Below are 230,686 nucleotides of genomic sequence, written 5' to 3' on the forward strand. Positions count from 1 at the left end.
AGTCTTTCCTATAGAGGTAGAAGAAACGATGCTTCGATTGGAAGGTGTTCAAGAGGCAATTGTATATCGAGGGAAACATCCTGTCATGGGCGAAATAGTTAAAGCGAAAGTGATCTCTCATGTTGATCCAGTACAAATAAGAGAATGGTGTATTCAGCACTTACCTTCTTATAAAGTTCCCCATGAAATTGAAAGTGTAAATGAAATTCCTAAAAATAAAACTGGAAAAGTAAGTAGAAAGTTACTAGAGATGGGAGAGGTTACAACATGAGACGGGAAGCGTTAAAGAATGCCGTGTTAAAAATTATGATTGAAAAAATGGAACTGAAAAATGTAACGCATTTAGAAGAAACGATGCGCTTAAATCAAGATTTATATATAGATTCGGTAATGATGTTACAGCTTATTGTATACATAGAAATGGATGTAAAGCTATGCGTTCCAGAGGATGAGGTAGATCCAAAGGCATTTCTTACTGTAGGATCTTTGCTTGATTTTATGGAGGAGTTACAAGAAGTAAATGTGAATAACTAACCTTTAGGAAAGTGGATGAGAGTATGACTTCAATTAAAGTGCACTGTTTAGTGAGTTGTTTTTGTGAAATTATAAAAAGGCGTAGCGACATTGATTTTCGTCCATTTTATTTTGGACTATGGGATGGAGATTTTGATATAACAGAAGGCGGAATTATTTCATATCACTCTGAAAACATTAACCATGATCATTATTTACTTTGGTTTGAAAAATTGTACGGTATTAAAGTAAACGAATGGTATGATCATGCAAAAGATAAAGATAGCAATGTAGAAACGTTTTTAGAATTAGTAGAAAACAAGCCGGAAAATCGTTATGTCATTGTAATGGTTGATATGTCTCTATTACCAGAGAGGGAAAATAAATTTCATCAAAAACCGTTTCCACATTATTTAATGATATCAAAAACAGAGAAAGAAGAAGAGTGGTTCATGCTAGATCCTGATTTTCGTTGGGAAGGAAATATGGAAAGAGAAAAAGTACTTCACTCTATTCAAGATAACCCATTTGGTGGAGGGTATTTTATTGATATAGAAGGAATTGGGGAGCCAACGCAAGAAACAGTAGCTAGTTATTTCACAAAAACATTCAAAAAGAACGACAATGAACTGACTATGGAGCTGAAAAATTTAATTGTAAAAATGGCAAATGAGGAAGAAGGATATGCGCTTTCTGGACTTGTAGCAGCAGTAAAACAAATACCAGTACTTGCAATTCGTAAATATAGTTATGAGCATGCCTTTGCATACTTCCGTGAAACGTTGCAATATTCGGAGCAAGAATTTGATTATTGGTGTAATCGGGTAGAGGATATTGTACAAGGATTTACAAATGTACAGTATCGTGCAATTAAAATGGCAATGACGAATAATAAAGGTATGCTAGTATCGATTATTGAAAAACTGGATGAAATGAATGCAATTGAACTGCAAATTAAGAAGGAATTAGAGAGACAGTTTCTATCATGGAAAGGTATGAAAACAAATCAGTCTGTCGCAACTTTTTAATAAGCTAACTGAATTTAAGATAGGGGAGTTTAATGCTATGAAATATTCGCTATGTACCATTTCATTTCGTCATCAATTAATTTCATTTACTGATATTGTTCAATTTGCATATGAAAACGGTTTTGAAGGAATTGAATTGTGGGGGACTCATGCACAAAATTTGTATATACAAGAACGCGAAACGACAGAACGAGAATTGACTTTTCTAAAGGATAAAAACTTAGAAATTACGATGATAAGTGATTACTTAGATATATCATTATCAGCAGATTTTGAAAAAACGATAGAGAAAAGTGAACAACTTGTAGTACTAGCTAATTGGTTTAATACGAATAAAATTCGCACGTTTGCTGGGCAAAAAGGGAGCAAGGACTTCTCGGAACAAGAGAGAAAAGAGTATGTGAAGCGAATACGTAAGATTTGTGATGTGTTTGCTCAGCACAATATGTATGTGCTGTTAGAAACACATCCCAATACACTAACGGACACATTGCCTTCTACTATAGAACTATTAGAAGAAGTAAATCATCCGAATTTAAAAATAAATCTTGATTTTCTTCATATATGGGAGTCTGGCGCAGATCCAATAGACAGTTTCCATCGATTAAAGCCGTGGACACTACATTACCATTTTAAGAATATATCTTCAGCGGATTATTTGCATGTGTTTGAACCTAACAATGTATATGCTGCAGCAGGAAGTCGTATTGGTATGGTTCCGTTATTTGAAGGTATTGTAAATTATGATGAGATTATTCAGGAAGTGAGAGGTACGGATCTTTTTGCTTCCTTAGAATGGTTTGGACATAATTCAAAAGAGATATTAAAAGAAGAAATGAAAGTATTAATAAATAGAAAATTAGAAGTAGTAACTTCGTAATGTGAAATGATGTGAGAGTCTCGTTTTAGAGGCTCTTTTTTTATGGTAAAAAATAACCAAAAATTTCCATGTATTTTAATTTGAATTTAACACAATTTATATATAAATAAGGAGGTGATTGGTAATGGCTAGAAATCGTAATTCTAATCAATTAGCATCACATGGAGCACAAGCAGCTTTAGATCAAATGAAATATGAAATTGCACAAGAGTTTGGTGTACAACTTGGCGCTGATACTTCTTCACGTGCAAACGGTTCTGTAGGCGGTGAAATTACAAAACGCCTTGTAGCGATGGCAGAACAACAACTTGGTGGCGGATATACTCGCTAATTGTAGAAGGTTATAGGAGAAAGGAAGGATTCTTCCTTTCTTTTTTTTTCAATTAATTGGTATGGATATATTGTGAACTGGATTCAAAGAATAGGAATAATACTATAATTTCCCCAATTTCTTTTGTTGTGAATGGGAAGTAGTAAAGATGTAATAGCCCTGGTGGAATGAAAAGTTACGTTCCAGCGGGGCTATTATATGGTAAGAAATATATGATGAAAGGTTTCGAAGCCAACATGTTAAAAAAAGAAAACTGTTGTTTAATTGCGCTTGCATCAGTTCCACTTGTTATGACATTAGGGAATTCAATGCTCATCCCAATTCTGCCGACTATTGAAAAGAAATTACATATTTCATCGTTTCAAGTATCCATGATTATTACAATTTACTCTATCGTAGCTATTCTACTTATACCGATTGCTGGTTATTTATCAGATAGATGGGGACGAAAGATGGTAATGGTTCCGAGTTTGCTGATTGCAGCTATAGGAGGAGCGATAACTGGTTGGGTATCTTGGAAAGTTGATAATCCCTACAATTGGATATTGATTGGTAGAGCGATTCAAGGTATTGGTGCTGCTGGTGCAATGCCAGTTGTTATACCGTGTGTTGGTGATTTATACAAAGACGAAAAACAAGTTAGTACAGGTTTAGGAATCATAGAAACATCCAATACATTTGGGAAAGTACTGAGCCCTATTTTAGGGTCTGCTCTTGCTGCCGTTGTATGGTTCTTACCATTTTGGGCGATTCCAATTTTATGCGTAGTATCAATTGTTTTATTACTTGTTCTAGTAAAGGCAAAGAAACAAGAAGGAGAAGTCCCACCACTTAAAGAGTTTATAAAATCTATTCTGTCTACGTTTCGAGAAAAAGGAAGATGGTTAATTGCCATTTTTGCATTAGGTGCAATTATTATGCTTATTTTATTCGGAATTCTCTTTTATTTGTCGACTATACTGGAATCAAAGTATGACATTCATGGTATATGGAAAGGGTGTGTGCTTGCTATTCCGTTACTTGTACTGTCACTTAGTTCATATATGGCCGGTAAAAAAATTGGAGATAATCAAAATGTTATGAAGAAGTGTATTTATATTGGTTTTTTAATGGCAGCTGCATCAGTCATCATTCCTTTATTTATAAAAGGGATTTATTTACTACTTCTTTGTCTCGTTATTATGGGGATAGGGATTGGTATGGCACTCCCATGTTTAGATGCCCTCATTACACAAGGAATTGAAAAGGAGCAAAGGGGAACGGTTACGTCATTTTACAGTTCAATGCGATTTATCGGTGTAGCAGCTGGACCACCTTTATATTCTTTTTTCATGAAAGGGGCGGACCATGAAGTGTTTTATTTGACAAGTATTTTCGCTGCCATTGGTGCTGCCATAGCAATCATTTGGATTAAACCAGCAAAGGATGCAAAGGCGGTAAAACAGAAACCGGAACCTACTTCATAATTTGTAAGAGAATTGCATGATGTTTTGAGAAACATGCAATTCTCTTTCGTTCATTAAGAATAAATAACTTGTTTTAACATATAAAGTGCGACACCCCATATGATGAGGCCAGAAAATTTATTTAATAATAAAATTGTCTTTCCGGTTGAGTCTAGTCTTTTTAGAAATTTCCCCGCTAAAGCTAAGCTTATAAACCAAATCCAAGAAACGATAATAGTTGCAAGTGTGAAAGCCCATTTTTCACTTCCTATGTATTGAATAGAATTTGTTCCAATTACACCGATTGTGTCTAAAATAGCATGTGGATTTAATAACGAAACTGATGCTGCGAAAAGGATTTGCTTTTTTAAGGGCATACTTTTTTCTTGTTTTACATCGTTGGAAGGATTACTTCTCCAAATAACAAAGCCCATGTATAGGAGAAAGAAAAATCCAATTATATATAATGAGTTAGTTAGCCAAGAAAAAGTAAGGAGTACAAGGGAGACACCTTGCACTGCAATCAATATGAGTAACGTATCACATATAGAGGCAGTTAATACTACAGGGGCTGCCCTCCAAATGTTTGGTTGGCTCGCACCTTGGTTAAAGACAAAAACATTTTGTACACCTAATGGAATGATAAGTCCAAATGCAAGAATGATACCATGAATAATTGCTTCACTCATCATATTACCTCCTATTTTAATTCATTATGATAGTGTATATTGTATAGAAGAAATGAAAATTTGTATCCATCCATATGGTTGGGGAGGTTACCAACCAAAAAGAATATAAGGTGATATGATGGAAAGATTCGTTTGGAAACCGGATATGTCTCTAGCGACGCCGCTGTATAAACAAATAGAAACGTATATAAAAGAAAAGATCGTTAATGGAGAATGGACCGTTGGAACGAAATTACCTTCACAAAGAGATTTGGCCCATACATTTGGTGTGAATCGAAGCACAATTGTAATGGCTTTCGATGAACTAGTTGCAAAGGGATACATTGAAGGGAATGGCAGGAAAGGAACAATTGTTGTAAATAATAATGAGAATGTTTCAACTTACGCACCCCCGCCTAATTGGCAGTCTTATGTAGAAACAGGACTTCATTATCCGAATCTCCCAGCTATTCAGGAGATTAATCAAGCTGAATTTTATCCACATGTAATTCGATTAGGAACAGGTGAGCTCGCGCCGAGTCTCTTACCTGAGAAAAAGATGAAAGAAATTATGAATAAGCTTTTAAAGTCAAATGTGACGCTTGGGTATGAAGAGCCAAAAGGAAATTTTTATTTAAGGGAAAAGATTTCCGAATACTTAAAGGGGCATGGTGTATATGTATCTCCTGACTCTATATTAATTGTTTCAGGAGCAATTCAAGCGCTGCAACTTATCTCTATGGGGCTTCTTCCAAAAGGCGCATCCATCTTATTAGAAAAACCATCCTATTTATATTCGCTTAATGTTTTTCAATCCGCAGGAATGCGTTTCATTGGAATACCAATGGATGAGAACGGTTTAAATGCATCATATATTACAAAATATAAGAAGCAATTTAATGCCTCTATTTTATATACAATCCCGTCTTTTCATAATCCAACGAACTTTAGTATGAATGCGAAGAAACGAATAGAAGTGATGGAAATATGTAATGAAATTGGATTACCTATTATAGAGGACGCAGTGTATCAAGACTTATGGTTTGATGCACCTTGTTCGAAACCTTTAAAAGCCTATGATAAAAATGGAATCGTACTACATATTGGAAGCATGTCCAAAGTAATTAGTCCAGGTTTAAGAATTGGATGGATTGTTGGACCTGAGCCAGTAATTCAAAGATTGTCAGACATAAAGATGCAAACAGATTATGGTTCAAGCACTATATCCCAGCAAATTGCAGCAGAGTGGTTTACAAATGGTCTATATGATGAGCATTTGCGATTTGTAAGAAGTGAATTGAAAAAACGAAGAGATTTTATGTTACTAATGTTAGATAAATATCTTCGTGAAATAGCAACTTGGCATGAACCAACAGGCGGGTTTTATATATGGGTACATATAAAAGTACCCATTTCATATCGCAGTTTATTTGATAAAGCTCTGCAAGAAAAGGTTTTATTAAACCCAGGTACTTTATATGATAGAAGTGCAAATCAATTTTTGCGCCTATCGTATTCATACGCAACGTTAGAAGAAATTGAAATAGGTATAAAAAAACTTGCACAACTAATGAAAAAGTAAGAGGAGAAAGTAATGAAACAATATGTAATTTGCCAAATGATCAATGGAGAAAAATATTTAGCTGCTTATGCGGAGACGAAGCAAGAGGCGATTGAAAAAGCAGAACTGTTAGGATTAAGAACGGGAAATCGTTACATAGTTATAACTGCAGAAGAAGCCGAAGGCTTAACGTATCCTTAAACAATGTATGAGATTATATAGGAAGTAAATAAGTCTAGTAATATAAGAATTTACTAGGCTTATTTACTATTAAGTTGTTAAACGTTCTCGTATTTATACGCAAAGTAATAATATTATGAGTCAAGTTGACGAAAAAATCGATTTGTCTTTCGGTCTTGATTTCCTTTTCTATACTCATCAATATATTGCCTAAAGTTCCAAGCTTGTAAAAATTTATTAGCAGAGTTATAACCAGAATTGTAAAGCCAGTCTTTTTCTTCCTTCGTCAGTTCAAAATTAGTACTTGTAATCGTTCCTGTTGGAATTGTAATCGTTCTTGCTTTTGATTCCTTATCTAAATGACGTAAATCATGAGCTTGCATCATTGTTTTAAATAGTCCTTTGAACATGGAAATAGGCTCGTTATAGTGAGCAGGGTCAGCTTGAATCTCATCTTTTACAAAATGAAATCCGAAAGTCGGCCAGCGAGGAGCGGTAGGTGAATCGAAGATCCAAATTGGATAATTACTTAGAATTCCTCCGTCAACCATATAACAAGGCTGCTTCCATTTTGGAGTTCTCCATTTTACGGGTTCAAAGAAGAAGGGGATTGTACTACTCATTCTTACCGCTTTAGCGATAGAGAAGCGATAATTTAAAAATCCGTAGTTTGGTAAGTCGTCAGGAAAGACAACCATTTTACCATTACTAATATCAGAAGCGATGATTTTGAGTTTGTTTAGATCCGGTAAATCAGTAAATAAATGAACACCTTTTTTTCGAAGTAATTCTTCAATCCATTCTTCTATAAATACATTAGAGTATATACCTAGAGTAGTCCATGCACTTAGTCCTTTTCCGATAAAGGGGATTTTGTCAATAAAGGTTTTCTTCGTAAATTTGTTATAATCGATATCAGTTATAATGGTTTTTAGCTCTGAACAAGAATATCCTGCAGCTAAAAGTGCCGCGATAATTGCACCAGCTGATGTTCCAGCTACACGTTCCCATTCATAACCTTTTTCGGCTAACGCGCAAATTGCCCCAACATGCGCAATACCGCGCACACCGCCTCCTTCAAAAACACCATCAATCTTCATTAAACATACTTCCTTTCAAATAAAAGATTTGGAAATGGCAAAAAAGCACGTATTGTACGTGCTTTTTTACAATGGTTTTTAAGTTTACTAGCAGCCTACAAAGCCGCCCCAACAGCTAGCTCCGATGATGATTAGAAGGATGAATAAAACGATTAATAAAGCGAAACCTCCGTAACCACAACCACCACAGCTACCGCCGTAACCGTAACCGCCGCAACTATATCCGTAACCCATGTGGAATTCCTCCTTATATTAAAAATAAAAATGAACGAGGGGAAAATGTACTGGAAGAACTAAAGAACTATCGTGTTTGTAGGAACAATGTATAGTATGCTTTTTTAAACTTGTTCGCGTACGAAGGATAAGCCCGTTTTTGAAGGCTTGTTGATTTTGTAAAGAATGAAGTATAATCTTTGTACTATGATATAAATAAGTATGTAAATGTAAGGAGAATTTATGAATAAAAAAATTGAAGTATTAATTGATAAATATGAACTAACACACTTGAAAGAGGAACTTATTAATACTGTATTTCCTTGTATAAAAGTTGTGCCAAAGCAGCAGGAAACTGTTGCGATAGGTAGTTCGAAAATGGGAGGAGTTCCTGATTTACCAGCTTTATTTGAATATCCAAAGCATAAAGGAAATCCACTACAATTTATCGCGCAATTTAACTTAAGTGATTTACAAAACGTTGGTATGGATCACAATCTTCCTAAGACGGGGATGCTGTATTTCTTTTGCATTGAAAATTATTTTGAAGAAAATGTGAAGCTAACAGAGGCTGGGCGTGTACTTTATTATGATGTTCCTGTAGAGCAATTACGAAGAGGAAATGAAGTACAAGCGAAATATAACCAGTGTGCAATTACTTTTGAACTGACATACAAATTACCAGAACTTTTCATTGAAGATGAGGCTGATTCAGATCGTTTCTTGCAATTACTTGAAGAGCTAATTCCGGATAACTACGATAACCATCAAATGTTTGGTGAGCCATTCTCTGTACAAGAAGAAGTGTTATATGAGACGGGAGAATATATGGGAGTAGACCCGCAGCAAATGACTCTTTTATTCCAAATTGATTCAGATCATAAAAATTGTAATATGGTTTGGGGAGAACTAGGGATGCTATATTTCTGTATTAGTAATGAAGATTTGAAAAATCAACGTTTTGAAAATACATGCTGCGTATTACAAACATGCTAATGAAAAAAGGTTGTTCTTTTTAAAAGAACAACCTTTTTATGTGAATTAGTTAATATGCATAATCTCATATGACCTATACGAAAAAGTATTGTATACTCTGAAACTATACGATACTTTTTCGTATAGTTATAGAATATAAGGAGTGACAAGATGGGAAAGACAAGTAAGTATGTGACAGCTGCCGCACTTTGTTCAACTATAGTAATGGGAGGCTTACAAGCGTCATCTGTATCTTATGCAGCTACAAATCCGACTACAGTGACAGCACAATCAGATGTAAAGTTATTAGATGATTTCAGAAAAGAATTAAAAAAACAGATTGATAATCGAGAAGAAAATATTACAATCACATATAAAACAAAAGATAGAAATGCTAGAAATATTATGGATCAATTGTATGGTGAGTTTAATAAAATTGTAGATGCTGATGAGTATGTAAAATATAATGTAGCGTCTACTAGATATTCCATTAAAGGAATGCCAGGGGACTATACGTTTACACTGCAAGTAAAATACCGTGAATCAAAAGAACAAACTCAATATGTAAAAGCTCAGGCGAAATCAATTGTTGGATCAATTGTAAAACCAGGGATGGATGAGCATGAGAAAGTAAAAGCTATTCACGATTACGTTGTTAAGCATGTGTCTTATGATACGTCTTATCAAGCGTATACAGCATATGAAGCATTAGCGAATCGTTCTGCCGTTTGCCAAGGATATACATTATTGACGTATGAGTTGTTAAAAGAGGCAGGTATTCAAAATCATATTGTAACAGGCACAGGAAACGGACAAGCTCACGCGTGGAATTTAGTGAACATTGAAAACAAATGGTATCACCTAGATACTACATTTGATGATCCAGTACCAGATAAAGCAGGGCGTGCAACTTACTCATATTTTAATATGTCTGACGAACAGTTAAGTAAAGATCATGAATGGGATCGTAGCAAATATCCAGCGGCAACTACAAGTTATTTTGGTGAATTAACAAATAAAATAAAAGCTGGTAGCTCAAAAACTGTCGTATATGAGCAGATGTTAAAAGAAACAAATTTACAATACTTATCTGCAGAATACGGAGCAGAAAATTATAATGAATTTAAGCAAAAGTTGCAGCAACAGTTTGCAGCTAAACCAGAAAAAGTAGAAGTACGATATAAGCAGTCCATGGATGGGACGATGCAAGATATAAAGAAAGTATTAAATGAAATAAATTGGCCAAAAGGTGCAAAGCGTGTGTCTTATCAAGTAGCGCCTTACAGTGCATTGGCGGGTTATTCATTAGCGACAATTACATTTACGTATTAAGCAATGAGAAAGAGCATCTGTAAAAGATGCTCTTTTTATATTTATCGATCACTTTAAAATTTTGGGAATTATGTGATAAAATAAAAAGGAGAGGATGTGAATGCTGAATGAACTTGTTCGAAAGTAATATTTTTACATTGATATATACTTGTTTAGTAATCGGACTTATCGTTTTGTTTTTCATATCATTTACTTTGTTTATTAGAAGAGTATTACAAAGCAGTGCTGCAAAGAAACACCACGTGATTAATATGAACCAGAAGCTAGATCGAATCATTGAATTGCTTGAAAAAGATAAGAAATAGCGATAGAAGAGGTATGAAAAGGGGAAAGAGAATGGCCAATTATATAAAAGAATTACGTGAAAAAGTAGGACATGATTATGTTTTCTTAAACTTTGCCGGTGGTTGTGTATTTAATAAAGAAGGAGAAGTATTACTGCAAAAAAGAGGAGACTTTAACGCTTGGGGATTTCCAGGTGGTGCAATGGAGATAGGAGAATCAGCTGCGGAAACTGCAATCCGAGAAATAAAAGAAGAAACCGGGTATGATGTAGAAATAAATGAGCTTATTGGAGTGTATACAAAATATTTTCAATCATATCCAAATGGAGACAAGGCCCAGTCAATTGTGATGTTCTTTTCATTCTCAATAGTTGGAGGTGACAAAAAAGTAGATGGTGATGAAACGTTGGATTTGAAGTTTTTCCCGTTAGACGACATGCCACCGTTATTTTGTAAACAACATGAAGATTGCCTGCAAGATTTATTGGAGAAAAGAGTAGGGGTATATCGTTAACATATAAAAAAGAAGCTAAATGAAGATTAGCTTCTTTTTTATGTTTCATTTATTTCCACCAATCATCAAACATTGACGCTGGTACTTGTCTTTTATGCTCACTCACTGTGTAACGTTTTTCAATTTTCTCTGCAACGTCAGCTGGAACTGCTTTACCTTCTAAATAATCATCTAATTGATCATAAGTAATACCTAACTCTGTTTCATCAGCTTGACCTGGTTTTTCATCTAATAAATCAGCTGTTGGCATTTTTAAGTACAGTCGCTCGTCTGCACCTAACTCTTGTAATAATGCACGTCCTTGACGCTTCGTTAATCCCGTTAATGGTAATAAATCTGCACCACCATCTCCGAATTTTGTAAAGAACCCTGTTACAGCTTCTGCAGCGTGATCTGTTCCGATAACAAGTAGCCCTTTTTGTCCACCAATTGCATATTGAGTAACCATACGGATACGTGCTTTCACGTTACCTTTATTGAAATCTGTTAATGATTCACCCAATAAGTTTTCATATTGATTTGAAAAAGCATCAACAGTTGAAGCAATATCAAATGCAACAGATTGATCTGCTTGAATGAATTGTAATGCTAATTGTGCATCATCTTCATCTTTTTGTACTTTATAAGGAAGACGCACGGCGATAAACGTTGCATTACCACCTTCGTTACGAATTTCTTCAACTGCAAGTTGTGCTAAGCGTCCTGCTAATGTAGAGTCTTGTCCGCCGCTAATACCAAGTACAAATCCTTTTGCACCTGTTTTTTTTACATAATCCTTTAAGAAATCAACTCGTTTACGAATTTCAATTTTTGGATCAATTACAGGCTGAACATGTAATGCTTTCATAATCTGTTCTTGTAATGTCATTATGTTTCCTCCTATTCATATTAAAGCGGTAATTAAGTTTATATGTATAATGGTACATACTTCTATCCTTTATTATTTCGCAAAATTAACGAATATACAATAGGATGTGTGTATGAATATGAATGTAGTCATTATAAATAAAGTACTACGTATAAGCAATTTTTTTAAACCTTTCAAAAATGTAAGGTTTTTGTCATTTGAATCGATGGAAGGTATTTCCGCACTTTACTAATATAAAAACATAGATAGTAGAAGGGCGGAGAAGTAATATGAACATTAGAGAACTAGCATATCGGAATGTAACCCGAAATAGACGGACATACTCAGCCTATTTTTTGAGTAGTGCATTTGCAATTATGGCCTTTTTTGTGTATTCATTTTTTGCGTTTCATCCGGCATTAAGTGCAGGAGAATTAGGTCAGTACGTATTCGTAAGTATGTCTTTTGCACAGTCTATTATTTACTTATTTACATTCTTCTTTATTTTATATTCGATGGGAATGTTTTTAAAAACGAGAAAGCGTGAACTAGGGATTTTAATGATGTTAGGTATGACGAAATATCAATTAAAGCGTCTAATCTTTTTTGAAAATATTATGATTGGAATAGGGGCAATTATTTTTGGTATTCTTTCAGGTATGTTATTTTCAGGGGTATTACTATTTTTCGCTCCGATGATATTGAAACTAGATATCTCCTTATCCTATTACATACCGATGAAAGCAATTGTTGTAACGAGTATTATGTTTTTTATTTTATTTATGATCATATCATTGTTTAGTGCAGGAATGATTCGTAAAAATAAGATTATGAAGTTGTTTAGAGGATCGGCAGAGGCGAAACCGGAACCGAAAGCATCAATCATTTCTTCCATATTAGCAGTAGTATTGCTTAGTGCTGGCTATGTAGGAGCTCTTCTATCACATGGAGCAATGGTATTTATTATGATGATTCCTGTTACAACGGTAGTTATTATTGGGACGTATTTGTTGTACAAGCAGCTGAGTGTCTTTATTATTCGATTATGTAAAAAAAGTAAACGTTTCTATTGGACACAGACTAATATTATTACGTTATCAGATTTAGCGTATCGCATGAGAGATAACGCAAGAATGTTCTTTATTGTAACCATTATTTCTACTGTAGCATTTTCCGCAATAGGGACATTAGTTGGCTTCGCATCCATGACGAAAGGGATAATGGAGAGACCGATTTCGTTTCATTACCATTCTAAGCAAGGGAATAGTAACGAATCACAGCATATACAAATGATTGACAAAGGATTAAAGAAACATAGTATAGCAGCTTCAAAAACTAATATTTCGACAAAGAAAACGGAGGAACAGTCGTTAAGAAGCGCCATTTTTATAAAAGAATCAGACTATAAGAAATATGCAAAGTTAACAGAAGAACCATTTAATACTGTAGCAAATAAAGAAGTTGTATTTTTGTCAGCTAATATACCAGGGCCAACGATGAAAGAAAGAAAAGAAATTACTTTACCTAATATGAATGAAAATTTAAAAGTGAAAAAAGTTACTTCATCTTCATTGGGGAAAATATTAAGAGGAAATGTTTATGTAATCTCTAATAGTCAATATGATTCATTACAAGATGGGTTTATAGAGACAAAAGATTATATGTATAAAACTGAAAGAACGAAAGATGAGATTGAAATTGGTAAAGAGCTTACGCATCAAATTAAACCGTATCAAGAATATTCAACGTTTAGTGCGGAAGAGTACGAGCAAAACCAAAGTTTACAAATTGCAGGACCGATTTTATTTGTAGGTTTCTTTATTGGTATAGTATTTTTCGTTTGCGCAGGAAGTTTCCTTTACTTCCGTTTATTCTCCGATTTGGAGGATGATGTTCGCTTGTTCGAAATGATTCGTAAAGTTGGATTGACAAGTAGGGAATTATCGAAGGTAGTTACAATTCGATTGGCCCTTTTATTCTTCGTTCCAATTGGTGTTGCAACATTACATGGAGCAGTAGCCTTAACGGCGTTAGGGCAAATGTTTGAGTACTCATTGTTTAAAGAAAATACAGTTGTATTAAGTATTTTCATAGGTATTCAAGTTGTATACTTCTTACTTATAAGATCCCGTTATGTAAAACAATTGAAAGAGAGATTACGTATGCATTAAATGTGTTTTTTTAACTCGAGTACAAAATTTTCTAAAAAGAGGCAAGTATTGTCAAAAAGTGATAAAATGGAAAAAGCGAGGTGAAAAAATTAATAGAGAGTAAGGGGGGAGAAATATGAAAGCAACAGGAGTTATTCGAAAAGTAGACGAATTAGGACGAATTGTTATCCCTAAAGAATTACGCGATGTATTGGGAATACAAATCAAATCACCGCTTGAAATTTTTGTAGAAGCAGATAAAATCATTTTACAAAAATATCAACCTTACAATGCTTGCCAAATCACAGGTGATGTTTCAGGGCAGAATATTACATTAGCAAATGGAAATATTACAGTTGGTATAGAGGGAGCGGAATATTTAGTAAAAGAAATAGAAAAGTTTTTAAACAAGAGTGAGGTTTAGTCTTAATTTATATTATTTTTCAAATTACATATCATTCTTTTAAAAGACTGTAAGAGGACCATTAATTGGTCCTCTTATTTTGGTTATTAGTTGAACGACTCGGGTTGTTACTTCCTACAAATCATAGGGAAAATAAAGAAGTATTATAGAGGTAGTAAATGATGTTGAGAAATATTTGAAAAGAAGGAAAACAAAAAGAATAAAACGAATGTTACATTTACACGTATTCAAAAGTGGTCTGAAATGAAAATAATACATTTTCAGGAGGGATTACGATGAGTAGTACAGTGAATAAACAAAAAGGTATACAATTGATTCCGTTTACCGTAAATAAGGTGGTAGAACAAGTAAATGAAATTCCACCAGGTGTACAACTGATTCACGCTCCGCAAGTATGGGAAAAGAGTGTGAAGGGGCAAGATGTAGTCGTTGCCGTATTAGATACAGGGTGTGATACTAATCATATAGATTTAAAAAATCGTATTATCGGCGGAAGAAATTTCACAAAAGATTATGAAGCTGATCCAAATGTGTATCTTGATAATAACGGACATGGTACTCATGTTGCGGGAACGATTGCCGCGACTGAAAATGGTGTCGGTGTATTAGGAGTTGCACCACTTGCTAAAATGTTAGTATTAAAAGTTTTAGCGGGAGATGGTTCTGGAAGTTATGAGCAAATTATTGAGGCAATTCATTATGCTGTAAATTGGAGAGGGCCGAATCAAGAGAAAGTGAGAATTATTTCAATGTCACTTGGTGGTCCGCAAGATGTTCCAGAATTACATGAAGCAATTCAAAATGCGGTAAAGCAGGATGTTCTCGTTGTATGTGCTGCTGGAAATAATGGAGATTGCGATGATGAAACAGAGGAACTAGACTTTCCGGGTGCGTACTCCGAGGTAATTGAAGTTGGTGCCGTTAATTTAGAGCGGAAGATTGCATGTTTTAGTAATTCAAATCAAGAAATTGATCTAGTAGCGCCAGGTGATGAAATATTATCTACGTATCCAGAAGGAAAATATGCTGTGTTAAGTGGAACTTCCATGGCGACGCCGCATGTTGCTGGAGCGCTCGCCTTGCTCATTAAACAGTGTGAGAAAGAATACGGTCGAAAGTTATCGGAGCCGGAAATATATGCACAACTCATTAAAAGAACTGTACCTTTAGGGTACGAACGTACATCTGAAGGGAATGGATTAATAGATTTATTAAAAGAATAGCCATATTAAAAAACATCTCATATTCATATGAGATGTTTTTTAATATGGCTCTGTCGCATGTAATATAACTTGTAATAAACCTGGGAATCTAGCATTTAAATCTTCTTCACGAATTGAAATGAAACGTTGTGTTCCTTCAAGGCGCGTGTACATAACACCTGACTCACGTAAAACTTTGAAATGGTGAGATAAAGTTGATTTTGCAACAGGGATGTTTAAAGCACCACAAGATTGTTCATTTTTCTCTAGTAACATATTTACAATTTGTAAACGAATTTGATCGCTAAGTGCATATAAGACAGAAGAAAATTGAATTTCTTCTCGATTTGGATGATAGAGTGTACGCATATTTCACCTACTTGTATAAGTTAAGATATTTGCACTATAACATATAAAGTGGTATATTTCTATTGTTTGAATATATTCGAACAATAGAAATATAGGGGGAGAAAAAATGAAGTATACAAAATTGCAAAAGGCAGGATTAAATATTTCAAAGTTGGGTTTAGGTACAAATGCAGTAGGGGGACATAATTTATATGCTGATGTGAATGAAGAAGAAGGAAAGCGATTAGTAGAAGAAGCTATTCAGCAAGGGATTACATTTTTTGATACAGCAGATTCATATGGTTTCGGTAGATCAGAGGAATTAGTAGGAGAAGTATTAAAGGGAAAACGTCATGAGTTTATACTTGCTACAAAAGGTGGAATTCAACCGTTGTTAAATGGAGAAACTTATATTAACAATGAACCAAGTTATTTAAGGAATGCGGTGGAAAATAGCTTAAGAAGATTACAGACTGATTATATTGATTTATATTATTTACATTTTACAAATCCTGAAACAAGTTACATAGATTCAATCGGAGAGCTTACTCATTTAAAAGAAGAAGGGAAAATTCGTTCAATTGGAATATCGAACGTAAACATAGAACAATTAAAAGAGGCGAATCAACATGGTCATATAGATGTTGTACAATCTCCATACAATATGTTAGAACGTACAGCTGAGGAAGAACTGTTGCCGTATTGTATAGAAGCGGGTATTTCATTTATTCCATATGGGCCTCTTGCTTTTGGAATATTAGGCGGAAAATATACAGAAGATTTTAAATTAAATGAAGTCGATTGGCGTCAAAATGTAAATCTATTTGAAGAAAATACATATAAGAGTAATTTTAAGAAAGTGAATAAGTTAAAAGGGCTAGCTAAAGAAAATGATATTGAAGTGTCTCATTTAGCGTTAGCATGGTTATTAAATAAAGAAGGGATTGATACTGTTATACCTGGTGGAAAGCGGGCAGAGCAGGTAAGAGAAAGTGTGAAAGCGGTAGATGTTGCATTGAATGAAAGAGTCATGAAAGAAATCCAATCTATTTTAGAAGATTAGTTAAACAGAGGGAGAGTACCCTCTGTTTATATAAGGAGAAGGTCTAAATGAACAGAGTACTAGCTGTATTTTTTATGATAATGTTTATGATCGGTACAGATACTTTCTTAATTTCACCACTGTTGCCGACATTGCAACAGGTGTATCATGTTTCAACTGAGTTGTCAGGATGGATGGTGAGTTCGTATGCTTTAGGGTATGCTGGATTTGCGCTTGTGGCTGGTCCTATATCAGATGGATTAAACAGAAAAAAAGTAATGGTACTAGGTATGAGTTTTTTTGCAATAAGTACGTTTTTTTGTGGAATTGCACCGAGTTTTTTATGGATGCTAACATTTAGATTTTTAGCAGGTGTAAGTGCAGCTTTTGTATCTCCACAAGTGTGGGCATCTATTCCGCTCCTTATAGAGAAGAAGCAAATTGTGAAAGCAATTGGGGTTGCAACAGCAGGGGTATCAATCTCTCAAATTTTAGGGCTGCCACTGGGAGCTTATTTAGCAACGATACATTATACAATTCCATTCTATTTCATTGGTATATTATCAGCACTACTTGTCATTCTTATTTATGTTGTATTACCAGAAATACAGTCGGTTCATATAGGTGGAAATAAAAAAGCGATTTTACAGCGTTATAAACAATTACTTACAGATTCAAAGGTTTCACTTTCTTATTTTGCATACTTTGTTTTTCAAACCGGAAATTTTGCTGCATTTTCATTTTTTGGTGTATGGCTTTCCATTCAATTTGGCTTACAAGTTCATGAAGTAGGTACAGCTATGCTCGTATTAGGATTAGGAAATTTAATTGGTAATATTTTTGGTCCTAGAATCGTAAATAAAATTGGTTATAACCTTTCTTTCTATGGTGGAATTATATTTACAGCAGTGCTATATGTATTACTTCCTCATGTAAAGAACATTGTATTGGTGGAGTTATTGTTCTTTGCTTTATTTTTTGTGACAGGAATTTTGTTTGTATTAATGATGAGGCACTTACAAAACATGTCTAGTGTAGCAAGAGGAACAGGAGCCGCGCTTGCAAATGCTTCTATGTACATTGGTCAAATGATTGGTGCGGCAATAGCTGGAATGTTATTTGCAATATCTCACAATTTTATACTTATAGGTAGTTTTACTGCGTTACTATATATAGGAGCTTTATTTTTGTTTAGAAAAAGTGAAAAACTTACTGAAAATAGTGAAACAGGAATTGCATCATAAAGCTTGTATAAATATTTCGCAAATCAGAATTAATAAGAGTGTGAATACATGAATGTGCTTTTAATTAAAGTGGTTACTAAAAGTATAGAGATAGTAGAAGAAATGTATTGTAACAAAGTTATGAGGAATCAAAAAATAAAAATCCCTATAAAGATAGGGATTTATATATCGGCATATAGTTCCTTGGAAAAGGATATACTTAGTTTAGCATATCGGACTACTTATATTTGTGAAATAGATGTGAAAGTAATGTGAAAAATGCCGAAGGAAAAACTATTTAAATAGAGGGCAATTTAGATGGGGATATGGATTTTACATAAATATTGTGTTATATTTCTACTTATCTGTTAATAATTACATATTTTAATTTTATTGGGGATAAAAGGGAGAGGTTTAAATGCAATGGTATTTGAAAGCTCTAAAGAATTATGGGGATTTTAGTGGTAGAGCTACGCGAAAAGAGTACTGGATTTTTAGTTTATCCAATATCGTAATTTTTTGGCTACTGTTATTTTTATCATCATTTTCAGAGGTGTTAGTTGCTATTATTGCGTTGCTATTTATGTTAGTAATGATTATACCAAGTTTTTCGGTTGGTGCACGACGATTACATGATATTGGGAAAACGGGATGGTGGCAACTATTAAATTTTGTACCGTTTGGTAGCATTGTTTTACTTGTATTTTTTATCATTGAAAGTGAAGAAAATGACAATCAATACGGACCAAATCCGCATTCAGATTTAAAAGAAGCGATTTAATAAACTTATTTAGTTTGTAGCATTACTAGTTCAATTATTTTATCTATTATTAAAATGGTTTGCGTGGACTAATATTATTAGGTTGATCTTTAGGTCTAGATGACTTTTGAAACTGTAAAAATGGAAAGATAAAGGCAGAGAGAATATAGCATTGGAAAGAAAAAAATTCTAAATAAAAAGCACTGTTTTAGCTAATGTAGCTAAAACAGTGCTTTTCTCTTTGATTGAACAGTTGCAGCATTTTCATCATGTATACCTGCATCTTTTATAATTCGTTGTTTTGCTTTATTTAATAGATGGTTTACTGCTTCGCCAAAATAGTTAGCTTCGCTTTTTGTGCGGGCTTCTCGTAAACATTTATAGTTTTCTAGCAGTTCCTCTTTTTCGGAGTTTGTTAAGAAATCTTCTATTTTCTTTTTTGTCATACGAAACACCCTTTCTCCTGACAAACGACGCAATAGAAAATATTTATTTCTCATTATAACAATAATTTTAAAAGAAAGTATACACTAACGTCGCAATAATTTGTCAATTTCTTGAATCTTCTCATCAGCTTTCCCAATTTGCGTATTTTTAGCCTGTTCGCCACCAAGAGCTTGATGTAGTAAAAAAGTTTGACCGGAAATAGCAGTTACAATGGATACTTTTATAATTTCTTTTATTGCGGTGACATCGAATAAAACGAGCCCAAGAAGTGCGGCTAGGCTACCAGTAAAAATATCAGTTAAAAATCCAAAATGAAAAAATGTTTTCAAACGGCGTGGAAGCAATAACTTACCTTGGTTATTGATTAGATGGGAAACGAAGCCGGTAATGCCACCAACGAGAACAGCGGTTAGCCATTGATACATTTCCATCGAATCCACTCCTTTTAGTGAATAAGATTCGATTATTTTATATTGATTCCTTTTAATATTTCATATAAGCATATTGAGAAAGTTTGTTTGGGTATATTTTGTATTCAAATTAATTATAACAGAAAATTTAGATAGATTTCAGTCTATTATATGAATCATTTTTACAATAATATGAATGCAGAAAGGGGTGCGTGATATGAATATAGATTATCGAATAAGAAGTGTAGATGGTTATACAAAAAAATAGGGGAATTAGTAAGCCTGCTTGAGCATACGAGAGCTGTAACATTAGGCGAAGTAAAAATTTATCAGTTGAGCAATTAGATTTAATTATGCAAAGCAGCGGAAATTCAATTGGCGCCTTATTAAAGCATATAGCAGCTATTGAAAAAGTTCATCAGCTTATTTCATTTCAAGATCGTGACTTTACAAAAGAAGAATTAGAAATATGGGAAGATGCACTGTATTTAGGGGAAGCGGGTAGAGCAATCCGTGGTCATGAAATACAATATTATGTACAACTTCTACAAAGTGTTCGAGAAGAATCTCTGAAGTATTTAAGTGAACAAGGTGATGAGTGGCTCATGTCAGAAAGAAAGTGGCCTAACGGTGTAGCATATAACCAGCACTATCTATGGTTTCATGTGCTAGAAGATGAAATTAGTCATCGAGGACAAATTAGAATGCTCAAAAAAAGTTATTTGAAAATTACGTAAAATAATGTAGCTTTTTATAGGAGAATTCCATATAATGAGAATAATTAAAATAAGAACGGGGTGATGTATTATGGCGAAAATAACTTATATGAATAATCAACCAAATACAAAGGTGGATGGAAAGGGCGATATTATATAAGGTAATTCGCAATCCTTCCACTTAGTACAAACTAGGGAGGATATTTATTTGAATCAAAATATTTTAGAATCTTTCGGCTGGGATTCATTTTTTGAAGAACAAGTTACAGAGAAAAATTATGAAGTAGGTCGTATTTTACTTGAGCATAAGCATATATATCGCATTATTTGTAATGATGGTGAATATATGGCAGAACTGTCTGGGAAGTTTCGGCATGAAGCGGTTACGAAAGGCGATTATCCAGCAGTTGGTGATTGGGTGTATATAAAGAAATTAGAAGATGAAAAGAAAGCGATTATTCATCGTATTTTCCAGCGAAGAAGCTCTTTCTCAAGACAAGAGGCTGGAACAAGAACAGAAGAACAGATTATAGCAGCAAATGTAGATTATTTATTTTTAGTGAATGCACTTAATCATGATTTTAATGTTAGAAGGATGGAACGTTATTTATTATTAGCGTATGAAAGCGGCGCTATGCCAGTTATTGTTTTAACAAAGAGTAGTATATGTAATGATGTGGAAGAGAAAATTGTAGAAACGGAAGCTATAGCAATTGGTGTTCCTATTTTCGTTGTTGATAGTTTAGAGCATACAGGTATAGATTCGTTGAAACAATTCGTTTCTTCAGGGAAAACAATTGCTTTAGTTGGATCATCAGGGGTAGGAAAGTCAACTTTGTTAAATGCTTTAATAGGAATTGATGTAGCAAAAACGGGAGATATACGTGAAGAGGATAGTAGGGGGAGGCATACGACAACGCATCGAGAATTATTCCAATTGCCTAGTGGCGCTCTCGTTATTGATACGCCTGGCATGAGGGAATTGCAACTTTGGGAAGGCAGCGAAGCGATTCAAACAGCATTCTCTGATATTGAAGAACTTGCGACAACATGTCGTTTCCGTGATTGTAAGCATGAGAATGAACCAGGATGCGCGGTGTATAGTGCAATTGAAAACGGACTTATTACGATAGATCGTTTGAAAAGCTATAAAAAATTACAAAGAGAACTGGCGTATTTTATGAGGAAACAAGATGCCATCCTTGCCAGAGCAGAGCGTGATAAATGGAAGAAAATTTCTAAACAACATAAAAAAATGTAAAAACCAAAGGGGCCCCTTTGGTTTTTTCTATTTGTAAATTTTATAATAATATTATTCATATATATAGACAAAGGGAAATTAATTGTTTAAACTTTACAAAGTATTCACCATAATAGGTTATGAAAATAATAATTAAGGAATGGGAAATATTCATAATTAACTCAATTTAACTTTTAAATTTGAAAATTAGGAGGTTCATAATGGGTAAACTATTAAATTTGTTTCGTGATATGAAAGTAGCAAAAAAGCTATTAATTTCATTCTTTGTAATTTTAATTGCAGCCGTTTCTATAATCGGGGGCATGTCTTATCAAACTGCTAAAAAGAATTTTGAATCACAAATTACGAGTAGTGCTAACGATAATATAAAAATATTAGATAATTTAATCAATCAAATGATTGAAGCAAAATTTAACGATGTGAATAACTTTGCACGAGTAATTCAAGGGAATATGTATCAAGGGGATAATCAGGATGAGCTAAGAAAGACATTATCTCAGTATATCAATTTGAATATAGATGTTGAACAAGTGTATGTTGCCGGTAATGATAAGAAATTTGTACAGGAACCAAATATACAAATGGCAGCAGATTATGATCCAACAACACGACCTTGGTATAAAGATGCAGTGGCAAAACAAGGTGGTATTGTTGTTAGCGAGCCATATAAGGCAAAAGGAAATGGACATATTGTCGTAACGATTGCAAAACAAACAGAAGATAAAAATGGGGTTGTTGCGCTAGATTTAAGTTTAGACAATTTATTAAAAACAACAAAGTTAATCAATATTGGTAAAAAAGGATATGCCTTCATTTTAGATGGAAAGCAAAAAATCATTGCTCATCCACAAGAAAAATCAGGGGATAAAGCAGCTGATTCTTGGGCAAAGAAAATTTATGAAGATAATCATGGTGCTTTTACATATTCTTATGGTGGTAGTGAAAAGAATATGGTATTTGCTACAAACGTAAAAACAGGTTGGAAAATTGGTGGGACGATGTACGCAACTGAAGTAATTGAAGCTGCTCAACCTGTATTTTATAATATGTTAATTGTTATGCTTATTTCGTTAGTAGTAGGTGGAGTACTTATTTATTTTGTGACACTTTCAATTACGAAGCCTTTAAAGAGATTAGTTATCACTTCTAAAGAAATAAGTGAAGGGGATTTAACGCAAACAATTGAAATTCATTCTAATGATGAAATTGGTCAACTTGCGAAAGGTTTTAACGAGATGACAAATTCATTACGGACGTTAATTGGAAGGATTAACACTTCGGCAGGACATGTTGCAGCAGCATCAGAAGAACTAACTGCAAGTGTAAGACAAGCGAGTGAAGCAACTGAGCAAATTACAACAGCAATGGATGAAATATCAAGTGGGGCAACGACGCAAACAACAAGTGTAGAAAATGGTGCTATGTTACTGTTTGATGTAACGGAAGGAATTCAGCATGTAGCAAATAGTTCATCATCTATTAATATCGCTTCTGCTCATACTCGTGAAAAAGCAGAAGATGGTGGGAAACTAGTAGGAAGAACAGTAAACCAGATGCAGTCTATTGCAGAATCGGTTTCACAATCAGATGCTGTTATACAGTTATTAAATAATAAATCAAAACAAATTGGTGATATATTAGAAGTAATTCAAAACATTGCAGATCAAACAAATCTTCTAGCTTTAAATGCGGCAATTGAAGCTGCAAGAGCTGGTGAACATGGAAGAGGTTTTGCAATTGTTGCAGATGAAGTACGTAAATTGGCAGAGCAGTCTAGCATATCTTCCAGTGAAATTAGTAAATTAATAGGCGAAATACAAGACGATATGGGTAAGACAGTCAAATCAATGAATCATGTAAATGAAGAAGTTCAATCTGGACTTGTTATTGCAAATGAAACGAAGCAAAATTTTGCTGAAATTTTACAATCTACAAATGAAATAGCTAATCAAATTAAGACGATGGTTGAAACGGCTAATGGAATGTCAAAAGGGGCAAATGAAGTATCTATTTCAGTAGGACAAATTGCAATGACAGCACAAAATAATGCGACAAGCACACAAAATGTTGCGGCTTCAGCTGAAGAACAGCTAGCTTCGATGGAGGAAATTGGATCAGCGGCGGGTACGCTATCTCAAATGGCTGAAGAGTTGCAAGTATTAATTGAGAGATTTAAAGTTTAATAAAGAACAGACTACCCCTAGTAGCATTATGACACTAGAGGGTAGTCTGTTTTATTATGTAAAATCAAATGGAGATGTAAACTTCCTTTATGACGTTTAAAATGGTATTTTGTATAATATTTGTCGAAAAATAGAGGTATTTGTTAGCTTTGTGTATAATTATTAACCTATAGAATACAAATAAAAGGAGAGTATTATGGGAGTGTATTGGGGGACAAAAAGACATTCTTGGCTTAGTTACGTCTCATTTTGGCTAAGTATTTCATTTTTTATTGTTTTTCTAATTGAAGTGTTTATATTAAAAACACTTTCGAATAGCTCGGTGCAAATTGTTAAATATTTTTATTTTATACTTGTACCAGTAAATATTTTTCTTAGTTTAAAGTTACTATTTAAGAAAAATGAAAAGAAAGCGTTACCTATTTTTAGTTTCATTGTCTCATTATTATTTGCAATTTTAATAATCGTATTAGTTTTAGCAGCTATAGGGAAGTTCTTTTAAGGGGAGTGGTATAAGTCACTCTCCTTTTTTATTTGTGGTAGTCTTACTATATGTAAAAGTTGTGAATGCTGTGAGCTAATAAAAGCGGAGAGTAGACAATATTTGCATGGATTAAAGTCTGTCGTTATTTGAACTTATAAGAGTGTATGAAGCAAATGAATACGGTAAGAACGGTGATATATGGTACAATAGCTATGGATAGTGATAGAGATAAAGGGTATATAAAATACTCATCGTTTTTTAGTAAGAGAGGGGTTATCTTATGCTATACGAGGATTTGGAGACATTATTTCAAACAGCTCCGAAAGAAGATAGAGGCGGATGGAAATATATAATCCAAGAACAAAATGATACATTTAAAATTGGTGATGAAATACTGAAAAATCAAATGAGTGTCGAATTGTATTTTAATGAATACGATGAGGTGAAAATCACTTTATATAAAGATGGAATTCCCATTACGACTATGCAAAAAATTACGATTTCAAAAGTTGAATTAGACGAAGATGAAGAAGGTATTCAATTTGTTTTAGAACGCATGCCTAGTCGAATGATTCGGTTGCAGTTAAAGCCGTATTTAGCATTAGAAATGGGACTGTACTGGGAAGTATGTGATGATTGTGAATGAACATAAAAAAGCATCCAATAACATGGATGCTTTTTTATGTTTTTTGAAGTTGTTTAAACGCAATGATTGGAAGTATAACAATACTTACCCATCCGATGATAGGATATAGAATGTGAAGTAAGTCACTGTAACCGATGTAACTAAAGCAATAACTAATTAGTAAAATGAAGAAAATAATATTGTGATTCTTCCACCCAGTAATAGATTGCATCTGTTTTGTCATTCCGAACACATTACCAACTAAAGTTGTGAAAACTTCACCGAAAATAATGAGGACGAAGAAGAAGTGAAAAGTTGCATTAAATCTTCTTATGACTTCAGCCATTGGGATGTTATATTGATAAAATTGATCGACTGATAAGATTGCTAAATGGCTGCATAATAAAATTAAAGAAAGTCCAGCACCACCTAAAATCCCACCCCAAAAAATGGCTTTTCGATCCTTTACTTCACTGGCTAATGGGACGAGAACACTTTGGGCGAGAGAAAGGTTTAAGGCGACATATGTAATAGGGCTAGTAATCCATTTCATATTCCAGCTCTCTGCAGGAATAGTGTTATTAATAGGAGGTGTACCGTGAAAAAAGGTTGTAATAGCAAGTCCTATAATAAAAATCATCATAATAGGTACGACAAGTGTATTTACTTCAAAAACACCTTGTAACCCGCGGCTACTTATAATGAGACAAGCGATAACTGTAATGAGAATACCGAGTTGTCTTGGTAAGCGAAGTTGCTCTTCAAATACTGCACCAGCCCCTGATAACATAACGCTCGTTACGCCGAATAAAACGAGTAATAATAATGTGTTTACAACATTCCCAAATACATCCCCAAATAAATATTTGTTAAATTCTTGCGCTGAAAATGCCCCGATTTGTGATGAAAGTAACATCATCTTTGTGCCAAGCCAAATAAAAAAAAATCCACTTACACATATGCCAATTGTCCCGTATAATCCATTCACTGTGAAAAATTCAACAATTTCTCGTCCAGTAGCAAATCCAGCTCCAACGACAGTTCCGATATAAGTAGCAGCTACTTTCTTTGCTACTTGCCATTGTTGATTGTCCATGTTATCCCTCTTTCTACTATGATGAGCTTGATGTACTATTATGCATATGTATGAGCTTGGACAATTAGACGTATGAAGTGTTTGAAAAAATACATGAATTAAATGATATTAGGGAAGCATTAAAGGTGTTAAAACTTTGTTACATATAAGCCAATTGTTCGAAAGGAAAGGGAATGTATGGTAAAATGTAATTAAGTTATTAAAAGATAAACATTACAAAATGATAAGAGGAGTGATTGTATGAGTACGAAAACAAATGTTGTTGAAGTATTAAACAAGCAGGTAGCAAACTGGAATGTGTTATATGTTAAACTACATAATTATCACTGGTATGTGACAGGGCCACACTTCTTTACATTACATGAGAAATTTGAAGAGTTTTATAATGAGGCTGGAACGTATATTGATGAGTTAGCAGAACGTATTTTAGCTTTAGAAGGTAAACCATTAGCGACAATGAAAGAATATCTCGCAACATCTAGTGTCAGCGAAGGGACAAGCAAAGAATCTGCAGAAGAAATGGTGCAAACATTAGTGAATGATTATTCTGCACTTATTCGAGAATTAAAAGAAGGTATGGAAGTTGCGGGTGAAGCTGGCGATGAAACATCAGCTGACATGCTGTTAGCAATTCATACAACATTAGAACAGCATGTATGGATGCTAAGTGCATTCTTAAAATAACGATAAATATATAGAAACCCATTGAAAAATTATTTCAATGGGTTTTTTTATGATTTTTCAGTTTTCTTTTATGCTATAATATAGTAAAAAGGAGGCGATGCGATGTTTCGCTTTTTCAGAACTGGAAAAGAAGAGCGGGAAATTACGAAAGATGAATTAGAACAAGCGATGGCTCAGTTTTTAGAAACGAATGCTAATATCGTTTATACAGTATTAGTAAATGATGATTATACAGTAAATTATGATTTGTTAAAACCATATTTACCTGCATTTCCAACAAATGTTTTTCTCATAACGAAGGAAACGCTTGAGGTATTTGAACATACAGCAGAAAATTTAAACCTAGTGAAAGAAATTGATGTCGTACAAAAAGCAGTAGATCAATACGTAACAGAAAAAGAAATGTTCCCAATTGTTGAAGGTAGCGAAGATCGTCTCATATGTGGAATGAAATTAGGACCTTACTTAAATCGTAGCTTAAAAAGAGACTTATATATTTCAGAAAAACATTATTTAGTTTCAAGTAAACCAGATAGAAAAAAACAAAAGAGTGGGTAGACGTAATGAAAACAACAATACATATATTGTTGTCTTTTTTTGTTTGTTAAAATATTGATTTTTCAGTCTATTCTTATTTATACTAAATGTATTGGACAGGGAAGAGCAACTATTAAGCATCATTCTGAGAATAAGGTATTGTTAGCGTGGGTTATACAAAGTGGTATAAAGATTCGCAAAATAAATATTATAAAAAGTTGCGGGGGAATTGGTACATGAAAAATAGTATGACTTACATTCAATTATTAAATGAAACGTTACGTTGTTATGCAAATAAAGGAAGTTTTGAAGCGTACAATTATATAATGGAAAACGCTACAGGTGTAATAGGGAATGAGGCGCAAATATATAATTTTAAGTATGCACTCGCAAGTGCATCGGGACTTGAAAAAGAAGCATTACATTTAATGAGGGAGGCTATTATAGAAAGGGGATTCTGGTATGGAAATGAGTATTTAATTTCCGACGAAGATTTAAAATCACTACATAAATTTGAAGAATTTCATACAATGGTGCAGTTATGTAAAGAAAGAGAAGAATTAGCACATAAAACGGAAAGACCAGATGTGAAATATATATACACCAAGAAAGAAGGAAATCTACTACTTACATTGCACGGTGACCAAGAAAATATTCAAATAGTAGAGCCATATTGGAAATCAGTTTTGACACAAGATTACACGTTAGCTTTACCACAGTCTTCACAAATTCAGTTTTCAGATGGATTTGTTTGGGATGATATAGAGAGAGGGAACGAGGAATTAAAAGGGCATTACAATAAGTTTATAGAAAATCATACAGTAGAAAGTGTAATCATTGGTGGTTTTTCTGCAGGGGCGAGAGTAGCTTTATATACGATTTTACAACAAGATATAAATGTAGATGGTTTTGTTTTTATGGCACCATGGCTTCCGGAGATTGAAGAATGGGATGAGTTGCTAAGAGTGCTGAAGGATAAACATATAAAAGGATATATAGTATGCGGGGATCAAGATGAAGATTGTTTCGAATCCACGCAGCAATTTGTACAACTATTAAGAGAGAAAAATATAGAACATAAGTATAAAGTTGTGCCTGACTTAGATCATGATTATCCTATTAACTTTGAAGAGCTATTAAAAGAAGCTATTGAATATATAGGAAATGAAAACAATAAGTAGTAAGAAAAAGAGATGCATCACATGTGATGCATCTCTTTTTAGAATTATAAATTAAAAGCATTTGCTAGTAAGCGATAAGAATTTAATTTATGTTCAAATTGATGAGTAATCGTGACAATCATAAATTCGTCAGTATTGTATGCTTTGCTTAAGTTTATTATTTTTTCTTTTACAGAAGACGAATCACCAACAATCATACGTTGACGATTTTCTTTTATACGGAATAAATCATAAGCGCTGTATGAATAATTTTGAGCAGTTTCAATAGAAGGTGTACCAGTAGTTCGTTTTCCTTGCTCTAATAATAAGATTGATAAATCTAAACTAGAAGCAATTTTTTCCGCTTCTTCATTTGTTTCTCCGCATATAACAAAGATGGCAACGATTGAATTAGGCTTATCTCCTAAAAATGAAGGCTCATATTGTTCTTGGTAAGCCCTCATAACTTCAGGGCCTCCGAAGCCGTTAATAAATTGTGCAAATGCGAAAGAAGCTCCGTTGTTTGCAGCAATTTTAGCGCTCTCTCCGCTAGAACCGAGCATCCACATTTCAGGAGACGTTGGGATAACTGGAGTGGCTTTTAAGTTTGCATAGTGATGGTTTTCTGGTACTTGATCATGTAAGTACATTGCAACGTCTGCAATTTGTTCTGGGTATTGATCAAGTGAGACCATTTTCCCTTCTTGAAGTGCGCGAGTTGCTATTGGCATACCACCAGGCGCTCTACCAACACCGAGATCGATGCGGTTCGGATACAATGCTTCTAGAACACGGAAATTCTCAGCAACTTTATATGGGCTATAATGCGGTAACATAACACCACCTGAACCGACTCTAATACGGTCCGTTTTTGCGGCAATATGAGAAATAAGTATTTCTGGACTTGAACCAGCTAAGCTTACGGAATTATGATGTTCGGATACCCAAAAACGTGTGAATCCGAGTTTTTCAACTTCTTGTGCAAGCGTAACTGTATGTGAAAAAGCTTGGGCTGCTGTGCTACCATCTGAAATAGGTGATTGGTCTAATACACTTAACTTGATCATAGAATATACCTCTCAATCTTAATGTACATCCTATTATATATTTACTTATGAAAAATGCGTAGTGAAATGCTCAAAATGAAAAGCGGATAATCTTATTTCCGCTTTTAACGAGAAAATCCGCGTTCATAATGATTCATTTCGACTAGATTTAAAATATATTCATAGTTGTCAATTTCACGCTTTAGTTGTTCACGTTCTTTTTCAGATAGTGTCATATTGCTAAGTTTTTTACATAAGTTTTGTTTCTTTAATTCTAAATGTTTTTTTGTAGCATCGTAGTCATAAGTATGTTTCATTTTTAACCACTCCTTCTTTGTAGTTGCTATATTATACGAAGTATAAAGAAAAGTGAGATCTGTCTCTTATGTACTTTTAGTGAATATTCAAATTGCAATGGTGTTATGTTTATGGGGATTTATGAATAAAATGCACTAAACCACTAACGTCCATTTGATGAAGTAAGGGGTGGAATTGTGCAGAAAGATATAATGTATAACACTGAAATGGATGAAGCGTTAAAAGTTATAGATAAAGGATTGAAGAAGACGATAAGCCCAAAACAGATTATTGTAGTGGGAGCTGGTATGGCTGGGTTAGTTTCAGCATCTTTATTAAAGGCTGCAGGACATGATGTGAAAATTTTTGAAGCAAATAACCGGGTAGGTGGCCGTATAGAAACAGTGAGAATGGAAGATACCGGATTATATTTAGATGTTGGAGCAATGAGGATTCCGTATTCGCATACATTAACGATGGCATATATAAGAAAATTTGGGCTACAGGTGAGACCTTTTATTAATAGGAATGAGACGGATATTATATACGTAAATGGACGGAAAACGACGTTAAAACAATATGAAAAAGATCCAAGTATTCTAAGATATCCTGTGGAAATGAATGAAGTTGGAAAAACGTCAGAGGAATTATTAATGTTAGCGGTACAGCCCATTATAAATTTTATAAAAAAGAACCCAGAAAAAAATTGGGATATTGTTGTAAAGGATTTTGGAAGATACTCTACTGGACAATTTTTAAAGTATCATCCTTATCAGTATAATACTTACTTTTCGCCAGTAACAATTGAGATGATTGGTGTTCTATTAGATTTAGAAGGTTTTTTGGAACGATCGTTTGTAGAGACTTTACGCTTTCTATACATTATGCAAGAGGAGAGCGGATTTTGTGAAATTGTGGGCGGGAATGATAGATTGCCAAAGTCATTTTTACCGCAATTAGAAGAAAATATTATATATAATCAAAAATTAATGAAGTTACATCAACACGATAATGGTGTGACAGCTTTCTATCGGAACGAGGAAACTTTTGAATATAGTAGTATTACAGGAGATTTAGTTATTGTTACCATTCCGTTTTCGACAATGCGTTTTGTAGAAGTAGATCCGTTTGATTCTATATCTCATGAAAAATGGAAAGCAATTCGTGAATTACATTATATGCCTGCAACGAAAATAGGAATTCAATTTAAAAGCCGATTTTGGGAAGAACAAGGACAATTAGGTGGCAGAATTATAACAGATTTGCCAATTCGTTATGCCTATTATCCAAGTTATGGAATTGGGGAGAAAGGACCGGCTATGATGTTAGGTAGCTATACATGGTCTTATGACGCGTTGTTATGGGATGGTTTATCAAAAGGGGATCGTATTTATTACGCATTACACAACTTAGCAACAATATTAGGTGGTCAAGTGTATGATGAGTTCATATCTGGAATTTCAAAAAGCTGGACATTGGATCCGTATGCGCTTGGAGGATTTGCACTTTTTCAAGCAGGTCAAGAATCTGAGCTGCAACCAGCGATTGTCAAACCAGAGGGGAGAATATTCTTCGCTGGAGATCATACAACGCTATATCACGGATGGATTCAAGGTGCGATTGAATCTGGAATTCGTGTAGCGGTGGAAGTGAATGAGTAAAAGGTTTTTAATTCAGAAAATTCTTTACTATATAACTTGAGATGGATATTATTATATATAAAAGAAATATAGGGAGTGTTTACAGTGAATCCGTTATTATTCGATTTTCCTTCTGAATTTTATACTGACAGGCTTTTTATTCGAATGCCGAAACCAGGAGATGGTAAAGTTGTATATGATGCAATTCAGGCTTCAATACAAGAACTAAAACCTTGGATGATGTTTGCACAAAAAGAGCAAACAGAGCAAGAAGTAGAAGAAAGTATTAGAAAATCACATATTCAATTTTTGCAACGTGAGGATTTAAGATTACTAGTATTTTCGAAAGAAACAGGTGAATTTATTGCTTCAGCCGGATTACATCGTATTAATTGGGATATACCTCAATTTGAAATCGGATATTGGATTGATACAAGGTTTAGCGGAAAAGGCTATATGGTAGAGGCTGCGAAAGGTATAACGGATTACGCTTTTTCTGAATTAAAAGCAAACCGTGTAGAAATTCGTTGTGATTCTTTAAATAAGAAGAGTAGAGCGATACCTGAGAAATTAGGGTTTAAGTTAGAAGGTACGTTAGAAAGTGCGAGTGTTGCGGTAGATGGAAACGGATTAAGGGATATGTGTGTATTTGCCATGACTAGAAATACATATGAAAAAGAAGAGCTGTAAAAAAACAGCTCTTCTTTTTATGCATTATGGTACAGGATGTCCATTAGAGCTTTCGAAAATTGTAAACCATTGTTGACGGTCTAAGTTAACTTTTGTAGCAAGAGCGGCAGTTTTTACGCGATCTAATTTACCAGAGCCAACGATTGGCATCATATTAGCTGGATGAGCAAGTAACCAAGCATACATAACCGTATCGATACTAGAAACACCTAGCTCAGTAGCAACTTTTTGCACAGTTTCACGTACACGTACGGCGCGTTCTGATTGACCAGTAAAAATCTCCCCACCAGCAAGAGGTGACCAAATCATTGGATTGATTCGTTTTTCTTGGCATAAATCAATTGTCCCTTTTTCAAAATGCTCAAGCTGTAATGCAGAAACTTCAATCTGGTTCGTAATAAGTGGGAAATCTAAGTACGAACTTAACATATTAAATTGTGAAGGTAAGAAGTTAGATACACCGAAGTAACGAACTTTTCCTTCTTGTTTTAATTGTGAAAATGCTTTTGCCACTTCATTTGGATCCATAAAAGGATCGGGACGATGAATAAGTAATACGTCAATATAATCTGTATGTAAATTTTTAAGTGATGCTTCTACACTTTGCATAATATGCTCTGTACTAGTATTGTAGTGAGCAACATATCGCTCTGGAAATTTCGGTGATGGGGGAGCGATTCCACACTTTGTAATAATTTGCATGTTTTCTCGTAAGGAAGGCTTTAATTGTAAAGCTTCGCCAAATAACCCTTCACACGTATATGCGCCGTAAATATCAGCGTGATCAAAAGTAGTAATTCCCATATCCATACAATCTTCAATGAAAGAAAGTAATTCTTGTTTCGTCATATTCCATTCTGCTAAACGCCAAAATCCTTGAATAATACGAGAAAATTCTAGCGTCTCAGCCATTTGAACTCGCTCCATTATAAGTACCTCCTAGAAGAATAATAATGTTTTGAAAAGGCTTTCTTACTACATGTTATTATATAGTTAATTAGGTGTACAGACAATAAATATGTTTTGCTACAAAAACGATTTTCTCTATATGCTATAATATAGAAACATATAGCTATAAGGAGATGTACGAAATGATTCCAGTAACAATATTAACTGGTTTTCTTGGATCGGGGAAAACGACATTATTAAATCGTATTTTATCAGAAAATCACGGTAAGAAATTAGCGGTGATTGTAAATGAAATAGGGCAAATTGGCATTGATAATCAGTTGATTATGAATGTGGAAGAAGAAATTATGGAAATGACAAATGGCTGTTTATGCTGTACTGTACGTGAAGACTTACTTGTTGCTTTAAAACAGTTATTGGACGTAAAAGCAGAACGGAAAATGGATTTTGATGGTTTAGTAATTGAAACGACTGGCCTTGCAAATCCAGGGCCGATTATTCAAACATTCTTTTTAGATCCAGTCATCCAATCTGCTTACCAAATTAACGGTGTTGTAACGGTGGTAGATAGTTATCATATACATAAACATTTTGAAAAAGGATTAGAAGCAAAAGAGCAAATTGCGTTTGCTGATGTCGTTTTAGTAAATAAATTAGATTTAATTGAAGAGAATGAGAAAGAAAATCTCTTGCATGAAATTCAAGGGATTAACCCGACTGCAAAGTTAATTGAGGCGACTAACTGTGAGGTAGATATACCATCTTTATTACAAATCCAAACATTTAAAACGAAAGATACGTTGCAAATTTACCCTCATAAAGAACATAACCACTTAGAAGGTGTGAAATCATTTGTATTACGTGAAGAACGTCCGCTGGATTTACAAAAGCTTAATGAGTGGATGTCAGCTGTCGTTCAAGAGCTAGGGGAATATTTATATCGTTACAAAGGAATTTTATCGATAGATGGAGTAGATAAACGTATCGTTTTCCAAGGTGTACATACGTTATTTGCTGCTTCGTACGATAGAGAGTGGCAAGAGGGAGAAGAGCGAGTAAGTGAAGTAGTTTTTATCGGAAGAGATATTAATAAAGAGTGGTTCCAAGAACATTTCGAGGAGTGTGTGAAATAAGTCTGCGTAAATTGCAGGCTTATTTTTTATGAGCATTCTATTAGATTGTAAAACAGAATTAAATAAGGGAGAGAAACTAAAAATTGATAAATGTATAATAAAAAGCCTGTTTTCACAGGCTTGTATTTTCGTCTATTAGTAACTCCATTACAACACCTACAACTGGACCTTCATCATCAATATCCCCATTTAAGCGGAAACCAAATGATTCATACAGTCCCATTGCAAGTTTGTTGTCTGGATGTAAACTTAAGTAAATTATTTTGCATTCAAATTTTTCTTGTAAGAATTGAATGAGTAAGCGAAGGAAACGTTTTGCGTATCCTTTTCCTTGATATTGTTGGTCAATCATAAAGCGATCGAGCCATACACTTTTATGTTTTACTGAATACCATCCATACATTGCGTATCCTACAAGTGTTTCTCCATCATATAAACCTACTGACGTTCCGTTTCCTTCATATAATGATTCTGCTAAAGAAAACGCATTACTTTCAATAAATTGTTGCTGATCTTTTGCGACGTCTAAAGCAACTACTGAACGCCAATTTTTTGCTGTTACTTCACAAATGTGAAGATTCATAATTCCAACTCACCTTCTAAATTAATATAGCTTTAAAGCTAATATGGATAATTTTACTTGTTATTTTGGTCAAGTCAAGGATAAATACATAAAAAGGCAGCTGAATAACAAATTCAGCTGCCTAGAAAATATAATGGATTAGTTTGTTGCTTCTTTCAATGTGTTTATGTTTTCTTCCATTAAAGTAAAGTAATCTTTATTATTTTTTGCATCATCTTCAGAAATAGTAGCTAAGTGATTTAAGCGTAAAACTTTTGTACCAGTTTCTTTTTGAATTACGGATGCTACTTTTGGAGTAGAGAATGTTTCGAATAAAATATATTTTAGATTATGTTCTTTTACTGTTTTTGTAATGTCAGCAAGCTGCTTTTGAGATGGTTCATCAGAAGCTGAAATTCCAGCGATAGGAATTTGTTTTAGGCCGTATCGTTGTTCCCAGTAACCATAGGCAGCATGAGAAACTAAAATTTCTTTCGTTTTTGCGTTCGCTACAGCTGCCTTAAATCCATCGTCTAAATCAGTAAATTTAGTTTGAAGTGCTGCAAAGTTTTTTTCGAATTCTTGTTTATGTTCAGGTTGTAATTCTACAAGTGCATTTTTAATTTTTTCTGCCTGTTTCATTGCTAGAGTAGGATCTAACCAAACATGCGGGTCTTTATCGTGATGATGTTCATCTTCTTTATGGCCATCTCCATGATCATGATGCTCTTCTTCAGTAGAAGCACGAAGCTCAATACCTTTAGATGCATTTACAATTTTAACATTTTCTTTTTGTAATGTTTTTTCCATTTTTTCAGCAAATGGTTCTAATTCAGCGCCGTTATAAACAAATAAATCGGCTTTTGCAACTTGTACTGTTTGTTTTTGACTTGGTTCAAATGTATGTGAATCTGCACCAGGTGGGTAAATCGCTTCAACATTTACATAGTCGCCACCGATTTTCTTTGCGAAATCAGCAATTGGGAAAATCGTTGTATAAACTGTTAGCTTTCCATCTTTCTTGGCATTACTTTCTTTTTTATTTGAGCAGCCAGCGAAAATTAAGGTAAAAATAAGTAAGAATGAAAATATAGTCAATCTTTTAGGCATGAAGTTCTCCTCTTTTCTTTTTTACGGATATATTTTCCCCAATTATAGAAGAAAAATATCATTTTAATACAAAACGGAATAATTACGTTTTAGTTTGCGAACTTAGTATAATACATCTTTAATAAAGTTGCAATAAATAATAATCATTCCGATTTGTTTTTGTTATAAAGTTGTCAAATATAGGTGTATTATTTTTGCAAATGCATGCATATGTGACAACGCTGTTTTCATATATTGAAAAGGAGGTAAAGAGGGGGATGAGCGCTTGGGTTACTTAATGGAAGCTATTTTATTAATATTAGCGGTAGTATTGCCATTATCTTTCGTATTAATTTTTTTAAGAAGATTAATAAGTAATTTAGGGGACGCTACAACAATAACGAAATTACAAGAGAGAGATGAGAAGAAAGAGTGAGTAAAGCACTATGCGTACGCATAGTGTTTTACTTGTGGTAAAATAAGAGCAGGAAACTCCTAAAGGTTGTATTTTACTAAAGGAGAGAAAAGTAAAATAAGAGGTATATGCATATATGAATAAGCGAACAGCGTTAATACTTGGTGCAAGTGGTTTAGTTGGACAAGAGATAACGCGTCTATTACTTGGATCAGATTACTACGATTCGGTTACTATTTTTGTAAGAGAGCCAATGCAATTGCAACATGAGAAGTTACAGCAGAAACAAGTTGATTTTTCGGTATTAGAGGAATATAAAGAGTTCTTTGCTGTGGATGATGTTTTTAGTTGCTTAGGAACAACAATAAAAAAAGCAAAAACAAAAGCAAATTTTAAAAAAGTAGATTATGAATATACGTTACGAGCTGCGTGTTTAGCTGAAAAACAAGGGGTACAAAATTTCCTTGTCGTGTCTTCTATGGGAGCGAATCCTAAATCATTCTTCTTTTATTCACAAGTGAAAGGAAAAATGGAAGAAGAATTGCAAAAGTTAGTGATTGGTGGTATTCACATTTTTAGACCATCATTATTAGTAGGAAATCGACAAGAATTTCGTTTCGGCGAACGAATGGCTGAAAAGTTATCTCGTATTATTCCGTTTATCTTTAAAGGAGCTTTCAAAAAATATAAACCAATTTCAGCTAAAGATGTGGCGAAAGGGATGTATATAACCGCGCTGCGAGAAGAATCGGGTATCCATACTTATAATTCAAATGAAATTACAACGATAGAATAAATAAAACCGAGAAGAATGACTTCTCGGTTTTATTTATTCGTATGAATTTTTCCTGGTGCTCGCTTATATTGGTGAGGTTCTTGCAATTCAAAGCCAAGTTCATTGGCCGCTATTCTCGGAAAATACGGATTGCGAAGTAATTCACGTCCGATGAAAATTAAATCTGCTTCGTTATTATTTAAAATTTGCTCTGCTTGTACTCCGCTCGTAATCAATCCAACTGCACCAGTTGCAATGTTAGCATGCTCTTTAATATGTTTGGCATATTGTACTTGATAACCGGGATACACATCAATATGTGCTGGTACAACTGCGCCAGAACTACAATCGATTAAATCTATTCCCTGTTCTTTCATCCACTTTGTATACTGAACGTAATCTTGAACCGTTAGCCCGTCAGGATGATAATCATTTGCTGAAATACGAACGAATATTGGTCCGTCCCAAACTTCATTTATCGAGTCAATGATTTCGCGTAAGAAACGATAGCGGTTTTCAGGTGAACCACCATATTCATCAGTCCGCTTATTGGAAAGCGGAGAAAGAAATTCATTAATAAGATAACCGTGAGCACCGTGTATTTCAATAACATCAAATCCAGCTTGTTTTGATCGTACTGCAGCTTGCTGAAAAGCTAATACGGTATCTTTAATTTGGTGTTTGCTCATTTCTATTGGCATTTTCATTGTTTCATTAAATGGAATGGCTGAAGGAGCTAACGCATCTATTTCTAGTTCTGCTTTTCTTCCGGCGTGAGCGAGTTGAATGGCAGCTTTTGCACCATTATCATGTATAAAAGTAGTCGTTTTATGTAAGCCTTCAATTAAACTGTTATCCCAAATGCCTAAGTCTTTATTTGAAATTCGACCTTCAGGTAACACGGCTGTTGCTTCAATCATAACTAAACCAACTTGACCGGCAGCTCTTGTTCCATAATGAATGAGATGGAAATTCGTTACTTGGCCATCCCCGTTTTCCGATGAATACATGCACATAGGTGACATAACAATCCGGTTTTTTAATGTAACGTCCTTAATTGTATAAGGTGAAAAAAGTTCGGAATTCATCCAATAGCCTCCTAGATTGAATTTTCTTACATTGTATCATTCTCTTTTTTGTTTCTCTAATAAAACGCTTATACGAAAAATTTTGTATATTCGTGTTACAATGACTAATATGAACTGAATTGGAGGATGGCATATGTACCAGGCTTATTATGAAAGCGAAGTAGGTTTGCTTGAAATTACAGCGAATCAAGAAGGAATTACGTCTGTTATATTTGTTGATGAACGACAAGAAGAAAATAAAAATGAAATGATAGAACAATGTATAAATGAGTTAGATGAATATTTTAAAGGGAAAAGAAAAGAGTTTACGGTCCCGCTGTCTGCGGAGGGAACAGCATTTCAAAAAAATGTATGGGATGCACTTTATACTATTCCGTACGGCGTAAGTGCTTCATATTTAGATATTGCAGAGAAAGTTGGAAATACAAAAGCTGTACGGGCAATAGGAGGGGCAAATAGTCGGAATCCAATTTCAATAATTGTTCCATGTCACCGTGTAATAGGGAAGAGTGGAAAGCTTGTTGGATATGCTGGTGGTTTATGGAGGAAAGAGTGGTTATTAAAACACGAAGGTATTTTGAAATGACGTATGGATGGGAAGAGGGATTGTTTTGAAATGTATAAATTGTGGGCAACCTTGCGAGGAGGAACAGTTAAATTGTGCAAGTTGTCAGCGAAACTTGGATAATGAACAAGATGAAGGTAGCTCGTTAATAGATAAAGAACTAGAAGTATATGTAGGGAGACAATATCCGTATTACAAAAGGAAATGGGAGCTTGAGAATAAGCGGATTGCTAGGTGGAGCTGGAATGGTTGGGCTGCTATTTTCAATATAGGCTGGCTAGGATATCGTAAGTATTATGTACCAGCTGCTTTATTTATGTTGTTATTAGTAGCGTGTGATGCATTTTCGTATTATATGGGATTTAATGTAGCGTTGCCAATCATTAATATGGTGCCTCTTACGTTTTTATTACTCATTTTTATTCTGTTTGGAATGGGGATTTTTGCAAATGGATTGTACTATCAATTTGCGGAAAGACGTATATACCGAATAAAAGCAAGAGAAATAAAAGATAAATCAGTTGAAAACTATCTAATCAATGATAGCGGCGGAACGAGCAAAATGGGAGCGACAATCGTTACTATTTTAGCAGTTGCTAGCATATTTTTTAGTCATTTCTTTTTTCCGACTGATCGAGACGTTATTCAAAAGGTTCGTACAAGTTCGCTTTATGAATATCCTTTCTTTTCAATAGGTGAATCTTTCGAAAATTATTTTCAAAATTCAGGTTGGATATATTATCGTGGAACGGAAGGGTTAGAATTAGTAGAATTCCAAGGATATAACACCGGAACGCCAAGACAAAAGGTGAAGATTCAATTTGTTGTCGATTATAAATTAGGTGAAGTGGAACCATACTCACTTATGGTTAATGGTGAATCTAAAACTGAAGAAGAGTTTTTGAAGCTGATGGAAGAAATATTTAAAGTTCAAAATCCATTTGATATAGAGGATGGATTACAAGTAAATGCTATTCAAGAAAGCGGCTGGAAAGAAATTTCCGATCGCTTTTTTCTATGTTTGTTAAAATAAATATTTAAAATAATCAGAATCTTTTGTATAATAAAATATATTATATAGGATTTAACTTATACATATAGATTGGGGGAAGGAAGAATGAAGAGAAAGACAACAACAATTGCTGCACTTGCGTTAACGACGAGTGTATTGGTTGCAGGGTGTGGGAATGGTGAGAAGGCTTCGACAACGAAGAAAGAATCGAATAAGGGAATGGCAGATAAACAAGTTTTAAATTTGCTAGAAACAGCTGAAATTCCTTCAATGGATACGTCTAAATCAACGGATTCTGTATCTTTCCGTGTATTTGTAAATGCAATGGAAGGTTTATATCGTCTAGATAAAGATAATAAACCAACACCAGGTATGGCAAAAGATGTGAAGATTAGTGAAGATAAAAAGACATATACATTTGAATTACGTGATGCGAAATGGTCAAATGGTGATCCAGTTCGAGCACAAGATTTTGTATATGCATGGCAACGTACATTAGATAAAGCATTAGCGGCAGAATATGCATTCATTTTATTTGATGTGAAAAATGCACAGAAAGTAAATAAAGGAGAATTACCAGCAGATCAATTGGGTGTTAAAGCGAAGGATGATAAAACGTTAGTAGTAGAATTAGAGCAACCAGCACCTTATTTTCTTGAGCTTACGTCGTTCCCTACATTTTTCCCATTAAATGAAAAATATGTGAAAGAGCAAGGAGATAAATACGGATTAGAAGCAGATAAATTAGTATATAATGGACCATTTACAATGAGTCAATGGAAACATGAACAAAATTATCAGTTAAAGAAAAATCCTAATTATTGGGATAAAGATACTGTAAAGTTAGACGAAATTAATGTAAGTATTGTGAAGGAAACAAGCACGGGAGTAAATTTATATGATAGTGATCAAGCAGATCGAGTTATTTTAACTTCTGAATTTGTTGATAAATATAAAAAGAATAAGCCAGATGAATTTAAAACGAAGTTAGATCCACGCATATATTTCTTACGTTTTAACCAAAAAAATGCAACATTTAAAAACCAAAAAGTACGTGAAGCGATTGATTTAGCATACGATAAAAAAGGAATTGCTGATGTCATTTTAAATGACGGTTCATTGCCAGCATATTTCTTAGTACCTGAAAAATTCACGACAGGTCCGGATGGAAAAGATTTCCGCTCTGTAAATAAAAACTTCCGTGATAGTAAAGATAACGCAGAGAAAGCAAAAAAATTATGGGAAGAAGCGAAGAAAGAGCTTGGTCAAGATACAATTACGGTTGAATTACTAAACGATGATAACGGTAGCCGTAAAAAAGTAGGCGACTTTATTAAGGAAGAACTAGAGAAAAACTTGCCTGGTATTAAAGTGAATTTGAAACAGCAACCATACAAGCAGAAGCTAGATTTAGAAAAGAAATTCCAATATGAATTCTCATTATCTGCATGGAGCCCTGATTATCCGGATCCAATGACTTATATTGATATGTTTGTTACTGGAAGCTCATTTAATGAAATGGATTATTCTAATCCGAAGTATGATGATTTAGTAGCGAAATCAAAAGGAGAGCTATTAAAAGATGATAAAGCACGCTGGAATGCACTTGCGGAAGCTGAAAAAATCTTAATTGGTCAAGACGCAGCAATTTCTCCTACGTACCAACAAAGTACAGCTTATTTAGAGAAGCCATTTGTAAAAGGCATTGCTAACCATACGTTTGGCGGGGACTTCAGTTATAAATGGGCATATATTACAAAAAAATAGTATAATAAAAGATGAGTGAATTTTCGCTCATCTTTTATTTGTATAAGGAGGAATTATAGTTGTTAAGAGGAATCAATCATATTTGTTTTTCGGTATCTAATTTAGAAAACTCTATTATGTTTTATGAAAAAGTATTAGAAGGAGAATTATTAGTTAAAGGAAGAAAATTAGCTTATTTTAACATATGTGGAGTATGGATAGCGCTTAATGAAGAGACGCATATTCCGAGAAATGAGATTCATCAATCTTATACGCACATTGCATTTTCTGTTGAACAAGAAGACTTTAAATGTCTAATACAGCGATTAGAAGAAAATGATGTTCATATTTTACAAGGAAGAGAACGTGATTTAAGAGATTGCGAATCTATATACTTTGTTGATCCTGACGGTCATAAATTTGAGTTTCACTCAGGGACACTGCAAGACCGTTTAAATTATTATAGAGATGAGAAACCTCATATGACATTTTATTAGGGAGGGATAGCATTTGCATGCACTTGTAATTGGTGGAACAGGAATGCTAAAGAAAGTTTCTATGTGGCTTTGTGAGAAAGGATTTTATGTTTCTATTATCGGGCGAGATGAAGTGAAATTAGAAAATGTTAAGCGAATGAGTTCTGCACCAGAAAATATTACATGCCTTTCGTTAGATTATCATAATGATGAAGATGTAAAGCTAGCTATTAAAAGTACAATTAAGAAAAATGGCCCAATCACATTAGTTGTTGCATGGGTACACACAAGTGCAAAGCATGCACTATCAAATATTTGTAAAGAACTAGATTTGTCGTCTAAAACATATAGTTTATTTCATATTTTAGGTAGTAAAGCATCACGTATGCCTGCACAAAAAATAGGGAGTACGCGATGTATTTATCATAGAATTATTTTAGGCTTTATTTTAGAAGATACATATGGAAGATGGCTTACTCATGAAGAGATAGCTGATGGAATTATAAAAGGGATTGAAAGTAAACGAGCGGAGTGGATTGTAGGGAGAGTTGAACCGTGGGAATTACGACCAACATGGTGAGGGGGAGTAAGAAATGAAAACAACTATATATGTAACAAGGCATGGTGAAACAGAGTGGAATGTAGCGAAGCGAATGCAGGGACGGAAAAATTCTGCTTTAACTGAAAATGGTATAGTTCAGGCGAAACAATTAGGGAATCGAATGAAAGATTTACCAATCCATGCGATCTATAGTAGTCCGAGCGAAAGAACACTTCATACGGCAGAGTTAATAAAGGGGGAACGTGATATACCCATTATAGCGGATGAGCATTTCTATGAAATCAACATGGGTATATGGGAAGGACAAACAATCGCGGATATAGAAAAGCAATTTCCAGAAGAAGTACATCTGTTTTGGAATGAGCCACATCTTTTTCAGTCAACATCAGGCGAAAATTTTGAGGCTGTTTATGAAAGAGTAATTGAAGGGATGCAGCTTCTTTTAGAGAAGCATAAAGGACAAAACATATTGATTGTTTCTCATGCGGCAGCAGCAAAATTACTTGTAGGGCATTTCGCGGGAATTGAAATAGAAAATGTGTGGGATGATCCATTTATGCATAGTGCCAGTTTGAGCATAATAGAATTTGAAGAGGGTATCGGTAAAGTGAAACAATTTGCAGATATAAGTCACTTTCAATAAATGTAAAAAAGGCCGCAAAACGGCCTTTTTTTGGTGGTATAAAAACTAGCAGTTACGTTTTTTATACCAGAAGTGATCGAATTTCTTATTTTTGCAAGATGGGAATTTATGTCCGCCTTTGCAATCATTCCATTTGTGTCCGCTATCGTGACAGTCTTTACCATGATCACATGAATCATCGCAAGAGTGACCGTGTCTGTTAGGGAAGAATTCGCATTTTTTACAGAAACTTCGTTTTGTCCAGAAAAATTTCTTTTCAAAGCGTATGCATTTTGTAATGAATGTACAATGTTTTCTGCGAGTACGTTTCGTAACTAATACGCATTCTTTTCTACGCGTTACTTTCGTAACGAACGTCCATTTTTGAACACGTACACGAGTACATTTCGTAACAAATGTCCATTTTTTCACATGCGTACATTTTGTAACGAACGTACAATGTTTCACGCGAGTACATCTTGTTCTTGGACATTTACCCCCAGTTGTACATTTACATCCAGTTGTACAATGATGATGAGTGAATTTATCATCATCGCATTCAAAAGTACTTGGATCTTGGTGTAAGAAATCCTCCATCCCAGCACTTTTGATTTCTTCGACAGCTTTTCTAATATCACGTTTCATAGAAATCCTCCTTATCATGTATTAAAGTGAAAAGGTATTCTTTTTCCTTAACATGATATGTATGTAGGCATCTTTCTGAACAGGACAAGAGTGTAATTTTATATAAATAGATGATTGCGGATGTATGGACAAGAAAAGGCGCATACATTGAAGGAAGAGAACTGAGAAGGGATGAGAAAACATGCTGCCTTCATATGATTTTTTTGTTCATCCAATGTACTTAGTGGAATTGAAAAAGGACATTTGGTCAGATAGTCCAGTGCCAGCAAAATTAACTTATGGAAAAAAGAAGTATGATATTGATATCGTATACCGAGGAGCTCATATTCGCGAATTTGAGAAAAAGTCTTATCATGTTATGTTTTATAAGCCTAAAAAATTTCAAGGTGCGAAAGAGTTTCATTTGAATTCGGAGTTTATGGATCCGTCTCTCATACGAAATAAATTATCTTTAGATTTTTTTCATGATATTGGTGTACTTTCGCCAAAATCACAACATGTATTTATAAAAATTAATGGTCAAATTCAAGGTGTGTACTTACAGTTAGAATCGGTTGATGAAAATTTTTTGAAAAATAGAGGATTACCGAGTGGTTCTATTTATTATGCGATAGATGATGATGCGAATTTTTCATTAATGAGTGAACGAGATAAAGATGTTAAGACAGAGCTCTTTGCGGGTTATGAATTTAAATATTCGAATAAAAATAGTGAAGAACAACTGAGTGAATTTGTATTTCAAGCGAATACTTTGACGAGGGAAGCCTATGAAAAAGAAATTGGGAAGTTTCTACATGTAGATAAATATTTACGATGGTTAGCAGGAGTTATTTTTACGCAAAACTTTGATGGTTTTGTTCATAACTATGCACTATATCATAACGATGAAACAAATTTATTTGAAGTTATACCGTGGGATTATGATGCGACTTGGGGGCGAGATGTACAAGGGAGACCGCTTAATCATGAATATATTCGTATTCAAGGTTATAATACGTTGAGTGCAAGATTGCTAGACATACCTGTATTTAGAAAGCAGTATCGAAGTATTTTAGAAGAAATATTAGAAGATCAATTTACAGTTTCGTTTATGAGGCCGAAAGTAGAAGGGTTGTGTGAATTGATTCGTCCATATTTACTACAAGATCCATACATGAAAGAAAAATTAGAAACATTTGATCAAGAGGCTGATATGATTTATGAATATATAAATAAAAGAAGAAAGTATATACAAGACCACTTACATGAATTGGATTAATTTTGAAAGAGATTGAGACGTTATCAATCTCTTTTTTTTTGTATAATAAAGATGTATCAATAAAAATGAAGTAATATATTTGATAGAGAATGGGGATGCGGATATATGACGATTAAATGGATTGATTGGGTAAAACAAATACAATCTATAGCTCAAGCGGGTTTAACGTATTCTAAGGATGTGTATGATATTGAGCGTTTCCAGCAATTACGAGATATTTCTATTTCAATGATGTCACATTACACGAAAACAGATTGGGAAGTCGTAGAGAAATTATTTGCAAGTGAGACAGGCTATCAAACACCTAAAGTTGATATAAGAGCGGTTGTTTTTCAAAATGAAAAGTTATTATTTGTGAAAGAAAAAAGCGATGGGAAATGGGCATTGCCAGGTGGATGGGCTGATGTCGGTTATACGCCAACCGAAGTTGCAGCAAAAGAAGTTTTCGAAGAGACTGGTTATGAGGTAGATCATTTTAAGTTACTAGCTATATTTGATAAAGAAAAACATCAACCATCTCCATCGGCGACGCATGTATATAAGATTTTCATTGGATGTGAGATTATTGGTGGAGAAAAGAAAACTAGCATTGAAACAGAAGAGGTGGAGTTTTTTGGTGAAAATGAATTGCCTAATTTATCAATTGCTAGAAATACAGAAGACCAAATTAAAGAGATGTTTGCCTACATGAAAGACCCGCAGAAAGAGAAATTAATAGATTAATCCTGCTTGAATTGTACATATTGTTAAAATGAAGATATTGGCAGATTGCAGCCTTTATGTAATAATGGGATGGTATGTGAAGAAAAAAGGAGATAAAAAAGAACATGTTAGCAAACATAATAGATCAGTTATTGCAATTTTTTGCAAGCTTAGGTTACTTTGGAGTAGCTCTTGCTTTAATGATTGAAGTAATCCCGAGTGAAATTGTACTTTCGTATGCTGGCTTTTTAGTAGCGAATGGTAAAATTAGTTTTGTGGGTGCAGTTATCGCCGGAACGATTGGTGGTACTTTAGCGCAAATCTTTTTATACTGGCTTGGATACTACGGAGGGCGTCCGGTTGTAGAGAAATATGGGAAATATCTACTTATTAATAAACATCATTTAGACATAGCGGAAGGTTGGTTTAAGCGTTATGGAGCAGGCGTAATATTTTCTGCGCGCTTTATCCCAGTAGTACGTCATGCAATCTCTATTCCAGCAGGACTAGCTAAGATGCCATTAAAACTATTTACACTTTATACGGTTGTAGCGATCATTCCATGGTCAATTCTATTTATATACTTAGGTGAAAAACTTGGTGGGAATTGGCGACAAATTAAAGAGTATGCATCTGATTACACACATTACATAATTATAGGAGCTGTTCTTTTTATTGCTCTATACTTTGGTTTAAAGTATTTCAAAAAGAAAAAAGCAGCGCGTTAAAGTCAATGATAATTCATTGGCTTTTTTTGTTTGTTTCAGTTCTAAAGAAAAGGAGTTGTCCATAATGTGTAATAATAAAGCGTAGCGGAGGAATGTGATGAAAGGGTCACCGTTTATACGTGGAACGATATTTTTAACGATGGCAACGATGATATCAAAAATGTTAGGGTTTATATATGTTATACCATTTACAGCGATGGTCGGTACGAGTGGTTACGTTCTATACACATACGCATATCGTCCTTATACCATCATGCTCAGCATAGCAACAATGGGATTACCGCTAGCTGTTTCAAAGATGGTATCAAAATATGATCAACTGAATGATTATCATACGGTTAAGAGAGTGTTGAAAAGTGGAATCGTGTTTATGTTTATAATGGGAGTCATTTCGTGTTTTACGTTATATATGCTAGCTCCGCATTTAGCTAAACTTGTCATCGATGGGAATGATCAAACGGGGAATAGTGTAGGAGCGGTTACTACTAATATTCGAATTGTAAGTTTTGCGTTAATACTTGTGCCAGTAATGAGTTTATTAAGGGGCTTCTTTCAAGGATTCCAATCGATGGGGCCTTCTGCATTAAGTGTAGTTGTAGAGCAATTTTTTCGGGTTTTAACCATTTTAATAGGAAGCTTTGTCGTTTTATATGTTTTAAAAGCTTCTGTTTCGCTAGCAGTTGGTATTTCAACGTTTGGTGCCTTTATGGGAGCTGTAGGTGGATTAACTGTTTTAAGTGCGTATTATATGAGAAGGAGAAGGCACTTAAAGAAAAAAGAAATGGCAAGTATACCACAAACAACGAAATCTTTTTTCTCGCTTTATAAGGAGCTCTTTACATATTCTATTCCTTTTGTTGTAGTGGGCTTAGCAATTCCGTTGTATCAGACGATTGATACATTTACAATTAATAAACTACTTATACAGATAGGGTATATGCAAGGCGAAGCGGAAAAAATTAATGCGATAATTGGTCTTGTTCAAATGGTTGTGCTTATCCCGGTATCCGTTGCGACAGCTTTTAGTATGTCTCTCGTACCAGAGATGACGAAAGCTTATACAGCAGGAAATACGAAGCTATTGTACAAACATTTTACGAGAACAAATGTATTAGTAGTAGCGATTACGGTACCGGCGGCAATTGGAATGATGGTGTTAGCCAAGCCTGTATATACCCTTTTATTTGGTGCTGGAAATGATCCAGAGATGGGGAGAATCATTTTACAGTATTATGCTCCTGCTTGCATACTATTTTCTCTTTTTACAGTAACGGCTGCTATGCTACAAGGAATCAATCAACAGCAGAAGACGGTGCTAGGACTAGTGATTGGAATTATTGTGAAGATAGTTTTAAATATTGTATTGCTTCCGTATTTCGATTATGTAAGTTTTATCATTTCAACATACGCGGGCTATACGATTTCAGTCGGGTTTAACTTGTGGATGCTTTCTAAATATGTTATAAAGGCAACATAAGCTTTTAAGGCAGAGAGCACTCTGTCTTTTTCTATGTTTATCCCGCTCTAACGGGCAGTAAGATCCTCATCTCAAAATTTAGCGAAAGAAAAGAAGTTTAGTTGGGGGCGGGCAGCCCGTAAAAGCCCGATTGGTGAGGGTTGAAAATCAGTGGGGGGATGAAGCCCCCACTGATTAAAGTTTCACTTTATAATATTTTTCTTATAAAAACGTTTTCAAAATAATTTTTCTATTGAAATTTAAACGTATGTTTCATATGCTGAGAATGGCGGTTTAAAAACTGTGATTTAAGAGAGGTAGATTCCTACATGTAAAAAGAATCGGGGTGATAGTATGTTAAATATATATTTAACAGACCGAAACGGAAAACTACAAGAGATTGAGGAAATGCAAAAGGGGTGCTGGATTAATGTACTTCATCCAACAGAAGAAGAAATTCAATATCTAGTACAAACTTTAAATGTAGACTTAGATTTCATTAAAGACCCTTTGGATGATGAAGAACGCTCTCGTATTGAAAAGGAAGACAATAATACTTTAATTATCGTCGATATTCCGACAGTTAGACATGACGAAGAAGGAAATTCGATTTATGACACGATTCCAATAGGTATGATTGTGATGCCGGATTGTTTTGTTACAATCTGCTTAGAAGAGAATCCAATTTTTGAACGTTTTATTAATCAACGTATTAAAGAATTTTATACGTTTAAGAAGACGCGCTTTGCACTTCAGCTCTTATATACGATTTCTACTTATTATTTAAGATACTTAAAGCAAATAAATCGAAAAACAATTGATTTAGAGCATCAATTAAATCAGTCAATGAAAAATAAAGAGATTTTCACATTGTTAGGCCTTGAGAAAAGTTTAGTATACTTTACAACGTCATTAAAGGCTAATAAAATTGTAATTCAAAAGTTAATGCGTAATAGTACATTTTTAAAAATGTATGAAGACGATCAAGATTTATTAGAAGATGTATTAATTGAAAATAAACAGGCTATTGAAATGGCGGAAATATATAGTCACATTTTAAGTGGAATGATGAATACTTTTAGCTCCGTTATATCAAATAATTTAAATAGTGTTATGAAACTGTTAACGTCAATTACGATCATTTTATCTTTACCGACGATGGTTTCTAGTTTCTTTGGAATGAACGTAAAGGTTCCGTTTGAAGGGGAAGCCCACGGTTTTGTAATTGTACTCATCATATGTGTAACACTATCTTTCACGTTAGCTTTTGTTTTTTGGAAGAAACGTTACTTTTAACGATAAGAAAGCTGCTCTAGCATAGTTATACAACTACGCTAGAGCAGCTTTTTTGCTATGAAATCTCAAATTTTGAATAGAATATAACTTGTACAATGTAATGTATATAAAGGGTATGTATTCCATATAAGCCTTGTTCAATTAATGAAATGGGGTTAAAATTACATATTGTTAATGAAAAGTTGGAGGAAATACATCATGGAATTGTTTCAATTACCGAAAGCATTCCTGCAAATGAATACAATTTTTATCTCCATATTGATCGAAGCACTTCCTTTCGTGCTCATTGGTGTATTTATTTCAGGATTCATTCAAATGTTCGTGACAGAAGATATGGTGGCAAAATGGATGCCGAAGAACCGATTTCTGTCTGTTTTATTAGCTACTTTTTTAGGTATGTTGTTTCCGGGCTGTGAATGTGGAATTGTTCCGATTGTAAGACGATTAATTGGAAAAGGTGTTCCACCATACGCAGGGATTGCATTTATGTTAACTGGACCTATTATTAATCCAGTTGTATTATTTGCTACTTATGTTGCCTTTGGGAGTAGTATGCACATGGTATGGTATCGTTCTATTGTAGCGATTATCGTAGCCATTATCGTTGGAATTATATTATCCTTTATGTTTAAAGAACATCAATTAAGAGATGATCACTTCCCAGAAGTGAATAATAAGCGTCCACTGCGTAAAAAAATGTGGGATGTATGTACACACGCTGTTGAGGAGTTCTTCTCAATGGGAAAATATTTAGTACTAGGTGCGTTAATTGCAGCAGCGGTACAAACGTTTGTACAAACTTCAACACTTCTTGCTATTGGACAAGGTCCGTTTTCTTCATCAGCTGTTATGATGGGACTTGCTTACATTTTATCACTTTGTTCAGAGGCAGATGCATTTATCGCTTCTTCGTTCCAAAGTACGTTTTCAACAGCTTCACTTGTCGCGTTCCTCGTTTACGGACCGATGGTGGATATTAAAAATATGTTTATGATGCTTGCGACATTTAAAACGAAATTTGTAATTGTTGTTATAGTTACAGTTACTCTTGTTGTTTATGCAAGCTCACTACTCATTTATGCGATGGGGTGGTAGGTTATGTTTCGAGCATATATATTATTAGGTTTTACAATATTAATTGCGCAACTTCATATTTCCGGTAACATTACGAAGTATATCAATATGAAGTATGCCTATTTATCAACAACAGCAGCAATTATTTTAGGTTTCTTAACGATTGTACAAATTATCGTCGTTTTCCAAAAAGAGCACCAAAAGGAAAAAGAGAGAAATGATTGCAGTTGTGACCATAGCCATTGCGGGCATGATCATTCAAAAGATGAGAATACATGGTGGAAAAAAGCATTTTCGTACTCATTGTTTTGTTTTCCAATTATCTCAGGATTATTTTTCCCAATTGCGACGCTAGATTCGGATATTGTTAAAGCGAAAGGATTTCACTTTCCTGTTGCACAAGCAGAAAGTAAGGATCCATTTATGACAAGACAATTTCTAAGACCTGATACGAGCATTTATTACGGGAAAGAAGGATACCGCGGTGTAATGGAAAAAGGGAAGAAAGAGTTTGTTACGAAAGATAATATTAATTTGAAAGATGAAGACTTCCTAAAGGGTATGGAAACAATTTATAATTATCCTGGCGAGTTTACTGGGAAAAAATTATCTTTTAAAGGGTTTGTTTTTAGAGATGATTCTTCTAAAAAAGAACAATACTTCTTATTCCGTTTCGGTATTATACATTGCGTAGCAGATTCTGGTGTGTATGGTATGTTAGTGAAAAAGCCAGAAGGCGTAGAGTGGAATAATGATGACTGGATTCAAGTAGAAGGAGAGATAACTACTGAGTTTTATCAGCCGTTTCATGCGAATATTCCTGTATTAGAAGTAACAAAATGGAATAAAGTTGAACAGCCGAAAGAACAATATGTATTTAGAGGAGCCGATTGATAAAATCGGTTCTTTTTTGTGGACTAAAAGTTCTGAATGTTGTTAATATTAAACGTGTAGTTCATTTAGTATAGTGATTATTGAAATATTAGGGATAGTTCATTAAAGGGGTGATAACAATGACAGAAGTAAAGGGGAAAACAGCCAATGAGTCAAGGGTGTTCAAAACGAGCCGAGTATTCCCAACAGATTTAAATGATCATAACACGCTATTTGGTGGGAAGATATTAGCGGAGATGGATATGGTTGCTTCTATTTCAGCATCCAGACATTCAAGAAAGGAATGTGTCACAGCATCTATGGACTGGGTCGATTTCTTACATCCTGTTCGTTCTTCAGATTGTGTTAGTTATGAATCTTTCGTAATTTGGACAGGAAGAACTTCGATGGAAGTGTTTGTGAAGGTAGTGGCTGAAGATTTAATTTCAGGTGAGAAGCGTATAGCGGCAACGTCATTCGTTACTTTTGTGGCACTTAGTAAGGAAAATAATCCAGTTCCAGTACCGCGTGTTATCCCTGAAACAGAAGAAGAGAAAGAATTACATCGTATTGCTGTGTTACGTGCAGAACAGCGTCATATACGTAAGGCAGAGAGTAAGAAAGTAGCCACATTGTTAACCTTTTGAGATGAATATTTAGCCATTTAAGTTACTATAGCAGTCAGAAATGGTTTTAAAATGAAAAGCGGACACCTAAAAATAGGTGTCCGCTTTTATAGTTTTTTCATCCACATATCATATGACAGTAGCTACTTAGCAGAAGCAAGCAGCACCGACGATGATTAAGAGGATAAATAATACGACTAATAGCGCAAATCCATTACCATGTGCGAAGCCCATTGTTATTTCCTCCTTTTATTTTAAGATACAACATACAATATGCAAATGAGCTATTGTTTGATATGGACATATATCATGCAATGACATATTTTCTTGAATGATAATGTAATAAAAAAGGGAAGATATAGAAATAACAGTAAGTGGAGAAAGGAATTTATCCATGAAGCACTTTTTCGCTATAATCCTTTGTTTAATAGGTGTATTCATTTGGATGAACATCGATGTGGAAATGGGGAAGGAAATGGCTAGTGAATATGAATTAGGACAAGTTCGATTAGGTGAATTTCAACTATATACGAACGGTGAAGAGTTATATAGAAAATTATTTGACGATATAAACGATGCAGAAAAGTATATATATATCCATTTTTATATTGTAGGAAAAGACGAAATAAGCCAAGAGTTTTTACAGTTATTAGAGAAAAAAGCATCTAGCGGAGTAGAAGTGAAATTGTCAGTCGATCGGGTAGGCGGATATAAGCTGAAGAAAAAGGTAATTAGCCGATTAAAAGAAAACGGTGTGAAGTTTACATTTAGTAAAAAACCGAAACTGAAAAATATGTTCTATTCTTTGCATCAACGAAATCATAGACGTATTGTTACGATAGATGGAAAGGTATCATACGTCGGTGGCTTTAATATCGGAAAGGAGTACCTTGGACAAAATCCAAAGTTTGGGCCATGGCGTGATTATCACGTGCGCATCCATGGTGAGGGTGCAGCGGATATGGAAAGAAAGTTTGCCGAAGATTGGAAAGAAGATACAGGAGAAAAAATGCCTATACATGAAAGTATACCTACATTAGGGAATATAAAATATCAATATTTATTTTCAGATGGAAAAGGTTTATGGGAAAAATATGGAGCACTATTAAAGCAGGCTAAAAAATCTTTAATTATTGCTACACCATATTTTGTACCAAGTAAAGAAATGGTGAAAGAGTTAAAAGCTGCATTAAATCGTGGTGTTAATGTAAAAATTCTCGTGCCATTTAAAAGTGATGCCATATTGTTAAAACAAGCTGCCTATCCATATTTGAAAGATATGTTACATGCTGGAGCGGAGATTTATCAATATCGAAATGGATTTTTTCATGGGAAAGTAACAATCATAGATGGAGAAATTGTTGATATTGGGACAGCGAATTTTGATAATAGAAGTTTTTATTTAAATTGCGAGTCTAACTGTATCATATATGATAAAACAGTTGTTGATGAAGTATGGAGTCGATTACAGGTAGACTTTCATAAATCAAAACGATTTTCTGAAGAAGATTTTGAGGAAATTAGTAGATGGGATTGGTTTTTAGCAAGAATAGCGAATGTTTTAGCATCATATTTATAGTATATGGACAAAAGAGAAGGGAGGCGCTTTAATGGACTGTATGAAAGAATTAATGAGATATAGTTATATGCTAATATACAAGGTTGGAGAGTATGCTGGAAAGGTCAGAGACGAAGAATTAAAAAATCTATTACAGCACCATTTACCATATATGTTACAAGCATATAATGAACAAGTAAATTTTCAAGAAGGAGAGAATGTGCAGCATATAACCTGTGAAACAACGGAGTTTGATTTGCATGAAATGGAAAAGGAAACAGTTAGTAAATATACAGGGGATATTCATATTGCAATCAGTTATATTGCGCACTTGAAACGATTAGCTTTAAAGTTTGCTCAAGTTGCAGTGGAAGTTGCTAATCCAGAGTTTCGCTCATTTTTGGAAAATTGTTTCCTGAAAATGAACCGTTACGCTTATAGTGTGTGGCAATATGTTATGAAGAAGGAATATAAGATTACACATCTATATGAAAATGAAAAGTTTGCATGAGAAACTAAGGCGAAATGGTATGCGCCTTAGTTTTTTTACGTCCATTGAGAGAAAAAACTAGTTTTATTGTGTATCGATTGGAAATGAAATAAAATCAGGTTTTGTTATCAGAAAATTTACAAAAATTTACCGTATATTTACTGTTTTTCAATCTCTCCTTTAAAAATAGAGAGTAATATGAGGTTGTACATATTCTATCACAAGGAGGAAACGCAAATGAATAAATGGGTTAAATCATTAACTGCTATGGCACTTGCAAGTTCTTTATTAATGGTAGGTTGTAGTAAAGGTGAGGACAAGAAGAAAGAAGACGACACAACAACACAACAAGAGGATAAAAAGGATAAAGAAACAAGCGGAACCGAGAAGTCTACTGATTCTAAAGAAAAGAAATAAAGTAATAATAAAGCTTCCTCTCATATATGAGGAAGCTTTTTTGTTGTAAATTTATTGAGATTATTGAAAAATAGAAAGAGAATGAAAGAGGGGGAAAACAAATGAAAGTATGTATATTGGGAGCAACAGGACGAGTAGGTTCAAACATAATTAATTTAGCATTAAAGGATTCAGCTGAAGTGAATGCATTAGCGCGTGATTTAAATAGAATAGAAATACAACATGAAAGGCTACGAGTGATAGAAGGTAATGTATTGAACGAAAATGATATAAAGAAAGTGATAGAAGGAAGCGATATAGTAATTAGTGCACTTGGAACGGATCAAAATGGAACATTAGGGAAGAGTATGCCACAAATCATTAAGCAAATGGAAGAAGAAGGGGTTCGTAGAATCATAACAATAGGAACAGCTGGTATTTTACAAGCAAGAACAAATCTAAATTTATATCGTTTTCAATCAACGGAATCAAAAAGGAAAACGACAACGGCAGCGGAAGATCATTTGGCTGCATATAAAGTACTAAGTAATAGTAATAATTTATGTTGGACAGTTGTTTGTCCGACACATTTAATAGATGGTGAGGCGACAGAGGTATATCGAACTGAAAAAGATATATTGCCAGAGGGTGGATCAAAAATTACAGTGGGTGATACAGCACACTTTGCATGGGATCTATGTAAGAAAAACATATATGAAAATAGTCGAGTAGGTATTGCATATTAAAAAACCATCCCGAAGTCGGGATGGTTAAAAGATGATATAACACAAGAAGATGATAATCATAATGATTTGGAGAATTGCTTTCGCTACTGTACTGCTTAAAAAACCAACTACAGTAGCGACTCCAACTAGAAAGGCATCTTTTGGCGCTTTTTTATGCACTAGTTCTGTTATAAATACTGATAAGAACGGTATGATAATAAGTCCGAATGGCGGGAAGAAGAACGATCCGACAATGATAGAAATCATTCCGACACGTTCGCCCCATTTAGAACTACCGTATTTTTTTAAGAAATATCCATTTGCAATAAAATCAGCAACGAAAATGAAAAGAGTGAAAATGACTTGAATAATCCAAAAAGAAGTTGTTAATTCGCCTCCATTTATACCGAAATGGTAAATCAAATATCCAGCCCAGACAGCTAGTATGCCAGGGATAATTGGATAAATGAAGGCGAGAAATGAAACAATGAAACAGGCAATGATACAAATTGTTAATAAAACAGTCACTTTATAGCTCCTTTTTAATATCTAGTTTATGTACAGCAACTTTTTTGACTTGATGTCCATCAAGTTCTAATACTTTAAATTGAAAACCAGCATATTCAATGGAGTAGCCAGCTTCAATATTTAAGTCAACTGCTTGAGAAAGAAGCCATCCTCCGATTGTATCTAAATCACTATCATCAATATGTAGGCCAAACATATCATTTACTTCAGAAATAAGCACCTTTCCATCTAAAACAGTAAGCTTAGGTGTACGCTTTTCAATCATAGGTGATTCATCCGCATCGAATTCATCTTGAATTTCTCCAATGATTTCTTCAAGAATATCTTCCATCGTTAAAAGTCCAGCAGTACCACCATATTCATCCATAACGATTGCCATCTGAACGCGATTTTTTTGAAGGTGGACTAATGTTTTACGAATTGGAACTGTTTCAAATACAGTTAGAACAGGATGTATATAAGATTCAAGTGGTTTATAAATACCTTTCGTTTGATCATGGAATACTTCTTTCGTATTGATCATCCCAATGATATCATCTTTATCTTTTTCGATAATTGGATAGCGTGTATATTTTTCAGTAGCGACGATATCCATATTTTCTTCTAACGTATTTTCAGTAGATAAGCAAATCATTTCGGTACGAGGAACCATAATTTCTTTTGCAACTCGATCATCAAATTCAAAAATGTTATTTACATATTTATATTCGGTTTGGTTTATTTCACCGCTTTTAAAACTTTCACCTAAAATGAGTCGCAATTCCTCTTCAGAATGAGCAAGTTCACTTTCTTTCGCAGGTTCTAATCCGAGTAATTTTGTGAAAAATATAGCTGTACTATTGAGTAGCCAAATGAATGGGTACATAATTTTATCAAATAAAATAAGCGGTCTTGCAAATTTGAGTGTGATCGCTTCTGCTTTTTGAATTGCGAAAGACTTTGGAACTAATTCACCTAATACAACGTGGAAAAATGTAATAACACTAAAAGCAATAACAAAAGATAAAGTGTTAGCCATTGTTCCAGTAATATTAATTTTTTCAAAGAGCGGTCGTAGTATATGCTCCACAGTTGGTTCACCAAGCCAACCAAGCCCTAAAGAAGTGATTGTAATTCCGAGCTGACAAGCTGATAAATAAACATCTAAATTAGATAGGACGCTTCTTGCAGCTAAAGCTTGTTTATTACCTTCATTTGCAAGTTGGTCAATTCGACTTTTTCGTACTTTTACAACAGCGAATTCTGATGCAACGAAAAAGCCAGAAATAAGAATAAGTACAAAGATGAGAAAAATATTTAATATGTCCAAGCGTGTTCTCCATTCCAAGGTTTGGAATAAAGATGTCACCTCCTGCAATTATGTTATACTTTTATAATAAATCCAAATGAAAAGAATAGTCAAAGGAAAAGGGTAAATATTGGTATGTTTCTGTAATAGTTTTTGAATTTGCTGTTATTTTGTCCGCTATACAAAAGGAATAACCCCCTACTTTTAGATTATAGAGGGTTATTTTAAATTAAGGTTTTGGAACACTTCTCGTTAAAGTGTATGACTGTTGCTTGGAGTAGTTTGTGGTCCATAGTGTTTGAAGGAAAGAAAGTATGCTATATGGGATATAGAGTAGTAATAAGCCGATTGTAACAATTATGGGTGAATTTCCGCCAAATTGAACGATAAATTGTAACAGTCCATTTGCATGAAAAACGCATTCCATAAAAACGAATGAAAGAATAATGGAACCTAAAATTGATTTATGATTCGAAGTAAGCGCCAAAAACAATGTATCCACAAGAAAAGAATCATGTTTTATTTCATATTCATTTGTGTTTTTTAAGAAAGGAATCCATTTTTTTACTGCTTGCATAACGATAATCATGGAAGTACTACATACGATGATAAATGATGAGTAGTAAGGAAGGTTTATAAATTGTGCGATGTATAGAAGTAGTAATAAGACTGAACATTGTAATACTACAGTGCAAAAAGAGTAAGGTATCCATTTCAATACAGTAGTAAACTTTTTAAACGAGTTAGGTACTTTGAAAAATAAATGGCCGATACCCAAACTTATGAAAAATCCGATCGCAAGGGTAAAAGTAAAACGAACAATCGATATAAAATATATTTCCCATATGTAAGGGAATAATGGTGTTGAATGATTAGAAGTATGTATCATTTGGTTTGCTGAGAAAAAGATAGATTCATGCATCCAATCAACCTTTGGAATTGATATAGAAGAAAGCTGTGCGAAGTTTTGAAAAATGCTAATAAATCCATTTTGATAAGAATAATTGTGTGTAATAAAAAGAGCTGGAATAGGACTTATGGCAAAAATAACAATAATACCAATTATAAATTTACATATATGTGAGCGTAATAAGGACATATAACCACCTACTCTTAGAATATTCAGAAAATTCTTATTCTTATTTTAGCTTTTTTTGAAAGAAGTTACAATATATTTTTCATTCAGTAATTCAGAGAGAAGATTTGATAGCAAAAATATGCAAGTGAAGGATTCATGAATAAATTATGACAAGAAAATGAATAATTTTCAGAAAAATAAAATAAATTATTTATTTTTTTCTGAAAATATAATATAGTTATGGCACAGAAAGTATTTTAACATAAGGAGGCTATTTATGAGGATTAAAGGGAATTACGTACCGAAAAGGGAAGTTTTACTGTGCTCAAGTTCGATTACGATAGGGGAAGCGTTAGAGCATTTAAATAAAACGGGGTATCGTTGTGTACCAGTTTTAGATGAAAAAAAAGAGAAATTTTTAGGGAATATATATAAAGTAGATATTTTAGAATATAAAGGATCACTTGATGAGAGTGTAATACAATTATTAAACGATAAAGAAGGATTTGTGAGAGAAGATTCATCTTTCTTTAAAGTATTTTTTACAATAAAAAAATTGCCTTATTTATCAGTAGTTGACGAAAAAGGGGTTTTCCTTGGAATTTTAACGCATAAAAAAGTTTTTGAGTTATTAGAGGATGCATGGGGTGTTCACTCTAGTAAATACTCTGTCATGATTGGAACGCAAGACTATAATGGAGCAATCCAAAAGTTATCGACAGTTTTAAAGAAATACACTGGTATTCAAAGTTTGATGACTTTTGATAATGATGCCTTATTAGTTCGTAGAATTATGTTTACATTAGGAGAAGAGTTTAACGACGGTGAATTAGAGACATTATTGAAAGATTTAGAAGATCACGGATTTAGAGTTGTGTATGTGGAAGAGATGAAAAATCCACGTGAAGTTGAAACGATAGAGTAACATACAAAAGCCATCTAAATTATATTAGATGGCTTTTGTATGTTACGGGTATAAAGTTATTTGAAAATAACGATTGAATAATAGGTGAGATTATAACAATATTTGTGTAAGAGAATAAAAAATGTAGATAATTTCGATTTTCAAAAAAATCAATTTGAAAATATGTTTTTATTTTGCAACTAAATATGTTACTATATGTGTGATAAAAACAAAGAGGTCTGACAACTATACTCCACGTAATAACACTCTAATGATTTAAAAATTCAAAAAAATCAAAAATTAAAATAATAATTATATTAATGATTAGAGTAAAAATAAGGGGAATGGAGAAATTATGGAGAAAGACACTGCTTTGTAAGGGGCATATTTTATCATCTTGAGCAGAGAGGAGGATGCATAGCATATTGTAAAATATAGAGATAAACAATGAAAAAGTGCTATGCAAATGAAGAGCATGAAGGGACGTTTAAGGCCAGGTGATACGGTAGCAATTGGTTTAATGCTATTTGCATTATTTTTAGGAGCAGGAAATTTAATTTTTCCGCCAGTTTTAGGTCAACAAGCAGGAGAGAATGTTTGGATTGCTACAATAGGATTCCTTGTAACGGGAGTCGGATTACCCCTACTAGCTGTAACAGCTGTCGCGTTTGTAGAGGGGGACTTGAAAGCGCTATCTTCTAGAGTCCACCCTATATTTGCGTTTATTTTCCCATTGATTAGTTATTTAGCAATTGGACCATTTTTCGCGATTCCTCGTACTGGAGCTGTTTCGTTTGAAATGGGTATGAAGCCGTTTTTATCAGAGGCAATGGTTTCAGAGTGGTACATGCTATTTCTTTTCACGATAGTTTTCTTCGGAATAACGTGGTATTTATCATTAAATCCATCTAAATTAGTGGATTGGTTCGGAAAGTTTCTTACACCATTATTAGTATTAATTGTCGCTGTTATTGTCGGAAAGGCAATTATTGATCCAATTGGAGAGCCAGCTGCGCCGTTAGCTGCTTACAAAGAAAATGCTTTCTTTGGTGGATTTATTCAAGGATATTTAACGATGGATGCAATTAGCGCGCTCGTATTCGGAATTGTCGTTGTACAAGTTATCCGCTCTAAAGGGATAAAAGAGAGTAGTCAAATTGCAAAAATAACAGTAGTATCAGGTATTATCGCTGTACTTGGTTTAACGTTAATTTATTTATCGCTTGCTTATCTTGGTTCAACAAGCACATCACTTGGTATCTCAGAAAACGGTGGTCTTATTTTAACGAATGTTGTAAATGAGCTATATGGGACGAGTGGTAAAATTTTATTAGGGCTTGTTATTATACTCGCTTGTTTAACAACTTCTGTTGGGTTAACATCTGCGTGTGCGGGTTTCTTTACAAACTTATTCCCAAAACTTTCGCATAAAACGATTGTAACAATGGTATGTGTATTTAGTTTAATTGTATCTAACCTAGGTTTAACACAATTAATCGCAGTAACATTACCTGTGTTAATGATCATTTATCCAGTTGCAATTGTATTAATTGTACTTTCGTATTTCCATAAGTGGATTGGGAAGCGTAATACAATTTATATTGGAGCTATTTTAGGTGCATTGTTAATTAGTTTCTTTAACGGTTTAGAAAGTGCGAAAATTAAAATTGACGCGATTTCTAATGTACTACAAATGTTACCGTTATATAACGAAGGAATCGGATGGTTAATTCCATCATGTATTGGCGGGATTCTCGGTTTCTTCTTCTATAAATCAAATGAATCAAGTGAATTACAAAAGAAAGGTGCTTAGGCACCTTTCTTTTTTTGAAGGGGATTTTTGTATTTTGTCTAAGTAATAATTGGGGGGGAATGATAAATGGCTAATTTTGAAGATTTTTTAAATTTGGATTTGAGAATTGGAACTGTAATACATGCAGAGGAATTTAAAGAAGCGAGAGTACCAGCGATTAAACTAGCAATAGATTTTGGAGAAATCGGGATAAAGCAGTCAAGTGCTCAAATTACGAAAAGGTATAGTCCAGAAGATTTAATCGGTCAACAAATCGTTGCTGTTGTAAACTTTCCACCAAAGCGTGTAGCTGGATTCAAATCAGAAGTACTTGTGCTTGGTGGTGTTCCTGAAGCTGGTGATGTTGTGTTACTTCAGCCTAATATGGAATTGCCAAATGGAACAAAAATTAGCTAGGGTGAAGGTAGGGGCTAATATGGATATCGGACGAGAATATTTGCAATGTGCGATTTCGAACTTTAAAGCAACAAAGAAACAAGGGGAGCGGGCACTTTCTCAATTATCATATGAACAAATACAATGGTCTTCTCATGAAGAAACGAATAGTATAGCGATTATTATTAAGCATCTTCACGGTAATATGCGTTCTAGATGGACGGATTTTTTAACGTCTGATGGTGAAAAAACAGATCGTAATCGAGATGGTGAATTTGAAGGATGCTATCACTCAAAAGAAGAAACCCTTATAGCTTGGCAAGAAGGATGGAAATATGTTTTTAATACGATGAATACTTTAACGCCGGAACACTTATTGAAGACGGTATACATTCGCGGTGAAGCACATACTGTCATGCAAGCAATTGAAAGGCAAATTGCTCATTATGCATTGCATATTGGTCAGATTATATACATTGGGAAGATGTTAAAAGAAAATGAGTGGGAATGTTTAAGTATTCCGAGAGGTCAGTCTGCGCGTTATGTAGAGAAAAAACGTTCAACATAATAATAAGAAAGAAACCGATAAAAAATGGGAAAAAAGAAAGTCAGCCAAATAATAGATGGTTCTGTAATCATAAGAATACTGCCAAAAATAAGTCCATATATAATAAGAAAGGAATTGAAAAGTGTATTCACAGGGAGAAATCGTGAGATGAACACTTGCTGTCGTTTAAAACAATCACTGTGAAATAAATAAAAGCGGAAGTACCATGTGGCTGTAATAAGATCTTTCTTTTTCATAATTCTTTTTTTGCATGTATGACAGATAAATGGTGGTTGCATTTCATTACGCTCCATTTTTTATTTTCATAATAATGTGAGACAAAAGTAGGTACAAAGTGTATGTTCCTATATACGCTCCTGCAATAAGGAAAAATGGATTCAGTAAAATTCCATGAATGCTCGTCATGAAAACTAAATCTTGTATTAAAACATCGTATATATTAATGGAAATAATTATACCGAGTACATACAGTGCCAAGTACGCAGAAATATGTAGCACAATAGAGATTTTTGGTTGCTTAGCGGACAAATAAAAAATGAATGATAGAGCGATTGGTAATATTCCTATTAATAGCTTCAATTCATTTCACCTCATTAACAATATAGCCGAAATTTTAACGGTCTATTCTCTAGGGCTTGTACATAACTTGAAATAGAGAGGTGATAGTATGAATCGGGGCTTTTTTTTATGAAGTTTACAAGTATGCGTAAGTTAGTTTTATTTGTTATTACTACAATGCTAGCGACTTTTTTTCTTATTAGTATGATGGTAACCTCTATGAAAGAGACAAAGTCAACGTATTTATATAATTGGTTAAATGAGTTATCGATGAATGGTTACATGTATGTACTTGGAAAAGAGAATCATTATTTTACACAGGAGTATCGAAATTTGAATCAAGATTTTTCAATTTCTTCTTTTCTCTTTTCTATGGCTACAAATATTCGCTTTAATGATGTACGCAGTTTCGTCGGGAAAGAGCTCCCGGGGTTTGGTAAGTACGATACAGAAATTGTTATTGCGGGTGAGGGTACAAATTATTCTAACTTACCGATAGAGTCGAGTGTTCCTCTTGAAGAAGTGGTGAAGGAACGGACTAGTGGAACTGGACAAGTACCTAAACAAGATACGAGTAAAGAGAAAAAACAGCCGTCCCAAACGACTGGGAAGAGACAAGTTGCGTTTATTTATCATACACATAGCTGGGAATCTTATTTACCTTTACTTAACTTAACGAATGACCCGAATCCGAATAAAGCAACGAGTTCTGTATCGAATATTTCTATATTAGGAGATCGTTTCCGTGAACAACTAGAAGGTGAAGGGATTGGAGCTACTAACGATAAGAGTGATGTTGGTCAAAAGTTAATAAGTAAAGGTTTAAACAGTAATAGTTCGTATAAAATGTCACGAGAAATTGTGCAGCAAGCTATGGCTGGAAATAAAGATCTTCAATACTTTTTTGATTTGCATCGTGATAGTGCCCGAAAGAATGTAACGACAAAAACAATTGGAGATAAATCATATGCAAAGCTTGCATTTGTAGTAGGGAAAGGAAATAAAAACTATGAAAAAAACTTACAATTAGCGACAGCTTTACATGAGGCGATTAATAATAAATATCCAGGAGTGAGCCGTGGGGTCATTCAAAAAGGGTTCCAGACAGGAAATGGAATCTATAATCAAGACCTATCAGGACAAGCGATATTAATAGAAGTTGGCGGTGTAGATAATACAGAGGAAGAATTGAATCGATCAATTGATGCACTTGCTAAAGCATTTGGTGAATATTTTTGGCAGGCAGAAAAAGTGAATGGATAAAGTGAATTTTAAATTGGTGAGAGACCTCACCTGATGAGGATGAGTTCACAGTATTTTTGAAAAAACGTAAGTGTAATGCTTGCGTTTTTTCTTTGTAATGATGAGACGTCACAGAATAGACATAATTTGTCGTTGTTATAGTAATATCGAAATTTGTCAATTTATAGTAGGAGATTTACAAAGGAATTTTCGGGAAAGTAGAGAAAATCTTTTTATAAGGAAAACTTTTTATTATGAAACTGGTAGGGTGATTGAAGTGATTAGGGAAATCGAAATAGAAGATGCAGCATCATTTTTGCGATTAAGTAAGCAATTAGATGAAGAAACGAAGTTTATGTTATATGAACCAGGAGAAAGGAAAACTACAGCTGAGCAACAAGAAAAAATGATCCATCGATTTATAGAAAATGAATATGCAACAATATTTGTAGCAGTTGAAGATGAGAGAATAGTAGGTTTTATATTAGTGAATGGAAATAACATTCAAAGAAAGAAGCATGTGGCAAGCATTGTAATTGGTATTTTGCAAGAGTATAACGGGCGAGGTATTGGGACTAGATTGTTTAAAGAGGTTGAGAAGTGGGCAAAATTACATGATGTATGGCGTTTAGAATTAACAGTAATGGCCCACAATACAAGAGCTCAGGCACTATATAAAAAAGCTGGATTTGAGAAAGAAGGTGTCAAAAAAGCTGCTCTTATTATCGATGGAAAGGACATCGATGAGTATGAAATGGCCAAATTATTAAAATAAGAGGTCGTTATATGAAAAAAAGATGGGCACTACTCGGTATCGTAGCTGCAATAATTATTGTTGGAGTAGCAGGAATCAATTATAAAATGTATAAGGATAAGCAGGCGCAGGAAGTAAGTGTAAATAGCGTATTTCCGAAAGCGAAAGAAACGATTGCTAATATGGATGGGGATATTGCCGTAATTAATAATCCGAATTCAATGCTTGTACTTGTAAATAAAAGTAGGCGTTTACCAGATGGGTATAGACCGCCAGATTTAGTTATTCCGAAAGTGCGCTACTCTAGTGAAGGTGATCAAGAAAAGAAAAAGATGAGAAAAGAAGCAGCGAGGGCGCTTGAGGATATGTTTCAGCAGGCTGACAAAGAGCGTATTTTTCTTTTTGCAGTTTCTGGATTTAGATCTTTTGATCGACAAAAAGCATTAAATACGATGTATAAAAAACAAGACGGGGAAGCAAAAACAGCAATGTCTAGCGCGGTTCCTGGCACAAGTGAGCATCAAACTGGACTAGCTATGGATATTACGTCTCAATCTGCTGAATTTCAGTTAGAGACGGTTTTTGGGGAAACGAAAGAAGGTCAGTGGCTTTCTGAAAATGCCCATAAATTTGGTTTTGTTGTTCGATACACAAAAGCGAAAGAAACGATTACGGGTTATCGGTATGAACCATGGCACGTAAGGTATGTGGGAAATCCACAAGCTACATATTTGTATGATAATCAACTGACGCTTGAAGAAGTAACAGAGTAAATGATTGAGGGGAGAGACGTATAATGACGATGTTATATAAGAAAAAAGTACATGCATATATTACAAGAGAAAAAGAGGGGGTTATGCAATTACTTGTTTTTAAACATCGTGATATACATGAAGCTGGTATTCAAGTGCCAGGAGGAACGGTTGATGAAGGTGAAACGTTAGAAGCGGCTATATTGCGTGAAGTACAGGAAGAATCCGGATTGCGTCATTTATGCATAGAACGTTTTTTAGCAGATTACATCATACATATGAAAGAAAAACAGGAATATGAAAAACGCCACTTTTTTCATGTAACTTTACTAACAGATGTAAAGGATACTTGGGAACATATTGTAAGTGCTGGTGAGGAAGATAAAGGATTAGTATTTTGCTACGAATGGGTTGATATTGCAAAATGCCCTGAATTAGCTGGGAAACAAGGTGAGTTTTTACATTTGTTAGATGAAGTATACGCACAGTAATGTAAGAGTCTGAAGCGAAGTTCAATCCGTTTCAGACTATTTTTATTTTTCGGGAAATTAAAGGTGTTTAAATAAGGAAAGTGAATTTCTTTAAAGGGATATTAATTAAGCTAGCTTATGCTTTTGAACAAGCGACAAAGCATAGAAAAATCCCCAACTTATCATGAATAGAATAAACAAAGAGGACAGGAATCCCTGTCCTCTTTGTTTTAGTGCTTAAAGTGAAATATCGTTCTGCTCTGTCTTATGATATTTTAATAAACTAAAAGATAAACAAGCGGAACATAAAATAAGAATAGAAGCGATGATATAAATTGTACGAACACCGAACATATCAGTAATAATGCCAATGCTAAGCATAGATAGTCCAGAGGCTGTTGAAAGAAGTGCGCCATGTGCTGTATACATTTTGGATAATAAAGCAGGGGCGACACTTGATTGTAAAACAGTCGTTTGGGAAATATCTCTAATTTGATAACATGGTCCCATTAGAACACATAGAAAAAGCGCAATAAATCCGCTGCTCGTCATACCATATAAAAATGTAAGAATGCTAAATATAAGAGAGCTAATCGACATAGATCGTATTAAATTGTTTTGAATATAGGAACTCATTTTCCATGCTAATAGACCACCGATTAACGTGCCAACATAATAACTTGTATTAATATATCCCCACCATTCTTCGCCTTTATGAAGGATAGTCGTAACGTATGCCATCGTAATAGCACCAATCCATATTGTCCCTGCGAAAGTTTCAATTAAGTCCATATATGTAACGGTACGGAGAGAAGGATTTTGAAATAGGAGTTTCCAACCTTCCAATAAAACAGTACTTTTGGAAGAGGGAGAATCTGCTATTCTTTCAGTATGTATGGAACGTAATGAAAAATGTAATGCAATGCATCCGAAAATCATCAAAATGTTATTAATCATGAGTGTAGAAGTAGCGCCAATGAGAAGAACGACAATACTCGTAAATGAATAAGCAGCGGCTTGCACAATTTGTGTTGAAAAGGAAAAGATACTATTTACTTTTACTAATTTTTCTTTCAGTGTAAGGCGTGGGAGAATACCGTATAATAACGGAGCACTCCACCCACTACATAATGAAATGAAAAAAATAAAAGTTAATAGAGCCATAATGTTTGCTGAGAAGAACGGGAACAAAATCATTAATAATAGTAAAAAGACTGTTTTCAGCCATTGGAGCGTATATAACAACGTATAAGATGGAAAACGATTTATTATAAGTGGTGCAGAGATGTTAGCAATTAGATTTGTGATAACTTGTAATAATGGAAAAAGAGCAGTAATAGTAGCTGATTTAGTTGCTATATAAATATGAGTTGTAATAATCATTACATATACGATGTCAGCGAGAGTAATGCATATTTTGGAACCTAAATGGTAGATTAGTGACAGGTTTCTCAATAAGATTATCACCTCTATAAAAAATAGTATTTAGTAATTAGAATAATTGTAATTTAAAAATTAAAATTTTTAAAGAATTTAATTTTTTGTCACTTTTTGAAAGGGATTTTCATGTATAATGAAGAATATATTGATATAGTATTATATTAATGATCATTGTAACAGTGAGTATGTACAATAGCTTGTAGCAAACGCCCAAGTGTAAGAAAGGGCGGATAAACCATTCTTTTCTTCATATACATATAGAAAATGAGAAAGAAAGTGAGGGTTGCATATGGCTGCTTGGGTAATTTGGTTTATAATAGCTGGTATTTTATTTATCGCGGAAATGTTGTCGATTACATTTTACATGCTTTGGCTTGGAATTGGAGCTGTTGTCGGAGGTCTTATTGCTTTGTTTGCTCCTGATGCACTACTGTTACAAGTTACTGTTGGTGCAATTGTAAGTTTAACTTTGACATTCTTTACGAAAAGAATTTCAAAAAACTTTCGAGAAGCAAAAGGTTTTACTGATACAGTAGATATGCTTGTTGGTAAAAAAGGGATTGTTATGCAAGCGATTACAAATGAAGCGAATGGTATTGTGAAAGTGGATGGAGATACTTGGACAGCTATTGCAGATTCTTCAATTGATGCTGGAGAAAAAGTCGTTGTTATAAAGAGGCATAGTACTATATTACAAGTGAAAAAGGAGAGTGAATAAATATGGTAGCATTAACGTTAACGATTATATTCGCACTAATTGTAGTTACATTTATCGCATTAACAATTAAAATTATTCCTCAGCAAAAAGTTGGGGTTGTTGAAAGATTTGGTAAGTTTCAACGTATCATGCACCCAGGGTTAAATATTTTAATACCAATTGTAGATCGTGTTCGTGTATATCATGACTTACGTATTCAACAAACGAATGTACCACCGCAAAAGGTAATTTCCAAAGATAATGTTCAAGTAGAAATTGATACTATTATTTTCTATCAAATTGTTGAACCAGAACTTGCGACATATGGTATTTCAAACTATGAATATGGTGTTCGTAATATTACTTCAGCAACGATGCGTCAAATTATCGGTAAAATGGAACTGGATGAAACGTTATCTGGTCGTGAAAAAATTTCAACAGAAATCCGCTTAGCGCTTGATGAAGCAACAGAAAAATGGGGCGTACGTATTGAACGTGTCGAAGTTGTTGATATTAACCCGCCAAAAGATGTGCAAGCATCAATGGAAAAACAAATGAAGGCTGAGCGTAATAAACGTGCGATTATTTTAGAAGCTGAAGCAGCAAAACAAGATAAAGTCCTTCGTGCTGAAGGGGAAAAGCAAAGTAAAATCTTGATGGCTGAAGGGGATAAAGAAGCGCGTATTCGCGAAGCTGAAGGTATAAAAGAAGCAAAAGAATTAGAAGCGCAAGGGGAAGCAAGGGCAATTGAAGAAATCGCAAAAGCAGAACAAAATCGTATTGAATTGCTTCGTGAAGCGAATTTGGATGAGCGTATACTTGCTTACAAATCATTTGAATCATTAGCTGAAGTTGCAAAAGGACCAGCAAATAAAGTCTTTATTCCGTCTAATGCAATTGAAACACTTGGTACTCTTGGGGCAATTGGAGAAATATTTAAAGAAAAACAAGTGAAGAAACTACCTTCAAATGATACAGGAAAAGAACAATAAAAGTGAGGAAGAGAAATGGGATACCATTTCTCTTTTTTTTTGCGTATATTCCGAAAAGCTTGTACATATCCATGTATAAAGAAGGTGATGCAGTGAAAAAGTATGCAACTCGAATACATGGGAAGAAACTGATTTCGTTACTCCTTTTATATGCGCTAATAGTAATTATGATAGCGTCGATTTTGACGTCATTTTTACATACAATGAAATCGAATTATGCAAATCAATGGTTTGGAAAAGTATCGATGCAAGGTTTTGTTCAAATGATAGAACGTGAGAATCGCTATTACGGATTTGATTATTTTAAGAAGAATAAAAGAGAGTCAGTTGGAAATTTAATGTTCTCTATTGCGACAGATTTGAAAATTAAAGATTTAAGAACATTCGTCGGTAAAGAAGTACCTGGTATGTCAAAGTATTATTCTAATATTATCGTAGCTGGGGAAGGGACAAACTTGACGAATATCCCAAATGAATCTAGTGTACCGATTGAAGAAGTAACGAAAGAAAGGGAAGTAGCAAAAGATAAAGTTACAGAAGCGGAAAAGAATAATCCGGTTCAGAAAAAGAACGGAGCGAAAAAAGGTGAAAGTGCAGTATATATTTATCATACACATAGCTGGGAATCCTTCTTTCCATTATTACCAGGGGCTACGGATCCATCAAGTCCAGATGTAAATGTGTCTTTACTAGGGAAACGTATGAAAGAGCAACTTGAAGGACAAGGAATTCCGGTAGTTCACGATAAAACGAATATGGGTGATTTATTAGCGAGTAAAAAATGGAAATGGCCGCAATCATATAAAGCGTCTCATGAATATGTAAAAGAAGCATTAGCACAAAATAATAAAATTGCGTTTCCAATTGATATACACCGTGACGATCAGCGTAAGAAAGTAACAACAAAAGTAATTAACGGAAAATCGTATGCAAGATTATATTTTATAATTGGGATGGAAAATGAAGGCCATGCTGAAAATGAAAAAATTGCAAGAGCCATCAATAGTTATTTAGATGAAAACTACTACGGATTAAGTAGAGGGATTTTTCCAAAGTATAAAAAAGATGGAAATGGCGTTTATAACCAAGATTTATCGAAAAATGCGATGTTAATTGAAGTTGGTGGTGTTGATAATACGTTAGATGAATTATATAACACAATTGATGTGTTAACAGAAGCGTTTAGTAAATATTATTGGAATGATGCGGAAAAAGTGAATGGATGAGGGACGGGAGACCGTTCCTTTTTTATTTTGGAATCTTAAAAAGTGATATAATGGAATTTTATGAATGTTAAATAAAGGGAGAGAGAAACATGCAAATACTACTAATACGCCACGGAGAATCAGAAGCTGATATTTTACATGTGCATGAAGGTCGAGCTGATTTTGAGTTAACTGACAAAGGGAGACAACAAGTACAAAGACTTGTACAGAAAGTGAAAAAAGATTTTGCGCCAGATTTCATTTGGGCAAGCACATTAAAACGCGCTCGTGAAACGGGTGAAATATTAGCAGAAGCAATTGGTTGTCCAATTCAATTAGAAGAGGAATTAATGGAGTTTAATAATGGAGTGCAAGCAGGCTTATCATTTGAAGAAGCAAAGAAATATCCAGAGCCAAAGTTTCTTCATGACCGTTTTGAAAACGGAGAATCATTTATTGAGTTTCGAATGAGAATAGAAGGAATCTTTTCTAAAATTATGATAGAGAATACATATGATCGAATTGCAATTGTTGCCCATGGAGGCGTAATTAATAGTCTATTACGTGCATTTTTCAAAATGCCAATTTCAATGGACTACTATTTCAAAATGGGAGATACGGGAATAAGTTTAATTGAAATTGAGGGTGAACAAAAAACGGTGCATTTCATTAATGATACGAATCATTTGGACGGGATGTAAAGACTTATGTACAAAGTTGTATTTTTCGATGTTGACGGTACGTTATTAAGTGAGATTGATAGAAGCATGCACGAAAGTATAAAAGAAGCGATACGAAGGTTAATAGATAAAGGAATTCACGTAGTTGTTACAACTGGAAGACCGTATAGTTTATGCTCACAATTTAAGGAACTAGGTATAAATACGTTTATTTCAGCAAATGGTGCACATATAAAATGTGGGGAAGAAGTTATACATAAATCAGTACTTTCAAGCGAAATCGTTCATGATATTTCAAATTTTGCTGAATTACATGGTCACAGTGTTTCTTACTTTACAGAAGAATTTGCAATGAATAATATTGCTTCCAAAGATGAACGTGTCATACGAGCGTTAAATGAAACTTTAAATTTAGAGCGGTATCCTGACAAAGTTAGAAACTTATCAGATGAGATGTATTGCATATGTCTGTATGCTGATGATACAGAAGCTCAAAAATTCATTGAAAGATATCCAGCACTTACGTTTGAGCGTTTTCATGGTTACGTTATAAATGTATTGGAAGATAGTAAAGTATCGAAGCTAACTGCAATTCAAAAAGTATTGGAACATTTAAACATTAGTAAATTAGAAGCCATTGCTTTTGGCGATGGTGGAAATGATATTGAGATGTTGCAGTATGTAGGATTAGGAGTTGCGATGGGAAATGGTGGAGAGGAGTTGAAGAGAAGGGCTGATTTCGTTACAACGAAGGCGAGTGAAGGCGGAATTTCTTATGCCTTAAAGAAGTTACGAATTATTTAAAACTAATAGTTAGTCAGTGTGAAAAATCCTTTTTTAATAATGGCTTTTGTTAATATGTATACTGTTTTAGGGAATTATTTGAGCTCTCCTACTTACAATTTAACTGCAGAACAAATCCTTTATTTTCGCTTAGCAGGGCTGTTTGGTATGTTGCTGTCACCACTTGCAGGTCGTTTAACAAAGAGGTTTGAAGTAAGAAAGGTTCTTCAAGGAGGATTGTTGATTGCTATTTTTAGTCTAAGTTCAATGGGCTTTGTTTCGGATCTATCTCTACTTGTAATGATGAGTGTCTGTTTTGTAATAGGTATTGCTATATCCGTTCCGTCTTTAGTTTCTCTTGTAGGTCAATTAGGAGGGAAAGCAAGGGGAATATACTTTTATTTTATTTTTAGGTACTAGTTATAGGACCTATCATTTCTATTTATCTTATGAAAATAGGAGGTTATGCTCAAACATTTATTTTATTAGGAATGATACTTTTTATTGGTTTTGTAGCTTCTCTATTTATCATTAATGAATGAGTGGAAAATCACTCAAATAAAGGAATGCGAGGATCTTTCATATGCTCGCATAATAAAATATGAATTTGTCCACGATGATGATAAAAGTGTGCAACGATTTCAAGTAACCATTCAAAGCGCGAATAAGAAATCCCCCAATAGGCAGTCATAACTTCTGCTAGTTCTATTTGGGAGTAGGAAAGAAATGTTTTAGAGAGAAGGTTGTATCCTTCAATCATCGTTTGTTGCATGTGAGCAACTGTTACGGGCGTATGTTCTATATAAAAGGTATGTAATGCTTTTTCTGAAATACCATTTAAAATGAGTAAATCAGCATGACAAATAAGAGAAAGATGTGCACACATTTCAAATAATGATCGTTTTGAGTGAATCGGTTGTATTTTTAAATCGTTTTCACTATATTGGTTAAGCATATAAATAGAAGTATCAATAGCAACTTTTAGTTGATGCAATGCAGATTGAACAAACATTGTAATTCTCCTCGTCTCCGTATATAATAGTTTCTTGAGGATATTATATCATACTCAAAATTCCGAAAATTCTAGTAGTTTGACTAGCATAATGAAAAGTATTATATTGTAAAAGGTCATATGAAACGTGAAATAGAATGGAATGCAATTATTGAGTTAGGAGTTAGACCAATGAGTTTGAAATATGGAAGAGATACAATTGTAGAAATTGACTTAAATGCTGTAAAACATAATGTAAAAGAATTTAAAAAACATGTAAATGATGAAGAAATTAAGATGATGGCTGCTGTAAAAGCGAATGGGTATGGCCATGGGGCAGTTGAAGTTGCCAAAGCTGCAATTGAAGCGGGAATACATCAACTTGCAGTTGCATTTGTAGATGAAGCAATAGAATTAAGAGAAGCAGGAATTACTGTACCAATTTTAATTTTAGGATACACACCAGTAGCGGCTGTAGAAGATGTAATTCAATATGACGTTATGATGACTGTTTATAGAGTAGAAGATTTACATGGTATAAATGAAATTGCAAACCGTCTTCAAAAGAAAGTACAAATTCAAGTGAAAATTGATACAGGAATGAGTCGTATCGGTTTACAAGAAGAAGAAGTTAAACCATTTTTAGAAGAATTAAACCGTATGAAGTATGTAGAGGTAGTAGGGATATTTACGCATTACTCTACGGCAGATGAAATCGATAAATCATATACGAATATGCAAACAAGTTTATTTGAAAAGGCTGTTAATACAGCGAAAGAATTAGGAATTCAAATACCATATATTCATAGTTCAAATAGTGCGGGATCAATGGAATTAAGTAACACATTTCAAAATATGGTACGCGTTGGAATAGGAGTGTACGGTATGTATCCATCAAAAGAAGTGGATCATTCAGTCGTTTCTTTACAGCCTGCGTTGTCGTTAAAATCAAAAGTAGCTCATATTAAACATGCGAAGAAGAATCGTGGTGTAAGTTATGGGAATACGTATGTAACAACTGGTGAAGAATGGATTGCGACTGTACCAATTGGTTATGCTGATGGTTATAATCGTCAATTATCTAATAAAGGCTATGCGTTAATTAACGGGGTTCGAGTACCTGTTATTGGCCGTGTTTGTATGGATCAGTTAATGTTGGATGTTTCAAAAGCGATGCCAGTACAAGTAGGAGACGAAGTAGTATTCTACGGTAAACAAGGTGAAGAAAATATCGCAGTAGAAGAAATAGCGGATATGTTAGGTACAATAAACTATGAAGTTACATGTATGCTAGATAGAAGAATTCCGCGTGTCTATAAAGAAAATGACGAAACAACTGCAATTGTAAATATATTAAGAAAGAACTGAATCATTTCGATTCAGTTTTTTTATTTTTTTATTCATATCAAATGCGAATATACCCTCGTTATGTAATACGGAGTAAACTTTGCGAAACACACTTTTTAGTTCAACTAAATTAAACTATCACCGGCAGAGATGACCAGTCCCGCAACAAAGATCTAATATACGAGAGTAGGGAAGAGCATCTTGTAAAACGAGGCTGGATAGGAGTATTCAACAAAATGTCCCCAATGTTTAATATAGATGTCTGCTAAAATATCATAATTAAAATAAATTGTTTTTTTAACATATGTATTCACCTAAAAATTCATTAAATTATAATAGTCATGCCTCGTGTTAATTTCAAAACCACATTGTGTATATAGTTTTAAAGCGTGGATATTTTTCGTTTCGACGTCTAACTCAATTGTTGAAACTCCTTCTGTAATAAGAGTATGTACTATATTACAAAGAATATCTTTTCCGTATCCTTTACCTTGATAAGAAGGATGAACGGCGAATCCTGATAGTGTAGTAGATTGCTCTTGTTTAGAAACTGTAATTGTTCCTATCACTTTTTCAGCAATAAGGGCACTGTAAACTTGATGGGAAGGTGAAGTCATCATTTTTTGTAACCATGTAGCCGTATTTTCTACTGAATCACCAAAAGCTTTACTAGAAATTTCAATAAGATCAAGAAGTGATTCTGAAGGTGCAAGAGTAAGCTGTATATTATTATCTGTTGTTTTTTGAATTTCGTTTGTTTTGAACTCCATACTATATTCACTATATAAATATGGTAACTTCATATGTTTTAAAAATTCATTCCCAGAAATAGAGTCCCCATTAATAATAAGAAGAGCTTCATCTGTCTCTCTATTTTGTATTTCTTTCATTGCAGTTTGTAAAAGGATAGTTCCGAAACGTTGTTTTCTAAAATGAGGATGTACAAAGCCTATTAGTTCAAGCTTTGTTGGTCTTTCGAAATCATACATATTTAAAGCGCCAATTAATTGAGTACCGTTATAAAGAAGAAAATCGTTTATATAATCTTCATTTCGATTTTTTAAAAAGTTGATATGTAAATCTGAAGAGTAATCAAGATTGTCTTGTTGCCCGCAAATATAAGCCAAATCCTTCATTTGTTGTATTTCACTTTCTGTTACAGAACACTTTTTCTGAATATCCATTTTATAATCCCTCTCATTCGTATTTAAAAATAGGATGGGTGACTTAACCATTCCTTTAATTCCACACTACCTTGCACAGATAACAGTCGGTATAAATAACGATAAGGCTGTCTATATTCTTCTAAGTGAGGAATAGACATAATTGTTTCGTAACCACTTTTAAAGGCATGTGCTTCTTTTTCTGTAAATTCTATAAATTCATTATATAACAGATGATGAGTTATGAGGATAAAGATAAAAAGATTGAAAGCATACTTACATTTATAGTGAAAACTCATTAAAAATATTATATTTCTCTATTTTTGTATGAATTGTCTAAAAATAATGGTGGTAATACTTTAATGTAAGACTCGTATCTTTAAATCTATGAAGAGTAAAAGTAAAATTAAGCATTCATTTATAAGATTGTGAATCACAATAATGTAGGCTATAGAAAATATTTCTCAATAATAAAATGAAGAGAAAAGCATGAAGAAGTAGAATGCATTCATTTATAATAGACTTAAATTAATTAATATAATTAATTGTTAATTTTATTATATTAATTGGATAGGAGAGAATGTTATGGCAAATGTACTCGTAATAAATTTTCCTGGGGAAGGTCATATTAATCCGACTTTAGCTATTGTAAGTGAGTTAATTCAGCGAGGGGAAACAGTTGTTTCTTATTGTATTGAAGATTATAGAAAGAAGGTTGAAGCAACAGGTGCGGAATTCCGAGTGTTTGAGAATTTTCTCTCTCAAATTAATATTATGGAACGAGTAAATGAAGGTGGGAGCCCTTTGACGATGCTATCTCATATGATTGAAGCATCAGAGCGTATTGTTACTCAAATTGTAGAAGAAACAAAAGAGGAAAAATACGATTATTTAATATATGATAATCATTTTCCAGTAGGACGTATTATAGCGAATATTTTACAATTACCAAGCGTTTCATCCTGTACAACGTTTGCTGTTAATCAGTACATTAATTTTCATGATGAGCAAGAATCGAGACAAGTAGATGAAATGGATCCATTATATCAATCTTGTTTAACGGGAATGCAAAGATGGAATAAGCAGTATGGAATGAAATGTAATAGTATGTATGATATTATGAACCATCCTGGTGATATTACGATTGTATATACTTCAAAAGAATATCAGCCGCGTTCAGAGGTATTTGATGAATCGTATAAATTTGTAGGTCCATCAATTGCTACTCGAAAAGAAGTGGGGAGTTTTCCTACCGAAGATTTAAAAAATGAAAAAGTGATTTTCATTTCTATGGGAACAGTTTTTAATGAACAACCTGCTTTGTATGAAAAATGTTTTGAAGCGTTTAAAGATGTTGATGCGACAGTCGTATTAGTCGTTGGTAAGAAGATAAATATAAGTCAATTTGAAAATATCCCGAAAAACTTTAAGTTGTATAATTATGTCCCGCAATTAGAAGTTTTACAGCATGCTGATGTATTCGTGACACATGGTGGTATGAATAGTTCGAGTGAAGCGTTATATTACGGTGTTCCATTAGTTGTAATTCCGGTAACAGGAGATCAGCCATTCGTTGCAAAACGATTGACTGAAGTAGGGGCAGGAATAAGACTTAATCGCAACGAGTTAACTTCTGAATTATTACGTGAGACTGTAAAGAAAGTAATGGATGATGTGACGTTTAAGGAGAATAGTCGTAAAGTGGGAGAGTCGCTTAGAAATGCCGGTGGATATCAAAGGGCAGTTGAGGAAATATTCAAATTAAAAATGAAGCCGTACGTAAAGATTAAATAGATGTTAAAAACACACTTACTTTTAATTTGTAAGTGTGTTTTTAGTATTACGCGTTACATGTGTTACATAAAAATAGTGATAAAGGAGAAACTTTTGTGTATATAAATCGATACCTTTGAATTAGTAGTAAAATTACGTTAAAATAATACTAAGAAAATATATAAGTTTTGGGGGTAATGAATGAAGAAAGTATTTGAATACGTATTATTAACAATTGGCTCAATTATAGTAGCAGGTTCATTAGAGCTTATTTTAGCACCTAATGGATTAGTAGATGGCGGGGTAACGGCTATTGCTATTATGGCAAATAAAGTTGCAGGATTGCCGCTTTATGGTGTGTTCTTAGGAATTAATATCCCAATTTTATTATTTACTGCAAAAGTAATGGGAAAGAAATTTTTTATCCGTACATCTTATGCGAATGTAGTTACAACACTCGGATTAATTTATTTAAAACCATTTCCAGCAATTACGACTTCTGAGTTATTAATTGTACTTTATGGTGGAGTACTGTTTGGAATTGGTGTTGGGATTGTTGTTAAAATGGGTGGAGCAATTGACGGTTCGGAAATGTTAGCAGTTTGGATGAATAAACACTTTAATGTACCGATTAGTACATTTTTACTTGCAGTAAATGCAGTTATTTTCATCTTTGTTGCCATTTTATTTTCAATCGAACAAGCGATGTTCTCATTAGCAATTTTCTATATTGTTACGAAGATGATTGATTTTATATTAGATGGTATTAATCAAGGTAAGAGCGTTATGATTATTTCTGGTAAGAATAAAGAAATAGGCGATTTACTTATGAAAGAATTGCAACTATCTGTTACGTATCTACATGGAGAAGGTGGTTTTTTAGGGGAGCATAAGAGAATCATTTATTGCATTACAAACCGATTCATTTATCCGAAAATGAAAGATCTCGTTCTCTCTGTAGATCCAGCCGCTATAATCGAAGCTTCCTATTCAACAGAAACGACTGGTGTGAAACGTCCGGGAAGGAAAGCTAGGTCAGGTGAATAACTAGAAGAAGGCTGTCCAAAAAGTTATTTTGGACAGCCTTCTTTTTTATTTTGTTGAATTGTTAACATGTTACAAGTTAAATCCACTGTTAAAAAGTTTCCTTGCAACTAGGAAACCAAGCGTCTTTTAATAATGTAGCCAACGTTTCAATTTTATTTTCTGGAATACTACCAAAGCCGAGTAATACGTATGATTCCTTACGTAAATCATTCACGAAATCATATGGAGAAAGTGGGTATAATTTAACGCTTTGTTTTTTAGCGGATTCAATCAGTTCATTTTCATTCATACTGTTATGGACACATAAAACAATATGAAGTCCGGACTGTTCGCCAAGAATTTGAACATTAGCCCCCATTTCTTTCATAATGGATTTTACTAACGCATGATGTTTTCTTTTATATAGTGTACGACTCCGATTAAGGTGACGTTCCCAATTCCTGCTTTGTATAAAGTTAGCAAAAGCAAGTTGTTGTATTGTAGCGACTGTTTGTTTGAAAATTCCATGCAGTTCTTGATATGTTTTTAAAAGGTGTGGTGGTAAAACAACATATCCCATTCGTAAAGAAGGTAAAAAAGATTTTGAGAAAGTTCCCATATAAATAACGCGTTCATTTGAATCAAGACTTTGTAAAGAAGGAATCGGCTTACCAGCGTAGCGAAACTCTCCGTCATAGTCATCTTCAATAATGTATCCGCTGCAATCATTAGCCCACTTTAACAATTCTAATCTTCTAGATAAAGGCATAATAATCCCGAGCGGAAATTGGTGTGATGGTGTAACGTATGCGACATTGGAATTTGTATTGTATAAACTAGAAATATCAATCCCTTTTTCATCCAATGGTATGGGATGAATTTGTCTATCACAGCTTTTAATGATTGCGTGTATACGGTGAAATCCAGGGTTTTCAATGCCGTATTCTTTTGTAGGGCCAAGCAGTTGAAGTAGTAGCCAGAGAAGTGGCTGCGTTCCGGCGCCAATCACAATTTGATCAGGTGAAGAATGGACACCGCGAGAATGATATAAATATGTTGATATATGCTCTCGAAGAGCGAATTCACCTTGAGGGTCTTCTTTGGCAAATAGTGCATTTTCGTATGTAAGTATGGATTCTTGTAATGCTCGTTTCCAATTTGTAATCGGAAATGTATTTTGATCAATAAGTCCTTGGCTACAATCATATTCAAATTTTTCGTCTATCAAATTGCTCGTCTTCTTTGCTGCATTTCGCTTTTTATTTGGGATAACGTCAATATCGAAATTTGCTACAAAAATACCACGTTTCGGTTTACTTTCTACATAACCTTCAGCTAATAATTGTTGATAAGCTGATTCAACAGTAATGCGGCTAATATTAAGTTGTGATGCTAAATTTCTGTGTGAGGGTAGACGTGTGCCGACAGAAATAGTCCCTTGTATAATTTCAGCTTTAATATATTCGTAAATTTGCAAGTAAATAGGTGTGTTACTTTGTAATTGCAATGGGATAGTAAAATCCATATAAAACTCTCCTTTAAAACTGGCCTTATAAAAAACACTTAAACTGTCACTTAAGTGAAGGGCAGTTACTTTCTATAATAATGATATAACATTTAGAAAATTAAATAAATAGTTAGAGGAGAGTTAAAAATGAATGTTAAAGAAGTAGTAACAGAAGAGCAATTACATGAAGTATTACCTGTTTTACAGCAATTACGAATGAAACTTTCAAAAGAGGAAACAAGCTCTTTATTTCGAAATATGAAAGAAGAAAATTATAAACTATTTTCGCTGCGTAATGAGAATGATGAAGTTGTTAGCCTTGCAGGTGTAGCGATTTGTACGAACTTTTATAATAAGAAACACGTTTTCGTATATGACCTTGTAACAGCAGAAGCACATCGTTCAAAAGGACATGGGAAAGTATTACTTTCGTATATAGAGAACTGGGGAAAGGAAAACGAATGTGAGTCTATCGTCCTCACGTCAGCATTTTCAAGAATTGATGCTCATCGTTTTTATGAAAGAGAAGGGTATGATAAGGTGAGTTATTCTTTTTATAAAGAACTATAAAAAATAAGAAGAAGCTGTCCTGCAAAAGTTGGGAACAGCTTCTTCTTATTTTTTAAGTTATTATTGAACCGTAAATAGGTTGTAAGTTATGGTATATGTATTTGAAAAGGTTATATAGTGTATTTTGTCGAATTGTTTTAATTTAATAAAGAGAATGATTGGAGCGCTTATACTTGAAAAAAATAAAGAAACTATCAATCCCTAATGATGCTAGAGTTATTGTCATATCTGATATTCATGGAGAATTAAATCTTTTAAAAGAAGCACTACATAAAGTTAACTTTAAAGATGAAGATTATTTAATTATTAATGGAGATCTTTGCGAGAAAGGACGAGATAGCGTAGGCGTAGTAAACTACGTTATGAATCTTGTAAAGAACAATTCAAAGGTTCACGTTGTTGAAGGGAATTGTGAAGTTTTAGTTGATGCTCTTCTAAATGAAAATCCTGGTCTTATTAATTATTTATGTACGAGGAAGCATTCAATTTTTAATGAATGGCTAGAGCAATTGGGTTTTTCAGTTCATGAGGGCACTTCAATTCGTGAAGTGAAAGAAGCATTGTTAAGTGAATTTTCACAAGAACTATATTGGCTAACAGAGTTGCCAACAGCGATTGAAACAGAAGATTATATTTTTGTGCATGCCGGTCTAGAAGATAGAGTAGATTGGAAAGAAACTGAGCGCAAAAATGCGATAGCAATGCCGGAGTTTTTCAATCAATCACATAAAGCAAATAAGTATGTAATAGTCGGTCATTGGCCTGTCGTGAACTATTCTGAAGAAGCACCGTCTAATAATCCAGTTATTGATAAGGAGAAAAAAATTATTGCAATTGATGGAGGAAATGCAATTAAAGAAGCAGGGCAGTTAAACGTATTTATTATTCAGAGGAAACAAACGGACGATACGTTTTCTTATACATATGTAGACTATTTTCCAGAGTACGAAGTAATAGCGGATTTTAATGCGAATTCAGAAAGGCAGGGCGGAGTGACATATCCGTATTATTACATAGAGCCTATCGAGAAGGTGCAAGATTACACCGTATGTAAACAAAAGGAAACGAATAATGTGCTCACTGTAAAAAATGAATATATGAAACAACTTAAGTCAGGTGAATATACAGTGAAAACTGATATTTCTTGTGCGCAAATAAGCGTTAGGAAGGGAGATATCGTTTCTCTCATTGATGATAGCTGTTCAGGATATGATTTAATTAAAAAAGATGGCGTAGAGGGTTGGATAGAGAAAGGGATTTTAGTTGAGATAGAAAAAGTGAAAAATAAAACATTAAGCTGAAATAGGAGGGATATAACCTCCTATTTTTTAAAGGAGTAGATTGCTTGCTGTCTTTAATAAGTAAATAAATCGTACTCGGCAGAATGATAAGCGTCATTCCTAAAAGAATTGCTAGTATAGCATAACCTCTATAGGGAGCAGAAACGATAAAAGGAAGTATCGCTAAAAAAATACCTGCTATCATCATTGAAATACTACTAATATTTGAAGCTCTTTTTTCAAGGTACTTATCATTCCATTCTAATGAAACGGTTGATTTAGTCGTATCAATTTTGGAACTGAAATAACCTATTAATATAAATAAAAGCCCTAATGCTAAAAATATGAAATGATCAAGAGGAAGTGAAAAGCCAAGAGCGATGAGGGCGATGACAATATCGACAAAAAATAAGAATAGTAACATTGTGTTGCCGATCCAATGGAGAAATTTCTGGTTACTCGCTGCTTTAGATAAAGCTAAAAATACAAAGAATAAGAAGGAACATATAATTATATTTATGATTACAAAAGTGCTTTTATCCATTGTTGATGTAGGCGTTCCATTAAAGTCCCATTTCGTAACAATACTTAATGGTAAGAAGAAATAGAGAATAATATTTGTCATAATAATAGTAAGAAATAAAGCAATACTAAATCGTTTATTCATTGAATCACCAGCTTTCTAAATCAATAATTGGTACCTTATAACAAAATTATACAATATAATAAATGATATTTGTTTTGATTTTTCAGAAAAAATATTATAATTATATATGAAATAAAGAGGAGTGTAGGAGGAAATTATGAATAGCGTAATAGTAAAAGGGGATAAAGTAACAATTCGTACAATTGAAGAATCAGATATAAAAACATTATGGAATCTCGTGTTTAAAGAAGAAAATCCAGAATGGAAAAAATGGGATGCACCGTATTTTCCGTTTTCAATGCAAGAATACTCATCCTATAAGGAAAAGATGCAAACTCGTTTGCAAGAAGAACCGCTATCCAATTTAATTATAGAAAATAACGGTCAAATCATTGGGACAGTTGGGTTTTATTGGGAATACAAACCGACGCGTTGGTTAGAGATGGGGCTTGTGATTTATGACCCAACATACTGGAATGGTGGATACGGTACAGAAACATTGACATTATATAGAGATTTGCTATTTGAAAAAATGGAGATTGGTAGAGTAGGAATCACGACTTGGTCTGGCAATGAACGAATGATGAAAGTAGCGGAGAAAATAGGAATGAGCTTAGAAGGTAGAATGCGAAAGTGTCGTTATTATAACGGAACATACTATGATTCTATTCGAATGGGCATGATTCGTGAAGAATGGGAAGCGCTATGTGTAACGAAGGGGTGAGAAAGATTGTACGCTATTATTGCTACATTTGATCGTGTGTTTACTAATAAAATTACAGAATTGCAAAATGAATTAACAAATGTAATTGGAACAAATCAATTAGCTGGAGTAGAACCTCATATTACGTTAGCTGATTATAATGAGTTAGATGTTCATTTGTATACTGAGAAACTAGGGGAGTTTGTAGCTATTCAAGAAAATATGGATGCAGTAACTTTTCCTTCTGTTGGAATTTTTCCTACTAATGGAACGGTCTTTCTAGCGCCGACCGTTACCGATGAATTGTTAAAACTTCATTATTCTTATCATGATTATTTTAAAACTTTTCATGACAACCCAAATTCATATTACGTACCGGGAAAATGGGTTCCGCATTGTACAATTGCAAATAGATTACATACAAAGCAGTTTTTAAGTGTAATGGAATATATTTATGGAAAGTTTGATTTTGCAACAGCTTCAATTGAGAAATTAAAATTAATTAAGGTGAATTATGAAAATGGTTTTGCCGTTTCTTCTAGTATATTAGCAGAATATAATTTAAAGAGAATGGAGACATCGAGATGACATATATAATTAGAGAAATGAAGCAAGAAGATATTCATGCTGTACAATCAGTAGCAAAAATAGCTTGGCATGATACATACGAAGGCATTATTCCGAGAGAAATTCAAGATAGTTTTTTAGACGAGGCATACTCTGATGAAAAAATGAAATATCGTCTTAAAAATACACATTTATTCGTTGCGGAAGAAGAGGGTGAAGTAATAGGGTTTGCGAACTTTTCACCTGTTAGACTACAAAATGAAGCGGAATTAGGTGCGATTTATTTGTTACCAGATCAGCAAGGAAAAGGGATCGGAAGTGCTTTATTACAAAGAGGGATTAAAGCATTAAATGGGATACGGAAATTGTACATACATGTAGAAGCAGCAAATGAAAAAGGAAAACGCTTTTATGAAGCGAAAGGTTTTGCTGAATTAGAGCAATTTGAAGAAGACTTTGAAGGACATATGATGCAGACAGTAAGGATGGTTTTATACGTATAAGGAGGACTAGTAATGAAAATTTTTGATTTTAGTGAAAAAGTAGGAAAGCACCTATCAGTATTTCAATCTAATTTCATCATGTCGAAAATATTAAACCATCGAGGGAATATACATATCGGTGTTATGCATTTACACGAGAATGGAATCATCGGTAATCATGAAGCAGTTGTATCTCAACTGCTTCTTATTGTGAAAGGAGCAGGATATGTATGTGGGGTAAATAAAGAAAAGATAAATATAGAGGCGGGACAAGCTGTGTTTTGGGAAAAGGGAGAGCTCCATGAAACAAGTACAGAACACGGATTAACAGCAATTGTTATGGAAGCGGAGAATCTTGAACAAGCGATAGTAATGCCTATTATTCAAGGGGAGTTGTAAAAATGATAATTAAGGCGAATCAAGAAGATACCAATGAAATATTAAAATGTGCGGCTCAATCGCTTTTTGAAGGGACGAGAGGCAATTGTCAATTAAGTACCGAGAAAGCGATTGAAATTACAAAGCCGATTGTAGAAAAAGGAGCATACTATTTAATCGTTAAAGAAAAAAATAAAGTAATGGGATGGATATTAATTGGGGAAAATACAGACTATTTTTCTCGTGAAAAACTTGGATTTATATATGAATTGTACGTTTTCCCAGAATATCGCGGGAGAGGATTATCGCGAGAACTGATGGAAGCTGGTATTAAGGAATTAAAGGAGAAGTATTTAGAAATTCGGTTGAATGTATTTGCTGGGAATTTTGCAAAAGAGATGTACGAAGAGTTTGGGTTTGTTGAAAGGCAGGTAATTATGACTTTGAAGTGAGTAGAATAGTCTGAATGAGAGAAGAGAAAATAATGATTTAGTGGCTACTTTATCGCTGGAATTTAAAGCGAATAAGTATAAAATAGATGGTTTGCCTTTATTTTATAGTAGATTTATAGAGTGTGCTTAAAAAACAAATAAATTAGTATTATATAATATATCGTTATTATAGTAAAAGAGAAATTTTGGAAAAATATCATTTTTTTGTTTAGAAATTTTTAAATTATTGATATAATCAATTTGTAGAATTGATTATTGGTTAATTTTACTATTTTTTAATTTTAAGGGGGATTTAATAATGGCAGGACAAATTCGTATGTCACCAGAGGAGCTTAAATCGAAAGCGACTCGATATGGACAAGGTGCAAATCAAATTGAGGACATTTTACGTCAACTACAAAACTTACAAAATGAATTAAGAGGAGAATGGGAAGGTCGTGCTTTCGAAGGTTTTGACCAACAGTTCAATCAATTAAAGCCAAAAGTACAAAACTTCGCACAGCTATTACAAGAAATTAATATGCAGCTTAATAAAACTGCAGAAGCTGTTGCTAGACATGACGAAGATCTTTCTCGTAATTTCGGTCTACAATAAGACAGATAAAAAGAAATATATAATTTAGCCATGCAACCATACGTTGTATGGCTAAATTACTTTAAAACTAGAGTAAGATACGAAGTCTTTCATCAGATAGACTCGCAGTCGCAGGAGTGATAAGTAGTGAAAAAGTTCAAATGGAGCATCTTGTTGTTTATTATTTTAGCTCTTGTACTATCGACAGGGGTCTCCTATTTAGCATTAAATCAAAATGTTAAGAAAGCTAATGAGAATACTACACCAAAAATGACAGTTGCGTTGGTAAATGAAGATCAGGGCACTGTATTTGAGGGCAATAAAATAGCATTTGGAGATCAATTTGTTAAAAATGTAAATAAAAATACGAAACAAGAATGGTACGTAGTTAGTCGCGGGGTAGCAGAAAATGGATTGAAAAATAATAATTACAATATGATGATTGTTATTCCAAATGATTTTTCTAGGAAAGCAGTTGCGATTGATTCAGAGATTCCGGAGAAATTAACGTTAAACTACAAAGTAAATGCAACTGGGAATAAGGATTTGAAAGCTGAGGCAGAAAATACAGCTTCTGTTATTTTAGAAGATTTCAATAAGCAAATAATCGACGTTTATTTTGCGAGTATTATCGGTAAGCTACAAGGTGCACAAGATAATATAGGTAAAATAATTGAAAAAGGAAACGTTCAAACAACTATGTATAAAAAAGATATACATAGTCCGTTAGCAAATTACACAAATCAATTTAAAACAGTACAAGATTATACAGGTGTTTCTGTTAATAGTTTCAAAGGATTTCAGGATGTTTTAAAAGGTTTCGGTCAAGCGTTAGATGAAGGGAATAAATCAAACAGTACGTACTTAGATGGTTTTAATAACTTTCAAAAAATGCAAACTGATAACAATTTGTTAGCGAATAATTTCACAAATCAATTCAATCAATATATGAATGATATGAATACAGGCGATGCTTTAAAGCAATTAAGTGCATTGGAATCAGCTAATAAAAGTATTTCAAATCAATTTACGTTTTCAGAGAAAGAACCAAATATTTTAACTGATGCTGCAGCGATTCAAAAATATTTAGCAGATGTAAAAAAACAAGTATCTGAATATGATACAGAACTTGCAGGAAAGTTAGAAAGTGATATTCAAGAGACGGTAATTAAGAAGTTAAAGCAATCTATGTCGAATGATGGAAAGCAAGAAATCTTCATAAATACATTAATGAAACAACCAGATGCTCGAATAAAGAAACAAATCGAGAATTTAATTGCGAAATTACCTAGTTTAAACATGGAAGAAATCGGTCAAAGCGATTTACCAGATGCGACGAAATTACAACTGCAAAATGTAATTCAATTTACAAAAAAATATAATAAAGAAAATAATTTTTATTATGATCCTGTAAATAAAATATCTTTAGGAAACGCTATTAAAGAAGTAAAGGATAGACTTTATACAGAGGGAATTACATTTAGTGATACTGCGAAAGTAATTAAAATGGAATCTCCGCAAATTTTGAAGATAAAGATTCCAGAAGAATTTAAACTAGATGGAAGTACAGAAGCTTTATATATTGATGATGTGGATCGTACAAGTGATTTTCTTCAAAGCGAAGCAGGAGAAATTACAATAGCTCCTCGTAATGAAGGGGATATAAAGATTGATCTGCATGTGAAGTTAAAAGATCCAAACATCAATATAGATGTTTTCTCTCCTGTAATGTGGCAGTGGGAATTGAGTGGGACTCATACAAAAGAAACTAGTCCTGAAAAAGAAAAACCTAACAAAGAAGATAAAGGAACACAAACGGAAAATAGCAAGGTGGAAAATGTGGTTCATAAATCACAGTATGGCATAATGCCGTTAGTACACAGTGCTAAAACGCCTATTATTCAAAAAACAGAACAGAGTAATAATGGTGACAGTGTAAAGCCTGATACAGGAGGAAAACCTGATGCAGGAGGAAAACCTGATACAGGAGGAAAACCTGATACAGGAGGAAAACCTGATACAGGAGGAAAACCTGATACAGGAGGAAAACCTGATACAGGAGGAAAACCTGATACGGGAGGAAATCCAGACACAGGAGGAAAACCTGATACGGGAGGAAATCCAGACACAGGTGGAAAACCTGATACAGGAGGAAATCCAGACACAGGAGGAAAACCTGATACAGGAGGAAATCCAGACACAGGAGGGAAACCTGATACAGGAGGAAATCCAGACACGGGAGGAAAACCTGACACAGGCGAGAAGCCAGACACTGGGACAGATAATGGTAGCAATTCAAAAACTATTGAAAGTACAACGAATCAAGTTGTACATCAAAAAGCAGAAGTATTAACAAAAAATATATCTAGTGTATTAATTAAAGAAGCAGTAGATACAGTCGAAAGTTATCAAGGTTTAATGAGCCTTTACGAAATGTATTATGGGATTGATTTAAGAACGAAAGATGTAGGTCCTAAGTTAGAAGAGGGAAGTTTAGATGCAATTGCGACGGATCAATCTTTGTACTACGTATTAAATAAACAAAGTTTAATTGATTTAATTTCAAATCTTGTTTCATCAAGTATTACTACAGAAATAAAGCAAGATATGTCAGGTTTAAAACAAAAAATAAACTCTTATCAACAATCTATTACTAGTGCGGATCAAAATTCTATGCTACTAGCGGAGAAATTAAATGGAACGACGCAACAAGCAACTAGTATGAATGAAAATTTAGGAGAGTATGTAAAAGGTTTAGCGAAATGGCGTGAGAATAGCTTAAAGCTAGTTGAAGAGCAGCAAGTATTAACAACAAATCATGCTGGTGAGCAAACAGCTATTTTATCGTTAGATTCTGGTATTAAATCATTAATGATGCAAAGTCAGTCATTGGTCGAAAGTTCGAAGCATAGTTTAGCAACTTCAGACGATGTATATAAAACATTTGATCAAATTAATGGACAAGCAAAAGAAATTCAAGACAGCGGAACGACAATTGTTTCAAAAGCTGATTTATTATTAAATGACTTTACGAAGAAAATGGAAGATGATAAATCATTCTCCAAAAACTTTACGAAAATTTTAGCGAATAGCCGTATTGGAGATCGTCAAAATGAGATGCTATATGACTTTTTAGCTAGTCCAGTTCAAAAGCAAAATGATGGAGTAATTGTAGCAGGAAATGCTTTTACACCATACTTAATTGTATTAACTTGTTTCATTGTTGCATTATTTACAGCATACGCAATTGCGAATCAAGAAAAGAAACGAATGCAATCAGATCATTTTGAAGAGAAATTCTCATTAATTGATATGAATGTACCAACTACAGTAGTAGCTTTCGGTATATCAATTGTGGAAGGGATTAGTATAGGTATCATTTCTGGGCGTCTTTTAAAGTTCGGTCAGGATCAAAGTTTACTATGGATTGCGTTCATCACATTTATTATGATGGCGTTTGTATTGGTCTCAACCTACTTATTACGACAAATAAAAATGGTAGGAATGTTTATACTATTAGTATTTTTAAGCATGTACCTATTTTTAACTGAGGCAGTTGGAAGTAAAGTAGATCAAATGTCGTCTGTCGGAAAGATACGTCAATTCTCACCGCTTCAGTATATAGAAAGTTTTCTAAATGATTTTATTAGTGGTAAAGATACTGGGAAAGTTATTTTTGTCGTATTGTTTGTAATTGCCATTATTGGATTGGTTAGTAATCTATTTGTATGGCATAAGAAATGGGAGGAAAAAGAAGTAAATGATCAAACAATGGAGCATAGTGGCTAAGTTATCATTTCTCTCTATCCTTTTACTGTTTGTCGCGCTACCGATAAGGAGCGCGGCTGACAGTTATCTTGGTGATGATGGGAAGATTAAGTTTAAAGTGGATCGACTTGAAGAAAGCGACCAAGAAAAAAATAAAAAGGAACATAAGGAAACAGAATTAGATAAAGCATCGATTGAGTTATTTAACAAAGATATAGAAGAAGAAATTGAGAAAAAGAAAAAGAAAGAACAAAAAGATATGGAAGCTTTGCGAGATTCTCTTTTTACAAAACCAAAAGAGAATAATAGTGTTAAAGATACGAAAAATAGTTTGTTTAGCAGTGAATACATTGTCAGAAAAAGTGCAGATGAAGTAGCGAGTAATGAAACAATGAATGAAGAGCCAATTAGTATAACAATAATATTATTATTTGGCGGCGGCATTCTACTTATTTGCATCGGTATTTATACGGTTCTTCGTAAAAGTTGGAGGTAAAGCGATGGCAATACAAACACATATCAATGTGACAGTAGATTTTAGTAAATGGAATGGAAATACATATGATTTGCGTATTCCGAATCATCAATCTATTAAATATTTATTAAAAAACTTATTAGATACGCTAAAGATTGATAATCATGAAGGTTCACATTTTGTAATTAAAGTGAAAAATAAGTCAATTGTTTTAACAGATAATGATCGTTTAATTGATCACCAAATAACAGATGGAGATATTTTGCAAGTTTTATAAAGAATATTTTTTACTTTTAGTTATTTGAAAATAAGTTATTACGGGTTATAAAGAAAAGGAGAAGAGGATAAACATGACGGAAAAAATAATTCAAATTGATGCAATGAACTATCAATTTCAAATAGAAAAAGGAAATTGGAAATTGGAGATGACCAAATCTCAAACACGTATAAAAGACTTCCGTCAATTCGATATAATTACGGGCGAATCATCTGAATTTGTACCATTAACAATAGAAGAAACGGATGATATGTTTACGTTTCTATATCAAGTAGATAAAAAATTATATAAGTGGGACGATCTTAGCCGTTTTGGAAGAAATGAGAAATTAAGACTACTTCGGAATGTTGCGCAGTTTCGTAAATATTTAAATAAACGAATCACGTTCTTTTTACATCCAGACAATATAGTTTTTAATGCTAATTTAATACCAAGTATTATACATAGAGGAATTCGAGATATTGTTCCGCCAACCCCGTTATTAGAAGAGCAATTTTTAACACAATATAAGTGTCTAATTATTGCTTTATTCTCCCAAAAACATAACTTTGATGATTTGTATGCTGGGTTACTAAAAGATGCAAAAGAAACAACATTTGAACAGACCGTTGCTCAAATGGAAAGCTTAGATGCATTACTGCAGTTTCTTGATGACAGCTTTGAGAAGGAACAAACAAAAACAGAAAAAAATATGCAGTTAGTACCTAAAAAAAGCTATAAATCGTTTAAATACTTAGCTTTTTCCTTCATAGCGGCGACAGTTATTTTAGCTGCTCCTTTAATATATTTCACTTTTATAAAATTTCCTTATCAAAATAAATTGTTAGAAGCAAATGCAAGTTTCATAGCAACTGATTATGACAAAGTCATTACGCAATTGAATGAAGAGGAGTTTGAATCATTACCGATTGCATCTAAATATGAGTTAGCATTTGCATACATTACAGCTGAAAAACTAGGTGAAGCTCAAAAGAAATCGATTATGAAAAACATTAGTTTGAAAAGTGATGAAAAGTATTTGCTGTATTGGATGTATAACGGAAAAGGTAATTTTGATAAATCATTAGATTTAGCTAAGACACTTGATGATCCTCAGCTTATTATGTACGGCCTTGTTAAACAAATTGAATCACTGAAAAATAATCCAGATTTATCAGGGGAAGAACGTGATCAAAAGTTAAAAACATATGAGCAACAATTAGATGAATATAAAAAGAAATATGGCAATTCATCAAACGATAAAAATTTGTCGGACACAGAGAAAAAAGAGTAAGCACTTGATGAGACAGTTGAAAAGGAGCAGTGAACACGGATGGAGCAACTATTAGTATTGACTTATGGAGACAAAATATATAAGTGCACATTATATCCAAATGAGCAATCAATAGTGTCGATTGGAAAAGAGTGGACAAATGATATTACGAATCCAAGTTTAGAACAAGAAGTAGAGTTAAAGTGGAATAATGAAGTAAATGCTTGGATGGTACAGGATCAATTAATAGAATTCAATAAGGAAATTGAGATTGGGAAAACAAGAGATGTGAGCTTGAAAATCTTTATATCTATTGTTGGCACAACTAAAGTGTTTGATATCGGAACGAAACATTCTCTTACAGTGAGTCAAAACGATTACGATGATATTTCTATTACCGGGACTAGTGTAGATTTAATGCTATCTCGCGAAACGTTGTACGATTCTTTTAAAGTGAACGTGTATGGCGGGGATGTATTTCATAATTATACGAAGTTAAAAGATAGCGTTATGTTGGAATCAGGAGACGTATTATATTTTGATGGTATTTTATTGGAGATTGGTAGTGAAGACATTCAAGTACTTTCTTCAGAAAATAAAGTGAAATCTGCGTTACCTATTTTAGTAGAATCAGAAACGAATTATCAAAGTGGTTATCCAGACTATCATCGTTCACCACGTATTATTTACCGTGAACCAGAAGAGAAAATGACAATTGCAAAGCCTTCAAGTATGCCATCAAAACCAACGGAGCATTTAGCAAGAATCATTGCACCTTCACTTGTCATGATTGTCGTAACCGTATTACTTGCAATTTTCATGAAATATGGAATGTTTATTATCGCATCGATTGCGATGACCTTAGTAACAATCATTGTTTCTGTCACATCGTATATAAAAAATTTAAAGCAATATAAAGTCGACATTGTTGAACGAGATAAAAGCTATAGAGAGTATATAAAACAAAAAACGAAAGATTTACATGCAGAAAGTGAAAAACAGCGTCACGCATTACATTATCACAATCCAAATGTAGAAGTAATACGTAATATGGCAGTTCAAGTAAATCCTAGAATTTATGAAAAAACAATGTTACATCATGATTTCTTAACATTTAGCGTTGGAACAGGACAAGCTAATACGAGTTTTGAAATTCAATTTAATGAAGAAGAATTTAGTCAAACGAAAGATGAGTTAATTGATATAGCGCGTGAACTAAGACAGCGTTATCTATCATTAGAAGATGTACCAGTTGTAACAGATTTAATGAATGGACCAGTCGGTTATATTGGCCAACGCTCTTTAGTGTTAGAGCAATTACAATTATTAGTTGCACAAACGGCTTTATTCCATAGTTATTATGACTTGCAGTTTATTACTATTTTTCCGGAAGAAGAAAAAGAAAAATGGGATTGGATGCGCTGGTTACCTCATGGAAGTGTTCGCGATATAAATGTACGTGGATTTGTATACCATGATCGTAGCCGTGATCAAGTGTTAAATAGTTTGTATCAAATATTGAAAGAACGAAAATTAAAACTAGATGAAAAAAGTTCTACTAATGAAAAAATGTACTTTGCACCGCACTATGTCGTTCTCATTACAGATGAAAAACTAATATTAGACCATGTTGTTATGGAATTTTTTAATGATGATCCGAGTCAATTAGGTGTATCACTTGTATTTGTACAAGATGTTATGCAAAGTTTACCGGAGCATGTGAAAACGGTAATAGATATAAGAGATGCAAAACAAGGGAACATCATCTTAGAGCAAGGAGAGCTTGTTAACCGTCAATTTAAACTAAATCACGTACCGAAAGGGTTCAATTTAGAAGATATTTCACGGGCATTAGCACCATTAAATCATTTGCAAAACTTAAAAAATAGTATTCCAGAAAGCGTAACATTTTTAGAAATGTACGGCGTTGAAAAAGTAAAAGAACTGAATATCACAAGTCGTTGGGAGAAAAATGCAGCGCATAAATCTTTAGCTGTACCACTTGGATTACGTGGTAAAGAAGATATCGTAAACTTAAACTTACACGAAAAAGCACACGGACCACACGGATTAATAGCAGGTACAACAGGTTCAGGTAAATCGGAAATTATACAATCGTATATTTTATCTCTAGCAGTCAATTTCCACCCGTACGAAGTAGCCTTTTTACTAATTGACTATAAAGGCGGCGGAATGGCGAATTTATTCAAAAACTTACCGCATTTATTAGGAACAATTACGAACTTAGATGGAGCACAAAGTATGAGAGCGCTCGCATCAATTAAAGCTGAATTGCAAAAAAGACAACGCTTATTTGGGGAAAATGATGTAAACCATATTAATCAGTATCAAAAACTGTATAAAGAAGGCTTAGTAAGTGAACCGATGCCGCATCTATTTTTAATTAGTGATGAATTCGCGGAACTGAAGTCAGAACAACCAGAATTTATGAAAGAGTTAGTTTCAACAGCGCGTATCGGTCGTTCACTCGGGATCCATTTAATATTAGCTACGCAAAAACCGAGTGGTGTTGTAGATGATCAAATTTGGAGTAACTCGAAATTCAAACTAGCACTAAAAGTTCAAAATACGTCAGATAGTAATGAAATCTTAAAAACGCCAGATGCCGCTGAAATTACATTACCAGGACGTGCTTACTTACAAGTTGGGAATAATGAAATTTATGAACTATTCCAATCAGCTTGGAGCGGAGCAGACTATGTAGAAAACAAAGAGGATAAAGAACATTTAGACGCAACAATCTATGCAATAAATGATCTAGGACAATATGAAATATTAAGTGAAGACTTAAGTGGACTTGGTAGCAGTAAAGAAGTAATAAGCGTACCATCTGAACTGGATGCTGTTATTGACTACATTCACGATTACGCAGAAGTAAATGAAATTGAAGCATTAGCAAGACCGTGGTTACCACCACTTCCAGAAAGCGTATATTTACAAGACTTACATGCTATTCAGTTCAAAGAAGCATGGACGAAAGAAAAGAAACCATTACAAGCAACAATTGGCCTACTAGATCAGCCTGAATTACAATCACAAACACCATTAACACTAGATATTAGTAAAGACGGACACGTAGCGGTCTTCTCAAGTCCAGGCTACGGAAAATCAACATTCTTACAATCAGTCATTATGGATGTAGCTCGTCAGCATAGTCCGGAGCATTTGCATGTGTATTTATTAGACTTCGGAACAAATGGCTTAATGCCATTAAAATCTTTACCGCATGTGGCAGACATCATTACATTAGACCAAGTTGAAAAATGCGAGAAATTTCTTCGTCGCATAGAAGACCTATTAAAAGATAGAAAGCAATTGCTAAGTAAATATGGTGTTGCGAGTCTTGAAATGTATGAGAGAGCTAGTAAAGAAGTATTACCAACAATATTAATTACGTTAGATAACTATGATGCTGTTAGAGAAGCTGGATTTGTCGAAGACTTTGAACGCATTATTGCACAAATTGTACGTGAAGGGGCAGCAGTAGGAATTCATTTAATGCTTACGGCTACACGTCAAAATGCATTGAGAGTACAAGTAAATACAAATATTAAACTACAAATTGCTCTATATATGATAGATGAGGCAGAATCTAGAGCTATTGTAGGAAGAACAGACTTAAAAATTGAAGAATTAGCAGGCCGTGGTTTAGTTAAAATTGACGAACCAACAATCTTCCAAACAGCTTTACCGACAAATGGAGAAGATGTCCTTACTCGAATTGAAAATATACAAGCTGAAGGAAAAGAGATGGATTCCTTCTGGGATGGAAAAAGACCGAAAGCAATTCCTATGGTACCTGAAGTTCTGGAATACAAGGAATTCATTGCATGGCCAGAAACAAGAAAAATTATTGAAGCAGGCAAACTAACATTTGGTGTAGAGACAGAAAACGTTACGCCTCTCGAATTAGATTTAACGGAAGCGTCTAATATTGTTGTAGGGGGAATTAAGAAAGATGAAGTTGAAAATGTAGTTCATCAATTCCTTCAACAGTTAGCAGACAGTGGACACTTTGACCTAGGTTTAATTGATACAAGAACACGAAATTTCTCAAACTATAGAGAGAGCGCTGCTTTATATGTAGCTGAAAAAACAGGAATTGAGAAAACGATTAAACAAGTTACAAACGCTTATAAATCGAGAGAAGCGGCGTTTAAAGAGGAGCAGGAAGCATCAAGTGAAACAGTGAACCCGGCAGAATTTATTAAGAAATTTAAGCCGATTGTAATCGTAATTGCAGATGTAAATGATATTTTAAGTAATTTAGAAGATAGCGATATATATAGTTTAGCGGAATTAATAACAAATGGTGCATTTATGGGCATCCACTTCGTAATTGGCTGTGATGTTGATTCAATTGACAGTCGATACGACTTAGTTTCAAAAACAATAAAAACGCAATCTCATGTTATTTTACTTAGAAAATCATCAGGCCAAATGGTCTTCGATGTATCTAATAAAGATTTAAGTAGTACAAAATTAAATCCATTTGAAGGGTATTTTGTTGAAAATCGTTTTGCTACTAGAATTAAAGTGCCAACTATTTAAGGGGGGATTTGCATGGGGATAGAGGAATTAAATAGTCAAAAATCGGGTTTATTAAGTAGTATAAGTCATCAACAAGGGCAATTGGCTGAATTACAAATGAAACTACGAAGGCTAATAACTGCTAAGGGGAAATTTGTAAATAATCTTGAAGCAATTAAACAAAATCAAGAGCAGTTTAAGTCTTTAGAAATAAACGAGAGTAGTTGGAAAGGGCAAAGAGCAACTACTTTTAAAGAAACATATGAACAACAAGTCATTTCGAATTTAGGGAAGTTTATCGGAGAACTAGGGAGAGTGCAAGAAGACATCGATCAAGCTATACGGCGGCTTGAAAGAGAAATCGCTACATGTGAGTCTAGTATTCTTTCTCTAAGTAGAAGTGTTTCAATGGTTGACGCTAGTATTCAAGTAGAAGTACAGAAGGCGGGGAAATGATAAATGGGGGAAATTAAATTAAATAAAGGGGTATTTGATGCGAAAGTAAGTGATTTGAAAAGTGGTGCTAGTGATTTAGGTAAGACTAAATTTAATGGTATGCAGTTACATCGTACGAATTTGACTAGGCTGATTCAATATTGTGAAGCAATTGAACAGTTATCTCAAAAGGTGCAGCGATACGAACAGATATTAGAAAATGACTTAAATAAAATACAACAAACTGGGGAGAAAATAGTCGAAAAAGACGAACAACTTGAGAAGCAATTAAGGATCGGTTCAATTCATCATGCTATGAAAAATTAAAATAGGGTGGGAGAAGAGTGGATAAAAATATAGAGTTACAAGAAGTAAAAGAACTTCAAAATAGATTTCAAGCAAGTGCCACTGAGTTGAATCAACAGTTTGAATGTTTGATGCAAAAAATACTTGATTTTACAGAGATTAACTCTTTTCAAGGGAAAGCTGCTTCTGATATTAAAAATTATTTATCTACAGTTCATGGAAGTATTATTTTTAAGTATATGGAAGCAGTGGAATTATTAAAAGAACAATTTCAAAAAAGTATTAATGATTTCAATAGTACTGTTGACAGTGATGCTGATACGAAAATTTATGGGATTTACTTGGATGATGTAAAGAAAAAAATTAATGGGTATAGTGAAGGATTTAATCTATCTAATGACCAAGCAAAACAAACAGTGGGGTCTGTTAGCGACATCATCGCAATTCAATATCCATCATCAGCAGGGATCATGGAAGGGTCTATAAAAAGCCAAAAGGAAATTAGTGACACTTTAGAAAAATTAGAAGCTTATAATAGTAACCAAAGTGACCTACAGACGTTTCAAGAAATGATGCGTGAGTTAGATGATGGAATGAATCGAGTACAAGCTTATGGTGGGGATTTTTCTAGTGATTCAATAGAAAAAATAATGCCCGAAGAATGGGTAGCAGCAACAGTTGTGAATTCGAAAGCTTGGATAGGCGGTTTTAATAAAGGAAATAAATGGGGAAAAGGAGTGGTATCTTCATTTTTGCGCTACCATTATATGAAAAAAGTTTTAGGGTTTGGTACGCAGTTTGACATTATAGATGGTGAGGGACAATTTTTATTAAAAACAACCAAACCGAAACAAATGGTAGAAGCTCTTGAATTTTTAAAGGCTGATAAGAACGAGGATCATATTTTTAAATTTCTTAAAGGTAGAGTAGAAGAGTATTTAACTGGTTGGATGAGGCCAACTGATCCAAAAGTAACAGATAGAGAAGTAAGAATAGCGAAAAGAGAGATTGTGGAATTACCGGAATTCAAAGCGTATAAAGATTTCCATGTAGATTGGGATAAGAATGGGTTTGTGAAGGCTGTGGGAAATAATTCTTGGAGTTCACTTAAAACAGAACTTGGAAAAGGTATTACTGATTTGAAGCCTTGGAAATGGAAGGATACACTCAAAGAATTAGGTGGAGTAGGGAAAACAATGAAAAGTTTTGGGATAGCTGGATCTGTACTTTCCGTTGCAAATAATGTTGTAGAGGCTAGCGATAATGCTGAAAAGAACGGTGGTTGGCAATTACATGACGTTGTGGATATAGCAACGGATTCAGCGGTAGATGTTGGAGCAACTGCTGGAGCAGCTGCAACTGGTGCTGTAGTAGGTTCATTTTTCCTGCCGCCTATTGGGACAGCAGTTGGAGCAGCGGTTGGGATAGGAGCTACATTTTTAATGAATGAAAAATTTGAAACTTTTGGAGGAGAAAGTTTGGTAAGTGGTACAAAAAAAGGTATAAAATCAGTGACTAAGAAAATTGCATCTTTATTTTGGTAATATACTATAGTTCGGGGGAAGGTGGAATTAACAAATGTGGAACATAAAAGAAGAAGATTTAGATGAATTTAAAATAACATGTAGAAATCGTTTAAGCCCTGAAAGAGCTATGGTGTTTATGTTTGGTGGAATGCTTTATAGTTCGTTATTGATGCTTTTTATTTTTGTAGCATTAATTAGATTTGGTTGGGATTACTACCCGACTCTTTTTGACACAGTAATAGTCAGGATGGAATTGTTGTTATATAGCCTACAAGTAATCTTTTTTATTATATATCTCATCCCTAAGGTACGTTTTAAATTTCAAAAGTTCCAGACATTGGTGATATTATTATATGCGTTTCAGTTAGGTACTATAGGTCTTACGGCATTTGTTCTTCCAGGGATGAGTAATTATTCTACTAATCTTATTACGCTTATTTATGTAGGTTTACTAGTATTAGGAGCAATACTTGTTCATGGTGTAACAACAGTTGATACTTTTAAACAAGCAAGTAAAGGTGCATTTAGTATGGGAGAAAGATCTACTTCATTTTTTAATAAGGTAAAGAAAAATGTAATGTTTGGTGTGGCAATTTATGTACTAATTCTTCTCGTTTTAATTTATGTACAAAATAATTACTCATTGAGCATAATGTTTGGTTACTTTATATTTACGTTCATCATGTACGCGGTAGCCATAGGGGCAGCTGAGTTCCAATTATTAGCCTATTGTAGATTTAAATTTCCATCATTTTACATTTCGTGGGAGGAACACGAAAGGGAACGTCAGAAAAGACTAAAGCTTTATGAAGAAAAGGAAAAAAAACAAGCCAAAGAAATAAAATAAGTTTTGCATCTTAAACATTCATTACTACATATGTAGTAATGAATGTTTATAAATTAATACTATGAAAAGGAGTAGATTTTGTGAAAGTTCAGCATAAAGCATTGTCACTTTTAAATTTAATAAGCATTACTCAAATTGTAAAAAAAGAAGATTGGTTGTTACCTGCAAGAGCACTTAGAAATCAAGTAGTTCGTAATGGGATATATGCAGTAGGACCTGTTCTATATAAATATTCACAGTTAGAAAATGAACCAGAATATGGGGAATATACGTATTGTATTCCTGTCAATGGAAGAGTTGATTTAGGTGAGAGCTCTGCATATGAGTATTATGATGCTTTAATTATTAAGAGTGCTCTATGTGTGCGATTTACAGATGAAGATGGTGATATTGAGGATGCTTATAACCTAATACGTGAGGTTGCAGAGCAGCATCATATGAAATTAGATAGTAGTTTTTATCACGTATGTTTAGATGTATATGGTGATACGTGGTTAGATATTTATGCTCCTATTATAGAAGTAGGTGAAACAGTGAAATGCTAATTGAAAAACAAAGTATTGCATATACAAATGTTGTTTCAAGAGAATACATTTTTCATTACCCCGATATGAAAGAAGCAATTGAAGATTTTATGTCAGAAATTTCAAAAGTAAATTTAACGATAAAAGGTCCTATGTTTTACGCTTTGAAAAATATACCGTCTGATGGAAATATGTATATTGAATTATTTATGCCGGTAAATGAAGATAAAATTCCAATGTCAGAAACACTACAATTTAGAAGTTATTACTATGTTGATGAGATGCTCATGAAACGATATACGGGAGATTATGAAAAATTAACAGAGCAGGTATATGGTGAAATGCTTCAGTATATGGAGGATAATAATCTGAATTTAGCCTCGCCAATTTATCATGTGTTTAGCGGTGATGAGTCTTTACAGTATGTTGAAGTGAAGATTGCTGTATTTAATGAAGAATAATATTTTAAGCTTGTGACTTTTAAAATATGGAAATATCATAAAAGAGATAGTTTTGAATAGGGTTTGGGGAAATGACATAAATAAAACCTTCTCTTCTTGTTAGAATGAGGAGGTTTTTTTATTCTAAAATCTATATGCAATTGATTGAATAGTTCGACATGAGATTTTTCAGTTGGGTCAATCTGTATGGGGAGTAGTTACGTTCTGCAGTTCGCTTTGTTCTTATTTTGAAAGGGAAGATTTATTCGAAAGTCAATTTGGAAAGAGGGAAAGGTGTTATCTTGGATAAAAATCGGAATATTTCGAAAGTAGAGAAAAGTTTTTTTGAAAGGACAATAGTATCTATCTATAAAGCGTTAGAATTTATAGTGAAATATACAATGATTCTAATAATAATAATGTCAATATTTGTGATAATTGCTGCTGTTTATTTTAAAATATATGAGGGTATAGGGGCAGGTGTATTCCTCTTAATCTCGTCATTATTTGCATATGTGGTGTTTTTTAAGAAAAGTAAAAATGCCTAAATTAATAGTGAAAATAAAATTAAAAAGATTAACTATAATACGTTATTTCAAGAGGGAAAGTTTTGAATATGGCATGAATGTATAACAGCAAGAAAACCTTCTCTTTTCATTAAAATGAGAAGGTTTTTATATTTAATCTACATGATTTAAATGAATGTAGTTAAAGGTGGGACACTTGAATGCGGGATATAAAAGAAGATTTAGATAAATTCCGGATGATATGTAAACATCGTTGGAGTCCTGAGGATGCTTTAGGATTTATGATAGGAACAATAAGGGAACGTAATGAAACTAAAAATGCCTAGAGTAACTGGTGACAGTATGAAGTTAAAGAGGAAAGCGAAGCAAGATTATGTGAATTATGAAAAGTCTTTTCATAATAATAAATCATTCTAAGGGAGCTGATTTGTTTTGAAGAATTGAAGATCAATTTGCAGCTAAGTTTAAAATGTGGCGGAGTAAGTTGGGTGAATCATAGACGTAAGAAAAAGAAACCGAAACAAATAAGAAAGGAAGCTGTTCAGATAAAACCGATAGTAGAAGAAAAACCACTAAAGAAGAGTAGCAACAAGTTAGTTGATATTCTCCTAGGTATTCTTCTTTTTCCAATTCTTATATGGGCTGTCTTGGAAGGTTGTACAACACAATTAAGCAAAGGGAAGACTTTCTTTATTATCGTTTTCTTTCTCTTAATTGCAATAGGGTTATCTATGATAGGAAACAAATAAGGAGGAGTGCAGATGTTTAAGAAGAAGGAGAAAAAAAACATTTACGTTAGATTGGTAAACACACAAGGGGAAATCATTCGAGAGTTTAATTGTACAGAAAAAGACTTGCGAAAAGTAAAAGAAAATGGTACTGAAATTCGTTTGGTTGGAGATAACTCATATGAGATGGTAGCAACCGATGAACAATTACAAAAACTAGCAAGAGCTGAAGCAGAAATCGAAGCGGAAATTAAGGCATGGGAAGATGCTTTAAATGAGAGTTTGGATGAACGCGAAGAAAGAGAAGCGAGACAGAAGGAATTGAAAGAAAAGAATAAATGGAGTACAAAGAAGAAAGTAATCGTATTTGGACTCATATTCTTTGTATTTATTGGATTACCTATTATCGAAGGGTATCAAAATAGTAAACTAGTTGAAGAAGGTACATCGTTAAATGCAGAAATTGTAGGTAGGCACGTAGAGGAGGAATTTATATTTACACACCCCACACTAGTAGTTAAGGTAGATGGTAAAAAGCATAATGTATGGGTAAGTGAAGAGACATATAACGGAGCAGAGTGGTTAGGTAGACTAAAAGTCATCAAAACAAAAGATGGTAAAGTTGAGAAAGACCCTAGATATGAGGGTGAAGACTTAATTACGAGTTATTAAGCAGTATGTTTTTAGTATTCGCTTCTCTCAAATTAAATAACATTATTATTTGCAAAAATCGAATCCATTAAAATAAAAAACAAATTTTAAATAACTGTAATAACCTCCTAGCATATTGTCAATGGGAGGTTATCAACTTTCTCAAGATACAATTGTGATAACAGTAACGTTTTTACTAAGTGAGTGCAATTTCAGAGAAACAAAAATAGAGTATGAGGGATATGCTTAAGTGAAAGAGAGAAGAATATTTAGAGCTTTTGAGGAGAAAGAAGGCTATTTGTACTATCAAAAGCATTCGGATTATGTACGGCAATTAATGTAGTGATGATATACATACAAGATTCTCTAAATTTAGTTATACAAAAGATGAAGATACTTAAAAAAGTTACGAATGTAATGGGAATTTAGTGAATGAAAATTATTTAAACTGTATAGAAGGTGAAAAACTGAATGTGGAACATAAAAGAAGAAGATTTAGATCAATTTAGGATTACATGTAGAAATCGTTTAAGTCCTGAAGGTGCGACGGGATTTATGATGGGAACAATCATTTTTGTTTCATTATTGATGTTTTTTATTTTCGTAGCACTAGTTACAGATGGTTGGGATTACTATTCAACTTTTTTCGACAAAATAATTGTTAGCATTGAATTAGTTTTATATAGTTTACAAATAATTTTTTTAATACTATATCTATTTTCGAAAGCTCGTTTTAAATTTCAAAAGTTACAAACGCTCGTTGTAATATTATATGCATTTCAATTAGGTACAATAACATTTACAGCGTTAGTTCTTCCTGGAATGACTGACTATTCAATTGATCGAATGACTTTAATTTGTGTAGGGTTATTATTTATAGGAGCCGTTATCGTTCATATTGTGACAACAATTGATACGTTTAAGCAAGCAAGTGAAGGTGCGTTTAGTATGGATGAGAGGTCTCAATCATTTTTTAGTGAAACAAAAGAAAGAATGATAAAAGGTAGTATGGTATATAACTTAGTCCTTCTAATAATCATTTATTTCCATAATGATTATGACTTTGATACGTTAATTTTGTATGTAGTAGGGACAATTGTAATGCATGCAGTAGCCATCGGAGCAGCTGAATTCCAGCTCTTAGTGTACTGTAGATTCAAATTCAAGTCATTTAATATGACATGGGAAGAGAATGAGAGAATGCGTGGGAGATTTCGAAAGCGAAATACAAAATTCAAAACGAAAAGTAAGTAAGAGTGAAATAGAATTTAAGTGTATGAGAATTATTTAAACTGTATAGAAGGTGAAAAAGCTGAATGTGGAATATAAAAGAAGAAGATTTAGATGAGTTTCGAATGACATGTAGAGTAAGATTAAGTCCTGAGGGAGCTACAGGATTTATGATGGGGGGCATACTCTTTAGTTCAATAATTATATTTTCTATCGTTTTATCAGGTGGTTGGGAGTATTGTAAGGTTCTCTTTGGAATGGGAATTGTAAAGTTTGAGCTGTTTTTATACAGTGTGCAATTCATTTTTTTAATACTATATTCGTTTCCAAAAGCTCGTTATAAATTTCAAAAATTACAAACAATTGTCGTGTTATTATACGCATTTCAATTAGGAACGATTGGGCTCACAGCTTTAATTGTTTCTGAAATAGCTAATAATTCGATTGATGTTTTGACATTGACGCTTGCAAGTTTATTATTTTTAGGAGCAATAATTTTTCATATTGTGACAACAATTGATACGTTTAAACAAGCGAGTAAAGGTGTTTTTAGTATGGATGAGAGATCTAAATCATTTTTTAGTAATACAAAGATGAATGTACTGAAGGGAGTAATGATATACGTACCACTCCTTCTGGTTTTAATTTATTTTTGTAACGACTATGGGTTTGATGCTTTACTAATGTATGTGGTTGGGAGCATTTTAATGTATGCAGTAGCAATCGGTGCAGCTGAATTTCAGCTATTAGCATATTGCAGATTTAAATTTCCGTCATTTAATAAAACGTGGGAGCAACATAAAAGAGAGACTCCAAGATATCGAAAGAAAAATAAAAAAGGTAAATCGAAACGTAAGGCATAAAGAAAGTGCGTATTGTAAGTTTTGATGATAGAAAAGTAATTATTTACAGGAGAGTATTTTAACTTCTAAAAGAAAATTTAATTATGTAAGGTGATTAAAGTGATTAGAAGGTTATCTGATCGAAAATGTAGAGTGGGTAGTGTGATGATGAAATGAACACAAAAAAGGTTTCTAAAATGATTACTATCATAATAACAATCAGCCTACTACAAGCATGTAGTTTTTTTGAAAAAAAGATAGAATATGAGCCATTTGTCAAAGCTTTGGATGAAGGTGATATGAAAAAGGTTATGTCCGCTAGTGATGATGGATATGCCTATGTGAAACAAAGAGGTATATATAGTACATATGAGCAAAAGGAAGATGGAGAGCACAGTAAAACAATCTATCAAACTTCGAAAGGCATATATAATACGAAAGATAAAAGTTTATATGGAAATACAACACAAGAAATTACCTCGGAAGTAGATAATAAAAATTATAAAGAAGAAGTTAATTATAGTACAAATATTAGTTATGAGAATGGACAGGTACAAAGTACGGATTCAGGTCTGGATGTTTCATACGTGAACTTAATTGTAGATCGTTTAAAAGGGATAGGGAAACTAAAGATGAAGCCAGGAGGTGATATAAAAAAGTTTGGTCAGCCTAGTACTGTTGGATATACATTAACTGAATCAGAGTTTCAAAATATTATTAATGATAAGTTGAAAATACAATATGATGAATATGGTGGTGGATCGATCGCACTGCATATTGAGTTTACAAAGGGCTCAGAGCAGATATTGGAAGTGAGTATTGTAGTGAATTATAAAAAGAGAAATGAAGAAGGAAAGTCAGTAGAACACATATCACAAATACACACATACTTTGATAGTCAACAAGGTAATAATCAGGACGCGAGACAGGAATATATTGATTTTAAAGCACAGTATAATAAGAAGCAGTAATATTAAAAAGAGCATTTGCACGTAATGATAATAGCGACATAAGTGGAATAAATGTTTCATAAATATAGTGGAAAGAATTTGAGGGTAAACGCCCCAATTGCTGGAGTAGATGCAACTGGGGCATTTATCTGTCTAAATTTAGCTTGAATACATGACATGTTTTAGTTAGGGGCACGGCTTTACAAGTAGTTTCTCCATCTTCATAATAACGGTGTGAAGTTTTTGTGTAATCGGCTTTTATTGCTAAGTTACAACTATTTCCTCTTATAGAGTACTTCTTATTATCGATACATCGTCCACATCCCAATGTCTTTAAATCCTAGTCGTTTATAAATTCGTCCAGCAGCTGGATTGTTATAAAATAAACAAAGTGTTCGGCTTTCTTTCGTAAAGTCTTGAATCATTTTTTGTAGTATGAGTGAAGCGTAGCCATTTCCACGATAATTCGGGTGTGTACATACACCAACTACCATAGCGGATAATGAATTTTCAGCGGAAGTAGAGGCGGATGCGATGATCACGCCGTCTTTTTCAATATAGTATGTGCGTCCTGTATTCGTTTCGATAGCCTGCCTTAATATTTTCTCTGATTCATTGGTAGTCGGAAATTCAGCAATGTCACTTCGTAATTTCATAATTCGTTCTATATCATGGAGTGACGCAAGTTTAATCGTTTCATGAATAGGCGTGTCAGGTAAGTTGTTGTCATTTAGACATTCGCAAAAATACATTTCATTTTTAGTACCTAGTTCTATATTTGAAGCAGTTTCAAATTGTTCTACGATAGTTGACTTACCAGAGAGTTTAAGTGGCTTATATGCGGAAAGAAGTGCCTCATAATCAGTGGTAACAAAGTCTTCTTTACTATATGGTATAAATGAATCGTGGAATCGGAGTAAAATTGATTTTAATGTTCCATTCTCTTTAAATACTCCCCATAATTCTTGAAAATCTGTGTCATAACCGAAAGCTTCAATATCTCCAATAATAAACAAGTTAAGGGCTTCTTCTTCTTTTAGATAAGCGAATACTTGTTCATGATCTTTCTTTGTTAATTTTCGCATCATAACGAATCGACCTCTTTTTTTATTTTTCTAAATATTACAACTTAAGTTTTTTGAAATCAATATTAAATTTTATGTTTAGTTCACAAACTTTCGGAAAAACTAGGAAAGATATGACAAAGGAGGTTATGAACGGTGGATCATCCAATTCAAGGGTTAATGAAAGCAGCAATGGAAAATTTAAAAGAAATGGTTGATGTAAATACGATTGTTGGAGAGCCTGTTCAAACGGCTGACGGTGGTGTGGTGTTAACGGTTTCTAAAGTAGCGTTCGGTTTTGGAGCAGGAGGTTCTGATTTCCAAACGAATGATGGACAAAGAGCGAACGGTAACGCTGCATTTGGTGGCGGTAGCGCGGGTGGTGTTTCTATTACACCAGTAGCATTTCTTGTGGTGAATAAAGATGGAGTAAATATTCTTCATCTACAAAATGCGACACATTTAGCAGAAAAAATGATTGAATTAGCTCCACAAACAATTGATAAAATTCAATCGATGTTCCAAAAAGAAGAAAAGAAAGAGGGAAATCATCATCCTCAAAACCCAGATGAAATCCTTTAAAAACGCCTGCTTATGAGCAGGCGTTTTTTCTTGTAATCACTATGTAATAAAACACATGAAATTGTAAATAGTTTTTGAAGTTTTTTCTATGTTTCTAAAATTTTTCATGTTAAAATATGCTATAGAATTGAAACATATAAAACGAAGGTGGCTAGGTGCTTTGTCTGGAGGATCTGACCAAGTAAAGAATATGATATATATTAATGGTAATCGTCGAGGTCATTGTTTTATTACATCAGGAATTACGTTTAAAGAGTTTGCGAGTAACATCCCTTCACCGCTTCATCAAGTGTTGCTTTTGAAGCACAACTTTGAATGGACGGATTTTCATTATCATACTTTATTTGAATATGTTGAGGAAGAAAATATACATAAGTTAATTCAAGCAGAGATTGATGAATTTGATGAATTTTGTTGGGTAGATTTTGATGATGCAAGCGATTTAGATGAATTAGAGCCGAAAGAAATTGCAGAATTATTATATTTGGCTCACAAAAAAGAACCACTTGCAAGAACATTCTTTCCGCTGTTGAAAAATCGATTTGTTTATTTTTCACATGATGACGGATGGTACAACAAAGTGTATTATCGTAGAATTGCTGATTTTGTAGGAATGTTAAGTAAAGTCATTCCGTATAAACTCGGTGCTTTCGGTAAGAAACGTTTTTCTTTCTTCCAAAAATCAAAAATTTTCCCAGCAATTTCAAAAGAATTGATCATGGGACTGATTCCACTAATGGAAGATGGTCTTTACATAGATCTAGCAGGGAAGATTGAGTCAAGAAGAGGTCTTGAAATTCCGGTATATGTAGTTGGTTCGTATGAAAGTACGGATGAGGTGTTAGATAATATCGATGAATTGAAAGAGGAAGCAACAGAAACAGGTTGGCTCATTTTTGATAAGAAAGAACAAGAGTGGCAATGGGTTGTTGACTAAGAAAACTTGGCGTATGAAGTCAAGTTTTCTTGTCATTTGAAAGGAGTACAAATGAAGAAATATTATACAATTGTGGGTATTATAAGTATTATTCTCGTGGCAATATTACTTATAACTTGTCCGAAAGAATCAGATTTTAAAGTGTATGTAGAGGATAAGTATGCGTTGAATTGTAATGAGAGTAGTTTTGAATGCACGCAAAATGTAGATGGTAAAAAAGAAAAACTACAATTTGAAAGTACAGATGCACGAAATGGTGTATTCTTTATGACTGTAAAGCAAACATTTAAAACAGAAGCTGGTGTTTCAAAAGAATATAGCGGAGTAGGAATGTTTGGTACATTTCTTTTTGTTTCAGAGAAGACTTTCTAGTAATAGAAGGTCTTTTTTTTATGCTTATGTTCATATAGATGAAGTAAGACAAGCATAGGAGGGATAGCGATGAAGAACACATGTATCGTTTGCGGTGGTGAGGAGTTTTTTTCCTCAACGTTATATGCACGTACGAAACAAGATTGGGCATATGCACCAAACATGTATCGATTTGAAAAAGTATTTATTGAGCATCGAGATGAAGAAAATTATCCAGTGTTTCAAGAAATTACAGCGAAACATTGTTGTGGATGCGGTCATATTATGTTGTATCACGAATGAACACACCAAGTATAACTTGGTGTGTTTTTTTAAAACGCTGACAAAGCAAGCGGATAAAGTAAAGTAAATAAAACAGAAAAACTACCAAAACCAATTGCTGTATATCCAAGTGTTCTTGCTCCGAAATTGACAGCTAATAAGCCAACTAAAATTGCTAGGGAGCCGAGCGTAACGGGATAAAAAGCAATGGAGAATAACGAAAGAAATAAAGCGACATAGCCTACCATTGCGCCGGTATTTGTACCTTCTATCTCATTTGCAATTTCTTTACGCTTATGTCTAATTGGAATGCCAGCTGGTGATATTTCAGCAGCATACTCTTCGTTTTTTTCACCACTTTTAAAATGATGATTTCTTTTTCTTCGCATGTACATCCCTCTCTTTCAATTGGGTGTATCTATAGTATCTTTCAAAATGAGAAGAGCATGAGTATGAGTTAAACCCAAGTAAAGCAAAAATTGGAGAATACGCATTCCATCGTTAACATATCCATCTCCTAGTGAAGATAAAGTGTGGGATTTTTTCCACTAGGACTGATTATCAGCCAGCAACAATTGGATTTTTATGAGCAGTTCTCTCCCATTAACTGGTCCGCATCCATTGAATTTTGAGGTAGGTATCTTACTGCAAGCGGGATAAAACAGGAATTTTGGAAAATGATGTAGAATGAAATGAATGATAATACGTGAAGGTAGGGGAATGTATGACGAAATTTAATTGGCATGAATCAGCAGAAAAGAAATGGGATAGTAGTGCAGAGTTTTGGAATCAAAATAGTCAAGAGATGTGGGACAGCGGGAGTAGGAGCACAATTATTCCGTTTTTTGAACAATACGTGAAGAAAGAAGCACTAGTGCTCGATGTTGGTTGTGGTGATGGGTACGGTACATATAAATTAAGTCGCGCAGGCTATAAAGCAGTGGGAGTAGATTTATCGGAAGTGATGATTCAAAAAGGTAAGGAACGCGGAGAAGGACCGAATTTATCTTTTATAAAAGGAGATCTTTCTGCATTACCATTTGAAAATGAGCAATTTGAATCAATTATGGCAATTAATTCTTTAGAATGGACGGAAGAGCCATTACGAGCGTTAAATGAAATAAAGCGTGTGTTAAAGAAAGATGGATATGCATGTATTGCAATTTTAGGACCGACAGCAAAGCCACGAGAGAATAGTTATCCTCGCTTGTACGGAAAAGACGTTGTTTGTAATACAATGATGCCTTGGGAATTTGAACAGTTAGCGAAAGAACAAGGTTTTAAAGTTGTAGATGGCATCGGCGTATATAAGCGCGGAGTAAACGAGAAGATGTTAGGTCAACTACCTACAGAGTTGCAACAATCGTTAACATTCTTATGGGTATTTATGTTAAAAAACGTATAAAGAAATGAAAGAATTTTTAGGAGGTAAATAAGTGCAGAAAATACAAAAAACTGATACAATATCATCAGAACCAATTAAAGGGGGACTAGGGTATATGACAACTACTACAACAGTGAAATCCGATATTGAAATCGCACAAGAAGCGAGTATGAAGAAGATTCAAGAAATTGCAGCTGATTTAAATATTTTAGAAGATGAATTAGAGCCATACGGGCATTATAAAGGTAAGTTATCTCTTGATATTTTTAAGCGCTTACAAGATGAGAAAGACGGTAAAGTTGTTTTAGTAACAGCAATTAACCCAACTCCAGCTGGAGAAGGTAAATCAACAGTAACAGTTGGTTTAGGTCAAGCTTTTAACAAAATTGGTAAGAAAACAGTAATTGCACTTCGTGAACCATCTCTTGGACCGACGATGGGATTAAAAGGTGGAGCAGCAGGTGGCGGTTTTTCACAAGTCGTACCAATGGAAGACATTAACCTTCACTTTACTGGAGATATCCATGCGATCACAACTGCCAATAACGCATTAGCAGCGTTTATTGATAATCATATCCAACAAGGAAACACACTTGGAATTGATACGCGTAAAATCGTTTGGAAACGCTGCGTTGACTTAAATGATCGTGCCCTTCGTAACGTAGTAATTGGTCTTGGTGGACCTGTACAAGGTGTACCACGTGAAGACGGTTTTGACATTACAGTAGCATCTGAAATTATGGCCGTGTTCTGCCTTGCAACAGATATTCAAGACTTAAAAGCACGTTTATCTCGCATCGTAGTTGCCTATAACTTTGCAAATCAACCTGTAACGGTTAAAGATTTAGGTGTAGAAGGTGCGTTAACACTATTATTAAAAGACGCATTAAAGCCGAACTTAGTACAAACGTTAGAAAATACACCAGCTATCATTCATGGCGGACCATTTGCGAATATCGCTCACGGTTGTAACAGTGTTATCGCTACAACAATGGCAGCAAAATTAGGTGATTATGTTATTACAGAAGCTGGATTCGGTGCTGATTTAGGCGCTGAGAAGTTTTTAGATATTAAAGCTCGTGCAGCTGGCATTAAACCAGAAGCAGTTGTTATTGTTGCGACGATTCGTGCGCTTAAAATGCATGGCGGCGTTGCAAAAGATCAATTAAAAGAAGAAAATGTAGATGCATTAGCAAAAGGTATGGAAAACTTACAGAAGCATGTTGAAACAATTCAAAGCTTCGGTGTGCCTTTCGTAATTGCAATTAATAAATTCATTACAGATACAGATGCAGAAGTTACATACTTACAAGAGTGGTGTAATGAGCGTGGCTATGCAGTATCCTTAACAGAAGTTTGGGAGAAAGGTGGCCAAGGCGGAGTTGACCTTGCTGAAAAAGTACTAAAAGAAATCGAAAAAGGTGAAAACAACTACGCACCACTTTATGAATTAGAATTACCCTTAGAAGAAAAAATTCGTACAATTGCTCAAAAAGTATATGGCGCAAAAGATATTGAATTTGCTCCGAAAGCACGTAAGCAATTAGCTCAATATGAAGGAGAAGGTTGGAGTAACCTACCAGTTTGTATGGCGAAAACACAATACTCTCTTTCTGACGATGCAACAAAATTAGGTCGTCCATCTGACTTTATTGTTACAATTCGTGAGTTAAAACCATCTATCGGTGCAGGTTTTATCGTTGCGTTAACAGGTACAATGTTAACAATGCCAGGTCTTCCAAAACAACCAGCAGCACTTCAAATGGATGTAAATGAAGATGGAAAAGCAGTAGGTTTATTCTAAAAGGTTGTAATTCATCTCGTTTATCTGTAAACTATATATACATCAAGTGGCGCCTTTCCATCGAAAGGCGCCTGTTTTTTGGAGGAAATTATGTTTGATCCAACTGCTTTTGACAATTTAAAAGTAATCGTAGAAGGTGCTGTGTATGATTTTGATCTACATGGAGATATTCTTGTAACAGATCGAAAAGATATGATGGATCTTGCTTCATTAAGTCGTATATATCATATCTCATTTCAATTAACAGAACCGTTTGAACCATTAGTAGAAGCAACATTTTCATTATCTGTGGATGCAAAGAACTTGTCTGGTGAAATACTAGAAGTGCCTCAGTTTACACCAGGTTGTGAAATGAAGCTAGCATTTTCATTCCCGTTAGAACAACCAGAAGTAAAATGCGAAGAAATTGAAACATTAATGCGTTCTATATGGGGAAAAGAAAGAATGATTATGCAGAAAGTTTCATACGAATATAATAAGCAAGCGATTTCATATCATAATAAGGTAGAGGTTCTATTTCAAAAAGCGATTACAGAAGACCATGTTGATGATTTAATAGCTGTTATTTCACACATGATAGAAACGGTGCGAACAATACAGCATTTTCTTCAAAAATAGAGATAAAGGAGAAAAACAAATGATAAAAGATATGCAACCATTTTTACAACAAGCTTGGGAGAAGGCTGGTTTTAAAGAGTTAACTGAAATTCAAAAACAAGCGATTCCAACTATTTTAGAAGGACAAGACGTTATAGCTGAATCTCCAACTGGAACAGGAAAAACATTAGCGTACTTATTACCACTTTTACATAAAATTAATCCTGAAGTAAAACAGCCACAAGTTGTTGTTTTAGCTCCAACACGTGAACTTGTAATGCAAATTCATGAAGAGGTTCAAAAGTTTACAGCAGGAACTGAAATTTCAGGTGCATCTTTAATTGGTGGTGCAGATATTAAGCGCCAAGTTGAAAAATTAAAGAAACACCCAAGAGTAATTGTCGGTTCACCAGGCCGTATTTTAGAATTAATTCGTATGAAAAAGCTAAAAATGCATGAAGTAAAAACAATTGTATTTGATGAGTTTGATCAAATTGTAAAGCAAAAAATGATGGGCGCAGTGCAAGATGTAATTAAATCAACGATGCGCGATCGTCAATTAGTATTCTTCTCGGCGACAATGACAAAAGCGGCAGAAGATGCGGCACGTGATTTAGCAGTGGAACCACAATTAGTACGTGTAACACGTGCAGAATCAAAAAGCTTAGTTGAGCATACGTATATCATTTGTGAGCGACGCGAAAAAAATGATTACGTAAGAAGAATTATGCATATGGGCGATGTAAAAGCAGTTGCTTTCTTAAACGATCCATTCCGTTTAGATGAAATTACAGAGAAATTGAAATTCCGTAAAATGAAAGCGGCGGCTCTTCATGCAGAAGCAAGTAAACAAGAGCGCGAAGCGACAATGCGTGCTTTCCGCGGAGGGAAATTAGAAATTCTACTTGCTACTGATATTGCAGCGCGCGGTATCGATATTGACGATTTAACACATGTAATTCATCTAGAGTTACCAGACACAGTAGACCAATATATTCACCGCTCAGGACGTACTGGACGTATGGGTAAAGAAGGAACTGTCGTATCTCTTGTAACTCCACAAGAAGAGCGCAAATTACTGCAATTTGCGAAAAAACTAGGCATCGTATTTACGAAGCAAGAAATGTTCAAAGGATCATTCGTAGAAACGAAACCGAAAGCACCAAAGAAAAAGAAACCAGCATTTACTGGGAAGAAAAAGCCTAGATAAATGATGGAGAAGGCGTAACTATTTGTAGTTACGTCTTTTTTGTTTGTAAACAAGTGATAATGGGAATTGTATTAGTGTTTTTAATGTGCCTATCATATATATGCTTCTACTGGGAGTATCGAAAAAAGGGTAGTTTATTTATTTGGTTTATACGAGGAAATAATATAAAAAAGTCGAATATTAAAATGATGCGAAATAATAAAAAGAAGGTACATATATGGATAGGAAATTAGGAATGTTTTTGAATACAAAATATATTGAAGTAAACGAAGGAATAAAAAAGGCGAGAGAATGGGGGTTAGAATATATTCAATTATATGCTATGAATCCGACTTTCAACTTAGCTAACATCTCAAAGATACAATGGAATACATTAAAAGAAAACTTATCTTTTAATGAGATTCAAGTCCCGTCATTAGCAATTAGCTTCGGAGAAAATGGAATAATAGGAACTGAAGCTGAATGTGTAATAGAGAGTTTTAAATATATTACTGATAAAGGGTTAAGGTTAGGAGCTAACATAGTAACAGCCCATATTGGGAAAATCCCTGATGATGAAAATAGTGAGTACTATGATAAAATGCTACGTGTTTGTAATGAAATAGGGGACTTAGCGTTCAGATTTGGAGGATTCTTCGCCATTGAGACGGGATCTGAAAAAGCAATAGTATTAAAACGATTTTTAGAAACTGCAAACTCGAAAGGACTAGCTGTTAACTTTGACCCAGCAAATTTAATAAGTGATGTAAATGAAAATCCGTTAGAAGGTTTATTACTATTAAAAGATTATATAGTACAAACTCATATTAAAGATTGTAAAGAAGTGAAAAGTAATAGTTCAAGTAAGTATATAGAAGTAGCAGCAGGGAATGGTGAAGTAGATTTCGATATATTCTTCAAAGTATTAGATAAAATTGGATTCGACGGATATAACATGATTGAAAGAAATGATTATTTTGATGAACTGGATGGGATGAAACAGTCGATAAATTTTGCAAAGAAGTACATACCAACTCAAAAGGAATAACGATAGTATTTGTAGAAAGCTACATAGAATATAAAAACCATTAGGGGGAAATGTAATGATCCATAAAGTAGGACAAATTATGTTATATGTAAATAATCAAGATGAGGCAGTAAATTTTTGGACGGAGAAGGTAGGGTTTCATGTAGTTGCAGAGGAAGATAATAAGCAAGGAATGAGATGGATTGAAATCGCTCCGAAAAGCGGTGCAGAAACGAGCATTATATTACATAATAAAGAAGTTATTTCGAAAATGAGCCCAGAATTGAATCTTGGTACACCGTCCCTAATGTTCTTCTCAGAAAATCTTGATCAATTATATACAGATTTAACAAATAAAAATGTTACTGTTGGAGAAATGGTAACCATGCCTTCTGGTAAAGTGTTTAACTTTGCTGATAGCGAAGGGAATTATTTTGCGGTTATGGAGAAGAACCAATAATAATATTGCTATGTGAAAATCCCCCTCAAATATATTTGAGGGGGATTAAATTTTTGAAGTGGATTTTTCATTAGAGAGTTGTTTAATAAAAAATACTCCTTTTTCAATAGCTGTCTCAATATAGCCAACGATTTGGTCAAACGTAAATACCTGTAAGTCTTCATGCAAATGTTGCTTTGGATATAACATATCTTCAAAAAGATACTTTCGAAATTCTAAAACGTTTTCTTTAGAAACCTCTTCAATATCCACAATGTGAGCCTCTTGATTGAGAAGAGAGAAAAGCTGTTGTTCTTGATCGTAATGATGAAGCAACTTTGCATTTAACAATTTAAAATCGTTATAGTACAGGGGTGCGATAGTTTCGTCATTCTCTATTCTATTTTTTAGCCAAGGTAGAAAAAATCCACTTAGCCAATTATCATCGGCAATGAGGTGGGTATAATAGCCTAAAATAAATGGGGAATCTATATGTGATTCATATTTATGAAAAAATGAATCATAATCTATTCTTCTCGTATAGTTCTTCGTTGTACCGGTATAAAAATGTGAGGTTCCTTTTTCTTTTTTTGAATGAACAGCATCAGGGGCTACAGCTCCAAGTAAGAAAGAAGTCTTATCGTGAATTGATAGTTTCTCAGCAATACCACTAGCGATAATAACATGCATAATTCGTGATCCCATGAATGCCACCTCTGTTTCCAGTATTCATTTCAGGAAGAGGACTAAACAGTTAGTATTACTTTCCCTGTACTTTTTCTACTTTCGACCCATTCATGTGCTTTCCCTGCATTTTGAAGTGGAAAAGATTTCGTAGACTTAATTTGTAAACGTCCGTCACGCAAATAACGGAAAACTTCATTTGCAGTTTCTTGGAGCAGTTCAGGACGCTTTTTTCGTGTGGTTCCAAAGCTAAAACCGAGTATAGAGCGACAACTTGCATGTAAATCTTTCGTTTGAAAGTTACCAATTTCACCGCTAGCATTACCGAAATGAACGAGGCGACCGTAATCAGCAAGGCAGTTTAAACTTCTTTCAGAAACAGTTCCAGAAATAGAGTCCAAAATGATATTCACTCCTTCTCCGTTTGTCAGCCCATTGACTTTCTCTACAAAATCTTCAGCTTGATGACAAATTACATAATCAGCTCCAGCATCTAAAGCAATTTCTTTTTTTGCTTCACTTCCGACAGTGCCTATAACTGTCCTAGCCCCTAATAGTTTAGCAAGTTGAATAGCAGTAGTGCCAATTCCGCCAGCAGCTGCATGAATGAGTACAGATTCACCTTGTTGAATCCTTGCAACATTTGCGAGTAAATTATAGCTTGTAAAAGATACGATTGGACAAGCGGCTGCAGTTTGAAAGTCAACTTCATGGGGTAATACGAAAGTAAGATTTTCATTTGCAACAACGTATTCTGCGTAAGATCCATTTTGAGGAAAAGCAATGACACGTTGTCCAGGGTGAATATTTTTCACATGAGAACCGACACGTTCTACAATACCAGTGGCATCTATACCTGGAATAAAAGGTAGTGCTTTATTTCCTTTTTTACCATAACGTGATTTAATATCAGCGAAATTTACACTAGTAGCAACAACGCGAATTAAAACTTGATCTTCTGAAATAGCCGGTATATCCAAATCTGTATATTTCATCACTTCAGGACCACCGAACGACGTTACAACGATAGCTTTCATCATATATCCTCCTAAATTTGACTATATAAATTATTTTAAATCTTTATCAGAAATTGGAAAAATATATAATAGTTATGTGTGGTTATAAGTGAAGCTTATGAACTCAATGAATCATAATATTAATTTATATAAAAAAACTTTAAAAAAATCGAACGAAATATGAATTACCTGCCAATATATAGTGTAAGACAAAGGAGGGCTGGAATATGAAGGGTGAAATAGATTACGCACATTTAATCCAATTAACTTTATCAGGAAATAAAGAAGCATATAGCAAGTTGTATGATAAAACGATTCAAGAAGTATATAAAACAGCACATTTTTTAATTGAAGATAAAACGGATGTAGATGATGTCGTTCAAGAAATATACATACAACTATATGAATCGCTTCGTAAGTATGATAGCGAGAAGCCATTTCGTCCTTGGCTAATTGGACTTGCGATTAAACAAATTCATTCATATAGAAGAAAGAGGTGGATGCGACTACGCATTATAAAAAAAGCAGACGAGCAAAGAAAACCAGTACAAATTGATTTTTCTAACGCTGTTGTAAGTAAAATATCAAACCAAAAACTAATTGAACTCATTCATAAATTACCGTATAAATTGAAACAAGTTATTATCTTAAGATACTTACACGATTATTCACAAGAAGAAGTAGCACAAATATTACATATTCCAATTGGTACAGTGAAATCTAGAATTCATGCGGCATTAAAGAAACTACGTCAAAAAGAGCAAGTAGAAGAAATCTTTTTAGGAGAGGTAGGGAATGTGAAATGAGTTTAGATTGTAGAGTTAGGGAATCTATACAAGAAGAAGCAAAGGGTATTGTTGCCCCGCCGGATTTAAAAGAAAAAGTAATTGTACAAATAAAAATGAAGCACGGGCGGAGTAAGAGGAAGAAACGCCTTATCGCAGGAGTACTTGCAGCAGCTCTTTTAATCCCGACGACTGGTTTTGCGTATCAATCTATTATGGCGGATGGTATATACGGATCTTTCGAGAATTTAAAAAAACATGCCGGAACGATGACATTAGAGGCGTATATGCGTTTTAGTGCAAAATTATCAGAGGCAAAAAATGAAATGGGTGCGAAAGAATATGAAGAGTTTACAAAAGAACTAAAAAAATTAACAAATGCAAAGCTTGCATACGGAGATTCGAACGGTAATATTGATTATGATCAATTATCACCAGCAAAAAGAGAAGAAATGAAAAAGGTAAGTATGGGTCTTCAGCCATACTTTGATAAATTAAATGGTCATAAGTCTAGTAAAGAAGTATTAACACAAAAAGAGTTTGACCGTTATGTGGAAGCTTTAATGACATATGAAATCGTACAAGTGAAGACAAAATCAACTGGTGGGATGAAAGTAGAAGAAGTACCTGAGGCGTACAAAGAAAGATTTATTCAAGCGGAGCAGTTTATGGAGTATGTAGATGAAAAGGTGAGATAAGTAAAAAGCTCAATGCTTTAGCTTTGAGCTTTTTTATTAAAACAAAAAAAGAGTGTTCAATTATATTTTTTCATATTTGCAGTATCTTTTTGTATAAAACAATCTAAAAGGGAATAACCAGCTATTAAACTAATTATCGTAACAAAAGTTGTATTTATTAGAATAATATTAACTAAATAAGGTAGGTATTCTGCAAGTGGTGAAAAGAGTAGTGCTGGGGAAAAGGAAATGAATAGTGTAGGCACTGTAATAGCAATAAATTTATCCGGTTGAAAGCTCCAGTTTTGTTTACTTGTTTCGCGATTAATAGATTGAAGGAATCGTAATAAAATGCCAACTATAAGAGGGAAGAGTGTAAAGTAGAATAATCTTGGATAAACGTTAAAGTTCACTTGCGTGTCTGTATCTAAATAAAATTGAATTTTTACTCCTACAAATAATAATAAGACGATAAATAATGTAAAGCAGAGGTATAGCATCACTTTTTGCATTATATTCCACCATCCTTTACTCAAAATATATTCAAAAAAAGAAGAGATATACAATAACTACTGTTGTATATCTCTTCTTTTACTGTTAGTTAATAGTGGAGTTTGCTTTTTCTTGCTTCGTGAAATAATCAATAATGCCCATTGCACTAATTTCTATATCTAGATGTAAAATATTATAAACGGAATGATCTGATGGAACGTTTAACCTTGTAAGATGAGAAGAGATTTTATCCATTAACAAAGTTTGTAAAGCTTTAGTCGCTTCATCGAAATCATTATACTTTTCAAAGACTTCCTTACCAGTCTGAACGAAAATAGGTAGCCAATGTTCCAGTTGATTGTATACTTCTGTAACATGAGAGGATGCGCCGTAATGACCGAAATAAATAGTATCTACATCCATACTTTGAATATGATTTTTAGAAGCAATCATCGCATCTGGTTGAAATTGTGAAGGGGACGTTGATGGTAGATACAGTTCTACACCAACGTTTGCGAGTTCTCTATAATAAATTCCAATTGTATCACCAGTGAAAATCCCGTTTGTTAATGAATCGTGAATGCTAATATGGTGCTTAGCATGCCCCGGTGTATCGTAAAATGTAAGGATACGTTCTTCGGCAATTTTTAACGTATCACCATGTTGTACAATACGAACACGTTCTTCTTCTATAGGAAGAATTGGATCAAATAGTTTATCAAAATCTTCTTTGTATACAGCTTTTGCACCTAAAATGAGTTTTGTTGGGTCAATCATATGACGAGCACCGCGAGAATGCACATATAAAGTAGCATTTGGGCACTTTTCCATCATTAAACCAGCAGCCCCTGCGTGATCTAAATGAACGTGTGTAACGATAATGTTTTTAACTGCGTTTAAATCAATATGTAATTGTTGTAAGCCTTCTAAAATATACGGAAGAGAAGGGGCTGCACAAGTTTCAATTAAAGTAATATCGTCACCTAATAAAACGTACGTACCAGTTCGTTCATTATGTTGTAAATCGAAATCATCAATCAGATATAGGTGAGAAGATAATTGCTCTACTTTTTTCATATTTACCACTCCTTATATACTGCATGTTTCTATTATACGCTAAAATAGAAAAAAGGCAGAAAACGAAGCTCGTCTTCTGCCTTTTTGTAATATTATTATTTCGTTTGTTGTTTATTAATAGACATAATGAACAGTCCAACAATCCCGCCTACTAATGGAAGCATAATTTCTCCTGCTAAATTAAAGTAGGAGCTTAAGAATAAACCATTTACATCGATTACCCAGCCAGTAACATACAATAACATCATATATAGTACGAAATAAAACTCGCGATTTGAAATCGTTTCATGTTGTGCAGTTTTCATAATGGACACCATCCTTTTCTTTTATAATGGAATATAAACTGTCACATTTTGTTCACATTTCAATTGTAAAACTTTCCATCATAAAAGTCTAGTAGTATGTGTCGAATTTTGAACGGAAATAAAGCGTTATCATTATATCTTATAAGTACGTAATAAGAGATGTATATTCACGAATGTAGTATAGTATAAACATAGAATGATAGTGAAGAGAGGGGCAAAGACAATGACAGTTTATGATTTTTCAGCTAAAACAATTACCGGTGAAGAAAAATCGTTAAAAGATTACGAAGGAAAAGCACTTCTTATTGTAAATGTAGCTAGTAAATGTGGTTTCACACCGCAATATAAAGGATTACAAGAGGTGTATGATAAATATAAAGACCAAGGACTTGAAATACTCGGATTCCCTTGTAACCAATTTGGAGGACAAGAACCAGGTACAGAAGCGGACATTACTAGTTTTTGTGAATTAAACTACGGTGTAAACTTCCCAATGTTTGCAAAGGTTGATGTGAAAGGTGATAAGGCTCATCCTTTATATACATACATGACAGAACAAGCACCAGGTTTACTCGGTATGAAAGCAGTGAAATGGAATTTTACGAAGTTTTTAATTGGAAAAGACGGGAAAGTAGTAGGGCGTTTTGCGCCACAGACGAAGCCGGTAGATTTAGAGGTTGAGATTGAGAAGGTACTTGGAGAATAATTAGGAGTTTCACTTTATTAAAAAACGTCTCAAAGAACAATGTAGTTCTTTGAGACGTTTTCTTTAAACTCACATTTTCAAGATTAAATTACTGTATCAAAGCCATCTGATTTAGGTAGAGAAGCTGCTTTTTTCATAAGCACTTCCCATAAGTGTACGGATTTCTTCCATTCTGCTGCAGCCTGCCCCTGTTTATACATAGCATTCTCATAACTGGCAGTAAGTTGTTGCATATCGGCCGAGTTGTAAAGTGTATCGATATGGAGAGCGTATTCTCGGAATGTTTGACTTTCACCCCGTGGCATGCCAATTCTCGCAAATTGTTTTAAAAGTGCACCGTAAGCTTTTTGATAAACAGCATCATCTTTTCGGTATTTATAGAAATGAATAATAAGAAATGTCCTCCATATCATTCTAGTGGTGAAGAGAATGTATCCCATAATACTAATTAGTATCGTAGAGAGGAATACGTACCACAAAGACAAACTAGTTTGAGAATTTGTGACCTTTTTAGTAGAAGCTTCTTCTGTATTTTTTATTAAACTTTTAAGTTTTGCTTCATTATTTCGTTGTTGTATTTGCGTGTTATTAGAATTATTTGCTTCGCTATTTTGTGAAATAGGAGCAGGCGTATTATTTATAAAATTATAGGGATTAGTAAATCCTTTTGTTGGTTCGAATGGAATCCATCCGTATCCTGGGAAATATACTTCGACCCAAGAGTGTGCATTATCGTTCGTGATTGTATAAACATCCTCACCTTCTGCAGAGGCAAGTGTATTGTCAAGAGTTCCTTCTGTATAGCCTTTTACCCAGCGAGCAGGAATCCCGGTAGAACGAAGTAGTACAATCATAGACGTCGAAAAATTATTACAGTAGCCGCTTTTTGTATCGAAAAGGAATTGATCTACATAATCTTGGCTCTTGGCAGGGAATAAGACATTCGTTGATTCGTATGTAAAAGAGTTGTCTGTAAAGTAATTTTCAATAGCTAATACTTTATCATATCGGTTGTCTTTATCATTTGTAAGATTGACAGCCAAGTCTTTTACGCGCTGTGGTAATGACTTGGGAAGTTGTGTGTACTTTGTCATAAAATAAGGATTTGTTTCTTGACCTTCATTTGTTTTTACAGCTTTCAAGTTTTCTATGGAAAACTCAGGGATCTCATATGTTACTTTATACGAATGTAAAGTAGTAGAAGAGTCTCCATTCATTGTATAAATTTTTTCTGAAAACGAGTCAACACTGTATGATACATCAGAAGCAGCCTCAACTGATACTAATCCTGCTGGATAGGTAAGGTGAGGGTAACTTTTTTGCATGGTAATTGTTGCCTCAGTCGTTTTCATTTTTGTATTTTGTTCGTACCAGCTTACGACGTCGTTTTTATTTTTAAAAGAAATCTTTTTCGGATTTTCAGAAATTTCCCAGCCTTTTCCTGTATAAAAATCTTTTGTTTCTACTCTCCAATATTGTTTGTTTTGCGTTCGTGCTGTGAAAACAATTGTAGGATCCGCCTTAAAAGGACCGCCTAATCGCGAGTCATCTAAACCATACCCAATTGTAGAAATTTTTTGTTCTTTACTTGCTTCAGATGTGTTGAATTTTAAAAAATCCATTGGGTTTGGCCATTGAGGGCCAAATTTTGGAGCAAAGTATGCAATGGTTGCTAATAATACGATAAATATTGTAAGTGGTCTAAGTAATTTTGAGATTTCTCTAGCATAATTTTGTAAGTGTTCACGTTCTTTTATTCGTTCTACTTGAAGAAGACTAAGCATAAAAAAGCCGATGCCAACAGTACGAATAATAGCGTAGTTTGCATTGTATAAATGTAAGTTATGAAAAGTTGCGATATAAATAATAGTCAATACAAGGAATAGAAACCCACGTTTTTTATGAATAATCCAAAATGAAGTGAAAGAACTCAAAAACCAAAATGAGAGAAAAAATAAAACCGTCGGAAAAACTGGAGAAATATCTAGTAAATTCCCTTGGAAAAACAGGGAGGAATTTCGAAACATATTAGAAAAGAATGTTGTTAGCCAAGATGGATTTATAAAAGCATTTTTATAATATAGGGAATGAATGATAAATAAGACTGTGACAATTTTTATAGGAATCTGCCACCTCGTTTGAAAAAAAGAGAGAGCGAAGCAAATTCCTATAAATGTTACGAAAATATCTAATCTACCTACATTTGTAATACCTATAAGAGGTCTTAGCCATTCTAGTAAAAGAAGAAATACACATGCATGCATGAAGAATCTGTTCGTATCCCACTTGTATTTTGCTTGTAATATCATCATTTGCTCACCTCAAAAAACACGTTTGTATACCGGTTTTCATAAACCGTGTTTACAAATATTTGTCGTTTTTTTAGAGTTTCTAGTATACTGAGTTCTCGGTGTGAAAGTTGATTCGCTTTTTCTTTCACGACAAAAACCATACATTTTCTATTTCTTATAGCAGCACAATCAGCCGCCTTTTGAATATCGGGAGAAAGATTACTGGTCACGAGTATAACCGTGACGGGCTCATAAATTTTTCTTAGTTCCATGTCTACACTCTGGGAGAGCGGGAATACACTGTCTGCTTGTACTTTTGCTAAATGACAAAGGATTTGTTGTAACTGCGTATCTCCATTGTCTAAAGGGAAAATAGTTTGTTCTTTTCCGATAGACACGAATGATGCTGGTGAATTTTGTTTCAAGACAGCCCTTACGATAGAGGCAGTAAATGTGACGACTGATTCGAATAGAAGAGACTCGGTTCTGTCTATGAATATCATGATATTATGGCTGCGCTGTTGTTCAAACTCTTTTGTCATAATATTGTTTGTTCGTGCAGTTGCTTTCCAATCGATCCATGAAAAGCGATCGCCAGGTTTATAGTCTCTGACACCGACCGAGATTGTAGAGTCTTTTGCTGAATTTATATTTGCTGAAAGCGCTCCTTGTTCGAAATGATTTTCCAATTGTCGATACGCTATATCTACATACTGGGGATAGACTAAAAATGTATCTGGAACTGAAAAAGTTACTTCTTTCTCCATCATGCCGAATAAATCGCCAGTTTTGACACGAACGCTTGAAAAAGTGTGCTCGCCTCTAGGGATTGTGTCAATAACATATTGAAACGAAATATTTCGTTTCAATCCTGGGAAGAGTACTACCTTATTCATCTTTATTTGTTTACAACTTATAAATTGTGGTGGCAGTTCATCTTCTATAACTAAATAAAGTAAGGGAAAAGGAAATTTTCTTTTTATTGTAATCGTGCTTACAAATTGTTCTCCTACTACATATCCATTTTGGTTTGTTATTCGCTTTACTTCAGCGTCCCGTAAAGCGTAGAAGGGGAGTAGTAGTGAATAAAGAGCAATGGGAATTATGCTGTAAAATAAAAACCAACTGACAAACCCTCCTTGAAACATAGCGTACACAAATGTTAAGACTAGGCATAAAGGGAGTAGCAATAACTTCATAACGTGATATAGCGCTCGCAGCATTCGTTTCATCAAGGGTTCATTGTCCTTTGAGTAGGCACGGTAGTTCGTGCAACGATTTTTGCGATAACTTGTTCGCCAGTTATTCCTTCAAATTTTGCTTCCATTTTTATAATGAGTCTATGTGCTAAAACGTAAGGGGCTAAAAGTTTAACATCGTCTGGAATAACATAATTCCTGCCATGGATAAATGCATAAGCTTGTGAAGCTTTCATTAAAGCAATCGAACCACGTGGACTTGCACCTAACTGTATAGAACTGTACGTACGAGTCTGATTAACAAGCTTTACAATGTAATGCTTAATTGCTTTGTCCATACTTACTACCCGTACGCTTTGTTGTAAATAAATTAATTCTTGTATTGTAGTAATGGTCTGTAATTGAGAGAGTGGATTTGTTTTTTCCATCCGGTTTAAAATTTCAAATTCTTCTTCTGGTGTAGGATATCCCATTTTTAGTTTCAATAAGAAACGATCGAGCTGAGCTTCTGGTAGAGAATATGTTCCTTCATATTCGACCGGATTTTGTGTAGCCATGACAAAGAACGGCTTTGGTAAAGGTCTTGTAATACCATCTATTGTAATATTTCCTTCTTCCATACATTCAAGTAAAGCAGATTGTGTCTTTGGAGATGTACGATTAATTTCATCAGCAAGTACAAAATTCCCCATAATTGGTCCAGGCTTGAACTCAAATTGGAGCTCTTTCGGATTATAAATAGAAACTCCTGTTACATCTGACGGCAATAAATCAGGTGTAAATTGAATTCGCTTATAATCAGCATCAATGGATTTAGAAAGAGCACGTACTAGCATTGTTTTTCCGACACCAGGAACATCTTCTAATAGCACATGACCTTCAGCTAAGAGAGCTGTCAAAGCTAAGATCGTTTCTTTTCGTTTTCCGACCATTATTTTTTCAATATTATTGATTATTTTTTCTACAGTGGGATGTAATGAATCAAGCTGGGGCATCGTAATCCTCCTAATGTTATTATCGTTTTCTAATCTATTTAGTGGACATATTTCTAATTCTATTTGTAGATAGTAAAACTTCCACCTTTAATTCTGAGAATATTCAGATTATTTATTTTGATTATATCTAGTATAATTGTTTCCGTAACTAAGGGCAATACAGTAAATAATGATTTGTAGTTTTATGTAAAATATATCTTGATATAAACTATTGTTGTGGGTAAAACATATAGGAAGGGAAGGAAAGATTGTCCTCAATGAGCAAAATAAATAGCGTAGGAAACCCTACGCGTAAAGTTTGGAACATATATTAATATGCCTTGTGATTAAAATGTATATGAATAAAAAATAAAGTCGACTTCACATGAAGAGGTCAGCTATTTAAATTATTACACTCTTTTATTTTTTATCTTTCTTATATTCTTTTCGTTTATTTAACCAAATATGAATTAATTCTACCAATTCCATTGTTTCAATCTCACAATATTCTCCTTTACCATCTTCGGCTAAATTGTCTAACACAGTAGTTGTGTCGTTCCGAATTTCTAAACCACAAATATTGCCATTTACTACTACATAATTTTTTTCTCCGTTTAAAACATTATGTATTTCTTCTAAAATCCAATCTCCAAAAGCTGTAACTTCAATTCCTAAAAAAGTTTCAACAAGTTTAATTTCTTGAGGAAGTCTCATAACTAAATCACTACTGTTAAGCACTTCAAAACTATATGGATATTTCATGACTATTTTACTCCTTTATTTCTGGCTTTAGTGACTCTATTTACTTCTCTATTAATCTCATAAGCTCTATTAAGGTAATAAATTCTTATACTATCATCACTATTTTCCTACTTAAATTATAGTAAAAGTAGATTATTATTAAACTTATCTATCCAATATTTCTCTGATGTAGGTATGAATTCAGTGAAATCTTCATATGTACCACTCCAATCTTTTGGTACATAGTTTTCGTAGGATGCCGGTTCTGGAAACATTGAATATAGTATTTTATTATCAAAGTTAATTAATAAGATTGGACTAAAATCTAATAGATCTTCTCCTGCATTTTTCCTTTTAATATTTTCAAGTAGTAAATAATTTAATTCTTCTTTAGTTGTTTTATATTGATTAATCCTTACTAAAAATACTTCTACATTTTCATGATCTAATACTTTTATTCCATTTCTTTCTTCCGTTTCGTCATTATCTTCAATGCTTATACCTAAATTTTTATATGCATTATCTAATTTATTATAATCTAAAAACCATAGTTCTTTATCTGTTACATACCATCTAAACTCATTTTTATATATGACGGCTACTATAATGTTTTCTGCGTAAAGCGGTTCTAATTTCATAATATACTCCTTGTATTATTATCTTAAAATCCTGCCATTCTTGTTGTATTCTTCTATTGATTCAATCCAAGTTGCTGACAATTCATATGGATTTCCTAGCGTTTTTTGTTCAACTATTTTCAGGATAGTTGCCCTTGATATGGTGGATTTAAAGTATTGTATTTTCATTTATTAACTCATTTAACGATTTAGGTATATTAAATTTAACTACTCCCAAATTACTGTCTCTATTATATAAGAAATTTTTTGCAAGCTCATTATTATCTGTACTTCATCTTAAACTTTGCTAGAAGCAAGGAAGTAATTTAACAGTCAGTGAAGGATGTGAGCCCTCCACACTGATTAGATGTTCACTTTTTTATATTTTTTCCGGAATTTTTGACAATCTCTTGAACTGTGCGAAATGTCACATCTGTATTTTACAACCTCTCTTATAGTAAGGGTATGTAAGAGAGACGTATTAAAGGAGTGAACAGTATGAAGAAAAAAACTTCAGCACTAATGAGACGTTTAAAATATTTTTCACCAATAGATCGTTATAACGATAATCATACACAAGAAACATATGAAGATCGCGAATGGGAAAATGTGTACAGAAAGCGTTGGCAGCATGATAAAGTAATTCGTTCTACACACGGCGTGAACTGTACTGGTTCATGTAGCTGGAATATATATGTGAAAGATGGAATTGTAACTTGGGAAGGGCAGGAGCTTAACTATCCGACTACAGGTCCTGATATGCCAGATTTTGAACCGCGAGGATGCCCACGTGGAGCAAGCTTTTCTTGGTACATTTATAGTCCACTTCGTGTGAAATACCCGTATGTACGTGGTGTTCTTTGGAATATGTGGCAAGAAGAATTGCAAAATAACGAGTCACCATTAGAGGCTTGGAAAAGCATTGTGGAAAACCGTGAAAAGGCACGTACGTATAAGCAGGCGCGTGGTAAAGGGGGATTCATTCGTACGAATTGGGATGAAGTGTTACAACTCGTTTCAGCTTCTTTACTGTACACAGTAATGAAATACGGTCCAGACCGAAATGTTGGCTTTTCACCAATTCCAGCTATGTCGATGTTAAGTCATGCTGCTGGTAGTCGCTTTATGCAACTTATGGGTGGACCGATGCTTAGCTTCTATGATTGGTATGCGGATTTACCACCAGCTTCTCCTCAAATTTGGGGCGATCAAACAGATGTACCAGAAAGTAGTGACTGGTATAACTCTGGTTACATTATGACATGGGGTTCAAATGTACCAATGACGAGAACACCAGATGCACACTTTTTAGCAGAGGTTCGATATAAAGGAACGAAAGTCGTTTCTGTCAGTCCTGATTTCGCTGAATCAACAAAGTTTGCGGATGATTGGATTAGTGTGAAACAAGGTACAGACGGTGCACTTGCGATGGCAATGGGGCACGTAATCTTACAAGAATTTTACGTAGATAATCAAGTGGAATATTTCACAAATTATGCGAAGCAATATACTGATTTTCCTTTCTTCGTCACATTGAAACAAAAAGGAGATCAATTCGTTGCTGATCGGTTCTTAAATGCTTCTGATATTGGACGAGAAACGAAGTTAGGGGAATGGAAACCTGTTCTTTGGAACGAGAATACGAATGATTTTGCAACACCTCACGGCACAATGGGATCACGTTGGGATAATGAAAAGAAATGGAACTTGCGTTTAGAAGATGAAGAAACAGGTGAAAAGATTGATCCACGTCTTTCTTTACTTGGAATGGAGGATAGTGTTCAAACTGTACAAATTCCGTACTTCTCTGATGATGGAAACAAAATATTAGAACGTACGATTCCAGTGAAAAAGGTTATGACAGAAGAGGGCGAATTGTTCGTTACAACTGTATACGACTTAACGTTAGCAAATTACGGTGTGAACCGAGGGCTTGGCGGACAAGGACCAAAAGACTTCAATGATGACATACCGTTTACACCTGCATGGCAAGAGAAAATGACAGGTGTAAAACGTGAGCTTATTATTCAAATTGCTCGTGAGTTCGCACAAAATGCTGTTGATACGAATGGTCGCTCAATGATAATTGTTGGAGCAGGTATTAACCATTGGTTTAACTCTGATACGATTTATCGCGCCGTTTTAAATCTTGTTCTTCTCGTTGGAGCACAAGGTGTAAACGGCGGTGGTTGGGCTCATTATGTTGGTCAAGAAAAATTAAGACCAGCAGAAGGATGGCAAACAATCGCGATGGCAAAAGATTGGCAAGGTCCACCGAAATTACAAAACGGTACATCCTTCTTCTATTTCGTAACAGATCAATGGCGTTATGAAGATACACCTGTTGGACATTTAGCATCACCAGTTGAAGGTAACTCTCGTTATCAACATCACGGTGATTACAACGTATTAGCTGCACGACTTGGCTGGTTACCTTCTTATCCAACATTCGAGAAAAATGGAATTGAATTATATAAAGAGGCTGTTGCTGCTGGTGCAACAACGCAAGAAGAAATCGGAAAATACGTTGCGCAAAAACTAAAAGAAAAAGAACTGAAATTCGCAATTGAAGATCCTGATAACAAAAACAACTTCCCGCGCAACTTATTCGTATGGCGTGCAAATTTAATTTCGAGTTCTGGTAAAGGACATGAATATTTCTTAAAACATTTATTAGGTACAACAAACGGGTTAATGAATGACGACAGTGATTCATTACGACCAGAAGAAATAAAGTGGCATGAAGAAGCGCCAGAAGGGAAGCTTGATTTACTCATTAATTTAGATTTCCGTATGGCTGGAACAGCACTGTATTCTGATATCGTCTTACCTGCTTCAACTTGGTACGAAAAACACGATTTAAGCAGTACAGATATGCATCCATTTGTACATCCATTTAATCCGGCAATCGGTTCACCGTGGGAAGCGCGCTCTGACTGGGATATTTTCACTTCACTTTCTAAAGCTGTGTCAGATTTAGCGAAGAAAATTGATCTTGAATCAATGAAAGAAGTTGTTGCAACACCACTTCTTCATGATACACCGCAAGAATTAGCGCAACCACTTGGCAAGATTAAAGATTGGAGTAAAGGTGAATGTGAACCAATCCCGGGTAAAACGATGCCACAAATTCACGTTGTTGAAAGGGATTATAAAACGATTTATGATAAAATGACTGCGCTTGGACCAAATGCCGGAAAACAACCGATTGGTACGAAAGGGATTTCTTGGTCAGCAGAAAAAGAGTATGAGCAATTAAAGAGCAAATTAGGAGTCGTTCGAACGGATTCTATCGCGAAAGGTTGTCCAGACATCAAAGAAGCAATCAATGCTGCTGAAGCGGTATTAACACTATCTTCTACAACAAACGGTCATATGGCAGTAAAAGCATGGGAAGCACTTGAAAAACAAACAGATTTAAAACTACGTGATTTAGCAGAAGAACGTGAAGAAGAATGCTTTACATTCGAACAAATTACAGCACAACCGAAAACAGTAATTACTTCTCCGGCCTTTACAGGTTCAGAAAAAGGTGGACGACGTTACTCACCGTTTACAACAAATGTGGAACGTCTCATCCCTTGGAGAACGATAACTGGTCGACAATCTTTCTACTTAGACCATGACATGATGAAAGAATTTGGTGAGACGATGGCAACATTTAAACCAATTCTGCAACATAAACCGTTCCGTAAATCACGACCTGAAGTAGAAGGGAAAGAAATTACATTAAACTATTTAACACCGCATAATAAGTGGTCGATTCATAGTATGTACTTCGATTCATTACCGATGTTAACGCTATTTAGAGGTGGTCCAACTGTTTGGATGAATAAAGAGGACGCTGCTGAAGCGGGTGTTGCAGATAATGATTGGATTGAGTGCTTTAATCGTAACGGTGTTGTTGTAGCGCGTGCTGTTGTAACGCACCGTATACCGAGAGGAATGGCATTTATGCATCATGCGCAAGATCGTCACATTAACGTACCTGGTACGAAATTAACAAGTAATCGCGGGGGAACGCATAATAGTCCAACTCGAATTCACGTAAAACCGACACATATGATTGGTGGATATGGTCAATTAAGTTATGGATTTAACTATTATGGTCCAACTGGGAACCAGCGTGATTTAAATGTTGTAATCCGTAAACTGAAGGAGGTAGATTGGCTTGAAGATTAAAGCACAAGTCGGAATGGTAATGAACCTAGATAAATGCATCGGCTGTCATACTTGTAGCGTAACATGCAAAAACACCTGGACAAATCGTCCAGGTGCTGAATATATGTATTTCAATAACGTAGAAACGAAACCAGGTATTGGTTATCCGAAACAATGGGAAGATCAGGAGAAATATAAAGGCGGCTGGGAATTGAAAAATGGTGAAATTCAGCTAAAATCCGGTTCGAAAATGAAACGTCTTATGAATATTTTCCACAATCCAGATCAACCAACGATTGATGATTACTTTGAACCTTGGAACTATGATTATGAAACGTTAACAAATAGTCCGCAGCGTAAGCATCAGCCAGTTGCTCGTCCGAAATCAGCAATTACAGGCGAATTTATCGACAAAATTGAATGGGGTCCAAACTGGGAAGATGACTTAGCAGGCGGACATATAACTGGATTGCAAGATCCAAACGTAAAGAAAATGGAAGAAGAAATTAAAACAGATTTTGAAAACGTCTTTATGATGTATTTACCACGCATATGTGAACATTGTATGAATCCATCTTGCGTATCATCTTGTCCATCTGGTGCGATGTATAAGCGTGAAGAAGATGGAATTGTTCTTGTAGATCAAAATGCATGTCGCGCATGGAGATTCTGCGTATCATCTTGTCCATATAAAAAAGTGTATTTTAACTGGCAAACGAATAAAGCTGAAAAATGTACAATGTGCTTCCCACGTATTGAAGCTGGTATGCCAACAATTTGTTCAGAAACATGTGTAGGACGTATCAGGTATATTGGAGTAATGCTATATGACGCTGATAAAGTAAAAGAAGCAGCTTCTGTTGAAGACGAAAAAGATTTATATGAATCTCAGCTTACTGTTTTCCTAGATCCAAATGATCCAGAAATAGCAGCTGAAGCGAAAAAACAAGGCATTCCTGAAGAATGGATTAAAGCAGCACAACATTCACCTATCTATAAAATGATTATCGATTGGAAAATTGCTCTGCCTCTTCACCCGGAGTATCGTACAATGCCGATGGTTTGGTATATCCCTCCGCTTAGCCCAATTATGAACATGGTGGAAGGGAAAGGTAGTAACTGGCAAGCAGAAGAGGTTTTCCCTGCAATTGATAATATGCGTATTCCAATTCAATATTTAGCGAATTTACTCACTGCAGGGGATGAATCACACATTCGTCTTACATTGAAAAAAATGGCTGTTATGCGAACATATATGAGAGCACTGCAAATTAATAAAGAGCCAAATGAAGCTGTATTAAAAGAACTTGGTTTAACGAAACAGGATGTAGAAGATATGTATCGTCTTCTTGCCATTGCGAAATATAAAGATCGCTTCGTTATCCCGACATCTCACCGTGAACAAGTGGCAGATTTATATAGCGAACAAGGAAGCTGTGGTTTATCATTCACAGGTGGTCCAGGCTCTTGTATGACAATTTCTTAAATAAAGGGGGCAGAAAATTATGAGACAAAGTTTACAAACAGCTTTTTCTTGTTCTTCTTTTCTTCTCTCCTATCCTGAACTAGGGTGGAGAGAAGCTGTAACTGAATTGCAAGAAGAGGTTGAAACAATAGAACAGGAAGACGTTAAAGCGTCACTTACAGCCTTTATAAAGCAAGTGCTAGATAAAACGAATGATCAACTCATTGATAGTTACGTATATACATTCGATTTTGGTAAGAAAACAAATATGTATCTTACTTATATGAACACTGGTGAACAAAGAGAAAGAGGTATTGAATTACTGGAGTTAAAACAGCATTATAAAAAATCTGGTTTTGAAGTAACAGATAAAGAATTACCTGATTATTTACCGCTATTGCTTGAGTTCTTTGCAAATGCAAATGAGATAGACAGTGAACCAATTATGAGTAAATACACGGAGAATATACAAGCGTTACACGTTCAATTAAAAGAAGCAGACAGTATGTATGAACCAATTCTTGCGGCTGTTCTACTCGCTATCGAAACATGGGGTGTACAGACAAATTAGAAAGGAGAGTTGTTAAAATGATGGATCAATTTCTATGGGTATTGTTTCCCTATATCATTTTTGCAATCTTTATCGGTGGACATATTTTTAGATACAACTATGATCAATTTGGATGGACATCAAAATCTAGTGAACTATTAGAAAAGAAAATGCTCCGACTCGGAAGTCTATTATTTCACTTTGGGATCATGTTCGTAATTGGCGGTCATGTTATGGGGATTTTAATTCCAGAAGCTGTATACCGTTCAGTAGGTATTTCTGAGCATATGTATCATGTAGTAGCAATTAGTTTTGGGCTTCCGGCAGGTGTTGCTTCTATTAGCGGTTTAATTATATTAACGTACCGCCGCGTAACTGTAAAACGTATCATTGCAACGAGTACAAAGGGAGATTATATTGCGCTTATTTTATTACTTATCGTAATGCTAGCAGGACTTTCCTCAACATTTTTAAATATCGATTCAAAAGGATTTGATTATCGTACAACGATTGGCCCTTGGTTCCGAAGTCTCTTTATTTTCCAACCGAAAGTTGAATATATGATGGAAGTACCAATATGGTTTAAAATTCACATTCTCGCAGGGATGGGGCTTTTCGCAGTGTGGCCATTTACAAGACTTGTACATGTATTTAGTGCCCCAATTAAATATGTAAGCCGTAGTTATGTGATTTACAGAAGACGTATTCCTAATGAGTTGAAAAAATAATACTGCTGTAAACGGATAGGAGCTAATGGTTAAAACGAAACGAGGTCTAATATGGAAGGCCTCGTTTTTGTTTACATAGGGAATAAATGTTAATAAGTAGTTTAAATTGAAAAAAGATTAGCATCTAAATAAGATGCTAATCAATGCTACAAACAGAAGCAGAGCAATCTTCACAAGCAATTTCACATTTTAAAAATTGTAAATCGTGGATTGTAATCTTTCCTTTATGAATTGAAATTGTACCTTGCTTTTTTAATTCATTTAACATTCGATTTACACTTTCACGTGAAGTTGCACAGAAATTAGCGAGTTCTTGATTCGTTAATGGTAAATCGATGAGAATACCATTTTCTTTTAATACACCGTAACTATTTGTCATTCGTATAAGAGTAGAGTACAGGGCACCTTTTTTGCCGTGTAATACTAAATCTCGGAACTTCGTTTGCATTCTTCTTAAATGTTCACTAATCCATTTCATAAATTCAAATACAAGAGCGGGTTTTTGGAGTAATGCTTTTTCTAACGCTTCACGTTTTATTACACCTACTTCAACATCTTCAAGACATTTTGAGTTTAATAAATATTTTGCATTATCCGTGAACAATGTTAATTCTCCAATAATGTCATATTCCGAACAAATTCGAAGTGTTAATTCTTGTCCGTCAGCACTAAGTTTACTAATTTGTACTTTCCCTGAGTGAATGATATAGAGTTCTGTTGCCTCCATACCTTCTTGAAAAATAAAACTACCTTTTTTTATCTGCATTTTATATTCAACAGATGCAAGTAATTCTTTTAAATCTTGAGATAATGTCATACTGTTTGCCACAGTGATCACCTTTCTTCTTATAAGCAATACATTTCCTATTTTGAGTGTAAGTATGATGAAAATGCAAGAGCTATTTAAAAATAAATTGAAATTTCAATGACCGTAAGGAGGAGTGGCTAAAGATGTGAACAAAATGCGAACGGATTTGTGAAAATTTTTTGAATGGGGAAAGTGATGTGAGAAAAGTCACATTGAATATGTAGCTTCTTTTTTATAATGAAGGCAAATAAAAAAATGAAAGCTTACTAAGGATTGCAGCAGAAAAGAAGGGATATAGATGCACGAGAACATGAAAGATTCTTTAAAGCGGCCACTTCAAGATTTACGCATTTCAGTTATTGATCGTTGTAATTTTAGGTGCACATATTGTATGCCTGCTGAAGTGTTCGGACCTGATTATGCTTTTTTACAGAAAGAGTGTTTATTAACATTTAATGAAATAGAAAGGTTAGCTAGATTATTTATAAGTATGGGAGTTAATAAAATTAGGCTTACTGGCGGTGAACCTTTATTGCGTAAAGACTTACCGAAATTAATTGCAAGACTTACAAATCTAGAAGGCTTAAAAGACATTGGACTCACAACAAACGGAATTCATTTAGCAAAACAAGCTAAGGCGCTAAAAGACGCGGGATTAAAACGTGTAAATATTAGTTTAGATGCGATAGAGGACCATGTCTTCAAAAAAATTAACGGAAGAAATGTAAGTACAAAACCTGTACTGAAAGGAATAGAAGCAGCAAATGCTGCTGGATTAGAAGTAAAGGTAAATATGGTCGTAAAAAAAGGGATGAATGATAGTCAAATTCTTCATATGGCTCGTTATTTTAAAGAAAAAGAAATTCAGCTCCGTTTCATTGAGTTTATGGATGTAGGCAGTACAAACGGATGGAATTTTGAAGAAGTCATTACGAAGGAACAATTAATAGAGAAAATTAATCGTGTATATCCAATTGAGCCCGCTCAGCCTCGTTATTTTGGAGAGGTTGCGAAATTGTATCGATATGTAGGGAGTAATGCAGAAGTTGGATTTATTACTTCTGTTTCTGAGTCATTTTGTTCTTCTTGTACGAGAGCTCGTATTTCGGCAGACGGCAAGTTTTTCACGTGCCTATTTGGAGCGAAAGGAACGGATTTGCGAACGCTTCTTCGAGAAAATATTTCTGATGCATCACTATTAAAAATTTTAAATGATACATGGCGATATAGAACAGATCGATATTCAGATGAAAGAACGGTTGAGAATACAAGTAAACGTCCAAAAGTTGAAATGTCTTACATTGGTGGATAGTGAAAGGAGGATTTCTTATGCAAGAGCGTTATTCAAGACAAGTGTTGTTTTCTGGAATTGGTGAAATGGGACAAAGAAAAATAAGAGAAAAGCATGTGCTCCTAATCGGTGCGGGTGCGCTAGGAGCTGCGAATGCAGAAGCACTTGCTAGGATGGGAATTGGGAAATTGACAATTGCTGATCGTGACTACGTCGAATGGAGTAATTTACAGCGGCAGCAGTTATATACAGAAGAAGATGCGCAGCAGTGTAAACCAAAAGCAATTGCAGCAGCAGAACATGTAAGAAAGATTAATTCTGAAGTGGAAATTGTACCAGTTGTAACAGATGTCACAATGCGAGAAATAGAAGAGTTAACAAAAGATGTGGATCTCATATTAGATGCGACTGACAATTTCGATACGCGTCTACTTATAAATGACATTTCACAAAAAGAAAATATACCTTGGATATATGGCGGATGCATTGGGAGTTACGGTGTAACGTATACAATTCTTCCTGGGAAAACACCATGTTTTCGCTGTCTAATGGATCATCCTATGGGCGGTGCAGCATGCGATACAGCCGGAATCATTCAGCCAGCTGTACAAATGGTCGTTGCTCACCAAGTTACAGAGGCGATGAAAATATTGGTGGGTGATTATGAATCATTAAGAGGGACGATGTTGTCATTTGATATTTGGAACAATCAATATCTCTCATTAAAAGTAAATAGACAGAAGAAAAGTACATGTCCTTCTTGTGGGAAATCACGAACGTATCCAAGCCTAATATTTGAAGCGCAAATGAAAACGGAAGTGTTATGCGGACGGAATACAGTTCAAATCCGTTCAGGAATAAAGAGAAATCTTAATTTAACCGAAATTCAAAAACGATTACAAAAAAGTGTACATGTTAAAAAAACGCCTTACTTACTATCATTTCTAGTTGATGAATATCGTTTTGTTTTATTTATAGACGGTAGGGCATTTATTCATGGGACAAATGATGTAAAAATAGCAAAACGATTATACGCCAAATATATAGGATGAACAGAAAAATCGTTTTTTCCTTATTAAAACGAGGTGAAAAAAGAATGTTAGATAAACGTATACCAATTCCAGTAGCAGAAGCAGTTGCTCGTGTAATGAAATATGCCTACCAAGGTGAAATGGAAAAGGTTTCTCTTATAGAAAGCTACGGTAGAACACTTGGAGAAGATGTTATTGCAGATCATGATGTTCCGCATTTTGATCGCTCTCCGTACGACGGGTTTGCGATTCGAGCGGAAGATACAAAAGAAGCGAGTAGTAGTAACCCCATTCAATTTGAAGTAATTGGCGAAATTGGAGCAGGCTTTGTTTTTACAGAAGAAGTGAAAGAATTTCAAGCTGTCCGTATTATGACAGGTGCCGCAATTCCGGAAGGGTGTAATGCGGTTGTTATGTTAGAGCTAACGGAAGGATTTGAAGAAAACGAAAAGATTTATATGGTATTAAAACGTTCTTTCTCTTCTGGCGATAACATTTCTTTTAAAGGAGAAGATGTAAACCAAAATAGCATCCTTGTGAAAAAAGGGACTGTTATTAATCCTGGAGTAGCAGCGCTTCTTGCTACGTTTGGTTATAGTTCCGTACATGTTATAAAACAGCCGGTTATTGGAATTGTAACGACAGGAAGCGAACTGCTTGAAGTACATGAACAATTAAAGCTAGGAAAGATTCGAAATAGTAACTCTTATATGATTGCTGCTCAAATTGAACGAGCCGGCGGAGTTGTACAGTATTATGGGCAATTCGCTGACGATTTAGAGACGTGTTATAACACTGTAAAAAAAGCGATGAAAGAAGTCGATATTTTAATTACAACTGGTGGCGTTTCGGTAGGAGATTATGACTATTTACCTGCTATTCATAAGAGGTTACAAGCTAATGTACTTTTTAACAAAATAGCGATGCGACCAGGAAGTGTGACAACTGTAGCTGAGGTAGAAGGAAAACTACTATTTGGTTTATCTGGTAATCCTTCTGCTTGCTATGTCGGTTGTGAATTATTTGTTCGGCCAGTTATTCGAACATACTTGTATAAGAAAAATCCGCACGTATTTCGTGCAGAGGCAATATTACAAAAAGACTTTCCGAAAGCAAATCCATTTACTCGATTTGTAAGAGGGAAAGTGGAAATTGTAGATGGAACATTGCAAGCTATACCAGTTGGTTTAGATAAATCTAGTGCAATTTCTTCACTTGCAGAGGCGAACGCATTTATCGTCCTGCCGGGAGGAACGAGAGGATTTGAAGCAGGAATAACTGTTTCGGTACTGTTATTAGAATCAAACGCTGGAAGTGAGTGGCCTTGGGAAGAACCACTTCGATCATACAAATAATAGAAAAATAGATTACTAACTTATACAAAGATAAGAGGTGCAAAATGATACAAACGTATTATGAAGTAATTGATACACCTATTTCAATTGAGGAAGTTACAAACAAAGTAATTCGTCGTGAGTGTGGCGCAGTTACTACTTTCGTTGGTACTGTTAGAGAATTTACGAAAGGACGTCGTACGCTACATTTAGAGTATGTAGCATATAAAACAATGGCAGAAAAACAACTTGAGAGAATTGGTACTGAAGTAGGAGAGAGGTGGCCTGGGACATTTGTCGCCATTACACATCGCATTGGTACATTACAAATTTCTGATCTTGCTGTTGTCGTCGCTGTTTCTACACCACACCGGAAAGCAGCCTATGAGGCGAACGAATATATTATGGAGCGTATAAAACAAATCGTTCCAATTTGGAAGAAAGAATTTTGGAAAGATGGTGAATCATGGATTGGTGATCAGTTAGAGAATGTAGCATATGAGAATGGTGAGCCTGAAGAGGAGATGAGAATATGATTGAAGTACTATTATTTGCACATTTACAAGAAGAAGTAAGTAAGCCAGCATTACAAATCGATTGTGAAAATATTACAGTTGCTGAACTAAAGAAGGTACTCATTAAGAAATACAACGTAGCGATTTCAAATGAAATCATGGTAGCTATAAATGAAGAGTATGCAAATGAGAATGACATCATTCAAACTGGTGATACTGTGGCGATGATTCCGCCAGTAAGTGGTGGTTGATTCTTTTCGACCTAATCATGTTACGACGTGATTAGGCTGGAGAGAATGAATATAACTATGCATACATAGGAGGGAACAGGATGAAAAGTCCTAATTTTCAATTAAGTTTACAAACTTCTAATCTAATTATAGGTTTTATGGTATGGGTCATTTTATCATCATTAATGCCTTATATTAAAGTGGATATCCCATTAACTGCGGGGCAAATTTCTATGGTCACAGCAGTACCCGTTATTTTAGGTTCTGTTCTTCGCATTCCAATTGGTTATTGGACAAATCGTTTCGGAGCAAGAAAATTATTCTTTATTAGTTTTATTCTATTATTACTTCCTGTCTTTTATATTAGTGTTGCCAATTCTATGATGGATTTAATTATTGGTGGATTATTTGTAGGAATCGGTGGTGCTGTATTCTCTGTAGGAGTAACTTCTTTACCAAAATACTTTCCGAAAGAGAGTCATGGTTTTGTAAATGGTATTTACGGTGTCGGTAACGCCGGAACAGCAATTACTTCATTTTTAGCGCCTGTTATCGCAACTTCAGTTGGCTGGAGAACGACAGTACAATGTTATTTAGTTTTACTTGCAGCATTTGCACTTATGAACTTTTTATTAGGTGATCGTAAGGAGAAAAAGGTGAATACACCATTAATGGAACAAATAAAAGGTGTATATAAAAATGAGAAACTTTGGTTTTTATGTATCTTTTACTTTTTAACATTCGGATCATTTGTCGCATTTACAGTATACTTACCAAACTTTTTAGTATCTCACTTCGGATTAGAGAAAGTAGATGCTGGTATGCGAACTGCAGGATTCATCGTACTCGCAACAATTATGCGTCCGATTGGTGGTTGGCTCGGAGATAAGTTTAATCCATTTAAAATATTAATCTTCGTATTTATCGGTTTAACACTTTCAGGTATTATTTTATCATTCATGCCTAGTATGAACGTGTATACATTTGGTTGCTTACTAGTCGCATTTTGTGCAGGCATTGGTAATGGTACAATCTTTAAACTCGTTCCAATGTACTTCTCAGAACAAGCAGGTATTGTAAATGGACTCGTTTCAGCTTTAGGCGGACTAGGAGGGTTCTTCCCGCCCCTAATTTTAACATTACTATTCCAACTAACAGGCCATTATGCAATTGGATTTATGGCATTATCAGAAGTCGCACTTGCTTGTTTAATCATTACAGTGTGGATGTATAGTCAAGAAAAGCTGTTAGTGATGTTAAAGAATCATTAATAAGGAAAAAGAACCATCCCAAAGTATTTTGGGATGGTTCTTTTAGTAATAGGCTTCAACATGTTTTTATTGATCTCTCAATAAACGCTTGTTTTCTATAAGAATGTGCTTTTAAAATGAAGATGTCAAAAGTTATTCAATTAAAGGGCAGATTAATTAAGGAAATCTTAAATCTATTCTAAAGATCGAACTCATTTTTAGAATGCAAATATTTAATTGAATCGGGATGTTTAGATGAAAAAAATATAAGTCCACTCAAGATAAACAAGTATCAGGTGTGTTAGGTAGTTTAAGCGACAAGTATAGGATTGATGCAAGTATCCTTCGCATAGTAACTGCATTATCAGATTTTTTTAGGGCCAAATTTTTTGGTAAGGTTAATGGATATTGTGAAAAAGTATACTTAAAATAAAGAAGATAGTTTAGGTCAATAAGATAAAATTATGAATTTGTATAAATAATCCATAATTTTCTTTATGAGTTATATTTGGTATGTTAAAGAAAAGAGAGGAGAGGGAAATGAAATAAGAATTTTTGATGCACATTTTCATATTATTGGTTTAAGTTTTTCTGATTATTGAGAATTGAAGGGGTTTTCCGACTGATTAAATGTGATTCATATTTAGTAAAGTGTTTAATCCAACTAAAATATATTTAGAATGAGGTTTTACATGTTTGTTTTTATTATACTAGACGTAATATTACCAATATTAATATTAATGCTAATTGGTGCAATCTTACAAAGAAAGTTCCAATTTAACTTAAAGCAGCTTTCTACACTTATTACTTATTGCTTAATGCCAGCGGCTGTATTTGTGAATATATATGATATTAGTATAGAGACAGGTTTGTTGCTCCAAATAATATACTATTTAATGCTTTATAGTCTGAGTCTGATCATAGTAAGTCATTTCATTTCAAAAACATTAAAGTTAGAAAAAGGAGAAAGTGCAGCTCTAAAAAATAGCATTTCGTTAATGAATTCCGGTAATTATGGGTTACCAGTAAGTCAATTGATTTTCAGTCACAATCCAGTGGGGGTTTCCATTCAGATTTTTATTGTGATTTTCCAGAATCTTTTAACTTATTCATATGGGATATATAACTTACTATCAGCAACAAAAACAATCGGAGGTATTATTCAATCATTTATAAGACTGCCTGTATTTCATGCGCTCGTACTAGGGGTTCTCTTTCAATCGTTTACAATTCAAATACCTAATTCTATCTTTCTACCTCTTAATCAGCTTGCGAATAGTTTTGTTGCCATAGCACTCATATTGCTAGGAGCACAATTAGCCAACATTAAGCTTAATTTTTTCCATAGAGTCATAACATGGTCTTTAATTGGAAGGTTACTGATGGGGCCATTATTAGCACTTTCCATGATCTATCTCTTAAACATTGATGGAATTGTTGCACAATCATTATTTATTGCAAGTTCTTTTCCTACTTCAAGAAATACATCAACCATTGCTATGGAATATCAAATAGAGCCTGAATTACATGCACAAATCGTTTTATTTTCAACAATTTTCAGCATTATTACAGTAACTGTCGTTATTTATTTATCATATATTTTGTTTTGAATATACGTGCAAAAACGAAAAGATTTGAGGCGGTAAATGATGGACAGAAGTCCTATAGATATGAGAAGAAAGCAGTCTTTCATATATTGGGTGTCGTTTACAATTGTACCATGTTTCAAAATCTAGTGACTTAATTCAAAAAAAGAAACTTATTAGGGTTTATTTCGTATGGAAATCTTTAAAGTATTTACATATAGACTTGCGAAAAAAAGACACAATCTCGCTTATAATTAAAGTTATATGAGCTTAGGGTGATAGCGATGGGGTGGGAGTGTCAAGTAAGAATTTTATGCATAATTGCCACTAAGGGAGATGATTAAAAGTTGAGTAAACAGAATATCAGCACAATAGTTTCAGGAGATTTGATTGTTACCCATCTAATTGGCCAGATTAATACAGAGGATGTGTATGAATGGTTTAATGATTTTGAGCAGGTTTGTCAGCAATTTATTTCTGAGGGTCGGAAATACAAATTGTTGGTGGATAGAAAAGGGTATACCCCAAATCATTTTTCTGTTCAAAAAGTATGGAAAGATAAGTTCTTCAATGAAACCATTTTGAATCATAGTAAGGCAATTGCATTTCTTCTTGAAGAAGGAGAGATACTGAAGTATTTACAACAATCCAATACAAAAGAATCCGTGGAGTTTTTTGATGATTATGAACAAGCGCTAATTTGGTTGAATGAATATCCAATATAAAAACTGAATAGAAAGAGTTGCTCGTAATGTTACACTTGTCATGAAATTTATTTGTTTACAAGTTGCAAACACCATTTATTTTCTTCATAGATTGCTTGTGAAATAAAAGAACAGAACTACAATAAAAAGAACAAACGTCCCCTAAAAAACGTTTGTCCAAAGGTAATTACTATTTTAACTAAGAAATAGATTACAATTTATGTGTACGAGAAATCTTTTTTATAAGTTTAGGCAATATAGATGTTAGTTCTTGCTTCAAACGCTTCGTAAATGATGGATCTTTACCAGAAGTTGAAATAGTGACAACATATTCATTATTTCTTATAACGCCAGGTGTGTGAAAAGATGATTCTGTACCATCACTTACAACGTTAACCCACTGGAAATCATGAGCGGCCTGTTTGACCATCATATTTACAGCGTGTTGATTTGTAGCTGCATAAATAAGGTGAGCATCTTTAATATCATCATTACTAAAAGCTTTTTGCTTCCAAGTAATATAAGAAAGTTCCTTCATTTCCTCGCAAATTTCTGGGCTGACAACAGTGACGAAAGCGCCTGTATCTTTTAATCCAGACGCTTTTCGATATGCAATTTTACCTCCACCAATGATAACAACCACTTTATTTTGTAGATTAAACATAAGAGGGTACATGTTATACATATATGCATTCCTCCATTCGTTCTAACAATGTTAGTTTCATATATGTATCAAACTGAAGACAGTTACAAGTCGTAACATGATTGTATTTTTTTGTATGCAATTCAATTTTTTGAAGTAATAATCCGGTAAAGAGAAGGTATGGCATGACATATACATGGGACGCAGTCGATGTTATAGCCTTGAGCTCGGCAGTAAAAGAGGGAGTTCCTTTCGTTAAAAAGGAACAGGATACTGGCATACCAAGTTTTCGTTCGATAGCTGCTCCGATTTGTTGTAACTCATATATCGGTTGTGTATCACTACTGCCTCGTCCTACGAGTAAAATACTACTATTTTGCATTGGCATAGCTTCACGTATTCTTTTCACTACAAGTTCCACCATATGTGGATGTGTACTAAAAGGAGGTACAACTGAAAATGTTATTTGTGGATATTTCTTTTGTAGTTGTTCTATTTCAAAAGGAATATCACGTTTATAGTGAGCTGCTGCAAATAATAAAACAGGTACAATCATTATTTCAGTTACTCCCTCTATTATCGTTTCTGTAACTGCATCCGAAATAGTAGGTGTCGTTAGTTCTAGAAAAGCTATTTTTTGAATTCTTTCGTTTCGCTCTTTCATAACAGATTGAATAAATTGAATGAATTGTTCATTACCTTCTTGTAGCCGGCTCCCATGTCCAACATATACAATTCCTTTCATTGTCTCACCATGTCTTTCTTCATAAGAGTTTCTTGTAATTGATGATCTACGTTATGAAACCCAACTTTATTTGCATAGTATAAAGTTGGAACATCGGTATACGAGAATGGGAGAGTAAGAATATTGATAAAGCCAAGGCGTTTTATTTCTGCTAGAAACTTATCAATAGAAGCACGACCTTCAAATACAATGCTATCCCATGAGAATTCAGAAAGCATACGTGAATGAATTTCATCGAAGCGATGATCAATTGTGTACTCATGAGTCATCATATAGGAACCAGCACCAATTTTTTCTTGAATAACAGCAATTCGGTTAATGTTTCGTCCTAAATAAACTGTTGTATTGGAAGAGAACTCTGCTTGTTTACTTAGTAGCCCATATTGCATAAGTTTTTCTTGAGTGGCAACGTTCATATGTTGTAGTTGCGCTTGTAAAGAACGAATATCTTTTTGGTGTTTACTACATGATTGCATCAATATTTCTACACTTTCAGCTGAACAAAAAACAAGACGATTAACGTTAAAAATTTCATTGATTTGTTCAAGTGTTAATGTGTATTCTACCTTTTTGAAAGTAGGAATTTGATATATTTCTGCACCGGCTTCTTGTAACTTTTGCTTCATTGAACTTGTTTTATTCGTTGCAGATGCAAATAAAACTTTTTTCTCGTGTAATGGTTTACGTTCTTTCCAAGCGATCTGATCCCGTAAGGAAACGACATCACCAATAATTGTCATAGAAGGATTAGAAATATTTTCGTTTTTGACAATAGAAACAATGGTAGACAGTGTCCCTGTGACAACGCGCTGTTTACCAGTTGTACCCCATTCAATGACTGCTACTGGCGTATCTTCTTTTTTTTCTGCTTGTAGTAAGTTTTCACAAATTGTAGGTAAGTTTTCTATACCCATGTAGTAGGCAATTGTGTCGCTATTGTGAGATGAATTATATTTTCCATGGTCGGTTAAAGGACCTTTTGCATGTCCGGTTAATAAAGTGACGCTATTACTGTAGTCACGGTGGGTGAGGGGAATACCTGCATAGATACTAGCGGCGATGCTAGATGTAATACCTGGTACAATTTCATATGGAATATTTGCTGATGCTAAAGTCTCTGCTTCTTCACCAACACGGCCAAAAATAGATGGATCTCCGCCTTTTAAGCGGACTACGATTTTTCCCTCTTTCGCAAATTGAAGGAGGTGTGCGTTAATCATTTCTTGACGCATAGTATGATTCTTTGGCATTTTTCCGCAATAAATAAGTTCACATGTTTCTTTTGTATAATTAAGAAAGGAAGGGTTTAATAAGCGGTCATATAAGACGATATCTGCACGATTTAAGCACTCTATCGCTTTTTTTGTAATAAGCCCTTCATCACCTGGTCCTGCACCAACTAAATATACATATCCGTTCATATTCGCACCTCGTCTATTTTTATTTAAAAGGAAGCCAGGGGAGGCTTCCTTTCGTAAATTACATGTATATATAAATATCCCCGTCAATAACTTCTACTTCATACGTTTGAATACAACCATCATCAGGTTTTTGAACTTCACCTGTTAGTAGTGAAATTTTCCAATCATGTAGTGGACAAAAGACGAATTCTCCAGATATAATACCTTCCGCTAATGGCCCGTTTTTATGAGGACAACGATTTTCTACAGCTCGAATATCGCCATTTGAAAGGCGGAATAGGGCGATAGACATACCTTTCATTTGTACCTCTTTACCGATTTGAATAGGAAGGTCTTCTGCACGCATAACTTTTATTTTTTCTTTCGTTTGTATCATATAGATCACAGCTCCTTATTTCACAGTTTCTACTTCATACATCGTTTTTAATGATTTCGTTTCTAGTGCTTGTCCCCATGCTTCTTTATATGTGCCACGAGCTTTTTGGAAACGTTCATTTAACTTAGTGACCATATTTGCATCTTGCAGTATTTCCTTTATGTGATCGAAGCCTAATCGTTCTGTCCAGTAGGCAGTACGCTCTCCATAAATACCAGTTTCACGATAATATTGCATGTAAGCTGTAGCGATGCGAAGGACATCATCTTCAGTAGGGACAATCATTACAAAATCAGCTTCGCGTACTTCCGTACCACCATTTCCGCCAATATAAAGTTGGTATCCATTTTCGACACAAACAACGCCAAAATCTTTCGTCAGTACTTCCGCACAGTTACGCGGACAGCCCGTTACACCCATCTTCATTTTATGAGGTGTATCTACCATTTCTAATGATTGTTCAAGCAACATACCAAGTCCTAATGAATCTTTCGTACCGAAACGGCAGAAACGAGAGCCAACACATGATTTTACATTACGAAGAGATTTTGAATACGCATATCCAGAAGCCATATTTAATTCAGCCCATACGTTAGGTAAATCTTGTTTCTTAACACCGTATAAGCCAATTCGGCTCGCACCTGTAATTTTCACAAGTGGAACATCGTACTTTTTCGCAACTTCAGCAATTTTCATTAAATCATCTGCTGTTGTAACGCCTCCGTACATACGTGGAATAACAGAGAAGGTACCATCGTGCTGGATGTTACCATTCATTCTTTCATTCACGAAACGGGATGATTTATCATCTTCATATTCTTCTGGAATCGCCATACGTAAATAATAGTTCAAAGCAGGGCGACATTTTGAACAGCCGTCTTCATGTGCAAAACCAAGAACGTTTCGTACTTCTTTTGGAGATTTTAAACCTTTCTCATGAATGGCCGCTACGACTTCATCACGTGATAACGTTGTACATCCGCACATACCAGTAGACTGCGCAGAAGCATCAAAAGCATCTCCGAGTGTATGAGATAAAACTTGTTCCACAAGCGGACGACATTTACCACAAGACCCTGCGGCTTTCGTACAGCCTTTAACTTCTTCAAAAGTCTTTAACTCTTGTTCTAAAATGGCGTGAACGATTGTGCCTTTCGTAACACCATTACATCCGCAAATTGTGTCATCCGCACTCATAGTAGCAACGTCAAGTTCATATTCTTCACCAGCTTTGTGAAGAAGGGAAGCGGCTGTATATTCTTGTATGTCTTCTTCTTTCTTTAACATGCTAAAGAGGCGTGTACCATCAGCTGTGTCACCATATAAAACGATACCGACAACTTTATTATCACGAATTAATACTTTTTTATAGGAACGTTTACATTCATTAAAGATGGATATTGCTTTCGTTTGATCATCTTCATAAATTTGGCCAGCAGAGAATAAATCACAACCAGCAACTTTTAATTGTGTACCGACGATACTGCCCGAATATCCATCAGTTTGTAAATTTGTTATATGTTTTGCTAATATCGCACCTTGTTCATAAAGAGGAGCAACAAGTCCATATGCGATACCGTCATGCTCTGCACATTCTCCAACTGCATAAATGGACTCATCATTTGTTAGCATATAGTCATTGACTACAATACCGCGATTTACAATTAGACCAGCATCTTTTGCTATTTGCGTATTTGGGCGTATTCCGACAGCCATTACGATTAAATCACAATCTACAACTTCACCGTCTTCAAATTGAATGCCCTCAACATGGTCTGTACCAAGAATTTTTACAGTTTTCTTTTCCATTAAAAACTTCATGCCTTGTGCTTCTAAATCTTCACGCAGAAGAGCAGCTGCTTTCGTATCTAGTTGTTGCTCCATTAAGCTAGGCATTAAATGAACAACATGTACGTCCATTCCTAAATCAATTAGACCTCTTGCGGCTTCTAAACCGAGTAACCCGCCACCAATGACAACGGCCTTTTTCTTTTCTTTAGCGGTATCTATCATAAATTGTGTATCTTCAATAGTTCGAAATCCTGTTACACCAGAAAGTGCGGAACCTTCAACAGGTAAAATAAAAGCACTAGAACCTGTTGCGATAATGAGCTTGTCGTATGTAAGAGTACGCTTCTTTTCTGTAATAATAATTTTTTCTTCTCGATTAATACTTTGCACTCTTTCATTCGTATACAAGGTTATTTCGTTTTCTTCATACCAACTGTATTCATTCATAATGATATCTTGCATATTTGTTTTGCCTTGTAAAACATGAGAGAGCATAATGCGGTTGTAGTTTGGATGCGGTTCATCTCCAAAAATAGTAATCTCATATGAATCACTATCATGTTTTAAGATTTCTTCCATACAGCGAATGCCAGCCATACCATTTCCGATCATAACTAAACGTTTTTTCATTTTCGTTTCCCCTTTTTATGTGAAATATTGAACAAAGGATTATATTTTTATTATAGAAAATCAAATAAGGGGGAGATGTGATATTTATCACATTTTTATAATGATTCACAAATTGTTAAAATTCGGTTTTATGTGAAGGGGATGTGAATATTTTTCGCGAAACGAAAAAGCAGGCCATAAGTATTTACACTCATGTCCTGCACTTGATTTATGCTTTCGTAATGGCACGCGGAAATAAAATATTATTTTCTAAATGAATATGCTCAAATAAATCAGACTCTAGCGCTTCGAGGCGTTGGTAAACAAGTCGATAAGTACCGCAAGCACCTTCTGGAGGAGTAAAGTCATTTGTCACTTTACGAAGTTCTTTTATAATATTTCCAGCATGATTGTGCTCATTTTCTAGTTCATTTACTACTTTACGTAACTTAGCATAGTTTTCATTAGTTGGATTTTGTTCAAATTCTAAAATTAATGGAAAATCTTCCATTTCTTCTTTAATTAAATGCTGTTCTAATTCCATTTTAAGTTCATGAAATAGCTTATGAATTTGAGCTAAATGAGGCTGACTTGCCCCATGAACACGTAATACTTTTGTCACATATGGACTTAACTGTGGTAATTCTTCATTTAAATAGCGGTGATGCTTATTTATAACATAATCAATCAATTCACGATAAGAAGCATTTTTCCAATCAATTTCCGATTCATTTAATCGTTTCGTATTATGATAAAGCATATTTAACTCTGTAAGCACTTCAGTAGCTGATAAATTTCTTTCATGAATTGCATCAATAAGTGGCTTATTACCGCCACAACAAAAATCTATTCTATATAATTTAAAAAGATCACTAGCTTTCGGAAATTGTGTAACAATCTCACCAACAATTGAAGTTTCAGTAAATGTATGTTCCATATGAATGCCTCCATAAAATTTTAATGTAATATCTGAATTAAGAATAGCGATAAATTAAAATCTATGTAGTGATTGAAATCACTTATTCTGTGTCGTTTTTGAGAATAATAAGAAGAATGTTATTAAAATAAGGGGGAAAGTAATAAGTGGTAATGTTTTACGTTAATAAAAAAGAAGCTTAGTAAAAGCTTCTTTTTTATTACTATTTTTCACATGCAATTCCATCGCCATCACGATCAAGATGAGAGCTATAACCTGGTTGCCCTTTATGTAAAGGAGCTTTCCCAGCTGCTCTAACTGCAGCACAATTTTTGTAGTATGCACTATCAGTATTACCATTAGCTGGTTGTGTTTGAGCTTGCTGTGCTTTTTGTTCTTCTTGTTGTTTGCGAGCTTGTTCATCAGCCAGACGTTTTTGCTCTTCTTGTTGTTTACGAGCTTGTTCATCAGCCAGACGTTTTTGTTCTTCTTGTTGTTTACGAGCTTGTTCATCAGCCAGACGTTTTTGTTCTTCTTGTTGTTTACGAGCTTGTTCATCAGCCAGACGTTTTTCATCCTCTTGCTTACGAGCTTGTTCTTCGGCTAGACGCTTCTCATCTTCTTGCTTTTGAGTTTTTTCGTCCGCCTCTTTCTTTTCTAGCTCTTTTTTCTGTTCGCTATCTTTTGGCTCTTCATTATTAGAGGCAACTTTTGTACTAGTTGCTGTCGTTTTTTCAGAAGAAGGAGCTGAAATACCTAATAACGCAACAAAAATGACAAATAATACAGCTGTAATAATAAATTGTTTTTTCGCTACACCTGTTTTCTTAATAACAGATAAGATTGCTAGAACAAGGAAGAATATAAATAGAATGAAACTTAAAGTAGAAAAAAACTCGACGACGGGGTGTTCCGATTTTGTTGTACCGGCCGTTATTAATATAATAGAAATCATAAAAAGAATAACGGTAGGACGTCCATATTGTTTTGCTTTTCCATTTTTCTTAAAGAATGAAATGATACATAAGATTAAAAGAATAAAAGCAATAAAAAATAAAGCTGCACCAATATTACTTAAAATTGACATTTTCATACCTCCATTTGTAAGATTCTTCTTATTGATTATATAGGAATTTATTGGATATTACACGTTTTGTATAAATTTAGAAAATTAATATTTTTAATAGACTCATAAACATTTATTTTGTATATAAGGAAAAATGGATATATTTCCTATTACTTTTTGAAAGAGATTTCATAAATTATAGTATATCGATTGAAAGGAGGAGATTTGAATGGAATTTCAATTGTTGGTAACTTGTATATTACAAGAAGGTAATGCTTACTTTTTAGTAACGAAGGTAGATGATGTTATTACGTTAAAAGTACCGATTACTGCGGGAGTAGCAGGTTTATTTTTAGCTTTAGGTGTACCAAGATGTTCTTAATTTAAATCTCTATAGTAGAAGAGGAAGGGACATGCCTTCCTTTCCTACTATTACATAATATAATTATGTAAACTTAAATATCATATTTGTGATAGCACGTTTGAAATGGACATGCATATACTATAATGTTTCATTGGATGTTAGCGGTGAAAGGTAGTTTTAATAAGTGCATCCAGTGATATTTTTAAGCTATGAAAATAAAAGAGGTGCTATTATATATGAAAAGAAAAACATTGGATATTCCAGTTACATTGCGAAGAGAGTGGTTTTTAATAGAGTTAGCTCATTTAACGAAAAAATATGGAATTGAAATTGCAACTAGTAAAATGGATGCTGCACCGTTTTTAAGAGATCAAGTTACGGAGTCAAAGATAGGGAAAGGGCTACAATACGATAAATATGATGATGAGTATATAATTGAAAATTAAAGGGTAACAACAAAATTAAATTAATTTATAACAAATATAAAATAAAGCAGATTCTAAATATAGAATCTGCTTTATTATGAAATACTTGTAGTCAACTAGCCTCTTTCTAGTGTTTTTCCTACATATTTCTCTTGCGTTATTCCAAAAGAGTCACGAAGAATGCGAGCATAATCTTTAGATTCTATTGGTCGTTTATTTTTGGTGCCTTTAAAGGTTTCTGTATAATTTTTATTTGTTAATGATATGTGACCATAAGTAGTTAATTTACAAGTGATAGCTCCTTTATTAAAAGGAGATTCTTTATGCTCTACAATCACTTTTTGAATCTTATTCACTTTTTTCTCATCTATTGGATCTACAGTGAAAGCATAGCCTATTTTCCATTCGTTTGAAGGTTCAGATTGTAAGAAACTTGTAGATTCCCCGTTAGCTCCTTTTCTCATTTCTAAAATATGCGTACCTTTTCGAGTATTTCGCTTACGAATTCGATATTCTCCTGTTTGAGAGGAGATGACTTCTCCGTTAAAAGGGACTGGATGTAAAGGGAGATGAGATGCAAAACCTGCATCCACAACATAATCTTTATCCTCATGACTTAATATGATAATGACATGACCATCATCGGGTTTCCATTTATTATCGTAAAGGTCATAAACAGTACCGGCTACTTTGTATACTTGAAACCCACAATCAATTAAAAAATAATACAATAGGGAGTTTAATTCATAACAAAGTCCACCTCGTTTTTGAATAAGTAACTTTTCTATTAAGTTATCTTTTGAGATATTTTTAATAGTACCAGCCATAATATCAAGATTTTCATAGGGGAGAATCATTCCCATTTTCAAGAGAATTCCATCTAAATCATCAAATGTTATTTCTTTTGCAGGAATTTCTAAGCGTTTAAAAAACTCCTTTTGTAATTTGGTCATCATAAAGTATTCTCCTTTCTTTTTACAGAATTTTCTTCTGCTCACCGATAGGTTAGTACTTCTAAAAAGTTAATTCAAGTGTGCGGAAATTATCATAATATATGTTTCTGGAAATATGATTTTCTATTCGGAAATTTCAGTTTAATTTTTAATCGTAGGAAAGTCTTATAATACAAGCTCCTTTAAAATTAGTTTGTATTTAATGAAAAGAAAGTACATATCTTTATTATATTTTTAAATAACTAACTAGTAATAAAATGTTTTTTTACTAAAATTTTTTCAAGATTTGTATGCTTTATATAAACAATAATGATTTAAAAAATATCTGGGTGTAGCGAAGTTAACAATTATTGAGAAACTTTTTTGTCGTATTCTATCAAAAGGAAGAGGTAGAAACAAAGAGAATAACGAGAGTTAAGGAAGAGGGGATACAACTAGTAACCTTCTAAAAATAGGGCTAACATCTTTTAAAAATGAAAGATTAGCTATTATTAAGGAAGGGAAAATATAAAATATTATAAAGAACACCTTCTTTCAAAAAAATAGGGGGAGTAATATGCGACTGATGAGAAGATGTGTGGCCTTACTAATTGTATTTTTTATCATGGCTCCAACGATTAGCACAAATGTACAGGCAGAAGTTGTAAAAGAGCTTGGAAAGGGGTTTCCTGATACAGAAGTATTCACACCTGGAGAATGGTTTTTAGGCCAAAAACCTGCTAATTATAATGAGAATAAACCGCCAATTCTCTTTGTACAAGGAAGAAATGGTAATGCTGATAGTTGGTATGGAAAGACAGTATATCATGATATAAATGATATGTATGATTATGCTTTAAAAGCAGGCTATCAAACAGTGTTTATACAATTGTATGATGCTGCAGGGAAAGGTTCGGCTAGTCAGTGGGATAACGGAAAATTGTTAGCACAAAAACTTGAAGAAATATATAATCATTTCGGTAAAAAAGTTAATATTGTAGCGCATAGTAAAGGTGGTATTGATACACAAGCCGCATTAGTTGAATATGGTGCGAATCGATTTGTTGGAAATGTTATTACACTTGCTACACCGCATCACGGCTCAAATTTAGCAGATTTGTCATATAGTTGGTGGGCAGGGTGGCTTGCTTCTATATTAGGTCAAAAAGATGATGGTACGTATTCGTTACAAATAGGTGAAATGGCAAAGTTTCGTTCAATAATAGATAACAACCCAGCAGCTAAATTAAACCGTTACTATACGGCTACTGGAACTAGCTGGGGACCAACATTTTCTGCATTATCTATGGGCGGGTTATATTTATCATCGTACGGTTCAAATGATGGACTAGTAAATGAATGGAGTACGAAGCTATCGTACGGTACACATTTATTTACAGATTCCAGATTTGATCATGACAATATAAGAAAAGGATCAGCTGTTTTTGCACGAATTGAACCATATTTACGTACGACAAATGTGGGATTACCAGCTTTAGTAGCATCCAGCACTAGTTCAAATGAAGATCTAGAACAATTAAATACAACTTCAAATCAAAATATTTTAGGAGGCGAATTACCACAAAATCAGTGGATAGAGCAAAGTATTTCTGTTGATAAAAAGGCTGAAGGAATAGTTTCTGTACTAACTGCTTCTTCTGATGTAGAAGTACAAATGGTATCTCCAAAAGGAAAAATCTATGCAAATAAAGATAGCGCTATAACTACTGGTGAAGGCGAATCTTTCTTTAATGGGGCGACAATTAGAACGTTTAAGTTTGATAAATTGGAAGTAGGCGAATGGAAAATCAAAATGATGGCGAAGCAGTCGAAAGATGCATATTTAGTTGTAAGCGATTACAAGGATGATGCACCATTTGTTCTTCGAATGCCTACAAAAGTTAAAGTAAATAAACCTGAGTATAAACTGAAAAAATCACCTGTAGCACCTGAAATGAAAGGGGATCTTTCCATAACAGTAAGAGTCGTTAATAAAGAAGGTAAGTTAGTCTCTGAATTTAATGAATTACAAAATGTTAATACGAATACATTTACAGGTGCTTTGAAAGATATAAAACAACCGGGAGTATATAACGTTACGATGGATATAAAAGGGATGAATAAAGAAGGAAAACCATATAATCGTACGATTGTTAAGTCGGTTTATGTAGAGAAATAAGGAAGAACAAATAAGTATAATAAAAAAGTGCAGAAATCTTGTGTTAGAAAGAATTCTGCACTTTTTTATGTGGGGAGAGATAATAGAAGTTGAAAAAAACTGTTATTCAATAAAAAAAGATGCTGAAATAGCATCTGAATGTAAAGAAATAATTTTAACTTAGTTTTGTAACTGTTAATTCCACTGAATTTATACCATTGTCACAAGTTACAATACTTTGACGATTAAAACCACTATTATTTCTAAGTTGAAGAGTTGAATTAGCAGGCACTGTAACAATCGTTTCGCCAACGAGTTGAAGACATTCGTTATTTGATGAAGTATTCATTTGAATAGCGAAATCACCTTGACTATCAGCAAGTGGATTGTTATTTAAAAATATAGTTATGACTGGGATATGTGGAAATACAGGATTTAAAGTAGTATTAATACTGGAAATGAACGAAACTCTATAATCACCAGCTTGTCTAAAGTGTATAGTAGTAGGATTTAGTAAGGAAACGCCTCCTGCTAAAGGTCCAACGTAATTAAATGAAAAAGGATCGCCAAAAGGAACAGTTATAAATTCAGTTTGCCAAAAAGTTCCGTATGCAGGACAGCTTCGTTTATGTGAATGGTCACATGAACATTTTTTATTTGAACTGGAAGAAGATTTGCATGAGCATTTTTTATACGAGTTTGAAGAATGATAGTATGAACCCAATATATTACCTCCTATTCTTAATAAATTTAAATCACATAGTAGTTTATGAAGATGAATCACAATTGGCGTGTATGCTTGTACTATAAAAGGAGATAGATTTGGAATATAAAGTGGTCAAATGATGAAGTGTAGTATTTGGGTATTACCTGTAACACCTTTTGAAGATGATAAGGTTTATAATTTGATAGAAAAATAAATGGAATTTCTAAATAGAGTGAAGTAACGAGGAAACGTTTATCCCGCTATTTTCCGAGCAGTAAGACTCCCACCTCAAAATTCAGCGAAAGCAAAGAAGTTAGGTGGGGGATGAATTAAACCCCCACTCATTAAAATTTTACTTTACTATATTTATTTAGTCTGACAAAACAGAAATATTACCTTTAGCTGTATGGATGTTATCATTTGGTGAAGTTATGATATTTAACTGTATGTATATTAGGCTATTCAGTTTATCTTTTATTTGCGTAGCTGAGCAGGAAAAAGTCAGAAAATATAGAATAATGTACATATGAAGCATCATTTGTTTTTGGTGTGAATAGTAATTAAAGATACGCTAAAATATTTAAAATTGTAACGAAAGAGAGATTAAATAATAGAAGGAGCAACTTACATGGAAAATATATTAAAGGTATCTTCAAAATCAAGCCCAAATTCAGTCGCAGGTGCAATAGCAGGAGTACTAAGAACAAGTGGTAATGTGGAAATTCAAGCGATTGGGGCTGGAGCTATAAATCAAGCGATTAAAGCAATTGCGATTGCAAGAGGGTTCGTCGCTCCAAGTGGTATTGACTTAGCTTTTGTTCCAGCGTTTCAAGAGATTTCTATCAATAATGAAGAGAGAACAGCGATTAAATTAATTGTAGGCCCTAGAAAGAAAAGGTCTTAGTAGAAGAGAGCGTTACTATAAGGGAAAAAGCTAATAGACTTCCCAGGTTAGATACGTTATTTTATGTAACCGATCCTTGGGTGTGGACACGGCATTATACCGGACTCATGTCTGTTAATTTCTCCTTAAATTTAGCGCGTGTTCTAGATACTTAAAAATGCCAAATCCTTTGTGATATAAGGGATTTGGCATTTTTGATGTTTTTAAAAATAAACAACCTTAAAACTGCTCATTCTTCTCCCAAGATTCAACGATATAGCATGAGAAACCTTATTATATCAAGGTTTGTAAGTGGTAGTTTTCCATGATGCTCACATTTTGCTCACATTAAATCTGTTCATTTTTTATCAGGTGTTTTCATTAGATTTTATTATGCTCTCGAAGTTTTCTGCTGCTTGTTGCTGCATGTTCTGTGTGATGTGGCTATACTTGTCTAAAGTCATTTGAATAGATGAGTGTCCTAAGCGATCTTGTACGATTTTAGGGTGTTCTCCAGCTTGAAGCATGAGTGTAGCGTGAGTATGTCGTAAGTCGTGTATACGAATTCTAGGAACACCAGCTTTTTTATAGTGATCATTCAAAAAGCGATGAGGAGCATCTATATGTAAGGGTGAATGTATCGTATTGCCAGTGAAAATAAAGGCCTCTTCATTCAAGTGTATACCCCAGCGGAAAAATTCTTTCTTTTTATAGGAGTAGTAGGATTGTAACTTTCCTATAACAAAAGAAGAGATACTAATACTTCTATTTGAAGACTTAGTTTTTGTAGCAGCTTTAAATAGTCCTTTTTCTGTTTTTACAAGTGATTTATTAACCAGGATACGTTTATTATCAAAGTCAATATCTTTCCACGTTAGTGCAAGTAATTCTCCGCGTCTCATACCTGTATAGATTGCAAGTAAGAAGAACATATGGTATTTAATATTTTTTTCTTTTAGATACTGGAGGAATCGATTACATTCTTCGCTAGACCATGTTTTCATTTCACCTTGCTCTTCACGTGGTTTTTTAACCTTATTCATTATATTATCATGTATGATTTCCCATTCTACAGCGTGTTTGAAAATGCATCTTAGGCAGCGGTGGATATTGCTGATTGTACCATTTGATAGTCCTTTTTCCTTAAGTTCAGCATAGTAGCTTTGAATCATTACGGGCTTAATACTTTTAATTTTTTTATAACTAAATGGGGGAAGGATATAGAGCCTAACTAAGCTCATGTCTTTTTCATAAGATGTAATTTTTAATTCAGCTTTACGAAGAGGCTTTAACTTTTCCCATACATCTAAAACAGTTAATTGTTTGTCATCAAAATATATTCCTTTCTCTATCTCTGTAATCATTGTAGCAACAGCATTTTGGGCTTCTTTTTTTGTTCTAAATCCACTCTTACTTTTTTGCTGGCGTTTTCCTGTGGCCGGATCTATACCGATATCTATTGTAAAAGACCACGTATTTCCACGTTTACGAAAACTTCCTTTCATATTTAATACCTCCTGAATCGTTATTTTTGAAAATTACAGTATTGTGATATTTGATTCTGTAATTTACTTGCTAATAATTGATTTTCATAATGTAAAAGCCTTTTTTCAGCAAACTGTGTTGTTACATTGAATTTTTCTGAGATTATATATGCTTTTAACTGTAGGGGAGGAAGCTTTCTTAACATAAAAGTAGGTACACAAAATTGTTGTGCGAAGTTTTTAGCCTTTGCTTCTTGATAATCTAGAAACATTTGATGCATTAATAATTGATTACCAGAATGAAATAGGATGTGACAGGCCTCATGGCCAAAATCCTCCCATTGTTCTTGCTGAGAGATACGATTATCAATAACTAAGTTAGCTATTTGATTTCTTTCCATTGCATGACTTCCAAACGGAGCAAAGTACAGCAAAATGTTTAGCTTTTTCGCAATCTCCATCATATCAATTTGCTCGGGAACAAAAATAGATAAGGATTGGTACAAGTGCTGGATATAGTCTTCAAGTTGTGTTGTATAGTAGGGTTGCGATTGAAACAAAATAGTTCACTCCATTCAAATTAAAAAAAGAACATATGTTCTTGTTATTATAATATAATAAAAAAAGGATGTTTGGAAGGGGATTGGCATTTATAATTTAATAAAAACATAATAAAAAATTAAGATAATATATTTTACGACTTAATAACTTGTCAGGAATGAAATGTTAAGATACGGTAATGGATGAATGAAATATATGGTAAAGTGGGTTGAGAGAGTGCGGAAATGAAAACAAGCATAAAACAAAAACAAGTTATGGAACATTTCAATTTATGTAGAGAGACACTGATTTCTATGGAAAAAGAAGGTTTACCTTTTTATGAAGATGAAACAGGAATTTGGAGATAGCGGAATTTGATAACTAATATTATTTTTGATTATGTTTGTCTAATTACTATATTTAAACAATTTGTTGGGTGGGTGATTTTATGAGACCAGGTGATTATATAGGAAACTATGAGATTATTAGTAAAATAGGGTTCGGTGGTAATGGAATAGTTTTTAAAGTCAAAAAGAAAGATGATGGTGAATTTTATGCATTAAAAACTATTAAAGTTAACATAAAAAATTTAAAGAAAAATTTCAGAGAGCAGACCCGAATAAAAAGATTTATTAATGAAATCAATGTGGTAAAAAATGTTCAGAATGAAATACCTGGAGTACTTCCTATACTTGATGATTGTATATATGAAATTGATCAAATTACTTATAAGAATAAACCGTATTATGTAATGCCTATAGCTGTATCTTTAAAAGATAAGATAGTTGAATATGATATCGAGGAGAAAATATACTGCATAATTGAGCTGTGTAAGACATTAATCGAACTACATAAAAGAGGAATTGCTCATCGAGATATTAAACCAGAAAACATATATTGGTTAGATGGAACTTGGTATTTAAGTGATTTTGGACTAGTCAAATATCCTGAAGGAGAAGAACTTACTAAAACGCGTGAGGCCGTAGGACCTTGGACTACGTTGGCACCAGAAATGAAAAGAAATGCGAAAAATGCAACGCCTTTTCCTGCAGATATTTATTCATTAGCTAAAACGTTATGGATGATACTTACAAACAATTATAAGGGATTTGATGGTCAATATAACTATAATAATTCTTTTATCTCACTAGAGACTTATTGCAAAGATTTAAATAATCCTCATTTAACAACTCTACATCTGTTATTAAATTCAGCTACGTCTGATGAGCCCCAAAATAGACAAGATGCGTTAAGGTTTTATGAGGATTTGGAAAATTGGATTGAAATTAAAGATGATTTCGAAAAACGTTCGAAAGCAGAATGGGATTTTATTATACAAGAAATATGTCCTTCACAAGCTGAAAGCCTAAGTTGGAGAAAAGTAGACACAATTGTAAATGTATTAAGTAGTATTAGTAAATTGGGCTTCTTAAATCATGTGTTTCTACCTAATAAGGGTGGCTTAGATTTAATAGAGTGCCAACTGTCTAATCAGAAGGGCTTTATAGAATTAAATTTAAATAATATTACAAGGGTTATAAAACCTAAAAGGCTTAGCTTAGAGACTTTTGATGATCCTCAGTGGAATCATTTATTCTTGGAGACTGAAGAAATAGCACCAAGTGGGGTTTATGAGTATGACATTTCAAGTAACCCAACTGAAGAATATTTATTAGAAATAGAACCAGGGAAATATATAGAGCCTTATCATGCTAATTATGGGCATTTTAAAGGAAAGACGTTGCCATCCTCTAGTAGATCAATCACATTAGGATTAAAAGGAAGTTATGTAATATTTCCTAAATATTCATTTTATAATTTAGGGATAGATGGATATGATGGTCTTCAAAATTTTTATAATACGCCTGAAAAGTTTAGGGGATTTATTGAAAGTATTATTGATAAGATTGAATGGAGAAAAAAACATCCTGAAGAAGTGGTAATGTTAGAAAAAATAAAACAACAAGAAAAGGAATTAGAAAGAAAAGCTTATGTTGCGAGATATGAAGAAGAAAAAAAACAAATTTTAAATTACTCTAAGAAGTACAATTTAAATTTTTGTGAAAATTACACTCAAATTCCTGTGGATAAATGTAAATATTATATTGAAATTGGTATTGTTCCTTCAATTACTTTATATCCAACTAAAAGATATACTTTTGAGATAAAAAAAGAAAGCGCAATAACACTTGAAATGTTATTAAATCGAGAAAATAAGTTTGAAAATTATCTGGAGTTTTATAATTGGGAGGAGGTAAAGGAATTTGTAAGTAAAATAAAAGAAGACTATAGTAATTTTATTAATCAATTTGAGATATTAAATAGTATGTATACATCTATCAGATTAAAGAGGATTTATAAACCATCAACAATATTTACACAACAAGATATAGAAAAATTAATATTTAATGCAAATGACCGAGTAACAAACCAATTAGTGATAAATCATGAGGGAGCAGTTGAACTGATTTCGATAGAATCTATTGATGATAACTTTAAACTAGATAATTATCCTGTAGTTGGCGAAGTTTTTTACAAACAAACTAATTCAGTGGGAAATACAGCAGAATATTCTTCTGGTGATTTAGAAGAGATGTATAGGTATATGTTAGATACTTGGTATCGACATTTAGTAGATGGTGAAAGGAAGAGTTTATCTGATTATTGCATGTATAGCATAGAAGAACTATTAGAAAATATAAAAACTGCAGCTCGAAAGTATAAATAGTTTTAAAGGTTATATTTTATTTTCTATTTTTAAACAAGGGTTTATTAGATTATACAAATTGGTGTGAATTTTAATTGTAACCAAAATATTTATCATAGGTTTATGAGGAATATTTTGGTTTAATTATGTATAGAACCTAAATAAGCAAACCTGAAAACAGGCTAAAGTTGCATGTTTTTAGGTTTGCTTATTTTTAAGGGTTACGATCCTCTTCTTTTAATTTAATGAATTCCCAGAATTTTTTCAGTTCTGCACGTTTCTCGGAAGAAGCGTCTTTAATATCTTTAAACCACAGGCCTAATTCTGGATCATTTATGATAGCATCTATGTCTGAGGGGCTAGTTTGTTTGAAGTCAGATCCTCTGCCTATTAAAAAATCAGTAGAGACAGAAAAAAGATTTGCTATCTTTAAGATAGTTTCCATAGGTGGTTGTTTAGTATCATTTTCATATGCTGTATATGTAGTACGGGCAACACCTAGTTGATTAGCTACATATGTTTGTGTCCATGCAGCGTTTTCTTTTTTTTTCTCTTCTCGCAAGCACTTTAGTCTTTGACCAAACGTATTCAAAGTAGTCACCACCATTGTTTTTTAATTTTACTTTTAATTATAAACGAATTTTTGTGTTACTAATAGTAACTTCAATTAATGTTCCTAAAGGAAACTTTCTGTTGATTTGTTCCTTTTAGTAACGTATAATTTCATTAAGATGTTCCTTAAAGGAACGAGGAGGTGATCATAATGAGAAATTGGTTAAAAGAATTTAGATGTGTAAGAGGTTTTACTCATCGAGATATTGCAAATAAATGCGAAATATCTAGAAGTTATTATACACATATTGAAAATGGGACAAAAACACCGTCTGTAAAAATAGCTCGAAAAATAGGAATGCATTTAAATTTTAAATGGACAATTTTTTTTGAGAAATGATGTTCCTTAAAGGAACAATTCATCCTATAAGGAGGTGATATCAATGATTAACTTCGATATCGAATCATTTCGTCAAATCATCCGAGAAGAAGTACAAAGAGCAACAGAACATCTTCAGCCAATGAAAGAATTACCACCATTTTTAACTATTACAGAATTAATGGAACTATTACATATTAAACGTACCAAAGCATCTGAGTTATTAAACCGTTCTGATTTTCCAGTATGTCGTGAAGCCGGGGTTCTTATTCCTACACACCTTCTTTTTAAGTGGATGGAGAATCACACTGAATGGGTAGAAAACAATACGGAGTATTACAATCCATTCAAAGAATCCGTCTAATAACAAATTACCATAGTAAGTTGTCACAAATAAATAATGCTTTAGGTACGAATGGGGGAAGTAAACGATGTCCATAGGAAAAGAAGTTGCTATGGCACGAAAACGAAAGGGAATCACCCAAGAACAACTCTCCTTAGAAATCCCCGTGAGTCGTGAGTCACTAGCAAAATATGAAACTGAACAACGACGCTTACCAGAAGATTTGCGAAAATGCATTACTGAAGGAATTAATGATCCGCAGCTGTTTTTTAAGATGTGGAGTGAGGCAACAGGGGATGTAAGTATCCCGTTCTTCAATGGAGAGCACATAGATCATCATCCTACAAGTCTGAGATACATGGTTTATCAAGAGACAAACAAAGCTTTGGAACAACTTGATACAGTATGTTGGTCTAAGCCTTCACAAACTTGGTCCGAAAGAGAGAAAGAGGATTTGAAAAAGGTAATGCATGAAATCTTGGATGCTACAGGTTCAATGATGAGCCTCGTAGCGGTCCTATGTGATCAATATGGTATTTCAATGAAAGACGTCTTTAAGTACTGGAAAGTATCATTACGAGCTAGGAAGTATATAAAAGCTTAATTTAATTATTTTATTGGGGAGGTTTAAGTTATGACAATTGATTATGCAAGCCCAACTTTAAATCAATATAAAACGCTAATTCGTAAGGAAGCAAATTTATATGGTGATATTCGAATTGCAGCAGTTTGTGGAGACTATATGAAAGCTAGGGACCTAAAACAAGAGAAGAAATTAATGGAGATAAGAATTCGAATTATAGAAGCAGCGTTCGTTTTGAAAAACAAAAAGAAAAAAGAAAAGACTACCGCATAGCCCGCGATAGCCAAGAAAATTAACATATGAATTATAGCATACTTCAATTTAATGCGACAAGCAATTGTGCTTGTCGTTATGATCAGAAAGGCTGAGTCTCCATTTTTTAATAGATTCTGCTTTTTCTTTCTGTTCATAACGATGCGTACAGTATCAAATTACTAGAAATGAGGAATAAGTCATGAAATCAGAATGTAATCGTCTGTTTGATTTAGTTCTACCAGGGGATTTTACCTTTGCAAATGAATTACATAACTGCATGGTGACATGTATTCATAACATGTTCAATGCTGGTTCATTAGATGAAGCAGATCATTGGGAGAAAGAATTAAATAGATGCGCAAAAGAATTCAGGAGCCTTCGTAATGAAAAAGAGGATCACGATGTATCAAAGAGTTATCGTGTAGTTGTTAAAAGCCTTCAAGGGCAAGGGATCAATGCATCAGTAGTTAGTCGAAGAAAATAAAAAATCTATCACTTGGCAGAGTGATAGATTTTAGACTCTTATAGAGAGTCTTTCTAAAAATAGAATTGGATTAAGTATATCAAAGCAAATCAAGTAAAACAATGGAGGATGAATAATATGGCAGTTTATAGACCTGTTCAAGTTTCATATTGGCAAGATGCTTTCGTTTTAGATCTTACACCGGAGGAGAAATACTTCTACTTATACTTAATGACTAATAGCAAAACTTCCCAGAGTGGCATCTATGAGCTTCCACTACGAGTGATAGAAATGGATACAGGGTATAACCGTGAAACGGTTGAGAAGCTGCTAGAGCGGTTTGCTGATTACGGGAAAATTCATTACAACAAAAAGACGAAAGAAATTATGTTGCTTAATTGGCTTAAATTCAATGCTATTACAAATTTGAATATTGAAAAGTGTGTGTTAAAAGAAATCCAGAATATTAAGTGTGAAGATTTTTTAATTGATTTTTATGAGACATGTTTAGATTTAGAACAGCAGCAAGATTTTAAAATACCTCGTATTAAGGAATACTTCCAAGCTCGTTTTGAGTGGCTTATAAGGGGCTTCGAAGACCCTATGAAGGAAAAAGAAGAAACAAAAACAGAAACAAAAGAAAAAGAAAAAGAAGAAACAAAAACAAAAGAAGAAGCAGCAAGCTGCTCAAGAGATAAAAAAGTTGCAGAAGAAAATCCAATAGCATTCTATGAGCAAAATTTTGGAGTTCTTAAACCATTTGTAGCTGAGGGTATTAATGCATGGATTGAAGATTTGAATGCACAGCTTGTTATTAAAGCAATGAAAATAGCTTTAGAAAAGAATGCACCTAATATGTCTTATGTACAAGGTATTTTAAGAGATTGGCATGCTAAGGGGTATAAGAGTATTACTGATGTTGAAGCTGCACAAGCTCAATTCCGTAAGAAATACCAGTCTCGTGGTGGAAGAAGTAATACTAGAAAAGAAATCGTCCCTGATTGGTTACATACACAAGATACAGAAGTGCAATCTCAGTCTGTAAAGCACGATGAAATGGATTTAGAGGGTGAACGTAAACGTTTAGAACAAGTATTAGCTAAATATAAAAAAGAGGCTTAGGAGGATTGTAATGCCAAAGCAATTAACAATATTTGATGTTGAGCCTGTAGTAGCATTCGATACTGAGAAAGCACACATTCATCGATTAAATACTAAAGTTCGTTTTACGGATGTAGTTGTTCAAGTACCAAAGCAAGTAAGAGCTACTGATGAATTAAAACCAACAACAGCGCCAGATAATCAGTATGAATTATTTGAGGAATATACAATTGGAATTTGGAGATTTAAGCGAGTGGAAGATAAGCAGTTCGATTGGGAAGAAGCGGAGGAGCTTTGCAAGTCTGTGAGAGATAATAAAGAACCGATTTCAATACGACTATATTTATCGTTGGAACAATCATTTATTCCTGAAAATGTTTTGGAATATCTATAGACAAACAAAAAAGCCGAGATTGCTCCCGACTTGCTTCGACAAAATAATCATAACATACGGGAGTGGTCTTAATGGGAATTATTAAAGAAAATCTTGTAGAAATGAGAGCTGAAATAGATTTGAAAATAAACGGAATATATGTTGTTAAAAATGGTCAGGTCCAACTAATAGAACCACCTCAAGGAGGATTTGGTGAACAATCATTTGTATATCAAAGTGGAAAAGTAATTCGTATGGAAGAGCGAAAAACACAGTTACTTTAATCAAATTTGAATTTTGTTAAGAAAAAGTGAGTGAGAGATGGAACTATTATGAACTATAGAATTCCAATATTAGGAATCTATATTAATTATATAATTTAAAAATGTGGTAATGGTTAAGATTTTAATATAGGGAATTTATGAAGTGTTAGTATGATTTGATTGGCTGTTTTTAACTTTTTATTAGTAATTTCATATATTGTAGGGTGCAATATTGAAGAAGTATGGGGGGGAGAAAATGGATTGTTTTAAAAAAGGTAAATTTATACCATTTCCATGTGCTTTACCAATTCCTGAAGCTGGTCCAACTGGCCCAGCTGGTCCAACTGGCCCAACTGGTCCACCTGGATCAGCTGGAGGCTCGACCGGTCCAACTGGTCCAACCGGCCCGCAGGGTTTACAAGGGATTCAAGGGGTTCAAGGGAATCCAGGAACTACTGGACCTCAAGGTATTCAAGGACCTCAAGGTATTCCAGGGGTTTCAGGGCCTATTGGTCCTATTGGTCCTACTGGACTTCAAGGAGTTCAAGGACTTCAAGGAATTCCTGGCATTCCAGGTCCTATGGGCCCCACAGGACTAACCGGTCCGACTGGGCTTCAAGGTATTCAAGGGATTCAGGGAGTTCAAGGTATCCAAGGCATTCAAGGTGATGTAGGCCCAACCGGTCCTCAGGGTATTCCTGGTATTCCAGGAATAACTGGCCCGACAGGCTCTCAAGGTGCTACTGGAGTTACTGGCCCTTCCGGAGGCCCACCAGGTCCAACTGGTGCAACCGGTCCAACCGGTCCAGCTGGAGGCCCACCAGGTCCAACCGGTCCAACCGGTCCAGCTGGAGGGCCAACAGGACTAACTGGCCCAACTGGCCCAACTGGCCCAACTGGAATTCAAGGTATTCAAGGGGTACAGGGTACTCAAGGTATTCCGGGTCCAACTGGTCCACAAGGGATCCAAGGAGTTCAAGGACTTCAAGGAATCCCTGGCATTCCAGGTCCTATTGGCCCAACAGGATTAACTGGTCCGACTGGGCTTCAAGGTATTCAAGGGATTCAGGGTAATCCAGGTCCGACTGGTCCCTTTGGCCCGACTGGCCCGACCGGGCTTCAAGGTATTCAAGGCTTACAGGGTATTCAAGGTATTCCAGGTCCAACTGGACCTCAAGGAATCCAAGGGCCAACAGGACCTGCTAGCACACTTTCCACAAAAGCTATTCTTTTTGGGGGTACTAATGCAGGGTTTCAACGTATAGCTGGATCACCGGGTGCAGATTCTCAAGACATTCCTTATGTACTTGGCGGAGCTGGTAGTGTTGTAGGTCTTTCTGCTTCTATAAGTATTAATAATTTACCAATAGGAGTATATACAATACGAGTATGTAAAAATGTTCCTATTAATCTTGCTGCTCCGGGGCCTGGCCAAGTAATATCTACAATTATTCTTACAACTACAGCAGTGATTAGTGGGACTATTATATTGACTATTAATCCTTCTGATATTGGTGCACAACCTGTAAGAGTATTTAACCCTAATTTAGTTATAGCACCTGCTACAGTTGCTTGGAGCAGTACAATACCTGGTGACATAGTTGCAAGAGGGGATGCAATGTCACTTTTTATAACCCCAGGTATTACGCAAAATGCTGTGTATACAGTATTCTTGCATACAGGAATTTAAAGTTTATTTTATGTGAATTTAAGTCCTGTAAATTGGAATGAAAAATTAAGTAACTTTAAAAAATGAAATATGTATCGGAGTCTTTTTATGTACAAAAGAATAAGAGATTTCTTCTGAACATCTAAAAGGAATCTCTTATTCGTAATCGATAAATTAGGTTTTAGAAAAATGAAAAGATTTTGTATGAAAATAAATAAAAGAATCCATTCGTTACAAACGGATTCTTCCCACAAGGTGTGTAAGGAATTCAAGGTAACTCGACCAGAGCACCATGTAGAATTTCTTATGATATTATAATGTATTTAAAGACATCCAAAAGATGAATGGCAATTAAATAAAATCTTTATTTAAAAATTAAAGAGTGCTTTTGTTAGGGGCTCTATGACTAAGAGTTATCTTAATTTTTTAGGTTTATGAAGTATTTGAGTAATAATTTAGTTTCAGACAAAGGTGATTTTTAGTAGTAATACCGGTTTGCTTCAGTAGACATTGCAATTGCTTTTGTTTCATGAACTGTACCATATGGATGTTCTGGGGGTGCATATATAGCGTAAATTTTAAGTGGTGTATTTCCTGTATTGATTACATTATGCCATTTTCCAGCAGGTATCATAATTGCATAGTCATCATAGACCATTTCTTGAAAATCTAATTTATCTTTGTTATCACCCATTTGAACGAGTCCTTGGCCCTCTTCAATACGTATGAATTGATCAGTTGTAGGGTGTACTTCTAAACCTATGTCATCTCCAACATTAATACTCATTAAAGTTACTTGTAAGTTTTTTCCTGTCCAGATAGCGGTGCGGTAAGTATTGTTTTGTTTAGTGGCTTGGTTAATATTTAATACAAATGGTCTGTTTCCGAAATCTGTCAATCTAATATTTTCATAATAAGGATTCTGGTCGTGGTTCCAAGCATTATTGTTATGACTGTAATAATAAGGATTCCAAGTGTAAATCCAATTATTGTTATTCCAGATGCTATCCATTGAGCTTTGAGATTGATAATAATAACGTGGATTATGTTGCATATCCAAGCTCCTCTCATAATTTTATCATTTACTTTTTATCCTATGCTGTTGTCTATTTAAAGGAATGCAGAATAAGAGGAAATGGGCAGTAATAAAAATACAAACAAACGTTTTTATTTTTTCAGGAAAAATAAAAGTAACAAGTTAATAAGGGATGTACTACTGGTATGAAAAACTTAATAAAATAGTTATTTGATTAATAAAAAAAGAGCACCTGACCAGGGTGCTCTGCTCAAAGCTATGAATAACAATCCATAAATAATATATGTGACTTTTGCCTAATGGTGATAATTTGTAATGAAAAAATTAAAAGTACGGCAAATAAATAATTACAAAAAGAATATAGCATACCCAAAAGATATTAATGTGATCCATCCAATAGTAAGAGCGGTGTATTTTAAGGTTTTCATGATTAGTCCTTTTAGATATAGAATGCACCAGGATGTAGAATTTAGTTAATTTTTTAACAAACTTCTTATTGTATGCCCAAAAATAAAAGAACCCGTTTGTTATAAACGGATTCTTCTCTCAAGGTCTGCAAGAAATTCAAGGTAACTGGACCAGAGCCCCATATAGAATTTCTTGTGATATTAATGTATTCAAAGAAATCTAAAAGATGAATGGGAATTAAAAAAAATCCTTATTTGAACAGAAATAAAGAGCGCATGGGAAAGCGCTCTTTGACCAAGATTTATATTAAAAAGTATCGGCATTTAAATTTTATGTATGTTTTCAGTTTATGTGCAAGTTTGAATCAAATCTTTATTTGAATAGAAAATGCCAGCTGAACTGTCTAGGAAGTATCAGCTGGCACTGAAATAGATATTAACTTTTATTATTAGGTTTTTTAGTTCGTACTTTTGCTCTTGTTTCTAGAAGAGATTGTACCAAATATAGCTCCAGATATTGCTCCGATTAAAGTCATAAAAATAGCACTCCATGCTGCAAATGACATAATTACACCTCCTAATAATAAATTGTTTTAACTATATGTTTTATTATATATGAATTTACGAATTCGTTGTAGATAAAAGGTTTGAAAACTTAATCAACTGGATGTAACTCACAGGATCGAGTAAGATGATGTGACTTTTCGCAAGAAAAGGGAATGAATACGTTGGTGAGTACAAAATTGTTTGTAATCTAGTTGCTTTAGTATAAAAGGATAAGATGGGGCGCTGTATGCGATGAAAGTCGCACGTACAGTGCTAAGCGGGGGAAAAGATGGAGATAACTTCAAAGTCTTACCTATCGTAACTAATAAAAAACGGGGAAATGAGGGGAGTGAAAGGAAAAGAACCCTTTATATGAAGGGTTCTTCTGGTGATTTAATCTATTAATTGCACTCGTGGTAATATTCATCACATGAATCGTTATTATCGTTACAGCAGATACAAAACGTTTTTTGAATAAATAAACTAACTACACTAGTAGGACCTTCCTGCTTTGTAAGAGTAAGACTTTGAAAATCTTCAACTTGAAATATTTTTGTTTGAACGGGTTGTAATGTAGTAGTAATTGGTATGCTAGATTTTCTTGTTAGAATAGTTACTTGAACGGGTGCACTCATACCGACAACGAATAACTGAATTAATGTTTTATTGTGATTGTTGGTGAAATCTTCAAATACGGTTTGTGGAGTGGTATCTAGGAGGTCGATCGATGTAGGTATATTTCCATTTAAATTTTCTCCTGAACCACCAATTGTATGTGTCTCAACAAAACAGTTATTTTTTTGATGGTCCGAATGCGATTGGTTTTTATAATACTTTTTACCATCTTTATAAAAGTAATCAGCCATATGAATGTAAAGCTCCCTTCTTTTAGATGTCTATATAGTCTAGTTAATAAAGCGAGGTTTTGCTTGTACAACATAATAAAATCCGCTCTCGTAATTATTTGAAAATTAAAGAGCGCCATTCAAGGCGCTCTCGGATAAAAAATAATATTGAAAAAGAATAACGCATTATATTTTATGCATGTTCTTAATAAATTTGCAGTTTTTTAATAAAACTCTTATTTAACAACAAATAAAAAGAGCGCTAATCAAGAGCGTTCTTTATACCTCATTATAACGAAAGTGACGAACTCACATTATTTAGAAAGGTAGTAGTAGTGTATGTCAAAACATGAAATCATTGTATGAATTCAAATGGAATTTTTCTTTAATAAAAAAAGGCCCTAGTAAACCTGGGCCACAATTGAAGTATCATCTTTAAAGTGAAAGTAAAAAGATTGATGTGAGGTTATTTTAACACGAATCTTTAAATAGGGAAATAACAATATTAATAAAATCGTTATTTGAAAGTAAATAAAAAAAGAGCACACATATAAGTGTGCTCCTAGACTAAAAGGTTTGAACGTATGGACTGGAGTGCCCTATACAATAATATATGCTTGTCTGATTAAAGGGTGCAAAGTTTTTTATAAAAAGTCTATTTGAATTAATGTGGAAAATACCATATGTAACCTAGAATAACTAAGCAAGTAATTCCAAGTGTAATTAATAAATATTTAAGGGTCGTGAGTACTGTTTTCATTGAATACCACCTAAATTTTTAAGTATTTTAGGTATTTAGTCAGGTATTTATGTATATAAAAATTTTATTTTGTCACAAATCAAAGAGCATCATGTAACGACGCTCTTTGATCAAGATATATTGTAAAGCGATGACTTGTGAGGTGCTCTCGATAATATATGACTAAAAACCTATTTGGTGCAGGGATCATAAAAAAGAACACTCTCATATAGTGCTCTAATGATTAGAAAAAATTGTGAACTTGGTATAGAGAAATATATGAGGCGAAGCAGAAATCAGAACAAAATTTTATTATCAATTCAATATAATGGAGCAGCTAGCAAAAGCCAACTGCTCCATTATCAAAAGGTTCTGGGCTGCAAACACTGTTAAGAAAGCAGCTAATAGGTAGTATGTACAGGATTATAAGGATTATTCAGATGAATAAAAAAGAGCGCCCTGACACAGACACTCTTGTCTGAAACTTCTAAAAAGACAACTAAAGTTACGTTATAGTAAATTCAATTGCGATAGGAGTACCTGGATCTAGGACCGCGCCTCCTACAATAGTAGCAGTTGTAGTAGTCACGCCAGTAATAGTATCACTTGTTTGAATAACTCCATTAATATAAAGCGTTAAAAAAGCATAAGAAGCAGGGAATGTTGTTACAGCACCAGTGTCATCAGTAAAGTTTGTATTATCAAAAGTTAAATCTGCTCCAGCGACAGTTCCTGTTCCTGCTGTACTTACAAATCGTCTTCCAGCTATAAAAGGTTTAACGATAGGCACTTATGTTCACCCCTTTTTAAGAATTGACTTAGACAAGTTTTTTTGAAAGTCTTGTCCTGTATTGTATTCTATGTGTTGCTTCTTTTAAAAGTTAGGGCTTGTATACTAGTAAATAAGTATAATTCTTATTTGTGTATTAGATGTTCTTTAAATTTAAATAAAGTAACCCTTTTGTAGTGAAGGTAAAATTGAAAAAGGGCCTGATGTGAAAGAACAGGCCCTTTACAAAAATTGCATATGAGGAAAATCAATGTCAACAGTATAGTACCAACAAATGAGACTTAATTCCAGATATTAAGTATTGAGAAATAAAAAATATTTAACGTAACAAAAGAAAATTAGGCCCTACAAGTAATAGTTGTGTAACTTAAAGTTACAGTTATAGTGTAAGCAAGATTGGAAATGTTATACGAAAGTAATTCTGTTAAAAAGTTTCATTTTGTCATAAATAAAAGAGCAGTTAGATTGGGCTAACTGCTCAATATAGAGGTAATAATCTGGCTACATAGATATTATATGCTGAGTTATTGATTTTATTTGTGTAAAACATAAAAGTGCTCTTGTGACGAGACCATTTTCTCATTAGAAAGGAATCACTATATCATACGCAGTTCCTCTGGAAAATGTATGGGTAATTAATTATTATTTGTAAAAAAGAGCACCTTCGAACAGTGCTCTTTCTTGGAGTGTGTAGTGCATAAAACTTCATAGAGGTTATTAAGAAATAAAATGAATGAGCTCACAACTGAAAAGAAGTGACTACACAATAACCTATGAAAATACTGTAGTAGGAGTGACAATAAAATTTAAAATAAAAGAGCAGCTAGCAAAAGCTAACTGCTCGGCTCTCGACCAAGAAAGCTAGAGTGGGAGAAATCGACTTTTTAAAGTCTTGTCTACAGTGTTAGACAATATTTAGAATTTTATTCACTTAAAACATAAAAAGAGCAGCCAGCAAAAGCTAGCTGCTCTGGTGAATAAGAAGAACACAATGGTCATTCGTATTCAACCTTGGTGTATCTATATTGTTAACATGTTTTAGAAATTTATTCAAGAAAAGAATAGCTAACAAAAGTTAACTGCTCCAATCATGGAATATGGTCAAGAAATGGGTTTTATACATTATTAAAGAAATATGGAGTTTTATTTAGGAGGAGAGGGAAATGAGACCACGTACATTTGAGTATTTAATTTCATACACTTCTCATTTTAACGGTGGATCTGCAGAAGGAACTTTGGTTTTTAATAGTAAATCGAAACTGAACAGTAAAAAAGATATTTATGATCTAATGGAGATATTAAAGAAAAGTACAGCAGCTCATACAGTGACAATAAATAATATTCAATTACTTAGAGAAAAACGAGCATTATAAAATTTAAAAATTTCATTTTAATATCAAGAAGAATAATCAAATGGTTTAGGCAGACAATTTATTAAATAAACTGTCTGCCTAGTGAACAAATAATGAATTGAGCTATATAAGGCCGAGTTTAGTATTTCTGGAATTTTGAGTTTAATTTCAGTTTAATAAAAAGAGCAGCTAGTAAAAGCTAACTGCTCAGTCTTTAGAGAAAGGGAGGAATAGAAATGGGTGTATAAAAATTCCTCTATCTACATTGTTGACAAAATATTGATTTTTATTCAGGGGGAAGGGTAATGAAAGAATTACCTAATAAAATAATTGGTCTTGATCAGATTCGTATCAATCATGGCATCAGGAAGATATACAAATGTAAAATAGAAAGTTCGTACTTGATACCACTAATAAACGGGTAACTTGCCATAGTTGCGGTTCTGTCGTGGGTCCGTATGACGCAATTGTAGATTTATCTATACAACATGAAGAGTTTAATAGACAAGTTGAAACCCTTTTAGAACAGAAGAAACTGCTCGCGGCATATAAACCACATTTAAGGAGTATCAAAAGTTTAGAGTCAAGTTATAGGGGACGTATGATGTTACTGCGATGTCCAAGGTACAGAAAACCGTTTTATTTGGAAGAACTTGTTTCATGGACTAATAAGAAATATGCGGAGAAACGTATTGAGAAGTGGAAAGAACAAAAACAAACAAAATAATCTTTTTAATATTAGTGGTCTGTAACTCAAAGTTACAGTTAGAGTATAAACTGAATTGGAAGAGTTATATGGGAATAGAACTTAATGAAAGGTTTATTTTAAAAGGAAGTGGTGATACAAATGTATATATGTCCAAAATGTTTAGAATGTTTCTCTGATCAATATGAGCTTTTTGAACATTTTACATTGTGTGGAGCGGATAATGATTCTTAAGTATTTTAATAAATTTAAAGATGTATAAAATCAATATAGAAGTACGTTTAACAAATTGCATAAATTCTTAAAAAACATTTTTATAAGACATTATTATAAAATGAGATAGTAAAGAGAAATTTAAAATTATTAACAGTGAGATGGGGAATTGAATAGGATTATATTAATTACTTAATGCTGGGATATGTTTTCAATGGAAAACCAATTTAAAGAGATATTTGGTGCATGGGTAGCAGCAATAGGAACTATTACTTCCGCTATTGGAAGTACGCCTTTTGATTTTATAAGCAGTAATGTAAGAAAGGATTTAAATGTTTATGGAAACGTATTGCAAGCTGTTGGAAATGCTTTAGAGGCTGATGGTCAAGGAGAAGTGTCGCTTGAACAAATTGGTAATGAAATCCAATCGATTGGTAATGTTACTGTAATATCTGGATTAATTATTGATTTTAAAGAAGAAACACAAATTAAATTAGTGATTGCCGGGAATTGGACACAGGCTTTGGGTGGACTTACAGCATTAGCAGATGAATTTGAGGATACATCCGATAAAGATGAACCCTTAAATATTATAGGAAACTTATTGCAATCAATTGGGAATTCATTACAGGCAATAGGGGGTATTGACGAATTAAAAAGTATCAGAAATAAGGAACAGTCTAATAAAGAACGTAGTGTAAATGATGTGGAACAAGATACAGACACTCAGGTGAAAAACGAAACTAATGAAAATGAAGAAGGAAAGCTAATAGATATTATAGGAAGTTGGGTTCAAGCAGTTGGTTCTGTAATTTCATTAATTGGACAAATACGTGAAGAGAGTGAGGAATTGGAAGGGAACGATGAATAGAGTAATTTAATAGAACAGTTAAAACAATAATTCTTTTAAAGTGAAAGCAAACAGAATATAGTCCGGCTAGAAAACTAGAGGACACCAATTCATTAAACCAGTAATTAAAGCTGTTTTAAGAATAGGTGTCCTTTTTATTTTAAAAAAGGGGATGTGAGGAATGAAGGTATTAAAAGATCAATTACGTGAATGGAAAAAGCAATCGAACCAATCGAAAAAGAAAAATAAGAAAAAACGAAAAGAGAAATTTAGCACTCGTGAAATTGAGGATTTAATGGGGATGCATAGACCTTGTTATGAGCGGAGACGTGGAGCTTTAAGACAAAAATAATTAAAAAATAAAAAGGAGTGGTCTTACATGACAAAACAATTATCTTTCTTACCAAAAATCGATAGAACGGCAACCCAAGAGGAATTAGAAGGCGTGTTGGAAAGTATACGTATACATAGACAATTCGGGATGATGCGTAAAGAAATGAAGGTCACTCCTTCTTATGAAATGCGTGAGCACGGTCCTACACATGCAGTTGGTAAACCGTTAGAAGATGTTGCCATAGCAAATATTCAACAAAGTAAACGAGAAGAATGGCTTGAAAGAATATCATTACGTATAGATCAATTTTTAAATCGATTAGGGAACGGACGTGCAGGAAGCATTCAAAGAGATATTATTTATAAACGCTATTTAGAAGAAGAGGACGTATGTGATTACATGGTTTATAACGAAATAGGGATGTCAGAGCGTACTTATCGACGTTGGAAGTCCAAAGCGTTTTATAAACTTGCTTTTGCACTTGGATTAGAAGTTTACGAGACAGAAGAAACGGTAGGTAATAAATAATGAATTTTGTTCAACCGATACGTGATCCAGAGCAAATACAGCAGCTAAAAGATTATTTTAAGGAAAAGAGCTTACGTAATTACATTCTCTTCATTATGGGAATCAACACAGGCCTGAGAATCTCAGACATTTTGAAATTGAAGATAGGTGATGTCAAAGGTAGTCATATATCTATGAGAGAAAAGAAAACAGGGAAACAGAAACGAATACAAATTACTGCAGCATTGAAAAGAGAACTTAAATGGTTTATTGAAGAAAGAGAAGAAGATGAGTATTTATTACAAAGTAGACAAGGTAGGAATCGTCCAATCGGTCGTAACATGGCATATAAGATATTAAGTGGAGCAGCGGCAGAGTTTGACTTAGATGAAATAGGAACACATACCTTGAGAAAGACGTATGGGTACCATATGTACATGCAAACAAAAAACATAGCCTTACTCATGGAGATATTCAATCACTCGTCAGAGAAAGTCACGTTACGTTATATAGGGGTAAACCAAGATGCAATGGATAAAGCAATGACTAGGTTTAAAATCTAATCATTGCTTATTTCTTTTTAAATCTAGGGGTAACGCATCATTTTTGAAAAACCATATGCTACGAGCATGCGAAATTTTATACAGTTTTTCGGCTGATCCAATAATAAACAAGAACCCTAAAACCGCGCCAAGATAGGAATGTATAAAAATGCATAGATCCTTAGAACAAAAAAGAAGGTTCCTTGGTGAGATTACGGTTTCCCCTTTTCATTGCTATCGATAATAGGACGTTATATTAACTTGACGTGAATACAATATGTAAAAAATATTGATATATCTTCCCCAAACATTTTGTACCAAATTTGTATTATAAAGAATAGAAATTGGTAATAAATGTTGATATATCATGATGTATAATTAGATTGGAGTATTCATAATATGAAAATTATGTATTTAACTACTGAACTTATTATCGGATTTTTTCTTCTTTTTATAATCGTCAAGTTTGTCGGTAGAAAAATAATTAATCAAATTACACCCTTTACTTTTATTGCCTCTATAGTGTTAGGGGAATTACTAGGAAATGCATTATATGACGATCAAGTTGGTATTCTTTATGTTATTTACTCTATGACATTATGGGGCAGTTTACTTTTTATTGTCGAATATCTTGGGCAAAAATATCTATTGTTTCGTGGCATCTTTGAAGGAAAACCATCTGCTCTTATAAAAAATGGGATAATTGATCGGGAAGAATTAAAAAGAAATCGGATGAATATCAATCAATTACAAAGCTTACTTAGACAAAGTGAAACTTTTTCTATTCGAGAGGTTGCCTTTTGTTATTTAGAAGCAAACGGCTCAATCAGCATTCTAAAAAAGGCAAAGTATCAAAAAACTACTCAAGAAGATTTCCATATGCTTACAAAACCTGTTTATGTTCCTGTCACTTTTATACGTGATGGTAAAGTTTTATGGGATGAATTAAAGGATTTAAACTTTGATGAATCTTGGTTAAAAACACAGCTCACATCTCAAGGTATTTCTGATTACAAAGATGTATTTTTAGCTGAGTGGTTAGAAGATGATGGTATTTTTGTGCAAAAAAAATATTAATAAATGATTTTCCCTTTGATAGTGTAAAAGAACTAGTTTCAAAACCAAATCTCCCTGGTATGTTTAACTTCTTAGTTCGATAATTATGTAAATAAGCTGTCCACATGGGTAGCTTATTTTATTTTTTCGCATAGCGTAGGTTATTTTGAAAAATGCTGGTCGTATCCCTATACAGTTACTCATAAATTTCGTGCTGTGTAACTCGAAAGAGAAAGTTTAATTAAGTCAATGATAGAAAGGGATTCAGCGATAGGGTCAGTTACACACAATATAAGATATGGGTAAGTGGTAGTATCAAGGAATTGAATGGTGTATATACATAAATATAAAATGTAAGGGGGAGGTAATTGTGATTCATGTTAAATGAAGAACTATTAGAAGTAATAATTAGATACAAAAGGAATACTGGAAGAAATCCTGATGTGTTAAAGCTAAATCCAACTTATTTTAGAAATATTCTAGAAGAATTGAATTATCCACAGTGGATTATAAAAAAGAAAATGACAGAAATGAAAAAAAGTATTTTCGGTGTATCAGTGGAATTAACAGATGCAGTGGAAAAATTTGAACTATGAAAAAGTTGGCAGAGTCGTGACCGCTTTTTGGCAGGAAATGTGCCGGTTATTTTGGAATTAACGTGTTATATTTGTATTGTGGGAAGTGGCGGGAAACACAACTCATTATGTTGTTTTTAAAATTCTAAACGGTTCGTAATGATGGCACATAAAATCCGAAACCAGCAGATGGTAGTGGTTGAATGATACCGTTATTAAGGAGAGCTTTTGCTCTTCTTCCAGTTACTTAATAAAGTGCAAACAAATTGATGCAGCAATATTAGGTGATTGGAAGAAGGAGAAAACTTCATTTACCGTAATTGAAATACAAATAAATAATTGATATCAGAGCATCCATAACGGGTGCTTTTTTCTTTGTTATATAGAAATTACACATTAAACGTATTTAAATACGTTTAATGTGTAACATGAATTGACTCAATGGTACAGATATTAGATGTTAAATGTACCGTGAAACTCTTGGAAATACAATGATGGGAAATTATAATGATATTGGTATATTACGGGAGAAGGCGGAATTGTAGGAGTAAAGGGAATGTGCCCAGGTTGCATACCATATTGACCATATGAATGATGTTGAAGTAAATGTTGCCAAGTCGCAGCTGGAGCTACAAAAGCAATCCTCATCGGGAAGGGATTCATAATATAATCACTCCTAAAGTAGTATTCATGTACTAGGGTATGCGCTTACTGAATATAGATGTGCACAATCTAGGTCTATAAACATAATAATCAATGAACAGAAAAATAGGGTTACTAATCTTATGATGTGTCCATTATGGGTGTTTTATTTTACTCTATAGATAGAACAAACATGTGTATAGCAATTATAGCAGGCGCTGCCGTGTTCTGGTTGGCGTCTTGTTTGTCGTTAAGGAAGGTCAGCCCAAACGTGTTGCGTTTTACAAAACAAACTCAACACAAACCAAATATTGTAAAGGAGTTTCAAAAAAACCATCTAATGTAACACATCATGTATTTTGTTACATTAGATTCAAGGAGATAAATGCTGTTATATCAACGTTTTTATCAATTTGTAAAAATAACTACCATATTTTATGTAACATATTGTATAATGAAGATACATCTGATGTAACATAACGTATGGAGGGGTAAGGAATGAAGTTTGTGCAACCAATTCGAGATAAGAAAAAATTAGAAGAAGTGAAAGAGGTTTTACGTCGCCAGTCTTATCGTGATTTGTTTTTATTTGAAATGGGAATCAATACAGGTCTTCGAATTAGTGACTTATTAAAGTTACATGTAAATGATGTGAAAGAAAGAACTCACATTGTTATTAAAGAACAGAAGACCGGAAAAGATAAGCGTTTCATTATCAATACAGCGTTAAGAGAAAAAATAAACGAGTATGTAAGTGGAATGAACGAAACGGATTGTTTATTTGCTTCTAAAAAGACAAAAAAGCCTATCACTAGAATTCAAGCTTATCGAATCATGAATACCGCTGCTGAAAAAGTAGGGCTTGATGAAATTGGAACGCATACTCTTAGAAAAACTTTTGGCTATCATTATTATCAGAAGACAAAAGATGTAGTAATGCTACAAACAATCTTTAATCATTCTGCTCCATCGATTACATTACGTTACATAGGAATCCAACAAGATGAGATAGATAAATCATTAGAAGATTTCAGTTTATAAATTAGAAACCACAAAAGTAGCGATTACGCTGCTTTTTTATTTTGTAAAGCAATTAGCGTGAGGTGGTGTAAATGGAAGAAGAAACTATAAACGTTCCTACATGCTCTGTTTGTAATGAGCCGTGCATGTGGACATTAAAAATGCCATTAACTATTACTCATTTTGATAAAACATATCTCCGTGAAGCAAATACGGATAATGCTCATATATGCATTGAGTGTTTAGAAAAGGAAGTGCAAACAATTGGATAAGGGGGCAGGTGTTATGTAATTATGGCCAGACAACGAAGTCCAGACCGTAACAAAGCGTATGAAATATTTAAAGAACATAATGGTGATATTACGAATCGTAAAATTGCCGAATTGTTGTCTACATCTGAAAAAACTGTAAATGAAAAGACGGTCGGTGGATGGAAATCCAAAGATGGATGGATAGACAAATTAAATGGAGTACTCCATAAAAATGAACGGAGTACTCCAAAGAAAGATACGGAGTACTCCAAAAAGAAACCAGGAGCACCCAAGGGTAATAAGAATGCTGTAAACAATCGTGGTGGAGCTAAAAAGGGTAATAAAAATGCTATCGGTAATTCTGGTGGTTCTGCTCCGTTACGTAATGGTAATGCTGCTACTCATGGTTTATATAGAAAGTATTTACCAAAAGAATTATATGATTTAAAAGAAGAGCTAGAGGAAGCAATTAAAAATGATCCTTTATCGATTCTATGGGAAAGTATAATGCTGCAGCACGCTCAAATTATTCATGCTCAACGTATCATGTTTGTTAAAGATAATAAGGACATGACAAAGGAGCTCCGTAAGAATAAACTTAGCGAAAGCGGATTTGAAGAAGAGTGGGAAATTCAATTTGCCTGGGATAAACAGGCCAGTTTCTTAAATGCTCAATCTAAGGCGTTATCTACTTTATCTGCTCTTATTAGAGATTTTGATAGATTAGCAAATATAGATGATGAGCGACGCGCCAAACTTGAATTTATACAGGTTCAAATCGATAAAATTAAATCTAATACTAATAATGATGATAACAATATTGAGCCGGTTGTCATTGTAGATAATATCAGTGGTGATTTAAATGTCTAAAAAGCAAATCGGCGAAATACTTCCACCGGCATTTCATCAAGTTTGGTTGGCACGTAAATGTGAATCAATTTTAAAAATCGTTTGTAAAGGCGGGCGTGGTTCGGGTAAATCTACTGATATATCTATTTGTATTGTGATGGATATTATTCAGTTTCCTGTTACAGTTCTTTGTATACGTAAAGTAAAGGATACAATAAGAGAATCCTGCTACGAGCAAATAAAAGAAGCGATAGAGCTATTAGGTGTAGAGCATTTATTTCGTTTTAAAGAAAGTCCAATGGAAATCATTTATAAACCACGTGGGAATAAAATCATATTCCGTGGTGCTGATGATCCTGCAAAAATCAAATCTATTAAGATAGCAAAGTATCCAGTTGCTATTGCATGGTTTGAAGAGTTGGCCGAATTTAAATTAGAAGAAGATGTTTCTACTATAGAGAAGTCTATTTTACGTAAAGAATTACCAAATGGATTGCGATATAAAATGTATTACTCGTATAACCCACCGAAGAGAAAACAGTCCTGGGTTAATAAGAAGTTTGAAACGCAATTCAAGCCAAAGAATACATTTGTACATCATAGTACATATCATGATAACCCTCATATCTCTAAACAATTTGTGGAAGAAGCAGAAGAAACGAAAAGGCTTAAACCACAGCAATATGAACATGAGTATGAAGGGAAACCAACAGGCAGCGGTGTTGTTCCATTTAGTAACCTTACATTCAGACGTATTACAGATGAAGAAATTAAATCATTTGATAGTATACGTCAAGGGATTGACTGGGGTTATGGGAATGACGCGCTGTCTTTTGGTCGTATGCATTATGATAAAACGCGCAGAAAGCTTTATATATTCGGTGAAATACATGGCGTTAAAATCAGTAACCGCTCATTAGCTGAAAAGATTAAACAACTTGGTTGGGATGACGTGGAGATAATTGCGGATTCATCGGAACCAAAATCAATTGATGAAATGAAAAATGATCATGGTATTAAGAGAATCAAAGGAGCAGTTAAAGGCCCTGGCTCTGTTGAATACGGGGAAAAATGGTTAGACGATTTAGAAGAAATAATAATTGACCCCGAACGTTGTCCAAAAACTGCAGGTGAATTTGAAAATATTGATTATGAAGTTGATAAAGACGGTAATCCAAAAAATAGATTACAAGATAAAGATAATCATAGTATCGATATGACCCGTTACGCATGTGAGGACGATATGAGTAAACGTAAAGTAGTTATGGGTGGAAAGGTTAAAAGAGTCTAGTCGGACATTTATTGTTCGGCTATTTCTTTTGCTCTTTATTAATAGAAGAAAGGAGGACATACAAACGATATGAGCGATAAGAAAACAATTAAGAATGTAAAAGTATTTGGTATTAATAAAGCGGCTAATGTTCCGAACAACAAGGAAGACAACAGCAAGCAAATGGCAGTTGATCCATTCGCTCAAACATATAGTGATAAAGGATTAATTAAACCTCCTTATGATATGGCAGTGCTACTGGATATAAAGGAAAGTAATCCTATTCATTCTGCTTGTATTAGCGCAAAAGTCGATGATATTGCTGGTGTTGGTTTTGACTTTGCCCCTTTTGAAGAAGTAAAAGAAGCCGCGAGCCAGGAGCAATATAAAAGGTTAAAAGACTTTATGAGAAATTGTAATCCGGAAATGACGAGCGCAGAAATCATAAGAGCCGTATGGGATGATTATGAAACAGTTGGCTGGGGCATTATTGAAGTTGTTCGTAATAACAAAGGTGAACCGTCAGAACTATACCACATTCCAGCTCATACAGTTCGTGCTCATAAAGATAAAGTTCGCTTTGCTCAAATCGTAAGTAACAAAGAACGATGGTTTAAAAAGTTCGGTTATCCTGATGAGTTTCGTCTTGATGATGGTAGGGAATTAAATGCAGAAGATATTGCAGAAAGCGGAACAGAAAAAGCCGGAGAAGTAATTGTTATTCGTAAATTCGGTTCTCGTTCTTCTTATTATGGGATACCTAATTATGTTAGTTCTATCGGCTCGATAGTTGGATCTCAAGCAGTAAGAGATTACAATATTAACTTCTTTACAGGAAAGACAATTCCGGATGCTCTGCTATTTATTGAAGGAATCGATGAGATAGATGAGGGAACAGAAAATGAATTAAAAGCGTTTTTCTCTGCAGAAACTAAGGGCGAACATCATAAGTTGGCTGTAGTTCCTGTTCCACCAGGAGCAAAAGCTAGATTGGAAAAAGTCAGCCCTGATGTAAAAGAAGGTAGTTTCCGTTTGTATAAGCAGGATAGCGCAATGGAGATATGCGTGGCCCATCGTGTACCACCTTATCGTATCGGTTGGGCTATGACAGGTTCATTAGGACAAACAACTGCTAAAGAAATGAATGAGATGTATAAGCGTTCTATTATTGAACCTGGACAAGAAATATTGGAACATCGATTAAACAATCAATTGTTCCGTGTATTTGCTGAAATACTAGGCGGTTTAGATTGGTATTTTAAATTAAATGAAATTGATACAGATGATCGTGAAGCAGATTTGAAATATGCAAAAGACAGTTATGAGGGTGGAATATTAAAACTGAATGAGTCCCGTAAAGTGGTAGGTTATGAACCTGTACCAGAAGGGGATAAATTCTATGATGGTAAAACCGAATCTTCTCTGCCTGAACCAATTGCAAAAGCTGCAGATAATGAGCAAGATAACTTAATCGCTATTAGTGCATTTAGGGAAAAGCATGAAGAAATAGAAAAAGCTATGCAAAAGAAGGTAGCGGATTTTTTTCTGAACAGGGAAAACGGCTCTTAAACCTGCTTCCCGTAATTCGTATTAATAAAGCAGATGAAGAGATTGATCTTGTGATTGCAGAAGCAGAAGTTGATGAATTTCTTGATAGTGTCGATTGGGATGAAGAACGACAAATGTTTGTTGAGGAAGTCACGGACACACTAAAGGATGATGTAACCGAATTCGTCCAAAGTACCATTGCATCAAACGGACTAACTTGGATGGTACTAGATCCAATTGGTGACGTCGCTGCAAAATGGGTTGCTGCTTACGCATTCGAATTGGCAAAGGGAATCCATGAAACTACTAAAGATAGATTAAGAGAAACGATGTTAAAGAATCTTAGTGAGGGAATGGGTGTCGATGCATTAAGTGTTTCTATTGCAGATGTGATGTCAGAAGCAAGTAACTACAGAGCAATGATGATTGCGCGTACAGAAACAACATATGCCATGAATTACGGTAATTTAATTGCTTATAAGGGTGCAAATAGAAATAAGAAAACATGGCTTACAGGAAACGATGAGCGTGTTTGTAAAGAATGTGGTGGTTTACATGGGGAAACGGTAGATATTGATGATCTATTTAGTAATGGAAAGATGTGTCCGCCAGCTCATCCGCATTGTCGCTGCACAATGATTTCAGAAGAGTAATAAAATACACCTATTTGATTGGGGTTTCATCGTCAAAACGTATACGGCTTTAAATTGGCTGCATGCGTTTTGACAGTGGAGCCCCAATATTTATAGGGAAGGAGGTAAAACAATGGCATACGAACTAAAAAACGCCGAGATTAGTTATATTTCATTGGTTACAAAAGGTGCAAATGGTCGTCAATTCGCCATTATGAAGAGTGCAACTGATAAACAACCAAATATATCAAAGCAAGTTCCAATCCTTAAAACAGAGGAAGAGAAGCAGCTTGTTACAGGAGTTGTGTATGAACCGGATGTAGAAGATTCACATGGGGATACAATGACTGCAGAAGAAATAGAAAAGGCCGCTTATACCTTTATGGAAAATTACCAGCACATCGACAAGCAACATGACGAAATCGCTGGTAAAGGTACAGTAGTCGAAAACTGGATTGCTAAAAGTGATATGACAGTAGGCGAACAAGAAGTACAAGCAGGAACATGGCTTATGACTGTTCGCGTTGATGATGCAGACACCTGGGAAGAAATTAAAAAAGGTGAAGTCACTGGTTTTTCTATGGGTGGATTTGGTGAACGTGTGGAAATCGCCAAGACTGATGATTTTACTCATGAAGATAAAGGCCTTATTCGAAAGATGTTAGATTTCGTTAAAGGTGAAAGTCACAAAATCACAAAAGGCGAAGTAAAAGACCGCTTTATTGATGAAAAACAAAAGCGTGATTTGCGAGCTGTATTTAATTTGTTTGAAGATGTGTTCTATTGGGAGATTTGGGAAAGTAATCCCGATATCGACCGTATGGCAGCTGCTCTGGATGATATGAAGGACATACTTTCTTCTATTAAAGGTGGTTACACCATTGCGAAATCAGAAGATAGTGTACAAGCAGAAAGCATTGTATTAGAAAGTATTAAAAAAGCCGGGAAAGTTTTATCCCAAAAGAATCATGCAAAATTAGATGAAGCATTAGCTTTAATTAGTGAAATAAAAGAAGCTGCTTCACCACAGGAGGAAGATGAAATGAAAGCAGAAGATATTGCAGAGATTGTTAAACAAGCAGTAGAACCACTAGCTACTAAATTAGATAAGATTGAAAAACAAGTGAATGGTGAGGAAGTAGAACTGACACCAGAAGAGCAAACAGAGGAAGAAAAAGCTGCAGCAGTTATTCAAAAAGCACTAGAACCAATTACAAAGCGACTTGAAAATATCGAAAATGCTGCTTCTATCCGTAAAGGTTTAGATCCAGATGAAGAAGTTACACCAGGACAACAACAAATTAAAAAATCTAAATGGGCAGGATTGAACCTGTAAGGGGAGGATTTATCATTATGACAATGACTAACGCACAATTATTAAAACGTTTAGATCGTATTGAAAAGGCAGCAATGACAACAAGTGGAATGAATGCAGGATTATTAAATCCAGAACAAAGTAAAGAGTTCTTCCGTATGGCATTTGATACAACGCCATTCTCACAATTACACCGTAAAGAAATGCGTAAAGCAAAACAAGGTGAATTAGATAAAATTGCAATTGGTGGCCGTATCTTACGCAAGAAAACAGAAAACAGCGATGATAATTACCGCGCAGGTGTTCAAACTTCTAAAATTGAGTACAATACAAAGGCTATTCGTTTACCTTGGGAAATTACAGAAGAATTACTCCGCGAAAATATTGAAGGTGAAGGTTATGAAGATACTGTAATGGCTCTTATGTCTACACAATTAGGTATCGATTTAGAGGATTTACATTGGAATGGTGATACAGACTCTTCCGACGGAATGTTATCTATCAATGATGGATGGTTGAAAAAAATCAAGAAATCAAAAGCGTCTCATATTGTCGATCATGCTAAATTGGTAACTGGTACAGGTGAAGCTGCTGCGGCAAATGGATTTGGAAAAGGCTCTATCTTTGCTTTATCCGGTGCAATGCCAAATAAATATAAAAACAGCAACCTACGTTGGATTATGTCTCCAAGCCGTAGAGAGAAATGGATTGAGTATTTAACAAATCGTCCTACTGGTACTGGTGATGCTGCGTTACTTGGAGCAGGAGATCAAGTTAATAAACCAATGGGATATGGAATTGTTACGGTTCCATCTTTAGAAGACGATGTTATTATTCTTGCAGACCCTAAAAACTTTATTGCAGTTAATACATACGACACTCGTGTTCGTAAAACTACAGAAGGTAAAACTGCAGTAATGGAAGATAAACGATTCTATGTAATTCACTTTGATGATGATGCTGTAATTCAAGAAATGGATGCAGTAGCAATTCTAACAAATATTCCGGATACGTTTGGAGCCTAATATCCAGGCGTATTTTTTATGGAAACAAACTCTTTGTTATTAGGGTTTTGAATGTATACTGTTTTAATATTTTCTTGTTTTTAATGGAAAATGAGATATAACCAATAAAACCAACAATGCGAATGTAAACTTTCATGCAATAGTTTACATTCGTGAAAGGAGTGTTAATTATGAAAGTAGTTACGCTGCGATACGGTGGAACTTATACCGCTTATGGACAAAAGTTTAAGAATGGCCAAGAAGAAACAATTGCAAATGAAAAAGCTGATTACCTTGTAAGTACTGGACATTTTGAACTTGTAAAAGAAGTCGATAAGAAGGAGAAAGAAACATAATGGATATTACCTTGCAGGACATTAAAGACCGCGTAAATGTGCAGAAGATGCCTGATACAGTAATTCAAGAACTAATAGATTACTATACAGTTATTGCTAGGAAGTATTTAAGAGTTAAGCCGGAGAATCCGATGAAAGAAATCATCCAAACAAGTAAGCTAGGTTGGCTTTCGTTTCCTGCTGAATCTATAGCAAAAGTAACTCATGTTAGTTCGAAACAAGATATGACCAATTCTATTACTGTAAATGGGCGTATTGTTTATGGTTTATCCGAAAATCAGTTATATGAATTCGAATATAAGATACAAGATTATGATGATCTGCAGGTACTTATGAAGAAATGTATTATTGATTTGGTTGTTTCTGCAGCAGTTCGTGCTAACTTACAACGAAAAGGTATGAAAACATCGGAGAGTATAGGGGATTATTCGTACCAGATTAGCCCAGAAACGCTAGATGAACCAGCTACAAACAATAAGATACTCAATGGTTTAAAAGGCTTTAGAGCAAGAGTGAAGCCGGTGATGGCTACATGAATACGTACTTCGATGATGGAGATATGGATGATTTATATATTCATGAGGTAGTAGTAAAACGAAAAATGAAAAAGAAACAATCCTCAGGTAATTATGCAGAAGTAGATGAAGACGTTTATGAGAATATGACTTGTCGTGTAACTACTAATTCTGCTGCTGATAATGAGAGATTTAAGCGTGATAAACAAAATTTCGATACAACCTTTAAGATATATGCACCTGCTTCCTACAAAATTAAGCCTAATGATCGTATCCATTTTAAAAGTGAAGAATTAGGCGTTGATTATACATTTGAAGTAAAAGGAGAGCCGCGTAATCCTGCATTTATGAATCATCACATTGAAATTTATTGCGAAAAGGTATGATTCTATATGGCGAATTCAGTAGAAATTGAGTACTCAAGTAATATGGAGCAAGTAAAAACGCATATTAACGCTATGTGTGTTGAAAAAGTTACAGCAGCATCTATTCATTTACAAAATCAAGTTAAGAAGAATCTCACAGGTAGCCGTAGCGGTAAGCAATACAAAATACCTCATACGAGTCGTAAATATACTGCTTCTAAACCAGGTGAAGCTCCTGCTGTTCGTACCGGTGACTTGTTAAATTCGATTAAATACAATGTTAAACGGTCACAATCAGAGGTATTGGGTGCAGTAGGGAGCGATTTGAAAAAAGCCATATGGCTTGAAACTGGTACAAGTCATATGGAAGCCCGTCCATTTCTATTAAAAGCGTTTGAAAAAGAACGTAGAGAACTTAAAAGAATGATGGGAGGGTAATAGATGTCTAATGCTATTGCAGTTATTAGAATGCTTGTAGAGAACGATGAAATAATAAAAGCTAATCTATCAGAATATGGTGAAGGCGAGGACAAAGGCCCTGCTCTTACATTCCAAACCGCACAAGATGATATGAACATGCCTTATGCAGTTATAAGAATTGAAGCAAATAATCCGGATGACGTTGAAATTATAGACCGAATGATTCTTAATTTTGATGTGTATTGTGATAACGGGGATTATGATAAGGCAAATGCAATTGCTACACGTATTGAGAAGTTACTAGATAGAGAAGTCGGTTTAAAAGATGATGGGATACTTTCTATACATCGTGCAGGTAGTATCCCTGTACCAGATGAAGACCCATCTATCATTCATATAAATGTAAAATTTCTTGTCCGAACCATGCGAACGGACTTGTATTAGGGGGTAGGACAAATGAGCTGGAAATTAATTAACGGTGTCCGTGAAGGGACTACTGATAATTTTGTTATCGGTCCTGGTGTCATGTACAAAGGGTTTAAAAGTGTAAAAGAATTAGGTGAACTTGTAGGAGCGACTACAGGCGGAACTAAAGTGGGGTTTGATCGTGAGTATTATGATGCAGATATTGATGGTGTGCTAGGTAAAATGGTGCGTGGTAAGTGGTTATTAAAAGATGAACCGCATGTAGAACTTACATTAGTGGAGTTTACAAAAGAAAACCTGCAGTTGGCTTTACCTGGGATGACGGTAGATAGTACAACTGAAACTGATTACGATATTATGAAACCTTCAAATGATATTCCTGATTCAAACTATCATGATATTGCACTCATTGGTATGATTTCGGGTAGTGAATTACCTGTTATATTCGTAATTCGTAATGCAATGGTTGTTTCTTCTATTGAGGTGGATCTAAAAGACGGTAAAGGAACGGTTGGTTTGAAATGTAAATTTATCGGTCATTACAGTGAATCTGCACCAACTACACCACCATACGAAATCTATTTACCAAAGAAAAAGAAAGCAACAGTACAAAAAGCACCGGCTACCGCATAAATGGTAGTCGGTTTTCTATTGCATAAAACGAGCTGAATACAAAAAAAGGAGCGGACAAAATGACTTCTATATTAGAAAAAATGATGAATACCGGTACAGAAATAACAATTTTAGGCGAAAAAGTAACAATGCGACGATTAAATGTAACAGACGTTTGGCGATTCGCTAAGATTATTTCGAAGGTTGGACGTAGCGCAATAGTTAACTTTGCTGATTTCGGTAAGGATAAGCAAGCAATGGATGAACTTACTAAAGCAGCAGAATCTCTTCCAGAAGAAGAAAAACAAGCACAATTAGTTGCACTTAAAGAGAAGCAGCAACAAAAAGGATTAGAATTTGCTTTCCGTGTTCTAACGATGATCCCTGCTTGTGAGGATGATTTTACAGAGTTCTTTGCTAGTTTATTAAAAGTGAAAGCCGAAGAATTTAGGCAGTTCCCTCCGGAAGCAATGGTTTCTGTTATTCAAGGGTTACTGGAAAGTGAAGACTTAATGACTTTTTTCAACCAGGTCAAGGGACTCGTGAAAGTTCAGAGCGAGAAATGGAGCCAATCAGCAGCAGCGCCAATCCTAGCGTAAATGAAGACTCAGATGAATATTTAGAGGAAGCAGAACAAAATATGTTCCGTGCTTTCGATAAGATCCAAAAACGGTATGGATGGACAGATGATTATGTCTTATCAATACCGTATTCGCGTTTAATGGACCTGTTTTCTTTAATTGCACGAGAAGAGCAGCAAGAAGAACTAAATGAGTGGAAGAAGATGGCGTTCATTGGTTTTCAAACTCGTCAACTTGAAGAAGGTACTACTTTTAATGATTATCTTCAAGCTTTTGGACTAACTGACAACCAGGACGATAAAGAATCATCTTATGAAATGGGTGAAGTATGGACGAAAGAAGAGTGTGAAGCGCATGCTGCTCAAATCATGGCTCACTTCCAAGAAGACGATGAAGAATAAAATGGTTATCAGCCCCGTGAAAGGGGGTGCGTAAATGTTAGCTGAAATGTTCCAACTGTTCGGGACGATTGGTATTAAAGCAGAAGGTGCTTATAAAGATTTACAACAATTCGAAGATCGTGTACAAAAGACTGCGAATGGAATGCATGATAAATTCCAAAAGGCAGGGGAATCAATTAGTCATGTAGGTAACAAAATGAAAGATGTTGGTACAAACATGACAACGGGCGTTTCCTTACCTTTAGCTGGTATCGGTGCTGCAGCTGTAAAAGTGGCTTCTGACTTCGATACTTCTCAAAGAAACATCCAATCTTCTTTAGGTCTTACTGAACAAGGTGCTGAAAACCTTGGTAAAATCGCAAAAGAAACTTGGAAAGATGGATTTGGCCAAAGTATTGAAGAAGTGGATCAGTCTCTTATAAAAGTGTATCAGAATATGAAAGACGTTCCTCACGAAGAATTAGAAGAAGCTACAAAAAGTGCTATGACATTGGGGAAAACATTTGATTCTGATATCAATGAAGTAACTCGTGGTGCAGGGCAGTTAATGAATCAGTTTGGTATTTCTTCAAAGGAAGCATTCGATTTATTTGCTGCTGGTGGACAAGAAGGTTTGAACTATTCAAATGAAATGTTTGATAATGTGGCCGAATATGCTCCACTGTATAAACAAGCCGGCTTCTCTGCTAACGAGATGTTTACGATTATGGCAAACGGTACTCGTGATGGTAGTTATAATCTCGATTACATTAACGACCTTGTAAAAGAGTTCGGTATTCGTGTGCAAGATAGTTCTAAAGGCGTATCTGATGCCTTTGCAGAAATGAGTCCAGCAACTCAAAAGGTTTGGGACAATTTCAATAAAGGTAAAGGAACTTCTGCGGATGTATTTAATGCCGTTTTAGGTGATTTAGGTAAGATGGACGATAAAGTAAAAGCAAATCAACTTGGTGTTGCTGTATTCGGTAGATGATAAATTGTGCCGAAATAAAATCGCGGTATAAAGCAAAGAGGGTGCGAATCCTAATTTGAACCGAAGGATATACAAAGTATAGCCAGGGGCAGAGCATAGAAGGTGAAAAGATATAATCCTTCCACGAGACCGCGACACTTATTAGTGAAAACGTATGCCGAACTTACAGGAAATGAACTGTAAGAAGTAAGGGATAAAAAGCCTTTACGATAACAAAATGACAAAATGGGAAGACATGGGTGCTCAAGCTGTCTTAGGACTTAATAACGCAAATGGAGCGTTAGGCGATGTCGAGGGCACAATGGGTAAAATGCAGAAGACGCAACAAGAAGCTTTTGGTGTTCGTTGGCAAAAGTTAATGCGTACTACAATGGCATCTTTAGAACCATTAGGACAAGCTATTCTAGATATTGCAGAAGTAGCGCTTCCTCCAATTATTAAAGCAGTAGAAGTTGCTGCAAAGGCATTTAGTTCTATTCCTAAGCCAATTCAAATTGGTATTGTAGCTCTTTTAGGTATGGTTGCTGTATTAGGTCCATTAGTCGCCATGATGGGCTTTATGACAAGTGGAGTAGGTGCATTTGTCGGTTCATTTAGATTCCTTGTGCCGGTATTAACAAAAGTACCAATGTTATTTACAGGGATACTAAAACTCGGCCCTAGATTAATAGGTATGTTCGGAATGATAGGAAGAGCAGTAGCTTTTCTTGGAAGTTCTGCTTTTGCAGGATTGTTAAAGATTGGTCCTAAACTTATTGGGATGTTTGGCGCTGTAGGAAAAGCCCTGGCACTGTTGGGCAGATCCATGATGACTTTGCTGATGAATCCTTGGACGATTGCCATACTAGCAATTGTAGGATTAGTATATCTAATTTATAAAAATTGGGATGACATCGTTAAATACACCAAACAAGCTGTTAAATGGATTGGTGATGTCTGTTCTAAAGCTTGGGACGCAACCGTAAAAGGTGCAAAAAAGGCATGGAATGGTTTAGGTAAGTTCTTCTCTGGATTTTGGAATGGTACAAAAAAACTTTTCAAATCTGCTTCATCATTTTTGGGTAAAGTCTTAGAAGAAGCTTGGAAATATATAAAACAAAGAATTGAATACAATATTAAAATTTGGAAAAACATATTCGAATTTGGATGGAACGCTATTAAATTTGTTTTCAATCTAGCATTAAGCGGTTTGAAAAAGATTGTAGAAGGTACATGGAAGTTCATTAAGAATAGTGTTCAAAAAGCCATTAATACTTGGAAAACCATTTTTAATACTGGATGGAATGCTATTAAGAGAATTTTCTCTATGGCTTTAGCGCTAATAAAGCAGTACGTAAAAACCGAATTCGAAAAAATGAAAAATACAATATCCAGTGTTTTTAACACGATTAAGGATATTGTAAAAAAAGCTTGGGACGCAATTAAATCAACCTTTACTACAGTATTAAAATTCTTAAAAGATTTTGTAAAATCTTCTTGGGAATCTATTAAAGATACAATTTCTAGCGTCATGAACACAATTAAAAGTGTGATTCAATCAGCTTGGAATTTTATAAAGTTCACAATCATTAATGCAGTTCGTGAATTTGTTGGGTTTGTAATCACTAATTTCAACAAATTATATAACACAATAACCGATGTTGTTGGCGGTATAAAAGAATTTATTGTTAGTAACTTTAAAACTATAAAGAAAGCAATCACTGGTGCATTTACAGGGGTTGTAGATACTGTAAAAGATGTATTTAGTAAAGTAGGTTCCATAGTAAAAAATGTAGCAAAAGATGCAGTTAGCTGGGGAAAAGATATTATTGCTGGTATCGGTGAAGGTATGTCGGGAATGGCAGATTGGCTTATAAAAAAAGCTAAGGGCGTAGTTTCAGGAATACCTAAAGCTGTATTAAAGTTCTTTGGTATCCGAAGCCCATCCCGGTTAATGATGGAATACGGGGGCTATATTACAGAAGGTCTTGGTGTAGGGATGGAAAAAATGATTCCTGCAGTAGACAAAGCTTCTGAACTATTAAATAAAGCTGTCGTTCCACCTAAACCAATGAAACTAGTAACCGATGTATCTAATCAAATTGGCCAAATGGGCGCGCGTTCTGCTGATCTAATCGGTAAAACTGCACATCCATTTGCTGGACAAACCCACGTTGAGAAGAAAACGGATAATGGCGTAACAATTCAAAATGCTACATTTAAAGTTTCTGTTGAAAAACTACAATCTGCAGACGACTTTGTAAAAATGAGAAAGCTGCTACAAAACGTAGTTGCTGACGATCTAATGGGAATGGCGGTGCGAAATGTATGAGTATATTAAAAACATTGCATAGAAGAGGTGGTTCATACCATCTCTTAGGGGATGCAGCAGAAGTAAAAAATACAATAAGATATACGATTAATTTCTCATGGCCAGGGACATATAACTTTTCGTTTTTGTCCCAAGTTCCTATTGGTTCTGATGGAATGCTACCAAATAAATACTTTGTTGTTCGAGTTAATGGGATTGAAAGATTCAGAGCACGAGGTCCTTATGATTGGGAAGCGAGAGAAATCTTTGTAGGTGCAGGGCCACAAACAATTGAATTTACAACAATCGGTTATGGTTCCTCTGACGTAGCATATATACGCGACGTACATTATTATGCATTTGGGCATGTACCTAATATAGAAAAGATTGAACAAACAAAATTACCAAAATCACTAGATGGCTTAAAAATACATAATGTCATGCATGGATACCCACGTTCTCAAAGTGCTGGTAGCAAAGGCTGTGAAGTTGAATTCACTGTACTATTCAAAGATATCAGTTATTGGCGTGATTTCATGAGGGAAATATACCGCCCTCATATTATTACTGGCGATTACGGTACCTATGGGGGTATAATTCCGCCGAATGAAGTAGATGCAATACGAAAAGGAACGCTAGTCATAGCAAAATGTAAATTAATGTCTATGTCACAAGCAGGAGTAGGAGTTGATGGAATGTGAGAGAAGGATCTATTTCTTTAATTAGAATGTTGGGGAGCTATTTTCAAGTGGGGAATAACTCTCCTAATTTAATTGTTTATATGAAAAGAAGAGACTCTTCTTCTTACGTACAAATACAACACCGTGTAATAGGCTTAGAAGTGCAGGAGAACGCAGATCAGTTTGCTAGTACGTTTACTATTACCTTTGCAAATGAATACGGTCAAATGGCTCCTGACAACTGGTATGGTAAGTTCTCTTCTATTCAAGAATGGTTTTATAACAGTGAGGTAACAAATACAAACCAGCTATATCCGCAGACTGAATTTAAAGTGTCTATTGGCTACAGTGAGGAAGCATTACCTTATATACATGGTTTTGTATCTGATGTGAAGGTAAATGCCGAAAGCGGCACAATTTCAGTTACCTGCACTACATCCTATAAGAAGGTTTTACATAAATCAGTAATCCCAACCCCAGGATCAGATGAGATCGTAGCACCAACCGGTAACGTTTATGATGTGGTGAAATTCTTCTTTGAAAAAGCCGGAGTTACATTGCATGGTAGCAGAGTAAACATTCCTGGTACCAATCAAAGTTGGATTGTTGAGGGAGCAACCGGTAAAAGGTTTCAAAAGTGGGATGAAATTGTACGCGATATTATAGATACAACATTCCATTATATAAAACATGAACCGGATGGAAGTTGCACATTCATGAAGATGCCGGACTATGCAATTAACGAACCCGCAAAATTTAGTTTTAGAGAAGGGGAAAATCTTATCTCTTTAGATATGCAGCTAACTGACCAGGACATAAGTAACAGTATTGTTGTTAAATGCGGAGATTACGCAAACGGATTTCTTAATTCGTTTCTATTAAAAAACGTATCGCAAGGTGATTTACGGGAGGAAATGGTAGAGGTTCCTTGGGCGACAACGTTCTTTGCAAGAAGAGCGGTTGCTGCAGCTTATCATTTAAAGGCAATTCAGAAGTTCAGAACATTAACAGTAGCAGTAGTTGGTGATCCAAGGATTCAATTATTTGATGTTATTTCTGTTTACAATAGAGATTCTGGTCAACAGTGGAATTACTTTGTTAAAGGGATTAATACAATGATCTCTGCAGATGATGGATTCTATCAAACTTTAGATTTAACTGTTAACTATGGGTATGAACCTGCTCCCTATACAGATATAACCGGTATTACAGTAAATGTAGATACATTACGTTTAAAACTTTGGGATTGGGATTTAGAGGATGGCGATTTATTAAATATTTACTGTAATGATAAATTAATCGAAGAGAATTATTTCATCCGGAACAATCCGACATATGTAGATATTCCACTTGAATATGGCGTGAATATTATCGTATTTGAAGCAGTACGAAACCCAAAAGGGATTCTTACAGGACGTTTGCAAGTACTGGATACGCAAAATAATATCTTATTTGATTATGGTTCTTTACCAGATTTATCATTTCCTCGGGTAAATCAAGATGCAAATCACTATTATATCCAGCGTCCAGCCAAAACATGGTCTGTTACGCGCGTGAACTAGGGGTGATTCTATGATAATGCAAAAAAACTTATATGATCCAATCATGTATTTGATGAAAGGATTAATTGATAGACAAATATATACCGGTGGTAAGCCAATGCCTGGGAACGACCCAAATGACGTATTTAAAGAAGGCATGACCGAAGGATATACACTTATTCGTGATGGTGCTCGTTTATCTGCAGTTGATGGAGATAAATATCTACACTATGACTTAGCCTTTAATGCACACGGTATGCTAGAAAAGGTTCTTGTCTCCCATAAAGTAACCGGAAAAGAGATGGAGATACAATTAATATACAATGCACAAAAACAATTGGAACGTGTGCAGCCGAGACTTCTTAATAAAGGTAACGGTATACTATCTGATTTACCAATTCCCGATGTGTCGTAATGATGCACGGGAATTTTTTAATACACGAAAAAGGGTGATTGCTCTTGTTTGAAACAACCTATTTAGCCGGTGGCCGATTAGATCCACCTTTTCATCCGACTAAAACAGAACCATTCATACCTGGTTTCATTATGGATTCCACATCATTTAAAACGGATGAAGTGAAATATACATTACCTGCAGATATGGAGATTTACGCAATTAGTGTTAGTTCTTCCATTTACGAATTAGATGATAAATGGGATTTAATCGTAAACGGGCAAACCGTTTGCCAAGATATTTATACAAAGCGGCTTCCGGAAGGGATGCACTTTATGGTTTATAAAGCAGTTAAAGCAGGAGACACAATTGTATTTCGATTCCATAACCAAGGAATTCTTGATAAAACAGTTTGGTTTGAATTGCACTTTTTAAGATAAGGGGGCGTATTGATGAGTTTTGCTGTTACTTATATGGCTGGTGGAAGATTCGACGCACCTTACTTTCCAACAAAAACAGAGCCATTCATACAAGGGCGAAGAGTTGGTATACATGATGAAATTCATGTAGATAAGTTTTCATTACCAGTCGAAACAGAAATGATTGCCTTTTCTATTGCCGCTTCACATTACAGTGATTCGGACTACTGGAATTTATTTATTAATGGCCAACAAGTATTTAAAGAGGTTTATGTAAAAGATGTGCCGGAGGGATTTAATTTCTCCATTGTAAAACCTATACCTGCTAATGCAGAACTAAAGTTTGAATACCACAATGCATCTGCAGAGAAAAAAGCTATATGGCTTAATTACCAACTATTAAGAGATTAGGAGCGTGAAATAGATGGCATACGTTGAAAAAATGTATACAGAAGGCGAATTCCAAGACGAAATTGTTAAATTGGTAATCGCTAACGGATGGAAGAAAGTAAAATCGTTTTTCAGAACCGTTTATCCGGATTTAGACGTAAAATCCGACGATGATACAAAATTTGAATTCGGTATGAGTAAGCACATGTTAGTGAAGAACAATAGCGGTTCTATTTATGGAATTGCTCAAATTTCAAAATGGTCACTTAAAAAGTCAGAGATTAAATACAACTTCACAAATGAAGAAGGTAAGAAAGCTTTTGCCGAAGATGGTAAAAAACGTTTAGAAAGCGGCAAGGATCGTTCTTGTTTTTATGTTTATATGATTGAAAAAGAACCTAGCGTTGCTGAAGAAGGTGTACTTGTTCTTCCTTATGAATCTAATAAATTCGAAAAAGTATTATTAGATGTAGAATTAACCAAAATAACAGTTACTCCAAAAGTAAATAATGGTATATCTTACAAAGTTTACTCTTATGACGAAGCAGAGACACAAGTCATGATGTCCCCTTGGGTGAAAGTAACATTACGAAATACGAATTTACAAGGTATCGATGCTCAAACAAATTGGTGGCCGGATTCATTGGTGCGGATTAATGGCCAAGTTGATGAAAGTCGCGTTGTGTTGTTAATACAAGCAGATAACACACCAGCTTTTGAAAATAATGTGGTTCCAGTTACGCCACTTTACATGGGCCAATTAGAAAGCTATGCAAATGATGATACATTAGGTGACGCTTTATGGGCAGGAACAGCCTTTGATACTGGAAACGAAGCAGCATCACACAAATTCGATTTTAACGATACGAAACCATATAGAAATGTAGAAAACTACATGCCTGTCATGAAGTCTTATCCACGTTCCCCTGGTAATGGTATTGATAACGTAATTATTAAACGTTCAAGATTAGGAGCAAGATATCAGGCTCATTTTATTGCTTGGAATGTAGCACCTAATGCAATGCCACCAGATCGCGTTGGCAAAGATGGCGGCCAATATTCACTAGCATGGCAATCACAAGATAATGACGAATACAAATATCAATTTAACCCGTCTGTTTATAGCAATAAAGTACATACTTCTCGTGCTTATATTGTTCATCCAGATGAAGGTGTACGTGGATATTTACCTTATATGATCCTATTGTCTCCGCTAGGTCTATTAAATGGCGATAGATTAAAAGTTAGAAAGAATACTTGTCCGGATTCACACGACATTTACAAATTCTTTAATGTAGATGCTATTTCACCAATTACAAAAAGACCTGCTACAGCATATCGTCCTGCTGGATTAGGTATTTTTGAGAAAACAGTATAAAGGAGTGTACATATATGTGGTTTGATAAAGTCGTATATTTACAAACATTACCGCAAGAATTAGAAAAACTATTTGCTGATAACGGTTGGAAACGAACGCTATTTTTCCAAATTAAGAGCGGCATTTCAAAATTTATTGATGTAAGGTTGTTTGAATCGTTAGGAAGCGATGGCGAACGTAGAAGATTCGGCATAGCAAATGCGTATGACACTGCTGATTCTGATTTCACTGATAGCCGGTTTATTTCTGCAGATTCTCCACTAGGTAAATTAGGGATGGGGGATGGAGTGAAGAAAGACTTCTCTATCCCTGTTTCTCCTGTTCTTGGCCCTTCTGTCATTGTATATGTAAATGGGTTTGAACAAGAAAAGAGTAAATATAAGGTGGATGCAACTACAGGAAAAGTAACATTCACTACCGCTATTGCAAAAGGCGATAAAGTAACATGCGAATACAGATTGGCTACCAACACATATGAGCCAAACAATGACATGCTGCTATTTACTTTCAATCGATACTTTATTGAAAAAGAGATCCTTTCCGGTGATAAATTAGGGGAATTAGGAAAAGGAAATGGAACGAAAAAGAACTTCGCATTGCCATTCCCTAACTTTGACGAAAGTAGGACCGTAGTTTACAAGGATAATACTATTGTTGATCCTAGCGAGTATTCATTCACTGAAACGGAAATTGTATTTAAAACCGCACCTGCAGCAGATACAACAATTAAGATTAGCGGTATTTATTTCTTATTACCAAAAGAAGACGGAACACTGGATACATTAACGGCAAAAACAAGTTTCGATGTTCAAAAGATGGAAAGTATTATGGGTGAAGTATATTCTACGATTAATTTTGTGAATCCATCGCCTTATACATCAATTAGTTTTACACCGGAGCAGCGTTTCTCTAAAGAATTAAATCGCGACTCTGTTGTTTATCTGTATGGGAATGCAAACAAGGACCGCTTAATTATGTTTATGCGTGTAGATCCAACACCAAATCCAGTTCGTGCATTATTTGTTCCGTTGTATATCGGAAAATTATATACATTCGATGTTGCACCAAGAAAAAACATGATTATTTTAAGCGGCTGCAGACCAGGCGACCAATTTGTATATTCACCAAATAAGAAAATCGGTAATGCGCCACTTGATTATGGTTCTGATACATCGAACGGAAATGAAACGGTTCAATTATCACAATCAAGTACAGGAGCCATGTACCAGCATCATTATTTAGCTTTCATTACTCATGATATGTCAGTAGATAGTGGACAAGGACGCTTTAATCCATCGGTTTATAGTGGTAAATATCATTTATCTCAAATTTATATTGTACATCCAAATGATGGCTATGTCGGAAAGCTAGATGATGTTTATGCAGTACATCCAAAGAACATCCAACAAGCCGATGAGCTAGAAATTGAAAAAACAGTTGTAGATGAAGTACTTGGACAAGGTGACGGACACCGCAAAGTATTTCATTTAGAACATAAGCCAAAGGGCGAAACGTTAAGATTATTCATTTCATGTAAAGAAGTAGAAAAAACAGATTATGTATACAATGCAGAAGATAAGACCGTTACATTTAACGAAGCACCGGTTATTGGTTCTGAAATCACAGGCGCTTATGAAATGGCTCAATTATATCGTTACACATTACCGACAACGCCCGTTTGTCCTATGACACAAGAGAAAGCAACACCATTTAATCCAATTGGTTTAGCAATCTACAAAGAAGATATTTAAGCATAAGGGGGTAGCAGAAGAATGAGTGAAAAAGTTTATTCTATTGCTTCCCCTTCTATATGTACCAAAGAAAAAAGTCATGTTGTTGTAGTTGGTTCTGGACCAGATCAGAATGAAAAAGTTTATTCTTTTTCTATTACACCAGCAAATACAGAAAATAAAAATGATGTTGATTATCCAATTTGCATTGCTCCTTATGCGAGATATAAGGCTGTTAAAGAAGATAACGCAGGAGTAACCGCTACAAAAGTAAGAGCAAAAGGGATTTTAACAGATGTTGTAGAAAATGCATTGCGACAAATAGAGGTAGAAGCCTACATTTCAAATACAACTGATTTTGATTTAAATCGAAATATAAATGTGGCCAACATTGAAATGCAGCATTCGCAACGAATGGACAGGATTTCTGTTCAACTAATTTCTGGAGAAGAATCATCACAACACAGACGAATTTTCGATATAAACCATATCGAAGGGGTAGAGAGCGAAAAACCAAACGAGATAGAAGCAATGGTACACGCTTCTGATGAAACAAATCTTATAACGAATGAGTATGAAGCTGCACCAATCATAAAGCAGGATTTACTAAAAGGTAAGTTACGTGAATTCGCTGCAGGTGTAGAAGTATTACCGGAATGGGTAAATGTTGCACGTATTGTATACGGTGAGGGTTTTTATAATGACCTTATGGCCGACAGAGTTACAACGGATTATGAAGCTGTATCAATGCATAATGAAACAAGCGATATTGTTCCCAGGGAGCTACAAGCTACACATGCAGAAGTTACTTTATCTACTGCAGTTCCAAATATATTACCTGTATCCATTTCCGAAAATGAAACTGGTGATATACAGCAAAAAGAAATGCTTCTTCATGCCCCGGCACAATTCGAATTTGGTACAAAAGAGCGAGAAGTCAAAGGAATCATAGAAGAATTTGATTTGTTCAATGGTATGGGTATACCGGTTTATCTTCCGGATTATGATTTATTTGCTCGTATGCAAAGAGACATTGAAACGTCTATCGCTAAACAATATGAGTTGAATCGTGTAGAAGAAATTGAAAATGTGGACCTGCTTCCTTATGAAGATATTGAAAGTGCGTATTTAATTCGTGAAATAGATGTAGAGCAAATTAACCTGGATCAAACTATTCGAACAAAGGAACTTGCTGCAGATGTTATTGCAAGTAATGAAGTAAGCAAGAAAATAAATGTATTTGATTCTGAAAGAAATGAATCTACATCATTTACAAGAACAAAAGTACAGTATGCGAATGTAGATACAACGCATGAATTTGAACGTATCGCAGAAACACTTAATTCTGTTTATGCCGATCAACAAGAATTCGCAAATAAAGAAAATGTATTTACTGCAGCTATAGAGGTAGGACAAGAAGTTAAAAATGCTTCACGGGTATTATCTGTTAAAGATATTTCCGGAACTGATGATGCGAATAAATCGCAAAACATATTCGTGATACAGACAATTGTCGCAGAAGAAGCAGAGAGGTTACATGAAATAAATGCCGGTATTACGGATGCAGATTATTCTCATCGTATCTTAAAAGAATTACAAGGCGCATCGCCAGACGTTACTTTTGCAGAAGTGAAAAATGAGTTACAAGCAACTGTAGTTGAACTGGACCAAGTAGATAAAGAAGATACTGCAGTACTTACACATGTAGATGAAATTTGTTCATTTGGATTAAAAGAACGCTTAATTATTACCCATGTAGATACTGATGAAGTTTCCAATAAAACAGAAAAAGAAGTACAAGCTACCATAGAAGAGTTTGATTTATTTGAGGGCCTTGGTATTCCCGTATATCTTCCAGAATTCGATTTGTTTGGCCGTGTAAAAAAAGAACTAGAAACACGTATTACCTTACTTAATGATTTATCTAAATCATTAAATGTGATGCAGATGAAATTAGATCAAACAATTGAATCTGAAAAAGCAATAAAAGAACATACAACTGCAGTAATTGAAGAAGTGGCTTCTGACATCGTTCCAATTATCTTAGATGCTGAACATATATCATTAGATATTTCTTATGAACAGGATACACAACAAGCTCTTATTACAGAGCAAGAAGCCTTTACCGATATACGTGAATTTGAGGGCGGAATTATCTCTGATATAACACCAGCCGATAAAGAAGTTATAACAACAGATACAAATGTAATTGAAACTGTAGATGCAACAAGGGAATCTGAACGATATGTAATCGTTAGTGAACATGAATTATTAGAGCGACAGACTAGCATAGAAGCTGCAACTAATGAAGCAGATACATTTTATAGGGAACATGAATTAGAAAGCGTTACAGAGAAATATGAACGGTTTGAACGTACACCAGAAAGAGAATCAGTTCTAGAGGATACTGAACTATTCAAAATGGAGAGAGTACTAGATACAGAAAAACCAGATGAATTAATAGTTATCGAAAAAGAAAATGATGATCCGAAGTTATGGCTGCGACATAGCCGCCAATCTTGGTGGACAAATTCAAACTGGAAGAAAACAAGATAAAGAGAAGGTGATGGAATGGCAACATCCCAATTAGGTAATAGTTTACTGAAACCGGAATCTGGATGGAATCGTAAGCATTTCCAACTCGATAACGTTAACACTTTTTTTCAAGGTGTAAGAGATAAGAATAAATACCCAAATGCTAATTGGTTTATAGTAGGTGACAATAGTAATCCTTCTTCGGAAGGCTGTTGGATTGCCTTCTCTGATCCCAAAAATACAAATGATGATATATTTACATTTACATTTACCGGGACAGCTTTTAGAATAATGCAAAAATCTAGTTCAGCACACCGTTACAATATAAAAGTAAGAATAGATGGCGGGAATTGGATTAAAGGCTCATTAATTCCTAATTCTCCATCAATGTTTAGAGTCTGTTTTGAAAAATTAGATTTACCTAGTGCCACTCATAAAGTAGAAGTAACTTATGATGGTTTCATTACTGGTTCAAATGATAAGGATGTTTATACGTTTTTATCTGCTATTGATTACGCAAATTTTAATGCTAAAGTCGGTGATGTATTAAAAGAACCAGAGCCTGGTTGGAAACGGTTTGATGATACGGATAGCAATTTCCAATATTCCGGAGCATGGAGCGTGACTACAAGCCCAGAAAACTACGGTGGTTCCGCACACTACTGTCCATCTAATGACGAATTGGCAACGGTGAAATTTCAATTTTATGGGAAAGGTTTACGGATTATAAGCTGGTTATCTCCTTCATATGATATGGGTCAAATTTCAATCGATAATCTACCAAATGAAAACATCAGTTATAAAGGTACTATTGTACAACAGCAGACGTTATTATACGAGAAACTTGATTTAAACGAGGGAATTCATATAGTAAATTTATCCGGATTGAATATAAGTTTTGATGCAATCGATATTCTGGCCGGAGAGTTAATTCCCTTTAATCCTCCCAAAAAACAAGTATCGCTATACGAAAAAGAAAGTGGAAAAATATTTGTAGATAATTTTGATTCCGTAAATCCAAAATGGCTTATGTCACCATCAAATTCATTTAACAATGATATCAAAAAAGGATTCTTACGTATGAATCATTCTGCAGATAAAGACGTTATGCTTTTAATCGATAAACCACAAAGTGACTTTGCAATCCAGGTTATTGCGGATTATGCTCCTACAAAAGAAGGAGATGAGGGCGGCTTACTGATTTATCAAAATGAAAAGAATAAGGTTGAATTCCTTGAATCCTATTCTGCTAATGGTTCACAAAGCAATAAAGAGTGGATGGCAATATGCAAGGAAGATCAATGGGACTTTTACACAAAGACAGATGCGTTTTTTGATTATACGGATAACGATTCATTAACAGCAAAAAGAATTGGTGTTGTTTTAAAAAGAGGAACTGCAGAGGGATTTGTACCGCTAGAAATCAATAAAATTATTATGACAACAAGCAATATGTTACGTCTGCGCCAACTATATGAAAATTATAAGGTTGTATTAAAAGATACTGCAGATAATATCCTGTCTACTAACATTGTAGCTGCAGCTCATACAGGCATTGATATTCTACTTCCTTCTTTAGAGTTTGAGGGAATCATAGAAATATATGACGAGGAAAACGAACTAATAGCAAAGAAACACGCTACCTTTTACGGTGGGGATATGTATTGCATGGGTTCATCCCTGCAAATCAAAATGAATAGCGAAGAATTAAATACAACGGATCCAACGAGCTTAGGTTACATGGTGAATAATGAGCGTATTGTAAAAATGACAATCGTAAATGATAACATCGGTGCTGCTACAAATATAAAACTATCCATTCAACAGTACATGGAGAAAGTTGGTTACACCTGGGCGCTTATTTCGTTAGATGGGACAAGCTATTTAAATGAAATACAGATTGATTCAGTAGCCGCACAAAGCACGCGTGATTTTTGGGTAAAAGTTGTGAAGGATACAAATTTCCTAGCATTCGAACCGATTTATTTTAATATTCATCTAAAACATAATTGAGGTGAATACAACATGGGAACTGTAATGAAATTATATAGATATACATCCGAAAGCGAGATTACACCATCAGTCCTTATTGAGAGGAATATACAAATTACAATTGAACCAGGAAAAACTCTATATACTCCACTAGATGTAGGTTGTAACAAATACGATATTCGCACAATTCAAGTTACAAATGATTCAAATGTTGAAGCAATGTTATTTATGTACGATCAAAAAGAGAATGGGAATCAAATCTATAAAAGCTTATCCGAAAAAAGAACGTATGATATTTTATCCATTCCTTGCGAGGATAAAGATCATACAAACAAGGTTCATCTTTATATAGAAAATAGGGGCGTAGCAAACTCTACTTTTAATGTTTCTATGAAAGCGATACGTTTAAGTTAAGGAGGAACATACAGAATGACAAATAAAATTTGTAAGTTACACAGACTAGAGCGAAGAGAAGTCTTTATGAAGATTATCGATGAAATGAAAAAGGCTGGGTGGCAGCAATTAAACGCTGATGCGCCATCAAAAGATAAAATTTACGTCATGTACTCAAGCGGTAACGACGGTATGAAGAACCATTCTATAGAATTACGTCCATTTGATGCCGCTAATGCAAGTAGCCAAGATATTATAGCAGGTAATTATACCTATTTTGATATAAGAGATTCTGTTAATTCTGTTACTGATGCAAGCTTTAGATTAATTGAACGATATGATAAAGAGAAGGATGTTACCTTCGGAGGACCTGGTTCGTTCTATCCATTATGTTTTCATCAAGGGAAAACAACTAACAGCGTTAATGTTACTACTATTAGCAAACCAATTGCTATGGTGGATCTATATTTATACGTTGATAAAGACATTGTTATCTATTGTGTTTATGAAAACGATGATAATCTTCCAGAACGAAAAGGGAAGACTGTAATAGGATTATTTGGTATTCCAGATGAACTATATCAACAAGAACAATTCACACCTATATCTTCTCCTTTTAGTGTATTGGTGAGCGTTTGTCCAAAATGGGACCCTTATTCAGCACTGGTGGCTGCTAGAAGTAAACTTATATATGAGGGATTAAAAAATGTTTCTGTTCCTACTTTCATTTGGGATAAGGTATTTTTAAAGGCACCTTCTTTAGAAGGAAATATAATATTCACATCATTTTTCATGGGAGATAACATAGATGGATTAAGAGCAAAATTTGATGGCCTTTACACATATAGAGGTTCAAATTTTGTAATTGGCGATATCGTTGAAATTTCTCAAGATGGAGAAGTCCAGAAATATAAATTATTTAACACCTACTACTCAAGTGTATGGAGTTCATTTTCAGAGTACAACATTGCATTAAGAGTAAAATAAGGCTGGTGATTTTATGACAATAAAAGGCATAATAATTCAACCAAAAACACTGTATCCAACCGTACAACGTAAACCACAAATACGCAAAGGCTCAAAATTAGAAATCAGTGACATGTATATTACAGGGGTGAGGCAAACCGCCACACGAAAAGGGGTTATGTTTAATTTCTCCCGAAACGAAAGCAAAACTACTGAAAAAGCAGTAATGAAACCACCACGTACTGAACCACTAGAATACGCGTGGAAGAAAATGAACATATAACTTTATCGAAATTGAGCGTACAACAGTAGGCTTTTTTATTTTGGTCTAAATTTGAAGGGAGGTGGGAACTTGGAACGAATTCACGAACTCATCAAGGCACTGAATATAAGCGATGTTATTACAAGTACTCAATTTAAAGTAGGTGGTGCTATAGGTGGTGGATTAGGAACAATAATTAATTTGTTATACGGTAAAGCGAACTTAATTTGGATATCGATCTATTGCTGGATTATCATGCTCGACTGGATTACGGGTAGTAAAGCTTCAAAGCTAGATGGAACATACTCATCACAATATGGAATTGAGGGCATCACGAGAACCGTGGTGCTTTTATCATTACCAGCACTTGCACATTTATTTGATATTGCTCTTAAACTACCTGATTTCTTTTTCTTTATGGTAGTCGGTGGATTGAGTTACCACATTTTTAATAGTTTCGCAGCAAACTGTGCACGAATTGGCTGGGAAAAATGGATTCCTGCATGGTTATTAGAAAGTGTAGCATCCGAAATACAAGCAAAAATCCAAAGAAGTGATGCACGAAAAGAAAAACATAATACCAAATAAAAAAATACACGCCTTACATAAGGAGAGCATTGTCAAAAGACGGTGCTCTTTTTGTTTGGCAAAAAGGGGAAAATACACAATGAAAAAACCAATTAAACTATTTAGCTCATTATTTATGACTCTATTACTCTTATTTTCGTTTGCTACGGCTTCTTTTGCTGATAGAGTACTAATTATCCAAGACTTACCGAAACAAGCATATCGCTACGGTGTGGGCGCTTATGAGGGCGTTGTGGCACATAGTACAGCAACACCAGAAGCACCAGCAATTAACATTCGAAATTATGAAGCTAGAACATGGAGAAATGCATTTGTACATTACGCTGTAGATTGGAACGAAACAGTCCAAATTGCTGATACAAAATATGTTGCTTATGGTGCTGGACCAGCTGCAAATAAAAGATTTGTTCATGTAGAACTTTCTGAAACTAGCAACCCAGATAAATTTAAATCTTCTTATGAGCGTTATGTAAAACTATTAGCTAAGATTTTAAAAGATAGAGGGATTCATCCAAGCAAAGGTTTATGGACACATAAAGATATTACTTACAAATTAGGTGGAACTGACCACGAAGATCCGATTGATTACCTTCGCAGTCACGGTGTATCAGAATCACAATTCAGAGCGGACGTACAAAAGGCGTATGAAGGCGCAACAGTTACAGTTAAACCAAAACCACAAGAACCATCTCAAAACGTTGTAGGCGAAACAGGAGTAGCTTATATTGATGGACTTAACGTAAACCTAAGAAGTGGACCATCAACAAATTATGGTGTTATCCGTCAATTAAATAAAGGAGAAGCATATCAAGTATGGGGAAAACAAGGTGATTGGTTAAATCTTGGCGGTAACCAATGGATTTATAACAACCCATCTTACATTAAATATCAAGGGGAACAAACTACTACTTCAAGTCCTGTAGTAGGAAAACGTGTTGTTTCTAAAGTGGACGACCTTCGTTTCTATGACTCTGCTTCTTGGTCTGATAAAGATGTAGCAGGAACGGTAGATGAAGGACTTGGATTTACTATTGATGCTACAGTATCGGTGAATGGTTCACCACAATACAAGGTGCACAACAGTAAAGGTGCAACATACTATATAACTGCAAATGAAGCCTATGTGTATGTGAAGTAGAGAAAAAGGTCTACTCAATATGAGTAGACCTTTTTTATAAGTTTCTAGAAAATAACGTACTAATAACTATTTAGAATAATTTTCAAACCCCTTGCTAATAACTACAAGTCCTATTATGAAAGAAAGTGTTCTTATTATTAATTCAGCAACTAGCAAATCACCCATAGTCTTTGAAACATCATATAATTCACCAGTAATAATAATTGGTGCCATGATTATTAGTATTCCTATTAGAATTTGAATGAACAGAATATATTTAGGTTGCAGAGAGATCACCTCCATTAAATTAGCATGTATAATGAACGTAACATGTAATTAAGAAGTAATCGATCATTTAAAAATTTATCAACTTTAAAAATATACATATCCTTCTTTATAAGTATATTTATAGTGACTCGTCGCATAAGATGCATTAAAACCTACACTTCCTGTCTTCCCTACAGTAATGGATACATTGCCATTAAAAGTAGTTGTGCCATTATTATGAAAATCACCATTAACAATATAGAAAATTCTGTTAGGATCCTCTAAATTTGCTTGAACTGTACCACTGAACGTTTTAGAAAGACCATTTGCATCTCTATTCATATTAATATGTTTTATTTCCTTAATACCCCTGAAGCTTCCACCCCATTCATTTGTTTCACAATAAAACCTTAATGAAGGGCTATAGAAAGGTGTTACTGAAAAATTGGTTGTTAGTGTTCGGTACGTAGCGGCAAGTGTTGCAGCAGATGATTGTCCACGAGCTTTCCCCTGAGCCATGAGCTGCTGAGAAATTTCTTCTCTAGGTTTATTGGTATCTGCAGCAATTTGATTAACAAGTTCCCCAAACGTTAGTACTTCACCTATTTGTACATTCGATTGATCTGTTAAATCTAATACATTACCTTTTTTTATAGTAGAATCAACTGTGTTATTCTCAGCTGCGCTTGCAATTGTTCCTCCTCCGAACATAGCAAGAGATAATCCTGCAACACTTAAAACTTTACTAATCTTTTTCATTTTTCATACCTCCTAAAATGTTAATTAAGACAATATCATGCTAATTTACCTTTATTTGTTAGCATAATTCAGATATTAACCCCGAAATAATGGGAAATAAATACTTATAAACCAAATAATTACCAAAACTTTTCGACAAATAAGGTTCACGCTATACCATTACTAGCATTACAATTAGTTTTATATAGATAATTCTTTCTTTACAATCTAACGATTTACCGATGTTTTTACGTCAATTGATAAAAATTAAATTAAATATTCTGAATATTATTTATAAAATTGTTTTTTACAACTTATTACAATTAAACTTTGTTATGATTGATTTTATATAAACTAAATAAAGGAGATTGTGATATGATAATTCTGAATAATGAAAAAGTTACTAGACTATTAAATGAATGGTATAAGGTTATTCTATCTAAACAAATAACAAAGGCGACAAGAATGAAAGAAGAAGTTGATGAAAAGATTAGTGTCTTAATGGTCGAACAAAATCGAGATTTACAAGATCAAAATCTCTTATTGTACTATTCTTTATTGGATTATAGTTATAAAGTGTTAATAAATAAATCATATGTAACTCGTAGTGATTTTGATGCAGTTGAAAAACTTACAACAAAAACTATTGATGAGTATTTAAGATACTACTACCATTTCTATAAAGCTGTGCATAACACTATGATTGCTAACTATATGGAAGCGATGGAGCAATTTGAAGAAGCTGAACGACTTTTAGAGTATATTCCTAATGACATTGAAAAAGCTGAATTTAATTATAAACTTGGTGAACTATATTACCACCTTCAACAACCTTTATTAACAATTAAGCATGTTATGAAAGCAAAAGACATATACAAAAAACATGAAGATTATGTAATAAATCAAATTGAATGCGATACAATCCTAGGATTGGCAAGTGTCACTTTAAGTCAGTTTGAACAAGGAGAAGAGCTTTTTGTTAAGTGCTTGGATATGGCTAAAAAACATAACTGTACTCGACTAATTACCTTAATTCAATACAACTTAGGTTTTCTTTATGCAAAACAAGGTATATCTGCAACTGCAATTCGGCATTTAATGGATGTGTATAAATCTGAAAAACCATATCATAAAACTGTATTCTTACTGGCTCGAGAACATTTCAAAGTAAATGAAATTGAAAAAGCACAAGAATTTTTGACTCAAGGCTTTGAATTAGCTGATGTTGAATATACACATCATTTACGAATACTTCGAGCACAATACGATGAAAATTATAAGCAGAATCTAGAAACAACGATTGCAGATGGACTAGATTACTTTGAATCCCAAAAACTTTATGGATTTATGGAAGAGTACTCTGGAATTTTAGCGAAAAAACTTTATCAAGAAGGTAATCATGAGAAGGCTAGCCAATACTTTAATATATCTTATGATGCTAAAGAATTACTTCAGAAGGGAAGTGCGTTAAAATGAAAAAAGTACTAATAGGATTTTTTAGTTTTGCTGCTGTTTTAACTATTGGAAGTTTTACAGAATCTTTTACATCACAAGCTGATCATGGTAGACCACCTGCACCACAAAGACCAGATTATATTTCTAATGTGGCCGATTTTGATCACGGTAGACCACCTGCGCCGGCATACGAATACGGCGATACTTATATTAATCATGGTGAGCATATCTAAAACAAAAAGAGGACGTGATATATACGTCCTCTTTTTGTTTTATTTTAATTATGACCGAATTATATTTGAAATAATATAAAGGATAATGTTCTAGTATATCAATTCCATCAATAATAATGTCTGCGTGTGGCTTGCTATCAAGAAACTGTCCAAGTGTCAACAGGAAAAAGTGTTAGTTTCTCATATAAATCTCATAATTGAGAATTGGTTTAAATAACCGGTGCAACAACAGCGAAATGCGATTCGTATATTTGCACACATTTTGCACACATTTTGTTCACGTACTATATAAAAAAGTACGAAAATCTATAAAAATAATTATTTCGATAAAATTTTTCTGGATTTTAAAAAAGTGCTAAAACCCTTATATCACAAGGGTTTTGGCACTTTTGTATTTTTGTATTTTATCAAATAAACAATCCTAAAATTGTTCATTCTTCTCCCAAGATTCAACGATATAATGTGCAATCGTCGGATTGAAGCCTTTACCAACTAAAAACATAATCGCAGCAACTTCTGTTAATGCGTGTTCATGTGATGTATGTTTTGCTTCATTTAAACCGTAATCTACCCATGGTTTTACGAAATCTAGTACGGGTTTCTTGAAAGGTAAAAACTGTGTACCGACAACTTGTTGAATTTGTTGTTGTGTTGGTTCAGTAATTGGTCCAGGTGGCAATATTTGTGGTTGTGTAATGTCTAGTGTTGGTCCAGGCGGTAAAATTTGTGGTTGAGTTGGATCTATTGTTGGTGGTTTAGGTGGTGAGACACGTGCGTCGTAGTTTGGTTGATACATTTGTTGTTGGTATTGCGGTTGTTGTGGTTGAGTTGTGTATGGGTTTTGTGGTGCTACATATGGATTTTGAGGATATTGTTGTTCTTGGTTTTGTGGTGCTACATATGGATTTTGAGGATATTGTTGTTCTTGGTTTTGTGGTACTGCATATGGATTTTGTTGATATTGTTGTTCTTGGTTTTGTGGTATTACATATGGATTTTGAGGATATCGCTGTTCTTGATTTTGTGGTGCTGCATATGGATTTTGAGGATATTCATAATTTGGACGTGTGTCATATGGATTTTGTTGAAATTCAGTTTCTAGGTTTTGCTTTGTTGCATATGGGTTTTCGTCATATTGTGGCTCTTGCTGTTGTAACTCTTGTTCTTCGTATTGTTCTGTGTATCTCTGTTCTTGTTGTTGAGGATACAATGGTTGCCTTGGATAAGGCGGTTGATTATTATAGAACATGTTTATTCCTCCTTCATGATGATGCCTACCACCTAGTGTATGGGCGGACAAGAAAATATGTGATGAAAAAATGCGGGCGTGTTACAATAAGTAACTGGGTGAAGATAAAATGACAAAACAAGAAAAAATTCAAAAAACAATTACTTTTGTAAAACATATTTTAGAAAAAGATGCGAGTGGGCATGATTGGTATCATATTGAACGTGTACATAAAATGGCGATTTCTTTATCTGAGCAAGAAGGTGGAAATCGTTTTATAATTGAAATGGCAGCATTACTTCACGATGTGGCAGATGAAAAGCTAAATGAAAGTGAAGAAGCAGGAATGAAAAAAGTTTCTGATTGGTTAGAAGAGCTACGTGTTGAAGAAAAGGAAAGTAAACATATTCTTCATATCATCGCCAATATGTCTTATAAAGGTGGTCATGGCGGTAAAGTGGATTCACTTGAAGGGAAGCTTGTTCAAGATGCGGATCGCTTAGACGCCCTTGGAGCAATTGGAATAGCTCGTACCTTTGCATATGGCGGGGCGAAAGGGAGATTAATGTATGACCCAACTATTCCGCCGCGTGAAGAAATGACGAAAGAAGAGTATAGAAAAAATAATGATCCATCTTTAAATCATTTTTATGAAAAACTTTTGAAATTAAAAGATTTAATGAATACGAATGCAGCAAAACAAGAGGCTGAAATTCGTCATCGGTATATGGAACAGTTTATTGAACAATTTATGAAAGAGTGGAATGCACAAATATGAAAATGTTAACTGTGGAGAACTTATCAAAATCATATGGGGAAAAGCCGTTATTTGATGGATTATCATGTAGTATTACAGAAGGACAACGTGTCGGAATTATTGGTGTAAACGGAACTGGTAAATCGACATTATTAAAAATAATTGCAGGATTAGAAACTCCTGATACAGGTGATATGACGCATTCACGTGGGTATACAATTAGTTATTTATCACAGCAACCAGAGTTTGATGAAAAACTGACAGTATTAGAGCAAGTGTTCCATGGTGATACAACTTTAATTCGTCTTCTTCGTGATTATGAAAAAGCACTATTAAATATTGAAAAAGATCCAAGTAATGAAAAAGTACAGGAACAATTATTTGTAGTGCAGCAACGTATGGATGCAATGAGTGCATGGGAAGCAAATGCAAATGCGAAATCTCTTTTAACGAAATTAGGAATTACGGACTTCACTGCAATTGTTGGGAATTTATCTGGTGGACAGAAAAAACGTATCGCAATGGCACAATGTTTTATTGAAACACCGGATTTATTAATTTTAGACGAGCCTACGAACCATCTTGACCATGAGACAGTTGAATGGTTAGAAGAATATTTAGCGAGATATACAGGTTCGGTATTACTTGTAACCCATGATCGTTATTTCTTAGATCGTGTGACGAATCGTATTTTTGAATTAGATAATGGTAAACTATATAGCTACGAAGGAAACTATAGTACATTTTTAGAAGCGAAAGCACTTCGTGAAGAGCAAGAATTGGCACAAGAATCGAAACGCCAAAATTTATATCGTCGTGAACTTGCTTGGATTCGTCGTGGTGCAAAAGCCCGTTCTACGAAACAAAAGGCGCGTATTCAGCGTTTTGATGAGCTAAAGGCACAAGAAGGACCAGCTGCAAAACAGTCAGTTGATATTGCACTTAGCGGTAGCCGTCTTGGGAAAAAAGTACTTGAGTTAAAAGATGTAACGAAAAAATTTGGTGATAAAACGGTATTAAACAACTTTAATCATATCGTGAAACCAGGCGATCGCATCGGAATTATTGGAGCGAATGGAAGCGGGAAATCTTCGCTATTAAATATGCTTGCAGGTAAGTTATCTCCTGATAGTGGTGAAATTGAAGTTGGGCAAACTGTAAAAGTTGCTTATTATACGCAAGAAAATGAAGAGATGAATTTAAATCAGCGTATGATTGAATACATTAAAGAGATTGCAGAAGTTATTCATACGACAGATGGAAAAGTAATTGGTGCATCTCAAATGTTAGAACGTTTCTTATTCCCGACGCATTCACATGGTACACCACTTGGTAAACTATCTGGTGGTGAAAGAAGACGTTTATATTTATTACGTATTTTAATGGGAGAACCAAACGTACTTTTACTTGATGAACCTACGAACGATCTAGATACACAAACATTAACAGTACTAGAAGATTATTTAGAAGATTTCCCAGGTGTCGTTTTAACTGTATCGCATGACCGTTACTTCTTAGATAAAGTAGTAGATGAACTGTTCATCTTTACTGGCGGAGGCGAAGTGCGTGAGTTTCTAGGTAGTTATACAGATTATTTAGAAATGGAAAAAACGAGAGGACTTATGGAGAAAGCGGAAGTTCAAAAAGAGAAAAAAGTTGTAGAAGAAGCTCCAAAACAACAACGTAAACGTAAACTTTCATACAATGAGCAGCGTGAATGGGAAACGATTGAAGATACAATTGCCGAACTTGAAGAGAAAATTGAGTCAATTGGAGAAGAACTTGCGAAAGTTGGATCTGACTTCACAAAGGCACAAGAATTATCTGAAGCACAGCAGAAAACAGAAGAAGAGCTAGAAAAAAAGATGGAAAGATGGAGTGAACTATCAGACATCGTTGAAGGATTAAAATAAAAACAAGCTGCATATATTGAAAAGTAAAGAGAAAAACTTTACACTATTGGTAGAACCTATTTTAGGAGGGAAAAAATGAGAACATCTAATCCAATGCTGAAAAAAGAGGCATTCCGTAAAGAGGGAGCAAGTGCTTCTGCGATGACGATTGGCGGAACAGTAGGCAAAACGTTTATTATGCTTATCTTGCTACTTGCAACGTCTGTCTATTCATACATACAGATGATGCAGGGGACGATGAAGATGCCAGTATTAATTGGTGCTTTAATCGTTGCGGCAATCATCGCATTCGCGTCTATGTTCTTCCCGCGCATTTCACCTTTTGGTGCACCAATCTATGCAGCGGTAGAAGGGGTTGTGTTAGGAAGTATTTCAGCAGTTTATACAATGAAATTTGGCGATTCTATCGTTTTAAATGCTGTATTACTAACAATCTCAATTCTATTTGCAATGTTAGTGTTATATGCAACACGTGTAGTAAAAGTAACGGATAAATTCCGTACAGGCGTTATGGCAGCAACACTTGGAATTATGGTTATGTATTTAGTCGTATTCCTACTAAATATGTTTGGTGTAACTGTTCCATACATTCACCAAGGTGGTACAATCGGTATTATTATTAGTGCAGTTGTTATTGTAGTTGCTGCATTAAACTTATTACTAGATTTCGATTTAATCGAAAATGGTGTACGTAGTCAAGCTCCGAAATATATGGAGTGGTATACTGCGATGGGACTAATGCTTACATTAGTATGGTTATACTTAGAAATTCTTCGTTTCGTTTCTTACTTTACGAAAAATGACTAATAAAAAAATCCTGCATGAGAAATGCAGGATTTTTTTATTTTTAAAGATAAATTGATTTTATGGTATAATATGGATATTGGTAACTTGAGTTAAGGGGGGATGGAATATGATGAAAGAGAAGAAAGGGATTATGAAAAAACTATTTTCTAAAAGTTTTTTCATAGAACTAGATGAAGCTTTAACGTATCCATCATCAAAAGTTATTACTTCAGCGATTGAAGGATATGCAACTGAATGCAATGAAAGACTAAAATTTGAGAGTAAAGTTAAACCGATTACTTTCTACTTAGAAAATGTAATGTACCGTGCTGAAATAAAGATGGCCCGCGGAGGATATTACATATCTTGTACTGAAGTGTAATAAATTTTGAAACCATACATGTTTGAACTATGTATGGTTTCTTTTTTTGTTTTGTAAGGTCCAAAATAATACTTTCTACTTACGGATATATCATTTTGTGCTTTTTACCATTCAAACATTTCTCCTTACAATGAAGAAAAACATGTGAGGTGGTATAACTTATGATGAATCGAGTTGTATTAATCGGTAGATTGACAAAGGAGCCAGAATTATACTACACAAAACAAGGCGTCGCTTATGCACGAATATGTGTTGCGGTGAATAGAGGATTTCGAAATAGTTTAGGTGAACAACAAGTCGATTTTATTAATTGTGTCGTTTGGCGCAAATCGGCTGAGAATGTAGCTGAATATTGTAAGAAGGGGTCGCTCGTTGGGATTACAGGGCGTATTCAGACTAGTAATTACGATGATGAACAAGGCAAGAGAATATATAGAACTGAAGTTGTGATTGAGAGTATTACCTTTTTGGAGAGAAGGCGGGAGGGGGCATCGTAATAAAAGGTGATTTTAAGTAATAGCTTCGGAAAAAATTGTGGAAAGTATTTTAATAAACTTAAAGAGGGGATACCGCCAGCTTTTTTGAAAAAACAAGTAAAGAGTATACAAAATTTTATAACGTTTTTTGGCTAATCCAGTAACAAACGAGAATCGTAAAACTCATCACAGGATAGGAATGTATAAAAAGATGAATCGAGTGATAGAAAATAAAAAAAGGGATTCCTTCTGAGAGTAAGGAATCCTCCTTTTTGTTGCTACCGATAATAGGACGTTATGTTAATTAGAAATGTATACTATATTCATAAAATTGGAACTGTTCAATTTGTTTAAAAAAACTATAGTTGAAATTCTTTCTTTATAATTTCAGCTACTTCTGTAGCATTTAAATTCGTATTATTGATCCTTATATAATTTTTCTCTGTAATTTCTCCTTCTCTTGAATTTAATCTAAAATTTTCAAATGTGCTTAATAAATTTTGTTCAGATTGTTCAATATTTCTTTTCGTTGGCTTATGTTCAAGTCGATGAGGTGTTTTATTTCGTTGAAGTCTTTCTTCTACATCAGCTTCTAATTCAACAAAATAAATATCAACCCCTTGGGAACGAAAAATATTACATATACTTTCAACATCATCCCAATCGTTCTTTTCATTAAACGCCCATACGTATGTAAAAATCATTCCATAATGTTCACTCTTTGAAAATGATTGAAATATTTCCTTTCGAAAAAGATGGGTCAATCGCCACATTTCCGAAGAGAATCCATACAATGGCTCCAATAAATCAATTGTCATATGGTTATGAAATAATTTTAAATCAGTCATCTTTGCTAGTTCTTGTCCAACTGTCATTTTCCCAACTGCTTGTGGCCCAAATATCAAAACAAACTTTTTCATCGAATTCCCTCCAAAAAATAATAAGACATTAATTACAAAATAAGAGATTCTGTAAATGTATCATAATCAAAATATTTTGTAGAATCTATATACTTTTCTGCCTTTTGTATTATAAAAATAGTTGTCTTCCAATAACGAAAATTATGTAAATAAGCTATCCATATGGATAGCTTATTATATTTTTTTGCTTAGCGTGTTTTTTTCAAAAATACTGGCGATGCCTCAAGAAATGGATGAAAAATAAAAATCATCGGAAACGAAATCTTTTAAAATCTCATTCCTAATTTGAAATGTAAAAAAGAATGAAATAGGATGGTAGCGGGACGAAAGTAGTAAAATTAAGCATCCGAGTAGGAGTATAGAGTGATAACATGTTACAATACAGCTAAGAACATGCAATAAAGGAGAGTTTTTTACGTGAAGATTAAAGCAATTGAACCGACGCCAAGTCCAAATACAATGAAAGTTATTTTGAATGAAGTATTACCATCAGGAGCGCGTAATAATTATACAAATGAAAATAAAGAACAAGCACCAATGCAAGTGCAAGAAATTTTGAAAATTGAAGGCATTAAAGGTGTGTATCATGTAGCTGACTTTTTAGCAGTGGAGCGAAATGCGAAGTTTGACTGGAAAGTTTTATTACAACAAGTTCGTGCTGTTTTCGGCGAAGAAGTAGTGGAAGAAAGTGAAGAACAACAACTTGCTCATTTTGGAGAAGTGAAAGTGTTTGTTCAAATGTTCTTTACAATTCCAATGCAAGTAAAGTTAACAGATGGAACGACGGAAGAACGTGTTGGTTTACCTGATCGTTTTAAAGAATCAATTATGAAAGTGCAAATGTCTGCACCAAACGTTGTAAAAGAGCGTAAATGGGTAGAACAAAGTACACGTTACGGTAATTTTGAAGAAATTGGGAAAGAAGTAGTGGAAGAGATTGTTGCTGCTTATTCAGAAGAACGTGTAAATGAAACGGTTAAAGAATTATTAAATCAAGCAGGTGCTGTTGAAGTAACGATTCAAAAGCGTGAGCCATATAAAGTAACAGAAGAGATGATGAAAGATTCTGACTGGAAAAACCGTTTTGCAGCATTAGAACAAATGGATCCTACTGAAGAAGATATTCCAGTGTTGAAGATGGCGTTAGATGATGAAAAAGTTTCAATACGCCGCTTAGCAACAGCGTATTTAGGTATGGTAAAAGGTGATGAAGTATTACCGTTATTATATAAAGCGTTGTTAGATCGCTCTGTAAGTGTTCGCCGTACTGCAGGAGATTGTTTATCAGATGTAGGTGATCCGGCAGCGATGTTCGTTATGATTAAATCTCTGAAAGATCCAAGTAAATTAGTACGCTGGCGTGCAGCGATGTTCTTATTTGAACTTGGAGATGAAAGTGCGATTCCAGCATTAAAAGCAGCGCAAGATGATCCAGAGTTTGAAGTAGCGATGCAAGCACGTCTAGCATTAGAGCGTATTGAAGGCGGAGAAGAAGCAAAAGGTTCTGTATGGAAACAAATGACGGAGTCACGTAAAGGGGAATAATGTATGATTGTTTTCTATGATAGTTGGTGTCCGATGTGTACGGCCGTTGCAGAACGTACGAAAAAATTAGATAAAAAGGGTAAGATGAAATTTGTTTCATTTCGAAATGAAGATGTAGTTGAGAAGTATGAGCTTTCTCAAGAACTACAAAGTAAGATGGAACAAAGACTGTATATTTTTAAAAATAATAAGTGGTATGACGGTATTCAGAGCATAGATGTATTAGCAAAGGCCGTTCCATCTTATTGGTTTGCAGTTCCTTTTATAAAGCTATCTATCGTACTTGGTTTTGGAAGTAAAGTATACGATTATATCGCTAATAATAGAAAACTTGTTCCAGTGGGACATTGCCGCGGTGGGGTTTGTGAAATCCCTACAAAAAAATGAAATCATCGTTATCTTTCTTTTGCACCTATTAATAGAGCGTGATATGATGAATTTGGAATGAAAGTTGAAGGAGAGATTACAAGATGTCAAATGCTTATGAAGAATACATGCGCCAAATGGTAATCCCAATGCGCCAAGAGTTAGTGCGTTCTGGGTTTGAAGAGTTAACTACAGAAGAAGCTGTAACAGAATTTATGGAAAATACATCAGGTACAACTTTAGTAGTTGTAAACTCTGTTTGTGGTTGTGCAGCTGGTTTAGCACGTCCATCAGCAGGTCAAGCGGTTGTTCGTGCTGAAAAACAACCTGATCATCTTGTAACTGTATTCGCAGGTCAAGATAAAGATGCTACTGCAAAAATGCGTGAATACTTCGGAGAAATTCCTCCATCTTCACCATCTATGGCATTATTAAAAGGAAAAGAAGTTGTTCACTTCATTCACCGTCATGAAATTGAAGGTGCAACTATGGACGAAATTATTACGAACTTAGAACAAGCTTTCGAAAAGAATTGCTAAAGAAGGGGGAGAGTAAATCTCCCTCTTTTCTTTATATAGAGGTGAAACCATGATCGTAACAACAGCAGGAAGAACGAATAAAGAAATGACAGATTATGCAAACGAGGTAGCAGCAGAATTAAATGCTTCTTTCGTTAAACGTAATGACATACCAGTACATAAGCTGCATGAGCAGTATGAACAAGATGTGCTTGTCGTAGGGAAGAACCGATTAGCTATTTATCCGAAAGGTACGGAAGAATCGTTTTTCTTTCATCCGAACTCAGCGATGTTTCGTGTGAAAAGGTTAATGCGTGGAGAACACGATCCGTTTGTACAAGCCACGCAATTAGAGAGAGGAATGACAGTGTTAGATTGTACGCTCGGTATGGCATCAGATAGTATTGTAGCTAGTTATGTTGTTGGTGAAAGCGGAAAAGTAACAGGACTTGAAGGCAATGAGTATATGGCTTATATTATGGAAAATGGTTTGAAAACATGGTCTTCATCCGTTTCTGAAATTGATGAAGCAATGCAAAGAATTCAAGTAAAGCAAATGGAGCATTTTTCATTTTTAGCGCAATGTGAAGACAATAGTTACGATGTCGTTTACCTTGATCCGATGTTTGAAGAAACTGTCATAGAATCTGACGGAATTAAAGGATTAAAACACTTCGCTTTGTATCATGATATTACTGACGAAACAATTGCGGAGGCAAAACGAGTGGCGAGAAAACGTGTCGTTTTAAAAGATCATTTTCGTAGTTCTAGATTTGAAAAACACAATTTCCACGTATACAAAAGAAAAAGTGCTAAGTTTCACTTTGGTGTAATTGACCCTTGCTAATTGTTTGAAAAGATGTATAATAAGCAATAATTAATTAAATATACTGTCTGTGATGAAGAGAGTAGTCTTTTTTAGAAGGAAAGCGAGCTAGGGATGGTGTGAGCCTAGTACGGAAGAAAAAGATGAAGCGCACTTCGGAGATGCTTCTTGAACGAATAGTAGAGAAAGCCGAGGCCCTCTGTCCTCGTTATAAACGGGAAAGTGGTTCGTAACGAACAACAAGGGTGGTACCACGGGTTAAAACTCGTCTCTTTTTTAGAGACGAGTTTTTTGTGTTTTAAAAAATAAGGAGGTTGTATCATGGATTATAAAATGCAGTTTGCGGAAAGTTTATCTAATATTTTCACGAATGAATTAACGCAAAAACAAATTTTAGATTTAATTGAAACACCGAAACAAGATGAATTTGGAGATGCAGCGTTCCCATGCTTTTCATTAGCGAAGCAATATAAAAAAGCACCAGCTCTTATCGCAAAGGAAGTTGCTGAGAAATTCAATGATCAGTTTTTTACGAAAGTAGAAGCCGTTGGTCCTTATGTAAATGTATTTTTCAATCGTGAAACTGTAAGTGATGCAGTATTAAAAACAGTTTTAGCGGAGAAAGAAGAGTTCGGTCAAAACCACTTTGGCTGTGAAAAAACAGTAGTAATTGATTATTCCTCTCCTAATATCGCGAAACCTTTTTCGATGGGGCATTTACGTTCTACAATGATAGGAAATTCGCTGAAACATATCGCTGAAAAATGTGGCTATGAAGTTGTAGGGATTAATTATATAGGAGATTGGGGAACACAGTTTGGAAAGTTAATTACGGCTTATAAAAAATGGGGAAATGAAGCAGTAGTTAAAGAAGATCCAATACGTGAGCTATTTAAGTTATATGTCCAATTCCATGAAGAGGTAAAAGACGACGAAGAACTAGAAGAAGAAGGACGTGCTTGGTTTAAGAAATTAGAAGAAGGTGATGAAGAAGCGGTAGAGCTTTGGAATTGGTTCCGTCATGAGTCCCTTAAAGAATTTTCTCGCATTTATGAACTTCTCGGCGTAGAATTTACTAATTTTCAGGGAGAAGCATTTTATAATAATTTAATGGAAGATTTTATTGGGATTTTAGAAGAACATGAGTTGCTTGAAGAATCAGAAGGTGCATTAGTCGTTAATTTAGAAGAAGAAGGAATGCCGCCTTGCCTAATTAGAAAATCAGATGGTGCGACGATTTATGCAACGCGTGACTTAACGGCAGCTTTATATCGTCAAAACACTTATGGGTTTGATAAAGCGCTATATGTTGTTGGTCCAGAACAAAGCTTACATTTCAATCAATTTTTCACCGTATTAAAAAAACTTGGCTATACTTGGGTTGATGGTATGGAACACGTACCGTTTGGCTTCATTTTAAAAGATGGTAAGAAAATGTCGACACGTAAAGGAAGAGTTATTTTACTTGAAGAAGTACTCGAAGAAGCAATCGAACTTGCAAAACAAAATATTGAAGAGAAAAATCCAAACTTAAAACAAAAAGAAGAAGTAGCAAAGCAAGTCGGTGTTGGTGCAGTCATCTTCCATGATTTAAAAAATGAGCGTATGCATAATATCGAATTCTCATTAGAAAATATGCTGAAATTTGAAGGAGAAACAGGACCTTACGTACAGTACACACATGCACGTGCTTGTTCTATTTTAAGAAAAGAAAGTGTAGAATTTGAAACATGTACATTTGCTTTAAAAGACGATCATAGCTGGAGTGTCGTAAAATTACTTAATAAATTCCCTCAAGTAATTGAAGCAGCTTTCAATAAAAATGAGCCATCTATTATTTCGAAATATATATTAGATGTAGCACAATCATTCAATAAATATTACGGTAATGTTCGTATATTAGAAGAGAGCGCAGAAAAAGACAGCAGACTCGCATTGGTTTATGCTGTGACGGTTGTATTAAAAGAAGGATTACGTTTACTTGGGGTGGAGGCACCTGAGGAAATGTAACATAGTAGTAAACTGACAAACTGGGTCTAGTATAAACCTGGTTTGTTTTTTTATTGGATATATATTTTTTTTGCAAAATCAATTAAAATCTTTTTAGAGAGGGTGATTCATATTGATTCGAACTTTTATTTTACAAATTCCTTGTCATAGAAGATTAGATAGGAGTTTTTTTAAACTACAAAAGTACATACCTTTATGTGCGCGTTGTACAGGCATGCTTATTGGTATTTTAATGTTTCCAATTTATTTTTATATGACACCTTCATTTCTTTTGGCAATCATACTATCATTTTTCGCTCAAATTCCGTTACTTATGGATGGGTTCACCCAAAAGTGGAAATGGAGAAGTAGCTCAAATTTGCTAAGAATAACTACTGGTGTATTAAGCGGTAATGGTATGGGATTATTCATTTCCTCTAGTGTTATATGGATATTATCTTAAGATATATAGTAATGGAGGTATTTACATAGATGTTCTGGATTTATTTAATTCTAATTTTTATTTCAGGCGGAAGTGGAATTGGTTTTATGACTCAAAATAAGTATACAGAAGCAATAATAGCTTTTGTTATTTGTATACTATTGTTTGGGCTACTGTATTATTATCTTAAAAGAAACAAAAGAAAGAGAAAAGCAGATTGTGACGATTTAGACTGTACGGATTGTTTTGATTGTGATTGTACTTGTTAAATTTTTCTTCCAAATAAAAAGCTAGTGTATTTTTAATAATACACTAGCTTTTTGCTTTGAAATTTTAAGAAAAGTGTAGGAATACGGCTATTATATAGAGAACTTTAGTTTTGTATATAAAAGGAGGCGGGAAAATAATCTGTTTTGAACCACATTGGATTTCTAATATGGCTTCTTATTTACTAGATGGGGAGAAACAATCGGAATTTATTCAGCTAGGTGTTTTGCAGAAATTATTTGAAAGTGATACGCAAAGAAATGGTAAAGATGGCAATATAGGCATGAAAATACCGATATATTTAAGTGAATTAGGTGTGAAAAATATTGAATGTAGAGTAAGCGATAAAGTGAACTTTTTAGATTCAAATATGCATCACAATGATAAAAACGATTTGTATCAATCATTAAAAGAAGAGGGGATTGCAGGTGATCCGGGTGATAAGCAACAATTTGTAGAACGTTTAATAGCCAGAGGATTAACATATGATAATGCGCTAGCTCAATATGAAGCTGAACTACGATTTTTTAAAATATTTCATGTGTATTCTTCTTTTGTATACGCTCCCAATATGAAAATTACATTTGGTGACATAGTTTGTTAAAAGGTATGATGTATAAGGATTGTCGTTTAATGTCGATAAGTCGATATTCGACATATAATCGCTGATAAATGTTAAGAATCGGTCGATATAATTTGAAAATCGCCGATAAAATGAAAGAATCGCTGATATATTTGAATTATCGCCGATATAATTTTATGTACTAATTTCAGCTTCTACAAGATTAAAACCGCATGTTACGTTATTCCATATAATTAAACAAAATACGGAGAAAAACAATCATTTTTACTATATTTTGTTATAAATTTGAATAATATTAATTAATACCACCCACTATAAGAGATTTTAGTTGAATACATACTATATGGTGTGTAAAATCTAAGCAAGTAGCAGTTTAAATATAAATTCGAGGTGAATGCATGCTAGATTTTAAGCAGTTAGAAACTTGTTTAAAAGACAAGAGATTTGTAGATGGATTACAGGAAATAAATAATGAAATTGCATATATAAAAGAAACGAATACTTTATCCTATGTGAAGAATTGGCTTGCCAATATTCCTTCGCATAAGGAGTTCGATATATTAATTCGCCTTACTGATGAAGGGCTTATGCACCAATACAGTTCATTCCTCATTCGTTACGCTTATAAAAAATTCCCAAATATGAGAACGCTCTCTTTATATTGTGATGAGTTAATTGATGAGCGGAAAATTCTTGAAGCGGAGCAGTTGTTAAAATCTTCTTTAGAAGAGTTAAGTAAAGAAGAAATAGATGCAGATTTTTTAGCGAAAACATATTTTACGTTAGTACGATGTCTTTTAGAAATGAAACGAAACGAAGAAGCGTTAATGTATATGCAAAAAGCAGAGGAGTACAGTGCACGCGCAGTGTTTGATAAATGGGGCTACGTTTATATGCATACAGGTGAATGGGAGAAAGCGGAAGAACAATTTATTGCTGGCATGCAGCATGAAGATTGTGAAGAGTTATCTACCTATTTATTATCACAATTGTATGCGAATAAAGGAGACCAAAACCGCGCGATACAGTTAATCGATGATGCGATTGTAAAATTCCCACAAGTACCATATTTTCATTTTGAGAAGATAAAGTATTTATTAGATTTAGAGCAATATGAAGAGATGTTAGCGGTAATAGATAACATAAATACTCAGCTGCCATATCATGCCTATAATACTTACTTTGTACATTTACGTGCAGAAGCACTGTACAAAATGAATAAATTTGCAGATTTACAAAAACTATTAAAAGAAGAAAAGAGTTTAAAAGAATCTTTATATCATAATTTAGAAAAAAATCCGGATGGAAAAAAGGTTCACTTGCCGATAGTTCCTATTGTACAAAAGGATAATTATTGTGTTCCGACAAGTTTAGAGATGATGTTGCGTATATGGGGAGAGAAACGTACACAAGATGAAATAGCAGAGTTTATTTTTGATATGACAGGTTCGAAGTTTTCAGATACTGTTTCTTATTTAGAAGAATTAGGTTATGAATATCGTTATTTTAAAGGAAATGAAGAGAATTATAAGAGACTGATTGACGAAGGGATTCCTGTTTTATTAAGTATAGATATTGAGCATGCTTCACACGTACAAGTGTTATCTGGATATGATGATACATTGCAAGCTTTCTATGTTCAAGATCCAAACTTTATAGAACCAGTTCTTGTGGAATATAGTAAATTACAAGAAAAATATCGTTATACAGGCTGTTTAGCAATCACGTTTGTTCCGAAAGAAAAGAAGGAGCAACTAGCGTTTCTAAGTGAAGAAGAAAATCGTTATTTTAAATCTATTTTTTCTCTTACGGATCATTTAGATGAACATGACAAAGAGGGAATTAGTAACTTAGTACAATTTTTAAAAGAAACGAGTGATAATCCAAATACGTGGTTATATACGATAAAGCACTTAGATGTTGAAGTAGATAAAGAATTTATTTTATATTGTATCGATAAGTTAATGGAAAAGTTTCCGAACTCGGACTTTGTTAAATTGCATGGTGCACAGTGTTTTATTCGTCTTCAAGAAGTAGAGAAAGCGGAGCAAATGCTGACAAGCGTTGAGAAGAAAAATAATCGTGCTTTATATCATTTAATAAACGGAAGATATGCGTTTGAACAGGAAAGTTATCTAGAAGCGATTTCAAGCTTTCGTTCATCGTTACAATTAGACGCAGATCAGCCTATTGCTTGGAGTTTTCTCGCTTTATCCTATATGTATATTGATCAATCTGAAAAAGCATTGCAATACTCTCAAGTTGCGTTAGAGCGTAGTCCTGAAAGGTTCACTTTAACAAATCACGGTTTAATATTAATAGATTTAGAAAGATATGAAGAAGCATATGAAATCTTTAATGACTTGTTAAAAGAGTATAAATATGAAGCGCATGTATGGTATGAACGAGCGAGATGTGCACATCAACTAGGGAAATTATATTTAGCAATAAAGGGGCTTAAAGTAGCGATTCATTTGGATAGTAATGCACCTTACATTTATACGAAACTTTCGGAAATATACGAATCTGATTTGAAGGATGAGGAAAGTGCGAAAGAAATTTTATTAAACGGTATTGAGAATTGTGATGATAAAGCACCTCTTTACGTAAAATTAGGTGACTATCATTTTCAAAATGATAGCTTGGAAGAAGCAGAAGTATTGTATAAGCGTGCTTTAGAAGAAAATGATGAGGATGTTTATTCTCACTTCGGACTTACACAAGTTTATATGGCAAGAGAACAATATAAGGAAGCAAAAGAATATATTCTTGGTCTTGAGAAGCAAATTGAAAAGAGCCAAGATTTCCTCATGAATGCAGGAATGGTTTTATGGGATGCTGAAATTGAACTTGGTGGAAATGAAGAAGGATTTAAAGTAGCGCTATCTAAGTTAGAAAATGGTATAAAGAAAAGTGATTATAATGTAGCAAGTGCGTTAGATGAATATGTGAATCGAATTAAAGGAACGGAATTTGTACAACGAGGTATAGCATTTTTAAGAACGTTACACAAAGAAAGAAATGAAGTAAGTGAGTACGGTTGTTATGCAGGTATTTTATATGAATCTATTGGACAGTACGGCCAAGCGATGAAAAGATATAATAAGGCGATAGAACAAATGGAAACGGCATTACCGTATTACCGAATTGGCGAAACACTTATGGCATTAGGGCAATTGACGGAAGCAAAGCAGGCGTATGAAACATGTTTAGAGCTTGATGGGAATTTCGTAGGTGTACATTTACAGCTTGCGGAAATATACGAAAAAGAAGAAAACCGTTCTAAAGAACAAAGTCATATGGTTCAGGCGATGAAAGAAGAGCCGTTGCATATTAATATGGAATATTTGGCACAGCTTTCAGTAGAAATGAACCTTCAGGAAGAATTGCTGATTGAACTAGAACAATTAGCGGACGAAGTACCTGAAATATGGCGTTTAGATGCGATTGCATATGTGTACGGAGCGATGAATGAAACAGATAAAGAACAAGCACAGATTGAATACGCGCTACAATTAGATGGTGAGCATATAGAAGTACTATATCATTATGCAAAAGTATTAGTGAAAAAAAGAAATGTAAAAGCAATTGAAGTTGCAATGAAAGTAATACAAAAAGATTTTGATAATGAACGTATATTTGATGTTTATGTAAAAGCAGTAGAGCAACATAAAAAATTGTCTAACATACGAGATTTTCTTCATACATTAAAGGTGAAAAAAGCAGAAAGAAGTACAGCATTCATGTATGCTGCAGCTGCGGTTACGGAAATATGGATTGAACGCCAGCTGCATGAACAGCCGAAACGATCTATCATTACGAGAGCTTTTTATCGTATGAAAAATCGTGCGAAAGAAATTTCAATGGTTACTATGATAATTGATTTATATGAAATCTCTTTAAAGTTAAATCCGAAAAATAGTATGGCAGCACAGCGATTTGCGCTATTTTATGAGAATGTAGAGATGAATAAAGAAGCAATAGAGATTCTGCACACGTCACTAGAAAATAAATGGGATTATGACGTAGCGAAGCAACTTGTAAATCTTTTCGTTGAGTGCGAGGAAGAAGATATGTTAAGAGATGCTTTGGAATTAACGAAACAAATGGTTCGAGAACTACCAGATGATTATGATACTCTTCTTCTGCAAGCACAAGTATTCTTTAAAGCAGGGGAAGAAAGAAAAGCAGAAAAGATTATCTTACAATTAACAGAGCAAACACCGTTTGTAAGTAGAGCATTTCTTGCTTTAGGAGAAATATATCAAAGTCAAGAAAGGTTTGAAGAGGCAATTCATGTATTAGAAAATGCTTCTGTACATCATCCAAATGAAACAGCAATTCTTCTTTCTTTAGCATCTTCATATCATGGTGTCGGCCAAACGATAAAGGCAGAAAAAATAACAAATGAAGTATTAATAATTGACGCGAGTGATTTGTTAGCAAGATATGATCGTGCTTGTTATTTAGCGCAGTTAAATAGAAATGAAGAGGCGAAGGAAGAGCTTGAATTTGTCCTTCGTGAGGATGAATCGGGATTCTTTGCTGAACTTATTGAGGATGATGAAAATTTAGCAGCATTGCGAGAATTTGAAAAGTAATTGTATAAGAATAGGGGAAAAAGATAAGGATATATTTTGAATTAGTTGACAATTAGTTGCTAAATGGCATAAAATAACTTTTAACAAAGTATACAAATCTGAAGACGAGAAAGAGTAAAATAGTGAGCTGTTCTCCAGAGAGCCGGTATATTGCTGAAAGCCGGTGTGCAGACGTTATTTGAAAATCATCTCCGAGGAGCCGAGGCTGAAAGTAAGTAAGCCCGGACGGATGTCTACCGTTACAAAGAACACGTATGATAGTACGTTGCTAAGTGCTATTAGTGAAAAAGCTAATAGAATTAGGGTGGTATCGCGGGTAAACCCGTCCCTACTTTATAGGGACGGGTTTTTTGTGTGCTTTAAAATATTCAAAGGAGTGATTGTATATGGAAAAAGTAGATGTAAAAGAATCAGCTGTAGGAAGAGAAATGCGAATTCGCAAACAGTGGAACGAACAAAATATTTTCGAACAATCAATTCAGAATCGAGAAGGCGCACAGTCTTTCGTATTTTATGAAGGACCACCAACGGCGAACGGACTACCGCATGTAGGTCATGCACTTGGACGAACAATTAAAGACTTAGTAGCAAGATATAAAACGATGGCTGGTTATAAAGTGTTAAGAAAAGCGGGATGGGATACACATGGTTTACCTGTAGAATTAGGCGTTGAGAAGCAACTTGGTATTTCTGGTAAACATGAGATCGAAGAATATGGCATTGAACCATTTATTCAAAAGTGTAAAGAGAGTGTTTTCACATATGAGAAGCAGTGGCGTGAATTCACTGAAAGTATTGGTTATTGGGTAGATATGGATGATCCATATGTAACTTTAAAGAATCCATATATCGAAAGTGTATGGCATATTTTGGGGACAATCCATGAAAAAGGATTGTTATATAAAGGACATAGAGTTTCACCATACTGCCCAAGCTGCCAAACCTCATTGAGCTCACATGAGGTTGCACAAGGGTATAAAACAGTAAAAGATTTAAGTGCAACTGTGAAGTTTAAAGTGAAAGATAGTGAAAATGAGTATTTCTTAGGTTGGACCACAACACCTTGGACACTTCCAGCAAACGTTGCGCTTGCTGTCCATCCAAATATGGAATACGTTAAAGCAAAACAAGAAGGTCATGTATATATTGTTGCGAAAGAACGTGTACAAGAAGTATTAAAAGAGAACTATGAAGTATTATCTGTTCATAAAGGCGGAGAATTATTAAACACATCTTATACAGCGCCATTTCCGATGAAAGAAGTTACAAATGGTTACCACGTTATCGCAGCAGATTTTGTAACGGCAGATAGTGGTACAGGACTTGTTCATATTGCTCCAGCATATGGAGAGGACGATTATAGAGTCGTTCAAAGTGAAGGATTGTCATTTTTGCACGTTGTAGATGAAAAAGGTGAGTATACAGAAGCAGTACCATTTTTGAAAGGGAAATTTGTAAAAGATTGTGACGTGGATATCGTTCGTTATTTAGCGAAGGAAGGTTTACTGTATCATAAAGAAAAATATGAACATAGCTATCCGCATTGCTGGCGTTGTGATTCACCACTACTTTATTATGCAGGAGAAAGTTGGTTAATCCGAACAACTGCAATTAAAGATACATTTTTACAAAATAATAATTCTGTTACTTGGTATCCGGATCATATGAAACATGGGCGCTTTGGTAAGTTTTTAGAAAATATGGTAGATTGGAATATTAGCCGAAATAGATATTGGGGAACGCCATTGAATGTATGGGAATGTGAAAGTTGTGATCATCAGTTCGCACCGAAAAGCATTGCCGAATTAAGAAAGCATAGTACGAAAGAAACACCAGAAGATTTGGAATTGCATAAGCCTTATGTAGATGAAGTGCAAGTGTGCTGCGGGAAATGCGGAGGCACAATGAATCGTACACCAGAAGTGATTGATGTTTGGTTTGATAGTGGTTCTATGCCATTTGCACAATATCATTACCCATTTGAAAATAAAGAGTTATTTGAAGAGCAGTTTCCAGCGGATGTTATTGCTGAAGGAATTGATCAAACACGCGGCTGGTTTTATAGTTTATTAGCAGTATCAGCACTATATACAGGAAAAGTACCGTATAAACGAGTGTTATCGCTAGGGCATGTTTTAGATGAAGAAGGGCAGAAAATGTCTAAAAGCAAAGGAAATGCACTAGATCCAGTTGATTTAGTAGATAAGTTTGGTGCAGATGCGCTAAGATGGGCTTTACTTGTTGATAGTGCCCCGTGGAATGCGAAGCGTTTTTCTGAAAGAACAGTACTGGAAGCGAAATCTAAATTTGTAGATACATTAGTCAATGTGTATAGCTTCTACGTTTTATATGCAAATTTAGATGAGTATAATCCGAAAGAAACGTATGATGTAAAGCTTACGAAATTAGACGAATGGGTATTATCAAGATTGCATAGTACAACGAAAAAAGTGAGAACTGCACTTGATGATTATCAATTTACGAATGCAGCTCGTGAAATTGCAGCACTTGTAGATGAAGTGAGTAACTGGTATGTAAGACGCTCACGTAATCGTTTCTGGGAATCTGGTATGAACGCTGAGAAAGCAGCTGCGTATGAGACACTTCATGAAGTGCTTGTAACAATTAGTAAATTAATTGCACCATTTACACCGTTTGTCGCGGAAGACATTCATCTAAATTTAGAAGGAAGCAGCGTTCATTTAGCCGATTATCCAGTTGTAAATGAATCACTACTTCAACCGAAATTAGAAGCGGAAATGGATGCTGTTTTACAAGTTGTTGAACTTGGAAGAAGTAATCGTAATCAGCATTCTTTAAAAGTAAAACAGCCGCTAGCAGAACTTGTATTACTTGAGCATAACGAGAATGATATGGATTGGGAATCTTATCGTGATATCGTTATGGATGAGTTAAATGTAAAAGCGTTCCATGTTGAACTCGATGAAACAAAATACACATCATATCAATTGAAGCTTAATTTTAAAACAGCGGGGCCGAAATTCGGTAAAAATGTGAATGCAGTGAATGGTTGGCTAAAACAATTATCACAAGAAGAAGTACAAAACTTTGTATCAACAGGAAGAGCAGTTTACGAAGCAACACCAGGAGAAGAAGTAGTTGTAACTGCTGAAGATGTGTTAGTTGAGAAAGTTGCAAAATCAGGATTCTCTAATACGACTAACGGACAATATACAGTTATGTTAGATACGAATGTAACGGAAGAATTGTTACAAGAAGGAGTAGCGCGTGAATTCATTCGTGCGGTTCAAGAATATCGTAAACAGTTGAATTTACCAGTTAATTTACGAGTCGATGTTATTCTTGATACAGAAGTAGAGCTACAGAGAACGTTAACGAACCATAAAGATTTATTGGAAGAAAACTTACTCGTTAAACAATTTACATTTGGTCACTTAACGAACGAAGACGATGAACTTTCTTTAGGTGAAACAAAACTTAGAATTAAATTAAGTGCAGCTAATTAAAGAAAAAAGGAAGTTGGAATGATTCCAACTTCCTTTTTGTATGATTAGAATTTATTTGACTATACATTCGATAGGACCACTAGCAATTGTCTTTTTTCATAGCGTACCGAACACAATACTGTAGAAATATATTTCTACAGTATTGTGTTCGGTTTATACATAAATATTGAGAAAATTTCACTTACCCTAAATGAAAAGGTAATAGAAGTGTTCATAGAGAATTACTCGTAGATTCAATTTTTATCCATCCGTTTTGCGGGGAATGATTGCCTAGTGGTAATGGGATAAGGTTGAGCTACTTTATTAGGGGGAGTGGTTCTATGTTTAATAAAAAAATGGTGGCAATGGCAATGACTGTGCCGTTAGTAATGGGGACAATTACTACGGTTTCGGCATTGGAAAAACAACAGCAAGTAAAGTTAGAAGCTTATTCGCCACAGAAAAAAGCAACTGAATATTTAAAAGAAAATGCTGCGCAGTATGGATTGAAAACAGATCTTTCAGACTTGCAATATATTTCTACAACAGAAACGTCAGTAGCTTCATATGTTAGGTTCCAACAAGTTGTTAATGGTGCACCTGTATTTTCAAAACAAATAACAGTTACGCTTAACGGAGAGGGAAAGGGAGTACTCGCTGTTTCTGATTATCAGCCTGTTACAGGTGTGAAGGAAGTAACGACAAAAATTAGTGAAAAAGATGCAATACAAAAATCAATGGCGTATGTTGGAGAAGCAAGTGAGCAAAATTTATGGGCTCCTACAGATAAAGAGTTCGGATATATTGTTGAAGAAGGAATTGCTCGTCCAGTATATAAAGTTGTAGTCCATTCTAATAATCCATTTGGTGCATGGGAAACATTTATTGATGCAGAAAATGGAAAGTTAATTAAAAAGGTTGATATAAACCGAAAAGCTGAAGGGTCAGGAAAAGTATTTTTACCTAACCCAGTCGTATCTAGCGGTAGTAAAGTAGGCTTAAAAGATAATAACGATGCAGATTCAACAGCTCTAACGAACCAACTGAAAACTGTTACGTTAAAAGGTTTAGATGGAACAGGATTTTTAATTGGAGAATATGTAACGATTTCTTCAAAAGCGAAAACAAAATCTACGAATTTACAATTTAACTATACACGCGCAAATGATAGCTTTGAAGATGTTATGTCGTACTATCATATCGACACATTGCAACGTTACATTCAAAGTCTAGGTTTTAAAAATATTAATAACCGTTCGATAAAAGTGAATGTTAATGGTACAACTGATGATAACTCATTCTATTCTCCATCAACAAAAGCTTTAACTTTCGGTACTGGCGGTGTTGATGATGCAGAAGATGCTGGTATTATCGCACATGAATATGGGCATTCGATTCAAGATAACCAAGTTCCTGGCTTTGGTAGTTCAGCAGAAGGTGGAGCGATGGGAGAAGGATTTGGCGACTTCTTAGGTGCTACGTATGAAGATGCAGTATCGACGACAGGGTACGGAAAAGCATGTGTTGGAGAATGGGATGCGACTGCTTATTCTAGTTCAGATCCGACGTGCTTACGCCGATTAGATACGAATAAAGTGTATCCGAAAGATATTACAAATGAGGTACATGATGATGGGGAAATTTGGGCACAAGGCCAATATGAAATGGCACAAGCATTTGGACGTGATGTAGCAACGAAAATTATTTTACAATCGCACTGGTCATTAACACCAAACTCTAAATTCAGTGATGGAGCAAAAGCAATTAAGCAAGCGGATGCTCTTTTATATGGCGGACAACATGCTGCTGATATCGATCGCATTTGGGCAGCGAGAGGCATTAGTACGAATTAATATAAAAAGTCGTGGCATTTATAAGCCACGACTTTTTAATTTGCTTACGAACTGGTACTAGTAAATAAAGCTATATCAATGATAGTGTGAATGTATCCATATCCCATTT

Annotated in this window: 245 protein-coding genes, 9 pseudogenes and 2 other annotated features (2 of these 256 only partly in view); of the genes and pseudogenes, 192 read left to right on the forward strand and 62 right to left on the reverse strand. The window is 34.3% G+C overall.

The window, feature by feature from the left end; all coding sequences use genetic code 11:
• The 6 genes from NST86_RS09705 to NST86_RS09730 all read left to right on the forward strand — a co-directional run.
• Positions 1–271: the final stretch of an AMP-binding protein gene (locus NST86_RS09705; RefSeq protein ID WP_227593127.1), read on the forward strand. It extends 968 nt beyond the left edge of the window; 271 of the gene's 1,239 nt are visible here — the last part of the coding sequence; its start codon lies off the left edge, out of view; the stop codon is at positions 269–271.
• Positions 268–534 carry a petrobactin biosynthesis protein AsbD gene (gene asbD / locus NST86_RS09710; protein ID WP_086409199.1) on the forward strand — a complete coding sequence of 89 codons (267 nt, stop codon included), beginning with the start codon at positions 268–270 and terminating at the stop codon, positions 532–534. The genes NST86_RS09705 and asbD overlap by 4 nt, the downstream gene beginning before the upstream one ends.
• A gap of 23 nt (positions 535–557) precedes the next feature.
• Positions 558–1,541: a DUF6005 family protein gene (locus NST86_RS09715; protein WP_016117633.1), complete on the forward strand. Its 984-nt coding sequence runs from the start codon at positions 558–560 to the stop codon at positions 1,539–1,541.
• Positions 1,542–1,578: 37 nt separating this feature from the next.
• The gene (locus NST86_RS09720; RefSeq protein ID WP_000877672.1) at positions 1,579–2,421 is read left to right on the forward strand and encodes a sugar phosphate isomerase/epimerase family protein; all 843 of its coding nucleotides are present in this window, start codon (positions 1,579–1,581) and stop codon (positions 2,419–2,421) included.
• A gap of 124 nt (positions 2,422–2,545) precedes the next feature.
• Complete coding sequence (locus NST86_RS09725) at positions 2,546–2,752, forward strand: alpha/beta-type small acid-soluble spore protein (protein ID WP_000113545.1); 207 nt, start codon at positions 2,546–2,548, stop codon at positions 2,750–2,752.
• A 236-nt stretch (positions 2,753–2,988) separates the two neighbouring features.
• Positions 2,989–4,218: an MFS transporter gene (locus tag NST86_RS09730; RefSeq protein WP_033693874.1), complete on the forward strand. Its 1,230-nt coding sequence runs from the start codon at positions 2,989–2,991 to the stop codon at positions 4,216–4,218.
• 53 nt (positions 4,219–4,271) lie between these two features.
• On the opposite strand, the gene NST86_RS09735 is transcribed toward NST86_RS09730, so the two are convergent.
• Positions 4,272–4,886 (reverse strand): LysE/ArgO family amino acid transporter, encoded by a 615-nt coding sequence (locus NST86_RS09735; protein ID WP_001287303.1) that lies wholly within the window; start codon positions 4,884–4,886, stop codon positions 4,272–4,274.
• A 118-nt stretch (positions 4,887–5,004) separates the two neighbouring features.
• Between NST86_RS09735 and NST86_RS09740 the strand changes: the two genes are divergently transcribed.
• Together NST86_RS09740 and NST86_RS09745 are read left to right on the forward strand one after the other, a co-directional pair.
• Complete coding sequence (locus NST86_RS09740) at positions 5,005–6,447, forward strand: aminotransferase-like domain-containing protein (protein WP_000439397.1); 1,443 nt, start codon at positions 5,005–5,007, stop codon at positions 6,445–6,447.
• Between the two features lie 12 nt (positions 6,448–6,459).
• The gene (locus tag NST86_RS09745) at positions 6,460–6,627 is read left to right on the forward strand and encodes a DUF3933 family protein (RefSeq protein ID WP_000816389.1); all 168 of its coding nucleotides are present in this window, start codon (positions 6,460–6,462) and stop codon (positions 6,625–6,627) included.
• Between the two features lie 113 nt (positions 6,628–6,740).
• Here the strand turns inward: NST86_RS09745 and NST86_RS09750 are convergent, their stop codons facing one another.
• Together NST86_RS09750 and NST86_RS09755 are read right to left on the reverse strand one after the other, a co-directional pair.
• Positions 6,741–7,706 carry a patatin-like phospholipase family protein gene (locus NST86_RS09750; RefSeq protein WP_000686789.1) on the reverse strand — a complete coding sequence of 322 codons (966 nt, stop codon included), beginning with the start codon at positions 7,704–7,706 and terminating at the stop codon, positions 6,741–6,743.
• A gap of 87 nt (positions 7,707–7,793) precedes the next feature.
• Positions 7,794–7,940, reverse strand: coding sequence for a YjcZ family sporulation protein (locus NST86_RS09755; RefSeq protein ID WP_000540425.1), 147 nt, complete (start codon positions 7,938–7,940; stop codon positions 7,794–7,796).
• Positions 7,941–8,162: 222 nt separating this feature from the next.
• Between NST86_RS09755 and NST86_RS09760 the strand changes: the two genes are divergently transcribed.
• The 4 genes from NST86_RS09760 (at position 8,163) to NST86_RS09775 (ending at position 11,024) form a co-directional block, all read left to right on the forward strand.
• Positions 8,163–8,915: a YwqG family protein gene (locus NST86_RS09760; protein ID WP_001034836.1), complete on the forward strand. Its 753-nt coding sequence runs from the start codon at positions 8,163–8,165 to the stop codon at positions 8,913–8,915.
• A gap of 150 nt (positions 8,916–9,065) precedes the next feature.
• The gene (locus tag NST86_RS09765) at positions 9,066–10,226 is read left to right on the forward strand and encodes a transglutaminase domain-containing protein (protein ID WP_000520859.1); all 1,161 of its coding nucleotides are present in this window, start codon (positions 9,066–9,068) and stop codon (positions 10,224–10,226) included.
• 107 nt (positions 10,227–10,333) lie between these two features.
• Complete coding sequence (locus NST86_RS09770; RefSeq protein ID WP_001048102.1) at positions 10,334–10,531, forward strand: DUF4083 domain-containing protein; 198 nt, start codon at positions 10,334–10,336, stop codon at positions 10,529–10,531.
• Positions 10,532–10,562: 31 nt separating this feature from the next.
• A complete protein-coding gene (locus NST86_RS09775) occupies positions 10,563–11,024 on the forward strand; it encodes an NUDIX hydrolase (RefSeq protein WP_000024999.1) in 462 nt (153 codons plus the stop codon).
• 49 nt (positions 11,025–11,073) lie between these two features.
• Here the strand turns inward: NST86_RS09775 and nadE are convergent, their stop codons facing one another.
• Positions 11,074–11,892, reverse strand: coding sequence for an ammonia-dependent NAD(+) synthetase (gene nadE, locus NST86_RS09780; protein ID WP_000174891.1), 819 nt, complete (start codon positions 11,890–11,892; stop codon positions 11,074–11,076).
• Between the two features lie 269 nt (positions 11,893–12,161).
• Here nadE and NST86_RS09785 point away from each other — a divergent pair, with 269 nt between their 5' ends.
• From NST86_RS09785 to NST86_RS09795, 3 genes are all read left to right on the forward strand, one after another.
• Positions 12,162–14,042 carry an ABC transporter permease gene (locus NST86_RS09785; protein ID WP_137074238.1) on the forward strand — a complete coding sequence of 627 codons (1,881 nt, stop codon included), beginning with the start codon at positions 12,162–12,164 and terminating at the stop codon, positions 14,040–14,042.
• A 115-nt stretch (positions 14,043–14,157) separates the two neighbouring features.
• On the forward strand, positions 14,158–14,445 hold the full coding sequence (locus NST86_RS09790; protein ID WP_000648325.1) for an AbrB/MazE/SpoVT family DNA-binding domain-containing protein: 288 nt from the start codon (positions 14,158–14,160) through the stop codon (positions 14,443–14,445).
• Positions 14,446–14,720: 275 nt separating this feature from the next.
• Positions 14,721–15,668, forward strand: a complete 948-nt coding sequence (locus NST86_RS09795; RefSeq protein WP_227593126.1) for a serine protease — start codon at positions 14,721–14,723, stop codon at positions 15,666–15,668.
• A 39-nt stretch (positions 15,669–15,707) separates the two neighbouring features.
• Here the strand turns inward: NST86_RS09795 and NST86_RS09800 are convergent, their stop codons facing one another.
• Complete coding sequence (locus NST86_RS09800) at positions 15,708–16,016, reverse strand: ArsR/SmtB family transcription factor (RefSeq protein WP_016117638.1); 309 nt, start codon at positions 16,014–16,016, stop codon at positions 15,708–15,710.
• Between the two features lie 106 nt (positions 16,017–16,122).
• Between NST86_RS09800 and NST86_RS09805 the strand changes: the two genes are divergently transcribed.
• From NST86_RS09805 to NST86_RS09820, 4 genes are all read left to right on the forward strand, one after another.
• On the forward strand, positions 16,123–17,058 hold the full coding sequence (locus tag NST86_RS09805) for an aldo/keto reductase (RefSeq protein WP_016117639.1): 936 nt from the start codon (positions 16,123–16,125) through the stop codon (positions 17,056–17,058).
• A 47-nt stretch (positions 17,059–17,105) separates the two neighbouring features.
• Positions 17,106–18,281: an MFS transporter gene (locus NST86_RS09810; RefSeq protein WP_016117640.1), complete on the forward strand. Its 1,176-nt coding sequence runs from the start codon at positions 17,106–17,108 to the stop codon at positions 18,279–18,281.
• A gap of 48 nt (positions 18,282–18,329) precedes the next feature.
• Positions 18,330–18,536: a hypothetical protein gene (locus NST86_RS09815; protein ID WP_001101741.1), complete on the forward strand. Its 207-nt coding sequence runs from the start codon at positions 18,330–18,332 to the stop codon at positions 18,534–18,536.
• Positions 18,537–18,678: 142 nt separating this feature from the next.
• Positions 18,679–19,041 carry a DUF805 domain-containing protein gene (locus NST86_RS09820; RefSeq protein ID WP_087968004.1) on the forward strand — a complete coding sequence of 121 codons (363 nt, stop codon included), beginning with the start codon at positions 18,679–18,681 and terminating at the stop codon, positions 19,039–19,041.
• 200 nt (positions 19,042–19,241) lie between these two features.
• Here the strand turns inward: NST86_RS09820 and NST86_RS09825 are convergent, their stop codons facing one another.
• Both NST86_RS09825 and NST86_RS09830 read right to left on the reverse strand, forming a co-directional pair.
• Positions 19,242–19,466 (reverse strand): hypothetical protein, encoded by a 225-nt coding sequence (locus tag NST86_RS09825; protein ID WP_000162602.1) that lies wholly within the window; start codon positions 19,464–19,466, stop codon positions 19,242–19,244.
• 84 nt (positions 19,467–19,550) lie between these two features.
• Positions 19,551–19,898 carry a DUF4257 domain-containing protein gene (locus NST86_RS09830; protein ID WP_000426317.1) on the reverse strand — a complete coding sequence of 116 codons (348 nt, stop codon included), beginning with the start codon at positions 19,896–19,898 and terminating at the stop codon, positions 19,551–19,553.
• A 196-nt stretch (positions 19,899–20,094) separates the two neighbouring features.
• Between NST86_RS09830 and NST86_RS09835 the strand changes: the two are divergent.
• From NST86_RS09835 to NST86_RS09855, 6 genes and pseudogenes are all read left to right on the forward strand, one after another.
• Positions 20,095–20,619, forward strand: a pseudogene (locus NST86_RS09835) (DinB family protein).
• Positions 20,620–20,801: 182 nt separating this feature from the next.
• Positions 20,802–21,854, forward strand: coding sequence for a ribosome small subunit-dependent GTPase A (gene rsgA, locus NST86_RS09840; protein WP_001073077.1), 1,053 nt, complete (start codon positions 20,802–20,804; stop codon positions 21,852–21,854).
• A 302-nt stretch (positions 21,855–22,156) separates the two neighbouring features.
• Positions 22,157–23,095 (forward strand): annotated as a pseudogene (locus tag NST86_RS34840) (HAMP domain-containing protein); the annotation flags it as partial.
• Positions 23,096–23,218: 123 nt separating this feature from the next.
• Entirely contained in the window at positions 23,219–24,037 is an 819-nt protein-coding gene (locus tag NST86_RS34845; RefSeq protein ID WP_408732993.1) for a methyl-accepting chemotaxis protein, read from the forward strand.
• A gap of 196 nt (positions 24,038–24,233) precedes the next feature.
• Positions 24,234–24,539 (forward strand): hypothetical protein, encoded by a 306-nt coding sequence (locus tag NST86_RS09850; RefSeq protein WP_000539571.1) that lies wholly within the window; start codon positions 24,234–24,236, stop codon positions 24,537–24,539.
• 262 nt (positions 24,540–24,801) lie between these two features.
• The gene (locus tag NST86_RS09855; RefSeq protein ID WP_016117642.1) at positions 24,802–25,167 is read left to right on the forward strand and encodes a DUF3979 family protein; all 366 of its coding nucleotides are present in this window, start codon (positions 24,802–24,804) and stop codon (positions 25,165–25,167) included.
• A gap of 34 nt (positions 25,168–25,201) precedes the next feature.
• Here the strand turns inward: NST86_RS09855 and NST86_RS09860 are convergent, their stop codons facing one another.
• Positions 25,202–26,242 (reverse strand): YkvI family membrane protein, encoded by a 1,041-nt coding sequence (locus tag NST86_RS09860; RefSeq protein WP_000370203.1) that lies wholly within the window; start codon positions 26,240–26,242, stop codon positions 25,202–25,204.
• Between the two features lie 240 nt (positions 26,243–26,482).
• Here NST86_RS09860 and NST86_RS09865 point away from each other — a divergent pair, with 240 nt between their 5' ends.
• The 3 genes from NST86_RS09865 to NST86_RS09875 all read left to right on the forward strand — a co-directional run bounded on the left by NST86_RS09865 (position 26,483) and on the right by NST86_RS09875 (position 28,644).
• Entirely contained in the window at positions 26,483–26,926 is a 444-nt protein-coding gene (locus NST86_RS09865; protein WP_086424333.1) for a Dps family protein, read from the forward strand.
• A 102-nt stretch (positions 26,927–27,028) separates the two neighbouring features.
• Positions 27,029–27,484 (forward strand): DUF3939 domain-containing protein, encoded by a 456-nt coding sequence (locus tag NST86_RS09870; protein WP_000488206.1) that lies wholly within the window; start codon positions 27,029–27,031, stop codon positions 27,482–27,484.
• A 215-nt stretch (positions 27,485–27,699) separates the two neighbouring features.
• On the forward strand, positions 27,700–28,644 hold the full coding sequence (locus NST86_RS09875) for an alpha/beta hydrolase (RefSeq protein WP_016117643.1): 945 nt from the start codon (positions 27,700–27,702) through the stop codon (positions 28,642–28,644).
• Between the two features lie 44 nt (positions 28,645–28,688).
• On the opposite strand, the gene NST86_RS09880 is transcribed toward NST86_RS09875, so the two are convergent.
• Together NST86_RS09880 and NST86_RS09885 are read right to left on the reverse strand one after the other, a co-directional pair.
• On the reverse strand, positions 28,689–29,690 hold the full coding sequence (locus NST86_RS09880; protein ID WP_016117644.1) for an LLM class flavin-dependent oxidoreductase: 1,002 nt from the start codon (positions 29,688–29,690) through the stop codon (positions 28,689–28,691).
• A gap of 104 nt (positions 29,691–29,794) precedes the next feature.
• The gene (locus tag NST86_RS09885; RefSeq protein ID WP_000683359.1) at positions 29,795–29,986 is read right to left on the reverse strand and encodes a DUF3896 family protein; all 192 of its coding nucleotides are present in this window, start codon (positions 29,984–29,986) and stop codon (positions 29,795–29,797) included.
• Between the two features lie 177 nt (positions 29,987–30,163).
• Between NST86_RS09885 and NST86_RS09890 the strand changes: the two genes are divergently transcribed.
• Positions 30,164–31,627: a flavin monoamine oxidase family protein gene (locus tag NST86_RS09890; protein ID WP_001168113.1), complete on the forward strand. Its 1,464-nt coding sequence runs from the start codon at positions 30,164–30,166 to the stop codon at positions 31,625–31,627.
• Between the two features lie 84 nt (positions 31,628–31,711).
• Positions 31,712–32,296 carry a GNAT family N-acetyltransferase gene (locus NST86_RS09895; protein ID WP_001068740.1) on the forward strand — a complete coding sequence of 195 codons (585 nt, stop codon included), beginning with the start codon at positions 31,712–31,714 and terminating at the stop codon, positions 32,294–32,296.
• Positions 32,297–32,320: 24 nt separating this feature from the next.
• Here NST86_RS09895 and NST86_RS09900 read toward each other — a convergent pair whose 3' ends face one another.
• Complete coding sequence (locus NST86_RS09900) at positions 32,321–33,223, reverse strand: aldo/keto reductase (RefSeq protein WP_044795773.1); 903 nt, start codon at positions 33,221–33,223, stop codon at positions 32,321–32,323.
• A 164-nt stretch (positions 33,224–33,387) separates the two neighbouring features.
• On the opposite strand from NST86_RS09900, the gene NST86_RS09905 reads away from it, so the two are divergent.
• Positions 33,388–34,338 (forward strand): CobW family GTP-binding protein, encoded by a 951-nt coding sequence (locus NST86_RS09905; protein ID WP_227593125.1) that lies wholly within the window; start codon positions 33,388–33,390, stop codon positions 34,336–34,338.
• A gap of 112 nt (positions 34,339–34,450) precedes the next feature.
• On the opposite strand, the gene NST86_RS09910 is transcribed toward NST86_RS09905, so the two are convergent.
• Together NST86_RS09910 and NST86_RS09915 are read right to left on the reverse strand one after the other, a co-directional pair.
• On the reverse strand, positions 34,451–34,921 hold the full coding sequence (locus NST86_RS09910; protein ID WP_001048677.1) for a GNAT family N-acetyltransferase: 471 nt from the start codon (positions 34,919–34,921) through the stop codon (positions 34,451–34,453).
• A gap of 138 nt (positions 34,922–35,059) precedes the next feature.
• A complete protein-coding gene (locus tag NST86_RS09915) occupies positions 35,060–36,010 on the reverse strand; it encodes a metal ABC transporter substrate-binding protein (RefSeq protein WP_016117645.1) in 951 nt (316 codons plus the stop codon).
• A 265-nt stretch (positions 36,011–36,275) separates the two neighbouring features.
• Here NST86_RS09915 and NST86_RS09920 point away from each other — a divergent pair, with 265 nt between their 5' ends.
• Positions 36,276–36,425 carry a hypothetical protein gene (locus tag NST86_RS09920; protein WP_000540932.1) on the forward strand — a complete coding sequence of 50 codons (150 nt, stop codon included), beginning with the start codon at positions 36,276–36,278 and terminating at the stop codon, positions 36,423–36,425.
• A 115-nt stretch (positions 36,426–36,540) separates the two neighbouring features.
• Entirely contained in the window at positions 36,541–37,200 is a 660-nt protein-coding gene (locus tag NST86_RS09925; RefSeq protein WP_001042740.1) for an oxidoreductase, read from the forward strand.
• A gap of 29 nt (positions 37,201–37,229) precedes the next feature.
• Here the strand turns inward: NST86_RS09925 and namA are convergent, their stop codons facing one another.
• The gene (gene namA, locus NST86_RS09930; protein WP_227593124.1) at positions 37,230–38,267 is read right to left on the reverse strand and encodes an NADPH dehydrogenase NamA; all 1,038 of its coding nucleotides are present in this window, start codon (positions 38,265–38,267) and stop codon (positions 37,230–37,232) included.
• Between the two features lie 133 nt (positions 38,268–38,400).
• Between namA and NST86_RS09935 the strand changes: the two genes are divergently transcribed.
• The 6 genes from NST86_RS09935 (at position 38,401) to NST86_RS09960 (ending at position 43,271) form a co-directional block, all read left to right on the forward strand.
• Complete coding sequence (locus NST86_RS09935) at positions 38,401–38,853, forward strand: methylated-DNA--[protein]-cysteine S-methyltransferase (protein WP_000283913.1); 453 nt, start codon at positions 38,401–38,403, stop codon at positions 38,851–38,853.
• A 7-nt stretch (positions 38,854–38,860) separates the two neighbouring features.
• Positions 38,861–39,865, forward strand: a complete 1,005-nt coding sequence (locus NST86_RS09940; protein WP_074625995.1) for a DUF2628 domain-containing protein — start codon at positions 38,861–38,863, stop codon at positions 39,863–39,865.
• 84 nt (positions 39,866–39,949) lie between these two features.
• Positions 39,950–41,611 carry a peptide ABC transporter substrate-binding protein gene (locus tag NST86_RS09945; protein ID WP_000824278.1) on the forward strand — a complete coding sequence of 554 codons (1,662 nt, stop codon included), beginning with the start codon at positions 39,950–39,952 and terminating at the stop codon, positions 41,609–41,611.
• A gap of 59 nt (positions 41,612–41,670) precedes the next feature.
• A complete protein-coding gene (fosB, locus tag NST86_RS09950) occupies positions 41,671–42,087 on the forward strand; it encodes a FosBx1 family fosfomycin resistance bacillithiol transferase (protein ID WP_086424331.1) in 417 nt (138 codons plus the stop codon).
• A gap of 13 nt (positions 42,088–42,100) precedes the next feature.
• Positions 42,101–42,646, forward strand: a complete 546-nt coding sequence (locus NST86_RS09955) for a short-chain dehydrogenase (protein ID WP_016117649.1) — start codon at positions 42,101–42,103, stop codon at positions 42,644–42,646.
• Positions 42,647–42,659: 13 nt separating this feature from the next.
• A complete protein-coding gene (locus NST86_RS09960; protein WP_000858827.1) occupies positions 42,660–43,271 on the forward strand; it encodes a phosphoserine phosphatase 1 in 612 nt (203 codons plus the stop codon).
• Between the two features lie 45 nt (positions 43,272–43,316).
• Here the strand turns inward: NST86_RS09960 and exsB are convergent, their stop codons facing one another.
• Positions 43,317–43,895: an exosporium protein ExsB gene (exsB, locus tag NST86_RS09965; protein WP_000817498.1), complete on the reverse strand. Its 579-nt coding sequence runs from the start codon at positions 43,893–43,895 to the stop codon at positions 43,317–43,319.
• A 181-nt stretch (positions 43,896–44,076) separates the two neighbouring features.
• Between exsB and cotH the strand changes: the two genes are divergently transcribed.
• From cotH to NST86_RS10005, 8 genes are all read left to right on the forward strand, one after another.
• A complete protein-coding gene (gene cotH, locus NST86_RS09970) occupies positions 44,077–45,153 on the forward strand; it encodes a spore coat protein CotH (protein WP_000937999.1) in 1,077 nt (358 codons plus the stop codon).
• 105 nt (positions 45,154–45,258) lie between these two features.
• Positions 45,259–45,876 carry an NUDIX hydrolase N-terminal domain-containing protein gene (locus NST86_RS09975; RefSeq protein ID WP_000153584.1) on the forward strand — a complete coding sequence of 206 codons (618 nt, stop codon included), beginning with the start codon at positions 45,259–45,261 and terminating at the stop codon, positions 45,874–45,876.
• A 104-nt stretch (positions 45,877–45,980) separates the two neighbouring features.
• The gene (locus NST86_RS09980) at positions 45,981–46,583 is read left to right on the forward strand and encodes a DedA family protein (protein ID WP_000880691.1); all 603 of its coding nucleotides are present in this window, start codon (positions 45,981–45,983) and stop codon (positions 46,581–46,583) included.
• A gap of 97 nt (positions 46,584–46,680) precedes the next feature.
• Positions 46,681–48,060, forward strand: a complete 1,380-nt coding sequence (locus NST86_RS09985; RefSeq protein WP_000678847.1) for a putative polysaccharide biosynthesis protein — start codon at positions 46,681–46,683, stop codon at positions 48,058–48,060.
• Between the two features lie 333 nt (positions 48,061–48,393).
• Complete coding sequence (locus NST86_RS09990) at positions 48,394–49,335, forward strand: magnesium transporter CorA family protein (protein ID WP_000932389.1); 942 nt, start codon at positions 48,394–48,396, stop codon at positions 49,333–49,335.
• Between the two features lie 198 nt (positions 49,336–49,533).
• On the forward strand, positions 49,534–50,430 hold the full coding sequence (locus NST86_RS09995) for a permease (RefSeq protein WP_000418716.1): 897 nt from the start codon (positions 49,534–49,536) through the stop codon (positions 50,428–50,430).
• Between the two features lie 3 nt (positions 50,431–50,433).
• Positions 50,434–51,303, forward strand: a complete 870-nt coding sequence (locus NST86_RS10000; protein WP_000488060.1) for a TIGR03943 family putative permease subunit — start codon at positions 50,434–50,436, stop codon at positions 51,301–51,303.
• A gap of 119 nt (positions 51,304–51,422) precedes the next feature.
• Positions 51,423–51,929, forward strand: coding sequence for an acyl-CoA thioesterase (locus NST86_RS10005; RefSeq protein WP_000141164.1), 507 nt, complete (start codon positions 51,423–51,425; stop codon positions 51,927–51,929).
• A gap of 126 nt (positions 51,930–52,055) precedes the next feature.
• Here the strand turns inward: NST86_RS10005 and NST86_RS10010 are convergent, their stop codons facing one another.
• Positions 52,056–52,142 (reverse strand): YjcZ family sporulation protein, encoded by an 87-nt coding sequence (locus NST86_RS10010; RefSeq protein ID WP_000505094.1) that lies wholly within the window; start codon positions 52,140–52,142, stop codon positions 52,056–52,058.
• Positions 52,143–52,302: 160 nt separating this feature from the next.
• Here NST86_RS10010 and cls point away from each other — a divergent pair, with 160 nt between their 5' ends.
• From cls to NST86_RS10030, 4 genes are all read left to right on the forward strand, one after another.
• Complete coding sequence (cls, locus tag NST86_RS10015) at positions 52,303–53,487, forward strand: cardiolipin synthase (protein WP_227593123.1); 1,185 nt, start codon at positions 52,303–52,305, stop codon at positions 53,485–53,487.
• Between the two features lie 31 nt (positions 53,488–53,518).
• The gene (locus tag NST86_RS10020) at positions 53,519–53,977 is read left to right on the forward strand and encodes a spore coat protein (protein WP_000340540.1); all 459 of its coding nucleotides are present in this window, start codon (positions 53,519–53,521) and stop codon (positions 53,975–53,977) included.
• 216 nt (positions 53,978–54,193) lie between these two features.
• Positions 54,194–54,373 carry a hypothetical protein gene (locus NST86_RS10025; RefSeq protein WP_001045960.1) on the forward strand — a complete coding sequence of 60 codons (180 nt, stop codon included), beginning with the start codon at positions 54,194–54,196 and terminating at the stop codon, positions 54,371–54,373.
• A 101-nt stretch (positions 54,374–54,474) separates the two neighbouring features.
• Positions 54,475–55,098, forward strand: coding sequence for an NAD(P)-dependent oxidoreductase (locus NST86_RS10030; RefSeq protein WP_000861639.1), 624 nt, complete (start codon positions 54,475–54,477; stop codon positions 55,096–55,098).
• Between the two features lie 24 nt (positions 55,099–55,122).
• On the opposite strand, the gene NST86_RS10035 is transcribed toward NST86_RS10030, so the two are convergent.
• The 3 genes from NST86_RS10035 to NST86_RS10045 form a co-directional block, all read right to left on the reverse strand.
• Positions 55,123–55,605 (reverse strand): DUF456 domain-containing protein, encoded by a 483-nt coding sequence (locus NST86_RS10035; protein WP_000217334.1) that lies wholly within the window; start codon positions 55,603–55,605, stop codon positions 55,123–55,125.
• A gap of 1 nt (position 55,606) precedes the next feature.
• Positions 55,607–56,914, reverse strand: coding sequence for a hemolysin family protein (locus NST86_RS10040; protein ID WP_000353738.1), 1,308 nt, complete (start codon positions 56,912–56,914; stop codon positions 55,607–55,609).
• Positions 56,915–57,122: 208 nt separating this feature from the next.
• Entirely contained in the window at positions 57,123–57,992 is an 870-nt protein-coding gene (locus tag NST86_RS10045; protein ID WP_000055260.1) for a hypothetical protein, read from the reverse strand.
• Positions 57,993–58,248: 256 nt separating this feature from the next.
• Here NST86_RS10045 and cbpA point away from each other — a divergent pair, with 256 nt between their 5' ends.
• From cbpA to NST86_RS10065, 4 genes are all read left to right on the forward strand, one after another.
• Positions 58,249–58,896 (forward strand): cyclic di-AMP binding protein CbpA, encoded by a 648-nt coding sequence (gene cbpA, locus NST86_RS10050; protein ID WP_001220526.1) that lies wholly within the window; start codon positions 58,249–58,251, stop codon positions 58,894–58,896.
• A 454-nt stretch (positions 58,897–59,350) separates the two neighbouring features.
• The gene (gene brnQ4, locus NST86_RS10055) at positions 59,351–60,688 is read left to right on the forward strand and encodes a branched-chain amino acid transport system II carrier protein BrnQ4 (RefSeq protein ID WP_011110049.1); all 1,338 of its coding nucleotides are present in this window, start codon (positions 59,351–59,353) and stop codon (positions 60,686–60,688) included.
• A gap of 66 nt (positions 60,689–60,754) precedes the next feature.
• Complete coding sequence (gene csaA / locus NST86_RS10060; RefSeq protein ID WP_001263017.1) at positions 60,755–61,084, forward strand: chaperone CsaA; 330 nt, start codon at positions 60,755–60,757, stop codon at positions 61,082–61,084.
• Positions 61,065–61,631: a DUF1572 domain-containing protein gene (locus NST86_RS10065; RefSeq protein WP_000435828.1), complete on the forward strand. Its 567-nt coding sequence runs from the start codon at positions 61,065–61,067 to the stop codon at positions 61,629–61,631. Before csaA ends, NST86_RS10065 begins: the two co-directional genes overlap by 20 nt.
• On the opposite strand, the gene NST86_RS10070 is transcribed toward NST86_RS10065, so the two are convergent.
• Together NST86_RS10070 and NST86_RS10075 are read right to left on the reverse strand one after the other, a co-directional pair.
• Positions 61,604–61,909 (reverse strand): hypothetical protein, encoded by a 306-nt coding sequence (locus NST86_RS10070; RefSeq protein ID WP_033682818.1) that lies wholly within the window; start codon positions 61,907–61,909, stop codon positions 61,604–61,606. The genes NST86_RS10065 and NST86_RS10070 overlap by 28 nt on opposite strands.
• Positions 61,910–61,913: 4 nt before the next feature.
• Positions 61,914–62,210 (reverse strand): hypothetical protein, encoded by a 297-nt coding sequence (locus NST86_RS10075; RefSeq protein ID WP_000770736.1) that lies wholly within the window; start codon positions 62,208–62,210, stop codon positions 61,914–61,916.
• A gap of 108 nt (positions 62,211–62,318) precedes the next feature.
• Between NST86_RS10075 and spoIIP (NST86_RS10080) the strand changes: the two genes are divergently transcribed.
• From spoIIP (NST86_RS10080) to NST86_RS10095, 4 genes are all read left to right on the forward strand, one after another.
• Entirely contained in the window at positions 62,319–63,452 is a 1,134-nt protein-coding gene (gene spoIIP / locus NST86_RS10080; protein ID WP_340933629.1) for a stage II sporulation protein P, read from the forward strand.
• Between the two features lie 256 nt (positions 63,453–63,708).
• Complete coding sequence (locus NST86_RS10085) at positions 63,709–64,206, forward strand: GNAT family N-acetyltransferase (protein WP_016117654.1); 498 nt, start codon at positions 63,709–63,711, stop codon at positions 64,204–64,206.
• An 11-nt stretch (positions 64,207–64,217) separates the two neighbouring features.
• Entirely contained in the window at positions 64,218–64,958 is a 741-nt protein-coding gene (locus NST86_RS10090; protein ID WP_227593122.1) for a M15 family metallopeptidase, read from the forward strand.
• Positions 64,959–64,981: 23 nt separating this feature from the next.
• The gene (locus tag NST86_RS10095) at positions 64,982–65,428 is read left to right on the forward strand and encodes an NUDIX hydrolase (protein ID WP_000178285.1); all 447 of its coding nucleotides are present in this window, start codon (positions 64,982–64,984) and stop codon (positions 65,426–65,428) included.
• Positions 65,429–65,644: 216 nt separating this feature from the next.
• Here NST86_RS10095 and NST86_RS10100 read toward each other — a convergent pair whose 3' ends face one another.
• Positions 65,645–66,862: an MFS transporter gene (locus NST86_RS10100; RefSeq protein ID WP_227593121.1), complete on the reverse strand. Its 1,218-nt coding sequence runs from the start codon at positions 66,860–66,862 to the stop codon at positions 65,645–65,647.
• Between the two features lie 274 nt (positions 66,863–67,136).
• On the opposite strand from NST86_RS10100, the gene NST86_RS10105 reads away from it, so the two are divergent.
• The 6 genes and pseudogenes from NST86_RS10105 to NST86_RS10130 all read left to right on the forward strand — a co-directional run.
• Entirely contained in the window at positions 67,137–67,565 is a 429-nt protein-coding gene (locus NST86_RS10105; protein ID WP_000741974.1) for an NfeD family protein, read from the forward strand.
• A 2-nt stretch (positions 67,566–67,567) separates the two neighbouring features.
• Positions 67,568–68,536 carry an SPFH domain-containing protein gene (locus tag NST86_RS10110; RefSeq protein ID WP_340933636.1) on the forward strand — a complete coding sequence of 323 codons (969 nt, stop codon included), beginning with the start codon at positions 67,568–67,570 and terminating at the stop codon, positions 68,534–68,536.
• Positions 68,537–68,556: 20 nt separating this feature from the next.
• Positions 68,557–69,762 (forward strand): stage II sporulation protein P, encoded by a 1,206-nt coding sequence (gene spoIIP, locus NST86_RS10115; protein WP_313894949.1) that lies wholly within the window; start codon positions 68,557–68,559, stop codon positions 69,760–69,762.
• 89 nt (positions 69,763–69,851) lie between these two features.
• Positions 69,852–70,442 (forward strand): histidine phosphatase family protein, encoded by a 591-nt coding sequence (locus NST86_RS10120; RefSeq protein ID WP_001166433.1) that lies wholly within the window; start codon positions 69,852–69,854, stop codon positions 70,440–70,442.
• A 6-nt stretch (positions 70,443–70,448) separates the two neighbouring features.
• Positions 70,449–71,225, forward strand: coding sequence for a Cof-type HAD-IIB family hydrolase (locus tag NST86_RS10125; protein ID WP_227593094.1), 777 nt, complete (start codon positions 70,449–70,451; stop codon positions 71,223–71,225).
• Positions 71,226–71,258: 33 nt separating this feature from the next.
• Positions 71,259–71,746 (forward strand): annotated as a pseudogene (locus tag NST86_RS10130) (MFS transporter); the annotation flags it as partial.
• Between the two features lie 8 nt (positions 71,747–71,754).
• Here NST86_RS10130 and NST86_RS10135 read toward each other — a convergent pair.
• On the reverse strand, positions 71,755–72,216 hold the full coding sequence (locus tag NST86_RS10135; protein WP_227593093.1) for a DinB family protein: 462 nt from the start codon (positions 72,214–72,216) through the stop codon (positions 71,755–71,757).
• A 171-nt stretch (positions 72,217–72,387) separates the two neighbouring features.
• On the opposite strand from NST86_RS10135, the gene alr reads away from it, so the two are divergent.
• Complete coding sequence (gene alr / locus NST86_RS10140) at positions 72,388–73,563, forward strand: alanine racemase (protein ID WP_016117660.1); 1,176 nt, start codon at positions 72,388–72,390, stop codon at positions 73,561–73,563.
• Between the two features lie 120 nt (positions 73,564–73,683).
• Here alr and NST86_RS34850 read toward each other — a convergent pair.
• From NST86_RS34850 to NST86_RS10155, 3 genes and pseudogenes are all read right to left on the reverse strand, one after another.
• Positions 73,684–73,856: pseudogene (locus NST86_RS34850) on the reverse strand (class I SAM-dependent methyltransferase); the annotation flags it as partial.
• A complete protein-coding gene (locus tag NST86_RS10150) occupies positions 73,857–74,726 on the reverse strand; it encodes a GNAT family N-acetyltransferase (protein ID WP_086424327.1) in 870 nt (289 codons plus the stop codon).
• Positions 74,727–74,749: 23 nt separating this feature from the next.
• Positions 74,750–74,911 (reverse strand): annotated as a pseudogene (locus tag NST86_RS10155) (nitrate reductase); the annotation flags it as partial.
• A 379-nt stretch (positions 74,912–75,290) separates the two neighbouring features.
• On the opposite strand from NST86_RS10155, the gene NST86_RS10160 reads away from it, so the two are divergent.
• Together NST86_RS10160 and NST86_RS10165 are read left to right on the forward strand one after the other, a co-directional pair.
• The gene (locus NST86_RS10160; RefSeq protein ID WP_016117661.1) at positions 75,291–76,499 is read left to right on the forward strand and encodes a macrolide family glycosyltransferase; all 1,209 of its coding nucleotides are present in this window, start codon (positions 75,291–75,293) and stop codon (positions 76,497–76,499) included.
• 180 nt (positions 76,500–76,679) lie between these two features.
• The gene (locus tag NST86_RS10165) at positions 76,680–77,525 is read left to right on the forward strand and encodes a YitT family protein (protein WP_000755125.1); all 846 of its coding nucleotides are present in this window, start codon (positions 76,680–76,682) and stop codon (positions 77,523–77,525) included.
• An 88-nt stretch (positions 77,526–77,613) separates the two neighbouring features.
• Here the strand turns inward: NST86_RS10165 and pdxR are convergent, their stop codons facing one another.
• Entirely contained in the window at positions 77,614–79,029 is a 1,416-nt protein-coding gene (pdxR, locus tag NST86_RS10170) for a MocR-like pyridoxine biosynthesis transcription factor PdxR (protein ID WP_086424326.1), read from the reverse strand.
• Positions 79,030–79,158: 129 nt separating this feature from the next.
• Between pdxR and NST86_RS10175 the strand changes: the two genes are divergently transcribed.
• Both NST86_RS10175 and NST86_RS10180 read left to right on the forward strand, forming a co-directional pair.
• Positions 79,159–79,581 (forward strand): GNAT family N-acetyltransferase, encoded by a 423-nt coding sequence (locus NST86_RS10175; protein WP_001101111.1) that lies wholly within the window; start codon positions 79,159–79,161, stop codon positions 79,579–79,581.
• Positions 79,582–79,754: 173 nt separating this feature from the next.
• The gene (locus NST86_RS10180; RefSeq protein WP_340933645.1) at positions 79,755–80,882 is read left to right on the forward strand and encodes a metallophosphoesterase; all 1,128 of its coding nucleotides are present in this window, start codon (positions 79,755–79,757) and stop codon (positions 80,880–80,882) included.
• Positions 80,883–80,907: 25 nt separating this feature from the next.
• Here the strand turns inward: NST86_RS10180 and NST86_RS10185 are convergent.
• Positions 80,908–81,528 (reverse strand): annotated as a pseudogene (locus NST86_RS10185) (DUF1648 domain-containing protein); the annotation flags it as partial.
• A gap of 136 nt (positions 81,529–81,664) precedes the next feature.
• Between NST86_RS10185 and NST86_RS10190 the strand changes: the two are divergent.
• The 23 genes from NST86_RS10190 to NST86_RS10300 all read left to right on the forward strand — a co-directional run bounded on the left by NST86_RS10190 (position 81,665) and on the right by NST86_RS10300 (position 104,013).
• Positions 81,665–82,231 carry a GNAT family N-acetyltransferase gene (locus tag NST86_RS10190; RefSeq protein ID WP_016117663.1) on the forward strand — a complete coding sequence of 189 codons (567 nt, stop codon included), beginning with the start codon at positions 81,665–81,667 and terminating at the stop codon, positions 82,229–82,231.
• 6 nt (positions 82,232–82,237) lie between these two features.
• Positions 82,238–82,798: a 2'-5' RNA ligase family protein gene (locus NST86_RS10195; RefSeq protein ID WP_016117664.1), complete on the forward strand. Its 561-nt coding sequence runs from the start codon at positions 82,238–82,240 to the stop codon at positions 82,796–82,798.
• The gene (locus NST86_RS10200) at positions 82,795–83,280 is read left to right on the forward strand and encodes a GNAT family N-acetyltransferase (protein ID WP_000221050.1); all 486 of its coding nucleotides are present in this window, start codon (positions 82,795–82,797) and stop codon (positions 83,278–83,280) included. Before NST86_RS10195 ends, NST86_RS10200 begins: the two co-directional genes overlap by 4 nt.
• Positions 83,281–83,292: 12 nt before the next feature.
• Entirely contained in the window at positions 83,293–83,658 is a 366-nt protein-coding gene (locus tag NST86_RS10205) for a hypothetical protein (protein WP_000688080.1), read from the forward strand.
• A gap of 2 nt (positions 83,659–83,660) precedes the next feature.
• The gene (locus tag NST86_RS10210; protein ID WP_000584232.1) at positions 83,661–84,089 is read left to right on the forward strand and encodes a GNAT family N-acetyltransferase; all 429 of its coding nucleotides are present in this window, start codon (positions 83,661–83,663) and stop codon (positions 84,087–84,089) included.
• 298 nt (positions 84,090–84,387) lie between these two features.
• Positions 84,388–84,684, forward strand: a complete 297-nt coding sequence (locus tag NST86_RS10215; protein ID WP_000918601.1) for a WXG100 family type VII secretion target — start codon at positions 84,388–84,390, stop codon at positions 84,682–84,684.
• 126 nt (positions 84,685–84,810) lie between these two features.
• The gene (gene esaA / locus NST86_RS10220; protein ID WP_313886389.1) at positions 84,811–88,452 is read left to right on the forward strand and encodes a type VII secretion protein EsaA; all 3,642 of its coding nucleotides are present in this window, start codon (positions 84,811–84,813) and stop codon (positions 88,450–88,452) included.
• Positions 88,424–88,927: a type VII secretion protein EssA gene (essA, locus tag NST86_RS10225; RefSeq protein WP_000595655.1), complete on the forward strand. Its 504-nt coding sequence runs from the start codon at positions 88,424–88,426 to the stop codon at positions 88,925–88,927. Before esaA ends, essA begins: the two co-directional genes overlap by 29 nt.
• Before the next feature lie 4 nt (positions 88,928–88,931).
• Positions 88,932–89,183 carry an EsaB/YukD family protein gene (locus NST86_RS10230; RefSeq protein ID WP_001007571.1) on the forward strand — a complete coding sequence of 84 codons (252 nt, stop codon included), beginning with the start codon at positions 88,932–88,934 and terminating at the stop codon, positions 89,181–89,183.
• Between the two features lie 73 nt (positions 89,184–89,256).
• Entirely contained in the window at positions 89,257–90,456 is a 1,200-nt protein-coding gene (essB, locus tag NST86_RS10235) for a type VII secretion protein EssB (protein WP_086424324.1), read from the forward strand.
• Between the two features lie 39 nt (positions 90,457–90,495).
• On the forward strand, positions 90,496–95,007 hold the full coding sequence (gene essC, locus NST86_RS10240; protein ID WP_086424323.1) for a type VII secretion protein EssC: 4,512 nt from the start codon (positions 90,496–90,498) through the stop codon (positions 95,005–95,007).
• 12 nt (positions 95,008–95,019) lie between these two features.
• Positions 95,020–95,442, forward strand: a complete 423-nt coding sequence (locus tag NST86_RS10245; RefSeq protein ID WP_000510565.1) for a YwqH-like family protein — start codon at positions 95,020–95,022, stop codon at positions 95,440–95,442.
• Positions 95,443–95,445: 3 nt separating this feature from the next.
• Positions 95,446–95,748 carry a TIGR04197 family type VII secretion effector gene (locus NST86_RS10250; RefSeq protein WP_016117668.1) on the forward strand — a complete coding sequence of 101 codons (303 nt, stop codon included), beginning with the start codon at positions 95,446–95,448 and terminating at the stop codon, positions 95,746–95,748.
• Positions 95,749–95,765: 17 nt separating this feature from the next.
• Positions 95,766–97,271 carry a T7SS effector LXG polymorphic toxin gene (locus NST86_RS10255; RefSeq protein ID WP_086424321.1) on the forward strand — a complete coding sequence of 502 codons (1,506 nt, stop codon included), beginning with the start codon at positions 95,766–95,768 and terminating at the stop codon, positions 97,269–97,271.
• A gap of 34 nt (positions 97,272–97,305) precedes the next feature.
• Positions 97,306–98,100, forward strand: coding sequence for a hypothetical protein (locus NST86_RS10260; RefSeq protein ID WP_016117670.1), 795 nt, complete (start codon positions 97,306–97,308; stop codon positions 98,098–98,100).
• Positions 98,101–98,180: 80 nt separating this feature from the next.
• Positions 98,181–98,645, forward strand: a complete 465-nt coding sequence (locus tag NST86_RS10265) for a DUF5085 family protein (protein ID WP_061113066.1) — start codon at positions 98,181–98,183, stop codon at positions 98,643–98,645.
• Positions 98,639–99,085 carry a DUF5085 family protein gene (locus tag NST86_RS10270; protein ID WP_086424320.1) on the forward strand — a complete coding sequence of 149 codons (447 nt, stop codon included), beginning with the start codon at positions 98,639–98,641 and terminating at the stop codon, positions 99,083–99,085. Before NST86_RS10265 ends, NST86_RS10270 begins: the two co-directional genes overlap by 7 nt.
• Positions 99,086–99,366: 281 nt before the next feature.
• On the forward strand, positions 99,367–99,612 hold the full coding sequence (locus NST86_RS10275) for a hypothetical protein (protein WP_313894952.1): 246 nt from the start codon (positions 99,367–99,369) through the stop codon (positions 99,610–99,612).
• A 467-nt stretch (positions 99,613–100,079) separates the two neighbouring features.
• Positions 100,080–100,340: a hypothetical protein gene (locus tag NST86_RS10280; protein ID WP_063261715.1), complete on the forward strand. Its 261-nt coding sequence runs from the start codon at positions 100,080–100,082 to the stop codon at positions 100,338–100,340.
• A 12-nt stretch (positions 100,341–100,352) separates the two neighbouring features.
• A complete protein-coding gene (locus NST86_RS10285; RefSeq protein ID WP_140159132.1) occupies positions 100,353–100,991 on the forward strand; it encodes a hypothetical protein in 639 nt (212 codons plus the stop codon).
• Between the two features lie 450 nt (positions 100,992–101,441).
• Positions 101,442–102,224: a hypothetical protein gene (locus tag NST86_RS10290; protein ID WP_086424318.1), complete on the forward strand. Its 783-nt coding sequence runs from the start codon at positions 101,442–101,444 to the stop codon at positions 102,222–102,224.
• 62 nt (positions 102,225–102,286) lie between these two features.
• Positions 102,287–103,063 (forward strand): hypothetical protein, encoded by a 777-nt coding sequence (locus NST86_RS10295; protein WP_016117681.1) that lies wholly within the window; start codon positions 102,287–102,289, stop codon positions 103,061–103,063.
• Positions 103,064–103,239: 176 nt separating this feature from the next.
• On the forward strand, positions 103,240–104,013 hold the full coding sequence (locus NST86_RS10300) for a DUF3952 domain-containing protein (protein ID WP_016117683.1): 774 nt from the start codon (positions 103,240–103,242) through the stop codon (positions 104,011–104,013).
• 281 nt (positions 104,014–104,294) lie between these two features.
• Here the strand turns inward: NST86_RS10300 and NST86_RS10305 are convergent, their stop codons facing one another.
• Positions 104,295–105,080, reverse strand: coding sequence for a GNAT family N-acetyltransferase (locus NST86_RS10305; protein WP_016117684.1), 786 nt, complete (start codon positions 105,078–105,080; stop codon positions 104,295–104,297).
• A 132-nt stretch (positions 105,081–105,212) separates the two neighbouring features.
• Between NST86_RS10305 and ytfJ the strand changes: the two genes are divergently transcribed.
• The 4 genes from ytfJ (at position 105,213) to NST86_RS10325 (ending at position 107,229) form a co-directional block, all read left to right on the forward strand.
• The gene (ytfJ, locus tag NST86_RS10310; protein ID WP_000349986.1) at positions 105,213–105,638 is read left to right on the forward strand and encodes a GerW family sporulation protein; all 426 of its coding nucleotides are present in this window, start codon (positions 105,213–105,215) and stop codon (positions 105,636–105,638) included.
• 160 nt (positions 105,639–105,798) lie between these two features.
• Positions 105,799–106,575 (forward strand): oxalate:formate antiporter, encoded by a 777-nt coding sequence (locus NST86_RS10315; RefSeq protein ID WP_000014087.1) that lies wholly within the window; start codon positions 105,799–105,801, stop codon positions 106,573–106,575.
• Between the two features lie 51 nt (positions 106,576–106,626).
• Entirely contained in the window at positions 106,627–106,947 is a 321-nt protein-coding gene (locus NST86_RS10320) for a hypothetical protein (RefSeq protein WP_000761171.1), read from the forward strand.
• Positions 106,948–107,016: 69 nt separating this feature from the next.
• Positions 107,017–107,229 carry a hypothetical protein gene (locus tag NST86_RS10325; RefSeq protein WP_000798747.1) on the forward strand — a complete coding sequence of 71 codons (213 nt, stop codon included), beginning with the start codon at positions 107,017–107,019 and terminating at the stop codon, positions 107,227–107,229.
• A gap of 29 nt (positions 107,230–107,258) precedes the next feature.
• Here NST86_RS10325 and NST86_RS10330 read toward each other — a convergent pair whose 3' ends face one another.
• On the reverse strand, positions 107,259–107,597 hold the full coding sequence (locus NST86_RS10330; protein ID WP_001253201.1) for a hypothetical protein: 339 nt from the start codon (positions 107,595–107,597) through the stop codon (positions 107,259–107,261).
• 335 nt (positions 107,598–107,932) lie between these two features.
• On the opposite strand from NST86_RS10330, the gene NST86_RS10335 reads away from it, so the two are divergent.
• The 6 genes from NST86_RS10335 to NST86_RS10360 all read left to right on the forward strand — a co-directional run bounded on the left by NST86_RS10335 (position 107,933) and on the right by NST86_RS10360 (position 113,669).
• Positions 107,933–108,613 carry a class I SAM-dependent methyltransferase gene (locus NST86_RS10335; protein WP_000160041.1) on the forward strand — a complete coding sequence of 227 codons (681 nt, stop codon included), beginning with the start codon at positions 107,933–107,935 and terminating at the stop codon, positions 108,611–108,613.
• A gap of 94 nt (positions 108,614–108,707) precedes the next feature.
• On the forward strand, positions 108,708–110,396 hold the full coding sequence (locus NST86_RS10340) for a formate--tetrahydrofolate ligase (RefSeq protein WP_014482011.1): 1,689 nt from the start codon (positions 108,708–108,710) through the stop codon (positions 110,394–110,396).
• Between the two features lie 90 nt (positions 110,397–110,486).
• Complete coding sequence (locus tag NST86_RS10345; RefSeq protein ID WP_000460219.1) at positions 110,487–111,014, forward strand: hypothetical protein; 528 nt, start codon at positions 110,487–110,489, stop codon at positions 111,012–111,014.
• A 19-nt stretch (positions 111,015–111,033) separates the two neighbouring features.
• Positions 111,034–112,203 carry a DEAD/DEAH box helicase gene (locus NST86_RS10350; RefSeq protein ID WP_000588613.1) on the forward strand — a complete coding sequence of 390 codons (1,170 nt, stop codon included), beginning with the start codon at positions 111,034–111,036 and terminating at the stop codon, positions 112,201–112,203.
• A gap of 217 nt (positions 112,204–112,420) precedes the next feature.
• Complete coding sequence (locus tag NST86_RS10355) at positions 112,421–113,230, forward strand: sugar phosphate isomerase/epimerase family protein (protein WP_086424317.1); 810 nt, start codon at positions 112,421–112,423, stop codon at positions 113,228–113,230.
• A gap of 55 nt (positions 113,231–113,285) precedes the next feature.
• Complete coding sequence (locus NST86_RS10360; protein WP_000581467.1) at positions 113,286–113,669, forward strand: VOC family protein; 384 nt, start codon at positions 113,286–113,288, stop codon at positions 113,667–113,669.
• 45 nt (positions 113,670–113,714) lie between these two features.
• On the opposite strand, the gene NST86_RS10365 is transcribed toward NST86_RS10360, so the two are convergent.
• Both NST86_RS10365 and NST86_RS10370 read right to left on the reverse strand, forming a co-directional pair.
• Positions 113,715–114,353: a zinc dependent phospholipase C family protein gene (locus NST86_RS10365; RefSeq protein WP_016117688.1), complete on the reverse strand. Its 639-nt coding sequence runs from the start codon at positions 114,351–114,353 to the stop codon at positions 113,715–113,717.
• A gap of 41 nt (positions 114,354–114,394) precedes the next feature.
• Positions 114,395–115,369: a quinone oxidoreductase family protein gene (locus NST86_RS10370; protein WP_016117689.1), complete on the reverse strand. Its 975-nt coding sequence runs from the start codon at positions 115,367–115,369 to the stop codon at positions 114,395–114,397.
• 206 nt (positions 115,370–115,575) lie between these two features.
• Between NST86_RS10370 and NST86_RS10375 the strand changes: the two genes are divergently transcribed.
• Together NST86_RS10375 and NST86_RS10380 are read left to right on the forward strand one after the other, a co-directional pair.
• Complete coding sequence (locus tag NST86_RS10375; RefSeq protein WP_061663721.1) at positions 115,576–116,154, forward strand: sigma-70 family RNA polymerase sigma factor; 579 nt, start codon at positions 115,576–115,578, stop codon at positions 116,152–116,154.
• Complete coding sequence (locus tag NST86_RS10380; RefSeq protein ID WP_000050677.1) at positions 116,151–116,831, forward strand: DUF3600 domain-containing protein; 681 nt, start codon at positions 116,151–116,153, stop codon at positions 116,829–116,831. The genes NST86_RS10375 and NST86_RS10380 overlap by 4 nt, the downstream gene beginning before the upstream one ends.
• Before the next feature lie 56 nt (positions 116,832–116,887).
• Here the strand turns inward: NST86_RS10380 and NST86_RS10385 are convergent, their stop codons facing one another.
• From NST86_RS10385 to NST86_RS10395, 3 genes are all read right to left on the reverse strand, one after another.
• A complete protein-coding gene (locus NST86_RS10385; protein WP_001174544.1) occupies positions 116,888–117,322 on the reverse strand; it encodes a hypothetical protein in 435 nt (144 codons plus the stop codon).
• A gap of 85 nt (positions 117,323–117,407) precedes the next feature.
• The gene (locus NST86_RS10390) at positions 117,408–118,379 is read right to left on the reverse strand and encodes an MBL fold metallo-hydrolase (RefSeq protein WP_000755001.1); all 972 of its coding nucleotides are present in this window, start codon (positions 118,377–118,379) and stop codon (positions 117,408–117,410) included.
• A gap of 95 nt (positions 118,380–118,474) precedes the next feature.
• On the reverse strand, positions 118,475–118,684 hold the full coding sequence (locus NST86_RS10395; RefSeq protein WP_000844984.1) for a DUF3925 domain-containing protein: 210 nt from the start codon (positions 118,682–118,684) through the stop codon (positions 118,475–118,477).
• Positions 118,685–118,907: 223 nt separating this feature from the next.
• Between NST86_RS10395 and bsaA the strand changes: the two genes are divergently transcribed.
• Positions 118,908–119,390, forward strand: coding sequence for a glutathione peroxidase (gene bsaA / locus NST86_RS10400; RefSeq protein ID WP_000219434.1), 483 nt, complete (start codon positions 118,908–118,910; stop codon positions 119,388–119,390).
• 83 nt (positions 119,391–119,473) lie between these two features.
• On the opposite strand, the gene NST86_RS10405 is transcribed toward bsaA, so the two are convergent.
• From NST86_RS10405 to NST86_RS10425, 5 genes are all read right to left on the reverse strand, one after another.
• Entirely contained in the window at positions 119,474–121,702 is a 2,229-nt protein-coding gene (locus NST86_RS10405) for a transglutaminase TgpA family protein (RefSeq protein WP_016117692.1), read from the reverse strand.
• Positions 121,699–122,913, reverse strand: coding sequence for a DUF58 domain-containing protein (locus NST86_RS10410; protein ID WP_016117693.1), 1,215 nt, complete (start codon positions 122,911–122,913; stop codon positions 121,699–121,701). The genes NST86_RS10405 and NST86_RS10410 overlap by 4 nt, the downstream gene beginning before the upstream one ends.
• Positions 122,913–123,875 (reverse strand): AAA family ATPase, encoded by a 963-nt coding sequence (locus tag NST86_RS10415; RefSeq protein WP_001135808.1) that lies wholly within the window; start codon positions 123,873–123,875, stop codon positions 122,913–122,915. Before NST86_RS10415 ends, NST86_RS10410 begins: the two co-directional genes overlap by 1 nt.
• Before the next feature lie 399 nt (positions 123,876–124,274).
• Positions 124,275–124,616: a hypothetical protein gene (locus NST86_RS10420; RefSeq protein ID WP_000877039.1), complete on the reverse strand. Its 342-nt coding sequence runs from the start codon at positions 124,614–124,616 to the stop codon at positions 124,275–124,277.
• Between the two features lie 116 nt (positions 124,617–124,732).
• Positions 124,733–125,233 carry a hypothetical protein gene (locus tag NST86_RS10425; protein ID WP_044797210.1) on the reverse strand — a complete coding sequence of 167 codons (501 nt, stop codon included), beginning with the start codon at positions 125,231–125,233 and terminating at the stop codon, positions 124,733–124,735.
• A gap of 477 nt (positions 125,234–125,710) precedes the next feature.
• Between NST86_RS10425 and NST86_RS10430 the strand changes: the two genes are divergently transcribed.
• From NST86_RS10430 to narI, 4 genes are read left to right on the forward strand one after another with little or no spacing between them, the layout of a single operon-like run.
• Entirely contained in the window at positions 125,711–129,394 is a 3,684-nt protein-coding gene (locus NST86_RS10430; protein ID WP_000730784.1) for a nitrate reductase subunit alpha, read from the forward strand.
• Positions 129,384–130,859: a nitrate reductase subunit beta gene (gene narH / locus NST86_RS10435; RefSeq protein WP_000692662.1), complete on the forward strand. Its 1,476-nt coding sequence runs from the start codon at positions 129,384–129,386 to the stop codon at positions 130,857–130,859. Before NST86_RS10430 ends, narH begins: the two co-directional genes overlap by 11 nt.
• Before the next feature lie 19 nt (positions 130,860–130,878).
• Positions 130,879–131,409, forward strand: coding sequence for a nitrate reductase molybdenum cofactor assembly chaperone (narJ, locus tag NST86_RS10440; RefSeq protein ID WP_001249924.1), 531 nt, complete (start codon positions 130,879–130,881; stop codon positions 131,407–131,409).
• 17 nt (positions 131,410–131,426) lie between these two features.
• Positions 131,427–132,116, forward strand: a complete 690-nt coding sequence (gene narI / locus NST86_RS10445) for a respiratory nitrate reductase subunit gamma (RefSeq protein ID WP_000969222.1) — start codon at positions 131,427–131,429, stop codon at positions 132,114–132,116.
• Positions 132,117–132,252: 136 nt separating this feature from the next.
• Here narI and NST86_RS10450 read toward each other — a convergent pair whose 3' ends face one another.
• A complete protein-coding gene (locus tag NST86_RS10450; protein WP_000013866.1) occupies positions 132,253–132,945 on the reverse strand; it encodes a Crp/Fnr family transcriptional regulator in 693 nt (230 codons plus the stop codon).
• Positions 132,946–133,222: 277 nt separating this feature from the next.
• Here NST86_RS10450 and moaA point away from each other — a divergent pair, with 277 nt between their 5' ends.
• The 9 genes and pseudogenes from moaA to NST86_RS10495 all read left to right on the forward strand — a co-directional run bounded on the left by moaA (position 133,223) and on the right by NST86_RS10495 (position 140,886).
• Positions 133,223–134,236, forward strand: a complete 1,014-nt coding sequence (gene moaA, locus NST86_RS10455) for a GTP 3',8-cyclase MoaA (RefSeq protein ID WP_000545033.1) — start codon at positions 133,223–133,225, stop codon at positions 134,234–134,236.
• A gap of 17 nt (positions 134,237–134,253) precedes the next feature.
• Positions 134,254–135,267 (forward strand): molybdopterin-synthase adenylyltransferase MoeB, encoded by a 1,014-nt coding sequence (locus NST86_RS10460; protein WP_086424315.1) that lies wholly within the window; start codon positions 134,254–134,256, stop codon positions 135,265–135,267.
• Positions 135,268–135,311: 44 nt separating this feature from the next.
• Positions 135,312–136,601, forward strand: coding sequence for a molybdopterin molybdotransferase MoeA (locus NST86_RS10465; protein WP_000884820.1), 1,290 nt, complete (start codon positions 135,312–135,314; stop codon positions 136,599–136,601).
• A gap of 44 nt (positions 136,602–136,645) precedes the next feature.
• The gene (locus tag NST86_RS10470; RefSeq protein WP_340933670.1) at positions 136,646–137,116 is read left to right on the forward strand and encodes a molybdenum cofactor biosynthesis protein MoaE; all 471 of its coding nucleotides are present in this window, start codon (positions 136,646–136,648) and stop codon (positions 137,114–137,116) included.
• Positions 137,113–137,346, forward strand: coding sequence for a molybdopterin converting factor subunit 1 (gene moaD, locus NST86_RS10475; RefSeq protein ID WP_000573682.1), 234 nt, complete (start codon positions 137,113–137,115; stop codon positions 137,344–137,346). The genes NST86_RS10470 and moaD overlap by 4 nt, the downstream gene beginning before the upstream one ends.
• A gap of 80 nt (positions 137,347–137,426) precedes the next feature.
• On the forward strand, positions 137,427–138,596 hold the full coding sequence (narK, locus tag NST86_RS10480; RefSeq protein ID WP_000841857.1) for a nitrate transporter NarK: 1,170 nt from the start codon (positions 137,427–137,429) through the stop codon (positions 138,594–138,596).
• A gap of 238 nt (positions 138,597–138,834) precedes the next feature.
• Positions 138,835–138,963: pseudogene (locus tag NST86_RS10485) on the forward strand (PspC domain-containing protein); the annotation flags it as partial.
• A 304-nt stretch (positions 138,964–139,267) separates the two neighbouring features.
• Positions 139,268–140,185 (forward strand): AEC family transporter, encoded by a 918-nt coding sequence (locus NST86_RS10490; protein WP_086424314.1) that lies wholly within the window; start codon positions 139,268–139,270, stop codon positions 140,183–140,185.
• A 323-nt stretch (positions 140,186–140,508) separates the two neighbouring features.
• Positions 140,509–140,886 carry an STAS/SEC14 domain-containing protein gene (locus NST86_RS10495; RefSeq protein ID WP_000043362.1) on the forward strand — a complete coding sequence of 126 codons (378 nt, stop codon included), beginning with the start codon at positions 140,509–140,511 and terminating at the stop codon, positions 140,884–140,886.
• A 190-nt stretch (positions 140,887–141,076) separates the two neighbouring features.
• Here NST86_RS10495 and NST86_RS10500 read toward each other — a convergent pair whose 3' ends face one another.
• From NST86_RS10500 to NST86_RS10530, 7 genes are all read right to left on the reverse strand, one after another.
• Positions 141,077–141,550 carry a precorrin-2 dehydrogenase gene (locus NST86_RS10500; RefSeq protein WP_000282595.1) on the reverse strand — a complete coding sequence of 158 codons (474 nt, stop codon included), beginning with the start codon at positions 141,548–141,550 and terminating at the stop codon, positions 141,077–141,079.
• Entirely contained in the window at positions 141,543–142,253 is a 711-nt protein-coding gene (locus NST86_RS10505) for a sirohydrochlorin chelatase (protein WP_000676476.1), read from the reverse strand. Before NST86_RS10505 ends, NST86_RS10500 begins: the two co-directional genes overlap by 8 nt.
• Entirely contained in the window at positions 142,250–143,674 is a 1,425-nt protein-coding gene (locus NST86_RS10510) for a uroporphyrin-III C-methyltransferase (protein WP_086424313.1), read from the reverse strand. The genes NST86_RS10505 and NST86_RS10510 overlap by 4 nt, the downstream gene beginning before the upstream one ends.
• A gap of 58 nt (positions 143,675–143,732) precedes the next feature.
• Positions 143,733–144,050 (reverse strand): nitrite reductase small subunit NirD, encoded by a 318-nt coding sequence (gene nirD / locus NST86_RS10515; RefSeq protein ID WP_000616686.1) that lies wholly within the window; start codon positions 144,048–144,050, stop codon positions 143,733–143,735.
• A 15-nt stretch (positions 144,051–144,065) separates the two neighbouring features.
• Positions 144,066–146,471, reverse strand: a complete 2,406-nt coding sequence (gene nirB, locus NST86_RS10520) for an NADPH-nitrite reductase large subunit (RefSeq protein ID WP_227593455.1) — start codon at positions 146,469–146,471, stop codon at positions 144,066–144,068.
• Between the two features lie 208 nt (positions 146,472–146,679).
• A complete protein-coding gene (ric, locus tag NST86_RS10525) occupies positions 146,680–147,387 on the reverse strand; it encodes an iron-sulfur cluster repair di-iron protein (protein WP_000401343.1) in 708 nt (235 codons plus the stop codon).
• A 202-nt stretch (positions 147,388–147,589) separates the two neighbouring features.
• Positions 147,590–148,453, reverse strand: a complete 864-nt coding sequence (locus NST86_RS10530) for an excalibur calcium-binding domain-containing protein (RefSeq protein ID WP_086424311.1) — start codon at positions 148,451–148,453, stop codon at positions 147,590–147,592.
• A gap of 208 nt (positions 148,454–148,661) precedes the next feature.
• Between NST86_RS10530 and exsG the strand changes: the two genes are divergently transcribed.
• Positions 148,662–148,814, forward strand: coding sequence for an exosporium protein ExsG (exsG, locus tag NST86_RS10535; protein WP_000395679.1), 153 nt, complete (start codon positions 148,662–148,664; stop codon positions 148,812–148,814).
• A 218-nt stretch (positions 148,815–149,032) separates the two neighbouring features.
• A complete protein-coding gene (locus NST86_RS10540) occupies positions 149,033–149,242 on the forward strand; it encodes a hypothetical protein (RefSeq protein ID WP_000824207.1) in 210 nt (69 codons plus the stop codon).
• A gap of 95 nt (positions 149,243–149,337) precedes the next feature.
• Here the strand turns inward: NST86_RS10540 and NST86_RS10545 are convergent, their stop codons facing one another.
• The gene (locus NST86_RS10545; RefSeq protein WP_000988428.1) at positions 149,338–150,177 is read right to left on the reverse strand and encodes an arylamine N-acetyltransferase family protein; all 840 of its coding nucleotides are present in this window, start codon (positions 150,175–150,177) and stop codon (positions 149,338–149,340) included.
• A gap of 553 nt (positions 150,178–150,730) precedes the next feature.
• Here NST86_RS10545 and NST86_RS10550 point away from each other — a divergent pair.
• The gene (locus tag NST86_RS10550) at positions 150,731–152,332 is read left to right on the forward strand and encodes an esterase/lipase family protein (RefSeq protein ID WP_340933676.1); all 1,602 of its coding nucleotides are present in this window, start codon (positions 150,731–150,733) and stop codon (positions 152,330–152,332) included.
• Between the two features lie 154 nt (positions 152,333–152,486).
• Here the strand turns inward: NST86_RS10550 and NST86_RS10555 are convergent, their stop codons facing one another.
• Positions 152,487–153,035: a hypothetical protein gene (locus tag NST86_RS10555; RefSeq protein WP_000536154.1), complete on the reverse strand. Its 549-nt coding sequence runs from the start codon at positions 153,033–153,035 to the stop codon at positions 152,487–152,489.
• 610 nt (positions 153,036–153,645) lie between these two features.
• On the opposite strand from NST86_RS10555, the gene NST86_RS10560 reads away from it, so the two are divergent.
• Positions 153,646–153,921, forward strand: coding sequence for a stage V sporulation protein S (locus NST86_RS10560; protein WP_000427801.1), 276 nt, complete (start codon positions 153,646–153,648; stop codon positions 153,919–153,921).
• Positions 153,922–154,268: 347 nt separating this feature from the next.
• On the opposite strand, the gene NST86_RS10565 is transcribed toward NST86_RS10560, so the two are convergent.
• Together NST86_RS10565 and NST86_RS10570 are read right to left on the reverse strand one after the other, a co-directional pair.
• Positions 154,269–155,405 (reverse strand): site-specific integrase, encoded by a 1,137-nt coding sequence (locus tag NST86_RS10565; protein WP_144575174.1) that lies wholly within the window; start codon positions 155,403–155,405, stop codon positions 154,269–154,271.
• A gap of 20 nt (positions 155,406–155,425) precedes the next feature.
• A complete protein-coding gene (locus tag NST86_RS10570; RefSeq protein WP_116365555.1) occupies positions 155,426–155,944 on the reverse strand; it encodes an ImmA/IrrE family metallo-endopeptidase in 519 nt (172 codons plus the stop codon).
• 225 nt (positions 155,945–156,169) lie between these two features.
• Here NST86_RS10570 and NST86_RS10575 point away from each other — a divergent pair, with 225 nt between their 5' ends.
• Together NST86_RS10575 and NST86_RS10580 are read left to right on the forward strand one after the other, a co-directional pair.
• The gene (locus tag NST86_RS10575; RefSeq protein ID WP_260989036.1) at positions 156,170–156,292 is read left to right on the forward strand and encodes a hypothetical protein; all 123 of its coding nucleotides are present in this window, start codon (positions 156,170–156,172) and stop codon (positions 156,290–156,292) included.
• Between the two features lie 80 nt (positions 156,293–156,372).
• On the forward strand, positions 156,373–158,652 hold the full coding sequence (locus NST86_RS10580) for a protein kinase domain-containing protein (protein ID WP_144575177.1): 2,280 nt from the start codon (positions 156,373–156,375) through the stop codon (positions 158,650–158,652).
• Positions 158,653–158,845: 193 nt separating this feature from the next.
• Here the strand turns inward: NST86_RS10580 and NST86_RS10585 are convergent, their stop codons facing one another.
• Positions 158,846–159,223 carry a helix-turn-helix domain-containing protein gene (locus tag NST86_RS10585; protein ID WP_144575180.1) on the reverse strand — a complete coding sequence of 126 codons (378 nt, stop codon included), beginning with the start codon at positions 159,221–159,223 and terminating at the stop codon, positions 158,846–158,848.
• A 171-nt stretch (positions 159,224–159,394) separates the two neighbouring features.
• Between NST86_RS10585 and NST86_RS10590 the strand changes: the two genes are divergently transcribed.
• The 9 genes from NST86_RS10590 (at position 159,395) to NST86_RS10630 (ending at position 164,633) form a co-directional block, all read left to right on the forward strand.
• Positions 159,395–159,583: a helix-turn-helix transcriptional regulator gene (locus tag NST86_RS10590; protein WP_078420695.1), complete on the forward strand. Its 189-nt coding sequence runs from the start codon at positions 159,395–159,397 to the stop codon at positions 159,581–159,583.
• A 43-nt stretch (positions 159,584–159,626) separates the two neighbouring features.
• Positions 159,627–159,926 carry a helix-turn-helix domain-containing protein gene (locus tag NST86_RS10595; RefSeq protein WP_000606756.1) on the forward strand — a complete coding sequence of 100 codons (300 nt, stop codon included), beginning with the start codon at positions 159,627–159,629 and terminating at the stop codon, positions 159,924–159,926.
• A gap of 67 nt (positions 159,927–159,993) precedes the next feature.
• Positions 159,994–160,509 (forward strand): helix-turn-helix domain-containing protein, encoded by a 516-nt coding sequence (locus NST86_RS10600; RefSeq protein WP_000022030.1) that lies wholly within the window; start codon positions 159,994–159,996, stop codon positions 160,507–160,509.
• A gap of 30 nt (positions 160,510–160,539) precedes the next feature.
• Positions 160,540–160,761, forward strand: a complete 222-nt coding sequence (locus NST86_RS10605; RefSeq protein ID WP_144575183.1) for an RNA polymerase subunit sigma — start codon at positions 160,540–160,542, stop codon at positions 160,759–160,761.
• Between the two features lie 181 nt (positions 160,762–160,942).
• Positions 160,943–161,227 carry a hypothetical protein gene (locus tag NST86_RS10610; RefSeq protein ID WP_144575186.1) on the forward strand — a complete coding sequence of 95 codons (285 nt, stop codon included), beginning with the start codon at positions 160,943–160,945 and terminating at the stop codon, positions 161,225–161,227.
• A gap of 117 nt (positions 161,228–161,344) precedes the next feature.
• On the forward strand, positions 161,345–162,328 hold the full coding sequence (locus tag NST86_RS10615) for a DnaD domain-containing protein (protein ID WP_144575188.1): 984 nt from the start codon (positions 161,345–161,347) through the stop codon (positions 162,326–162,328).
• 10 nt (positions 162,329–162,338) lie between these two features.
• Positions 162,339–162,701 (forward strand): cell division protein SepF, encoded by a 363-nt coding sequence (locus NST86_RS10620; protein WP_144575191.1) that lies wholly within the window; start codon positions 162,339–162,341, stop codon positions 162,699–162,701.
• 71 nt (positions 162,702–162,772) lie between these two features.
• Entirely contained in the window at positions 162,773–162,964 is a 192-nt protein-coding gene (locus tag NST86_RS10625; RefSeq protein ID WP_000511364.1) for a DUF3954 domain-containing protein, read from the forward strand.
• Between the two features lie 235 nt (positions 162,965–163,199).
• Positions 163,200–164,633 (forward strand): collagen-like protein, encoded by a 1,434-nt coding sequence (locus NST86_RS10630; protein ID WP_340933685.1) that lies wholly within the window; start codon positions 163,200–163,202, stop codon positions 164,631–164,633.
• Positions 164,634–165,090: 457 nt separating this feature from the next.
• Here the strand turns inward: NST86_RS10630 and NST86_RS10635 are convergent, their stop codons facing one another.
• The 3 genes from NST86_RS10635 to NST86_RS10645 all read right to left on the reverse strand — a co-directional run bounded on the left by NST86_RS10635 (position 165,091) and on the right by NST86_RS10645 (position 168,975).
• The gene (locus tag NST86_RS10635) at positions 165,091–165,666 is read right to left on the reverse strand and encodes a cupin domain-containing protein (protein ID WP_144575197.1); all 576 of its coding nucleotides are present in this window, start codon (positions 165,664–165,666) and stop codon (positions 165,091–165,093) included.
• Between the two features lie 1,336 nt (positions 165,667–167,002).
• Positions 167,003–167,467 carry an exosporium protein D gene (locus NST86_RS10640; RefSeq protein ID WP_144575200.1) on the reverse strand — a complete coding sequence of 155 codons (465 nt, stop codon included), beginning with the start codon at positions 167,465–167,467 and terminating at the stop codon, positions 167,003–167,005.
• Between the two features lie 1,223 nt (positions 167,468–168,690).
• Positions 168,691–168,975 (reverse strand): DUF4183 domain-containing protein, encoded by a 285-nt coding sequence (locus tag NST86_RS10645; protein ID WP_098285033.1) that lies wholly within the window; start codon positions 168,973–168,975, stop codon positions 168,691–168,693.
• Between the two features lie 1,163 nt (positions 168,976–170,138).
• Between NST86_RS10645 and NST86_RS10650 the strand changes: the two genes are divergently transcribed.
• From NST86_RS10650 to NST86_RS10685, 8 genes are all read left to right on the forward strand, one after another.
• The gene (locus NST86_RS10650) at positions 170,139–170,348 is read left to right on the forward strand and encodes a hypothetical protein (protein WP_144575203.1); all 210 of its coding nucleotides are present in this window, start codon (positions 170,139–170,141) and stop codon (positions 170,346–170,348) included.
• 427 nt (positions 170,349–170,775) lie between these two features.
• A complete protein-coding gene (locus tag NST86_RS10655) occupies positions 170,776–171,054 on the forward strand; it encodes a hypothetical protein (RefSeq protein WP_144575206.1) in 279 nt (92 codons plus the stop codon).
• Between the two features lie 406 nt (positions 171,055–171,460).
• The gene (locus NST86_RS10660; protein WP_144575209.1) at positions 171,461–172,117 is read left to right on the forward strand and encodes a DUF6944 family repetitive protein; all 657 of its coding nucleotides are present in this window, start codon (positions 171,461–171,463) and stop codon (positions 172,115–172,117) included.
• Between the two features lie 160 nt (positions 172,118–172,277).
• Positions 172,278–172,448, forward strand: coding sequence for a hypothetical protein (locus NST86_RS10665; protein ID WP_097807920.1), 171 nt, complete (start codon positions 172,278–172,280; stop codon positions 172,446–172,448).
• Between the two features lie 27 nt (positions 172,449–172,475).
• On the forward strand, positions 172,476–172,958 hold the full coding sequence (locus NST86_RS10670) for an ArpU family phage packaging/lysis transcriptional regulator (protein ID WP_098626222.1): 483 nt from the start codon (positions 172,476–172,478) through the stop codon (positions 172,956–172,958).
• Positions 172,958–173,500, forward strand: coding sequence for a site-specific integrase (locus NST86_RS10675; protein ID WP_144575212.1), 543 nt, complete (start codon positions 172,958–172,960; stop codon positions 173,498–173,500). The genes NST86_RS10670 and NST86_RS10675 overlap by 1 nt, the downstream gene beginning before the upstream one ends.
• Before the next feature lie 378 nt (positions 173,501–173,878).
• On the forward strand, positions 173,879–174,556 hold the full coding sequence (locus NST86_RS10680; RefSeq protein ID WP_144575216.1) for a YetF domain-containing protein: 678 nt from the start codon (positions 173,879–173,881) through the stop codon (positions 174,554–174,556).
• A gap of 356 nt (positions 174,557–174,912) precedes the next feature.
• Positions 174,913–175,131 carry a hypothetical protein gene (locus tag NST86_RS10685; protein WP_000930974.1) on the forward strand — a complete coding sequence of 73 codons (219 nt, stop codon included), beginning with the start codon at positions 174,913–174,915 and terminating at the stop codon, positions 175,129–175,131.
• Between the two features lie 432 nt (positions 175,132–175,563).
• Here the strand turns inward: NST86_RS10685 and NST86_RS10690 are convergent, their stop codons facing one another.
• A complete protein-coding gene (locus NST86_RS10690) occupies positions 175,564–175,773 on the reverse strand; it encodes a hypothetical protein (RefSeq protein WP_144575219.1) in 210 nt (69 codons plus the stop codon).
• A gap of 477 nt (positions 175,774–176,250) precedes the next feature.
• On the opposite strand from NST86_RS10690, the gene NST86_RS10695 reads away from it, so the two are divergent.
• From NST86_RS10695 to NST86_RS10850, 32 genes and pseudogenes are all read left to right on the forward strand, one after another.
• Complete coding sequence (locus NST86_RS10695; protein WP_000673901.1) at positions 176,251–176,793, forward strand: site-specific integrase; 543 nt, start codon at positions 176,251–176,253, stop codon at positions 176,791–176,793.
• Positions 176,794–176,864: 71 nt separating this feature from the next.
• The gene (locus NST86_RS10700; RefSeq protein ID WP_000390790.1) at positions 176,865–177,044 is read left to right on the forward strand and encodes a hypothetical protein; all 180 of its coding nucleotides are present in this window, start codon (positions 176,865–176,867) and stop codon (positions 177,042–177,044) included.
• Between the two features lie 21 nt (positions 177,045–177,065).
• Positions 177,066–177,893, forward strand: a complete 828-nt coding sequence (gene terS / locus NST86_RS10705; RefSeq protein WP_144575222.1) for a phage terminase small subunit — start codon at positions 177,066–177,068, stop codon at positions 177,891–177,893.
• Positions 177,886–179,163 carry a PBSX family phage terminase large subunit gene (locus NST86_RS10710; protein WP_144575226.1) on the forward strand — a complete coding sequence of 426 codons (1,278 nt, stop codon included), beginning with the start codon at positions 177,886–177,888 and terminating at the stop codon, positions 179,161–179,163. The genes terS and NST86_RS10710 overlap by 8 nt, the downstream gene beginning before the upstream one ends.
• Positions 179,164–179,232: 69 nt before the next feature.
• A complete protein-coding gene (locus NST86_RS10715; RefSeq protein ID WP_144575229.1) occupies positions 179,233–180,711 on the forward strand; it encodes a phage portal protein in 1,479 nt (492 codons plus the stop codon).
• A 113-nt stretch (positions 180,712–180,824) separates the two neighbouring features.
• Positions 180,825–181,343, forward strand: coding sequence for a phage head morphogenesis protein (locus NST86_RS10720; RefSeq protein WP_144575574.1), 519 nt, complete (start codon positions 180,825–180,827; stop codon positions 181,341–181,343).
• 112 nt (positions 181,344–181,455) lie between these two features.
• Positions 181,456–182,658, forward strand: a complete 1,203-nt coding sequence (locus NST86_RS10725) for an XkdF-like putative serine protease domain-containing protein (protein ID WP_144575232.1) — start codon at positions 181,456–181,458, stop codon at positions 182,656–182,658.
• Positions 182,659–182,675: 17 nt separating this feature from the next.
• The gene (locus NST86_RS10730; protein WP_144575235.1) at positions 182,676–183,662 is read left to right on the forward strand and encodes a phage major capsid family protein; all 987 of its coding nucleotides are present in this window, start codon (positions 182,676–182,678) and stop codon (positions 183,660–183,662) included.
• A 170-nt stretch (positions 183,663–183,832) separates the two neighbouring features.
• Positions 183,833–183,997, forward strand: a complete 165-nt coding sequence (locus NST86_RS10735) for a YqbF domain-containing protein (RefSeq protein WP_000869886.1) — start codon at positions 183,833–183,835, stop codon at positions 183,995–183,997.
• Positions 183,997–184,533 (forward strand): hypothetical protein, encoded by a 537-nt coding sequence (locus NST86_RS10740; RefSeq protein WP_078420672.1) that lies wholly within the window; start codon positions 183,997–183,999, stop codon positions 184,531–184,533. The genes NST86_RS10735 and NST86_RS10740 overlap by 1 nt, the downstream gene beginning before the upstream one ends.
• Positions 184,530–184,898, forward strand: coding sequence for a hypothetical protein (locus tag NST86_RS10745; RefSeq protein WP_097859853.1), 369 nt, complete (start codon positions 184,530–184,532; stop codon positions 184,896–184,898). The genes NST86_RS10740 and NST86_RS10745 overlap by 4 nt, the downstream gene beginning before the upstream one ends.
• Positions 184,899–184,904: 6 nt before the next feature.
• Positions 184,905–185,315 (forward strand): HK97-gp10 family putative phage morphogenesis protein, encoded by a 411-nt coding sequence (locus NST86_RS10750; protein ID WP_000024034.1) that lies wholly within the window; start codon positions 184,905–184,907, stop codon positions 185,313–185,315.
• 3 nt (positions 185,316–185,318) lie between these two features.
• Positions 185,319–185,741, forward strand: a complete 423-nt coding sequence (locus tag NST86_RS10755; RefSeq protein ID WP_078420671.1) for a hypothetical protein — start codon at positions 185,319–185,321, stop codon at positions 185,739–185,741.
• A 12-nt stretch (positions 185,742–185,753) separates the two neighbouring features.
• Positions 185,754–186,356 (forward strand): hypothetical protein, encoded by a 603-nt coding sequence (locus NST86_RS10760; protein WP_000118571.1) that lies wholly within the window; start codon positions 185,754–185,756, stop codon positions 186,354–186,356.
• Between the two features lie 59 nt (positions 186,357–186,415).
• Positions 186,416–186,934 (forward strand): hypothetical protein, encoded by a 519-nt coding sequence (locus tag NST86_RS10765; protein WP_000200742.1) that lies wholly within the window; start codon positions 186,416–186,418, stop codon positions 186,932–186,934.
• Positions 186,898–187,317, forward strand: a complete 420-nt coding sequence (locus NST86_RS10770; protein WP_144575238.1) for a hypothetical protein — start codon at positions 186,898–186,900, stop codon at positions 187,315–187,317. The genes NST86_RS10765 and NST86_RS10770 overlap by 37 nt, the downstream gene beginning before the upstream one ends.
• A gap of 34 nt (positions 187,318–187,351) precedes the next feature.
• Positions 187,352–188,284: pseudogene (locus NST86_RS10775) on the forward strand (phage tail tape measure protein); the annotation flags it as partial.
• Positions 188,285–188,507: 223 nt separating this feature from the next.
• Positions 188,508–190,601 carry a phage tail protein gene (locus NST86_RS10780; RefSeq protein WP_144575244.1) on the forward strand — a complete coding sequence of 698 codons (2,094 nt, stop codon included), beginning with the start codon at positions 188,508–188,510 and terminating at the stop codon, positions 190,599–190,601.
• On the forward strand, positions 190,598–191,281 hold the full coding sequence (locus NST86_RS10785; RefSeq protein ID WP_144575247.1) for a hypothetical protein: 684 nt from the start codon (positions 190,598–190,600) through the stop codon (positions 191,279–191,281). The genes NST86_RS10780 and NST86_RS10785 overlap by 4 nt, the downstream gene beginning before the upstream one ends.
• Complete coding sequence (locus tag NST86_RS10790) at positions 191,278–192,822, forward strand: hypothetical protein (RefSeq protein WP_144575250.1); 1,545 nt, start codon at positions 191,278–191,280, stop codon at positions 192,820–192,822. The genes NST86_RS10785 and NST86_RS10790 overlap by 4 nt, the downstream gene beginning before the upstream one ends.
• Before the next feature lie 10 nt (positions 192,823–192,832).
• The gene (locus tag NST86_RS10795) at positions 192,833–193,216 is read left to right on the forward strand and encodes a hypothetical protein (RefSeq protein WP_000605844.1); all 384 of its coding nucleotides are present in this window, start codon (positions 192,833–192,835) and stop codon (positions 193,214–193,216) included.
• Positions 193,217–193,260: 44 nt separating this feature from the next.
• Positions 193,261–193,635, forward strand: coding sequence for a hypothetical protein (locus NST86_RS10800; RefSeq protein ID WP_000464284.1), 375 nt, complete (start codon positions 193,261–193,263; stop codon positions 193,633–193,635).
• 12 nt (positions 193,636–193,647) lie between these two features.
• On the forward strand, positions 193,648–194,025 hold the full coding sequence (locus NST86_RS10805) for a Low copy number virion structural protein (protein WP_097996725.1): 378 nt from the start codon (positions 193,648–193,650) through the stop codon (positions 194,023–194,025).
• 13 nt (positions 194,026–194,038) lie between these two features.
• The gene (locus tag NST86_RS10810; RefSeq protein WP_098907650.1) at positions 194,039–195,382 is read left to right on the forward strand and encodes a hypothetical protein; all 1,344 of its coding nucleotides are present in this window, start codon (positions 194,039–194,041) and stop codon (positions 195,380–195,382) included.
• Between the two features lie 14 nt (positions 195,383–195,396).
• Positions 195,397–197,133 (forward strand): hypothetical protein, encoded by a 1,737-nt coding sequence (locus NST86_RS10815; RefSeq protein WP_063263833.1) that lies wholly within the window; start codon positions 195,397–195,399, stop codon positions 197,131–197,133.
• A 21-nt stretch (positions 197,134–197,154) separates the two neighbouring features.
• Complete coding sequence (locus tag NST86_RS10820; RefSeq protein ID WP_144575252.1) at positions 197,155–199,668, forward strand: hypothetical protein; 2,514 nt, start codon at positions 197,155–197,157, stop codon at positions 199,666–199,668.
• Between the two features lie 15 nt (positions 199,669–199,683).
• Positions 199,684–201,660 carry a hypothetical protein gene (locus NST86_RS10825; RefSeq protein WP_144575255.1) on the forward strand — a complete coding sequence of 659 codons (1,977 nt, stop codon included), beginning with the start codon at positions 199,684–199,686 and terminating at the stop codon, positions 201,658–201,660.
• A gap of 12 nt (positions 201,661–201,672) precedes the next feature.
• Positions 201,673–202,053 (forward strand): hypothetical protein, encoded by a 381-nt coding sequence (locus NST86_RS10830; protein ID WP_144575258.1) that lies wholly within the window; start codon positions 201,673–201,675, stop codon positions 202,051–202,053.
• A gap of 15 nt (positions 202,054–202,068) precedes the next feature.
• Positions 202,069–203,019, forward strand: coding sequence for a hypothetical protein (locus NST86_RS10835; RefSeq protein WP_144575261.1), 951 nt, complete (start codon positions 202,069–202,071; stop codon positions 203,017–203,019).
• A 13-nt stretch (positions 203,020–203,032) separates the two neighbouring features.
• On the forward strand, positions 203,033–203,281 hold the full coding sequence (locus NST86_RS10840; protein ID WP_016099432.1) for a hypothetical protein: 249 nt from the start codon (positions 203,033–203,035) through the stop codon (positions 203,279–203,281).
• Between the two features lie 69 nt (positions 203,282–203,350).
• On the forward strand, positions 203,351–203,848 hold the full coding sequence (locus NST86_RS10845) for a phage holin family protein (protein ID WP_000439586.1): 498 nt from the start codon (positions 203,351–203,353) through the stop codon (positions 203,846–203,848).
• A 79-nt stretch (positions 203,849–203,927) separates the two neighbouring features.
• Entirely contained in the window at positions 203,928–204,986 is a 1,059-nt protein-coding gene (locus NST86_RS10850) for an N-acetylmuramoyl-L-alanine amidase (protein WP_144575264.1), read from the forward strand.
• Between the two features lie 66 nt (positions 204,987–205,052).
• On the opposite strand, the gene NST86_RS10855 is transcribed toward NST86_RS10850, so the two are convergent.
• Positions 205,053–205,268, reverse strand: coding sequence for a hypothetical protein (locus tag NST86_RS10855; protein WP_033665752.1), 216 nt, complete (start codon positions 205,266–205,268; stop codon positions 205,053–205,055).
• 69 nt (positions 205,269–205,337) lie between these two features.
• Positions 205,338–205,991 carry a hypothetical protein gene (locus NST86_RS10860; RefSeq protein ID WP_061139362.1) on the reverse strand — a complete coding sequence of 218 codons (654 nt, stop codon included), beginning with the start codon at positions 205,989–205,991 and terminating at the stop codon, positions 205,338–205,340.
• A gap of 354 nt (positions 205,992–206,345) precedes the next feature.
• On the opposite strand from NST86_RS10860, the gene NST86_RS10865 reads away from it, so the two are divergent.
• Positions 206,346–207,446: a response regulator aspartate phosphatase gene (locus NST86_RS10865; protein ID WP_000584829.1), complete on the forward strand. Its 1,101-nt coding sequence runs from the start codon at positions 206,346–206,348 to the stop codon at positions 207,444–207,446.
• Positions 207,443–207,658: a hypothetical protein gene (locus tag NST86_RS10870; RefSeq protein ID WP_144575267.1), complete on the forward strand. Its 216-nt coding sequence runs from the start codon at positions 207,443–207,445 to the stop codon at positions 207,656–207,658. Before NST86_RS10865 ends, NST86_RS10870 begins: the two co-directional genes overlap by 4 nt.
• A gap of 421 nt (positions 207,659–208,079) precedes the next feature.
• Here the strand turns inward: NST86_RS10870 and NST86_RS10875 are convergent, their stop codons facing one another.
• A complete protein-coding gene (locus NST86_RS10875) occupies positions 208,080–208,907 on the reverse strand; it encodes a hypothetical protein (protein ID WP_000499709.1) in 828 nt (275 codons plus the stop codon).
• Between the two features lie 109 nt (positions 208,908–209,016).
• On the opposite strand from NST86_RS10875, the gene NST86_RS10880 reads away from it, so the two are divergent.
• The 5 genes from NST86_RS10880 (at position 209,017) to NST86_RS10900 (ending at position 213,221) form a co-directional block, all read left to right on the forward strand.
• Positions 209,017–209,664, forward strand: coding sequence for an HD domain-containing protein (locus tag NST86_RS10880; RefSeq protein ID WP_000165969.1), 648 nt, complete (start codon positions 209,017–209,019; stop codon positions 209,662–209,664).
• Positions 209,661–211,556, forward strand: a complete 1,896-nt coding sequence (locus NST86_RS10885; RefSeq protein ID WP_086423317.1) for an ABC-F family ATP-binding cassette domain-containing protein — start codon at positions 209,661–209,663, stop codon at positions 211,554–211,556. The genes NST86_RS10880 and NST86_RS10885 overlap by 4 nt, the downstream gene beginning before the upstream one ends.
• A gap of 75 nt (positions 211,557–211,631) precedes the next feature.
• Positions 211,632–212,363 (forward strand): Bax inhibitor-1/YccA family protein, encoded by a 732-nt coding sequence (locus NST86_RS10890; protein ID WP_001260655.1) that lies wholly within the window; start codon positions 211,632–211,634, stop codon positions 212,361–212,363.
• Positions 212,364–212,469: 106 nt separating this feature from the next.
• Positions 212,470–212,724, forward strand: a complete 255-nt coding sequence (locus NST86_RS10895; protein ID WP_000975140.1) for a DUF4318 domain-containing protein — start codon at positions 212,470–212,472, stop codon at positions 212,722–212,724.
• Positions 212,725–212,885: 161 nt separating this feature from the next.
• Positions 212,886–213,221, forward strand: a complete 336-nt coding sequence (locus NST86_RS10900; RefSeq protein WP_000982014.1) for a single-stranded DNA-binding protein — start codon at positions 212,886–212,888, stop codon at positions 213,219–213,221.
• Between the two features lie 338 nt (positions 213,222–213,559).
• Here NST86_RS10900 and NST86_RS10905 read toward each other — a convergent pair whose 3' ends face one another.
• Positions 213,560–214,120 carry an AAA family ATPase gene (locus NST86_RS10905; RefSeq protein ID WP_000714951.1) on the reverse strand — a complete coding sequence of 187 codons (561 nt, stop codon included), beginning with the start codon at positions 214,118–214,120 and terminating at the stop codon, positions 213,560–213,562.
• A gap of 417 nt (positions 214,121–214,537) precedes the next feature.
• Between NST86_RS10905 and NST86_RS10910 the strand changes: the two genes are divergently transcribed.
• The 11 genes and pseudogenes from NST86_RS10910 to NST86_RS10960 all read left to right on the forward strand — a co-directional run bounded on the left by NST86_RS10910 (position 214,538) and on the right by NST86_RS10960 (position 230,577).
• Complete coding sequence (locus NST86_RS10910; RefSeq protein ID WP_016117719.1) at positions 214,538–215,665, forward strand: conserved virulence factor C family protein; 1,128 nt, start codon at positions 214,538–214,540, stop codon at positions 215,663–215,665.
• A 3-nt stretch (positions 215,666–215,668) separates the two neighbouring features.
• The gene (locus tag NST86_RS10915; protein WP_000634884.1) at positions 215,669–216,052 is read left to right on the forward strand and encodes a thiol-disulfide oxidoreductase DCC family protein; all 384 of its coding nucleotides are present in this window, start codon (positions 215,669–215,671) and stop codon (positions 216,050–216,052) included.
• 83 nt (positions 216,053–216,135) lie between these two features.
• Complete coding sequence (locus NST86_RS10920; RefSeq protein ID WP_000063706.1) at positions 216,136–216,570, forward strand: BrxA/BrxB family bacilliredoxin; 435 nt, start codon at positions 216,136–216,138, stop codon at positions 216,568–216,570.
• Positions 216,571–216,619: 49 nt separating this feature from the next.
• Positions 216,620–217,396 (forward strand): class I SAM-dependent methyltransferase, encoded by a 777-nt coding sequence (locus tag NST86_RS10925; protein WP_000637457.1) that lies wholly within the window; start codon positions 216,620–216,622, stop codon positions 217,394–217,396.
• 40 nt (positions 217,397–217,436) lie between these two features.
• Positions 217,437–217,651, forward strand: a binding site (T-box leader).
• A 45-nt stretch (positions 217,652–217,696) separates the two neighbouring features.
• The gene (gene argS, locus NST86_RS10930) at positions 217,697–219,385 is read left to right on the forward strand and encodes an arginine--tRNA ligase (protein ID WP_000384914.1); all 1,689 of its coding nucleotides are present in this window, start codon (positions 217,697–217,699) and stop codon (positions 219,383–219,385) included.
• Positions 219,386–219,497: 112 nt separating this feature from the next.
• Entirely contained in the window at positions 219,498–219,827 is a 330-nt protein-coding gene (locus NST86_RS10935) for a DUF2085 domain-containing protein (RefSeq protein ID WP_016117720.1), read from the forward strand.
• Between the two features lie 29 nt (positions 219,828–219,856).
• Entirely contained in the window at positions 219,857–220,075 is a 219-nt protein-coding gene (locus NST86_RS10940; RefSeq protein WP_000498604.1) for a hypothetical protein, read from the forward strand.
• Between the two features lie 116 nt (positions 220,076–220,191).
• Positions 220,192–220,677, forward strand: a pseudogene (locus tag NST86_RS10945) (class I SAM-dependent methyltransferase); the annotation flags it as partial.
• A 377-nt stretch (positions 220,678–221,054) separates the two neighbouring features.
• Positions 221,055–225,257 (forward strand): bacteriocin-processing peptidase family protein, encoded by a 4,203-nt coding sequence (locus NST86_RS10950; protein ID WP_061664228.1) that lies wholly within the window; start codon positions 221,055–221,057, stop codon positions 225,255–225,257.
• Between the two features lie 92 nt (positions 225,258–225,349).
• Positions 225,350–225,590 (forward strand) — a binding site (T-box leader).
• A gap of 53 nt (positions 225,591–225,643) precedes the next feature.
• Positions 225,644–228,745: an isoleucine--tRNA ligase gene (ileS, locus tag NST86_RS10955; protein WP_016117722.1), complete on the forward strand. Its 3,102-nt coding sequence runs from the start codon at positions 225,644–225,646 to the stop codon at positions 228,743–228,745.
• A gap of 320 nt (positions 228,746–229,065) precedes the next feature.
• Complete coding sequence (locus NST86_RS10960) at positions 229,066–230,577, forward strand: M36 family metallopeptidase (RefSeq protein WP_016117723.1); 1,512 nt, start codon at positions 229,066–229,068, stop codon at positions 230,575–230,577.
• A 107-nt stretch (positions 230,578–230,684) separates the two neighbouring features.
• Here NST86_RS10960 and NST86_RS10965 read toward each other — a convergent pair whose 3' ends face one another.
• Positions 230,685–230,686, reverse strand: partial view of a hypothetical protein gene (locus NST86_RS10965; protein WP_001167912.1) — a 2-nt sliver only. Its footprint extends 478 nt past the window's final position; only 2 of the gene's 480 nt are visible here; its start codon lies beyond the right edge, outside the window — the gene reads right to left on this strand; only part of the stop codon is in view: it crosses the right edge, with 2 bases visible at positions 230,685–230,686.

This window comes from Bacillus sp. FSL L8-0199 (assembly GCF_038005705.1).
GTDB lineage: Bacteria > Bacillota > Bacilli > Bacillales > Bacillaceae_G > Bacillus_A > Bacillus_A cereus.

Excerpts from the sequence above, each read along its gene's own strand:
- essA (WP_000595655.1), top strand. The coding sequence starts at position 88,424 with ATGATCAAACAATGGAGCATAGTGGCTAAGTTATCATTTCTCTCTATC.
- NST86_RS10320 (WP_000761171.1), top strand. The coding sequence starts at position 106,627 with ATGAAGAAATATTATACAATTGTGGGTATTATAAGTATTATTCTCGTG.
- pdxR (WP_086424326.1), bottom strand. The coding sequence starts at position 79,029 with ATGGATTTTACTATCCCATTGCAATTACAAAGTAACACACCTATTTAC.
- NST86_RS09880 (WP_016117644.1), bottom strand. The coding sequence starts at position 29,690 with ATGATCAAGTTAAGTGTATTAGACCAATCACCTATTTCAGATGGTAGC.
- NST86_RS10110 (WP_340933636.1), top strand. The coding sequence starts at position 67,568 with ATGGTAGCATTAACGTTAACGATTATATTCGCACTAATTGTAGTTACA.
- moaD (WP_000573682.1), top strand. The coding sequence starts at position 137,113 with ATGATTGAAGTACTATTATTTGCACATTTACAAGAAGAAGTAAGTAAG.
- NST86_RS10885 (WP_086423317.1), top strand. The coding sequence starts at position 209,661 with ATGAAAATGTTAACTGTGGAGAACTTATCAAAATCATATGGGGAAAAG.
- NST86_RS10680 (WP_144575216.1), top strand. The coding sequence starts at position 173,879 with ATGAAAATTATGTATTTAACTACTGAACTTATTATCGGATTTTTTCTT.
- NST86_RS09865 (WP_086424333.1), top strand. The coding sequence starts at position 26,483 with ATGAGTACGAAAACAAATGTTGTTGAAGTATTAAACAAGCAGGTAGCA.
- NST86_RS09925 (WP_001042740.1), top strand. The coding sequence starts at position 36,541 with ATGAATAAGCGAACAGCGTTAATACTTGGTGCAAGTGGTTTAGTTGGA.
- NST86_RS10540 (WP_000824207.1), top strand. The coding sequence starts at position 149,033 with ATGAAAAGAAAAACATTGGATATTCCAGTTACATTGCGAAGAGAGTGG.
- NST86_RS10395 (WP_000844984.1), bottom strand. The coding sequence starts at position 118,684 with ATGAAAACTGCACAACATGAAACGATTTCAAATCGCGAGTTTTATTTC.
- NST86_RS10300 (WP_016117683.1), top strand. The coding sequence starts at position 103,240 with ATGATTACTATCATAATAACAATCAGCCTACTACAAGCATGTAGTTTT.
- NST86_RS10470 (WP_340933670.1), top strand. The coding sequence starts at position 136,646 with ATGATACAAACGTATTATGAAGTAATTGATACACCTATTTCAATTGAG.
- NST86_RS10460 (WP_086424315.1), top strand. The coding sequence starts at position 134,254 with ATGCAAGAGCGTTATTCAAGACAAGTGTTGTTTTCTGGAATTGGTGAA.
- NST86_RS09830 (WP_000426317.1), bottom strand. The coding sequence starts at position 19,898 with ATGGAAATGTATCAATGGCTAACCGCTGTTCTCGTTGGTGGCATTACC.
- NST86_RS10660 (WP_144575209.1), top strand. The coding sequence starts at position 171,461 with ATGGAAAACCAATTTAAAGAGATATTTGGTGCATGGGTAGCAGCAATA.
- NST86_RS10795 (WP_000605844.1), top strand. The coding sequence starts at position 192,833 with ATGATAATGCAAAAAAACTTATATGATCCAATCATGTATTTGATGAAA.
- NST86_RS10880 (WP_000165969.1), top strand. The coding sequence starts at position 209,017 with ATGACAAAACAAGAAAAAATTCAAAAAACAATTACTTTTGTAAAACAT.
- NST86_RS10000 (WP_000488060.1), top strand. The coding sequence starts at position 50,434 with ATGTTTCGAGCATATATATTATTAGGTTTTACAATATTAATTGCGCAA.
- NST86_RS10640 (WP_144575200.1), bottom strand. The coding sequence starts at position 167,467 with ATGGCTGATTACTTTTATAAAGATGGTAAAAAGTATTATAAAAACCAA.
- NST86_RS10575 (WP_260989036.1), top strand. The coding sequence starts at position 156,170 with ATGAAAACAAGCATAAAACAAAAACAAGTTATGGAACATTTCAATTTA.
- NST86_RS10805 (WP_097996725.1), top strand. The coding sequence starts at position 193,648 with ATGAGTTTTGCTGTTACTTATATGGCTGGTGGAAGATTCGACGCACCT.
- NST86_RS10500 (WP_000282595.1), bottom strand. The coding sequence starts at position 141,550 with ATGTATAACATGTACCCTCTTATGTTTAATCTACAAAATAAAGTGGTT.
- NST86_RS10730 (WP_144575235.1), top strand. The coding sequence starts at position 182,676 with ATGACAATGACTAACGCACAATTATTAAAACGTTTAGATCGTATTGAA.
- NST86_RS09745 (WP_000816389.1), top strand. The coding sequence starts at position 6,460 with ATGAAACAATATGTAATTTGCCAAATGATCAATGGAGAAAAATATTTA.
- NST86_RS10620 (WP_144575191.1), top strand. The coding sequence starts at position 162,339 with ATGCCAAAGCAATTAACAATATTTGATGTTGAGCCTGTAGTAGCATTC.
- NST86_RS09730 (WP_033693874.1), top strand. The coding sequence starts at position 2,989 with ATGTTAAAAAAAGAAAACTGTTGTTTAATTGCGCTTGCATCAGTTCCA.
- NST86_RS09990 (WP_000932389.1), top strand. The coding sequence starts at position 48,394 with ATGTTAAATATATATTTAACAGACCGAAACGGAAAACTACAAGAGATT.
- NST86_RS09795 (WP_227593126.1), top strand. The coding sequence starts at position 14,721 with ATGAGTAGTACAGTGAATAAACAAAAAGGTATACAATTGATTCCGTTT.
- NST86_RS10020 (WP_000340540.1), top strand. The coding sequence starts at position 53,519 with ATGGACTGTATGAAAGAATTAATGAGATATAGTTATATGCTAATATAC.
- NST86_RS10205 (WP_000688080.1), top strand. The coding sequence starts at position 83,293 with ATGAAAATTTTTGATTTTAGTGAAAAAGTAGGAAAGCACCTATCAGTA.
- NST86_RS09960 (WP_000858827.1), top strand. The coding sequence starts at position 42,660 with ATGAAAACAACTATATATGTAACAAGGCATGGTGAAACAGAGTGGAAT.
- NST86_RS10530 (WP_086424311.1), bottom strand. The coding sequence starts at position 148,453 with ATGTCAATTTTAAGTAATATTGGTGCAGCTTTATTTTTTATTGCTTTT.
- NST86_RS10920 (WP_000063706.1), top strand. The coding sequence starts at position 216,136 with ATGTCAAATGCTTATGAAGAATACATGCGCCAAATGGTAATCCCAATG.
- NST86_RS10380 (WP_000050677.1), top strand. The coding sequence starts at position 116,151 with ATGAGTTTAGATTGTAGAGTTAGGGAATCTATACAAGAAGAAGCAAAG.
- NST86_RS10855 (WP_033665752.1), bottom strand. The coding sequence starts at position 205,268 with ATGGAGGTGATCTCTCTGCAACCTAAATATATTCTGTTCATTCAAATT.
- NST86_RS10665 (WP_097807920.1), top strand. The coding sequence starts at position 172,278 with ATGAAGGTATTAAAAGATCAATTACGTGAATGGAAAAAGCAATCGAAC.
- NST86_RS10405 (WP_016117692.1), bottom strand. The coding sequence starts at position 121,702 with ATGATGATATTACAAGCAAAATACAAGTGGGATACGAACAGATTCTTC.
- csaA (WP_001263017.1), top strand. The coding sequence starts at position 60,755 with ATGGCTAATTTTGAAGATTTTTTAAATTTGGATTTGAGAATTGGAACT.
- cotH (WP_000937999.1), top strand. The coding sequence starts at position 44,077 with ATGCTGCCTTCATATGATTTTTTTGTTCATCCAATGTACTTAGTGGAA.
- NST86_RS10690 (WP_144575219.1), bottom strand. The coding sequence starts at position 175,773 with ATGAATCCCTTCCCGATGAGGATTGCTTTTGTAGCTCCAGCTGCGACT.
- NST86_RS09870 (WP_000488206.1), top strand. The coding sequence starts at position 27,029 with ATGTTTCGCTTTTTCAGAACTGGAAAAGAAGAGCGGGAAATTACGAAA.
- NST86_RS10950 (WP_061664228.1), top strand. The coding sequence starts at position 221,055 with ATGCTAGATTTTAAGCAGTTAGAAACTTGTTTAAAAGACAAGAGATTT.
- NST86_RS10860 (WP_061139362.1), bottom strand. The coding sequence starts at position 205,991 with ATGAAAAAGATTAGTAAAGTTTTAAGTGTTGCAGGATTATCTCTTGCT.
- NST86_RS10940 (WP_000498604.1), top strand. The coding sequence starts at position 219,857 with ATGTTCTGGATTTATTTAATTCTAATTTTTATTTCAGGCGGAAGTGGA.
- NST86_RS09875 (WP_016117643.1), top strand. The coding sequence starts at position 27,700 with ATGAAAAATAGTATGACTTACATTCAATTATTAAATGAAACGTTACGT.
- NST86_RS10595 (WP_000606756.1), top strand. The coding sequence starts at position 159,627 with ATGATTAACTTCGATATCGAATCATTTCGTCAAATCATCCGAGAAGAA.
- NST86_RS10870 (WP_144575267.1), top strand. The coding sequence starts at position 207,443 with ATGAAAAAAGTACTAATAGGATTTTTTAGTTTTGCTGCTGTTTTAACT.
- brnQ4 (WP_011110049.1), top strand. The coding sequence starts at position 59,351 with ATGAAGGGACGTTTAAGGCCAGGTGATACGGTAGCAATTGGTTTAATG.
- NST86_RS10340 (WP_014482011.1), top strand. The coding sequence starts at position 108,708 with ATGACAACTACTACAACAGTGAAATCCGATATTGAAATCGCACAAGAA.
- NST86_RS10550 (WP_340933676.1), top strand. The coding sequence starts at position 150,731 with ATGCGACTGATGAGAAGATGTGTGGCCTTACTAATTGTATTTTTTATC.
- NST86_RS10580 (WP_144575177.1), top strand. The coding sequence starts at position 156,373 with ATGAGACCAGGTGATTATATAGGAAACTATGAGATTATTAGTAAAATA.
- NST86_RS09815 (WP_001101741.1), top strand. The coding sequence starts at position 18,330 with ATGAATGTGCTTTTAATTAAAGTGGTTACTAAAAGTATAGAGATAGTA.
- NST86_RS09735 (WP_001287303.1), bottom strand. The coding sequence starts at position 4,886 with ATGAGTGAAGCAATTATTCATGGTATCATTCTTGCATTTGGACTTATC.
- NST86_RS09805 (WP_016117639.1), top strand. The coding sequence starts at position 16,123 with ATGAAGTATACAAAATTGCAAAAGGCAGGATTAAATATTTCAAAGTTG.
- NST86_RS10695 (WP_000673901.1), top strand. The coding sequence starts at position 176,251 with ATGAAGTTTGTGCAACCAATTCGAGATAAGAAAAAATTAGAAGAAGTG.
- NST86_RS10390 (WP_000755001.1), bottom strand. The coding sequence starts at position 118,379 with ATGAAAAAAGTAGAGCAATTATCTTCTCACCTATATCTGATTGATGAT.
- NST86_RS10815 (WP_063263833.1), top strand. The coding sequence starts at position 195,397 with ATGTGGTTTGATAAAGTCGTATATTTACAAACATTACCGCAAGAATTA.
- NST86_RS09885 (WP_000683359.1), bottom strand. The coding sequence starts at position 29,986 with ATGAAACATACTTATGACTACGATGCTACAAAAAAACATTTAGAATTA.
- NST86_RS10290 (WP_086424318.1), top strand. The coding sequence starts at position 101,442 with ATGTGGAACATAAAAGAAGAAGATTTAGATCAATTTAGGATTACATGT.
- NST86_RS09765 (WP_000520859.1), top strand. The coding sequence starts at position 9,066 with ATGGGAAAGACAAGTAAGTATGTGACAGCTGCCGCACTTTGTTCAACT.
- NST86_RS10510 (WP_086424313.1), bottom strand. The coding sequence starts at position 143,674 with ATGAACGGATATGTATATTTAGTTGGTGCAGGACCAGGTGATGAAGGG.
- NST86_RS09915 (WP_016117645.1), bottom strand. The coding sequence starts at position 36,010 with ATGCCTAAAAGATTGACTATATTTTCATTCTTACTTATTTTTACCTTA.
- NST86_RS10160 (WP_016117661.1), top strand. The coding sequence starts at position 75,291 with ATGGCAAATGTACTCGTAATAAATTTTCCTGGGGAAGGTCATATTAAT.
- NST86_RS10065 (WP_000435828.1), top strand. The coding sequence starts at position 61,065 with ATGGAACAAAAATTAGCTAGGGTGAAGGTAGGGGCTAATATGGATATC.
- NST86_RS10740 (WP_078420672.1), top strand. The coding sequence starts at position 183,997 with ATGGATATTACCTTGCAGGACATTAAAGACCGCGTAAATGTGCAGAAG.
- NST86_RS10095 (WP_000178285.1), top strand. The coding sequence starts at position 64,982 with ATGACGATGTTATATAAGAAAAAAGTACATGCATATATTACAAGAGAA.
- NST86_RS10625 (WP_000511364.1), top strand. The coding sequence starts at position 162,773 with ATGGGAATTATTAAAGAAAATCTTGTAGAAATGAGAGCTGAAATAGAT.
- NST86_RS10270 (WP_086424320.1), top strand. The coding sequence starts at position 98,639 with ATGCTAATTGAAAAACAAAGTATTGCATATACAAATGTTGTTTCAAGA.
- NST86_RS10765 (WP_000200742.1), top strand. The coding sequence starts at position 186,416 with ATGACTTCTATATTAGAAAAAATGATGAATACCGGTACAGAAATAACA.
- NST86_RS10565 (WP_144575174.1), bottom strand. The coding sequence starts at position 155,405 with ATGAAAGGAAGTTTTCGTAAACGTGGAAATACGTGGTCTTTTACAATA.
- NST86_RS10305 (WP_016117684.1), bottom strand. The coding sequence starts at position 105,080 with ATGATGCGAAAATTAACAAAGAAAGATCATGAACAAGTATTCGCTTAT.
- narK (WP_000841857.1), top strand. The coding sequence starts at position 137,427 with ATGAAAAGTCCTAATTTTCAATTAAGTTTACAAACTTCTAATCTAATT.
- NST86_RS10070 (WP_033682818.1), bottom strand. The coding sequence starts at position 61,909 with ATGCAACCACCATTTATCTGTCATACATGCAAAAAAAGAATTATGAAA.
- NST86_RS10755 (WP_078420671.1), top strand. The coding sequence starts at position 185,319 with ATGTCTAATGCTATTGCAGTTATTAGAATGCTTGTAGAGAACGATGAA.
- NST86_RS10785 (WP_144575247.1), top strand. The coding sequence starts at position 190,598 with ATGAGTATATTAAAAACATTGCATAGAAGAGGTGGTTCATACCATCTC.
- NST86_RS10360 (WP_000581467.1), top strand. The coding sequence starts at position 113,286 with ATGATCCATAAAGTAGGACAAATTATGTTATATGTAAATAATCAAGAT.
- nirB (WP_227593455.1), bottom strand. The coding sequence starts at position 146,471 with ATGAAAAAACGTTTAGTTATGATCGGAAATGGTATGGCTGGCATTCGC.
- spoIIP (WP_340933629.1), top strand. The coding sequence starts at position 62,319 with ATGAAGTTTACAAGTATGCGTAAGTTAGTTTTATTTGTTATTACTACA.
- NST86_RS09715 (WP_016117633.1), top strand. The coding sequence starts at position 558 with ATGACTTCAATTAAAGTGCACTGTTTAGTGAGTTGTTTTTGTGAAATT.
- NST86_RS10890 (WP_001260655.1), top strand. The coding sequence starts at position 211,632 with ATGAGAACATCTAATCCAATGCTGAAAAAAGAGGCATTCCGTAAAGAG.
- nadE (WP_000174891.1), bottom strand. The coding sequence starts at position 11,892 with ATGACATTACAAGAACAGATTATGAAAGCATTACATGTTCAGCCTGTA.
- NST86_RS10600 (WP_000022030.1), top strand. The coding sequence starts at position 159,994 with ATGTCCATAGGAAAAGAAGTTGCTATGGCACGAAAACGAAAGGGAATC.
- ileS (WP_016117722.1), top strand. The coding sequence starts at position 225,644 with ATGGAAAAAGTAGATGTAAAAGAATCAGCTGTAGGAAGAGAAATGCGA.
- NST86_RS10685 (WP_000930974.1), top strand. The coding sequence starts at position 174,913 with ATGTTAAATGAAGAACTATTAGAAGTAATAATTAGATACAAAAGGAAT.
- NST86_RS10820 (WP_144575252.1), top strand. The coding sequence starts at position 197,155 with ATGAGTGAAAAAGTTTATTCTATTGCTTCCCCTTCTATATGTACCAAA.
- ric (WP_000401343.1), bottom strand. The coding sequence starts at position 147,387 with ATGGAACATACATTTACTGAAACTTCAATTGTTGGTGAGATTGTTACA.
- exsB (WP_000817498.1), bottom strand. The coding sequence starts at position 43,895 with ATGAAACGTGATATTAGAAAAGCTGTCGAAGAAATCAAAAGTGCTGGG.
- narI (WP_000969222.1), top strand. The coding sequence starts at position 131,427 with ATGATGGATCAATTTCTATGGGTATTGTTTCCCTATATCATTTTTGCA.
- NST86_RS10830 (WP_144575258.1), top strand. The coding sequence starts at position 201,673 with ATGGGAACTGTAATGAAATTATATAGATATACATCCGAAAGCGAGATT.
- NST86_RS10635 (WP_144575197.1), bottom strand. The coding sequence starts at position 165,666 with ATGCAACATAATCCACGTTATTATTATCAATCTCAAAGCTCAATGGAT.
- NST86_RS10465 (WP_000884820.1), top strand. The coding sequence starts at position 135,312 with ATGTTAGATAAACGTATACCAATTCCAGTAGCAGAAGCAGTTGCTCGT.
- NST86_RS10045 (WP_000055260.1), bottom strand. The coding sequence starts at position 57,992 with ATGTCCTTATTACGCTCACATATATGTAAATTTATAATTGGTATTATT.
- cbpA (WP_001220526.1), top strand. The coding sequence starts at position 58,249 with ATGAGGATTAAAGGGAATTACGTACCGAAAAGGGAAGTTTTACTGTGC.
- NST86_RS10670 (WP_098626222.1), top strand. The coding sequence starts at position 172,476 with ATGACAAAACAATTATCTTTCTTACCAAAAATCGATAGAACGGCAACC.
- NST86_RS10840 (WP_016099432.1), top strand. The coding sequence starts at position 203,033 with ATGACAATAAAAGGCATAATAATTCAACCAAAAACACTGTATCCAACC.
- NST86_RS09995 (WP_000418716.1), top strand. The coding sequence starts at position 49,534 with ATGGAATTGTTTCAATTACCGAAAGCATTCCTGCAAATGAATACAATT.
- NST86_RS10245 (WP_000510565.1), top strand. The coding sequence starts at position 95,020 with ATGGGGATAGAGGAATTAAATAGTCAAAAATCGGGTTTATTAAGTAGT.
- NST86_RS10410 (WP_016117693.1), bottom strand. The coding sequence starts at position 122,913 with ATGAAACGAATGCTGCGAGCGCTATATCACGTTATGAAGTTATTGCTA.
- NST86_RS10230 (WP_001007571.1), top strand. The coding sequence starts at position 88,932 with ATGGCAATACAAACACATATCAATGTGACAGTAGATTTTAGTAAATGG.
- moaA (WP_000545033.1), top strand. The coding sequence starts at position 133,223 with ATGCACGAGAACATGAAAGATTCTTTAAAGCGGCCACTTCAAGATTTA.
- NST86_RS09770 (WP_001048102.1), top strand. The coding sequence starts at position 10,334 with ATGAACTTGTTCGAAAGTAATATTTTTACATTGATATATACTTGTTTA.
- NST86_RS10825 (WP_144575255.1), top strand. The coding sequence starts at position 199,684 with ATGGCAACATCCCAATTAGGTAATAGTTTACTGAAACCGGAATCTGGA.
- NST86_RS10250 (WP_016117668.1), top strand. The coding sequence starts at position 95,446 with ATGGGGGAAATTAAATTAAATAAAGGGGTATTTGATGCGAAAGTAAGT.
- NST86_RS09785 (WP_137074238.1), top strand. The coding sequence starts at position 12,162 with ATGAACATTAGAGAACTAGCATATCGGAATGTAACCCGAAATAGACGG.
- NST86_RS09725 (WP_000113545.1), top strand. The coding sequence starts at position 2,546 with ATGGCTAGAAATCGTAATTCTAATCAATTAGCATCACATGGAGCACAA.
- NST86_RS09945 (WP_000824278.1), top strand. The coding sequence starts at position 39,950 with ATGAAGAGAAAGACAACAACAATTGCTGCACTTGCGTTAACGACGAGT.
- NST86_RS10590 (WP_078420695.1), top strand. The coding sequence starts at position 159,395 with ATGAGAAATTGGTTAAAAGAATTTAGATGTGTAAGAGGTTTTACTCAT.
- NST86_RS10330 (WP_001253201.1), bottom strand. The coding sequence starts at position 107,597 with ATGCGAAGAAAAAGAAATCATCATTTTAAAAGTGGTGAAAAAAACGAA.
- NST86_RS10835 (WP_144575261.1), top strand. The coding sequence starts at position 202,069 with ATGACAAATAAAATTTGTAAGTTACACAGACTAGAGCGAAGAGAAGTC.
- NST86_RS10780 (WP_144575244.1), top strand. The coding sequence starts at position 188,508 with ATGACAAAATGGGAAGACATGGGTGCTCAAGCTGTCTTAGGACTTAAT.
- NST86_RS10105 (WP_000741974.1), top strand. The coding sequence starts at position 67,137 with ATGGCTGCTTGGGTAATTTGGTTTATAATAGCTGGTATTTTATTTATC.
- NST86_RS10135 (WP_227593093.1), bottom strand. The coding sequence starts at position 72,216 with ATGTTTGTTCAATCTGCATTGCATCAACTAAAAGTTGCTATTGATACT.
- NST86_RS10090 (WP_227593122.1), top strand. The coding sequence starts at position 64,218 with ATGAAAAAAAGATGGGCACTACTCGGTATCGTAGCTGCAATAATTATT.
- narJ (WP_001249924.1), top strand. The coding sequence starts at position 130,879 with ATGAGACAAAGTTTACAAACAGCTTTTTCTTGTTCTTCTTTTCTTCTC.
- NST86_RS10770 (WP_144575238.1), top strand. The coding sequence starts at position 186,898 with ATGGAGCCAATCAGCAGCAGCGCCAATCCTAGCGTAAATGAAGACTCA.
- NST86_RS10200 (WP_000221050.1), top strand. The coding sequence starts at position 82,795 with ATGACATATATAATTAGAGAAATGAAGCAAGAAGATATTCATGCTGTA.
- NST86_RS10630 (WP_340933685.1), top strand. The coding sequence starts at position 163,200 with ATGGATTGTTTTAAAAAAGGTAAATTTATACCATTTCCATGTGCTTTA.
- NST86_RS10005 (WP_000141164.1), top strand. The coding sequence starts at position 51,423 with ATGACAGAAGTAAAGGGGAAAACAGCCAATGAGTCAAGGGTGTTCAAA.
- NST86_RS10375 (WP_061663721.1), top strand. The coding sequence starts at position 115,576 with ATGAAGGGTGAAATAGATTACGCACATTTAATCCAATTAACTTTATCA.
- NST86_RS10285 (WP_140159132.1), top strand. The coding sequence starts at position 100,353 with ATGTTTAAGAAGAAGGAGAAAAAAAACATTTACGTTAGATTGGTAAAC.
- NST86_RS10365 (WP_016117688.1), bottom strand. The coding sequence starts at position 114,353 with ATGGGATCACGAATTATGCATGTTATTATCGCTAGTGGTATTGCTGAG.
- NST86_RS10750 (WP_000024034.1), top strand. The coding sequence starts at position 184,905 with ATGGCGAATTCAGTAGAAATTGAGTACTCAAGTAATATGGAGCAAGTA.
- NST86_RS10900 (WP_000982014.1), top strand. The coding sequence starts at position 212,886 with ATGATGAATCGAGTTGTATTAATCGGTAGATTGACAAAGGAGCCAGAA.
- NST86_RS09910 (WP_001048677.1), bottom strand. The coding sequence starts at position 34,921 with ATGAATCTTCACATTTGTGAAGTAACAGCAAAAAATTGGCGTTCAGTA.
- NST86_RS10325 (WP_000798747.1), top strand. The coding sequence starts at position 107,017 with ATGAAGAACACATGTATCGTTTGCGGTGGTGAGGAGTTTTTTTCCTCA.
- NST86_RS10210 (WP_000584232.1), top strand. The coding sequence starts at position 83,661 with ATGATAATTAAGGCGAATCAAGAAGATACCAATGAAATATTAAAATGT.
- NST86_RS09905 (WP_227593125.1), top strand. The coding sequence starts at position 33,388 with ATGATTCCAGTAACAATATTAACTGGTTTTCTTGGATCGGGGAAAACG.
- NST86_RS10295 (WP_016117681.1), top strand. The coding sequence starts at position 102,287 with ATGTGGAATATAAAAGAAGAAGATTTAGATGAGTTTCGAATGACATGT.
- NST86_RS10545 (WP_000988428.1), bottom strand. The coding sequence starts at position 150,177 with ATGATGACCAAATTACAAAAGGAGTTTTTTAAACGCTTAGAAATTCCT.
- NST86_RS10675 (WP_144575212.1), top strand. The coding sequence starts at position 172,958 with ATGAATTTTGTTCAACCGATACGTGATCCAGAGCAAATACAGCAGCTA.
- NST86_RS09825 (WP_000162602.1), bottom strand. The coding sequence starts at position 19,466 with ATGACAAAAAAGAAAATAGAAGATTTCTTAACAAACTCCGAAAAAGAG.
- NST86_RS10385 (WP_001174544.1), bottom strand. The coding sequence starts at position 117,322 with ATGCAAAAAGTGATGCTATACCTCTGCTTTACATTATTTATCGTCTTA.
- NST86_RS09755 (WP_000540425.1), bottom strand. The coding sequence starts at position 7,940 with ATGGGTTACGGATATAGTTGCGGCGGTTACGGTTACGGCGGTAGCTGT.
- NST86_RS10120 (WP_001166433.1), top strand. The coding sequence starts at position 69,852 with ATGCAAATACTACTAATACGCCACGGAGAATCAGAAGCTGATATTTTA.
- NST86_RS10370 (WP_016117689.1), bottom strand. The coding sequence starts at position 115,369 with ATGAAAGCTATCGTTGTAACGTCGTTCGGTGGTCCTGAAGTGATGAAA.
- NST86_RS10725 (WP_144575232.1), top strand. The coding sequence starts at position 181,456 with ATGGCATACGAACTAAAAAACGCCGAGATTAGTTATATTTCATTGGTT.
- NST86_RS09820 (WP_087968004.1), top strand. The coding sequence starts at position 18,679 with ATGCAATGGTATTTGAAAGCTCTAAAGAATTATGGGGATTTTAGTGGT.
- NST86_RS09940 (WP_074625995.1), top strand. The coding sequence starts at position 38,861 with ATGGGAAGAGGGATTGTTTTGAAATGTATAAATTGTGGGCAACCTTGC.
- NST86_RS10915 (WP_000634884.1), top strand. The coding sequence starts at position 215,669 with ATGATTGTTTTCTATGATAGTTGGTGTCCGATGTGTACGGCCGTTGCA.
- NST86_RS09985 (WP_000678847.1), top strand. The coding sequence starts at position 46,681 with ATGAAAGGGTCACCGTTTATACGTGGAACGATATTTTTAACGATGGCA.
- NST86_RS10420 (WP_000877039.1), bottom strand. The coding sequence starts at position 124,616 with ATGAAATATCCATATAGTTTTGAAGTGCTTAACAGTAGTGATTTAGTT.
- NST86_RS10850 (WP_144575264.1), top strand. The coding sequence starts at position 203,928 with ATGAAAAAACCAATTAAACTATTTAGCTCATTATTTATGACTCTATTA.
- NST86_RS09760 (WP_001034836.1), top strand. The coding sequence starts at position 8,163 with ATGAATAAAAAAATTGAAGTATTAATTGATAAATATGAACTAACACAC.
- NST86_RS09775 (WP_000024999.1), top strand. The coding sequence starts at position 10,563 with ATGGCCAATTATATAAAAGAATTACGTGAAAAAGTAGGACATGATTAT.
- NST86_RS10715 (WP_144575229.1), top strand. The coding sequence starts at position 179,233 with ATGAGCGATAAGAAAACAATTAAGAATGTAAAAGTATTTGGTATTAAT.
- namA (WP_227593124.1), bottom strand. The coding sequence starts at position 38,267 with ATGAATTCCGAACTTTTTTCACCTTATACAATTAAGGACGTTACATTA.
- NST86_RS09935 (WP_000283913.1), top strand. The coding sequence starts at position 38,401 with ATGTACCAGGCTTATTATGAAAGCGAAGTAGGTTTGCTTGAAATTACA.
- NST86_RS10490 (WP_086424314.1), top strand. The coding sequence starts at position 139,268 with ATGTTTGTTTTTATTATACTAGACGTAATATTACCAATATTAATATTA.
- terS (WP_144575222.1), top strand. The coding sequence starts at position 177,066 with ATGGCCAGACAACGAAGTCCAGACCGTAACAAAGCGTATGAAATATTT.
- NST86_RS09720 (WP_000877672.1), top strand. The coding sequence starts at position 1,579 with ATGAAATATTCGCTATGTACCATTTCATTTCGTCATCAATTAATTTCA.
- NST86_RS10505 (WP_000676476.1), bottom strand. The coding sequence starts at position 142,253 with ATGAAAGGAATTGTATATGTTGGACATGGGAGCCGGCTACAAGAAGGT.
- cls (WP_227593123.1), top strand. The coding sequence starts at position 52,303 with ATGAAGCACTTTTTCGCTATAATCCTTTGTTTAATAGGTGTATTCATT.
- asbD (WP_086409199.1), top strand. The coding sequence starts at position 268 with ATGAGACGGGAAGCGTTAAAGAATGCCGTGTTAAAAATTATGATTGAA.
- NST86_RS10865 (WP_000584829.1), top strand. The coding sequence starts at position 206,346 with ATGATAATTCTGAATAATGAAAAAGTTACTAGACTATTAAATGAATGG.
- NST86_RS09860 (WP_000370203.1), bottom strand. The coding sequence starts at position 26,242 with ATGGACAATCAACAATGGCAAGTAGCAAAGAAAGTAGCTGCTACTTAT.
- NST86_RS10745 (WP_097859853.1), top strand. The coding sequence starts at position 184,530 with ATGAATACGTACTTCGATGATGGAGATATGGATGATTTATATATTCAT.
- NST86_RS10605 (WP_144575183.1), top strand. The coding sequence starts at position 160,540 with ATGACAATTGATTATGCAAGCCCAACTTTAAATCAATATAAAACGCTA.
- NST86_RS10215 (WP_000918601.1), top strand. The coding sequence starts at position 84,388 with ATGGCAGGACAAATTCGTATGTCACCAGAGGAGCTTAAATCGAAAGCG.
- NST86_RS10925 (WP_000637457.1), top strand. The coding sequence starts at position 216,620 with ATGATCGTAACAACAGCAGGAAGAACGAATAAAGAAATGACAGATTAT.
- NST86_RS09740 (WP_000439397.1), top strand. The coding sequence starts at position 5,005 with ATGGAAAGATTCGTTTGGAAACCGGATATGTCTCTAGCGACGCCGCTG.
- NST86_RS09855 (WP_016117642.1), top strand. The coding sequence starts at position 24,802 with ATGCTATACGAGGATTTGGAGACATTATTTCAAACAGCTCCGAAAGAA.
- NST86_RS10190 (WP_016117663.1), top strand. The coding sequence starts at position 81,665 with ATGAATAGCGTAATAGTAAAAGGGGATAAAGTAACAATTCGTACAATT.
- NST86_RS10345 (WP_000460219.1), top strand. The coding sequence starts at position 110,487 with ATGTTTGATCCAACTGCTTTTGACAATTTAAAAGTAATCGTAGAAGGT.
- NST86_RS09800 (WP_016117638.1), bottom strand. The coding sequence starts at position 16,016 with ATGCGTACACTCTATCATCCAAATCGAGAAGAAATTCAATTTTCTTCT.
- NST86_RS10355 (WP_086424317.1), top strand. The coding sequence starts at position 112,421 with ATGGATAGGAAATTAGGAATGTTTTTGAATACAAAATATATTGAAGTA.
- NST86_RS10430 (WP_000730784.1), top strand. The coding sequence starts at position 125,711 with ATGAAGAAAAAAACTTCAGCACTAATGAGACGTTTAAAATATTTTTCA.
- NST86_RS10335 (WP_000160041.1), top strand. The coding sequence starts at position 107,933 with ATGACGAAATTTAATTGGCATGAATCAGCAGAAAAGAAATGGGATAGT.
- NST86_RS10560 (WP_000427801.1), top strand. The coding sequence starts at position 153,646 with ATGGAAAATATATTAAAGGTATCTTCAAAATCAAGCCCAAATTCAGTC.
- essC (WP_086424323.1), top strand. The coding sequence starts at position 90,496 with ATGGAGCAACTATTAGTATTGACTTATGGAGACAAAATATATAAGTGC.
- NST86_RS10030 (WP_000861639.1), top strand. The coding sequence starts at position 54,475 with ATGAAAGTATGTATATTGGGAGCAACAGGACGAGTAGGTTCAAACATA.
- NST86_RS10720 (WP_144575574.1), top strand. The coding sequence starts at position 180,825 with ATGTTTGTTGAGGAAGTCACGGACACACTAAAGGATGATGTAACCGAA.
- NST86_RS09750 (WP_000686789.1), bottom strand. The coding sequence starts at position 7,706 with ATGAAGATTGATGGTGTTTTTGAAGGAGGCGGTGTGCGCGGTATTGCG.
- NST86_RS10650 (WP_144575203.1), top strand. The coding sequence starts at position 170,139 with ATGAGACCACGTACATTTGAGTATTTAATTTCATACACTTCTCATTTT.
- essB (WP_086424324.1), top strand. The coding sequence starts at position 89,257 with ATGACGGAAAAAATAATTCAAATTGATGCAATGAACTATCAATTTCAA.
- NST86_RS10415 (WP_001135808.1), bottom strand. The coding sequence starts at position 123,875 with ATGCCCCAGCTTGATTCATTACATCCCACTGTAGAAAAAATAATCAAT.
- NST86_RS10350 (WP_000588613.1), top strand. The coding sequence starts at position 111,034 with ATGATAAAAGATATGCAACCATTTTTACAACAAGCTTGGGAGAAGGCT.
- nirD (WP_000616686.1), bottom strand. The coding sequence starts at position 144,050 with ATGATACAAACGAAAGAAAAAATAAAAGTTATGCGTGCAGAAGACCTT.
- alr (WP_016117660.1), top strand. The coding sequence starts at position 72,388 with ATGAGTTTGAAATATGGAAGAGATACAATTGTAGAAATTGACTTAAAT.
- NST86_RS10615 (WP_144575188.1), top strand. The coding sequence starts at position 161,345 with ATGGCAGTTTATAGACCTGTTCAAGTTTCATATTGGCAAGATGCTTTC.
- NST86_RS09975 (WP_000153584.1), top strand. The coding sequence starts at position 45,259 with ATGACGATTAAATGGATTGATTGGGTAAAACAAATACAATCTATAGCT.
- NST86_RS10610 (WP_144575186.1), top strand. The coding sequence starts at position 160,943 with ATGAAATCAGAATGTAATCGTCTGTTTGATTTAGTTCTACCAGGGGAT.
- NST86_RS10760 (WP_000118571.1), top strand. The coding sequence starts at position 185,754 with ATGAGCTGGAAATTAATTAACGGTGTCCGTGAAGGGACTACTGATAAT.
- NST86_RS10175 (WP_001101111.1), top strand. The coding sequence starts at position 79,159 with ATGAATGTTAAAGAAGTAGTAACAGAAGAGCAATTACATGAAGTATTA.
- NST86_RS10150 (WP_086424327.1), bottom strand. The coding sequence starts at position 74,726 with ATGGATATTCAGAAAAAGTGTTCTGTAACAGAAAGTGAAATACAACAA.
- bsaA (WP_000219434.1), top strand. The coding sequence starts at position 118,908 with ATGACAGTTTATGATTTTTCAGCTAAAACAATTACCGGTGAAGAAAAA.
- NST86_RS09980 (WP_000880691.1), top strand. The coding sequence starts at position 45,981 with ATGTTAGCAAACATAATAGATCAGTTATTGCAATTTTTTGCAAGCTTA.
- NST86_RS09850 (WP_000539571.1), top strand. The coding sequence starts at position 24,234 with ATGGGAGTGTATTGGGGGACAAAAAGACATTCTTGGCTTAGTTACGTC.
- NST86_RS34845 (WP_408732993.1), top strand. The coding sequence starts at position 23,219 with ATGGATGAAATATCAAGTGGGGCAACGACGCAAACAACAAGTGTAGAA.
- NST86_RS09810 (WP_016117640.1), top strand. The coding sequence starts at position 17,106 with ATGAACAGAGTACTAGCTGTATTTTTTATGATAATGTTTATGATCGGT.
- NST86_RS09900 (WP_044795773.1), bottom strand. The coding sequence starts at position 33,223 with ATGGAGCGAGTTCAAATGGCTGAGACGCTAGAATTTTCTCGTATTATT.
- NST86_RS10875 (WP_000499709.1), bottom strand. The coding sequence starts at position 208,907 with ATGTTCTATAATAATCAACCGCCTTATCCAAGGCAACCATTGTATCCT.
- NST86_RS10710 (WP_144575226.1), top strand. The coding sequence starts at position 177,886 with ATGTCTAAAAAGCAAATCGGCGAAATACTTCCACCGGCATTTCATCAA.
- NST86_RS10960 (WP_016117723.1), top strand. The coding sequence starts at position 229,066 with ATGTTTAATAAAAAAATGGTGGCAATGGCAATGACTGTGCCGTTAGTA.
- NST86_RS10165 (WP_000755125.1), top strand. The coding sequence starts at position 76,680 with ATGAAGAAAGTATTTGAATACGTATTATTAACAATTGGCTCAATTATA.
- NST86_RS10125 (WP_227593094.1), top strand. The coding sequence starts at position 70,449 with ATGTACAAAGTTGTATTTTTCGATGTTGACGGTACGTTATTAAGTGAG.
- NST86_RS10735 (WP_000869886.1), top strand. The coding sequence starts at position 183,833 with ATGAAAGTAGTTACGCTGCGATACGGTGGAACTTATACCGCTTATGGA.
- NST86_RS10895 (WP_000975140.1), top strand. The coding sequence starts at position 212,470 with ATGATGAAAGAGAAGAAAGGGATTATGAAAAAACTATTTTCTAAAAGT.
- NST86_RS10425 (WP_044797210.1), bottom strand. The coding sequence starts at position 125,233 with ATGAAATTAGAACCGCTTTACGCAGAAAACATTATAGTAGCCGTCATA.
- exsG (WP_000395679.1), top strand. The coding sequence starts at position 148,662 with ATGGAATTTCAATTGTTGGTAACTTGTATATTACAAGAAGGTAATGCT.
- NST86_RS10810 (WP_098907650.1), top strand. The coding sequence starts at position 194,039 with ATGGCATACGTTGAAAAAATGTATACAGAAGGCGAATTCCAAGACGAA.
- argS (WP_000384914.1), top strand. The coding sequence starts at position 217,697 with ATGGATTATAAAATGCAGTTTGCGGAAAGTTTATCTAATATTTTCACG.
- NST86_RS10700 (WP_000390790.1), top strand. The coding sequence starts at position 176,865 with ATGGAAGAAGAAACTATAAACGTTCCTACATGCTCTGTTTGTAATGAG.
- NST86_RS10260 (WP_016117670.1), top strand. The coding sequence starts at position 97,306 with ATGTGGAACATAAAAGAAGAAGATTTAGATGAATTTAAAATAACATGT.
- NST86_RS10025 (WP_001045960.1), top strand. The coding sequence starts at position 54,194 with ATGAATAAATGGGTTAAATCATTAACTGCTATGGCACTTGCAAGTTCT.
- NST86_RS10010 (WP_000505094.1), bottom strand. The coding sequence starts at position 52,142 with ATGGGCTTCGCACATGGTAATGGATTTGCGCTATTAGTCGTATTATTT.
- NST86_RS09790 (WP_000648325.1), top strand. The coding sequence starts at position 14,158 with ATGAAAGCAACAGGAGTTATTCGAAAAGTAGACGAATTAGGACGAATT.
- NST86_RS10905 (WP_000714951.1), bottom strand. The coding sequence starts at position 214,120 with ATGAAAAAGTTTGTTTTGATATTTGGGCCACAAGCAGTTGGGAAAATG.